Source organism: Flavihumibacter stibioxidans, assembly GCF_014332695.1.
GTDB classification, from domain to species: Bacteria; Bacteroidota; Bacteroidia; order Chitinophagales; family Chitinophagaceae; genus Flavihumibacter; species Flavihumibacter stibioxidans.
Window position 1 is genome coordinate 173,014 of sequence record NZ_MBUA01000027.1, and the last position, 206,337, is coordinate 379,350.

A 206,337-nucleotide genomic window follows, 5' to 3' on the forward strand; every position below is an offset into this window, starting at 1 on the left:
AGGCAACTGTGGCCATTATGATGTATTTTACAGGTTAAGATTGAAGAATATGAGGATGTTATCTGTTTTCCTGGCGGCAATTTTCCTGGTATCGGCTAACCTCGATGCTCAAACGCTGAAATCCGGTTTGTGGAAAGGTCAGTTGCTGAGAGCCGATGGGCATCATATTGTATTCAATTTCGATGTCAGCTATCACAATCGCCGACCTGTTATCCGCATCCACAATGCACAGGAAAGGCTGGAGGTAAGGCAGATTAATTTAAAAGGTGATTCTGTTTTTATTGAAATGCCATTTTTTGAAGCGTCTTTCGCCCTTGAGTTACAGGCAGACGGATCTCTCAGGGGAAACTGGATTAAGGGTACCGCCGGCAATAATCTCGTGATGCCATTCATGGCAAAATACGGGAAAGAACCCCGTTTCCTTCCGGGTGCCCCGCCCAGGTTCCGGGTCAGCGGAAAGTGGGAACTGGAGATCATTCGTCCGAATGGCACCACAAGGCCGGCTATTGCTGAACTGGAACAAAAAGGAAGCCGGCTAACAGGAACGATTCTTACCCCAACCGGCGATTACAGATACCTGGATGGTATTGTAAAAGGGGACAGCCTGTTCCTGAGTACGTTTAACGGCAGCCATGTCTATTTTATTTCCGCTGGCATTAAAGATGAAAACACCATCAGCGGGGGAGGCATTTATGCAGGCCCTACAACGGTTGAAAAACTCAGCGGTCGCAGGAATGATTCTGCTGGTCTTTCCAGGGAGGCTTTTGCTATTCATGTAAAGCCGGGTGCGGGGCCCCTGGACTTTCGTTTCCCCGACCTGGATGGAAATATGGTCGGTATCAGAGACGAACGCTTTCAGAATAAAGTGGTGATCATACAACTGATGGGAAGCTGGTGCCCCAATTGCATGGATGAAACAAACTTCCTGAGCGCTTACTATAAAAAGAATTTCACGAGGGGACTTGAAATAATATCCCTGGCATATGAATACAGCACTGATGTGGAAAGGTCCAGGAAAAGCCTGAAAAAATTGCAGCAGCGTTTCGCCGTGACCTACCCCATGCTGATTACCGGGGTGACCAGTTCAGACACGCTTCGTACTGAAAAGACACTGCCCCAGCTCAGCCCTATAAAGGCGTTCCCCAGCCTGATATTTATCGGAAGGGACGGCGGGGTGAAAAAAGTGCATTCTGGATTTTACGGACCAGCTACCGGCGACCAGTATACGAATTTTATAAAAGAGTTTGAAGATACCGTTGAATCCCTGCTAAAGGATTAATCCTTCTTCGCGGACACCCGTGCGGGCAATCAGAAACCAAGCACATCCTTCATGCCGTAAATGCCTTTCCTGCCGGCCAGGAATTCGGCAGCCATTACAGCACCGGTGGCGAAACCGGTACGGTTATGCGCAGTATGGATAATTTCTATATCATCGATGGCGGAACTGTATAAAACCTTGTGTGTGCCGGGGGCAGGATCAATCCGCTCGCTGACGATCGCCAGTTCCTCCGGTTTGCCGGATGCATGGTTAACCCACTTTTTTAAACGGGGGATATGGTGCATGATCTGCTCTGCCAGGGTAACAGCAGTACCGGAAGGGGCGTCTTTTTTCTGGGTGTGATGGATTTCCTCCATTGAAACGGCATACTCCGACTGGTTGGCCATCAGGGCAGCCAGCTTTTTGTTGAGTTCAAAAAACAGGTTAACGCCGACGGAATAATTACTGGCATATAAAAACGCGCCCTGCTTTTGCAGGCAATACTCTTCCACCGCCTCGTATTTGTCGAGCCATCCCGTTGAGCCGCACACAACCGGGGTATTGTATTCCAGCAGTTTCATCACATTTTCATAGGCACTGTGGGGGCTCGTGAATTCTATGGCTACATCGGCTTTGGACAGGTTTTCATGGTTCATTTCATGTGCATTGTTTATATCGATTTTCAATACAATTTCATGACCCCGCTGCAGGGCAATGGCTTCGATTGCCTGTCCCATTTTACCATATCCGATGAGTGCGATTTTCATTTTTATCCGGGAGTTTTAAAGTTGTTTATTTTGCTGATAAATCTGTAAGAGAGGTAAATTATATCATGGCAAAGCTACTTAAATTGAAGCAAGCTGCCATTTGCCCTACTTGCCAAACAGGGTCTTAGGCTTCGCCTTGTGCAGGTCGAATACCAGTGAAATACCTGTTCCGGCAGGCATTCCGCCGGCAACAGGCTGGGAGGGAAGCATTGGTTTCAATTTCATGCTCAGGGTAGGACTCACATCAAATTCCTTCAGGTGTGCATCCACGGTGGCATCAATCACATTAAGTCCCCAGAACAACAGAAACACCAGGACGGAATAGTCGATATTTCTCCTGAACTCCCTGCGGTAATTGTCGAGTGATGTGGTATAACCGCCTTCCACAAATGGTTTGAGATAATCGGCCACATTTACCCAGTTGGCAGTGTCTTTACCAACCGTAACCCTATAGGCGTACCGTACTTCCTTGTAGGTTTTAATATTGTCAAAGAAGATATAGCCGGTTACTCCGAGTGCCGCATATACTACCGGGATCTTCCAGTATTTCTTATTGTATGCCTGTCCCCAGCCGGGAATAATGGCCGAACGTATGGTGGCCTTGCGGGGATCATGTTTTTTTGGTTCCATTTTCCCCGAAGGCAGGCTGTCCTTTTGGGCTGTTTCTGAAGGGATGGCTGATTTAATGGTCTGGCCACCCACTTTGGTGATGACGGAATCTGCCGGTGCTGCGGGAACCACTACCATAGGAACCGTATCAACGGGAACAGGCTTTCGGGTGGTGTCCACCTGCGAAAAAACTGGTACTCCCGCCAGCAGGGCGGCAGTAATGCATCCGATCAGGAATCTGTTTTTCATGCGATCAATTCACCGTAACACCCATCGCTTCCAGGATCTTGTTCAGTTCCTGGATTGAGTAATATTCAAGGGTAATACTGCCATGGCCTTTTTTACTATGGTTGAGTTTTACCCGGGTGCTGAAATGGGACGCTAAATTATCTTCTATTTTCTTGTAAGCAGGCGGCAGTGAAGTTTTTGCCTCAGTTTTAACAGCCGGGGCATCTTCCTTGTACATCTTGCGCACCAGTTCTTCGGTCTGGCGAACGGAAAGTCCCTTTGTTTTAATCTCATTGAAAATATACAACTGCTTGTCCACCACGTCCACATTGATCAGGGCACGTGCATGGCCCATGGAGATATCTCCATTGCGTACAGCAACCTGGATATCCGGTGGCAGTCTCAGCAGCCGGATATAGTTGGCAACCGTGCTTCTTTCCTTGCCCATGCGCTCGGCCACCTGTTCCTGTGTGTAGTTCAGTTCGTCCATCATGCGCTTATAACTCAGGCTCACTTCGATGGCATTGAGGTCTTCGCGCTGAAGGTTTTCCAGTAGGGCCAGTTCCAGCAATTGCTGGTCATCGGCCTGGCGGATATAAGCCGGCAGGTCTTTGAGTCCTGCGATTTTTGATGCCCTGAACCTTCTTTCTCCTGAAATCAGGCGGTATTTGCCGTTAGGGAGTTTCGATACGGTAATGGGCTGTATGATATCATGGATTTTGATTGAGGCGGCCAGTTCATTCAGGGCCTGCTCATCAAAATCATGGCGGGGTTGTTTCGGGTTGGTTTCGATCTGGCCGATAGGGATACGAAGCATGCTGGTAGCGGCTTCCACTACCTGTGGCTTCAGTTGTCCGGCAGTATTCTTCAGATCGGCATCAATATTCTGCAACAAGGAACGGATTCCTTTTCCAAGCGCTTCTTTTTTATCTGGTTTGTTCATGGTGAATGAGTCAATGGGTCAATGGGTCAATGAGTGAAAAAGTAATCAGGCTTCTTCTTCCTCTTCGGGTTCTTCCATTTCTATAATTCGTTCTTCCTGGCTGATACGGGTCATATTGTTTTTCTGCAGGATCTCTTTGGCCAGGTTCAGGTAATTCACCGAACCCTTGCTAAAGGCATCATATAATATTACCGGTTTTCCCACGGAGGGCGCTTCACTGATACGGGTGTTGCGGTGAACGATGGTATCAAATACCAGTTCGTCAAAATGACGCCTTACCTCGCTGACCACCTGGTTGCAGAGACGCAGGCGGCCATCGTACATAGTCATCAGGATTCCCTCGATCACCAGTTCGGGGTTCAGGCGGTTTTGAACGATCTTGATGGTGTTCAGCAATTTGCCCAATCCTTCCAGGGCAAAAAACTCGGTCTGAACCGGTACGATGACAGAATTGGCGGCGGTCAGTGCATTTACCGTGATAAGGCCCAGGGAAGGGGAGCAGTCGATCACGATAAAGTCGTAATCATTCTGAATGGGTTCGAGAATGCCCTTCAACACATTTTCCCGGTTCGGGTAGTTGATCATTTCGATCTCGGCGCCCACCAGGTCGATATGGGATGGCACTACATCGAGGTGCGGAATATCGGTTTTCAGGATCACATCCCGGATGGGCGTGCCGTTCACCATACAATCGTACAGGCTCTGTGTAATATTGTGCAGGTCGAACCCTGTACCCGTGGTACTGTTTGCCTGTGGGTCGGCATCTACCAACAGGGTGCGGAATTCCAGCACGGCAAAGCTCGCTGCCAGGTTGATGGCAGTGGTGGTTTTGCCTACACCACCCTTCTGATTTGCAACGCCAATGATTCTAGCCATAATAAGATCCTCGTTCTTGCTCTGTTTTTCAGGGTTCAGGTTATATACTGATGGTTTCGCCGATAGCGGCCAGGATCAGCTTTTTACCACCGGCAGAAAAAGTCTGCCTGGCGGCTTCATGATCAATTTTGATGTATCCGAATGTATCGTAATGAACACCAATAACCTGCTGGCACTGGATCATTTCAGCGCAGGCAAGTGCATCGGCGGCATTCATGGTAAAGTTGTCCCCAATTGGCAATACCGCAAAATTAAGTTTTGCCCACCGCGGAATGAGCTGCATGTCAAGGGTTAAAGCTGTGTCGCCGCTATAGTAGAAATTGCCGGCATCTGAATACACAATAAATCCCATGGGATTGCCGCCGTAACTACCGTCAGGAAGTCCGCTGGAATGCTGCGCAACCACACATTTCACCCTGAAATCACCAAAGTCCCGGCTTCCACCGATATTCATCGGGTGGGTATTTTCCACTCCCTGTTTATTCAGCCATTCGTGGATTTCCCAGTTGGCAATCATTTTGGCCCCGGTCCTTTTGGCAATGGAAACTCCATCCGCTATATGGTCCACATGCCCATGTGAAACCAGGATATAATCTGCTTTGATGCTGTTCACATCAATCCCTGCGGCCAGTTCATTGTAGCTGATGAAAGGGTCGAAAAGCAGGTTTTTACCATTGATGGATACGGAAAAACAGGAATGTCCGTAATAGGTGAATTGCATGTTTCAGATCATTTTTTTGGTCAGGATGGCAAAAATAACGTTTCAGCGTAAAAAAAGCGGAACAAACCATCTTGGCAGTTGTTATGGAATGGCAGATTTTTGCAGGCCGAAACAAATATTCATGTACACAATCATATCCGGTACCAACCGAACGGGCAGTAATACGATTAAAATCGCTACACAATACCAGCAATTATTAAAGGAAAAAGGCATTGAAGCAAGGTTGGTTTCCCTCGAAAACCTGGACGTCAGTACCCGGAACCAGGCCATCAAATCACTGGAAGAAGAGATACTGGTTCCCACCCAAAAGTTCATTTTTATTTCTCCGGAATACAACGGGAGCATTCCCGGTGTGCTGAAATCTCTCTTTGACAGCAGTGATATCCAGCGGGCCTGGTGGGGTAAAAAAGCCCTGCTGACCGGCGTTTCCACCGGGCGGGCAGGCAATCTTCGGGGGATGGAGCACCTGACCGGCATCCTTAATTATATGAAGGTGGTGGTGCACCCGAATAAACTACCGATTTCGGTGGTGACGGTTTTACTGAATCCCGATGGTTCCGTAAAGGATGAACCGACCCTTAAAGCCATTAACCAGCAATTGAATGAGTTTATTGAGTTTTAAATTTAATCTATGCGTAATTCCGGATTTATATGGGTGATTGTCTTCGTTTTGCTGGCACTGGACCTCTATATTTTTCAGGTACTTAAGCTTGTGAGCCAATCCCTGAGCCCGAAACTCAGGCTGGTCCTGTTCGGCGCCTACTGGGCGGTGGCGATCCTTGCCGTACTGGTATTCATCTTTTTGCCCAATCTGCAATCAGAGCAATGGCCTAAATCACTGCGCACTTACCTGGTGGCCATTATCATCGGGCTGTTTTTTGCAAAACTGATCAGTTCAATGTTTTTTGTGGTGGATGACCTCCGCCGTGGCACCACCTGGATTGCGTCCAGGTTCTCCGGCTCTTCATCCCTCCAATCTGCTGAAAACGGAATTACCCGATCTGCCTTTCTTTCCTGGCTGGGGCTGGCAGCAGGTAGTACGCTGTTCGGGACCCTTGTTTACGGGTTTACCAATAAGTATAATTACAATGTAAAAAAGCTGAAGCTGGCTTTTGAGAACCTGCCCGGTGCGTTTAAGGGTATGAAGATCCTTCACATCAGTGATATCCATGCGGGCAGCTTCACCGATCACCAGGCAGTTCGGAAAGGAATTGAAAAAATCCTGCACCAGCAGGCAGATATCATATTATTTACCGGTGACCTGGTGAATGACCGTGCCGTGGAAATGGATGAGTTTAAAAAACTGTTCGCAAAACTGGATGCACCCATGGGGGTTTATTCAGTGTTGGGAAACCATGATTATGGAGATTACTACCGATGGGAATCTGACCGGGTAAAAATGGATAACCTGGAGAGCCTGAAGGGCGTTCATGCTGAAATGGGCTGGCGCCTGTTAATGAATGAACATGTGGTGCTGGAAAAAGACGGGCACCAGATTGCTTTGCTGGGAATTGAAAACTGGAGTGCCAAGGGGAATTTTCCCAAATATGGAAAGCTGCCCGATGCTTATGCAGGGGCGGATAAATATCCCTTTAAAATCCTGATGAGCCATGATCCCAGTCATTGGGATGGAGAGGTTCGGGAACGATACGGGGACATAGACCTGATGCTGAGCGGGCATACTCACGGCATGCAGTTTGGGGTGGAAATTCCGGGCTTCAGGTGGAGTCCGGTTCAATATATGTATCGCCAGTGGGCAGGATTGTATGAATCGGGCAAACAGAAATTGTATGTAAACCGCGGTTTCGGGTTTATAGGCTATCCCGGCCGCGTGGGAATATTGCCCGAGATAACGGTAATCGAGCTTGTTTGATGATCAGCGGCTTCAGACTTTTCAAAACGAGAAAAGTTTAATGTTTTATTCTTTGATTTTAATTTAACAGGCACGCATAACCGTTGGCATATAACTTGGGCTACCTTTCATTCAAATACCAACTGTATGAAATCCAGACTCGTGTTACTAGTGGCCTCATTGATGGCCGTTTCATTCCTGCAGGCGCAGGGCTTGCATTTTGGCATTAAAGGCGGTGCCAATATTACCAAGGTTGATGGCAAAGCCATGGCAGATGAATTCAATTATGGTTACCATCTTGGTGGTTTTGCGGAAGTAGGACTCGGTAAAAAATGGTTTATCCAGCCAGAGCTGCTATGGACCGAATACAAGACCCGCACTGCTGATGATTTTGAAGACATCATCAACAACGCGGTGGAAGGTTCCAGTCGCCAGGAGGTTAAACTGAATTATTTATCTATTCCGATCACCCTGAACTATCGATTGCTGGATTGGTTCTCTGTGCATGCCGGTCCGCAGTTCGGGGTGCTGCTGAACTCAGACAAAAACCTGCTGGAGAATGGCAGGGATGCTTTCAATGCCGGGGTGGTGTCCGTTGCGGCAGGTGCCCAGCTGAATTTCGGAGCCTTTCGTATTACCGGGCGCTATTTCACCAACCTCAATGAGATCAACTCCGGGGACATTGACAATGCCTGGAAGAACAAAGGTTTCCAGGTGGGTGTGGGGATAAAGATATTGTAGCAGGAGGGGAAGGGTGAAGTGAAAAGGTCTTTATCTGTATTTTCGCCAAAATTTCAACAAGCAATGTCATTACAAGACCAGATAATTCAGGCCTGGAACAACCGGGAACTCCTGAAAGACCAAACCTACAGCGATGCGGTTCGTGCCGTAATGGAAGAAGTGGATAAAGGCCGCCTGCGGGTGGCAAGCCCCGGCGAAAATGGCTGGGTGGTAAATGAATGGGTGAAGCAGACCATCCTGATGTATTTCGGGATTCAGCAGATGAAGACCTGGGAAATGCCTCCCTTTGAATTCTATGACAAGATGGAGCTTAAAAAGAACTACGCATCCCTGGGTGTTCGCGCGGTTCCTCATGCGGTTGCCCGATATGGCGCCTATATTGCCAGGAATGTGGTGCTGATGCCCAGTTATGTAAACATCGGGGCCTATGTAGATGAAGGTACCATGGTTGATACCTGGGCTACCGTAGGAAGCTGCGCGCAGATAGGCAAGGGGGTTCACCTGAGTGGGGGCGTTGGGATCGGCGGCGTGCTGGAACCGCTCCAGGCTGCACCGGTTATTATTGAAGATGGCTGTTTCATCGGCTCCCGCTGTATTGTGGTAGAAGGTGTACATGTGGAAAAAGAAGTGGTGCTCGGCGCCAATGTGGTACTCACCCAGAGTACCAGGATCATTGATGTAAGCGGCGCAGAACCTGTGGAATACAAGGGCCGTGTTCCGGCCAGGTCCGTGGTGATTCCCGGTACCTATCCCAAGAAGTTTCCTGCCGGCGAATACAATGTAAGCTGCGCCCTGATCATTGGCCAGCGCAAGCCCAGCACCGACCTGAAGACAAGTTTGAATGATGCCCTGCGCGATTTTAATGTAAGCGTATAGTGGCTGAATTAACTGATCATAAAAAACTGCACTGGATTGGTATCCTCATTACTTTTTCCGGTGCAGTTTTGTTTTCAACCAAGGCCGTACTGGTGAAAATGGCCTTCCGCGATGTAAAGCTCGATGTCATCACACTGCTGGCCTTGCGCATGGTTTTTTCCCTGCCCTTTTTTTTGCTGGCGGCCTGGTGGGTGCGCCGGAAAGAACCTGCCAGCCTTAGTTCCAGGCAATGGGTGCTGGTATTCCTGACCGGACTGATGGGTTATTATGTGAGCAGTTGGTTCGATTTCGTAGGCTTGCAATTCATTTCTGCGGGACTGGAAAGACTGATTCTTTTTTTGTATCCCAGTTTCACTGCACTGATCAATTTTTTTGTATTTAAGCAGGTGCTGGGGAAGCGGCAAAAATGGGCTTTATTGCTTACCTATATTGGAATCGGTATTGCTTACTATGGGGAGTTCAGGCTGGATGCCGGTAATCCCAATTTCATGCTGGGCAGCCTGGCGGTATTTGCCTGTTCCATTACCTATGCCATTTATATGTCGGGTAGTGGTCGGTTGATTCCGCAGGTAGGTGTTACCCGTTATACAGCCTATGCCATGTTATCAGCCACTGTTGGAGTGTTTGTACATTTTCTGCTGACGCATCAAATTGGAGAAACACAGTTTACACCGGAGATATGGAAATTCGGGTTCCTGCTGGCAATCCTTTCAACGGTTGTGCCTTCTTTTTTGATATCTGCCGGAATGAAAAGGATCGGCTCCAATAATACGGCCATTGTTTCCAGTATTGGACCTATATCAACGATTATCCAGGCCAATATTTTTTTGGGCGAAGTAATACATACGCAACAGATTATTGGTACAGCATTGGTGATAGTGGGAGTGTTGCTGATCGGGTGGAAGAAATGAGTGTGGGAGTTAGGTAACAACGGTGCGGGAAGTGGTGAAAAAAAGTTTTCAGATTTTTGGAGGGAATTATTCTTTGTGTATATTTGCACCCCGTTACACAAACAACGGATGCCCAGGTGGCGAAATTGGTAGACGCACCGTCTTCAGGTGGCGGCGCCGCGAGGTGTGCTGGTTCGAATCCAGTCCTGGGCACAAAATAAGTGAAACCCTTGATAGCAACAGCTTTCAAGGGTTTCACTTATTTTATCGTGATATTTATCCTAACGGTGTGTGACTTTAATCATTCTGGTTATATATATGTTGAATTATATTCACTTTTGAAATTAACCTGTTTAATTTCTTCCTCCAGTTATTTTACCGATATCCCTTGTATTCCAGTGTGGTGAGCATCTGTATGGTAAAAATATTTCAGGGTATCAGCCAACTTTAATACCGTGATGGCAGCACAATATTCACGGGAAAACTTCCGACCAATGTACTTACAGTGAAAATAGACCTACTGCCCTAAAGCAACCTAAGGTTGAGTGATTTAGGATATTGCCAATGCTCATTGGCATCAGTAAGGGTGGTTGCAGATGTAGTTATTATTGATTCACTAAATACAACAATCGTGAAACACTTATATAAACAACTGGTCCTGGTTGTGGTATTTTCCCTTGTATTATTCAGCTGTCAGAAAGAAGTTGTGAACGATGCCCGGATTGCCGAAAATGATTTACTGAACAGTGCTGCCATAAAATTGCCATCTGATTCCAGGGCAGGATCCAAAACCGCCCAGTCAGTGCAGGTTAATGTAAGGGGAATAAGCAGGCATTACCAGATTTTAACGACTGAACCATGGACATATCAGACATGGTCCTATAACTGGGCTGAAAGAAATGATGCGCTTGCTTCCTTTGATGAATATTTTACGCTGACAACCTCCGGTAACCCCAGCTCCGGCCAGATTGAACGTGGAAAACATAAAGCTTTCCAGGATAACAAATGTAATTTCTGGTATGGAACACCTTTGCAGGTTGTTAGTTTTATTGCCGGGGAGGAACAGCCTAAAACCGTAACCTGTACCCCCAAAGTGCCGGGTACCTATCCGGAAAAAACAGGATGGACTCTTGAAATTGTTGACGGCCGCTCAGTAGATGTACACCTTACCAATATTTTTGTGGCATCGGCCTCCTTCCTGGAAAAAACAACCGGCAGCAATAGCTGGTCGAAGAAATATTCATTTTCCATGCGAAATGATGACCTGACATCCAGGCTTACAGACCTGAAAATTGAATTGATACACAATGGCCAGGTTATTGAAACCCGCACTCCGGACCATACCCTGCAGGATAATGCTAACTGGCATTATGAAGTAAACGCAGGTATATACGGAAACCCTGATGTTTTTTATGCTTTTGATAGCGGTGTAGGAAGTGATAAGTCGGTCAATGCCATACAAAGGGGCGAAGGAGACGATTTTCCCGGCAATGATAATGAAGGAGGTTCCCGTGCATTGATTCCTGAACAGACTTTTTCCGGCCTGACCCTGGAAGGTAATTATTCAGTGAGGATCAGTGGAGTGGTAAAGGGTAACAGCTTTACCGCAGATAAATTGTTTTCTATCAGCCAGGATCTGGTGTCTGAAGGATGCCATGATGATTCCCATGACGAACCCCATTAGTTTGTAAAATTCTAAACTGCCCTTGTACTTCTGCGGCAGGGGCAGTTTCTGAATATTTATTTTCGGGTATACGATTACGTTATATAATATTTATCCAAAAAAAAATGATCATAATTATAAAATGAATTGATTGAAGTCATCTTTCCTGATTTTATGTTTTGTTACATTCGAATGTGGTTTAATTAATGCTGCTGGATATTCTAATACCTCTGTAACCCAATATCACTCTGATATTAATTCCTGTAAGAACTTATATAGATTTTCTCTTTGTTTACGTAATTCATTTTTAACCTAAAAATTAATAATTATGAAAGCGTTTAATACTTTGCTGCGAGCCAGTGTGTTTTTCGCGAGTGTAATATTATTTGCCAGTTGTCAGAAAGAGGCAATGTTTCCTGATAACCAGGAAGTGCTGGCAAAATATGGTGGCGGATCCGGCGGAGATGAATCTGTTGGAAACAACCTGTCTTTCCCCGTAATCTGGTCTGAAGGAGCAGAACTGCCTCTGAGAGTAGCGCCTACAGGCCTTACTGACACGGATGTACTGCTTCAGGGTGGATGGTGGTATGTGTGGGGTGTGGATCCGATTGACCCGCAGGCTCCTATCTATAGTTGCCAGCCCAACCCGGCTAATCCGGCTGTATGTCTGGATGGTTCAACTCCCGGAGACGGAACCAGTACAGTTTACAAAGCATACCTGCAGAAGGATGCGAGGAATTTCTGGAAAGCCTACAACGAACCGGCCACCGAAATCTTAAATGTTGATTCGATTGACTGGGGTGATAACCTGGAGTCAATAGATTGGAATCTTACATCAAAAGTCCGGACAGAAGTGGTATTGTATGAAAACCTGCCGGCACCTGTATTACAATATGCCATGAGGCATGTATCAGGATGGGGCGTAGACGAAATGCATGGACTTCAGACTCAACTAAACAATACCGTTGTAACCGGACCAGGAAGTAAGGCTACAGTTTTCTCACGGCACGCCAGACTTACCATTCAGCGACTCACTTCATTGTCACCAAACCTCACATGGGATGCAACAAACCATATCTGGATAGGCGATGCAAATGCTCCAGTATTCAGCAAGGCAGTGCATGAAGCTGCCGATGGACCCGGATATTACAATGCAGAGGTGAATGTGAAGGGTAAGATCATTTTTGGCTATACCTGGGATTTGAAGAAACTCAACGATGGAGCAGGCGTTTACCGGATTACTTTTAGTTTTGATGAATCAGGACCTGGTACTGTACTTAATACATTCTTTGATGCTAATACCGGTATCATTACTCCGGCTGAGGAAATCGAAGTTGCAGCGGTAGATGGAGGAGGAGGTGGTACCGCTGTGGTTGATTATTTGAACAATCTGACCTATATAGACGTGGTAATTAAAGCCCGTGGCGGAAGAAGTAACAGGTAATGTATAATCTCTGGTAATAGTATGGCAAGCGCATGATACGAATTCAGATCCGTCAGATTGGAAATGTTCAGAGGCATTTTGATTAACTGGAACAGAAAAAAGAGATTCCTGATAGGTAGAATTATCAGGGATCTCTTTTTTTGTGTCAATCCCGCATTGGGTGCTTCATCAAATGATTCAGGAAATATAATCAGAACGCATTCTCCAGGATTACTGCATAACCCTGCCCAACTCCAATACACATGGTTACCAATGCATATTTTTTTTGTTGTTTTTGTAATTCCAGGGAAGCAGTATAAATGATCCTTGCACCGGTCATTCCCAGCGGGTGCCCCAGTGCAATGGCTCCTCCGTTCGGGTTAATTCTTGGATCATCATCTTTCATCCCCAGTTCACGTATGCAGGCAAGACTTTGTGCGGCGAAAGCTTCGTTGAGTTCTATTATGTCTATATCGTCCAGTGTAAGGCCGGCTTTCGCCAGGGCCTTTTTGGTGGCTTCAACCGGGCCGATTCCCATGATACGGGGCTCGCAACCTATGACTGCACTGGCTAGGATCTTTGCTTTTGGTTGAATACCATGTTTTCTAACGGCCGTTTCTGATGCTACCAGCAATGCCACAGCGCCATCATTCAGGCCGGAAGCGTTACCGGCTGTTACAGTGCCATTTTCTTTTTTGAAAGCGGGATTGAGTTTCGCCAGCCCCTCAATGGTGGTGGCGGGTTTAATAAACTCATCCTGTTCGAAACTGGTATGGCTTTTTTTGCCGGGAATATGCACTGGTAATATTTCTTCCGCGAAACGCCCGCCGGAGGCCGCATTGGCTGCCTTCATCTGCGAACGATACGCAAATGCGTCCTGATCCTCCCGACTAATTTTGTATATGGCAGCAAGGTTTTCTGCAGTAACGCCCATCGCGTCCACCCCGTACATTTTCTCCATTTCGGGATTTATAAACCGCCAGCCAAAACTGCTGTCAAACATTTTCTGGTCCGTGCCAAATGCTTTACTGCTCTTGGATAACACATATGGCCCGCGGGTCATGTGCTCCACACCGCCGGCAATAAAGAGTTCGCCATCACCATTATGAATGGCCCTGGCGGCATTTATAACGGCGCTCATCCCCGAAGCACATAACCGATTCACAGTTTCCCCGGGAACTGTATAGGGCAGTCCGGCCAGCAGCAGTGACATCCTGGCCACGTTCCTGTTGTCTTCACCCGCCTGGTTCACACAGCCCAGTATCACATCATCAATTTCGAAAGGTGATATGTTTGCATTCCTTCTCATCAACTCGCGGATCACCATGGCCGCCAGGTCATCCGCCCTGACTGGCGCCAGGGTTCCGCCAAAACTTCCGATAGGAGTGCGGATTCCATCAATTATAAATGCTGGCATCTATGTTTTTTTATGTGGTTTAGCTGACCAAATTACAAATTTGGCGCGGTTGCAAAAATTGCTGATGTTTCCGGAAGGCAGGACAATTTTCCGTTCATCAAACAGGTTTCCGAAAATCCGGGCAGCCTTTATAGTTTTGATTGAAGCAGTTTAACCATTTTTCATCAGAGATTTTTTAAAATTAACATGTATATTCCAAAGCATTTCCGTGCCGAAAACGAAGAGGAAATATTTTCTTTCATGCAGCAATACAGTTTTGCAACGATAGTTACGGCAAAGAATAATCTTCCCATAGCCACCCATCTCCCCTTTACTGTTTCGCGTAAAGAGGGGCGGATTACCATGGCTGCTCATTTCGCAAAGGCAAATGATCAATGGAAAGATCTTGACGGTGGTCGGGTACTGGTGATCTTCAGCGAACCCCATGCGTATATTTCCCCCAAACATTACGATAAGGAACAATCCGTGCCTACCTGGAACTATATCTCCGTTCATGCATATGGGAATGCCAGCCTGGTTTCTGAGCCGGGCGCTGCCATGGCTATGCTGGAGGATATGATAAATCAGTATGAACCCGGGTATAAGGTCCAGTGGGATGGACTTCCCCTGGAATTCAAACTTAAAATGCTGAATGGTATCGTTGCATTTGAGATCCATGTCGATGACCTGCAGGCTGTCCAAAAGCTTAGTCAGAACAAATCTGCTGTGGAGCAGAAAAGGATTGTTGATACCCTTTCCGCAAGTCCGCACGAATCAGAAAAAAAGATTGCTGAATATATGGCGCGTAATCTGGAATAAAACAAGCACAAACAACATGAGAAATTTGAAGCCAATTTTGTTATCAGGGTTATTGTTTGTCGGGTCAGTGGGACTGGCAAACAATAATGATTCACTAATCGTCAGCGGCATTGTAAAGGAGGCCACGGAGAATTCACATCTTGAAAAACTGGCGCATGAGCTGGTGGATGGTATAGGTCCGAGGCTGGTAGGGACGCCACAGATGACCCAGGCAAAAGACTGGGCCATCAAAAAATACAATGAATGGGGCATCCCCGCCCGCATGGAAACATGGGGGGAATGGCGCGGATGGGAACGGGGGGCAACCCATATTGATATGATCTCGCCAAGGGTCAAATCCCTGGAAGGAATGCAGCTCGCCTGGAGTCCCGGCACCAAAGGAAAATCTGTTACCGCAGAAACTATTATTATCGCGGACCAGCCGGATTCCATTTCCTTTCAGCAATGGTTACCCGCAGTTAAGGGGAAGTTCGTACTGATTTCCATGAACCAGCCAACCGGGCGTCCGGATTATAACTGGGAAGAATATGCCACCAAAGATTCCTTTGAGAAAATGAAGAAAAACAGGGCGGCTCAGTCCGAGGCCTGGCGGAAAAGGATCAGCAAGACTGGGCTGAGTAACAAAGACCTGGCGCGTGCTTTGGAAAAAGCGGGAGCAGCCGGCATCATTTTATCCAACTGGTCTTCTGGTTTTGGGGTTAATAAAATTTTCGGAGCCAATACGACGAAGATTCCCACCGTTGACATTGCGCTGGAAGATTATGGCATGCTCTATCGCCTGACTGAATCGGGTATCAGGCCGGTGATCAGCATTCGTGCCGATTCAAAAGAACTGGGTGTAGTGCCAACGTTTAATACCATCGCCGAGATCAAAGGTTCTGAGAAACCAGAAGAATACGTGTTGCTTTCCGCCCATTTTGACTCCTGGGATGGCGGCACCGGCGCTACCGATAATGCTACCGGTACCATCGTGATGATGGAAGCCATGCGTATATTGAAGAAGATTTACCCCAACCCCAGAAGAACGATTATGGTTGGTCACTGGGGTAGTGAAGAGCAGGGATTGAATGGTTCCAGGGCCTTCGTGGAAGACCACCCGGAGATCGTATCCAATATCCAGGCCGTATTCAACCAGGATAACGGGACCGGCAGGGTGGTTAACCTGGCGGGACAGGGTTTCCTTCATTCCTATGACTATCTTGGCCGCTGGTTGTCAAAAGTTCCGGAGAATATCCGCAAAGAAATCGAAACAAGATTCCCCGGAACACCCGGTGGCGGCGGATCTGATTATGCCTCTTTTGTCGCTGTTGGTGCACCGGCATTTTCACTGAGCTCTTTGAGCTGGTCATATGGCAGCTATACCTGGCATACCAATCGGGATACCTACGATAAAATTGTGTTCGACGACGTACGCAGCAATGCTATCCTGACGGCAATACTCGTGTATATGGCCTGTGAGGAAAAGGAAAAGACTTCCCGGGAAAAAGCAGTATTGCCGCTAAATCCGGTGACGGGTAAACAAATGGAATGGCCTGCACAAAGAAAGGCAAACCGGAAGGGCGGACTGGATTAATTTACAGCCAGTTGCCCAATTTTTTCAGGCTATCGGCATTGTGCGCGGCTGCCAATACATCAATATAGGGAAGGGCAGCCTGCATACCGGCCGTATCGGGTTGGTAACCCGAATGACCTGCAAGAGGATTGAGCCAGATGATTTTTTTAGACTTATTATGAATGGCTGACAGGGCACCAGCGATCTCATGTGGATCGCCGGTGTCCCAGCCATCACTCAGGATGATCACAATCGTTTTTTTGTCCAGCAGGTTATCCGCATACTCACGCACGAAGTCCGCCAGGCAGGCTCCGATCCTTGTGCCTCCGCTCCAGCCCAGTTTTTCAGTGCCTAATATTTTTTTTGTGTCAGAGAATTCCTGCTGTTTTAACTGTGATGTTATTCGTTTAAGTCCAGTGCTGAATACAAAAGTTTCCACCCGGTTGAAAACCTGCTGGAATGCATACAGGAACTGGAGCAGGAAGGCGGTATAAAGTTCCATAGACCTGCTGGCATCACAGAGGATCACCAGCTTCATCCTGTTTTTTTTGGGGCGTCGGTAAACAATATCCAATAATTCACCACCGCGCCGAAGGTTTTTACGCAGTGTCCGGCGCAGGTCGGGTTGCCTGGTTTTACCGGATGGCTCATGCCTTCGGTTAGCCTTCACTGAGAGTTTCCTTGCTATTGTTCTGAGGTATTGCTGCAGTGAATACAACTCGTCATCGGGGATATTGCTGAAATCTTTCCGGGCAAGGTTTTCCCGGGTGCTGAAAGTGGCAGTTTCTTCCGTATCCTTATTTCGGTTCCCATGCAGCCAGGTCTGCAATGCCCTGAAAGATGCATCCGGACCGGGTTTTGGCTTTTCCTGTTTTTTCTCCGGCACCTGCTTTTCTTTGGCGTCAACGGCCTTATCCAGTTCCTTCCAGAATTGCCTGAAGAGGTCATCAAACTGTTCCAGCTCTTTTTGCGATTTGCACAGGGTGGCTCTCATGGCAAGCTGGTATTCCTGTTTGCTGCCGATATTTATTTCCGCCAGTGCAAGTAATAACAGGTTCTCTTCCGGCGGTCCTATAGCATAGCCTTTAGTCCGCAGGAACCTGCAGAATAAAATGATATTTTTCGCCAGGGATGTTTGACGGCTGATCATGATTAAGGCAGCTTGGAAGTGATGCCGGTCTTTTCCATCAGCTCACTGAGAGATAGCTGCACCTGGCGGGTGTCTTTCCAGTCCTTAATAACCAGACCAAGGGTCTGTTCAATGATGGCCTTGTCAAGGTATTCAATGTGTAAAGCTGATAAAGCCGCCGCCCAGTCGAGTGTCTCTGCGATTCCGGGAGATTTCTCCAGTTTCATAGCCCTCAACTCCTGTACAAAACGGGTGATTTGTTCCGCCAGCCTGGATTCGATCCCCGGTAGTTTTGTTTTTACGATCATCCACTCTTTTTCAAAATCGGGATAACCGATATACAGGTACATACATCTCCTGCGCAATGCATCGCTCAATTCGCGTGTACGGTTTCCCGTTAGTATCACCTGCGGGATATGACTGGCTTTAATGGTGCCTGTTTCAGGAATGGTGATCTGCCAGTCGCTCAGCACTTCCAGCAGGAAGCTTTCAAACTCTTCGTCTGAACGGTCTATTTCATCAATGAGTAATACAGGCTTCTGGTGGTGTGTGATGGCCTGCAGCAGGGGGCGCTTCATGAGGAATGCATCGCTGAAAATGGTTTGTTCCTTTTCTTCAATGCTTTGCTCTGATTGTTCGGTCATCTTCAGGTGTAACAGCTGGCGCTGGTAATTCCATTCATACAGGGCATGCGTGGCATCCAGTCCTTCATAGCACTGTAGCCTGATCAGGTCGGTTTCAAGGGCCCTGGCCATCACTTTCGCGATCTCTGTCTTACCCACACCGGCGGGGCCTTCAATCAGCAGGGGTTTATTAAGCCTGAGCGACAGGTAAACCGACATGGCCACACTATCATCGGTAATATAACCCTGGTCCAGCAGCATTTTTTTGATATCCTGCAGGTCAATTTCTTCCTTCTTATGTACTGTCATGCACGCGTTATTTCAACAGTTGTCAGCTTACAGCATTCAATGCTTTGGCCAGATAAACCCTTGCAAGGTGCTGCCTGTATTCTGAGGAGGCGAAATGGTCACCCAGGACATTAACCCCAGCCAGGGCCAGATCAGCAGCGGACCCTATGGATGCATCTGAGACCGGCTGGCCCGAGAGGGCATTTTCTGCAGCAGTGGCCCGGAATGCATTTTCGCTTACTCCCGTAAAGGCGATCCTGGTTTTACCATCAGGAGAACGCATTGCTGCGCAACCCACAATGGCAAACCTGGAAGCTGGTTGTGAGAATTTCTGGTAATTCATTTTTGTTCCGGCTGCGGGAATAGGTACCCTGATGGCTGTAATGATTTCATTTTCCCCGAGAGCAGTAGAAAAGAAACCGGTAAAGAAATCAGTTGCGGCAATTTTCCGCAAGCCACCGCTTCCCTTTACCTCTATGCCTGCATCGGCAGCCAAAACCAGGGCCGGCCAGTCTGCTGCCGGGTCTGCATGGGCAAGGCTTCCGCCAATGGTGCCATAATTTCGCACCTGCACGTCGCCGATGAGTGCAGCAGCTTCTGCAAAAAAGGATAATTTGTTTCTGATCAGTTCACTGGTTGCGATATCACCATGTGTGGTGCCGGCACCGATCACGATCTCGCCGCCTTCTTCGCGGATCCCTTTCAATGCTTCGATCCTGGAAATGTCGATGAGTTTGGCTGGCTGGTTCAGCCTGAGTTTCATGGCAGGGAGGAGACTGTGACCGCCTGCCAGTATTTTGGAATCGCCCGATGATAAAGCTGCGATCGCTTCGTCAACCGAGCCTGCTTTCTGGTAGTCAAATGCTACGGGTATCATAATTTCTTGTTTGTTTGTTTAGGATTGCATGGCTCGCCATACTCTTTCTGATGTCATGGGCATCCTGATGTCTTTCACCTTGTGACCGGCACTCCAGAGCGCATCGATCACAGCATTCACCACAGCCGGAGTGGAACCGATAGCTCCTGCCTCTCCGGCACCTTTCACGCCTAAAGGGTTGTGCGGACAGGGTGTTACCTGGCTTGCGGTTTCAAACATCGGAAAATCATCTGCCCTGGGCATGCAGTAGTCCATATAGGATCCATTGGTTAACTGGCCGTTTTCGTCGTAATCGGCGCCTTCGAAAAGGGCTTGTCCGATGCCCTGCGCCAGACCGCCGTGGATCTGTCCTTCCACAATCATCGGGTTGATGATATTACCCACATCATCCACTGCCACGAACCGTTTCAGGTGGACCTTGCCGGTTTCTTTCTCCACTTCCACTACGGCAATATGACAGCCAAAAGGATAGGTGAAATTGGCCGGGTCATAGAAGCTGCTGAAATCGAGTCCGGGTTCCAGGTCCTTCGGATAATGATGCGGCACATAGGCAGTGAGGGCAACATCGCCGAAGCTCACCGATTTGTCGGTACCCTTAACCGTGAATTTCCCGTTTTCAAAATTGACATCGCCTTCACTGGCTTCCAGTTTATGGGCAGCGATTTTCTTGCCTTTTTCAATGATCTTTTCAATACTTTTCACAATGGCGCTGCCGCCAACGGCGAGGCTTCTTGATCCGTATGTGCCCATTCCAAAGGCAACTGCCTCACTGTCGCCATGAATGATCTCCACATCTTCCATCGGGATGCCGAATTTGTCGGCCACCACCTGTGCGAAAGTGGTTTCGTGCCCCTGGCCATGTGAATGTGCGCCGGTGTAAACGCTCACTTTCCCCGTTGGCTGAATCCTGACCTGTCCAACTTCGTATAGCCCTGCCCTTGCGCCCAGTGATCCTACGACGGCGGAAGGAGCGATGCCACAGGCTTCTATATACGTAGATATGCCGATGCCCAGCAGACGACCATTGGCAGCGGCCTCTTTCTGGGCCTTGCGCAGGTCGGCATAGCCGAGCATTTCAATTCCTTTTTTCAAAACGCCCTGGTAATTGCCGCTGTCATATTGCAATGCCACCTGGGTCTGGTAGCCGGGCTGGGTGATTCCGTCAAATGGCGGGATGAAATTCTTCATGCGCAGTTCCACCGGATCTGTGTTGAGTTCCAGTGCGGCGAGGTCCACCAGCCTTTCGAGCAGGTAGGTGGCTTCCGGGCGGCCGGCACCGCGGTAGGCATCCACGACACAGGTATTGGTGAATACAGCAGTTACATCCACATTGATTTTGGGTGTGGTGTACAAGCCCTGCAACAAGGTGCCATGTAAATAGGTCGGTACACAACTGGCGAAAGTGGATAGATAGGCTCCGAGATTGGCATAGGTTTTCACCCGTAGGGCCGTGATTTTACCATCCTTGTCAAAGCCCATATCAGCCTTGGTTATATGGTCACGTCCATGTGCATCCAACAGGAAACTTTCACTCCGGGTGGAAGTCCATTTAACCGGGCGGCCGATCTTACGGGTGGCCCAGGTCAGCAGTGCTTCTTCGGTATAGTGGAAGATCTTGCTGCCAAATCCGCCCCCAACATCGGGACCAACCACGCGCACTTTATGTTCAGGAATGCCTAATACAAATGCACACATCAGCAACCTGATGAGGTGTGGGTTTTGTGTGGAAGTGTATAAAGTATATTTATCTGTGCTTGCTTCGTAGCTGCTGTTATAGGCCCGGGGTTCGATGGCATTGGGTACCATGCGCTGGTTCACGAACTCAAGGGTGGTCACATGGGCCGAGGCAGCAATCGCGGCATCCACTTCTTCAATGGGATTTCCCAGAGTCCAGTCGAAACAGATATTGTTGGGCGCATCATCATGCACCAGCGAAGCGCCTGCCTGTGTGGCTTTAAATGCGTCTGTTACCGCGGGCAATTCCTCGTAGTCTACCATGACGACTTCGGCTGCGTCTTTTGCTTCTGCGGCTGATTCCGCTATCACGATGGCTACGGCATCTCCCACATGCAGGGCTTTGTCGGTCACCAGCAGCGGGTGCTTGGGTTCCTTCATAGGGTCGCCATTCTTAAAATGAAGCAACCAGCCGCAGGGAACACCGTTCACTTCAGCCACATCTTTTCCGGTAAAGATGGCGACCACTCCGGGCATGGCTGCTGCGGCGCTGGTGTCTACGGAAAGTATGCGGGCATGCGCATAAGGGCTGCGAACAAAAGACGCATAGGTCTGGTGGGGGAGAACGATATCATCCGTATAGTTTCCCTTGCCGGTGATGAATCTTTTGTCTTCTACCCGTTTTACTGATTTTCCAATCCATCCGTTAGTAGTGCTCATGCTGCAACCTCCTTTTTGTTTTGCTGAACAGCCTGCATTTTTTCAGCAGCATACTGAACTGATTTTACAATATTGTGGTAGCCGGTGCAGCGGCAGAAATTGCCTTCAAGAGCATGGCGAATGTCCGATTCACCGGGGTTGGGATTATGTTGCAACAGATCCGCTGCGGTCATGATCATTCCCGGTGTGCAGAAGCCGCACTGCAGTCCATGACATTCCCTGAAACCTTCCTGCAGGGGATGCAGTTCAATGCCGTTGGACAACCCCTCAATGGTGGTGATCTCGCAGCCATCGGCCTGCACAGCCAGCATGGTGCAACTTTTGGCGGCCTTGCCATTGACATGGATCGTACAGGCGCCACAACTGCTGGTGTCACAGCCTATGTGCGTGCCCGTTAGTCGAAGTGTGTCGCGCAGGTATTGCACCAGCAGGGTTCTTGGTTCAACGTCGTGGTGATAGTCCACGCCGTTTACACGTACATGAATTCTTACGGACATAGTATAGATGGTTTATTGTTTATCCAGCTCTTTTTCGAGATTGGCAAAAAACTGTTTGGTGAGGGTGGCGGAAACGCCCCCCATTACCCGCTGGCCCATGCTGGCCAGCAACCCGGTCATTTTTGCCTGTCCATCAAATTGTATTTCGGTCTGGTTTTCACCAAGGGGCAGGAGGTCGATTTTAATGGCGGCATTGGCATTGCCGATCTTGCTGTGTTGCTGCACTTTCAGGGCAAATCCTTTTTCTTCGGAAATGTCTTCCATTTGCAGGTTTCCGGTGAAGGAACTGTTCACCGGTCCCAGTTTGATATCCAGGATTGATTTGTAGGTATTGTCGCCGGTTTTTTCCAGCCTGGAAATGCCCGGGACGATTTTGGCAAGTACATCGGTATCCATCAGCATCTTCCAGATTACAGATGGCGCCGCATTGACGGTGTGTTTTCCGTTTAATTGCATAACAGATATATGGCATTAGGAATTCGGCCCGGCGGCCGATAACACAATCGTAGCACTAAATCCTTCTTTAAGTTAGGAAAAAATCCTGGTTATGGATTTTTTTGTAGAGGGGCTTGTTTTGCGCAGGTGTTTTGCGCAGGTGTTTTGCGCAGATCAGATTGAATTTGCATTGATTGCAGCCAGCGCGCTGCCTGTCTGGCATTTGATCAAACCTTCCTCTGTGATTTTTACCAGGGTAAACCTTTCATGTTGCTGCAACACTACCAGGCCTTCCTCGTGTAAGCGGTTGATATGAACCAGGATGGTGTCCCATGGTAAAAACTGGCGAACGATGATCTGCGCCGGCTTACAGGGGTAGCTGGTTGGGTGGGGATCATCTTTGACGATGTTGTAAATGGTTTGAAGAGTAGAATAAGGGTTGTCCATAACAATATCAAAATAAGCGCATATTCCGGATTATGAAAACAAAGTTTTCAACATTTTTCACTCAGTTGTCTACCCTCGCTCATCTTCTGCATTCCCGCCATTACCATCCCGCTTTTTGAACAGGTCAAAATCATTTTTGCCAAACCGGTAACTGAAAGTGAGGCGCACTGTTCTTACGTTCCAGCGGCGATAAGAATCCTGGTAGAAATTCTCCGTATCGGTTATGCTGCCGAATCGGCGGGTATTGATCAAATCATTTACGTTGAAAGTAAGGGTGCCGGCATTATCCTTCAGGAAGTCTTTCCGGATGGCAAAATCAACATAATACTGTTCTTTCTGCTTTCCCTGGGGCATCACGCGCGGTGATTCGTATTCACCCGATACCTGGAAGGAAAAATTATTCAGGAAACGGCTGTCGGGATCGATCACCTTATAATTGGCCATGAGTTTGGCATTCCAGTTAAATCCCGTATTGCCCAGGTTGAGCCCATTCACCCTGGCTTTTACATCCCGGTATTGCGCATTAAAATTGGGAGTGAAATCAAAACTGTTTCCAATCCTTTGCTGCCAGGTCAGTTCCACACCCATGCGATTGGTGCGGTCGGCGTTGATGAAAGTGGTCAGGATGGCATTAGGATCGATGGCTGCATTATCTAACTGTTGCAGGTCAGTAGTGCTGATGGTGTCACTATAGGAAGTGATGTCCTCCGTATTGTTCCTGAAATAACCTGAAATAAGCAGGTTGCCCGTGTTAAAAGTGCGGTTATAATTTAACTCAAATGAATTGGTGAATTCAGGCTGCAATTCGGGGTTCCCTTTCCTGATATTCATCGGGTCGGAGATATCAACATATGGATTGATCTGCCAGAAATTGGGGCGCCTGATCCTCCGGGAAAAATTTACCTGCAGATCATTGCCTTCCGTAAGTTCGTAGGTGAGGTAAAGACTGGGGAAAACGGCATTCCAAAGGTTTGTTCCTTTGGACGGATAATCATAACCAAAGGATTTGGCACTGTCGAGCAATTCTCCCCTGAATGAAGATTGTTCAATTCTTAATCCACCCTGGTATCCCAGTTTGCCTTTTTTATTGGAATAATTGGCATATACCGCATTGATCATTTCCCTGAAACGGTAATTGTTACTCAGGGGAAGTTTTTGCTGGTTGCTGCCATCTACAGAAAATACATCCAGTTTGTCTTTGGATAGATTGTGATAGGAGCGGGCACCCAGTTCAAGTTTGCTGTTTTCCGACAAAGGGTTCACATAATCAGTCTGGATGGTTATTTGATTGCCTGTGCCTGTTGAGTAGTTGTTAACCTGATTAGGTGTGCCGCTCAATTCGCCATGTGCATCATAAAATTGGTTGATGATAATGGCATCGCCACCATTCCTGCCCCGACTGTAGGTAAAGTCTGCAGTCCACTCTTTTTCAGGCTTACTGTAAGTCCTCTTATAATTCACCTGGGTATTGCTGCGGTTAAAACCAAACTTATCTGCAGTATTCCTTTGTCCGGTTTGGGTCAATTGGTTGTTCAGGTCAAAATATCGCTGGTCCTGGATTTCGTTGTTGTTGAAATTCCCATCCACCAGTCCCTGGCTGATCGAAATACTGTTGAAGTCATTGAACATATAGTCCATGCCGAATCGACCTGAATAAAAACGGCGCGTTCTTTCCCTTTCTGACTGCTGGGTGAAATAGTCCGTAATAATGCCGTTGTCCTTGTTCTGTCTTTTGGCTTCTCCCTTTGCAATGCCTCCCGACTGGTTGTAATTTCCGCTGGCAAAAATATTCAGTTTCCCTTTCCTGTAGTTAAGGCTCAAACTGCTGTTAAACAATTCCGGCGTACCAGCCCCAACAGATACCACACCGTTGAGTCCTGCTTTCCGGTTTTTTTTGAGGATGATATTGATGATGCCACCCGTGCTGCCTGCATCATACCGTGCAGATGGATTGGTGATCACTTCCACCCGGTCGATATCATCGGCAGGGATCTGTTCCAGGGTCAGTATAGTTGGCCTGCCGTTTACAAAGATTTGTGGTGAACTGTTGCGCAAAGACACATTGCCGTTTATGTCAACCGAGAGGGAAGGAATAGCTTTCATCAGGTCTACCGCATTACCGCCCTTGCTGGTGATGGCGGCGTCAGCATTGAAAATCCGTCGGTCCACTCCGATAGACATAAGTGGTTTTTTAGCTGTCACAACGACATTTGCCAGGCTGGTGGCTTCATTTGACAATATAAAATCACCTGCATTTATTTCATTTCTGCCAGCGGTAAAATTGATTTTACGATCAAGGGGTTCAAAGCCGATGGCAGAAACCGTGAGCATTGAATAGCTGCCTTCGGGCACTACTATCAGAAAATATCCCTGCTGGTCTGTGATGGAAAGATTGGAAATGGTATCGGTTGTATTGCTGCCTGTACTGATTACAGTCAGAGAACTGATTGTCGCAGATGCTACAGGAGCGCTGGTCCTGGCATCTTTGACTATGCCTGATATTTTTATTTTCAACTGTTCAGGCTTTTGCGCATTGGCGGAAATTCCCAATACCAGGCAGGCTGCCATTAATAAGCAACCTGATGATACAATTTTTTTTATCTCATGTGTCTTAAAATACATACCTGCAAAGGAAAAGATTAAAACCTGAAGGTTTCCTTAAATTTAACGGGCAATGATATTTACCATGCGCTTTTTACCTATATTCTGCTTCATAGCATATCTGCCTCTTAATACTTTGAGTCAACAACCCGGAAAAGGAATTGTTGACTCCGTTGAAGTTATTCAGCTTAAAACAGAATACCTGGTTGATCCGAAAGGGATTGACAGTGAAAATCCACGCTTTTCCTGGCAGATAAAGGACAGGCGGCCCGGAGCGGGACAGGAATCTTTTCAATTGGTTGTATCAACCGATTCTTCCCTATTGCAGGAACAAGCCTTGGTTTACAACAGTGGAAAAATACAGGGTTCCGAACAGTTGTATACCTACAAAGGGAAAACTTTGCAGCCCTTCACCCGTTATTTCTGGGCGGTTAGGATATGGGAAAGGAATGGTCTGGCGGATAGATGGTCACCCATGGCCAGTTTTGAAACAGGTTTTCTGAAAAACAGCCACTGGCGCGGTGCCTGGATCAGCGACGGGAACGGCATTGATCATAAGCCGGCTCCTTATTTCAGAAAAGAGTTCCACTTGCGAAAAGCGATCAGGTCGGCCCGTGCTTATATTGCCACAGCCGGACTCTTTGAATTATTCATCAATGGCAGCAGGGCAGGTGACCACAGACTTGATCCTATGTACACCAGGTTTGACCGCAGGACATTGTATGTTACGCATGACATCACCAGGGAATTACAAACTGGAATGAATGCCCTGGGTGTGGTATTGGGCAATGGCTGGTATAATCACCAATCCACCGCAGTGTGGAATTTTCACCAGGCGCCATGGCGGGCCAGGCCTGCCTTCTGTATGGATATCAGGATCGAATACCTTGATGGAACTGTGGAGACTTTTGGTACAGGAAAGGACTGGAAAACAAGCGCCGAAGGCCCGCTGGTTTTTAATAGTATCTATACTGCGGAACATTATGATGCCCGCAAAGTAATGGCTGGCTGGAACCGGCCCGGGTTCAGTGATTCAGCCTGGAAGGCGGTTACGCTGAGATCAGCCCCTTCCGGTAATATTGTCGCCCAGTCCATGCATCCCGTCAGAAACACTGTCGAGATACCGGCGAGGTATATGCGAAAATTTAATGATACGGTGTATGTGTTTGATATTGGCAGAAACATAGCAGGGGTAAGCCGTCTGAGGGTTAAGGGTGAACCGGGAACGGTAATAAGGCTGAAACACGGCGAAAGGGTTTACCAGAATGGCCGGGTTGATTTATCCAATATTGATGTGCACTATCGGCCAACGGGCGAAAGCGATCCTTTTCAAACTGATATATTTATTCTCTCAGGCAATGGGGAGGAGGAGTTCACGCCTTCCTTTAATTACAAAGGATTCCAGTATGTAGAAGTGGCTGCCAGCCATCCGATTCAACTGGATACCAGCAGCCTGAAAGCATATTTCGTGCACAGCGATGTGCCGGTTGCAGGAAAGATCAGTGCATCCAATCCACTCATTGAAAAGATATGGCAGGCCACGAATAATTCCTACCTGTCTAACCTGTATGGTTACCCGACGGATTGTCCGCAGCGCGAAAAGAACGGCTGGACAGGCGATGCGCATATTGCCATCGAAACGGGACTGTATAATTTTGACGCCATCACGGTTTATGAGAAATGGCTGGCCGACCACCGTGATGAACAGCAGCCCAATGGTGTTTTGCCATCCATTATTCCGACCGGCGGATGGGGATATGAATGGGGCAATGGTCCGGACTGGACCAGCAGCATTGCGATCATCCCCTGGCAGGTTTACCTGTTTTATGGCGATACTACCCTCTTGTCGCGCAGTTATGAAAATATCAGGCGTTATGTGGATTACCTCAGTTCTGTAAGCCCGGATGGAATCTGCACCTGGGGACAGGGCGACTGGGTGCCTGTTAAATCAAAAACACCGGTGGAGTTTACTTCTACTGCTTATTTCTATGCAGACGCGCTAATCCTTTCGAAAGCCGCTAAACTACTGGGCCGGCAGGAAGATCATCTTTTGTACAAGACGCTGGCAAGGAAAATATATGCCGCTTTTAATGCGAAATATTACAATCCGGGGACTGGGATCTATGGAACAGGTCTTCAAACGGAGCTGAGTGTTGCATTGCACTGGGGATTGGTGCCTGAAGAAAGGAAGCAAAAGGTGGCAGCCAACCTGGCCAAAAGGGTGGAGGCAGATGGTGGTCAAATAGATGTTGGACTGCTTGGTACCAAAACTATCCTGAATGCCCTGAGTGATAACGGCTATGCAGAGCTGGCTTACAAACTGGCCACACGCGACAGTTTTCCTTCCTGGGGATGGTGGATTAAGAATGGTGCAACCACTCTGTATGAGAACTGGCCCATTGACGCCAAGTCAGACATTTCCATGAACCATATCATGTTTGGTGAAATCGGGGCCTGGTTATATAAAGGCCTGGGTGGTATCAAACCAGATGAAAACTCACCAGGCTTTCGGCATATTATGCTGGCACCGAATTTTCCTGCCACTCTGGACCGGTTCGAGGCCATTCATCAATCGCCATACGGGGAAATTATTTCGGGCTGGACAAGAAAGGGGAAGAAACTGCTGTATAAGGTTGTCATCCCGCCCAATGCCAGTGCTACACTAAGATTGCCCTCCGGTAGTGGAGTGCAGAGAGAAAAGGAGATTCACCTCGCTGCCGGTACACACCAGTTTGAGTGGAAATAATGGCATTACATGGGCTACCGGATCTTTTGTTTTTTCACTCCTTCATGGGTAATGACAACCGGTTTGATCAGGCCGTTTTCATCAAACAACAGCTCATCAATACAGGTGACACGGGAATTGCCGTCTTTTTCGGTTAGGGGTCTCCGGTGGTAAACGATGTAATACCGGTCCTTGCCGGGAATTGATATTACTGAATGGTGTCCCGCACCGGTGGCGATGGCAGGGTTTTGCTGCAGGATCTTTCCGATCCTTTTAAAAGGTCCAAGGGGTGAATCGGCGATGGCATAAGCAACACTGTAGTCGGGGCCGGTCCATCCACCTTCCGACCACATAAAATAATACCTGCCATTCTTTTTGAACATAAACGGGCCTTCCACATAATTCTCTGGTGTGATTTCACGGAAAATGCTGCCATCAGGGAAGGGGTCAAATCCGGTGAAGTCGTCTTTGAGCCTGGCTGCATTGCAATGTCTCCAGCCGCCGTAATACAGGTAGTGGCTGCCATCATCATCCCGGAAGACAAACTGGTCTATAGGTTGTGCGCCGTTATGAAACCTGTCTATCAGGGGCTTTCCGAGGTAATCGCGGTATGGTCCGCCGGGATTGTCAGAAATTGCCACTCCGATCCCTCCTTTTTCCTGGTCGCTCTGGATATCGTTGGCGCCGAAGAAAAGGAAATACTTCTGGTCTTTTTCAATGATTGCAGGTGCCCAGAGGGCTCTGCTGGCCCATTTGATGGCAGAGGTGTCCAGTATGCGCGAATGTTTCTTCCAGCTTACCAGATCTTCTGATGAAAAGGCATCAAAGAAAACCTGTTGGTTATATGGGGCAGAAAAAGTTGGGAATATCCAGTATTCCCTGTCGAAAATCACTGCTTCAGGATCTGCGTACCAGCCAGGAAATAGAGGGTTGCCTGAATGTTTTTTCGGCACCGTTTTTTGCCCTGTAACCTGCAGGGCAGTTATGAATACAAAAAAAAGAAGGATGATTTTATTCATCCTTCAATCTACTGAATATTGATTAATTAATTCTTTGCCACTCCGGAACAAGTTTCCTGTCCTGTTTGTACTTCCAGGCCAGTAAAACGCAAAATAGAAATCCTGAAAATGCCAGCAGCGCTCCAACGTATTGCGGTGATGTATAACCGAATCCGGCTGCAATGGGTAATCCGCCTAGATAAGCCCCCAGTGCATTGCCCATATTGGCGCTGGCCTGCAGTGAGGCGGATGCCATCATTTCAGAGCCCTTTGCTGCATTAATGATCAGCATCTGCATGGGTGCGATCACGGCAAAAGCAAGGGCGCCGGTTATGAATGTCATGATGATGGCTGCCACCTGGAATTTTGTTACGGCGGCTACGATCATCAGTGCCAGGATCATGGAAAGTAATAACATGGCGGTAGTCCTGAGGGGCGAGAACTTGTCAGCGAGGCGGCCCCCCATAAAGTTACCTACAGCCATTCCCAGGCCTGCGATGATCATGATAATGGTTATGGAGTTGCTGCTGAATCCTGCCACTTCGGTCATGAGGGGAGCGATATAACTGATCCAGGCGAAAAGTCCACCCGTACCAATAGCCGAAATTCCTATGATGATCCAGAAATCTGTTTTTTTAAATACCTGCAGGTTGTTCCGGAAACTGCTGCTGCCGGATGTTTCCAAAGAAGGCATCCATCGTTTGATGCTGGCCGCGGCGAGTAGCCCGATAACGGCGATGATCACGAAGGAAAGTCTCCAGCTCAGGTTGTGGCCGATATAGGTACCAAGCGGAACCCCCATGATATTTGCGATGGTTAATCCCGCGAACATGACGGAAACGGCTCTCGCTTCCCTTCCGGGTTCTGCCAGGCGGCTGGCCACCACCGCGCCCATACCGAAGAAGGCGCCATGCGGAAGTCCCGACATCAGCCGGGTAATCATCAGCAATTCATAACTGGGTGCCATGGCAAAAAGTGCATTGAATACACCGAACATCAGCATGAGTCCCATCAGTACTTTTTTTGGGGGATAGTTTCCAGCGAGGCTCACCATCAGCGGTGCGCCGATCACTACCCCGAGTGCATAGATGGCAATAAGATGCCCTGCCGTGGGAATGGTGACAGCCAGTGAACTGGCCACATCAGGAAGTACGCCCATCATCATGAATTCAGTCATGCCGATGGCAAAACCTCCCAGTGTCAGTGTCAGGAGACTTGGTTTCATGGAAGAGAACAATCCTTTTTTTATGGGCTTTTCGACGCCCGGCTGGTCATTGGTCATTTTGCTTGCGTTTGTTTCGGTTGTTGGTGTTGGTTGATCGTTTTTATTGGCAAGTGCTACATAAGCTTTTCTTTTTGAGATGTGAGGATATACTACTGTGTTCATGTGTGTGTGTTAAGTTTATAATATCCGGACGTGTTTGCCGGCATCCATGACCTCTTTGACCAGGGCAGGCTGGCCGCTGCCTTTGCCTGCAACCAGTACCAGCTCGATGCTGTCGTCGTGGATGATATCACTGAGACTGTCAACGATCTCTGCGCCGGGATACCTGGATGCTGCAAGTCCCGCTGACAATTCTTCAAAGGGTAAGACTTTCTTCAGCCTGTAACCATTCTGGATGCTTCCGGTGCTGAGCTGTTGCGGAAGCTGGCTGGTTTCAGATGAAATGAGTCCGATATATTTGGGCGTATTCATAGTTGAAATTTTTTAGTGTTTGAACGGCAAAAATAGTTGTTTTTGTTTAAACGATTAAACAGTGCCAAATACTGTGCCACAGCATAAATCTCCGGTAGGCAGCCAAAAATCTTTATCGGTTAGGTTATAGAATGTACTTAATTGATAATCAATTATTAAAGTGGTTAATTTGGTTTAATCGATTAAATGTTAATTTTATGTCATCACAACGATTGAAAGGCCAGATGAAAAAAAAAGCATCCTTAAAAGATATTGCCCAGAAAGTTGGCGTTTCAACGGCCCTGGTGTCCTATGTCCTCAATAACAAGAAAGAAGGCCGCATCAGTAAAGCGGTGGCTGAACGTATAAGGGAAGTGGCCCATGAAATGGATTACCGGACAAACCAGATCGCCCGCAGCCTGAAAACAAGGAAGACCCAGACCATCGGCCTGATCGTCGCGGATATTTCCAACCCGTTTTTTTCAAAACTGGCCCGCTTCATTGAGGACGAAGCCGATAAAAAGGGATATACAGTTATCATCGGCAGCTCAGATGAATACCAGGATAAATTCAGGAAACTGATGGATACTTTCCTGGATCGCCAGGTGGATGGACTGATCATAGCTGCCGGCGCCAAAATGGAAAAACACCTTCACTACCTGATTGATAATAATATCCCCTTTGTGCTGGTGGACCGTTACTTCCCGAAACTGCATACCAATTATGTGGCGCTGGATAATTTCGGTGCCGCTTATAAAGCCGTCAACTACCTGCTGGAAAAAGGCCGGAAACATATTGGCATGGTTGCCTATGACACGGAGTTGCATCACCTCAATGAACGAAAAAGGGGTTACCTGGCCGCCTTAAAAGACAAACAGTTTCCCATCCTGAAGGGCCGGTTAAAGGAAGTGGCACTGGTTAATTCCGAACTGGCAATAGAGCGAGCTGTAACCGCACTGCTGGCAGGCAAACAACCGGTGGATGCCCTGCTTCTCTCATCCAGCTATATTGCCAACAGCGCAGTAAAACTGATCAATTCGCTTTCCATAAAAGTGCCCGATGAACTGGCCATCATTTCATTTGATGAATCGGAGGCGCTGGACCTGTTTTATGCACCCATCACTTACATGAAACAGCCCCTGTGTGAAATGGCGCAACTGGCTACCAATATACTGCTGGATAGTATCGAGAAGAACAACAAGGTCACACAGGTAAATATGGAAGCAGAACTGATCATCCGCCAATCCGCCTGATCGTTTACAGGAGTTCAGCCTGTATCTCATTAGCCTGCGCCATGGCTTGCCGGTTAAAATCCGGTGAACCGGGGCAATAATTTGCCTGCTGCATCAATTTCATTTTACTTACTTTAAGGATTGATTTTTCAACTGTTCAAATTCAATTCAATGTTTGTAAAGCAGCAGATACTTCTTCCCTTATTATTATTGTTTTCTTCCTGCCTCCTGGCCCAGTCCGTCAACAACCATTTCAGGTTCAGGGTGTCTGTCAGCGAGCCCGAACGGAAGCTGTACGAGGTGGAACTGACCTGTAACAATCTCACACCTGGCTATAATGATTTCAGCATGCCGGTATGGATGCCGGGTTATTACCAGGTGCTGCCATACGCCGACCAGGTGGAAGGCTTCAGGGTCTCGGCAGGAACCGATACGGTCAGGTGGGAAAAGGCTGATCACAATACCTGGAGAGTGTATAACGGTAATGAACAAATGCTGAAAATCATTTACCGGGTGAAGGCTGGCAGGAATTTCGTGGCCACCAATTTCATTGACGGTGATCATGCTTTTATTGCCCCGACCGGATCGTTTCTGCACCTGGCAGGCAGGCTCAACCAGCCGGTTGAAGTTGCGGTGGCACCTTACCCCGGCTGGAAAACGGTTGCCACCGGCCTGGATAAACTGCCTGGTGACGGGCATCGCTTTACCGCCCCTGATTTTGATGTATTGTACGACAGCCCGATCCTGATGGGTAACCTGGTTGAATTCCCCTCCTTCAGTGTAAAGGGGGTACCACATTATTTCCTTGCCCACCAGCCCGGTGAACTTGATCAGGCGGCCCTGATGGCCGACCTCAGAAAAATTGTATCAGTTTCGGTGGATATGATGAAAGATATCCCCTTCAAATCCTATAGTTTCCTGGGTATTGGTCCGGGTATGGGGGGCATCGAACACCTGAACTCTGCAGCAGTCAGTTTCAGTGGCAGGGGGCTTGACAACAGGGCCGGCCGCCTGCGCATGCTGAGTTTCCTCGCACATGAATATTTTCACCACTACAATGCCAAAAGGATCCGCCCTGTTGAACTGGGCCCCTTTGATTATGATCATGGCAGCCGTACCAATATGCTGTGGGTGGCGGAAGGAGTTACCGCTTATTACGACGAACTCCTTGTCCGCAGGGCCGGGCTTATGACGGAAGAAGAATTAATTGAAAGTTTCCGGGCCAATATCGCGGCTTTTGAAGCAAAGCCCGGCAGGCTCTTTCAATCGGTTACGCAGGCCAGTTATGATACCTGGTCCGACGGACCTTTCGGAAGAACCGGTGATGCATTCAATAAAACCGTTTCCTACTATGAGAAAGGTCCCATCCTGGCCATTATGCTTGACTTTGCCATCAGGCACCATTCATCCAACCGGTACTCGCTGGACGATGTAATGCGTAGGCTCTACAATGATATCTATAAAAGGCAGGGCAGGGGCTATACCGAAACGGAATTCAGGGCGACCTGCGAAAAATTTGCCGGCACTTCACTGGAAGAGTTTTTCGGCTATGTATATACGGTGAAGCAGCCTGATTATAAAAAATACTTCTCCTATGCCGGACTGGATATCGACACAGCCGCTGAAAAAATTGCCGGTGCCTGGGTCGGACTGGAAACAAATTTCAGGAATGATACCCTTTTTGTTAGCAGCGTTGATTTCAATTCACCCGCCTGGGCAGCAGGCCTGGCGCCGGGAACAGCTATCCTGTCTATAAATGGATTACCGGCGGGCAAAGATGCACTGCAGGAAATGAGTGGCCAATACCTTCCCGGCGATATAATTAAGTTCGGTGTCCTTAAAAGCAGCAAACCGCTTTCTGTTCCGATGATCGCATCCACCCGGTTTCGCCGGAATTACCAGATCAGGAAATTCAGCACCCCAACACCCCTGCAAAGAAAAATATTCATGACCTGGTCGGGTCTGACAGGAATCAATTAAATTTAAAGGAGTCTTTGCTCTCCTTGCTTATGAAGAAAAAACAATTGCTTGTACTGACTACACTGCTGGGCATGGCATTGATTCATCATGCCTGTATGAACCGGGATGAGAAGGGGCAAAATAAACTTCCTCCAACCGTCAGTTATAATTTTCATATCCGGCCGGTACTGTCTGACAAATGTTTTAAATGCCATGGCCCGGACCTGAATAAAATGGAAGCCGGGCTTCGCCTGGACCTGCCTGAATTTGCCTATGCCCCCCTGAAGGAAACCAGGGGCGCTTTCGCGCTGGTGCCCGGAAAACCGGATGAATCCGAATTGTTCCGGCGCATCATTTCTGTCGATCCTGACTACCAGATGCCAACTCCGGATTCGCACCTGGGGACTTTGAACGAATATGAAATAGCCCTGTTCCGCAAATGGATCGAGCAGGGTGCCAAATATGAGCCGCACTGGGCTTTCCTGGCACCAAAGAAAACTTCTCTCCCGGAAATTGATCGTCCCGGGGAAGCCAGGAATGAAATCGATTATTTTATTCTGGCCAAACTCGAAGAAAAAGGCCTCGAACCCAGCCCGGAAGCCGACAGGGAGAGATTACTCAAAAGGGTTGCTTTTGACCTCACCGGACTGCCGCCTTCAGAACAATTGATGGACCAGTTCCTGGCCGACAAATCTTCCAATGCATATGAAAAGGCAGTGGAAACCCTGATGGCATCCCCACAGTATGGGGAGAAAATGGCAGTTCACTGGCTCGATGTGGCAAGGTATTCCGATAGTTACGGCTACCAGGATGATAATATCCGCACGCAGTGGCCCTGGCGCGATTGGGTGATCAAGGCCTTTAATGAAAATATGTCCTATGACCAGTTCCTCACCTGGCAGATGGCGGGTGATCTGCTTCCTGGTGCCACCAAAGAGCAGGTACTGGCAACTGCCTTTTTCCGCAACCATAAATACACGGAAGAGGGCGGGGTGATTCCTGAAGAGTACCGGATTGAATACGTGCTAGATAAAACAAAGACCTATACAAAATCCATACTCGGACTTACTGCTGAATGTGCACAATGCCACGATCATAAATATGACCCCATTTCGCAGAAGGATTATTTCAGTTTGTTTGCCTTCTTTAACAATACCTATGAATTGGGGTACGAAGGAGATGTGTCCGTTTCCAAACCGGCCAAAGCGCCTGTACTGAAATTATCGGACGTGGAATTACGGAATACACTATCCTTTATTAACCGGAAGGATACCGGGGAACTGACAATTTCGGTTATGGGTGAACGTGATACGATCCGTCCAACTTTTGTGCTGAACAGGGGCGTATATGACCAGCCGGCTGAGCAGGTTCGTCCGCTTGCCCTTACAGCCGTTATGCAATACGATACGGTGAAACTTCCCCGGAACCGGCTGGGACTGGCAAAATGGACCGTTGATAAAAATAACCCGCTTACTGCAAGGGTGTTTGTAAACCAGGTCTGGCAAGAATTTTTTGGCAAGGGGCTGGTAAAAACCAGTGGCGATTTTGGTATGCAGGGTGAATTGCCATCGCATCCTGAATTGCTCGACTGGCTGGCGGTTGACTTTATGGAGAACGGCTGGGATATCAAACGACTGGTTAAACAACTGGTCAGCTCCGCCACTTACAGGCAATCGGCCCGGGTGATAAAAAAAGCCCTGGAGAAGGACCCGGAAAATATTTACTATTCAAGAGCTCCCCGGAATCGTCTTAAAGCGGAATTCATCAGGGATATGGTACTGTCGACCAGCGGACTGCTGGTGCCCGTTATTGGCGGGCCAAGCGTGAAACCATATCAACCGGATGGCTTGTGGGAAAGTGCCACATCAGGTCGCGGGGTGCTGGCAACCTACGAACAGGATAAAGGCGCGGACCTTTACCGCAGGGGAATGTACACATTTATAAAACTCACTGTGCCACCCCCTTCCATGATATTATTTGATGCCAGCAACCGCGATCAGTGTGAGGTAAAAAGACTGCAGACAAATACCCCCTTGCAGGCCCTTGCCATGATGAACGATCCTACGGTACTGGAGGCATCCAGGGTTTTTGCCCAGAAATTGCTGGAGGCTGACAAAGATGCATATGCGAATATGGAAAATGCTTTCAGGCGGATACTCTGCCGGAAACCGACTTCAAAAGAACTGAACATGCTGAAGGAGTATTTTTCGCAGCAATTGGAACTGTTTGAAAAGAAACAACTCAATGCGGAAGCCACTTTGAAAGTGGGTGAATACCCCCTGAACACCAGTCTCGACAGGTCTTTGCTGGCAGCAATGATGAAGACCATCAACCTCCTGTACAACCTGGAAGAGGCCATTGTAAAATCATAAAGATGGAAAAAGAAGTATTGCAGCATCACCTGAATATGAACCGCCGGCGCTTTCTGTCGAAACTGAGTCTGGGCGTTGGCAGTGTGGCATTGGGGTCACTCCTGATCCCGGATCTTTTCAGCGGCAGGGTGAAGGAGGAGGAGATTATTCAGCACCTTCCGCATTTTGCCCCCAGGGCAAAACGGATCATATATCTGTTCCAGAATGGAGCTCCTTCGCAATTGGAACTGTTCGATTACAAACCGCTTCTGCGCGAGCAGTTCGGAAAGGAGTTGCCGGCATCAATCCGGATGGGACAAAGGCTGACCGGTATGACTGCAGACCAGACAAAATTTCCACTGGCAGGCTCCCTGTTTGATTTTTCCCAATATGGTCAGGCCAGGGCCTGGATCAGTGAACTGCTTCCCCACACTGCCGGTGTGGTGGATGACCTCTGCATCATTAAAAGCATGTTCACCGAAGCTATTAATCACGATCCTGCGCTGACTTTTTTCCAGACAGGCGCGCAGGTGGGAAACCGTCCCAGTATGGGCGCCTGGCTGAGCTATGGCCTGGGCAGCGAGAATATGAACCTTCCTGCTTACTGTGTGCTGTTGTCCAAAGGAAAGGGAAACGGGCAGGGGGTTTATTCCAAACTCTGGACCAATGGATTTCTCGATTCAGTACACCAGGGTGTCCAGTTCAGTAGTGGTGAAAATCCGGTTTTATACCTCAACGATCACGAGGCCATAAATAAGACCGACCGCAGGAAAATGCTGGACCAACTGTCAGCATTAAACGAAGAAAATTTCAGGCAGTTCGGTGATCCCGAGATCAATGCCAAAGTGCAGCAATATGAAATGGCTTATCGCATGCAAACCGCCGTGCCGGAAGTAACCGACCTCAGCAGGGAACCTGAATCGATTGTGAAACTCTATGGACCCGATTGTATGGTTCCCGGAACCTATGCCGCTAATTGCCTGCTGGCTAGAAAACTATCTGAGAATGGGGTGCGCTTCGTTCAACTATATCACCAGGGATGGGATGGTCACGGTAACCTGCCTGGTGAAATCCGCGGGCAATGCCTCGATACAGACCAGGCTTCCGCGGCATTGATCACAGACCTGAAGCAAAGGGGATTGCTGGATGAAACACTGGTGATCTGGGGCGGCGAATTCGGACGCACGAACTATTGCCAGGGCCCCTTGAAAAAAGATAATTACGGCAGGGATCACCATCCCCGCTGTTTCACCATCTGGATGGCCGGAGGCGGAGTAAAACCCGGTGTGTATGGTGAAACGGATGAATATGGTTATAATATCACCAGCAATCCGGTTCATGTAAACGATTTTCATGCAACGGTGCTTCACCTGATGGGCCTGAATCACGAACAACTAACCTTCAAGCATCTGGGGCGCCGGTACAGGCTTACTGATGTCGCCGGCCAGGTGGTAAAAGACATAATAAGTTAATGCGTAACTGGAAAACGATTCTTTTTAACCTTGTCTTTGCCTGCAACATACTTCTCCTGTTTTTTGCACTGGCCGAATATTACCTCGTGATCCCGTCATGGCTGCAGGTGGCAGGGAGGATGCATCCATTGGTTTTACATTTCCCCATTGCGATGGTGGTATTGGTGGTCGTGATGGAACTTTTGTCGGTCAGGGAGCAATCACCACTGGCCAACGAGCTGATATTACTGACTTCGTTTACAACCGGCATCAGCGCTCTGATGGGATTGCTGCTGTCCAGGGAAGAAGGCTATGATCCCGATGCCGTAGCCTGGCATAAATGGAGTGGTATCCTGTTATCCCTGGTTATGATGGGTTGGTATGCTGCCAGAAACAAATTGCGTGAAAAAAGGGAATTCCTTTTTATCGGTTCGGCTGCCGCATTGTCGCTGCTGGTGGTTACAGGTCACCAGGGTGCAGGCCTTACCCATGGCGAGGACTTTCTTTTTGCCCCGGTGCAGGATAACAAGGCAAAGCCAGTGGTTGCACTGGAAGACGCCATGGTTTTTGATCATGTTATTAAACCAGTGCTTGATGAAAAATGCAATAGCTGCCATAATCCGCGTAAGGCAAAAGGAGAACTGGTGATGGCAACCTCTGCTGCCATCCTGAAAGGGGGGAAGAACGGTGTTTTGTGGGATACAACTGCGGCAGATTACGGACTCCTGCTTCGGCGTTTACACCTGCCCGTTGAAGATAAAAAACATATGCCACCCAAAGGCAAACCGCAGCTCACACCGGAAGAAACAGCCATCCTCTTTCACTGGATCAAATCCGGCAGTCCTATGGATAAAAAACTGGCAGACCTGGATCCCGCTGATAGTTTACGGCTACTCACGACACATCTTTTTCAGTCAGGTGCAGATGAAACATATACGTTTGAAGCGGCGGATCCGGGCACCGTTCAGCAACTTAACAATCATTACCGGGTTGTAAGCCCGGTTGCAATTGGTTCGCCGGCATTGGAAGCGCGGTTTTTCGGGGCAGCGCAATTCAGTCCTGTTCAGGTAGAAGAATTGCAAAAAGTCGGCCCCCAGCTGATTTCGCTGAACCTGGCAAATATGCCGCTTACAAACAGTGACCTGCAGCAGATATTGCAGTTTGCCAGGTTGCGTTACCTGAACTTATCCTTTACCAATATCAGCGATTCGGGACTGCAGGTGTTGCAATCGCTAAAGGAGTTAAGGGAGCTTTCATTGTCCGGAACCGCGGTGACCGTTTCCGGCCTCCTGAAACATCGCCTGCCAGTAAAAAAAATCTTTCTGTGGAACACCGGGGTGGACAACTCCGCTTTACCAGAGCTTCAGAAAGCCTATGCCGGAACAGTTATTGAAACTGGTTACCGGGGCGACAGTGTCAGCATCCGGCTCAACCCACCCATTCTCCAAAACGAAGAGCGCATTATCAGCGGACCGGTTGTGCTGGAACTGAAACATTTTATAAAAGGAGCCGAGATCCGATATACCACAGATGGGACAGAGCCTGACAGCATCAGTTCCCCTGTTTTCAAACCTGGGATGATCGTTGACCAGACCATGATTTTTAAAGCAAGGGCTTTTAAAAAGGGCTGGACCGGCAGTGAAGCGGTAACCAGGCATTTCCTGGAGGCGGGATTACGTCCTGATTCTCTGCGCTTACTCACACTCCCTGACCCGCAGTATAAAGGAAATCTTGCTGCCACCCTTTTTGACGGGGTGAAAAGCGACCTGAATTTCAGGAGCGGTAAAATCATTGGCTATAAGGAAAAAGCGATGGATTTGCGCATGAACCTGAACCAGGCCAGGGAACTGCATTCTGTTACCCTGAGCGGACTGGTGGATGTGAGCAGTTATATCATGCCGCCAACGGAGATCCAGTTATGGGGAGGCCTGGCTGGGGAAGAGATGAAACTGCTCGGTTCACTAAAACCACCACAACCTGCCCGGGATACGGCAGCATATGAATCCTATTATACCATAAATTTCCCGGCCCGGAAGATGGGAGCGTTGAAACTGGTGGTGAAGCAGGTGAGTTCGTTGCCCAAATGGCATCGTGGCAAAGGGGAACGGGGCTGGATTTTTTTGGATGAGATTTTTATACAGTAATATTGGACATGACTAGTTACGACCAGATATTTGAAAACAATAAAAAATGGATGGCCGAAAGGAAGGCCTCAGATCCTGCTTTTTTTGATAAGATCGCCAGGGAACAGAACCCGGATTATCTGTACATCGGGTGCAGTGACAGCCGGGTAACTGCTGAAGAGATCATGGGGGTAAATCCAGGTGAAGTTTTCGTACACCGGAATGTGGCCAACCTGGTTAACGCCACAGATCTGAATGTAATGACTGTCCTGAATTATGGGATCAGGTCACTGGACGTAAAACATATCATTGTTTGCGGGCATTATAATTGCGGCGGGGTGAAAGCTGCCATGCAGCCGGTCGATATGGGGATACTGAATCCCTGGTTCCGTAATATCCGTGATGTGTACCGGATGCATCGGAATGAGTTAAATGCCATCAATGATGAACAATTGCGGTACAACCGGCTGGTCGAATTGAATGTCCAGGAGCAGTGTATCAATGTGCTCAAACTGGCCAGCCTGCAAAAAGCCTATATCAAAACAGGTTACCCGGAAGTTCATGGCTGGGTATTTGACCTTCACACAGGCGAATTGATTGACCTGAAACTCGATTTTCCAAAACTACTGAAAGATATCATGGAGATTTACCGGTTAACGGACGATGAAATCTGGAATAGCTGAGCCGGCACTGCCCAAATGAAAAACCGGGAACTAATTAGTCCCCGGTAAGTGGCTGGTAAGCAAATAAGCAGTAAGATTTGGTCAGTTGGTAGGCTGATAACACCTGCCGGATAAATAAGACTGCCAGTTATACGGTTATGCTGCTTTCGGGCAAAAAAAATTATATGGTCATCAGGCTGCAGCCCCTGATATCTGAATTATCCACCCTGCCCAGCACTTCAAAACCGCCATCAGTATCCATTTTACCCATATCATCAGTGGCAATAAAGCTGCAGGAATCAATATTGGCCAGGTCAATCACATTAATGACCCCGTTCACCCGTCGGGTGCCACCCGTCGGGTGGCACCCGACGGGTGAACTTTGGGCGACGATTGTCAGGGGATCATCTTCCTCCCGGAGCAGTACCTTCATCCAGGGCGGGCAATAAAAAAGCCCGTTATCCCCGCTGTAAGCCTGGGATAGGAGTTCGGTCATGCCATATTCAGAATGTATGGATGCCCCATTGAAGGCTCCTGCCAGGACATCGTGCAGTTCAGACCGGGTGATCTCCCTGCGCCGCCCCTTCATGCCGCCGGTTTCCATTACTGTGGTATGCCGCAATGGCATCGGGAATTGTTCGGCAAAATCGAGCAGGGCAAAAGTGACCCCAATCAACAGTGTTTTCTGTCCGGATCCTTCCAGCCTGCCAAGCGTGTCGGCGAGTTTCCCGTAATCATACAGGTAAAACCCGCTGTCGGGGTGGCCTGTCAGCTTTATCAGTTCATCCACCATCACCACCAGGGAGGAATGCTGTCTTTCGAGATAGGCCGGCAAAAGGCCGATGATGCACCAGTCGCGGGGTTCACCATAAAAGCAGCGAAATCCCTCCGTGAAACTTTTACGGTACAGGTCCAGCGACCTGACCAGGTGCTGGCTGTTAATAGTGCCTGTGGTGCCGCTGCTTTCAAACCATTCTTCCGGCTCATATTTCCCTGTCTGAACAGCATGACTTTTGAAGAAACGGATAGGCAGGAATGGAATACCGGTAATATCCTTTACGTTACGGGGGGTAAGCCCAATGGCATCCGAGAACCCTTTGTACACATCATTGTTCTCATATTGGTAGCGGAAAACATCCAGGACCAGGTCGTCACCAGCACCGGACATTGAGAAAATTTTATGAATCAATTCGCTGCGCATGTTAGGTTAATCAGCGGGTTGTTGATAAATTCGTTCACAATATAGATGCTTTATGATTAGGAAACTGGTACCCGTCTTACTGTTCACGGCTATACTCGCTGGATGCAACAAAGATAAATTCAATACCAAACCAAGTATTGAAGTAAAGGAACATACCAGTATTGTTTCAGCCGATAACGAAGCCCTGTTCAGCATATCCCTTGAATTCACTGATAAGGAAGGTGATTTGTCGGGCGTGGATTCCGCCATCTATTACCAGGCCTTCTACCTGAATGTACGCGACCTGGTCGGCGGTCCCGTTTCTTCCCCGGCCTACGACCGTACACCTAGTTTCCCAGAAAAGAATTCAGGGGAAATTCAACTGCGACTTCCCAGGTTTGGTTATTACAAGGATTTTGTGCGGGACCAGGGCACTCTCGATAAAAATGATACCCTCATTTTCAGGATTGCCCTGAGAGATAAGGCAGGAAATGTAAGCGACACTATTTCTTCAGGGCCAATTGTATTGCTTGGGCAGTAAATTTGGGCATGCGCAGATTTTTCGATTTCCTTTTATTCGGGTCTGTTTTTATCGCGGTTTGCGCAGTTGCTTTATGCATGGAGACCAGTATACTGCTGGGTTTGCCTTTCAATTCACTTAACTTTTACCTGTTTGTATTCGGAGCCTGTCTGGCACAATACAACCTGCATTATTTTTTTAAACAGGAAACAGGTTTCCCTTCTGTACGACAGGAATGGAGCCATAGAAACAGGCAGGTCCAAAGGGTTTTGCTTGCCACCGGACTCCTGGTGATGCTCACCACAGTGTGGCGGCTCGAATCGCGGCATTTCATCGTCCTGCTGGTACTGGCGGTATTGGCATCCCTTTATTCTTTTCCATTATTACCGTTTTATAAAAAGAGGTTAAAAGATCACGGTATATTGAAAATCAGCCTACTTGCTCTTGAATGGACCCTCGTTACCGTTTGGTTTCCTGCTGACCAGGCAGGCATTGATCCCACCAGTTACTGGTTGGTTTTTCTGCGCCGCTTTGTGTTCATGTTTGTGTTATGCCTGCTTTTTGATATCCGCGACCAGGAATCCGATTCCACGGCAGGCATCCGCACCATCCCGGTGCGGCTGGGAATAAAAAAATCCTACCGGCTGGCTGACCTGCTGTTGCTGGTGTTTCTGGCATTGTCCGTCTGGCAACTGGTCCGAACCGGCCAGTTTCCATATTTTAATGCCATGCTCTTATCTGCCCTGCTGACCAAATGGATAATGGAATTCAGCAAAAAAATCAACAACGATTATGTTTACCTGGCCGGGGTGGATGGCATGATGCTGCTGCAGGCCTTCCTGGTAATCGTTGGAAGCATCTAATCTTTATCTTTAACCGATAAAAAGTAAGGAAATGGCCAAAAGCAAATCAGAAAAAAAAGCGACCGGTTTACTCACTGAAAACTCTCATAAGTTTCTGCGGAATTATCTCAACACCCCGTCACCTGTGGGTTTCGAAACTGAAGGTCAGAAAGTGTGGCTGAACTATATCAAACCATATGTGGACACCCATTTTGTTGATCCCTACGGCACGGTGGTGGGAGTGGTAAATCCCGATGCCCCTTTCAAAGTGGTGATCGAGGCCCATGCTGATGAGATCAGCTGGTTTGTTAATTATATTACCCCGGAGGGCCTGCTTTACCTGAAGCGCAACGGTGGGGTCGATCACCAGATCGCTCCATCACAGCGGGTATTCATTCACGGTAAAAAAGGACTGGTGAAAGCGGTGTTCGGCTGGCCGGCTATTCATACCCGTTTGTCAAATCCGGAACAGAAAGAACCTGCAGCCAAGGTCGATAACCTGTTTCTCGATTGCGGTGCCCGCAGTAAGAAAGAGGCAGAAGATCTAGGTATCCATGTGGGGGCGGTGGTTACCTACCAGGATGGGTTTGATGAACTGGCAAACGGTTACTATATCGCCCGGGCATTTGATAACCGTATCGGTGGATTCATGATCGCGGAAGTTGCCAGGTTACTGAAAGAAAATAAAAAGAAACTACCCTTCGGCTTATATGTGGTGAATGCCGTGCAGGAAGAGATTGGACTCCGCGGCGCAGAGATGATCGCCCGCAGGATCAAGCCCAATATAGCCATCATCACCGACGTAACCCATGATACATCCACCCCGATGATCAGCAAGATCATCGAAGGTGATGTGGTTTGTGGCAAGGGGCCTTCACCCACCTATGGTCCGGCTGTCCACAACAAATTGCTGAACCTGGTGCAGGATGTGGCTGAAAAAGCAAAAATCCCTTTGCAGATGCGCACCGTGAGCCGCAGTACCGGAACCGATACCGATTCATTTGCCTACGCCAATGACGGTTGCCCTTCTGTGTTGATTTCCATTCCGCTGCGTTACATGCATACAACCGTGGAGATGTTGCATAAAAACGATATTGAGCAGACCATACAACTGATGTATGAAACCCTGCTGACATTAACACCCAAAACAAACCTGAATTACCTGTAATAACCGCGAATGCTGAACGGTCAGCGGGCGAGGTCTATATTCAGTCCCAACTGGTTGGCGCCTTTGCTGTTGGAGTAAAAGCCGCGGGCATAGCGTAGTTGAAGGCGGGGTAATATGATGCCGAGTCCCATGGAAAAACCGGTAAGGCCATTGGCCGTATTGGGTATCAGCAATTCCTTCCTTCTCAGATGATTGTAACCGGCCGACAGTTCAATTTTGTCTGCGATAAATAATTGTGCAGCAAATACAAAATGTTGCATGATATGATCAAAGCCCCCTGAACTGTCGGCCTTATATAAAACCAGGCGGTGTAATTCCCTTGCTGTTACCGAAAATTGCAGGGGAGCTTTTTCCAGCCTTTTGGTAAAACCGAGTTGCAGGTCAAAAGGGAGATTGTCATTTCCTTCCCCTGTATAAGCACTCAACTGCATCCCCATGTTTTTCATGACCAGACCGAATTGAAGGTTTCTGCTGCTGTCGTAGTAATTCACCCCAATATCCATTGCGATTGCGCTTGACCGGTAGATATCGTATTCAGATCTGATAAATTTTATTGCGGCACCATAAAACCATCGGTTGCCATATCGTCGGGCTGCCATCAATTGCGTAATATAATCACGGGGTTTAAAGTGGCCTGCCGCATTGCCGGAATTATCCGTTCGGCTGATATTTCCATAATCAAGGTATTGCACACTTGCCGCGAAGCTGGTATTGATTTGCCGGCTGTGCAATCCGCCGGAAAGATGAATCTGTTTCACTCCGGCCGGCAGGGGAGAAAAAACCAGTCCCAGTTGCCCGTGCATTTCCTGCCTTAAAAGGCCGGGGTTCTGGTAAACCATTGTAATATCCCGGCTTATAACACTGATGTTTTCACCTCCCAGTGCTGTGTGGAGGCTGCCGGCTGGCAGCCGTAAAAAATTATATACAGCGTTTCCGCCGGCGTTCTGGCCCCGGCTCCAAAGGAAGGAGCAAAGTAGTAAAATGATCAGCCGGCATTTCATTAGGGGGTAAAATGGTTAGGGCGGTAAATTAAATAAAAATCCCCCATCGAAATGGGGGATCATTAACCCTAAAACAACCAACATGAAATAATTCATTCATTATTATTTACAATGATGCGGTTGGTTTGTTTAAAATATTATACTAAAGCCAGGTCCAGCACCTGCTGCATTGTTTTTACATAGTGAAAGTTTAACCCTTTTATAAAATTTGGGTCGATTTCTTCCACATCCTTTTCATTCTGCCAGCAAAGCACAAGTTCTTTCAGTCCGGCCCTTTTGGCTGCCAGCACTTTTTCCTTGATGCCACCCACGGGCAGCACCTGTCCGCGTAAGGTGATCTCGCCTGTCATGGCAAGATAGGGTTTCACTTTCCTGCCTGTAAAGGCTGATGTCAGTGCGGTCAGCATGGTTACCCCTGCACTCGGACCGTCTTTCGGAACGGCGCCTTCCGGAACGTGAATATGGATATTTCTTTTCTGGAAAAGTTCAGGGTCAATGCCCAGTTTACGTGCGTTGGCCTGCAGGTAGGTGAGTGCCGTACTGGCGCTTTCCTTCATCACGTTGCCCAGGTTGCCGGTCAGTCGAAGTTCACCCTTGCCTTCGCTGAGGGTGGTTTCAATAAAGAGGATGTCACCCCCAACATAGGTCCAGGCCAGACCAACGGCCACCCCGGCCATGTTGGCTGTTTTGTAGATCTCGTTGCTGTATCTCGGTTTGCCCAGGATCTGCTCCACATCTGCCAAGGCAACGGTTTGTTTCACTTTGCCATTCATGGCGAATTCTTTGGCAAGGGCCCTCATGATGGAAGCCAGCTGGCGATCCAGCTCGCGCACACCGCTTTCGCGGGTATAATCCTCCACGATCTTTTCCAGTACTTTGTCGCTGATACGGAAATTCATTTTTGCCAGGCCATGTGCTTCCTTTTGCTTGGGCACCAGGTGCCTGCGCGCGATCTCCACCTTTTCCTCCACGGCATATCCGCTGAGGTCGATGATCTCCAGACGGTCGCGCAGGGCAGGCTGGATATTATTGATATTATTGGCCGTGGCGATGAACAGCACTTTGCTCAGGTCATATTCAAGCTCCAGGTAGTTGTCGTAGAAAGTGTTGTTCTGTTCAGGGTCAAGTACTTCGAGCAGGGCAGAGGAAGGGTCGCCTCGCTGATCGGCACCTACCTTGTCTATCTCATCCAGGATCATTACCGGGTTGGATGATTTCACCTTGCGGATGGATTGCAGGATCCGACCCGGCATGGCGCCGATATAGGTTTTGCGGTGCCCCCTGATCTCACTTTCATCGTGCAGTCCACCCAGGCTAAGCCTTACATATTTGCGACCGATGGCGCTGGCAATGCTGCGGCCGAGAGAGGTCTTACCGATTCCCGGAGGTCCTACGAAACAAAGGATCGGACTTTTCATGTCACCCTTCAGTTTCAAAACGGCAATATATTCCAGGATGCGTTCCTTGATCTTGTCCATCCCGTAATGATCATGGTCCAGCACTTCCTTTGCATGCACCAGATCGTACTTGTCATCCGTATAGTCTTCCCAGGGAAGGTCCAGCATCAGATCGAGGTGGTTGTACACCACGGAGTAGTCGGGGGTGGAAGGATGCATCCTTTCCAGTTTTTCGATACCTTTCTGGAACATGTCTTTGGCGGCGGCACTCCATTTTTTCTGCTCCGCCTTTTTCTTCATTTCCTTGATCTCGAGTTCATTGGTATCGCCGCCCAGTTCTTCCTTGATACTCTTCATCTGCTGCTGCAGGAAATATTCCCGCTGCTGTTTGTCGAGCTCGGTCTTTGTTTTATTGGTCAGCTTGTTTTTCAGTTCCGCGAACTGCAATTCCCGCTGCAGCAACTGCATCAGCTGCTCGGCTCTCTCAACAATATCATTTGTCTGCAGTACGCTCTGCTTTTCACCCAGTTCAGTGTTCAGGTTGCTGGAAACAAAATGGATCAGGAAGGCCGGGTTCTCAATATTTTTCAGAATGATGGCAGCCTCTGACGGTATATTCGGCGACAACTGGATGATCTGGTTTGCCAGGTCCTTGATATTATCAATATAGGCAGCAAAATTCTCATCTTCCGGTGCTGCCTGCTCTTCCAGCAATTCAACATGGGCCCTGAAATAAGGGTCTTCAGAAGTGAATGATTTCAACTGGAAGCGTCGTTTGCCCTGGATGATCACCGTAGTGCCCCCATCGGGCATCTTGATCAGTTTTACAATTTTGGCTATGGTACCGATGGATTCCAGGTCTGCGGTGCCGGGATCTTCCACATTGCTGTCTTTCTGGGCAAGTACACCTACCAGTTTGTCAGCCTTGTAGGCATCGTTCACGGCCTTGATACTCTTATCCCTTCCTACGGTTATGGGTAATACGACACCGGGGAATAAAACAGTATTTCTCAAAGGCAATATTGGAAGGTCAGCCGGAATAACCAGGTCCTGGCTGTCATCGCTGTCGTGTTCATTAAGGGGTATGATCGGAATAAAATCCATTTCGTCTTCCGGCTTCAGAAAAAAGGTCGATTGATTCATAATCATCTGTTGATATGACAAAATAACACTTCCGGCCTGTTTTTAATCATTCCGGAGGTGGAAGGGGTATAGGTCAAGTATGATGCCACTGCCAAAATTGACCATAATTGGCGGTAATACTATCCTAAAAATGACATATAGTTAATTGGTCGGTTGGCAGAGCGGTCCGGCAATCCTTATATTTGCGCCCCGTCCCGGCGTAACTATTAAAACTTCATTTATGTCAGAATTGATGAAAAGACTGGAAGAAACGGTTCAATATATCAGGGCAGCATACCCTGCATCACCTGTTGTGGGGATTGTATTAGGCAGTGGCCTGGGTAACCTGGTGGGCGAGATGACCGTGGAGAAAGAGATCCCATACAGCGAGTTGCCGCATTTCCCGGTATCAACTGTAGAGGGGCATAGTGGTAAAATGATCTTTGGCGAAATGGGGGGGAAGAAAGTAGTGGCCATGGCCGGCAGGTTCCATTTTTATGAAGGTTATTCTGCCAGTGAAGTAGCTTATCCGATAAGGGTGATGAAATTACTGGGCGTGCAGACCCTGCTGCTGAGCAATGCTGCCGGTGGCATGAATACTGATTTTAAAGTGGGGGACCTGATGATCATCCGGGACCAGATCAGTTTGTTTACGGTTAACCCGCTGATCGGAAAAAATGAATCCGGACTCGGTCCCCGTTTTCCGGATATGAGTGAACCCTATAACAAAAAACTCATTGAAACAGCAGTTGGAATCGGTGGCCAGCTGGGGATTGAATTGCACCAGGGTGTATATGCGGGTGTAACCGGACCTACTTTCGAAACCCGTGCCGAATACAAATTGCTGCACATTCTTGGGGCAGATGCAGTTGGAATGAGTACGGTGCAGGAAGTGATTGTAGCAAGGCATATGGGGGTAGAAGTTTTTGCCATCAGCGTCATCACGGATTTGGGCATACGCGAAGAGGAAAATATAATCACCCACCAGGAGGTGCTGGAAGCGGCCGCAGCTGCTGAGCCCAAACTGACGGCAATTTTTAAGCAACTGGTTCAAGCAATCTGATCTTGAGAAAAAGCGCATATATATTCTCGTTGGTACTCATGGTAATAACCCTGCCCGTTTTGGCGCAGGACCCTATGGGGCGTTTGAGGGGCATGGGCAGGATGGGGGCTGGCGGTTCAAAAGGGCAGGACAGCCTGAAGCGGCGCGACAGTAACGAGGATTCCATCACGATCCGTTACCGGTATCTCGATACCTCACGCCTGCAGATGCTCGATTCCTCTATTGTTGACTTTTATGCGCGATACCCGTTGCCGGTAGATTATACATCCCTCGGTAACCTGGGAACTGCAGCCCGTCCATACGGGTTTGCACCAAGGATGGTCAGTGGATGGGATCATGGTTTTCATGCTTTCGATGTGTATAAGCTGGGCATCGATAAGGTCAGATTTTTCCAGACTACCAGGCCGTATTCTGAGATGGGTTACCTGTTGGGCAGCCGATCAGAACAGATGATCCATCTGCTGCATACACAGAATATCAAGCCCAACTGGAACTTCGCTTTTCAATACCGGCTGATCAATGCACCCGGTTTTTTCAAGAACCAGAACACCAACCACAACAGTTACCTGTTCAACAGCGATTACCAGTCCAGGAACCGGCGCTACCATCTTTATTTTATCGCCATGGGCAACTCCATGCAGTCCAATGAAAACGGTGGTATTAAAAATGACCAGGATTACCTCAATAATCTTACCACCTACAAGGAAAGAAGTACGATCCCGGTTCAGTTGGGGGATTATGTGCAGGCAGGTACCAGTTTCCTGAACAGCAAGCTAAATACGGGTAACCGTCAGCGTTATAGTAATTTTTTTCTGCGCCAGCAATATGACCTGGGTAAAAAGGATTCCCTTGTAACAGATTCTACCGTAATACAGTTGTTCTATCCGAAATTCAGGATGGAACATACCATTCAATATAACCGGTATCGTTTCAGGTACTATGATTCACGCCCCGACACCCCATTCTATGTGAAGAATTATAATTTCCTGCTGACACCGCAGAATGATTTCAATATAGAAGAGGAGTGGAATGAGTTGGTGAATGATTTCTCCCTTTACAGTTTTCCGGATGACAAAAATCCACAGCAATTCCTCAAAGCGGGCATTTCGCTGCAGAATCTGAGCGGGTTGTTCACGGACGGGAAACGAACCTATTACAACATGTTTTTGCATGGTGAATACCGCAACAAGACAAAAAACAAAAAGTGGGACCTGGAAGCGAATGGGAGGTTTTACCTCGCGGGATTCAACAACGCGGACTTTGATGTAAGCGGCAGCCTTAAAAGAGTGATCAGTAAAAAACTGGGCGCCATACAGGTTGGTATGCAGAATGTGAACCGGACCCCTTCATTTATATTTGACAATGCGGGCAGTTTCAGCTTCGGCAACCAGCCTGCATTCAATAAAGAGAATATCACCCGGATCTTCGGCGCCATAGAAAACGATGAAGGCCGCTGGAGGATCGCAGCCAGTTATTTCCTGGTCAGCAACTATACCTATTTCTACGAGTATTACAAAGCGGGCCAGTCATCCGGATTATTCAATGTATTGGAGCTGGGTGGGCAAAAAACCTTCCGTGTGGGTAAGCGCTGGCATTGGATGGTAAGGTTACAGATGCAGCAAAAAGCCGGAAACGCTCCCCTTAACCTGCCTTTGTTTTTCACCCACCAGCGATTTGGCTATGAGGGAACACTTGGGTTTAAAAACCTCCGCTTTGCCACCGGCCTTGAAGGAAGATATTATACTTCCTATAAAGCAGACCAGTATTCACCGCTGTTAAGCCGCTTTTTTTACCAGAACTCCCAAACGGTTAGTATGAACCTTCCCGATATCGCTGCATATGTGCATTTCAGGATCAGGAGTTTTGCTGCTTATGTGAGGGCAGAAAACATCAATACCGTGCGGGCAAAAGACGGCGTTTTTGGTTTTACCAATAACAATCCGGCTGCACCCGGTTACGCTTATCCGGGCCTGCAGATCCGCATCGGGATCTTCTGGAGTTTTGTCAATTAACAGCAGCCTGGCGGGTTTTAACAGTTGCAGACTTGGATAATTCAAATTCCCTGCTAATTTTGTCCTGTTGAAAAAGATTTTTACCATATCACTCTCGTTCCTGTATTTACTGGTTTCCAGTGGTTTGCTGCTGGAGGTACACCATTGCATGGGCCGCATCGCCGAAACGGGTATTGCCTGGATCGGAGAAGATGAGGAGGACCAATGCGGGAAATGCGGTATGGATAAAAATGATGAAGGAAACCATTGTTGCAAGGATGAATACAAACTGGTAAAGGTATCTTCCGACCAAAAACCAGCCACCCTGCAGTTTGTACTCGATGCGCCGGTGGCCATACTTACCACTTTGCAATGGCCTGAGTTGTACCAGCAGACGGTTTATCTTCACCCGGATTATTCCGGCAGGGCAAACGCCCCACCGCCGGCTGTGTCACCCTCGAAACAGGAATTGCTTTGCATATACAGGATTTGAGAAAGTCACTCCCCTGTGTGACCTTTTTCTAATGGCTTTCAGCCATTGAATCATTTTTATTCCATCTAAAATTCTCAAATCATGAAATCGCTTTCATTATTAAGCACGCTTGCTTTTATATTACTTTCCACTTTTAGTTTTGGCCAGAACAGCGGAACCAACAAGGAAACCATCAAGGTATGGGGCAATTGCGGCATGTGTAAAAAGACCATCGAAACTGCTGCAAAATCAGCCGGTGCCAGTACTGCCAGCTGGAATGAGGAATCCAAACAACTTGCCCTGACCTACAAAGGCAGGAAAACCAGCTCCGATAAGATCCAGCAGGCCATTGCGGCTGCAGGATATGATACTGAAAAGTTCACTGCTGACAATTCCGCTTACGATAACCTTCACGGCTGTTGCAAATACGATCGCAAAGAAGCAGCCGCCGTTACCGAAAAAGCAGCCTGCTGCCAGAAAGGCGATTGCAAGGATACCTGTTGCAAGGACGGAACCTGTAAAGCCGGTACCGAATGCAAAAAAGAAGACGGTTGCTGCAAAGACAAATCCTGTTGTAAATCCTAACTGAAAAACATGAAGAATCTCATAATGGTCCTGGCAATTGTATTGTCAGGATATAGCGCCGGCGCGCAATTCACTAAAGCTACCCTCCAGGCCAGCGGACTCACCTGTGCCCTTTGTACAAAAGCCATTAATAAATCGCTGGAACAACTCCCGTTTGTTTCTTCCGTAAAGGCTGATATTAAATCATCCAGTTTCGGAATCGTATTCAAAGACGGTTCTGATGTTGATATTGATGCCATTCGGAAAGGAGTGGAAGACGCGGGCTTCTCTGTTTCTAAATTGCAGCTTACCGGCAGTTTCAGCCAGGTGGCCATAAAAAATGACACCCATGCCACCATCAATGGCAAGACCTATCATTTTTTATCAGTGGCCAACCGGGTATTGGATGGTGAGCAGCAGGTCACTATCGTTGACAGGAATTTCCTTGGTGCAAAGGAATTCAAAAAATACAGCAAGTCCAGCAACATGAGTTGCGTACAGACCGGCAAGGCCGGGGACTGTTGTGCAAAAGACGGTGTAAGCGGTGGAACCCGTATTTATCACGTAACCATTTAAATAAGGCCCACCCGTTAGGGGTGGGCATTATCATTACATGAAAACATTCATTTTGGGCATGTTGTCGGTGGTTTTTTTCGCTACCGCTAATGCACAACCGAAAATAGGCAGCCAGGCCCCGGAGATTGTGCTAAAAGACAAAGAAGGCCGGCTGAAAACGCTTTCATCCCTCAAAGGAAAAGTTGTGCTGGTCGATTTCTGGGCCAGTTGGTGTGTTCCCTGCAGGAAATCGAACAGGCAAATGGTTCCCCTGTACAGGAAATACCAGTCAAAAGGATTTGAGATCTATGGCATCAGCCTGGATGAGGATCCTGCTGACTGGCAAAAAGCAGTTGCAACCGACAGGATCAAATGGTGGCAGGTGAATGAGGCGGGCTGGAATGCGCCCAACGCACTTGCCTGGGGAATAGAACAACTGCCCACTTCATTCCTGTTGGATAAAGACGGCAGGATCATCTCGATTGACCCTACCCAGGTTGAGCTGGAAAAATACCTGCAACAAGCCCTGCAATAAATTCAAATGAAAAGAAAGATATGGATTACCGGGTGGATGCTGTGCTTGGCAACAATTACCCGGTCACAGGAATTATATATTTTCTCGGACCCTGCTTCCAATGTGCCGGCAAAATCTCTCAGCGCCAAGCTGACCATGCGGCTGGCTGACAATCAGCTTACAGGTAAACTGAACCAGCGTTATATGCCGGAACTGATGGCCGGTATCAGCAAGAGCCTGATGTTCCGGGCCAGTACCAGTTTCTCGGATTTTTATTCGGACAGGCTTCGCTGGGAATCTGTGAAGGGATACCTGAAATGGCGGTTTTATTCACAGGATGGCATTCACCGCCATTTTCGGATGGCAGCCTTTGTGGATGGCGCTTATTCAAGGAATGACCTGGTATTTGATGAGATGAACCTTGATGGCGACAACAGCGGTATCCAGGCGGGGATCATCGGCACGCAGCTGGTAAATAAGCTGGCAGTTTCTGGAACTGCCAGCCTCATGCGGGTTTTTGATGAAAAATTCGGGACAGTCCATGGTGCCATGCACGACCAGAACGCGTTCAACTACAGCCTGTCGGCCGGCTACCTGCTCTTTCCCCGAAATTATTCGGATTATGAACAGGTCAACCTGAACCTGTATGTGGAACTTCTGGGAATGAAGGGGCTCGAGCGGGGAATGTATTACATGGATGTGGCGCCGGCCTTGCAGCTGATTTTCAATAGTTCCTCCAAGCTGAACCTGGGTGCACGCTTTGAAGCAGGCGGTAATATGGACCGTATAGCCCGCAATAATTATTTCCTCAGCTTCGAATCGACCTTCCTGAACGCATTTGGCAAAAAGCGGAAATAGAATAAAATAGCGGTCGGGACGTTATAGACTGGATCCAAATCCTGTATCATGCAAAAAATCAGGCTTTTAGGGGTCGTACTGCTTTTGGCAGGCGCGGCTCATGCCCAGAAAGTTGATCTCGACCGCTACAATTTTTCGGTGCTCTACCGGGTATTACCCAGGGTGCAGATCGACACCTCCTATCATACCTACAATTTTACCTGCGAAACAGGCCCGCTAATGAAAGTGGTTAACCCCAATGACCAGCCGCAGCATATGCTTGAAATTGAGGGCTGGCGCAGGCTCGATGGATTGGCCCATATTTCCGTGCACCTGAAAATGGAAGACCTGATCATCATGAAAACAGATGTTACCACCCGGGAGGAAGTCAAAAAGGACAAGAATGGGAATATCGTCAGCCGTAAGAACTGGTATGCCCCTGTTCTAACCTACACGTATGCAGCCCATGTGATGGTGAAGGATTACAAAGGAAGGCAGATGCAGCAATACCAGTTGGTATCCCGTTCTAACCAACACACTTACCGGGGGACAGAGTTTGGCAGCAGGGCGGCAGCGGCAAATATTTTCCTGAATATGTTCACTATTACCACCCAGGTGAGCAGGGATGTCCTGTATCGTACGATAAACGGTTTATCCAATACTTTAACCGAACAATACGGATATGCAGACCGGCGGTCAAATGAAGATGTATGGCTGCTGGGTAACCGCAGGCACCCTGAATATGACCGTTTTCGTTCAAACTGGTCCATCATCAAAAATGCCCTTTTTAAACTGAATCCCAATGAGCCATTAGACCAGGTGAGGATGGAAGTAAAACCCGCCATTGCCTATTTTGAAAAATTGAAAAAGGATTACAGCGGCAGCAGCAAGGGAGACCGGAAGATGAGGTATGCCACCCATTACCTGCTGGCCAAACTTTATTATTACCTCGATGAGCCTGATATGGCCGTAAAAGAAGCATCCGACCTGGTGCTCACGGATTATGATGCCAGGGACGGGCGAAACCTGGAAGCGGGTGCCACCTACCTGAAAGAGCAATTATTGTTGAACAAAAGAAAGACCCGTTATTTTCCGCTTGACGTAATGAACTTTGAGGGGCCTCGCAATGAATCCTTATATTCGGCTCAGTAAAGCTGCTTATGCCATTATTTGCGGGTCTAGATATCGGGACTACCCATACCAAACTCATTGTTTGCGACCCTGCCATTAATATCCTTTTCCAGGCTAAAAAAGGCTACACCAAAGGATTTGGTGATACCCTTGACTGTGCTGAGATCCTGGAGGCGGTACGCACTTTGTTAAAAAAAGCAGCGGAGACCGGGGTTTTTACAGGCCAGGAACTGGTGGTTACATTCAGTACTGCCATGCACAGCCTGGTATTGCTGAATGAAGCAGCAGAACCCCAGACTCCCTTATATACCTGGGCAGATACCAGCAGCCAGCCCGTAGTGCGGGAACTGGAAAATGACCCGCTGGTTCAGCAACTTTTCTTTGAAACAGGCACCCCATTCCACCCCATGTCGCCCTTATGCAAGCTGGCATGGATGAAACGTTCTTCACCCAAGTTACTGGCAGGGGCTTTTAAAGCCACCGGCATTAAGGAATTTATATGGTACCAGGTTACCGGTCGCTGGGAAGCAGATCACAGCATTGCATCCGCAACCGGATTGTTTTCTCAGAAGACAATGCACTGGCATCCGGATGCAATGGAAATTGCCGGACTGCGTTTGGACCAGCTGGCTGCACCTGTACCGGTAACACACATTGTCAGTGCCAGCCCTACCGGGTTTGCGGCTGCCTGCAGCCTGCCGGAAACTACACGCTGGGTGATCGGTGGCAGCGATGGCGTACTGGCCCAACTGGGCAGTGGCGCATTGGCGAAGGGAGTTGCTGCATTGACAATCGGCACCAGTGGTGCCATCAGGGTTACCATTCCGGATTTTACCGTGGACAGGAACAGGGAGTTATTTACCTACCATCTTGACCAGGAACATTCCGTTTCAGGAGGGGCAATCAATAATGGCGGGATCGTTTTGCAATGGTGGCAGCGCCAGGTGATGGAGCTGCCTGATGACCTGCCAACAGCATTGGAAAAGTTTACGACTTCGGCTGCTTCGGTTATACCTGGCTGTGATGGCCTTGTTTGTCTCCCCTGGTTTGGGGGAGAGAGGGCCCCGGTTTGGGACGCGGAGGCAACCGGTATTTTTGCCGGGGTGAAGAATACACATGGCCAATCCCATTTTAAAAGATCCATTATAGAAGGCATCTGTTTTTCATTCAGGGTACTGCTTGAAAAACTGGAAGCGGCGCATGGACCTGTCCGTGAAGTCTATGCAAGTGGCGGTTTTACAGGCAGCAAGTGGTGGGTGCAGGTTATGGCAGATATCCTTGAAAGACCCCTGGTAATAAGGGATGATGCCGATGCCTCGGCGCTGGGTGCGGTAGCCGTTGGAATGAAGGCCGTGGGTATGATACGGCGTTGGGAGGACTTTCCGGCTCTTTCAGATGACAGGGGAGAAGTATATCACCCGGAAGTACAAACAAAAAATACATATTTCAGAAACTACGAACGATTTCTTCGCCTATGTCAGTTGTAATTATTGTTGTCGCCATCCTTGTTTTGCTGTTGTTAACCATCCGTAAAGTAAGTCCCTTTATTGCCCTGCTGCTAGTTACCCTGATGGTTGGGGCTATGTATGGCCTGCCCTTCCCAAAATTGATGAAGGCTGTCCAGGACGGAGTGGGCAGCATCCTGGGCAGCATGGCCCTGATACTGTGCCTGGGTGCCATGCAGGGGAAGTTGCTCGAAAAAAGCGGGGCTGCCGCCGTGATCAGCCGCTATCTCATGAAAAAATTCGGTGCCGGCAATTTGCAATGGGCCGTGTTGTTCATGGGCTTCCTGGTGGGCATACCCTTGTTTTACAATGCCGGATTTGTGATCCTGGTTCCTTTTATTTTTACGATCGCTGCCAGTGCCGGTGTTCCCATATTGTATGTGGCGATTCCGATGGTTGCGTCACTTTCGGTTACTCACGGCTTCCTGCCACCGCATCCCGGACCGGTTGGATTGGCCGCTATCTTTAAAGCATCTGTCGGGAAAACGATCCTGTATGGATTGATCATTTCCATTCCCATCCTGTGGATGGCGGGCATCCTGTTTGGCAGGCGGTTCCGGCACCATGGCACCATGGCACCGCCATCGGAACTCGCTGTAGAAGAAAAGAACCTGCCCGGTGCCACAACCAGCATCATGGTGGCGCTATTGCCTGTATTACTGATCGCCGTTCCGGCCGGTTTACTGCCGCTTCTTAATCCCGAACAACGGGTGGCAAAATTCCTGGCGGCCATCGGTGATCCGGTATTTGCCATGTTTATATCGGCTTTGCTGGCAGGCTATTTCCTGGGCATCAGGAAGGGTAAAACCATCACCACTGTTATGGGATATTACAGTTCGGCCATAGAAAGCATTGCCATGATAATGATGGTAATCGCGGCGGGTGGTGCTTTCAAGGAGGTGCTTACCGTAACCGGCGTGGCAAATGAAGTGGCGGGCTTTGCAACTGCGAATTCCTTTCCTCCGCTCGTGGCAGGCTGGCTGGTGGCTGCCACCATCAGGGTGGTGATTGGTTCAGCTACCATCGCGGGACTGACAGCTGCAGGTATCCTGGCACCCCTGGTGGCGGCAGGAGGGGTGTCGCCTGAATGGATGGTGTTGTCTGTTGGCGCAGGAAGTGTGTTCTGCTCACATGTTAATGATACCGGATTCTGGATGTTCAAGGAATATTTCGGGCTGACAGTAAAGGAAACCCTGCTTTCCTGGACCATCATGGAATCAATTGTTTCCATTGCCGGCCTGCTGCTGGTTTTGCTGGCTTCTTCGTTTATGTAACAGGATCAGCCTTCTTATGCTTCCTGATATCTGCAATGATCCGTTTTGCATGGATCCTGGAATTTTCAATAAAAAGGCTGTGGGTGTCCATGCCGCCGCATATAACCCCTGCCAGGTAGATGCCGGGAATATTGGTCTGGTGCGTTTTTTCATTGTATTCGGGCTTGTGGCTGGAATCCTTTGACAGCCTGATGCCGGTCTTTTTCAGGAATTCCAGGTTCGGTTCATAACCCGTCATGGCAATTACCCAGTCGTTCTCTATTGTAACCATTCCATCAGGCGTATTAATATCTATTTCACGGTCGCGTATAGACGAAACAGAACTGTTGAAATATGCTTTGATGGATCCTTCCTTAATCCGGTTGATGATATCGGGGCGAACCCAGTATTTTACCCGCTGCCCAATTTCAGGCTGCCTTACCACCATGGTAACCTCCGCTCCTTTGCGCCAGGTTTCAAGCGCAGCATCAACGGCCGAGTTCTGGGCGCCGATGACCACCACTTTCTGGAAGGCATAAAAATGAGGGTCTTTGTAATAATGTGTCACTTTGGGCAGGTCTTCCCCGGGCACATTCAGTTTGAAGGGAATATCGTAAAAGCCGGTTGCTATTATAATGTTATCGGCACTGTATTTTTCTTTGGAAGATGTAACCGTAAATCCTTTACCGGATTTTTTGATCGCCTTCACTTCTTCGAATAAGCGGATATTGACACCATGGCTTACTGCCACGCGGCGATAGTATTCCAGGGCTTCAGCACGGGTGGGTTTTGGGTTGTTGGATACAAACGGTACTTTCCCGATTTCCAGTCGTTCTGAAGTAGAGAAAAAGGTCATGTTTGAGGGATAGTTGTACAGCGAGTTTACCAGGCACCCCTTTTCCAGCACCAGGTAATCAAGTTTTGCTTTGGCTGCTTCCAGCGCACAGGCCAGTCCGATCGGACCTCCACCTATTATTAATACCTGTAACATACAGCATTTATGTTCATGCCCGCACCAACTGAGGCAAACATTATAATATCACCCGGCTGCAGTTCGTGGTCAGGTAATTCACCTTTTCTGACAAGATCGAACAGGGTAGGGATGGTGGCTACGGAACTGTTACCGAGCCATTGAATGCTCATGGGCATGACCTGGTCAGGTATTGTTTGCCGGTCGTATAGTTTATAAAAATTCCGGATAATCACTTCATCCATTTTTTCATTGGCCTGGTGGATGAATATTTTTTTAAGCTGGTCAATTGCCACGCCGCTTTTATCCATACAGGCTTTCATGGCCACAGGTACTTTTGAAATGGCATATTCATACACTTTCCTGCCTTTCATTTTGATGTATCGGTGATGTTCATCGGAATCGGGGCCATAGGAGGGGCCGAAATCAATGAAGCCCAGTTCAGGCCCGCAATCTGATTGTGCCGCCGCACCCAGGATGCCGCTGCCGGATTCGGGGGTTTCCTTAAACTCGATTATACAGGCGCCGGCTCCATCCGCGAAGATCATACTGTCGCGGTCGTGTATGTCAATTACCCTCGACAGTGTTTCTGTGCCTATTATAAGACTGCGGGTGGCTGCGCCGGCTTTGTTATAGAGGTCAGCCTGGATTACGCCCTGTAACCACCCCGGACAACCGAAAAGAATATCATAGGCTACACAATCAGGGTTACGGATACCCAATTGGTGTTTTACCCTGGAAGCAAGCGAGGGTACGGTATCACTTTGGATATTCCCGGTATCGATGTCGCCATAATTGTGGGCAACTATGATCTGGTCGAGGGTTTCGGGGTCAATACCACTGTCGGCAATGGCCTGTTTGGCCGCTTCGGCCGCCATCCCGGAGGCGGTTAATCCGGGCTCGGCATAACGCCTTTCCTCAATTCCTGTGATCTGGCGGAATTTATCGGCAATAACCGGAGAGGGTGTCTCTATTCTTTTCTGGTCATCAGAATAAAAAACATAAATCCCGAATTCGCTATTCTTCTTGACCTGGTGCGGGATAAATTTACCGGTACCAGTGATGATGGATCTTTTCATGTAAAAAACGGGCATCGTTATAATGCCCGTTTAAAGTTCGTTATTTATCCGTTTTCCTGAATAAATTTATCCTGTCTGGTTGCGGATTTGACTTTTACCATGGAACCACTCTGCCTGATCCGGATATTTTTACTTTCACCTGTGGACTGCCTTTATATTTTACCATTCCGCTTCCGGATATCTGGCAGTCAAGTAAATCATTTACCCAAAGGGAGATATCACCGGAACCGCTGGTTTGTGTATAGGAAGTTTCTGCTTCCAGCCCCAGCAGGTGGATGTCGCCACTGCCACTGATCCGGCAGTTTTCTTCAGTGGCCGATCCGTTGCGCACAATAATATCGCCCGAACCGTTTACCCTGGTTTCCAGGAGTCCGGTGGAAACCTTTGCCAGGTCAATCTTTCCTGATCCATTTGTCTCCAGTTTCAATCTGTCCGGACTGATCGCCTGCTGCACGAAAATATCTCCTGACCCATTTATGTACATGCCTTCAAGGTCAGGCGCTTTCAGGTAAACCGTGATGGGGTCATGCGAATGGATAACGGTATTATCCCTGATCTTGATTTTCAGTTCATTGTTGGAGACATATGTCTCAATCACGTCGAGGATGTTTTTCTGCGCCCTGATTTCCAGACTGAATTCACTGGAAGGTTCATAATACAGGTTGCCCCCCGTGCCAAAGTGAAGAGTAGAGAAATTGGTTACAAACCTTTCTTCGCTTACTACCGGCCCTTCGCCATTTATTTTTGAACAGGAGCTGGCTAATATCAACAGCCCGCTGAAAAATAACAGTAAGAATGCATTAGCTGATTTCATATTATAATTATTTAAAAAGTCAGAATTCTATTTTGTAATTAAACACCGGAATGATCCCTGTCTGGTAATAGGTGACGACTTCACCTTTGTGGCGATCGAAGAAATAATCATACACATTTTTCCTGTTGGTCAGATTCTGGATATCCAGCGAAAAGGTGCTGGTATATCCCGGCTTGTTCATTTTCAGGCTGAGGCGCAGGTCTGTGCGAAAGTAGCCAGGGATTCTCCCGGAATATGCCTTTGATTCCACATACTTCGTGTATCCTTCATTGATAGATGCCTGAAGATCTATAGGAGTGGTCCGATAGCCTCCTGCATAAACAGTTTTTATATTGATTCCGATACTTCTTTTATTACTGTGGTGCACAAACTCTTTACCTGCCGTAAAAGTATTTGCGAAATTGCCATTGAAGCGTGTATTCCTTTCAATGCCATCCGCGCCTGTATATTTAGACTGGTAGAGTGAGTTTGATAACAGGAAATAGAAATAATTCCGCAATTGCTTTTCCAGTGATATTTCCAGCCCGTAGTTTTTACCCTTGCCTTTGTTTTCCAGGGCTTCGGTCATAAATCCCGCGATCATATTAATACTGGAATAACTACTGGTATCATAAATGCTCACCGGTACATTGAGCAGGTGCTGGTAATATAGTTCGGTCTTCAGTTTCAACCCCTTTGCCAGTTGCCTGTTCCAGGCAAGAACGAAATGATGCGACCTGGTCATTCCCAGTTTCCTGTTGGGTTCGGTCCAGTTACCATTCTGCGGCGTCCTGGCAAAGTAAACACCCATTGGCTGGATCTGGCTGTGCAATCCATACCCTGCACTGAAACTGTTTCGGTTGTTCGCATCCCACTTAATGGCTGCCCTTGGCTCCAGTGCTGCGGATTTGTTCAGGTTAAGGTACAGGAAATGCAATCCACCGGTTATGTTTAACCGATTCCCCGCTTTGAAACTCCACTGCGTAAATGCCTGTACTGTTTGTGTATTGTCCCTTATATCCAGTTTTTGCTCAGCTTCCTCACCCGGCTGGTCACGTGATTTCTGTTCATACCTGAAGTTGATCTGGTTCAGTATGATGCCCGCTCTTAAGGAATGCCTGCGGCTGACCTGTTGGTTTAATGTGGTGGACAGGGTGATTTTCTTCGTCAGGTAGCCTGCATTGAAAGTATTGACAATGCTGTCCTGCTGCTCCAGGTATTTTTCATTGTATCCGTTTTCCTGGCCTGAAAAAACAAGGGCTGATTTCAGGGACGAGTTTCCGCCCAGGCGAATGGAATGGGTGAACCCTGCCGCGCCGGTATTTCCTTTGAATACCCCGCTTTTACGATCAATCTCCTCTTCCCATTTCGTTACATCCTTTTCAGGATTGAACTTCTGGTCACTTAAGCCGCCAAATCCAAACAGGGTAAATGTGCCTGCTTTTTTGGTGGGCAGGTAAACATTATAGGAAAGGTCCTGGAAATTGGTGGTTGCACCACCAGGCATGTCCAGTCCCATTTTGATCAGTAATCCGAGGGTGGAATAGCGGTAGTTTACCAGGTAGGATCCTTTGTAGTTTTTGGAAAAAGGGCCTTCTGCTGCAAGGTTAAGTCCCAGTACACCCGCCTGGAATGCATATTCCCTTTTCTCATTGTTCCCTTTCCGTAAACGGAGGTCAAATACACCGCTGAGTGCATTTCCATATTCTGCTGCAAAAGCACCGGTTACGAAATCAGAGTTCGCCAGTAATTGTGAACTAAGGATGGAAATTCCGCCTCCGCTTCCACCTGTAACCGCGTAATGGTTTGGATTGGGGATATCCACCCCTTCCATCCGCCACAACATGCCAGCAGGAGAATTTCCACGGATAACAATATGGTTATTGCCATCATCAGCGGCCACCACACCCGCAAAACTGGTCGACATCCTGAGCGGATCATTAACTGCTGCAGCATATCGCTGTGTTTCTTCCACGGAAAATGCACGGGCACTTACCAGGCTCAGCTCATTGAGCGGCCTGTTTCTTACTCCCCTGGCTTTTACCACCACTTCTTCCTGGACCTGCACATCCAGTTCGAGGGAAATATTCAATACCTGCTCCTTACCCGATATGAGGGTAATATTATCCAGCTGTGCCGGTTTATAACCGGCATGACTTACCCGTATTTGCTGTAAACCGATCGGAACATGGATGAATCGGAAATTTCCCTGTTCATCAGTGATGGTTGATTTGTTTTGACCAGGTAATGCCACTGTGGCGCCTGCCAGTGGTTTCTGCAACAACTGGTCCGTAACCTGGCCGCGCAGGGTTTGTGTTGCCTGTGACCATAAAACAGCGGGCATACAAAAAATAAGAAAAGAAAGGATAAGGGTTAATCTCAATCTGCTTGTCATAAAAATCGTCTTTTGCAGGTTCGACAACGAGCGAAGGATTTACCCCTATTGAGTCATGATAAGTTTCGCTAAAAAAAATGAAATCCTGCCTGCCAGCCCAGCCAGCCGCTACGGTTTCCGCCCAGGCTGTTTGATTGGAGGGAGCCTCCCGGTACAGGGTACCTGTAACCTGCAACTTTTCTGTCCTGGTCAGATATGAAAACATTGTATGCCGGTCCGGCATAGATGCCAAAGTATTTTCCGATGCGGAATTGCAGGCTGAATGTGGCCCTGTTCAGCAGGTTCAGGTAGTCCCATGATCCCATGTACAGGTATTGGGAATTCAGCTCAAAATTAAGAGCAAGGGATTTGCCCAGCTTCCATTCCCGGCCAATCCCGTATCCAAAAGAAAATATTTTGTTACTGGTATCAGGATTGGCTCCGCCCAGCAGGATACTGTATAATTTATGGTTGCCGGTTTTGAATGCGGCATTGAAAGGCAGGACTTCGTTGCTGTAAAAAGCCAGTTTGTGATATCCCCTGAAGACTACGTTGATCAGGCCTATGCTGTAACCTTCTGAACTGTCGGAAATATTTATAAGGCCAATCTGGACACCTTTCAATCTTTTGGCATAGTTAAATACACCACCGATCTGCACCCCGCTCATATTGTTTCCGGTAATATTGCCCACACCGCCAATCTGCAAACCTTCGAAGTTTTTATTGGTGAAATTTACCACGCCACCAACCTGTACGCCGCTGAATTGTCCCCTGACAAAATTGTTGATACCACCTGCCTGCAGCCCGCCGGCATCATCCAGTACCGTATTCTGCAGCCCGCCGACCTGGAAACCATTCATATTGCCGCCGACCAGGTTGAACAATCCGCCGATCTGCGCATATTTCATGTCCTTTTTGTCGAGGTTGAAAAGCCCTCCCAGCTCAAAACCATTCACGCCACCTGAATAGCCGCCAAAAACGTTAAAGGAGAAATTATTCACCACCTGCGGGTTCATCCGGCCGTTGGAAGACAAACCGGGAGTAAGCGAAAATTGAACGGGCCTTGCCGTAAAAAACTTCCCCAGGTTGATGCTCTGTATCCGCAGTCGGGACGAAAGCAGAAAACGCCCCATAGCGGTGCGTTGTACCCTGATTGAATCCATTTTTTTGTAGAGATACAAAATCGTACTGCTATCAGGTTGCGGTACGGCAATATAAACAGAGTCCGGTGCAGGCAAGGTTCCGGGGCCAACGATTACATTGGTGCCGCTGATTTCAGCCGGGCTAAGAGTAATGCTTAATTGCTGGTCATACCCGGCCTGTATGGGAACCGTCGTGTCCTGGTAAAATTCTTTACTGACGGTCAGAGCAGCTTTTTTGTACCTGGATTTGAGCCGGATGCTGAAATAACCGTTCGCATTGGTAAGGGAGGAAACAAGTCGCTGCTTTTCATATACACTGGCGTCTGCCAGTTGTTCCCCGGTCTGGTCATCACGCACATACCCGGTAACATGATAAATGTTATCGTTCGATTCGCTTTGTTCCGTAACCAGGGTGATTTTTAACGGAGACCTGCGGATGATGATATAGTTGCCGGATTCCAGAAACTCAAACCCCGATGGAAATATATATTCCAGTATGGATTGCACGGTACGGTTGCCGGCAGAAATGCTGACCTGCCTGTTCCGGTTAATGATGCTGGTATTGTAGCTGAAATAAAAATCTCCCTGGTTGCTCACTATTTCCAATACTTCCTGCACAGGTTGACGATTTACAGAAATATTTACAATTCTGTTCAATAAGGATTGTGCGTGTGAAACAGCTGAAAACAGTAAGAAAATGGCGATCCATCCTGTTGAAATTCCTGCACGCTTTGACAACTGATACATGATAATACACTATTGAAGGATGAACTTATCGCCTTGTTGCTGAAGGCTTATATCCAGGGTTTGGGTAATGATGTTTAAAATTTTGTTGAGTGGTTCTTCGTTGAATGTAGTGGTCAGCGGCAGGTTCCGGATCGAAGGATTTCCGATAATAATATTGGCTCCATAAGCCTGGTTCAGTACTTCCACCAGTTTCCAGAGCGGGGTATTGTCACAGGTAAATGTTTTGGTCCGGTAATAATTGTACAGTTGGTCAGGTTGTTTTTCCTTTTTCAGCACGCCCTCACGGTGATGTATAGTTGTTTTTTCACCAGCCCGCAGTGCAAGCTGGCTGCCCTTCCCATTTACCCTTACAATACCGGTTTCTACCACAATGACCGTGCTGTCAGGGGTTTCGCGGATATTAAAAGAAGTGCCCAGGACGGTAACGGTAAAGTCATTCACGGTCACAATAAAAGGTTTGTCCTTATTGGGCTTGATGGAAAAGAAACCTTCTCCTTTCAGTTTCACCTGGCGGCTGTTGCCCCTGAACCGGGAAGGGTAGGAGAGTGCCGAATGTTTATTCAGTATGATGTTTGAACCATCGGGTAATTCTGTTTTGCCGGTATTGTTGGTGGTGGCCACTTGGATGTCCTCCGGCTTTAACAGCCGCTCAAAAGCGAAATATCCCATCAGGCCGGTAATGATCACGGCAAGTACAGCCGCAGCCCTGAACAGGAAATTCCTTTCGGATATCCTCACAATCTTACTCCTTTCGCCATCCTCTGCTCTCGTCCATTCTTTTTTCACTGCTGCATTCCCGCCATCTGCCGGATTCACTTTTCTTAAAAATCTTTCCCAGGCTGCATTTTCATCCACTTTACTGCTGGCGGCAATCTCCCTGCTTTTTGTCCAGATCAGTGAAAAATGATCATAATAGCTTCTGTTTGCGTCAGATTCTTCAATCCAGTCCATTGCCGCCATTGCTTCCTTCGGGGTACATTCGCCCAGGAGAAATTTCACCAGCAGCTCATCGATCATATGATTGTTCGGATACTGCACGGTATTATATATTTAGGAGGATTAACAGTATTAAAGGCAGGAATTCCGAGAGCTTTTCCCTCAATAAGCGCAATGCTTTGCCCATCTGGTTCTCAATGGTTTTGATGGAAAGTCCCAGCCTGTCGGCAATTTCCTGGTATTTAAGCTCTTCAAAGCGGCTCATCTGGAATATGGTGCGGCATTGTTCCGGCAGTTCATTCAGCGCCTTGTTGAGGTGCCATTCCAGTTCACCCATCTGCAGTTTAGCGGCAGCCGGCGCCGGTTCATCTGCCGGGCGTGCGGCCATAAAGGCATGGTAAGCCGATTGTACTTTCTGATGTTTCAGGTAATTGAGGCATTCATGGTAAACGGAACGGTATAGGTAGGCCGTTGCAGAGGAGTTGATCTGCAACTGATCCTTTTTCTCCCATAGTTTGCAAAAGACATTTTGAACCATTTCCTCGGCCAGCATGTCATCCTTTACGATGGTAAAGGCATAGGCATGCAGGCTTTTAAAATGGCTTTTAAAAACCTCTTCGAAACGCATCAGTCCGTGATCCGTCCGCAGGATAAGGTGCCCGGCTGTTGTAATGGCCATGCTGTTGGTTTGGTATCTGCTGTCTATAATCAGTGCTACTGCCAATGCTGCTTTTCAGGTACGACAGGGAACTGGTCATTTACCCCTATCGTCACCGGAAAAATATTTTCAGGCGCACATTTTCAGGGCAGCAGAACTGGATGAGCTGGCAAAGCTAGCGGCCTTTTTCCGGAGGACAAACCAACAGTATGTGAATTTAGATAAGCGGTCTAAAAGCAGTTGTCACGCAGCATTTTCATGTATAAAAGTCCCTTCTCCCTGGCAAAGCGGATATTGTTTTCCGGAATTTCTTCCGGATCACCCTGGTAAAACTCCAGGGCCTTTTCCAGGCTTTCCTCCCGCAGCAGGTGTAACATTGGGTAGGGGGAACGGTTGGTGAAATTGGCCGGGTCATCTGAAGCAACGCCAGCAAACTGGTATTCAGGATGGAAACTCGCCACCTGGTAAACTCCTTCATAATCCTCGGATGCTATCAGCTCTTCCGCCATTTCTACCAGGTCGAGGTATTCCTCAAAGTCGCCGGTCAGGTTCGGAAAGATTACAAGGGTGGTTTCGATACTTTCGTCATCGTCCAGCTGCCGGCAGGCTTCCAGAAAAGCAGTCAGGCATTCTTCTATGGATTGGCTTTCTGAAACGGTGAACCGGACTGTGTTGCGCTTCATTTCCCTTGCGGCAAATGGACAGAAATTGCAACCGATCACCACATCGGTGATCCATTTTTTGGTTTGAGAGATGATCTGTTCAGCATGTACCATGCTGCAATTTAAACCCTTATTTTCGTGGCTAAAAATTGAAAACAATGGCAGCTGCGATCATTACTGTGAATAGCAACGGATCTGTAAGAATTGAAGGTGATTTTGAAATTCGCGACAAGGAAGGAAATGTATATGACCTCGGCGGGCGTGAGATCGTGAGTCTTTGTCGATGTGGGTTGTCACAGAACAAGCCTTTCTGTGACGGTTCCCATAAGGGGAATTTTGAACACGAGGCCAAAGCCTTCGCCCTTCCGCCGAAGAAACAGGCCTGAGTTATGGTGGGGCTGCCTGCTTTTGGTACCAATTGATTTTTATGAAAGGAATCATTGCCAGGATAGAAGTTCAACAAGGGGACATCACCAGGGTGGTAACCGACTGTATTGTGAATGCGGCCAATTCGTCTCTTTTAGGTGGCGGAGGGGTAGATGGAGCCATTCATCGGGCAGGTGGTCCTGCCATATTGGAGGATTGCCGCAGGATTGTCGCCCGGCAGGGCGGATGTAAAACCGGCGAGGCGGTCATCACCACGGGTGGTAATCTCCCCGCCAGATATGTCATTCATACAGTAGGGCCTGTATGGAACGGCGGAACCCATGGCGAACCGGAAAAACTCGCGAACTGTTACCGGAATTCCCTGAAACTGGCTGTTGGGAACCATTGCCGAAGTATTGCTTTTCCAGGAATCAGTACCGGTGTTTACGGATATCCAAAGGAAGAAGCGGCGGCAATTGCGGTTAAAACTGTGGTAGATTTTCTTACCGGAAACGACTCAATAGATAAAGTTGTTTTTGTTTGTTTCGACGTTGAATATTACCGGTATATCAGGAGGGAGTTAAATCTCTGAATATTTCGGCCATTTTGTTCAGTTTACCAGCTTTCGCCCGGTGAACCGGCGTCCCTTGAAAAGATTTTTGAGTATCCTAATGCTGCGACACTCTTACATAATCGATTTCCATGGTTTGAGGGAAGATGCTGTCATCAACCCCTTTCTGTCCGCCCCAGTTTCCGCCTACTGCAATATTCAGCAACAGATGGAAGCGCTGGTCAAAGGGCCACACGGCAGGATCGTCTTTTTCCCGGCTGAAGCTGTAAACGGTTCGGTCATCGATTTTGAAGACGATGCTTTTTTCCAGCCATTCTATGGCGTAAATATGAAATTGCTGCGAAGTGTTGGGGAGATGGATTCCCCTGGTTTTCTGGGTGCCGATGGAGTGGTTATACGTCTCTGTGTGCACGCTGGTAAATACGGAGTCGGGCATATACCCTACGAATTCCATGATGTCGATTTCTCCGCTGGCCGGCCAGTCGCCATAGGCCCAGTCTGTGGGTAACATCCAGATGGCTGGCCATATCCCACGGCCCTTGGGCAGTTTCGCCCTCACTTCTATACGGCCATATTTCCAGTCGCCTTTGTTCCTGGTGATAAGTCGCGCCGAAGTGTATTTTCCCTCCCCGGTTTTACGTGCGGTAATGATCAGGGATCCGCCCCGTACCACGGCATTATTGGTGTCGGCTTTGGTGTAAAACTGTTTTTCCTGGTTACCCCAGCCATGACCGCCAATATCATAGCCCCATTTGGCCGGGTCCGGTTGCCCGGGTGTATTGAACTCATCAGACCATACCAGTTTCCATTGTGCCTGTGATACATTGAAGCTGCCGCATAAAAAAAGGAGGATGAATATATTTTTCATCCTCCTAAGTTATGTAAGACATCTGAAATATAAGGTGTCTGACACTTTGGAAGTGTCAGACACCATTCGAAGACGTCTGACACTTCCAAAGTGTCAGACACCATAGTGTATTACGCAGCAGTTACCGCCTTGTTCACCAGTTCAGCAGCTTCGCTGAGCAGGATGGCACTTTGAACTTTCAGTCCGCTTTCGTCAATCAGTTTCTTGGCTTCTTCGGCATTGGTTCCCTGTAAACGCACGATGATGGGCACATCAATATTGCCCATGCTCTGGTAAGCGTCGATTACACCCTGGGCAACCCGGTCACAACGAACGATACCACCGAAGATATTAATAAGGATAGCTTTTACTTTGGGGTCTTTCAGGATGATCCGGAAACCGGCCTCAACGGTCTGTGCATTTGCAGTACCGCCTACGTCCAGGAAGTTGGCAGGCTCACCACCACTGAGTTTGATCATATCCATGGTAGCCATGGCCAGACCGGCACCATTTACCATACAACCTACGTTGCCATCGAGTTTTACAAAGTTGAGGTTGTATTTTCCGGCTTCTACTTCTGTAGGATCTTCTTCAGATATATCGCGCATGGCTGCCAGTTCCGCATGACGGGTAAGCGCGTTGTCGTCGATATTCATTTTGCAATCCACCGCAATGATCTTTTCATCAGAAGTCTTGAACAGTGGGTTGATTTCGAGCATGCCGCAATCCAGGCCTACATATGCGTTGTAGAGATTGGTCACAAACTTCACGCAGTTCTTGAAAGCTTCTCCGCTCAGTCCCAGGTTGAAGGCAATTTTACGCGCCTGGAAACCCTGCAGCGGACCACCGGGGTGAACCCACTCCTTGAAGATCCTGTCGGGCGTATTGTGTGCCACTTCTTCAATATCCATTCCACCTTCAGTGCTGTACATGATCACGTTTTGTCCCTTCGCACGATCCAGCAATATGGACAAATAAAATTCTTTTACGGGATTAGGTCCTTCGTAATACACGTCCTGTGCAACCAGCACTTTGCTTACAACTTTACCGGCTTCACCTGTCTGGATGGTAACCAGTGTTCCGCCAAGAATGTTCTGGGCGATTTCTTTAACGGCTTCGGCATTCTTACCCACCGCCACACCGCGCTGCTCTGTTCCGCGGATCTTTCCCTTTCCGCGTCCGCCGGCGTGGATCTGGGCTTTTACTACGGCAAACTTGCTGCCATATTGGGTGTGGATCTGGCGGTAAGCTTCTTCTGCTTCAGTGGGGGTACTACAGGCGATTCCTTCCTGTACGGGAACATTGTATTTTTTCAGTAATTCTTTGGCCTGATATTCATGAAGGTTCATATAGCTAAAAAATTTTGCCAAAGATAATAGAATTCTAATCCCGACTTGGGTAATAGCACCTATATATTTGCAAATGCCTGATTTTAATTCAGATATCATTGGCTGCCTGCAGGAATTAAAAGAGGGCCGCCCGGTTCTTATTCATACCGAAGCCGGCTGGCTGCTGGCGGCCGACGCAAGGACTCCGGCGCCTTTTTTTGAACGGGTAAACCGCCCGGTGCTGATGCTGGCTGATGCGCGCGACCTCTTTGTGTACCTCAGTGCGCCACCCCTGAACATCATGGACGAACTGGAATCTGATGTATTGCCAACCGCACACCTCGTTACGGGTGTGCTGGACGTGGACAACAGCTGGCTCGATGAAAACCAGGGAATAGCGGTCACACTTGCCCGTGATGAATTCAGTTTACACCTGGTGAAGAGATTCCGGCATCCATTGGTTTTGCTACCCGTAACGGAATGGAATGGATTTCGGGCCGGACAATACTGCAAGGCCCTGTCGCAGGGATTTCTGTTTACCTGATGAGTTTGTAGTTTTTGTATTCGCCGATTTTGAAACCCAGGATGTCTTCAATGGGTTGCATGATCCGGTCTTTTTTTCTCCATACCGCTTTGGCAGGGTCGAAAGTGAATTCCCAGTGCTGCCCCTTTACCTTGGGTTCCATTAATTTGGGATGGGTGCCCTTGAAGATTTCCAGGCGGTCATAACCATATTTTTCCCAGTTGATCTTCGGTTTGGCCTCTGGGTTACCCTCATCATAAAACTTTCCGATGGCCTCCGCTTTTTTTGTTTTCATATTGGGACCCCGAACTTCAGTGTAGTGATAAATCGGGCAGTCTATCTTTTTAACCCTCAGCTTTTCGCCTTTCTCTGTTCCGGCATGGAATGCTTCCAGGTTATGGTATTTCCTGAATCCCATAGAGTCTCCGTAGGACTGTACCCTGATGCCGTTCCTGAACAAACGAACTTCGTGTTTATGAACCCTTCTGGAGGTTCTGATATAATTGTACCCTCCCCAAAAATGTAGGAATGGCAGGATGAAACCCTCTACGCGCTTGTCGCCATCATTTTCTTCCACCGTTTTACGGATTTTCATGATGTCATTCTCATGAATCACTTCGTCGGCCTGAATATGGAAGGCCCAGTCTCCTGAAATGGCGTCCAGCGCAATATTGCATTGCTGCGCGAAAATTTTGCCACCCACCCTCAGGTTGTCATCCCATACGGTGTCGATGATTCTGATCTTATCTGATTGTAAAGCTTCAATGGCCTCACGGGTGCCGTCGGTGGAGTCGCCGACAGCCACGATGAATTCATCACAGGCGGGTAAAATGGATTGGAATGCTTCCAGGAAGGGAACCCCGTAATCAAATCCATTCCTTACGTAGCTGAAACCTGATATTTTCATTTCCAATTGTTTATGCAAAAAAAGATTTTTTGCAATTCATAAAAAAAAGTCATTTTGCCCTTTCCAAGTTCAAGCCCCCGCATGCAAGAGATTTCTGTAGTGATCGTCGCCAAAGATGAAGCTGACATTATCGGCCAGACCATCAGCAGCCTTTCCGGCCTGACGGATGATATTTTCATTGCAGATACAGGCAGCAAGGATGATACCATTGCTATAGCCAGGTCCCTGGGTGCCAGGGTGGAAACCCTTGCCTGGGAAGGTTTCGGACGAACCAAGAACAAGGCACTGGCCCACGCAAAATACGAATGGGTACTTTTCCTGGATGCTGATGAATCCATCGATGAAACGCTGAAACAAAGTTTACTGAACCTTTCGCCTGAAGACCCCAGGGCTGCATTTAAGATCCGATTTAAAAATTATATCGGGAATAAAAGAATGGCTTATGGCGAATGGGGGAGGGAGTGCAAACTCAAGGTGTTCAACAGGAAATACGCGCAGTGGGACAATGCCGAGATCCATGAAAAAATACTGGTGGCCGAAGGCGGTAAAGTGAAGACCCTGGATGGTTTTATTATTCACAGCCTGATGAAGGACCTTTCAGAATATGCTGTGAAAATGAACCGCTACGGAGAACTGATGGCCAGAAAATATTTGCAGAATGGCAAGAAGGCAGGCTGGTTCAAGTTATATTTTTACCCATTTTTCAGATTCCTCCAGATATACCTGTTTCGTTTGGGCCTGCTGGATGGCCGGCTGGGTTTCGCTGCCGCTTTTTTCAGCGCCTATTATGCATTCCTGAAATATCACCGCCTCCGGGAATTACAGCTATCCGGTGCATCCTGACAGGCTTATGCGGGAATTCCCGATATTTGGCGCTATGAAAGTCAGTGGATTTACATTTATTAAAAATGCCGTTCTCTACGGGTACCCCATCATTCCTGCAATTCGTTCCGTATTACCACTTTGCGATGAATTTGTGGTAGCCGTGGGCGATTGTACCGATGGTACCCGTGAATTAATCGGGCAAATGAATGAACCAAAGATCCGTATCATTGACACGGTTTGGAATAATGACCTTAAAACAGGTGGCAGGGTGCTGGCCGATGAAACCAACAAGGCTTTCCGGGAAATTGCCAAAGACAGCGACTGGGCAGTTTATATCCAGGGAGATGAAGTGCTGCATGAAAAATACCTTGATAACGTGAAAGAGGCGATGATTAAATACCAGTCCGATGACAGGGTAGACGGGCTTCTTTTCAAATACATGCATTTCTGGGGAAGCTTTGATTATGTGGGCGTGTCATCCCGCTGGTACCGTAATGAGATCAGGGTGATCAAAAATAATCCTGCTTTCTATTCTTATAAGGACGCGCAGGGATTTCGCAAGGGACAGAATGAAAAATTACAGGTGAAACCCATTGATGCATATATCTATCACTATGGGTGGGTGCGGGAGCCCAAAGCCATGCAGAATAAGGCCCTGGGAGTAAGGCAATACTGGAGCGAAGAAGGCCAGGTGCCGGAAAAAATTAAATTCGATGAAGGCGAATTCAATTACGGCCAGATTGATGTGCTGAAAAAATTCGAGGGAAGCCATCCGAAAGTAATGCAGGAGATCGTTGCCCGTAAAAACTGGAATTTCGAGTTTGATATTTCGAAAAATAAACCGAAACTGAAAGACCGTTTCAAAAATTTCCTGGAAAAATTAACCGGCAAGCGGTTCTTTGATTATAAAAACTACCGGATTATCTGAGTTTTTCATAAAGGGCGATCCAGTCGGTTACCTGCATTTTTGTAGCCAGTTCGCCGATCAGCGTATAGGGGATTTTTTCGGGCTTTTTGAACCGGATACAACTTTTGCCAATTTCCGGTTTTCCCATACCGGTTTTTTCATACGCTTTCATAAACCAGTCGAGCAGCACCGGGTCGGCGTAAAGCCCCATATGGTAAACCGCAATATGGTTTTTCTGGGCAGCCAGGTTAATAAAGGGAAGGGGAAGTTTGGGGTCGCATCGGTAGCCTTTGGGATAGAGGCTGTGCGGTACTACATAGCCGATCATACCGTATCCCATTGTTTCTGAAAAGCCTTTGGGCAGGTTGTCAAGGATTGTCATCCGAAGCCTTCTGACAGCCTCCTGCTTCTCCGCCGGTAATTCACTGATATAGTCCTCCGGACTGACTGCTGTGGAACTGGCCATACACAGGAAATTTGATATATACCCTAAATGTCGTGAAATTTTACCTTTGCTCCACCATCCACCATTCACCATTCACCATTCACTATCTTTGCCGCCCCATGGATATTAATTGCACGGAAAAAGAATTGTTTTTGCTTAAGAAGATTGCACATGCTGCAGGCGAGCTTCAGATGCCCTGTTATGTGATCGGGGGATTCGTGCGCGATAAAATCCTGGGGCGCCCGACCAAAGATGCAGATATAGTATGTGTGGGGGATGGAATAGAACTTGCCCATAAGGTTGCCGAACGCTTTCAGCCCAGACCCAATGTGGCGTACTATAAAAATTTCGGTACTGCTTCCATTAAAGTGGAGGAGTTTGAGGTCGAATTTGTTGGAGCGCGCAAAGAAAGTTACCGGTATCATAGCAGAAACCCGGAAGTGGAACCGGGTACCCTTGAAGAAGACCAGTTGCGCCGCGATTTCACCATTAATGCCATGGCCATCAGCCTGAACAGGGATGACTATGGAAAGCTCGTGGATCCATTCAATGGGATGGAAGATATGAAGGCGGGCATAATCCGCACGCCGCTGGAACCCGGACAAACATTTTCCGATGACCCCCTTCGAATGCTCCGGGCTATCCGGTTTGCCTCCCAACTGGGATTTGAGATTGAAGGCGTAACCTGGGAGGGCATTTGCCTGCATGTGGATAGGATCAAGATAATTTCACAGGAGCGGATAACCGAAGAATTGAATAAAATATTATTGAGTCCGAAACCTTCGGTTGGACTTGACCTGCTTTATCGTGCCGGGCTGATGCATATCATTTTCCCGCAAATGGTTGACCTCGCAGGCGCCGAATACATTGATGGGAAGGGACACAAGGATAACTTTTATCATACGCTGCAGGTAGTTGACAATATTTCACAGCACACCAATGACCTGTGGTTGCGTTGGGCTGCACTACTCCATGATATCGGAAAACCCGCCACAAAAAAATTCGAACCCGGCCATGGGTGGACCTTCCATGGTCATGAAGTGGTTGGCGGACGTATGGTTCCGAAAATTTTCACTAAGCTGAAACTGCCACAGAATGAAAAAATGCGCTACGTGCGCAAGCTGGTGGAATTACACCTCAGGCCTATCAGCCTTACAAAGGAGAATATCACAGACAGTGCCATTCGTCGCCTGCTGTTTGATGCCGGTGACGAAATGGATGACCTGATGATGCTGTGTTCCGCTGACATAACCTCGAAGAATAAATTCAAGGTCAGGCGCTACCTGTCCAATTTCAATTTGGTGCGCGAACGGTTGCAGGAAGTAGAGGAAAAGGACCGTATCCGCAACTGGCAGCCTCCCATTACCGGTGAAATGATCATGGAAGTGTTTGGATTGCCGCCGGGTAAAATTGTAGGTGAAATCAAAAATGCCATCAGGGAGGCAATCCTGGATGGCGAGATTGAAAACAGCTATGATGCGGCTTACAGCCTGATGGTAAAAAAGGCTGCAGAATTCAACCTGCAACCGGTACGCTAGGCTGTGTGGTTTTCAATAAAAAAAGTATTTTACGCTCTATAAACAGCAGATATTTTTATGGCCATACTGAAGTTCAGGATCTATTTTGAAGAAGATGACAGTGTCTACAGGGATATCGCCATCAGGCATAAGCAGAGTTTCCAGGACCTGCACCAGGCCATCCTGAAAGCATACGAATTTGACAATAAGCACGCCGCTACTTTTTATCGCAGTAACGATAACTGGCAGCGCGGACGCGAGATCAGCCTCGAAAAATACAACAGGGACTATAAGGTGGCTCCGCTTCTTATGGCCGATACGGCCATTGGAACCGAGATATTTGATCCCAACCAGAAATTCATCTACCAGTATGATTTTGTACGGAACTGGACATTTCTCGTGGAACTGATCAATGTGTCCAAAGAAGAAAACCCTAAGCTGGATTACCCCGCAACTGTCAGGGTGGAAGGGATAGCTCCCTCCCAATATGGCACCAAGGGACTGGTGGGTGATAAACTCGCCGAGATGGAAGAGAAATATGACCTGCAGTCCGGTGCTGAAGGCTTTGGTACAGAGGGCGAATCTGACTCCGATACTGATGAGGGTGAAGAGTTTGGTGCGGAGGAAACCACCGGGGAAGAGGAATTTTAGGGTTACGAACTGTGCCGGGAGTAGTGGGTGAAAAACTAAAAAATGACGGAGGAATACGATATATCAGCATCAAACCTAAAGCCTCCAACCTCAAAATCAGTAATCATTGTAGTGGGTCCTACAGCTGTTGGAAAAACAGCCCTTGCAATTGAGCTGGCCCGCTGGTTGGGTACCGAAATCATTTCTGCCGATTCCCGGCAATGTTTTCGTGAACTGAATATAGGTGTGGCGCGCCCATCCGAAGAGGAACTTGCCGCAGTGCGTCATCATTTTATTGCCTCCCATTCCATTCTTGATGAAGTAAATGCAGCAGTGTTTGAGGCCTATGCCCTGCAAACAGTGAAGGCAATATTCCGCCAGCATGACAATGCAGTTATGGTGGGCGGAACAGGACTGTATGTAAAAGCCTTCTGTGAGGGTATGGATGAGATTCCTGCTGTTAAGCCCGGCATAAGGGCAGAAATTATCGCCGGTTACGAAACACATGGACTAACCTGGCTACAGGAGCAGGTGCTGGCCCATGATCCCATATTTTATGCCTCCGGCGAAGTGCAGAACCCGCAGCGCCTGATGCGTGCGCTGGAAGTGGTGTTGTCGACGGGAAGGAGTATACGAACATATCAATCCGGGCAAAAACAGCCACGTCCTTTTGCTGTCCATAAAATTGGTCTCGACCTGCCGCGTGCCGAATTATATGATCGCATCAATCGCCGTGTTGACCTGATGATGGAATCCGGTCTTTTGCAGGAAGTGTCTGACATCTTTCAACACATGTCATACACTATCCGGAATGGCACCCGTCCCAATGCGCTGCAAACTGTGGGTTATTCTGAGTTGCTCGATTTCCTGGAGGGGAAATGCAGCCTGGGGGAGGCCGTCGACAAAATCAAGATCAATACCCGACACTATGCCAAAAGGCAACTGACCTGGTTTCGCCGCGACCCTTCCATCACCTGGTATCACCCCGCTGACACCGCCGCCATCAAAAAATGGCTTGTTACGCGTCTGACGTGCGTCTGACGTACGTCAGACGCACGTCAGACGCGTGTTCACAAAAAGATAATATGGGGCAGCGGCAGGCAGCCGAACTTTGAGGGAATGTTCAGTTCCATACAACCAGGTCAGCCATCCATTGAGCCGGCAATATTGAAGGCTTCCGCTTTCGGTGAAGATTTTCATTGGGGAGTGGCCATCGCTGCTGCCCAGAATGAAGGGGCCGTGCAGGAAGACGGCCGCAGCCTTTCTATATGGGACGTATTCGCAAGAAGAAAGGGTGCGATAAAAAAGGGTGCCAAACCTTCTGTGGCCTGCGATTTTTACCACCGCTACAAGGACGATATCCTGCTGGCAAAAGCACTTGGATTCAATAGTTTCCGCTTTTCCATTTCCTGGTCGCGGGTGCTTCCTGACGGTTCGGGGAAAGTGAACGAAGCCGGCATCCGGTTTTACAATGAAGTGATCGATGAATGCCTGCGGGTTGGATTGATTCCTTTTGTCACACTTTACCATTGGGACCTTCCGCAGGTCCTGCAACAGGAGGGAGGCTGGGAAAGCCCCCTGATCAACCGTTGGTTCAAACACTTTGCGAAGATCTGCGCAAAGGCCTTCGGGGATCGAGTTAAACACTGGCTGGTGCTGAATGAGCCGGTTGGATTTACATCGCTTGGTTATATGCTGGGAAAACACGCGCCGGGAAAAAAAAGCCTGGAAGGTTTCCTGAAATCAGTGCATCACGCGGCGCTGGCACAGGCAGATGGCGGACGTGTTCTGCGGCAGTACATTCCGGATGCGAAAATCGGGACTACCTTTTCCTGTTCCGAAATCATTCCCTATACAGACCGGCCTGAAGACCTGCAGGCTGCCCGTCGCCTTGATCTGCTGATGAACCGATTGTTCATAGAACCTTTACTGGGTAAGGGGTTTCCGGAAGATGATATGGGGCTGATGGATAAAATGTGGCGCCAGAACCAGTCCTGGAAATATGTTGACCGCATGCAGTTTGATATGGATTTTATCGGGCTGCAGAATTATTTTCCGGTGGTGGTAAAACACAGCCCGTTTATTCCCATTCTGCAGGCAACGGAAGTGAAACCTGCTGTCCGGAAAGTTCCGCATACCGCCATGGGATGGGAAATCAATCCTGCAAGCTTTTATAATATCATTAAAAGGTTCTGGAAATATGGTGCCATCCGTGAACTGATGATCACCGAAAATGGGGCAGCCTTTAAAGACACGCTCTCGCAGGGCAGGGTAAATGATCCGGAACGGATAGCCTACTTTCAATCTCACCTTGCAGCCTTATTACAGGCAAAAAAAGAAGGGATAAAAATATCCGGTTATTTTGCCTGGACCCTGATGGATAATTTCGAGTGGGCCGAAGGGTACGAAGCCCGCTTTGGTCTTGTTCACGTAGATTTTAAAACCCAGCTCAGAACAATCAAGGATTCGGGACACTGGTGGAAAGAACTATTTAGAACTTAAGTCCTATTGTTGCCACCACATTCCCGCCGCTTCCTTTTACATCTGCGAAAGTATTTGCCTTGTCGGGCAAACGGTAGGGAAAACTTATGTCATTGGTCATCCGATGTACATAGGCAAGGTCAATGAAATATCCCTTGTTACGGTAACCCACCCCTCCGCTTACATACATGCGTTTACCATTGAGCGCGTCGTCGTCATAAGGATTGCCATAATAGGAAAAGCCTCCGCGGACCATCAGGGTGTTGAATTTCAACTCACCCCCGATACGGGCATTGATGGCCCCCTTGTAAATCTGCTTCACTACTGAGTTCACAGATTTGAAATATTCATCATCTTCAATGGTATTCTCTTCGGCGCTTCTGAAACGGTTGGTGGAATAGGTGACATATTCAAGATCAGCTGAAATAAAACCTCTCTGCTGCCGGGTATCGGCCACTTCACGGAACACATAGGACCCGCTCACCATAAATTTCCAGGGTGATGTCAAATCATACCTGTATTCCGGCAGGTAGCCCTCATTCAGGGTCTTGACATTTACTGATGTGGGAAGGTTGTAATTTTCCAGCGCAGTTTCCATGGTGGCGTCATAAGTATCTTTCAGGCCATAGATGGTGGGGGTGTGGATCGCTGCGCCCAACCGCACAGATTCCACCGGGCGGAAAATCATTCCCATCTTCAGGTTCAGGCCAAATCCCTTACTGGTATATTTTTCCCGGAGGGTTGCGTAGTCGAAGTAATTACGGGCATTGTCGCTGGCGTCAGACTCCGTTAATACACTGCTGCGCTCATAATTTACAATGGGAACCCCCAGGCTCAGACCCCAGAATAATTTATCCTTGTTGCTGCCTGCGAAACTTATGGCGAGCTCGGTAATGCCACCACTGGTTTCAATATAATTATCCTGGTTAAGCAGGAAAGCGGTATCCTTCTCGTAGGCATACCTTAAAGGGGTTCCAACCACTTCCGTACCAAAGCCCGAAGTAGTTAAAGTGTCTACCAGGTAAGTGTATAATCCCATCCTTGCCGGGAAGGATATGCTGTTACTGTTCAGTGCTTCATCAAGTGTTAGTCCGGAACTGGCTATCTCCGCCGCATAGGACTCCGATAAGGAACTGAAATTATTCTGTCCGCGGTAGTTAACCTTATTGTTGAAATCTGCAGAACGGTTGATAGCTATGCTGAAAGCCGCACTGCTGTTATTTCTGGGGTTGGTTGGCATGCCAAATACAAAACCACTGGTGCCCAGGAAAAGATTGTTGCTGTTCCGGCTGTTTTTGGTGTCACGGAAACTGGCATTATTGTTTATGAAATTGTAACCGGGAGTCAGCACCAACTCACTGGTTTTGTAAAGTCCAAGTCCGGCCGGATTGATAAAATTAGCGGTAATATCACCACCCAGTGACCCCATCACACCACCAATTGCCTGGTTTCTTGCTGTTCCTGAGGGCGTATTCCAGGACATTCTGAGGGCGTCTTCAGGTACCTGCGAATAACCGGCAAAGGAGAGTAATCCAAACGAAATCACGAATATTCCTTTTCGCATGTGCATTTACTTTAGTTCTTTTTCAGGGATATAAAAAAGGAGGAAACAAATGCACCGGTTGCCAGGTTGTTTCCTCCGTCAAATATGAACCGTCCTAATTAATTACCTGTACGTGTCGGTCGGCTTACGCCACCACCACTGCTGCCGCCGGAACTGCTCCTGGAACTTCCACCGGAATTCGATGAGGGAGTATAGCTTCTGGTAGGCCTGTCATTTGATGAATTGTTAAAGCTTCTGTTATCGTCTCCGCCAAACAGGGTCCTTCTGTTGTTATTGGTATTATAATAGTTCCTGTTGGAGTTATTATAATTGCCGCCATTGTAATTTCGCGGAGTGTAACCGTTCCTGTTGCCACTATTGGTATTCAGGTAACTGCTCATAGTGAAAGCTGAAGCGGGCCTGCTGGGTTTTGGTGCGGTAAAGAAATTGCCACCCGGCTTACCAGGAATTCCGCCACCGTACCAGCCGCCACCGTTCCATCCGCTGCCATACCAGCCACCGCCGCCATACCAGCCAGATCCCATTCCATAATAAGGATTATAAAAACTGTTCCACATGTACATGGAGTTCCAGGGGCTGTTAAACGGGCTGTTCCAGACCATATAACTGTTATAGAGCCAGCTGTTGCGCATCCATGGATCCATCATGGCAAAATCATCGTAGAAATATGGACGTCTTCCGGCCGCGATCGACATTCTCAGGTACTGGTCATCCCGGTAATCTGGATTGGTGTAATACCTGTCATTGTATTTCCTGCGGGAATTGGTTTCCATATATTCCTCTCCGCCGGCAGCAACGGCTGACCGTCCGGGTGAAAAATATACGTCATCCGGCGTCTGACCCGATTGGTAAACGGAAGAACAACCGGTTAAAGCCACCAGGCCAATTCCTGCCACTAATCCGGAAATTTTGAGGTTCATAGCGCAGCTGTTAATGAGTTTAAAAAATTACTTTTGCGTTCGCTGTATAAATCTACAAATATAAGACAGCCTTCTCTAATTAAATGTTGCAAGCTAATTGTTAAAACCCAACTACTTATAATGAGCAAAGAGATCACCAGCAGGGCCGAGGATTATTCGCAATGGTACAATGACCTGGTACTGAAAGGCGGACTGGCCGATTATTCAGCCGTTCGCGGATGTATGGTAATTAAACCCTATGGGTTCGCCCTCTGGGAAAACATGCGCGACCAACTGGATCGCATGTTCAAGGAAACGGGCCATGTGAATGCCTATTTTCCCCTCTTTATTCCCAAAAGCTTCCTTTCCAAAGAGGCTGCCCACGTAGAGGGCTTTGCCAAGGAATGTGCAGTGGTTACCCACTACCGCCTGAAAAATGATCCCAATGGAGGAGGCGTGGTGGTTGATCCGGAAGCCAAACTGGAAGAAGAACTGATCGTTCGCCCTACCTCCGAAACCATTATCTGGAATACCTATAAGGACTGGATCCAAAGCTATCGCGACCTGCCCATCCTGGTAAACCAGTGGGCCAACGTGGTTCGCTGGGAAATGAGGACCCGGCTATTCCTGCGTACGGCTGAATTCCTTTGGCAGGAAGGCCATACCGCCCATGCCACCCGCGAAGAAGCTATTACGGAGACCCGCAAAATGCTCGACGTTTACGCCGAGTTTGTGGAGGAATACATGGCTGTTCCGGTAATAAGGGGAGTAAAATCCGAAAGTGAACGATTTGCCGGTGCAGAAGATACTTATTGCATTGAAGCGCTTATGCAGGATGGCAAGGCCCTCCAGGCTGGAACCTCCCATTTCCTGGGACAGAATTTCGCTAAGGCGTTTGACGTAAAATTCCTGACAAAGGAAAATAAACTGGAATATGTCTGGGCAACCAGCTGGGGCGTGAGTACCCGCCTGATTGGCGCCCTGGTGATGGCACACAGCGACGACCAGGGATTGATCCTGCCGCCTAAAATTGCCCCCCTGCAGGTAGTGGTCGTTCCTATTTACAAGGGCGATGAACAAAAAGCATTGATCACCGAAAAAGTGAACGGTATCATGCAGGCCCTGAAAAAAATGGGCATTTCGGTGAAATACGACGACAGCGACAACTCTCGCCCGGGTTGGAAATTCGCCGAATATGAAATGAAGGGCGTGCCCGTAAGGATCGCTATCGGGGCACGTGACCTTGAAAACAATGTGGTGGAAATTGCCCGCAGGGATACCAAGGAGAAAACCAGCGTATCCATGGAAGGATTACCTGAATATGTCAAAAACCTCCTGGATGAGATCCAGCAGAATATGTTTAACAAGGCCAAGGCCTACCGCGACAGCCATATCACCAAAGTAGATGACTGGGCCGGGTTTGAACGGTTGCTGGATGAAAAGGGTGGATTCCTTGCCGCGCATTGGGATGGTACCGCTGAAACCGAAGAGGCCATCAAGGAAAAGACCAAGGCAACCATTCGCTGCATTCCTTTAGGAAACGAAGCCGAAGAAGGAAAATGTATCCTTACCGGCAAACCCAGCACGCAACGCGTTCTGTTTGCCCGGGCATATTGATTTTCCATTTGTAGAACAATAAAATTAAAACATGCACAATCTTTTTGGTTGTGCATGTTTTTTATATATTAAGCCTTCATTATTACCAGATGGTCAACAAGGAAGAACAGTCGCATCCTGATTTTTATCTGAACGAAAAGGGTTTGAAAGCTATCCGGCAGGCTGCCAGATGGGCCAGGGGACTGGCTTTTACAGGATTGTTTTTTATTGGCGGGATGGCCTGGCTTGGAATTAAAAACCTCCTGGATGGCTCAACTGACTATTCTGCAAATGGGGCCAGCATCCTGGTTGCGGTACTGTTCATTTTTCCGACCAGTTGGCTTTTTCAATATGCTTCACGCCTGTTAAAGGGTATCAAAAAAAATGATAACGAATTGCTGAACCATGCTTTTCAGCCCCTTGCTGCTTTTTTTAAGTGGCTTGCCATCAGCACCGGCATCCTTGTAATCCTTTATTTAATCTTTTTATCCATAACGGGTGTCGCTTCCCTTTTCGGCTGGGGCACTCATTAATTATTCAACCATTAAACCCCTTTAAAAATTCCAACATGGAACAATCCAACACCAACACGAATCTCTTTGATCTTCAAATCGATGACCAATCCAGCAGTTATCTCACAGAAACCGCCAAATGGGCTAAATTTTTATCCATTCTTGGTTTTATCGGCTGTGGTTTGATGGTAATCCTGGCTATCGGTATGGGTTCATTCATGGGCTCGCTGATGCAGAACAGTATGATGCCGGGCGGTGGTTTCCTTTTATCCATCGTCTATATTGCAATGGCTGCGCTCTACTTCATCCCTTGTCTTTATCTCTACCGTTTTGCCGGCAGCATGCAGTTGGCACTCCGGGCCGCAGACGCCCACCAGTTGCAGACTTCTTTCCGTAACCTGAAGTCCTGCTTTAAATTCCTGGGCATCCTGACCATCGTGCTTTTATCGATCTATGCACTCGCTATGATCGGTGGTTTGACTGCGCTGGCATTTTCAGTTTAATGACAGAATATTCAACGCGCTGACAATGCATTGTAATCCTTTAACAGCACTCCGAGGAATTCTTCCGGTTCCAGGTCGGATTGTATTTTCAGCGCTGTTTTTATTTTATCTGCCACACGGCCGGTGAGGGCAGGATTCCTGTTCTTGCCGGCATTCAGCAATACCTGTTTTACCGTATTCATATCATGATCGCTGAGTGACAGTACCTGCGGGAATACCGGTGTGTAATTTTCTTCCACATCGGTAAATACCGTATCCTGCCAACGCCCCCTGAACCTGGTATCAATCAGCATGGTCCCTGCAACAAGGTCGCCGATACGCTGGGATTTTTCCGTTAGTACAATACAGGCAAGCCCGCCGAACACCAGCAGGAATGTGTACCAGGGCCACATCCCTTCAAACACGGCAAAAGCTATCCACAACGGGAAGTCTGCGATTTTAAACAGCCATCTCAACAGGTACTGGCTTATGGTTGGTTGCCCGCCTGTAACCGCAATTACCCTGATGCCGGCGATTTTTTTTCCAATACTCTGGCCATTCATGGTTATTTCACAAACGGGATGATAGAGTACAACCGGAAGCCAGAGGATGGTTTCCAACCAGCCAATAGTGCCGGCTCCGTTATTCCCGGGGAGATAGGCCACCAGTTTATTGCTCAGCCAGATATAAATAATGATGATGGTCAAATCAAAGGCCCAGGCAATCACTCGGCGATGAAAGGGGCTGATGGGAAATTCAACCTCAATATTAAACCCTGTATTTAGCCTTGCGATTGACATGCAGTTGATAAATCTGGTGAAAAGATAATAACAGCGTCTTATTTCCGGGAATTAATTTTTGACCTTATATTGGGTTCTTATGCGGGAAGGGAAATTCCTAAAAAATAATATGGATAAATGGAAGCAGATCCAGCAGGAACCTGCGTCCAGTCCGGATGAAATGGCCAGGCAATTCACTGAACTGGTGAATGATCTCGGGTACGCCAAAACCTTTTATCCCCGCAGCAAGGTGACAGAATACCTGAACGGACTTGCATCCAGGATATATCTGACTATTTACAGGAATAAAAAAGAGGAGAAGTCGCGCATCCTGCATTTCTGGAAAACCGAATTGCCGCTGACCATCAGGCGTTACCACAGGGAACTGCTGTATTCGTTTTGCATTTTCCTTTTATTCGCCATCATGGCAGCGTTTTCAGCGGCACAGGACGAAACCTTTGTAAGGGGTGTACTTGGAAATGCCTATGTAGAAATGACAGAAGATAACATCGAAAAGGGCGATCCGTTTGGTGTGTATAAAGGAACTGATGAATGGTCCATGTTTCTTCAAATAGCCCTTAATAATATCAGGGTGTCATTTATGGTTTTTGTGTCTGGTGTGTTTGCAGGTATAGGAACCGTTTACATGCTTTTTTCAAATGGGATGATGCTTGGGTCTTTTCAGTATTATTTTTTTGCAAAAGGATTGGGCTGGCCTTCTGTGCTGGTAATCTGGATTCACGGTACACTCGAAATCTCTGCCATCATTATTGCAGGCGCTGCCGGGTTTGTGATAGCCGGTCATTTACTGTTTCCCGGCACCTACACCAGGTTGCAATCTTTGATGACAGGGGCAAAGAACGGATTGAAAATTATGATCGGCCTGGTACCGGTTTTTATAGTGGCGGCTTTTTTTGAAGGATTCATCACACGTCATTCCACCATGCCCGCCTGGCTGAGTATCGGGATACTGCTCCTGTCTTTATTTTTTATTATCTGGTATTTTGTCTGGTATCCGATCAGCCTGTCACGAAAGATGAAAAATGCTCCTAAACTGCCAGTATCCATTTGAAATTTCTCCGGCCATATGTAATTTTTGTGCTGCTTTTCCTTTTAAAGGGAATGTGTTCAACCAATCAGTTGTTTGCCCAGGATAGTTCTGTATGGCAGAATTATTATGTACGGGAAGTCCCTGATTCTATTGTTGCTTCCCTTCAGAAGGATAAACAGTTTGCCTATGCCAATGATCCGGCATACTGGGCAATCAAACAAGAGCCACCCGTACCATTGAACGGCTTCCTGGATTTTTTAAGGCGCCCCTGGTTCAGGTACCTTATTTACCTGATTGTTGTTATTCTTTTATTGCTGGCCCTTTGGTCTGTCCTGAAGGCCAATAATATGTTCATTTTTTATTCTTCCGCCCGCAAAAAAAGAACATTGGATTTACCGACAGAAGCTACCCTGAATTGGGATATGAAAATTGCGGAAGCCCTGCGGGATCATGATTTCAGAATGGCCATCCGGTACCATTTTCTTCAGATGCTTCATCGCCTGCATGACAGGGACCTGATCACCTGGCATGCTGAAACCACCAATGCTGAATACCTGTTGGCTTTAAGACAACATCCCCGGTACCATGAGTTCCAATCGCTCACCCGGATTTATGAGTATGCCTGGTACGGTGATTTTGAGGTCAGTGAATCAATGTACCGGCAGGTGGCCGATCGTTTTAATCAACTAATTAACAGGATCTGATGAGAGCAAAGATTTTGATCCATATCGTCCTGGTTGTATTGCCGGCTTTTTTATTACAGAGTTGCTTTTGGGGAGGCAAAAAAATCCTGAATGAACGTGTTACCATGCGGTATAAAGACAAGATACCCTATGGTTCCTGGTATGCCTATGAACATATTGGTTATCTTTTTCCGGATGCCCGGGTAGAACTTCGGAAAAATTCTCCCGGCCCGGAGAACCGTTTTTTTGCGGCTGATTTTGAAGAGGAGGATCCGGAAGATTCCGTAGGTGCTGGGAGTATATTATATGTAATAATATCCCCCAAAATTTTTACCAGTGAGGGCGAATTAAATGAGTTGAAAAAATTTGTTTCAAAGGGGAATCATCTTTTTCTAAGCGCCATCAGTATAGACACTGCTTTGCTGGAAGCTTTCGGTTTGAAGACTGAATTTTCCCCGGCGGAACAGCCTTTTAAAGGGATGGCGGTAAAACTGGTGGGTTCCTCAGGAAAAGACACCCTGTCGTATTCCTACCCCGGGTTCAGTGCCCGGCAGTTTGTCAATGCCATGGATTCCTCCAATACGAGGGTTCTTGGGTATTCATGGAACAATAAACCCAATTTTGTACAGGTGGCTTATGGCAATAACGGTACGGTAAGCCTGCATTCGAATCCTTATGTTTTTTCAAATTTCTTCCTGCTTCACCAGCAGAACAAGTCATTTTTTGACCAGGCATTTTCAAAGCTCAGTCAGGATATTGAAGTAGTGATCTGGGACGACTATTTCCGGAACGCAGGGGAGAATACACATTTTTCCACCCTGGGAGTCATTATGGCCAGTCCTTCACTTCGCTGGGCATTGTTGCTGGCTTTACTGATATTTGGCTTTATCCTCTTTAGTGAAATGAAAAGAAGGCAAAGGGTTATCCCCGTGAAAGAACCCCTGGCCAACAGTTCGGTTGATTTTGTGACAACCGTAGGCCGCCTTTATTACCAGAGAAAGGATAATCACGACCTTGCCCTGAAGATGCTGGGGCATTTTAAGGAGTTTGTGCGTCACCGTTATAACCTTCACACCGTGTCAACTGATCCTGATTATATCAGGCTGCTGGCGCAGAAAAGCGGGTTTCCTGAAACCCGGGTAAAAGATCTTCTGATAACACTGGCGCAGCTGGAAGCCAACGGTAACCCGGATGATGAATCCTTGCTTGAACTGAATCGTCAATTAGAAAAATTTTATAAAAACAAGTCCTGATGGAAGAGAATGTTTTCACATCGCGCATTGACCTGGCGAGCCTTAATGAGGCTATCGAAAACCTGAAAAAGGAAGTTGGGAAAGTAATAGTGGGGCAGGACCAGATGATCGAACTGCTGCTGGCGGCCATCCTTGCTGACGGGCATGTGCTGATAGAAGGCGTACCCGGTGTGGCCAAAACGCTGACCGCCAAACTGATCAGCCGTGCCATTAATGTTGATTTTTCCAGGATCCAGTTTACCCCTGACCTGATGCCAGGGGATGTGGTTGGTACATCTGTTTTCAATCCAAAGGATGCGGCTTTCCAGTTCCGCCCCGGACCTATTTTCAGCAATATTGTGCTGATTGATGAAATCAACCGCGCCCCGGCCAAAACCCAGGCGGCCCTGTTTGAAGTAATGGAGGAAAGACAGGTGACGGTGGACGGTAACACTTATCCGCTTGCCCCTCCGTTTATAGTGGTGGCCACACAGAACCCTGTAGAGCACGAGGGTACCTATCATTTACCTGAAGCGCAGCTGGACCGGTTCCTGTTCAAAATTCTCGTCGGTTATCCATCACCGGAAGAAGAGCTGAGGATACTTCAATTCCACCACAAATCTGTTCTGCCGGATCTGCTTCAGGAGGTTAAGCCGGTACTGCTGGCTGAGCAACTTGAATTTTTACGGCAGCAGGTGAGCCAGGTTCATATGGAAGAAAAGCTGATGGCGTTCATTGCAGACATTGTTGGCCGGACCCGGAACCACAAACATATTTACCTGGGCGCTTCACCAAGGGCATCCATTGGAATCATGAAGGCATCCAAGGCATTTGCAGCTATGCATGGCCGTGATTTTGTGACTCCGGAGGACATCCTGTTCATAGCACCTGCGGTACTCAGGCACAGGATCGTCATTACACCCGAAAAGGAGATGGAAGGCGGTACACCGGATGAAGTGATCAATGATATCATTCACGCAACGGATATTCCCCGCTGATGACCGGCTTGATACATTTATTCCGACAGTTGTTCTTTACGCGGCGACTTTACCTGGCGCTGGCGGGTATAGTGTTGTTGTGTATACTTTCCTATGCTGTTACTTTCCTCTTCACCATTGCATTTATTTCTGGAATTATAGTACTGCTGACCCTGCTTGCGGATATCATTGTATTGTTCGGTAACCAGCATGGAATTACCATAAGCCGGAAAATGCCGGATAAATTCAGCAATGGCGATCCCAACCAGGTGGTACTTCAGTTGAAAAACGAATTCACTTTCACCGCAAGGCTTGCTGTTATTGATGAAGTGCCTGTTCAGTTTCAATTACGGGATTTTATCCTGCGGCTCAAACTTTCACCGGAAGCAGTTGAACAGGTTGAGTACGTACTCCGACCTGCGGAAAGGGGAGAATACTGGTTTGGTGATATTAATGTGATGGTGAGAAGTCCTTTGGGGCTGGCCGAGCGGAGGATCGTACAGGAGGCCGGGCGGATGGTCCAGGTTTGGCCATCTTTCCAGACCCTGCGTAAATACGAGTTGCTGGCCCATACTGCCAATTTATCGGAGGCAGGCTCGCGCAAAATCAGGCGGGTGGGGCATAGCCTGGAATTTGAGGAGATCAAGGAGTATGTCAGCGGTGATGATATCAGGAATATCAACTGGAAAGCCACGGCAAGAAGGGGTGGGCAATTAATGGTTAATAATTTTACTGATGAAAGAAGCCAGCAGGTTTACTGCCTGGTAGATAAAAGCAGGGCCATGAAAATGCCGTTTGACGGAATGACCCTGCTGGACCATGCCATCAATGCCAGCCTTATTTTATCACAGGTGGCGCTGATCAAATACGATAAGGCCGGCCTGGTGACCTTCGATGAAAATATAGGCGCTGTAATTGCCGCCGAAAGAAGGGCCATGCAGATGAACCGTATCGCTGAAGTGTTGTACAGGCAGCAAACACGTTTCCTGGAAAGCGATTTCGAAAAACTGCACCTGCTGGTCCGCACCCGAATTACCCAACGCAGCCTGCTGGTGTTGTTCACCAATTTTGAGTCGCTTAGCAGCCTTCAAAGGCAGTTGCCATTTATCAGGAGCATGGCCATGAACCACCTCGTTCTGGTGGTGTTCTTCGAGAACACCGGGCTGAAAGAGTTGACGGAAAAACCTGTGGATGATATCGAACAGCTTTATATTAAAACGATAGCAGAAAAATTTGCCTTCGAAAAAAGGCTGATGGTGAAAGAGTTGGGCAAATATGGGATTGTATCCTTATTGACGCCGCCATCACTGCTTACAATCAATACAATTAACAAATATCTTGAACTAAAAGCCCGGCAGGAAATCTGAATTATGGCAAATTCTCGGCAACTTTGCAGATAATTTTTTATGTAGAATGGATTCAACGATCGTACAATATTTCCAAAAGAAGTCAGCCGGTTTTCTGCCGGCGCGGATGTTATTGTTCAATAATGCTATCCAGCTCTACAGTCCGGATGAAAATAGTTTTATTGCTGCTTATCCTTATAATGGCATCAGTCTGATTGCCCGGGAACAGGGTTCGGCCAGGTTTTCATTGTTGCCCGACAGATCCGCCGAACTGGAAGTTCCGGAACAGCATTTTCTTTTAACAGAATTGTTGAAAGCTACCAATGTAAAACTGCAGAAAAGGAAAAAAAGAATGGGTAAACTGGTATTGCCGGCTGCTTTGCTGGCTATGGCCGGTCTTGCTGCGGCGCTTTATTACCTCCTGGTGGCTGGTGTATCCAGCATTGGCCTCCAGCTCATTTCCCCCAAAAAGGAGGCGGAACTGGGCAAGATGATCTATTCCTCCATGGTATCAGGTATGCCTGTTGATACTGCGGCGGGGGTAAAACTTGCAGCGTTTGCTGAGAAACTGAAACTGAGTGAAAACTACACCCTGCATTTCACCGTCGTGGATGAAAAGGAAGTGAACGCTTTTGCTATTCCGGGCGGCCATATTGTGGTGTACAAGGGAATATTGCAGCAAATGCAGCGCCCTGAGGAACTGGCCGCTTTACTGGGGCATGAAGCATCACATGTAAATGAACGGCACAGCCTGCGCAACATGTTGCAGGAACTTACCGGTACTTTTGTGCTTAGCCTGGTCCTGGGCGATATGGGTGCACTGGGAACCACCATCGCTGGAAATGCCAACAAACTCAGGAGCCTGTCTTATTCCCGCGGATTGGAAGAAGAGGCAGATGAAAAGGGAATGGAAAGGTTGTTGCAGAATAGTGTAGATCCTAAAGGAATGATATGGCTGATGGACCGCCTGAAGGAATCTGAGAAAGAGGTTAGCATGCCCGGCTTTCTAAGTACCCATCCATTAACGGAGGAGCGTAAAGCCTCCGCGCAGAAATTTGTATCGAAGCATCCCGGCGGAAATAATAAAACTGCAGCACTTGAAGAAAGCTGGACTGCTTTAAAAGAAGCCACCCGTTAATTTTGCCTGGCTTACCTTTGCGAAAATTTTACCGTGCAGGAAGGACAACAGCATATACCGGAGGAAAAGCATCATAAAACTGAGCAACTCAATCAGCAGGGAGAGTCTGTAAAAAAGACAATGCCGGATGCGATGGTGAATCCCTATGCCGACGGCCAGGTGCTGCTGATAGATAAGCCCCTGGACTGGACTTCATTTGATTCTGTTCGTAAGATCAGGAACCTGGTAAGGATCAAAAAAGTGGGTCATGCAGGAACACTTGATCCTTTAGCTACCGGTTTATTGATTATCTGCACCGGTAAGTTCACCAAGAAGATCAATGAATACATGGCCCGTGAAAAGGAATACACGGGTACTATAACACTTGGCGCGGCCACACCCACTTATGACCTGGAATCTGAACCGGTGCCAACGCCGGGTTATATAGTTCATGATAGTTTTATAGAGGGCCCCGGCGGTGCGAAAATCGGGGCTGATGCCATTCATGCCGCCACGGAACAATTTACCGGGCCTGTCATGCAGGTGCCACCCATTCATTCTGCCATCAAGATCAACGGCAAGCGGGTGTATGAGCTGGCGAGAAAGGGCAAGGATGTGAAACTTGAACCACGCCCCGTTACGATTGCTGCATTTGAAATTACAGAGATATCCCTGCCGATGGTTTCATTCAGGGTGGTTTGTTCAACGGGCACCTATATCCGAAGCCTTGCAAATGATTTCGGTGCGGCACTTGGATGCGGCGCTTACCTGAGCAGCTTAAGGCGCACGCGGATCGGTGAGTATAAAGTGGAAGATGCACTAACGATGGATGAGGCGGTAACAACTATCACGAACCGGTTGAAGTTTGAAGTTTGAAGATGGGGTTGTGGTTGGGGGTGTCCTGTGCCGTCAGAATGGTGCGTTTATTCCAAGCTGGAATTGTCCCTTCAGTAGTTTTACATTCTGGAACCAGCCACTGCTGATATCTGAATAGAAAGGGTCCTTCATCTTATAAGCCCAGTCGAAACGGATCATGAAATAATTGAAATCAAACCGCAGGCTGGTACCTCCTGCCACTGCGATATCCTTGTAGAGGCGACTGAGTTTAAATGCGGCTTCGTCCAGCTCAGGATTGCCCTGGTTGTTCCGGTACCATATGTTCCCTATATCCGTAAATAAGGCGCTTTTCAGGTTGATGCCAAAAAGTGTTCCGAGATTGAACCGGTATTCGATATTGGTTTCAAGCTGCAGGTCTGCAAAGCGGAAGGATTGTGAATTGGCGTAAAATTTAGAAGAGCCCGGTCCCAGCTGCCTCACCTGCCAGGCGCGCATACTGCTGGGGCCACCTGCAAAATAGGATTTGAAAAAGGGCAGGTTATTTTCTTTGATGATATTTCCCGCCGTATCATACTGCTTTCCGTAAGGGATGCCCACCCCGACAAAAAACCTGAACGCCCAGGAACTTCTGGGATTGTTGATGTAATGCCTGAAATCGATATCAGCTTTTGCAAAACGGTAAAGCCTGGTGTTAAGGTCAAGGGTTTTGATGTTTCCAAAAATACCGCCACTCTCTTCCAACTGGATCTTGAAGTTGTACAGTCTCTTTCCCCTGGTCCAGAACTGGCGCAGGATAAGGTATTGCGAAATGATCAGGCCATCGTTGTACAGGTAGTTGAGGTTCGGAATCTTTTGCGCTTCCTTGTAAAAACTGTCGGTTTTGATGGTCCTTACATATTCAATATTAAAGGGGCTATAGTACCAGTTGCGATTCTTTTTATTCGTCCATTCATAACCGATAGTTGTATTCAGTGACCTGAAAGTAAGAAAATCGCGCAGGTCCGTTAATGTTCCGCTGGCCGTGATCAGCGTGCGGGTACTTAGCAGGTTTTTTTCCGCTTTAACCCGAAAGGGAGTCACGAACTTGGGTATGCTGAAACTCTGGCCTATACTTCCCTGAAGGGTCTGGATGATCCTGCCGCGATTGCCCAGTTCGATTCCGAAGCGCATATTGGTATTTGCCTGTATGGCTTGCCTGTTCACGTTCCTGTCGTGCAGGCCAAAATTGATCGCAAGACCAAACAAGTTGGAAGTGGTAATGAGATCCGTGGCATTGCGGCTTGCTTCCAGGTCAACCGTCAGGTTTTGTTTCTTTGCAGGGAACATATTGATTTCCGCATCTACTACTGCAAGACTGTCCACCGGCAGCAGGTCTATACCCACCTGTTGCCAGGCGCCCATTTGTCCCAGTACGTTATTGGTCCGGGAAACATCTTCCTGTTTGTATAGGGCACCGGGAAGGAGGAAATTATTCCTCAGCAGGAATGGGGTTTTGAACAGGTTTTTTGTGCTGATGATACTGATACCGTTTTTTCTGATGGTGTCTGGTGTCTGGCCGGCACCATCCTGAACCAGGGTGCGGTCCGGGAAGATCCGGATTTCACGAAACCGGTATTGCTGCAGGTGCTCTGGGTTTTCCGTGCCGCGTTGTTTGAATACGATATCAATTTGCGGGTTCTCCCTTCTTTTCTGCACCTCTTCCAGCAACCGGATCTGTTCAAATGGGTCCAGCCCGGGGTCTATCAGGGCTGCCACCACAGTGTCTACTTCTGCATATACGTCCTCCCGGTTGATCTTAAGGTAACCATTGTTCCTGTATATGTTGAGCAGTCTGTCCAGTTCAAGCGATATGCTGCCATTGGAATAAGCATCTCCTTTTTTCAATTGGGATTCCCTGCGGCTGGCAAGGGCAATTGCCTGAAGGGTGGAATCGCGGAAAGCATAACCAATGGAATCCAGCCTAAGCCTTTTCCCGGTTACCACGTTGAAGACTACATTGACCCTTTGCTGGTTTTCTACCAGGTTAATGCTCGAATCCCAGCTGATGTTGCCGTACATAAATCCCGAAGCACGCAACAGGTCATTGATATAGTCCAGGGACTTTGCAGCATATATAGTGTCGAAAACGGGTGGGCGGTTGAGGATTTTCCGGAATCGCTTGCTGGTCCATTTTACCTGCAGACTGTCATCCAGCTGGTTTTCCAGTTGGGAAACCAGGTTGCTCTTTTCACTGGATGGAAGTTTTGTATCTACCTTTACGGTTGTTTTATAGATAAAAGGTTTTTCAACCGGGTAATTCTTTATCGTCCTGCAACCGGCGGCGAGCAGCAGGGGTAACCAAATAAGCATCCGGTAATAGTAATTACGGATGCGGGTGTTGGTTATATTTGCTGGCATAGGCTGCTGAAAAAATATAAGGTAATGGTTACAAAAAATCAGGTCAAATATATCCAAAGTTTAAGCCACAAAAAATTCAGGGATGAGGAAGCTGTGTTTGTGGCAGAAGGGCCAAAGGTAGTGGCAGAGTTACTGTCTATGCCCTACATGAAGGTGAAGGAATTGTATGGAACGGCCGACTGGTGGAGTTTTGCGCCGCAGAGGAAAACGGAACCAGGGTCGGTGGAAGTTACTGATTCGGAGTTGGAGCGGCTTTCCTTCCTCAAAACCCCCAACCAGGTTTTAGCTATTTTTTATAAACCCGACCTGGTGGTGGTTCCCGGCGGATGGCAATTATTACTGGACGGGATTCAGGATCCGGGCAATTTGGGAACCATTATCCGGATCGCGGACTGGTTTGGGGTAGAACAGATTGTCTGCAGTGAAGACTGTGCCGATGCCTTTAATCCCAAAGTGGTGCAAAGTACCATGGCCAGCATCGGGCGGGTGGAAATCATTTATACAGACCTGGTTGAATATGTGAAAGCCCATGCCCATCGGGATTTCCTGGCGGCTACATTGGGTGGTACTCCTATGAAGGAAGTGAAAATACATGGCCCAAGTTCACTGGTTATCGGAAATGAATCCAGGGGAATCAGGCCCGAACTGATGCAGCACCTGAAACATTTTGTCACCATTCCCCGCACAGGCGCCGCAGAATCGTTAAATGCTGCGGTCGCTACAGGCATCCTTCTCTCACAGCTTAAAGAAGCCTGACCGGTTCACTATTTAAATTGTATCGCCCGCACCGGCTGTATCTTCCGGATGATCAGGCTGGGGATCAGCAGAACTGCCATGCAAATGATAAAAGTCCCCGCATTAACCGCCAGGATCTGCCAGGGAATCAGTTTTACTTCGGCTTTGGAGATATAGTACATTTCTTCCGGCAGTTTTATAAAGCCATACCTGGATTGAAGATAGATGAGGGTAAACGCAATGATATTGCCCAGTAAGATTCCGGCCAGGGTAATAATGGCGCCATGGTAGAGGAATACTTTCTGTATGGTGCCATTGTACGCCCCCAGGGCTTTCAGGACTCCCACCATTCGCGTCCTTTCCAGTACCAGGATGATCAGGCAGGTGATCAGGTTCAGCACGGCCACAATGATCATGATGAGCAGAACGATCCCGATTGTCTGGTCCTGCAATGCCAACCAGTCGAATATGCTGGGATAGATCTCTTTAATGGTTTTGCTGTTCCAGAGATCGGGTAAATGAGTGAAGATGGTTTCATTCAGTGTATCCATCCTGCGGTAGTCGTCCAGGAAGATTTCATACCCCCCGATCTGGTTTTCCGGCCAGTTATTGAGCTTTTGGATCAATCGAAGGTCACCAATGGCAATCAGTTTGTCGTAGTCTTCAATGCCTGTTTTGTAGATGCCGGCAATATTGAGTTTCCTTGCACGGGGTGCGCTGCCATCATTCTGGATAAAATAGATCAGGATGGGATCATTTACTTTCAGGTTGAGCTGGTTGGCGGTATAGGCCGATAAAATGATCTCGTTGCTGTACCCGCTGTCGGGGTAAGACATCCAGTGACCCTCTTTCAGGAAGGATTGCAATCTCGCCGTATCGTAATTTTTTTCTATGCCTTTAAAGAGCACGCCCTCAATGCTTTCCGATGTTTTGAGAATGGCGTTTTTGGTGGCATAGGCCTGGATGCCCGTTATGCCGGGCACAACCTTCTTCAGGTTCTGGACAGTATCATTTTTCTCGATGGGATACTCTTCAGCGATCATTACTTTATCCGGCTCGTAATGCTGAACCCTGATATGCCCCCAGAAATTAAAGATCTTCTGGCTGATGGCATACTGGAACCCATTGGTGAAAGCCATCGCGATGATCATGGCGGTAACACTGATGGTAGTGGCCGCAATGGCCAGCCGTATGATGAAGCGGGAAAAGGACTTCTGCGTGTTGAAGGCGATCTTCCTGGCGATATATCCTGCAATATTCAAACGGCATGGTTTTAGGGGCCAAATATAACGGAGAAAACTATTTTTAACCGGCCGTGTTTTGTAGACTTGTGAAGGCATTCAATGCGGAATCTCAAAAAAGACTGGACAATGAAGTGTATTAGTATTGGTTTTATGGTTATGGTATCGCTGTGTTTATTGGCGCCGCAGGCTTCGCTTGTGGCCCAGGAGCCGGATGAAATTTATTACTCCAATATCCAGAATGTAAAACTTCACCTTGCCGGCAATCCCCTGGGCTACCCGGTTATCCGCCTTGGCAGCAGTGACCAACTGGAACTTCATTTTGATGACCGGGAGGGTGGAACCAAGGCCTATTCCTATACCTGGCAACTCTGTAATGCAGACTGGACACCGGCTGTTCTGAGTCCCATGGATTATATCCGCGGCTTTACACAACAAAGGATAATAACCTACAGGGCATCTTCGGTAGCACTCACCCGCTATACACACTACCAGCAGGTGGTGCCCGACAGGAATTGTGCTCCATCACGTTCGGGTAATTACCTGTTGAAGGTTTTCCTGAACGGGGATCCTTCCCGGCTGGCATTTACCCGCAGGGTATTGGTGGTGGAGGAAAAGGCGGCCGTTTCAGTGCAGGTACAGCAACCCTTCAATAACCAGGTGTTTACCACACACCAGAAACTGGTATTTACGGTCAATACCCGACAGTTGAATATGGTGAATGCCATGCAGCAGGTAACTGTTGCCATTCTGCAGAACAATCGCTGGGATAACAGGAAATCCGGTCTGCGGCCCACTTTCATGCGGCAGAACCAGTTGGAATATAATACCGAACAGGATGCAGTGTTTGCGGCAGGAAAGGAGTGGAGATGGCTGGATCTGCGCAGTTTCCGTTTGCAGACTGACCGGGTGGACAGTGCGGTGTACAAATCGGGCGCAACCAATGTGTATGTTACCACGGACGCTGACCGCTCGCCGCTGCGTTTTGTATATTACCGGGATGCCAACGGCATGTTTTACAATGAGACGCTGGATGGCATGAATCCTTACTGGCAGGGTGATTATGCGACGGTATATTTCAGTTTCCGGCCTCCCGCAGGCATGCCATTTAAAAAGGACCTTTACCTGTTTGGTGAGCTGACCAATTATGGAAGGGACAGCCAGTCGAAGATGGTGTTCAACCAGGAAAGGGGCGTGTATGAGACCTCCATCTGGTTAAAGCAGGGGTATTACGATTATGCCTATGCGCTGAAAGAAGGGGAGGGGGCTGCGGCCACCTTTGATTTTGGTCGAACCGAGGGCAATTACTGGGAAACGGAAAATAATTATACCATACTGGTTTATTATCGCTCGCTCGGTGGCCGTTCTGATGAACTGGTTTCGGTAACAAAGATCAACTCCCTCGCCGGCCGGCCCCGCGGTGCCTTTTAACTTCTCCCTCCATTCACCCATTGACCCATTCACCTTTTTTGTTTTTTTCCTTCCGGCCCCTTATCTTTGCGGCGGCAGGTCTCACACGGCCAGCTCCTACTGAACTCCCCCAGGGTCGGAAGACAGCAAGGGTAGGTGGTCGTAGCGGCGCGATGTGAGTAGCCTGCCATTTTTTATTTCCCTCACTTTACGGTTTCTGCACTCTTCTTCCAATTTGCTATCTTCGTCAGCGATTAACCAAAATCACCTACATGAAATTTTTTATCGATACTGCGAATCTCGCGCAGATCAAGGAAGCAAACGAACTCGGAATTCTCGATGGTGTAACCACCAACCCCTCCCTGATGGCCAAGGAAGGCATCAAGGGCGAAGAAAATATCATCAACCACTATAAGGCTATCTGTGAAATGGTAGATGGAGACATCAGTGCGGAAGTACTGTCCACGGAATTCAGGGCCATGGTAGAGGAAGGCCAGAAACTGGCTGCCATCCATCCCAATATTGTGGTGAAAGTGCCGATGATCAAAGACGGTATCAAAGCCATCAAGTGGTTTACCGATAACGGCATCAAAACCAACTGCACACTGGTGTTTTCAGCCGGACAGGCCATATTGGCTGCCAAGGCGGGTGCCAGCTATGTATCTCCATTCATTGGCAGGATCGACGACAGTGGCTGGGAAGGCACCGAACTGATTGGCCAGATCGCCAATATCTATGGTATCCAGGGATTCAAGACAGAAATACTGGCGGCATCTATCCGCAACCCCAATCATATCATCAAATGCGCCGAGCTGGGTGCCGACGTTTGTACCTGTCCGTTGGACTCCATTCTGGGACTGCTGAAACATCCCCTGACCGATATCGGCCTGGCCAAGTTCCTGGAAGACGCCAAGAAAATGTAAGGTGGGGACTAGCGTATACCAATGACGCAAAAGTTTTCCGCTTTGAATAGGCAAATACCTTCCCTCACCGGAGGGTATTTCATTTTTTGTGTATGGTGTCGGTATTCCGGCATCCATTAAAGATTCATACCATCACTGAGTCAAAAAATCGGCAGTGAAGTATAAAGTAATACGGTTAAGCCAATAGCATCTGGTAAGCATATCACTGTTTCTGGTTGAAATATAATTGACAGGTAAACAATGAAGAGGGACGGATACGAATGAAGGCGGACATGTCAGCCTTCGTGTTTGACTACATGCTCAAAGATCATTTGGGCAATGTACGCACAGTGATTACTGATGAGCAAGAGCAAGGTTCTGATCTTGCATCGATGGAAGAAGGAACTGCTGTTCGAGAAGAGGCAGTTTTTTCGAACATTGGGAATACCAGGGTGGCTAAACCCGTTGGCTACCCGGTTGATAATTACACAAGTCCTAATGAAAAAGTAGCCAAAGTTACAGGAAGTGGTCAACGTATAGGGCCGGGTGTGCTGCTTAAAGTAATGGCAGGGGATAAATTTAACCTGCGTGTAAATAGCTGGTACAAAACAAATGGCACTACGCCTTCTGCGCCAATCACAGATTTTATTGTTGATCTTGTTTTCATGATGGCGGCTCATGTTGGAAATGCTGCAACAAAGGGTACTATGACTGAATTGCAAAATAGTGGTGTGTTTACACCAGGAGCCGGCAGTTTTTTAAACACACAAAACAGCTATGCCAGTACCCGTCCAAAAGCGTTCGTAAGTTGGGTGTTGTTTGATGAGCAGCTAAAAATTGCAAAAGATGCCAGCGGTAATATCATAGCCAGTGGTTATAGTGGGTACGAACAGGTGCCAGCAGAATCAGTTTATAACAATGGTACTGATAATCCTAATGTATACGAACACATCTGGGCAAATTTACCTGTTAATAAAAACGGTTATTTGTATATTTATGTAAGTAATGAAACACCGAATATTGACGTGTACTTTGACAACCTTCATGTAACGCATATAAAAGGACCGATACTGGAAGAGACGCATTATTATCCGTTTGGACTCACCATGGCAGGCATTAGTTCCAAGGCCATGGGGAAGTTGGATAATAAGTATGAATTTGGAGGGAAGGAGAAACAAGAAAAAGAGTTCTTGGATGGTTCTGGTTTGGAGATGTACGACTTCGGCGCACGAAACTACGATCCGCAGATAGGAAGGTGGCATACGATTGATCCATTATCGGAACAATACCGAAGGTGGTCACCCTATAATTATGCATTAAACAATCCGATTAGATTTACTGACCCGGATGGAATGAGTGTAAATGATTTTGTGAAAGATGACAAGACAGGAAAAATAAGATGGGACAACAACGCAAACTCACAAGCATCGACACAGGTAGGCGAAACGTATTTAGGCAAAACGTTGAAGTTTGAGTTCAACAGTTATATTGATGCAAAACTTTGGGATGGGCCATTAGGAAACCTTCCTGCAGGTGATAAACTGACAACAACAGTCTATGTTACAGGGAACGAAAATGAAAAGGGTGAGCTAACAAGTGTTTCCGCAGGTAATCATCCAGACGTTGGTCCCACGCCAACGTCTCCTATAGACAATGGCAGAGATTTTTATCCTGGACTGGGAAAGGACCAAAATAAGTTTAATGCCGCAGCAACTGCTGACGGCGGATTTAACGTTAGTATGGAGCAACATGCAAGTGTTTCTAAAAGCGAAGAAATTGGACTAAACCAAATGGGTTATAACATTGTAAACGTTGCTCAAAAGTTGGATGTAAATATCTCTGCACAAGGCAATGTTTCTGTCTCTGCTGCAACTGACGTTTTTCCCTCTGCAACTCTTAAAGTCAATGGTATGACTGTTATGCAGTACAGTCAGCCCTCATTTGAAAAAACTCATGGTGCTCCGGGTTCTGGGCATACGTCCCCAATAATCTCAAGCGGTGGGTATTATCCACCACGACCAACATATAACACCTCTTACTTGCCTGCAAACTGGTATAAAAGACTGTAATTATGCTTAAGCCTTCGTTTGTAAATATTCTGCTTTACCTGCTTCTAAAGTATATGTTAGTATATGCGATTTTTATGCTCGTCACTAATAATTTTAAGATGCTGCAGATACAAAACATTAAAAATGGCAGCGACTTGTTTTATTATCTATGGATAATTTCATTGATTCCTGTTATAAACATGATATTGTTTTCTGCTCCACTTTTCTTGGCCTTCAAAGCTAAAAGAAGAATTTACTTTCTTGTTTTAGTAGGGTTAGTAATAGTTGCAGAATACTTTGTTTACGTCTATTTTACTTCTCAGAAACATATAGACGTCAGGGGAGTGGCTATTGAATTGATTGGCTTGGTTGTTTTTTATTTATGTTTCTTCAGGTCCATAAATTTGATATTTATGCAAAGGGGCACAAAACGATGAAGCCGCTCATTGAGCGGCTTCATCGTTTTGTGGGCGAATACTTTTTTTGCTTTATGGGATTGCAGGAAGGCATTGAGCAGGGCGAAGACATCGGCTTTGACTTCGCTGCCCAGCTTTTGGATATCCACGATTTACTCACCACATTTGGCAGGTCTTACTTCACCGGCTTCTGATATATATTGAACACTCTGAGGATAATGATCTGCGCTTCCGTTACCGTATAGTGAATGGTAAACGGAAAAGTATCTACGGGCTTCACGCGCACCTGATTATAGCGGATAGCCGAAGCTGAAGGCAATTGCTGGATTTTAGCAAAATACCGGTTGATGGTATCAGTGAACTCAAAGCCCAGCCCATCGGAGAGACCGTTGTAATAGTCAACAGCCTGATCAATATCATTAACGGCATCGGCAGATAAGACGAGTTCAAAAGTACTCATCAGGGCCGCTTGTATTTTTGCTTAATGACATCCCAGGACTGCAGTTGCTCAGGATGTTCTTGTACCTGACGCAGGGTCTGGCGCACCGCTTCTTTTTGCCACTCCGGTATATCGGTATCATTTTCTCCTACCAGCTCCAGAGCTTGCGCACGAATCAAATCTTCAATCAGTTCCGCGGCATATTCTTTTTTTATGCGCAGGTGTACGATCTCCTCCATGGTGGTTATTTTAGTGGGTGTAGACTTTACGGGCTTTGGCATCCCGGATATAGGTGTCGATCAGGTCGAAAAGTGTTTTTTTCTTATCCTCTTCGAGGTGCTCGAGTTCCTGCAAACGCTTGAGTGTTTTTTTATCAAATCCATTGAGTACGCCTTCGCCGACGAGGTGATCCAGGGATACCTCCAGGGCATCGGCGATTTTTTTGGCGGCATCGATGGATGGTACCGCTTCGTCGCGCTCGTATTTGCCGATCATGACCCGGGAGACCTGGCTTTTAGCGGCGAGATCTGTTTGTGACCAACCCTTTTTATCCCTTAGTGCTGAGATGATTTTACCGGTTTCCATATCTGAAAGGTGGTTTTTGTCAGCTATTGTTAGCTGATTTGCACAAATTTAGGCAACTATTGTGGATATTCCACCCTGGCTGACCTCTTTATTCCGGAGCAAAATGAGCACTAAAAGTTACTGTTCCATATGGTAGGATTAATCCCTTTTAACCAACCCTGCAGCGTATCGGCATTGTAAGCTTCCTCATAAGCCGGCCTCAAAGATCAGGTTGCAAGCTATCACCATCATTGCTTAAGCGTTAGTTGATGCTTTCCTAATGCCTTGGTAATGCCTTGGTAATGCCTTGATGAACGAAGGATGATTATAACGACACTTACCTGCCCGCCCTGCTTTTCTTCTTCCTACCACTTGGAGTACTGAGTTCTTCCAGTACCTGTTCCTTCGTTTTCAGCTTCTCGTTGTCGGGTAGCTTTTTCAGGTAAACAGTCGTGGTAATGCTTAACCTGGGATTGGGTAAATAAGTGGCCGTGATGGTTACTTTTTCCCGGTTAAAATCCTGGGGTAATACCAGGCTGTTGCCTTCAAATTGTCCGCCATCACTGCTGAAGCGGATCTCTTTACTGGTCATGGGTAACCACCTTCCGCCAGGGTATATTCCATCTACATTGATGTAATTGTGTACGCCTTTTTTCAGGCTGTCGGTGTAGAGGTGAAAGGCTATACTGTCGGCCAGTACCGGTTTCTTAGCCTGCTCCGGCTGCCTGTTGGTACTTTGTGCCTCTGCCTGCAGCCCCCATCCGGGGAGCAGCAGTACTAGAATCGCCAGGTAGTTGTGTTTTGTCATGTTGGTACAGTATAGACGCTGATTTCTAATCAAAGTTTATTCCAGATGGGCCCAATAACTGATTTCAGCAGATTTTAACGTATCGATGCCCTTCTCAGCCGGTCATTGATGGCCCGCCCCAGCCCTTTTTCAGGAAACATATCAGCGATGATGAGGTCAATTTCCATCTCATCCGCCAGCCTGAGTGCCCCGAACAGCCTCCTGGCCGCTTCTTCCAGGTTGCCTTCCGGCGATAGTACAAACTGGTGGGTGGCCGGAATTCCGGGGATTTCAGTTTCAAGGGTGATGGTCACAATACGCGATGCTGCTATGGTTTTCAGGGCGGTCTCCACTAATTCTGACGCCTTTCCCAACTGGAGGGGGTGGCGGGTGGCATAATGCCTGGCCAGCATACCTGGGGCAACCGGATTATCGCTGTAGCCCTCCTGCGGCAGTTCCACCGGTCCGATTACTGCCTCAATGGATTCCAGCGGGATGCCGCCATACCGCAGCAGCCGGGGTTTCTCCTCCAGGAAGGATATGATGGTGGATTCCAGTCCCACCTTGCAGTCGCCTCCATCCAATATATAGCCAACCTGGTCGCCGAGTTGCCCGGCAACATGCAGCGCGGAAGTGGGACTCACATATCCCGATGGATTGGCACTGGGGGCTGCCAGCGGAAATTCCAGTTGCTGCAGCAATTCGAGGGTCATCGGATGATTTGGGATGCGTACCGCCACAGCCTGGGTGCCGGCGGTTACGATATCCGGGATTTTCGGGGAGGTTGGTATTACATAGGTGAGGGGACCCGGACTAAACCTGGCAGCCAGTTCCCTGGCAGCTTCGGGTAGTTCGAGGCCAAGTTTTCTGAGCTGCTCCATATTGGCCACATGCAGGATCAGTGGATTGAACTGCGGCCTGTTCTTGACCTGGTAAATTTTGACCACAGCCATTTCATTCAGGGCATTGGCAGCCAGTCCATATACGGTTTCTGTCGGAATGGCCACCAGTTCACCCGCCCTGAGTTTCTCTGCCGCCAGCCCGATATCCTTGCCTATTTGTGCGCTCATCGGACAAAGATACAGAATCACCCGTCGGGTGCCACCCGACGGGTGATGAAACAGCACGCTTATTCGAACCCTTTAAAAGGATTTCTTTTCATTGGCTTTCTTCACATATTTTTCCAGCCATTGATGCTGTTCCCACAACATGTGGAGAATGTTTTCCTTCCCGGCATATCCATGGCTTTCGTAGGGAAGCGTGATAAACCTGGCTGTGCCGCCATGCCCTTTCACCGCATTATAGAGTCGCTCACTCTGGATGGGGAAAGTGCCTGAGTTGTTGTCCATTTCACCATGGATCAGCAGGAGGGGCGTTTTGATCTTATTGGCAAAACTGAACGGACTCATATTGTAATAGACTTCGGGAGCCTGCCAGTAGGTGCGTTCCTCCGCCTGAAATCCAAACGGGGTAAGGGTTCGGTTATAGGCTCCGCTTCGCGCGATGCCTGCCTTGAACAGGTTCGTATGTGCCAGCAGGTTGGCTGTCATGAAAGCGCCATAACTGTGTCCGCCGACCCCAACACGGGTACTGTCGCCCACTCCGCGGGAAGCGGCTGCCTGGATGGCGGCATGTGCGTTCAGGTATAATTGCGGGATGAAATTGTCATTGGGTTCCTTGCTTCCTTCTCCAACGATCGGCATTTCGGCATTGTCCATTACCGCATACCCCTGTGTGGCCCAGAATATCGGACCGCCATAGGATACGCCGGTGAAAGTGTATTTGGAACCGCGTACCTGTGCGGCATCCGCGGCGGATTTATATTCTCTCGGGTAGGCCCAGATCAACAGGGGCAGGGGACCATCTTTTTTGGCATCATAGCCTTTGGGAAGGTAAAGGGTGGCGGTAAGATCAATGCCGTCGGCCCTTTTATAAGAGATCTTTTCCTTGCTGACGCCCTCCAGTTGAGGGTAGGGGTTGGTGAAACTGGTCAGTGCCACCGCCGCTGTTTTGGGCTTCATGAAATTTTTCAGTAGATAATTAGGCGTTTCCGTGGGTGATTCCCTGCGGGTGATAAAGTTGCCTTTTTCCGCATCCAGTACACTGACCACATATTCATATACACCTTCCTGGCATCGCCACAATTCTTTCACCGCGCGGGTTTTCAGGTTCAGCGACCGCAGCAGTGGCAGGTCTCCCTTATCGGATGCGCCGCTGGAAGTGAGCAGGATATTGCCGTTCTTCAGGATCTGCAAAACCTGCCTGCCATACTGGTTTCGGGTGGTAACCGGCGTGCCCAGTTCGTTGTATGCATCATTGGAACTGCGCTCATGCAGGCTGTCGGCCTTGCCGGTGAGTGGATTCAGGAGGTTGATCCTGGTTTTCCTGTCGGCAAACATACCCTCATACAATAAAGCGGTTTCACTGTTACCCCATTCAATTCCCCGGAACCTTCTTTTGGTGCGCACCAGCTCCTTCGGTTGTTCGTTTCCGTTGGCGCCCAGGGTGTACACAGCATCTCGGAATTCTGATTTTGTCCGGCCGAGACCTTTGTCCAGCGCCTGCACATAAAAGATAGTGGCTGGTTCATCATCCCTCCAGTCAATGTTCCTTGGAAAGGTCACCACATCGTCAAATCCAATGGGAGCGCCTTCTGAGGAAGGATTGCTTGCGATGGTCCGAACCAGCTTTCCCTCCATATTCACCACATCATATTGGGTGGGGAATCCGCTCCAGGGTACCAGGTAGGAAAAGGGTTTGCGAATGGTTGCGGTGAGCAGGTATTGTTTATCGGGAGAAATGCTGAAACTGCGGAAAATGGCCGGTTCACCCAGCTTTTTCTCCTCGGTACCAGACTTGCCCAGGCTGACCCGGTACAATTGCGCACCGGCATAATATTCAAACACTGCTTCGTCATAAGGTGATTTGATAAGATCCTGGTATGTCCTTGAAGCGGCCGCCTTTCCCAGTGATTCCTGCACCACCGGGCCCGATGGCGCCTTGGGTTGAACCGGCACGGACTGGTTCACATTGGCCGCTGCTTTGTACAGGATCGAGGAATCCGTTTGCCAGCCGTAAGCGGTACCCATTACATCGTTTACCGGCTGGCCATTTATTCTGCGGGCACTTGCTGTGGTGATGTTCACCACATAAAGATCCACCCGGTTATTGCCATAATGCAGGAATGCAAATGATTCCTGGCCCGGGCTCCAGCTGAGATTGGTTCCGCGCAGGTTTTCGGGCAGTCCGCTTACGGAACGCACGGCTCCTGTCTTGATATCCCTGACCTGAATGCCGTTGAAATAGCTCTGCCGGCTGCCCCCAAAATTTGCCGGGTTCCAGCGGATACCCGCCACCCGGAATTCCGGTTGTGCCAGTTCCTCCACCGAAGGAAAGGATGCCCGCTCCATCATCAGCATCCAGGTGCCTTTGCCGTTGATGCTGACCGATGGGGTTGGCCGGGCCAGTGCCAGGTCAACAATGTCTTTGGGAGGCGTCTGGTACTGAAAAGCGTCCTGCGAAAATCCGGCCTGGACAAAGAGTCCCGCCAGTGCTACTAATAATATTCGTCTCATGTGTACATTTTATGGATTCAATTTAGGTAAGATTGTTCAATTCACCCGTCGGGTGCCACCCGTCGGGTGGCACCCGACGGGTGAAAAAAATTTGGTGGTTTGCGGTGGTTCATTATATTTTTGCATCCGTTATGATTAAAACAACGCAGAATCACCATCATCATCATGTATTGCCTTCGCGGTAAGCGGATGATGTTTTGCGTATATATAAACATTTGAGGGCTTACCACTGGTAGGCCCTTTTTTATTAACCTACACGTATGCAACAGAAATTGAAGATCGCCATCCAGAAAAGCGGCCGTTTGTATGAAGATTCGGTCAAACTGCTGAAGGATTGCGGCATTGATGTAAAGAATGGCATCAATAAACTGAAAACGGAAGCGGAGAACTTTCCCCTTGAGATCTATTTCCTGCGCGATGATGATATTCCGCAATACGTGGAAGACGCAGTGGCTGATATCGGCATTGTGGGAGAGAACGTGCTGTATGAAAAGAAAAAAGCCGTAACTGTGGTAGAAGAACTTGGTTTCGGTAAATGTCGGCTGAGTATTGCCGTTAAACGGAATGAAGACTACCCCGGAGTGGAATTCCTGCAGGGAAAAAGGATTGCCACCACCTATCCCGTTCTGGTGGAACGCTTCCTGCAGGAGAAAGGTATCCGGTCTGACATCCACGAGATCAGCGGTTCTGTGGAAATTGCACCCGGTATCGGGCTGGCTGATGCCATTGTGGACCTGGTCAGCAGCGGTTCTACGCTCTTCATGAACGGCCTGAAAGAAGTAGAGACGGTGCTGAAGAGCCAGGCGGTCCTGATCCGTAACAACCAGCTGAACGATGAACAGTTGAAACTCCTTGACCGGCTGATCTTCCGGATCCGGGCAGTTAAAAAAGCCAAGAATACCAAATATGTTTTGCTGAATGCACCCAACGACAAACTGAAAGAGATCATTTCACTGTTGCCGGGCATGAAGAGTCCCACTGTACTTCCCCTGGCAGAACCGGGCTGGAGCAGTGTGCACAGCGTGTTGAGTGAAAACCAGTTCTGGGATATCATCGAACAGTTGAAAGAAGCGGGCGCCCAGGGAATCCTGGTAGTGCCGATTGAAAAAATGATTGTCTGACCAGGAAAATCTGTATCATGAAAGTTTACAAATTTCCGTCCGAAAGCGAGTGGCCCTCCCTGTTAGCAAGACCCGTTATGGACAGCAGTGCCCTGGAGGCAAAGGTGATGGCAGTGTTGAAGGATGTGCAAGCCAATGGCGACCAGGCCCTTCGCAACTATACAAGGCAGTTCGATGGCGTTGACATGGCACAGTTTACCGTTGGACAGGAAGAAATAACTAATGCCGCAACCATGGTTTCTTCCGAACTTAAAAATGCGATTCAACAGGCAGCGGCCAATATCCGGCAGTTTCATGCGGCCCAGCAACAGGTTCCGGAGTTTATAGAAACCATGCCGGGAATTCGCTGCTGGCGAAAATCGGTAGGTATTGAAAAGGTCGGATTATATATTCCCGGCGGCACCGCACCTTTGTTCAGTACCCTGCTGATGCTCGGTATTCCCGCCACCCTTGCAGGTTGCAGGGAAATCATACTTTGTTCACCCCCTGATAAAAACGGACAGTTGCACCCGGCCATTCTCTATGCCGCGTCGGTGGTCGGTGTCACCAGGATATTCAAGCTTGGCGGAGTTCAGGCTATTGGAGCCATGGCCTATGGAACGGAAACGGTCCCCAAAGTGTATAAGATCTTCGGTCCCGGTAACCAATATGTAACCTGTGCCAAGCAACTGATACAGCAAAGCGGTATTGCAATTGATATGCCGGCCGGCCCCAGCGAAGTGGCTGTTTTTGCAGATGAGACTGCAAGCCCCTCCTTCGTGGCAGCCGACCTGCTGAGCCAGGCAGAACACGGAAGCGACAGCCAGGTATTACTGGTCACTACCAGTGAATCGCTGATCCCGCTGGTGGAGCAACAAATCGAACAACAACTGGAAAGCCTCCCTCGTGCTGAAATTGCCCGCAAAGCCCTGGTCAACAGTACCATGGTGGTGGTGCGCGATACGCAAACTGCCATGGACCTGCTCAACAGGTATGCAGCTGAACACCTGATTCTTGCCTGCAGGGATGCAGAAGGGCTGGCCCGGATGGTGATCAACGCAGGGTCGGTTTTTATTGGTCATTTTTCGCCGGAGAGTGTGGGTGATTATGCCAGCGGAACCAATCATACCCTTCCGACCAATGGCTATGCCACAGCATACAGCGGCGTTAGCCTGGATAGTTTTGTAAAGAAGATCACCTTCCAGCAACTGACGGAAAACGGATTAAAAAATATTTCCCAAACTGTTATTGAAATGGCTACGGCAGAGGGACTGGATGCCCATGCAAATGCTGTCAGATACAGGATCACAAACTAATGCCCATGTTTAATTTAGACGAACTCCTTCGCCCCAATATCAAAAACCTGGTTCCCTATTCTTCCGCCCGCGATGAATTCAAAGGGGAGGCCCGCGTCTTCCTGGATGCCAATGAAAATTCACTCGGTTCACCACTAACGAAGTGGTATAACCGATATCCGGATCCCCTGCAGTGGGAAGTCAAGGAAAAATTATCTGTTATCAAAGGAGTGGCGCCACAGCACATATTTCTTGGTAACGGCAGCGATGAATGTATTGATGTGTTAATCAGGGCTTTCTGTGAACCGGGGCTGGACAATATCGTGATCGTTCCGCCCACGTACGGCATGTATGAAGTGAGTGCCAATATCAATAATGTAAAGATTAAAAAAGTTCCCCTTACACCGGATTTTCAGCTTGACCTGCCGGCGCTGGAGGAAGCGGTGGACGATCATACCAAGATGATCTTCCTCTGTTCACCCAACAATCCCACAGGTAATTCACTGATCCGGGAAGATGTTGAACTGCTGCTGAACAATTATTTTGGCATTGTGGTAATGGATGAAGCCTATGTCAACTTTTCACGGCAACGGTCATACGTACAGGAACTGGAGGATTACCCCAACCTGGTGGTGCTGCAAACACTTTCAAAAGCATGGGGATTGGCAGCGCTTCGCGTCGGGATGGCCTTTGCTTCAGAGTCCATCATTGCGGTCATGAATAAAATCAAACCACCTTACAATATCAACCAGGCTTCCCAGGAACTGGTATTGAAAGCGCTGGACGAAGTGGAGCAGGTTAATGAAATGATCCGCGTACTGGTGCAGGAAAGGAGTCGGCTGGAAGCGGCTTTACCAGGGCTGAATATGGTGGAAAAAGTTTATCCCTCCGATGCCAATTTTTTACTGGTTAAGGTAACGGATGCGAAAGCCATCTACCAGTACCTGCTCGATAAAGGTATTGTTGTACGTGACAGGAGTTCTGTGATACTCTGTGAAGGCTGCCTCAGAATTACAGTGGGCACTGAAACAGAAAACGATGAACTGCTGGCTGCGCTGGCTGCATTTGAACCGGCGGGTACGCATGAATAATTATGGTAAATTCACACTTCAAAATTTGCGATATGCTCAAGGTTTCATTCTTTGTTACTGTATTTTCAGGCCTGGTGGCGATGCCTGCACTTGCCGGCGGATCAGGCTGTTCTGATACCAGTTTGCTGGCTACGGCCGCAAGGACCCTCGTCGCGTCCAATGCAGCGTCAGAGATAAAAGTTCCGGCGGGATTTGTTGCCGGAATTGCGGCAGACGGACTGGGAAATGCCCGCCATATTGCAGCGGCAACTGATGGCATCCTGTTTGTAAAACTGGAAAGGCTTAAAAACGGGAAGGGCATCTTCCGGCTTGAAGACGCCAACAAGGACGGGGTGTATGAAAACATCACCGGTTTCGGGAATTATGGTGGTACCGGTATTGCCATTAAAAACGGATACCTGTACGCCTCCTCGAATGAGGCTGTATACCGGTATCGCCTGAACGAAAAATCTGAAGTACTGAATCCCGAAGCACCAGATCTGGTTGTAACCGGACTGCTTGATAAACGCCAGCACGAATCAAAATCCATTGCACTGGATAACGCCGGTAATCTTTATGTTAATATTGGTGCACCCTCCAATGCCTGTCAACTGGTTGATCGTACAAAAGGTTCACCCGGACAGGATCCCTGCCCGATCCTGGAAACAGCAGGTGGGATATGGCGGTTTAAGGCCGACGGTAAAAGCCAGTCCTATGCTGATGGAACCCGCTATGCAACTGGCTTGCGCAATGTGGTGGGGCTTGACTGGAACAACGAGGTCAACGAATTGTTTGTGATGCAGCATGGCCGCGACCAGTTATCCCAATTATATCCGGAGATGTTTGATGCGCAACAGAATGCAGAAACACCCGCAGAAGAAATGTTCATGGTGAAGGAAGGTGCAGATTGCGGCTGGCCTTTCTGTTATTACGATCTGCAGCAAAAGAAGAAATTACTTGGTCCCGAATATGGCGGAGACGGTAAGAAAGTGGAACGCTGCGCAGGAAAGGAGCAGCCGATCATGGCATTCCCTGCACATATGGCGCCCAATGCCTTATTGTTCTATACCGGCAACCAGTTTCCCGCCAAATACAGGAACGGCGCCTTCATCGCTTTCCATGGTTCCTGGAACCGCGCGCCCCTGAAACAGGAGGGATACTATGTGGTTTTTGTACCATTCCAAAACGGGAAACCAACAGGCAACTGGGAAGTATTTGCCGATGGTTTCGCAGGTGTGGAGGAGGTGAAATCCCCCCGGGATGCGAAACATCGTCCATGCGGATTGGCACAGGGCGCAGATGGTTCCCTCTACGTAACGGATGATGTGAAAGGAACAGTTTACCGGATAACTTATAAAGGCTGATAAAACAAAATGAAACGTACCAACATTTTTTTACTGGCTGGATGTATGATCCTTGCCGGAACAATCTTCAGTTCGTTTGAGGATGCTCCAACGCAACAAAAAAAACCTGCACGGAAAGCAAGCACGCAAAAAGCTGTTTCCGCCGAAGTGATGAAAAGGGGTAAAAAAGTTTATGAGAGTTATTGTCTTGCCTGTCACCAGGCCGATGGTACCGGTGTTCCCAATATGAACCCGCCACTTGCGAAAACTGATTGGGTAACCGGTAATAAAAAAAGACTTATCAATGTAGTGCTGAAAGGGCTGGATGAAGAAATAGAAATCCAGGGTGAATATTTTTCAAATCCCATGCCTGCCCATGCTCACCTGAAAGACCAGGAAATTGCAGATGTGCTGAGTTTTGTGCGAAACAGTTTTGGAAATAAAGCAGGACAGGTTTCACTGGCAGAGGTTAAGGCTGAAAGAAATAGAATGAAATAATAATTTGATACCACATTCATGGCTAAACGAATTTTATTTATTGACCGGGACGGCACCCTGATTTATGAAGCACCGCCTACATATCAACTGGATGCTTTTGAAAAACTGACCTTCTATCCGAAAATGTTCGAATATATGGGCAGGATTGCGCGGGAGCTGGATTACGAACTGGTACTGGTTACCAACCAGGACGGACTGGGCACCAATAGCTTCCCGGAAGACACTTTCTGGCCCCTGCAAAATTTTGTGATGAAAAGCCTGGAAGGAGAGGGGATACATTTCAGTGCCGTTCACATCGACAGGACCTTTCCCCATGAAAACCAGCCAACCCGAAAGCCGGGAATTGCCATGCTGGAGGGGTACCTCAATAATCCGGATTATGATATCGAGAATTCCTTCGTAATTGGTGACCGCATTACTGATGTGCAGCTTGCAAAAAACATGGGGTGCAAGGCGATCTGGATGAACCTGGATCCTTCTCTTGGCGGGGGCGAAATAAAGGACCAGGCGGAAGAACTGCGTTCCTCTGTGGTGGCGCTGGAGAGTTGCGATTGGGCGGAAATTTATGCTTTCCTCAAACTGGGTCTTCGCCGGGTAAGTCACGTCCGTAATACAAATGAAACAAAGATCAGGGTAGAGGTAAATATGGATGGAAGCGGGAAGTCTGATATCTCCACCGGCCTGGGTTTTTTTGACCACATGCTCGACCAGATTGCGCGACATGGGAAGATCGACCTGGTGGTGGAAACAAAAGGTGACCTGCACATTGATGAACATCATACCATTGAAGATACCGGACTAGCCCTGGGAGAAGCTTTTGCCAAAGCCCTGGCAGATAAACGCGGTATGGAAAGATATGGTTTTGCCCTGCCGATGGACGAAGCCGATGCCAAGGTGCTGATCGATTTCGGGGGCCGTAACTGGCTGGTCTGGAACGCAGAATTCAAACGGGAAAGGATAGGCGAAATGCCCACCGAGATGTTCTTTCATTTTTTCAAATCCTTCAGCGATGCAGCCAGGTGCAACCTGAACATCGAATGCAGGGGCGATAATGAACACCACAAGATAGAAGCCATTTTCAAGGCTTTCGCAAAAGCAATCAGGATGGCCGTAAAACGGGATCCCATCAGTAATTACCTGCCTTCCACCAAAGGAGTGTTATAAATATCCGGGTCAGCAGCCGGCCGGCCGGCTGCTGACCACAAATGCAGCCGTGGTGCCTTTGCTTACCAGGTTGCGCAGAATAAAGGCCTGTATTTCCCTCCCGGCACATAGATTCAGTTCCGCAGGGATATCTGTTAGTAATTCAAATACCTTCATCCGGGAGGATATTCTAGCCGGAATCATTTCCGGAATCCCCATTGGCCGGCTGATACATCCCGTGGAAATTGCAGATACCATCCGGTTCATTATTGAAAATGAAGGACTGCATGCAACCACCATCCAGGTGGCCGGGGGAATAATTGGCGAGGGGATGCCGAAATAACTGGTGGATTGTTCTCAAACCATTCCGATACCTACCCTTTGTTTCGGATACTGTTCCTGTTCAATTTCCTGAAGCATGAACAGGGCCAGGTCTCCGGAGTTGATCCTTGATTGTGCTCCTTCCGGGAAAACATTGGCTGCCGTGATGAAATTTCCCTGCGGATCAGCGTCAATGATATCGGGCGAGCAGACGAAGGTCCAGTTCAGCCCGGAGCCCAGCAATTCTTCCCAGGCCTTCTGGTGTTCTCTTCCAACCGGTAAATATTCTTCCGGGTACTCCGGCTGGTCAATGATCAGTCCGCCATCAGGATGATCCAGTATGCCCTTTCCGCCCAGTGCCACGATGCGTATGACACCGGTATTTTTCATCTGGGCGATAATGTTTTTCATGCCGAGGGAACGGGTTTTGTCCTGCCCGTCAAAACTGCCTCCCAATACACTGATCACGGCATCACAGTCTTTCAGAGACCTGAATATGTCTTCCGTATCAAAAACGCCGCCCCTGACCAGTTCAAGGTTTTTATTTATGTCTTTAAGTTCATGCACATTACGGCCAAAAGCCCTGACAAAGTGATTTTTCAGTAATGCCTGGTTGACAACATGGCGTCCTACCTGGCCGGTAGCGCCGAAAACAGTTATGTTCATTGTCTGAGGTTTAAATAAAATTCACCATTAACCATTCACTATTCACCATACTGCACATCAGCATAATCAGCCCTTTTCTTGAATATGCCATTGGCAAAAGGACAGAGCGGGATGATTTTAAGGTGGTGATGCCGGGCATATTCCACAGCGGTATCAACCAGCTGGTAGCCGATGTTCTGTCCTTTCAATTCTTCAGAAACTTCAGTGTGTTCAAGAATCATTTTGTCAAAGGAAGGCATGGTGTAAACCAGCTCTGCCAATACAATTCCGTCCTGCCCAACAAAAAAAACACCCTTACTCTCCGTATGCGTATGCTGAATTAACATATAGCAAATTTTTAGTAAGCTACTTAAAAAAATTTTTGTTCATACGGATTTGCTGTGCCATATTTGTGATCTGATGATTAAAAACGTTCAAAATATTCAGTGGTGGTGGCATACAAACTCTTCCGGGGTGCTGTAATGCCATTACTGTGTTTATTGTACACATAATTGAAGAGCCCCGATGAGTCATCGGGGCTTTTTTATTTTCCGGAACTGAGCCCGATTTTGCAAAAACCGGACAGGATCGATGAAACGAAATAACTATGGCAAACGAAATGAAAAAGATCAGGATTGAAACAACCGTAAAAACCATGCTGGCAGATGTGTATACGCCGGTTGGGATTTACCTCAGGCTGCGTGACCGTTTCCGCGATACCATTCTGCTGGAAAGTACGGATCATCACGCGGCGGATAACAGTTATTCATTTATCTGTATCAACGCCATCGCCGGTATGGAGATAAGGTCGCTGGACAGTATTGAGTATAAGTATCCGGGACAAAAGCCCGAGCGGGTTGCCATCAAGGACCCGGCAGAAGTGCCTGGCCAGCTCTGGGCATTCATGCAGCGGTTTGAGGTTGCACCTATTCAGGATAAGATTCAAAGCTTTGGACAGGGCCTTTTTGGCTATACTTCCTATGATGCTGTTCAGTTCTTTGATACCATCAGATTTGCTGAAAAGAAGGAATCTGCTCTTCCGCTGATGAGGTACCGCCTTTATCAATACATCATTGCCATCAACCATTTCAAGGACGAACTGTATCTCTGTGAAAATAAAATCGCGGGACTGGAGTCTGATCCTGGCATGGTGGAATCCCTGATCCGCAGTAAGGATGTACCGGTTTACCCATTTGAACTGAAGGGAGAGGAGGAATCCAACCTGACCGACCAGGAATATATTGAAATGGTAAAAAAGGGGATTAGCTCCTGCCATCGGGGTGACGTCTTCCAGATCGTACTTAGCCGCCGTTTCCGCCAGGGGTTCCAGGGCGACGAATTTAATGTGTACCGCGCTTTGAGAAGCATCAATCCATCGCCCTACCTGTTTTTCTTTGATTATGGTGATTACAAACTGATGGGATCTTCACCTGAAGCACAACTGATCATTGAAAACGGAAAAGCAATAGTGCACCCTATTGCCGGAACCTATAAGCGCAGCGGTGATGATGCTGTTGACCAGCAGGAAACTCAAAAACTGCTGAATGATGCAAAGGAGAATGCTGAACATGTCATGCTGGTGGATCTTGCGCGAAATGACCTCAGTCGCATGTGCGAAGACGTTACTGTTGCCAAATACAAACAGGTGCAATATTTTTCCCATGTAATACACCTTGTGAGCGAGGTTACGGGAAAAGTTCCCGAAGGCACCAATCCATTTTTGTTGCTGGCCAGGACTTTCCCTGCCGGAACACTCAGTGGTGCTCCCAAGTTCAGGGCTATGCAACTGATCGACCAGTTTGAACCTACCGGCCGCAGCTATTATGGCGGGGCAATCGGTTATATGGGCTTCAACGGAAGATGTAACCACGCCATTATGATCCGTACTTTCCTGAGCCGGCAAAATACGCTGACCTACCAGGCAGGTGCGGGTGTGGTTGCCGCCAGTAAACCAGAAAGTGAACTGCAGGAAGTGAATAACAAACTCGGCGCGCTGAAGAAAGCCCTTGAAAGGGCGCAGCAAATCGGATAAGCAGTATCGTTATAAAATTCTGAAACTATAGCTGAAGTAACATGAATATCCTTGTTTTCGATAATTACGATTCTTTCACCTACAACCTGGTACACCTGGTGGAAAAGATCATGGGCCAGAAAGTGGAAGTGATCCGCAATGATAAATTACCCCTGGAAGAGGCCGCACGCTTTGATAAGATCATTCTATCGCCCGGCCCCGGGATTCCTGAAGAAGCCGGGTTGCTGCTGCCTTTGATTAAAGCCTATGCCCCCACGAAATCGATTCTGGGTGTATGCCTTGGCCACCAGGCCATCGGGCAGGCATTCGGCGCAGACCTGCTCAACCTGGATGAGGTGTATCATGGAGTTTCAACCCCCATTGATATTATTCAGGACCGAAAACTGGCGCCGAATGATGTATTCAGCGGGTTGCCTGCTACCATTGAAGTTGGGCGGTATCATTCCTGGGTGGTGGATGACAGGAATTTTCCTGCAGAACTGGAAATCACCGCCCGCGATGCGAATGGCCAGATCATGGCCCTGCGTCACCGCACTTATGATGTACAGGGAGTGCAGTTTCACCCCGAGAGCGTCCTGACACCAGACGGAGAAAAGATGCTGCGCAACTGGCTTGAACGGTGAATGGTGAATGGTGAATGGTGAAAATATCAATAAGCAATAATAATCGGCAATGAAAAAGCTTCTTCAATATTTATTCGAACATAAAACACTTACCCGTCAGATGGCCAGGGAGGCACTGATGAATATCGGTAAGGGCATGTATAATGAGCATGAAATGACGGCATTCATGACGGTGTACCTTATGCGCAGTGTTACCATTGATGAATTACAGGGTTTTCGGGATGCCCTGCTTGAACTGTGCATCCCCGTAGATTTGAATGGCAATAAGGTACTGGACATAGTAGGTACCGGAGGCGACGGCAAGAATACTTTCAATATTTCCACACTGGCCTGTTTTATCGTTGCAGGGGCCGGACAAAAAGTGGCCAAACATGGCAATTACGGGGCTTCCACAGTTAGCGGCGCCTCCAACGTAATGGAAAACCTGGGGTATAAATTCAAGAACAATAATATTGCCCTGCAGAAGGAACTGGATCACGCGGGGATTTGTTTCCTCCATGCCCCCATGTTTCACCCGGCCCTGAAAGCGGTTGGGGCTATCCGTAAGAACCTGGGAATACGCACTTTTTTTAACATGCTGGGTCCGATGGTAAATCCCGCTGCTCCGGCATACCAGCTGGTTGGTGTTTACAACCTCGAAATGGCCAGGATTTACAATTACCTGCTGCAACAGGTCGGCGGGCAGTTTACCATTATTCACAGTCTGGACGGCTATGATGAGATCTCACTTACTACAGATACTAAAGTCATCACCAATGAAGGCGAACAGGTGTTTACGCCGGAACAACTGGGAAAAAGAATGGTGATGCCTTCCGATATCTATGGTGGCAATACTGTAGAGGAAGCAGCCAGGATTTTCCTGACCATTCTTGATGGTAAAGGTACCTGGGCGCAAAATGCGGTGGTATTGGCAAATGCGGCTATGGCCCTTTACTCCACCAAAAACTATGCGGTTTATGACGACGCCTACAATGCCGCAGTGGAAAGCATGGAGAGCGGTAGGGCAAGGGATGCGTTGAGGAAATTGGTGGAATTACAATAAGGGGTGTTTTGTTCGGAATTGGATATTCCCGGGTTTAACAATATAAATAAATGATATAGGATGAACATTCTGGATACAATTATTGCGGAGAAGAGACTTGAGGTGAAAGAGAGGAAGGCATTACACACGATAGCGCAGTTGGAACAGACGGATGGTTTCCGGCGTGATACATTTTCACTGGCCAAATTTTTACTGGACGGTACCCGCACCGGAATAATTGCCGAGTTCAAAAGAAGGTCGCCCTCAAAAGGAGTCATCAATGCCACAGCTGATGTGCTGGAAGTTACCAGGGCCTATGCTGAGAACGGTGCTTCGGCCCTGTCGGTACTGACAGACGAAAAGTTTTTTGGCGGGTCCACCGCCGACCTGGTGGCAGCCAGGGTGAATGATATACCCATTCTACGAAAGGATTTTATCATCGATGAATACCAATTGGTGGAAGCCAGGTCTATGGGGGCGGATGTAATCCTGCTGATTGCAGCCTGCCTGAGTCCGGGAGAAGTTCGTTCCCTGGCCCAAACCGCATACAGTCTGGGTTTGGAAGTATTGCTCGAGTTGCATGATGAGGCCGAATTGGAACATGTATGTGAATTTACTCCCATCGTTGGTATCAATAACAGGAATTTAAAGACCTTTACTGTTGATATAGAAAGAAGCCTTGTGATGGCATCAAAATTGCCTGAGGATACCATCAAAGTTGCTGAAAGCGGAATTGATAAGGTAGAAAATGTTCAACTCTTCAGGGATAATGGTTTTCGCGGTTTTCTGATCGGCGAACATTTCATGAAAACTGCCGACCCTGCCCGGGCATTCCGGGAATTCGTAGCCGACCTGAAAAACTTTAAAAAATAAGTCACGGCCAGCTGACAATGGCCGGATATCCTTTGGACAGACTTTTAAAAGCGATTGCTTCCAGTATCCGTTAACACTTAAAATCTGAGGCACTGTATGAGAGTTAAAGTATGTGGAATGACACAAATAGAACAGGTTGACCAATTGCAAGGCCTGGGTGTGTCATTTGCTGGATTTATTTTTTATCCGCGGAGTCCCCGCTATGTGTTGAGGTATCTCACCACGAATGACTTGAAGAAGGAAAACAATATCAATAAAGTGGGAGTCTTTGTGAATTCCGGTGCAGAGGAAGTGTTACAGATGGTGGATGAATGCAGGCTTCATATGGTACAGTTACATGGCGATGAAACGCCCAGGTATTGCGAAAAGATTGCCGATTACGTTTCGGTGGTAAAGGCATTTCGGCTGAGCGACAACGATAGTATAGAATGGATGGTTAAGCCTTACCTCGATGTCTGTGATATGTTCCTTTTTGATACGATGGGTGTTGGTTATGGAGGTACCGGGAAAAAATTCGACTGGAATGTATTGAAAGACCAGAATATCGGAAAGCCATATTTCCTGAGTGGTGGCATTGAGCCTGGCGATGAAGCGGCCCTGAATGAATTTGCCAGCCACCCCGAAGCAAAAGGACTTTTCGCCATTGATATCAACAGCAAATTTGAAACGAGTCCGGGTGTAAAAGACCTGCAAAAAGTGAAAAAATTCATCGAGGGGCTGAAATAGTAGAGCCAAAAAAAATCTAGAATATGCCAACAACATCATACCAGACTCCCTCACCGCAGGGATATTACGGAAAATTCGGTGGGGCCTTTATCCCTGAAATGCTGCATCCCAATGTGGAGGAATTGCAGCAGCGTTACCTGGAGATCATGCAGGAGCCCGGGTTTCAGCTCGAGTTTCGCGACCTGCTGCGTGATTACGTCGGTCGCCCCACACCGTTATATTATGCCAAACGTCTTAGTGAACAATTCAGTACCAATATATACCTCAAGCGCGAGGATCTCTGCCATACCGGGGCACATAAAATAAATAATACCATCGGGCAGATATTGCTGGCACTCCGACTGGGGAAAACAAGGATCATAGCCGAAACCGGTGCCGGACAGCATGGTGTGGCAACTGCTACGGTCTGTGCCCTGAAAGGAATTGAGTGTATTGTTTATATGGGCGAAAAAGACATCGAAAGACAGGCACCCAATGTGGCAAGAATGCGTATGCTTGGGGCTAAGGTAGTTCCCGCCACCAGTGGCAGTAAAACCCTGAAAGACGCCACCAATGAAGCCATCCGCGACTGGATCAACAATCCGAAAGACACGCATTATATCATCGGAAGTGTGGTGGGGCCGCATCCTTACCCCGATATGGTGGCCCGTTTCCAGAGCGTAATCAGCGAAGAAACCCGCTGGCAGTTAAAGGAAAAAACAGGTTCAGAATTGCCTACACATGTTATTGCCTGTGTGGGTGGCGGAAGCAATGCAGCCGGGGCATTTTACCATTACCTGGATGAATTGTCCGTACAGTTGGTAGCCGTAGAAGCAGCCGGACATGGCGTGAACAGTGGCTTGAGTGCAGCAACCACAGCACTTGGTAAACCAGGCATCCTCCATGGCAGCAAAAGCCTGCTGATGCAAACGGAAGATGGCCAGGTGATTGAACCACACAGCATATCAGCCGGATTGGACTATCCCGGAATCGGCCCTTTACATGCCCATTTGTTCGACAGCGGACGTGGGCATTTCATGAGTGCAACGGATGAAGAAGCGATGCGCGCTGCATTTGAGGTAGCCCGGCTGGAAGGGATTATTCCCGCCCTGGAAACTGCACATGCATTTGCAGCATTGAACAGGCTGGAATTGAAACCCACCGACCAGGTGGTGCTTTGCCTTTCCGGCAGGGGAGATAAGGACCTCGCCACTTATATGAAACAAATGGAAATGCTGGGAGAATAATCGGGAATAAAATGAATAAAATAATATGAGCAGGATAAAAGAACTTTTTGCAGTTAAACCCAACCGGGTGCTCAATGTGTACTGTACGGCAGGTTATCCGGGTCCTGACAGTACGCTGGAAGTGATGGAAGCCCTGCAGGAGTATGGGGCCGACCTGATTGAACTTGGGATGCCATACAGTGATCCGCTTGCAGACGGACCCGTTATCCAGGAAAGCAGCTCAGTAGCTCTTGCCAACGGTATGACCATCGCCAGGCTGTTTGAACAACTGAAGGATTTCAGAAAGCGGATATCCGTTCCGGTTATACTGATGGGATACATGAACCCGGTGCTGCAATATGGCTTTGAACGTTTTTGCAAAGATGCCGCAGCAGCGGGAGTGGACGGACTCATCCTTCCCGACCTGCCCGAATATGAGTTTGAAACAGAATATGGCGCCATCGTGAAACAGTACGGACTGGATTTTATCTTCCTGGTGACGCCGGAAACATCCGAACAGAGGGTGCGAAAACTGGACCAGTTGAGCAGCGGGTTTTTATATGCGGTGTCCTCTTCTTCCACCACCGGCAGCAATAAAGAGATGGGAGATGTGAACAGCTACCTGCAACGCTTACGCAATTACAAACTGAAAAACCCCGTGATGGTTGGATTTGGGATAAAGGACAGGGAAAGTTTTGACGCAGCCTGTGAAAACGCCAATGGAGCCATTATAGGATCGGCCTTCATTAAAGCATTGAATGGCTCTGAAGATGTGAAAACCGGGATAAAGAATTTTCTGTCCGGAGTGCTGGCATAAGACCTGGCAACGATTATTACAAATATCCTGTCATGAGGACAGGGAAAATGAATTTTAATGGAACTGGCAATAGTAAAATACAATGCAGGCAATATCCAGAGTGTGTTGTATGCACTGGAACGAATTGGCACCACTGCAACCGTTACCGATGAACCGGAACTTTTACAGCGGGCAGATAAAGTCATCTTTCCCGGCGTAGGGGAGGCAAGCAGTGCCATGCGTTACCTGCAGGAAAGGAAGCTGGATCAACTTATCCTGGGGCTGAAACAACCCGTATTGGGCATCTGCCTGGGCATGCAACTGATGTGCTCCTGGTCGGAAGAGAATGATACTGCCTGCCTGGGAATCTTTGATGAACAGGTGAAATCATTCCGGAATGGTCCGGACCAACGCTTTAAAATTCCACAGATTGGCTGGAACAGTATTTCACAATTGAAGACACCACTTTTTGACCAGGTTGCTGATAATAGTTACTGTTATTTTGTACATGGTTATTATGCTGCCCTGGGAGAACACACCATCGCTGTAACCGATTATATCAGTCCATATAGTGCGGCATTGCACCGTGATAATTTTTACGGGGTGCAGTTTCACCCTGAAAAATCTGCCGCTGTGGGTGAGCGGATACTTCAAAACTTCATTGAAAAAATTTAACCCTTCCTCCACATACTTTACACCATCCTATGTTATCAGAAGATCTGGCAGATATTAAAAACATATTGCACGCTGCGGAGCAATTAAGCGAAAGATATCTGTCTTCACTTAATGAAAGACCAACGGCAGTGGCCGCCCCTTCGGTCGATTGGCCAAACCTGCCGGAACGGGGAATGGGAGCGCTTTCCACCCAGGAACTCTTTGAAAGAATTTTCCTTCCCAATATTGTGGCATCATCAGGTCCGCGGTACTGGGGCTTTGTTACCGGAGGGTCCACACCCGCTTCGATCATGGGCGACTGGCTTACGTCGGTATTCGACCAGAACACCCAGAATACCACCGGGGCAGGAGACTGTTCCGCCCTACTTGAAATACAAACAGTTAAGCTGCTGCTCGAACTGTTTGGGCTGCCGGATGAATTTATGGGCGGTTGTGTAACAGGTGCCACCATGTCAAATTTTTCCGGGATGGCAGTAGCCCGCCAGTGGTACGGACACCAGAAAGGAATCGATATCGCCCGGGAGGGGATTCAGGAGAAAATTCCTGTTTATACTGCCACAGCACACTCCAGTACCATCAAGGCTATGTCAATGCTGGGAATGGGAAGTTCCAATCTTACCCTGGTACCCTGCCTGCCAGGGCGGGAAGCCATGGATATGGAAGCATTGAAATCCCTGTTGCCCGCTGACAAAAACAAACCCTTTATTATTGTGGCCAGCGGCGGAACTGTTAACAGCGTTGATTTTGATGATCTTTCCGTTCTTGAAGCCATCAGAGCTGAATACAATTGCTGGATACATGTGGATGCCGCATTCGGAGGTTTCGCTGCCTGCAGTGACCAGTTCAGGCATTTGCTGAAAGGTTGGGAACATGCCGACAGCATTACAATCGATTTTCACAAATGGCTGAATGTGCCTTATGACAACGCAATGATCTTTACCCGTAAAGAACATGCAGCTTTACAGATGCAGACCTTCCAGAATTCTTCAGCGCCTTACCTGGGTAATCCCTGGGAACAGTTTAATTACCTGAATTATGGTCCTGAAAATTCACGCCGCTTTCGCGCACTGCCTGTCTGGTTTACCCTGATGGCCTATGGAAGAAAAGGCTATCAGCAATTGGTGGAGAACAATATCCGGCTCGCAAATTTATTTGCCGGAAAACTGGTGGCAACCGGTTATTTCCAGCTGGCAGCGCCTGTCAGGCTGAATACGGTATGTTTCAGGATTCATCCGGACCACGCCAATCACCTGCAAACCACCACCTTACTGAAAAAACTGAATGAAGAAGGCAAGTTGTTCATGACACCAACGGTGTATAACGGGGAACCCTGTATCCGCGCTGCACTGGTGAATTACCGCACCACAGACACGGATATTGAAATCGCATTGAATGCAGTGCTGGATGCTGTCAAACAGATATTCCCGTCTAACCTTATAAAAGAATTTAAAGCGCTTTAATAAAATGGAGATTATTCCCGCAATTGATATTATCGACGGAAAATGTGTGCGGCTGACCCAGGGCGATTATGCACAGAAAACGATTTATAATGAGCATCCGCTTGAAGTGGCCAAACAGTTTGAGGATTCAGGACTGAAAAGACTGCACCTGGTAGACCTCGATGGTGCAAAAGCAGGTGCCGTAAAAAACTGGAAGGTGCTGGAACAGATTGCTGCCAAAACCGCGATGGTCATTGATTTTGGCGGCGGCATTAAAAGAGAACAGGACCTCAGCATCGTTTTTGATTCCGGAGCAGCCCTGGCTACCATTGGCAGCATGGCTGTAAAAGATGAGGCCGGGTTTGTACAATGGCTGAACAAGTACGGCGCAGATAGATTCCTGCTCGGAGCAGATGTCAAAGATGAAAAAATTGCCGTTAGTGGCTGGCTGGAGACCACGGATGTATGGATCTATGATTTTATTGAAAAATACCTGGGATATGGGGTGAAACAATTGTTTTGTACGGATGTCAGCAAGGATGGCAAACTGGAAGGCCCCTCACTGGAACTGTATAAAAACATTTTGGGTAAATTCCCGGGACTTCATTTCATCGCAAGTGGTGGTGTCAGCAAGATGGATGACCTTCTCCAACTGGCTGAGATCGGCTGCAGTGGCGTCATTGTCGGTAAGGCGATTTATGAAAACCGCATCACGCTGAAGGAACTCAGGACTTTTGCATAGAGTAGATTTTTTAGCTTAACAGGCCGGGTGTATCGCCCGATATGACGGCCATAAATAATAAACAGTGCTTACAAAAAGAATCATTCCCTGTCTGGATATCAAAGACGGAAGAACGGTAAAGGGAACCAATTTTGTGGACCTGCGGGATGCCGGAGATCCGGTGGAACTGGGCAGGTTATACGCCCAACAGGGCGCTGATGAACTCGTGTTCCTGGATATCACAGCAACCGTTGAAAAAAGAAAAACACTGGTTGAACTGGTAAACAGGATCAGCCACCAGATCAATATACCGTTTACAGTTGGTGGCGGTATCAGTAGTGTGGAAGATGTGCGTGTGCTGCTGCAGAACGGTGCCGATAAAATATCCGTTAATACGGCTGCATTTAAAAGGCCGGAACTGATCAGGGAGCTTGAAAAGGAATTTGGCAGCCAGTGTGTGGTGCTGGCCATTGATACCCGCCGGGAAGACGATGGCGAGTGGTATGTTTACCTGAATGGGGGCCGGACGAAAACCGATATGAAATGCATTGACTGGGCTGTGAAGGGCGTTGAACTGGGGGCTGGAGAGATCCTGCTGACTTCCATGAACCACGACGGCACCAAACAGGGATTTGCGATGGATATCACCCGGCTGTTGGCAGATCGGTTATCCGTTCCCGTTATTGCCAGTGGCGGTGGTGGTACCATGTCACATTTTGTGGATGTATTCGAACAGGCGCATGCCGACGCGGCGCTGGCAGCAAGCATATTCCATTTTAAAGAAGTGGGTATTCCCGAACTGAAGGATTACCTGGCCGAAAAGGGGATTCCCGTGCGGCCTGCCAACTAAGAAATTGATTAAATTTGACCCATGAAAGTTGATTTCCAGAAATTTCCCGATGGCCTGGTTCCTGCCATTATACAGGATCACCAGACACAAAAAGTATTGATGCTGGGTTATATGAACCAGGACGCCCTGAACCAAACCGAATCCACCGGCAAGGTTACATTTTACAGCCGCTCCAAACAAAGGCTATGGACAAAAGGGGAGGAGAGCGGTAATTTTCTGGAATTAAAATCCATGTCGGTTGATTGCGATAACGATACCCTGCTGATCAAAGTTCATCCGGTGGGCCCCACCTGCCATACCGGTGCAGATACCTGCTGGAGCGAAAGGAATCACCAGGAAGATTTTCTGTTTTACCTGGAAGATATCATTGACCTGCGCAAACAGGCTTCTCCCGACACATCCTATGTGTCGAAACTGATGTCAAGAGGCATTAATAAGATCGCGCAAAAGGTTGGGGAAGAGGCTGTTGAATTGGTAATTGAGGCCAAGGATGACAATGATAACCTGTTCCTGAACGAGGCCGCCGACCTCATGTTCCATTATTTGCTTTTACTTAACGCCAAAGGTTTTAGCTTGCAGGATGTGATTGATGTGTTAAAGGACCGTCATTCCAAATAAAATCCACCGAACTCAGAAAAAGGCCCCGTCTATGAAACAAATTTTTGTCCTGATATTGTTGCTGCCAGCATTTGCAATGGCACAAAAAAATGGTTTCACCATAAAGGGGAAATTGACAGGGTTGGCCGACAAATCAGGCGTCTACCTTACCAACCCGGACAAGGAGGGTGATACCCTCGCCCGTGCCATATCCCGTAAGCAGGATTTCATTCTGAAAGGTAATCTGCCCGAAAGCAAATTGTACAATATCAGTTTTTCACCGTCAGGAAAAAAGGGATTGCTCTTCATTGATAATGATAAAATGGAGCTGTCAGGGAATATTGATGAAATACAGCAGATAAAACTGACCGGATCACCTGCCCATTCGTCATTCCAGGCATTTCAGCAGCGTTTTGATCCTTTTTTCCGGCGATATTCCCAGTTAAGTGAAACGGCTAACAAGACAGGGGTAAACGATAGCCTGATGACAGTGTATAAATCACTGGTTCAGGAACTGGGTATGGCAGCAGATACCTTTGCTACAGAGCATAAGGATGAAAACATCGCTCCTTTTATGTGGGCTACCCTGATGCAGGTGGTAGATGATATGGTGAGGGTGGAGAGAAGTTTTGAAGGGATGGCACCAAAAGTTCAATCGAGCTTCTATGGAAAATTTCTTGCTGACCGTATTGCAGACAGCAAGATTGGTCGCATAGGCGCACCCGCACTGGATTTTATCCAGGCTGATACGGCAGGTAACCAGGTTGCCCTGTCCTCTTTCAAAGGTAAATACGTACTGGTTGATTTCTGGGCGAGCTGGTGCGGACCCTGCCGTCAGGAAAATCCGAATGTGGTAAGCGCTTATGAGCGTTTCAGGGCTAAAAACTTCACCGTACTGGGAGTGTCGCTCGATAACAACCGTGCACGCTGGATAAAGGCTATCGCAGATGACCGGCTCAACTGGACACATCTAAGCGATCTCAAATACTGGCAAAATGAGGTTGCAGTCAAATACAAGATCCAATCCATTCCACAGAACCTGTTGTTAGACCCCAACGGCATCATTATCGCAAAAAACCTTCGTGGCGAGCAACTGCATGAAAAGTTGTGTGAGTTGCTGGGTTGTGAATAAGCCTTCAGACGTGTAAAATCTGGTTTTTCACCGAATAGGCCATATACAGGATTTCCTGTTTGGTTAGTTCATTTGCCTGCCTTTGCTCCAATACACTGAGAATGTCGTCTATTGCCGCCATATACTCTGCTTCACTAATATTCATCCCCTTGTGAACGCTGATCATATCCCTGCCTGAATATGTTTCCGGTCCACCACAACCCACGCCCAGGAATTCGCAAAAATGTTTTTTAATCAGGGCAACTTTATCTGGTGAATCCAGGTAAGGCAGAAACCTGGGCCTGATGACAGGGTTCATTACATGTGCTTCCACCACACTGTCTACAAAACTTGCAATTCCTTCCTCTCCACCCATCCGCTGGTATAAGGTGTCTGTGGCAATAATCGCTGGCTGTTTGGCTGAATCAATCATAGTAATGATTTTTTAGTTGAATGAATCCAGCTTCAAAGGGAAAAGAATTAGAAATAATGACCATAAAAGTTAGTCATTTCCATGCATTGTGAAAATTAAAATATAAGAATCATGGCAGGTGCAATTGGTATTACGCAATCAATTACCGGAATATTCGTATTATACAGAACCGAAAGTTATCAAGATGAAATGTTTCTTTGCCACCCTGCTTCTATTAGTCCTCACTCATGAAATTTCCGCCCAGGAACTTCAGCAATATCCCCGGTTTTCCAGGTTAAGTCAATTCAGCCTGGATGACACCCGTATCCTCAACAATAAAAGCCTGCCAGATGTGGAGGTAGAAGATATGTCGGGCAAAACAAAACCCCTTGCTGAATATATACGCCAAAATATCCACCACAGGGGAAAACCTTTATTGCTGGTTAGCACCTACGATTTTTGCGGCGCTTGCATGGCTATATTAATGGAATTAAATAAACAGGGACTTGCCAGGAAATTCAATGTGCTGGTGGTTTATGAAATGATACGGGAAAAAGACAAGGAAAGCCAGCACAAAAAAATCATTTCAAAAACAGAACCGGACCTGGCCAATATACAGTTCCTGCATGTGAGAGTAAAACAGGAAGCTTTTGCAGGGAAACTTCTGACTACTGCCACACCATTATTGTTGTTTTGTGATGCCTCATTATCTCCCGTCTTTGGATATGTGGGCCTTGATAAGGATCTGGCATTAGGCAATGCGGAACGGATACTGGAGTTGATAGAGAAAGGAATGGCTGGAAGGAAAAAGTTAAGTTACGACAAACAGGGTCTGCCGGTTTCCAACCTGGATAAATCTGCTTATTTCACCAGGGAAATTCTGGAATCCGGAAACCGCCTGAAGCTCGTGTATGGATTAAAGGGCAAAGTAATATCCAACACCAGTTTTATCGTAACTGACAAAATGTTTGAGAAGGATGGAATGGAACAGAGGTTCCATTATAAATTTGATAAAGACAGTAATGTTTTACTTATACCGGAAATCACTGCAGAATACAAATCAGGTCGACCGGTTTCCAGCATTACTTCCTACCATGAAAATGGGAAAAAGGCATTGGATTGGCCATTAAACGGATCATTTAAATCATATTATGAAAATGGAGAGATATTTTCAGAAGGGTCGGTAAAAAACGGACTGGGGGAGGGACTTTTCAAGGGTTATGAAAACAAACTTTTAAAGTTCGAGGCAAACATGAGTAATGGATTGTACAATGGTCCTTACAAGCGCTACAAGGATGGGAAATTGTATACCAGCGGATCTTATTTATCAGGGGAGGAATCGGGATTGAAACAGCAATTCAAAGATGATGGCAGCCTGCAATATGAAACATATTTTTCACCCAAATATGATCGCATCAGCTATTTCGAAGATGGTCTTGCCAAAGTGTATTCAAAGGGACTATATGGCTATATAGACCGGAATGGCAAGGAAATCATCCCGCTTCAGTTTGATGATGCGAATGATTTTGCAGGTGGTAAGGCTGAGGTAACCAAAAACGGCAAAAAATACTTTATCAATAAAGAGGGCAAACCGGTAAGTTGATGTTTTCAGGTTGCCGGTTATTTTCTCCTGATTTCAATCTGCCTCCGGTTGGCACTGGCTTCATATAAGATATACCGGCCTTGCTGATCTTTGCCAATTACATGTTTCAGGCCTTTTTTCCCCTGGCGGATACTGATGGCTGTCCAGCTGTCTGGAAGGTAGGTCTTTAAGGTGAGGGGGAGGTAATACAATTTTTTGTCCAGGTCATTTTCCAGTTTCACTGTGATCCTGTCGGTATTTTGCTGGCTGCTGACCGTGGAGGCCATTCTTTCCCGCATATAACGTGTTGCATCCCCAAAGGTAGCCACCCAGAGATGCTGCTCATGTTGCTTGATGTGCCCGAAGAAAACGGCAAGGTCCTCCGCTGGTTTGGCCTGCCAGCCGATTCCACTTACTCCATGGAAAACCAAGGTGAGCCAGATATTGTCATGCGCCACCAGCGTGTCAATCCAGGATCGCATGAGGTCCATTGGCGTGGCTGACAAGGGTCCCCTTTGCCATTGCACATATTCTTTATCACTGGCCCCCGGCGCTTTTTTGCTGCCCCTGTTCAGTTCTTCCAGGTATTCATGTGGCATGCGGTTTCTGAGAGCGGGAAATAGTTTATGCTGGAAAGCTATTTCCATCACCCGTTCATTTTCTGTCCCAAAAGGACCTTCGGCCGAAAAACAGTGCTGTTCTCCCAACTGGCTGCGGATATCCTCCCTGCTTTTTTCCAGTTCGTATAACATGTTCACCTCATCCAGTACCGCCAGCCGGGCATGAGAAATGGTGTGGCTTCCGAATTCATGTCCTTTTTTGGCATAACTGCGAAATTCTTCCCAGGTATTCAAACCTGATTCCATGGCCTCGCCACTCGTGTCCTTTCCTGCTGCAAACTCACCCGCTCGCACCCTGGCGTAGGCTTCATCTATCTTCCGGTAGGCTTCATCCAACTTCCCCTGTTCAAAAAGGGTTCCTGCCTCAAAATGGTATTGAAGGGTTCCCCTGTACCCCAAATGCCCTACCGCCGATGCCCTTTCAAAAAAATTATCCTTGCCGGTCGCCTGCGTTTTGGTCTCTTCAATGATATCCTTCACCGGCCTGCCGATAAATGCCGATGAATATTTTGACCCGGGAATGGCTCCCGTTACAATGAAAAAAGTTCCGGGAAATCCCAGGCTGTCCATGATCGGCATGGCCTGCCGAAACTGGTTGATACTGCCATCGTCATAGGTCAATGAAATGGCAGCGGATTTACCCATAGGCCATTTCGTAATGGTTGTTTGTGCAATGCCTGTGTTGATTGCTGTTGATATTACAGCCAGGATCAATGTGGTGGCTTTGCAGCGGGCAGGCAATCGAAAATTCATGTTCCTTGTATTCTGATTAATTATTTGATGAACAGGGGATCCCTAAGTTAGGTCATTTGTAAAAGCATTTGTGGTGTAAACAATATTTATTGCTTTAGCTGATGCAGGCTGCCGGTGCTCTATAAGTGTATATTTTACACGATCAAATAAAGTTTCTGAAATATATTTGGAAGATGAAGTGCAGACTGCCGGTTTTTCTGCCGGAAACAGACTGCCATCAGGTTAAGGTTATTATTTATTACTTATTACGATTAGCAGGCATGTATAAATACCTACCGCTTCAGTTACTCTGTTGCCTTTTTATTGCGATTTCCGGAACTGCACAGAAAAATACCGAACAGTACCAGCTCCATATTCAAAAAACAAGTGAACGTATTATAATAGATGGCCAGGCCAATGAACAAACCTGGGCCGGTGCAGAAGCTGCCCGAGATTTTTTTATGGTGCTGCCCATGGATACCAGCTTTGCCAATGTGAAGACCGAGGTTAAAATCACCTATGATGACCACAATCTTTATGTGCTTGCTATCTGCTACAATGGCGCGCCCGGTCCTTATGTGGTGGAATCTTTGAGAAGGGATTTTGCCTTTCAGAAGAACGATAATTTCCTTTTCTTCTTTGACCCTTTTGAAGACCGAACCAATGGCTTTTCTTTCGGGGCCAATGCTGCCGGTGCGCAATGGGATGGCATCATTTATGAAGGCGGGAAAATGGACCTCAGCTGGGATAACAAATGGGTGTCATCTGTAAAAAATTATGAGGACCGCTGGGTGTTTGAAGCGGCAGTGCCATTTAAAACGATCCGGTTTAAAAAGGGAATGAACAAGTGGGGGATCAATTTCAGCCGCAACGACCTGAAGACAACCGAAAAATCTTCCTGGGCACCGGTTCCGAGGCAATTCCCGACCGTATCCCTGGCCTATACCGGCACACTGGTTTGGGACCAGCCTCCCCCCGTTACCGGCGCTAACATTTCTGTGATTCCCTATGTGCTTGGTGGCTTATCGCACGACTACCAGAATAAAACCCCTACAGATTATAAGAAGGAAATTGGCGCAGATGTGAAAATCGGAGTAACCTCGGCGCTGAACCTGGACCTGACGGTTAACCCTGATTTCTCACAGGTGGAAGTGGATAAGCAGGTAACCAACCTGGATCGTTTTGAACTCTTCTTTCCCGAAAGACGGCAATTCTTCCTGGAGAATGCTGATATGTTCGGCAATTTCGGATATACCAATATCCGGCCGTTTTTCTCCCGCCGTATCGGCCTGAATGTGCCCATACAGTTCGGAGCCCGCCTGAGTGGCAAACTCAACAAGGATTGGCGTATCGGTATCATGGATATGCAAACCAAATCTGTGGGTGAAATGGATCTGCCTGCCCAGAATTTTGCCGTGGTTTCCCTGCAGCGTAAAGTATTCTCGCGCTCCAATATAGGGTTGCTTTTCATGAATAAGCAATCGATCAACTATAAACCCGACAATGATCCCGTTACGCCTGAAGCCAGTAACTATAACCGAAATATCGGCATAGAATACAACCTGGCATCGCCTGGTAACTTCTGGACCGGCAAGGCACTGGTATTGAAGTCGTTCAGTCCGAATGCAAGCGGCCGCACCATCACCCATGCAGCCAACCTCAATTATACCGACAGGAAATGGGCACTTGGGTGGCAACACGAATATGTAGGCAAGGATTACCTGGCAGAAGTGGGATATGTGCCCCGCACCGGCTACATCAGGGTGAACCCCCAGGTGGGCTACCAGTTTTTTCCGAAAACCGGGAAAATACTGAGTCATGGCCCCATTGCCCAGAGTGTTTATTACATGGATGAGAAACTTAAAAAAACCGATTACGAAACCTATCTGTCCTATAAGTTCAACTTCCGGAACCAGGCCACACTTACGGCCCTGGTTGCACGCAATTATGTAAAATTGCTGAGGCCATTTGATCCCACTAATTCAGGAATGGATTCTTTACAGACAGGAACTGAACATCGGTGGAATAATGTCAGTATTGAATATATCTCCAGACCCCGGAGTTTATTCACCTATTCGGCTTTGGTGCGGTATGGCGGCTACTTTGCCGATGGCACGCGCCTGCAGGTTACCAATGAACTGGGGTATCGTTTCCAGCCCTATGTGGGTATCACTATGAGTACCAGCTACAATGACCTGCGGCTGCCAACGCCCTGGGGTAAACGCACTTACTGGCTGATTGGTCCGCGTGTGGACGTAACCTTCACCAATAAATTATACTTTACCGCATTTGGCCAGTACAATGAGCAAACCAAAAACGTGAACCTGAATACCAGGTTGCAATGGCGGTATAAACCAGCTTCGGATTTCTTTATTGTTTACACCGATAACTACTTTCCTGAATATATGTCGGTCAAAAACCGCGCACTGGTGGTGAAGTTTACTTATTGGTTTACCATGTGACCGGAGGCATTATCCGTCACATCCCTGAAACCAGGCCTGCTTACCAAATTTAGTTATGCCTTTCTCCTTCCGCCACTTTAAACACATGTAATAACTGCGGGAACAAGGCATCCATTGTTTCTTCGGCCCCGCGCGGCGAGCCAGGCAGGGTTAGCACCAGCATATCGCCGATAAAACCTGCCACGCCACGCGATAGCATGGCATAAGGCATTCTTTGCTGACCGTAATTACGCGCAGTTTCCATGATACCAGGAACTTCCCGGTCTAGCAACGGGGCTATGGCATCAGGGGTAAGGTCGCGGGGGCCCAGACCTGTACCGCCGGCAAACAATGCCAGCCGGAAACCGGAGGCAGATAATTCTTTTACCTTGGCCTGGATGGCGCTGAAGTCGTCAGGTATAGCCTGGCGCAGTGCCGGCTCAATCTGGTAATTCAACAATTTTTTCTCCATCCTTTCCCCGGTAAAATCATCATTGATGCCCGCTGCAACACTGTCGGAGCAGATAATGACAGCCGTTTTTACGGTTTTTGGGAAAGCATATTTAAGGTCTGACTTGCCACCTTTTTTTTCTTCCAGCCTGATGGTGGAGATTTCTATTCCCTTGTCTATGGGCTTGAGCATATCATACATGGTGAGTGCCACAACGGAAGCACCATGCATGGCTTCCACTTCCACGCCGGTTTTATAAATCGTATGTACTTCAACGTTAATGATCACTGTCAGGCCTTCAATGCGATGTGTAATGGAAGTATATTCCACAGGCAATGGATGGCAATCCGGAATTACATCACTGGTTTTTTTAACTGCCAGCAATCCCGCAGCCCGTGAAAATTCAAATACATCGCCCTTGGGCACTTTCCGCTGTACAATGGCGTCAATGGTTTCCTGGGCCGAAACTTTTAAAACAGCAGTGGCGATTGCCTGGCGAAGACTGGGCGATTTATGGGTGATATTTACCATGCTATTTATTTTCTTTCCATTGATAGGAAGCATCTTCGAACAATTCTTTTCCCCATACAGGAAGTTCGGCCTTGATTCGCTCCACCAGTTCGGAACAGGCTTCTATGGCCGGTTTCCTGTGTGCGGAAGAAGTGAATACGAAAAGACAGATTCCCCCTGCTTCCACTTTGCCCAGGCTGTGGTATATGTGCGCACAGGTGAGTTCATACTTTCCGAAAATATCATCCCGGATGGCCTGCATTTTTTCCAGGGCCATTTCCTCATATGCAGTATACTCAATAGCGGAAACTGTTTTGCCTTCAACCTGGTCTGCCCTTACCTGTCCCAGGAAAATGCTGTGGCCGCCGATCTCATGCCGGCTGTGGTGCCTTTCAATATTTTCAGCAATGAAGGAGGTGCTGATGGCACCATGTACAAATATGTTCCTTGGTTTTCTTTTTTCCATATTATTCGCTTATTGGTGACCGCCAGTTAAGGATGCCCCCCTGTAAACTAAATATATTTTTTACCGGACCATTGATCTCTTTCAACCATTGTGCCGCCTGCAGACTGCGTTTGCCCGACTGGCAGAAGAATACCACGGTTTCGGCTTCAAGGTCCTGCAATTTTTCCTTCAGTAAAGATAGTGGAAGCTGCCTGTGTGGAAATCCATCTGCAAGGGGTGTTTCACCTTCCTCCCTAACATCAATGATCAGGGTGTTTTCTTTGCTGAGCAGGCTGTGGAAAATGCTGTTGTCTATTTCAAATTCAGTTGACACCAGGCCGCATAACCAGTCGTAGTTGGTTTCACTGAAATGCTCAGCATCCGGTGGTATCAGTGAAGCAGAAAGAGGGGTCGGCTCAATAATCAGCTCATAACTGTCATAGCCAAGCACATTAAAGGTATAAAGCCGGTTAACAAGCGGCTGACCAATGCCCGTAATCAGTTTGATGGCTTCCGCTGCCTGCATGGTGCCGATAATGCCGGGTAAAACACCCAGTACGCCGGCTTCTGCACAGTTCAGGACCTCACCCGCAGCCGGAGGATGGGGAAACAGGTCCCGGTAGTTGGTCCGGGTTTCGCCCACATTGAAAATAGCCACCTGCCCTTCGTATTGCGACACTGCCCCATACACCAAAGGTTTATCCAGCAGCACACAGGCATCGTTTACCATGTACCTTGCTGCGAAATTATCAGTACCATCAAGGATGATGTCATATTCTGCCAGTAATCCGAGGCAGTTTGTTGGTTGCAGACGAATTGGCAGGGGGGTGATGGTTACCTGGTCATTAAGCCTGCCCAGTTTTAAAGCGGCCATGGAAGCCTTTGGCTTCCCGATATCATCCATATCATATAATACCTGGCGGTGCAGGTTGCTCAGTGAAACCTGGTCGTGGTCAACGATTCCTATCTGTCCGACCCCCGCTGCAACCAGGTATAACAGTGCCGGACAACCGAGTCCTCCGGCGCCGATCACCAATATTTTTGCTGAGGCAAGTTTCTCCTGCGCTTTTTCGCCAAATCCCTTCAGGATGAGCTGGCGGTTATACCTGTCCGATATATGATTGCTGACAGACATGTTCATCCTCCTGAAAATGGTGGCAGGAGTGCAATGGTGGACTGGCCGGATAATGAAACATTTCCTGTTACTGGCTTTCTATCCACTGCCATGATATAACGTGCGTAAACCAGCGCCGGATACCGCTTCTGCAGTTCAGCTTTCATCGAATCACTGTCCGCCTGGAGGGGTACCTGTAAACTGGATGTTCCGGTAATATCGGTCAGTTGTCCGAACACCATGATACTGATCTCTGGGTTACTCATGCCGTTGTAAATAATAGTTTAAAAGCTGCCAGGCTCAACACCCCGGCAAGGATAAATTTAAGGGCTTCCTGCCTGAATTTAAGGGAGCCCAGCCAGGCACCCAGCAATCCACCTCCAAAAGCGATCACCACCATCAGGATCATGTCGCTGCTGAAATGGATACCCTTGGTGAGCTGGCCAAAAAGTCCGGACAACGAATTTACGAAAATGAACAGGGCGCTGATCGCGGCAGTTTGTTTCTGGTTAGTCCACTTTGCCAGCAGGAGGATTGGTGATAATATAATTCCGCCGCCAATGCCAATTAAGCCGGATAAAAATCCGATAGCGGCGCCCATCAGTAAAGACCAGTACATTCCTGATGGCTGTTGTAATTCCTCATCCTTTTGGGGAAGGAAAAAGAATCGCGCTACCGGGAACAGCAATAAAACACCCAGTATTTTTTTATAAACAGAGGCATCAAGGCTGATTTGCCCGCCCAGGAAAGCCATGGGGATCGAAGCCAGTGCCAGGGGCAGAAATATTTTCCAGTTAAAATGCCTGCCGCGGTAAAACTGGATGAAGGCGGTAAGCGATACAAAAAGATTCAGCAGCAGGGCGGTGGGTTTCATCACTTCCGGAGCAAATCCGTATATAGCCATCAGGGCCAGGTAACCACTGGCACCGCCGTGTCCGACGGAAGCATACAAAAACGCCACCGTAAAAAGTAATAGAAAAAACAGGCTGCTTATTTCCATGGTATGTTTTAAATGGGCAGGAGGTGGATCTCTACGAGCTCACCTGGCTGGCATAAAGTAATGTCTTCCGGTATTTTGATCAGGCAATTGGCTTTGGCAAAGGAGTTTAATTTGTAGGATTCCTGTGCATCCAGCGATAATACCGATACACCATCGTACAATCCTTTCAGAAAATGGGTGATACCAGCAGGTTTTTTAACGCCGTTGACCAGGCTGGTTTCCCGTTTTTCCATCTTCACCTGCCTGCTTTGCAGGATGCTGATGGCTTCCAGCACATACTCATAAAAACAGGTGAGAACCGATGCCGGGTTCCCCGGAAGGCCGAATACCAGCTGTTGTCCTTTCTTTCCAAACAAAATCGGTTTGCCCGGTTTCTGCCTGATCTTGTGAAATACCTGTTCCACCCCGCATTGCAGGGCAGCTTTCAGCGTAAAATCGTAATCGCCTACACTAATGCCGCCGGTAAGTAAAACCATATCACTGTTTTCCAGTGCATGTTCCAGTATTTTGACCAGCGCTTCCAACCGGTCTTCCACCCGGTATACCATTTTTACCGGAATATTCAGTGAAGCCAGCGCTGCTGTCAGTGACAATGAATTCGATTCGTACACCTGGCCATAGGACAGGGGTTCTCCCGGTGCCTGCAATTCATTTCCGGTAACGATGATGGTTATTTCAGGTGATGGATAAATATTTACATCTGTCAATCCGATTCCTGCAAGAAACCCGATGGCTGCGGGTGTAAGTAAACTGCCTTTTTCCAGGGCCAGTGCACCGGCACTGATCTCTGATCCCGTTGGTCTTACATTATCGCCGGTTTGTAAGGCAGGGTCTTCGATTAAGAGTTCATCATCTGAAATCCGGCATTTTTCCTGCATAACCACCGTATCCGCACCTGGAGGAACTGGAGCGCCGGTAAATATCCTGACTGCCTTGCCTGCAGGCAATTCCATTTTGTCGCCGCGCCCGGCGGCAATTTCACCAAAGAGACCTAGATCGCCCACGGCTTTCCATCCCGCAAAGGAAAAAGCATATCCGTCCATGGAGGATTGCGGATAGGCAGGGATATCGATTGGTGCAATTATGTCGTCTGCAAGCACTTTGCCTGCCGCATCTTTTAAGGCAATTTTTTGGGGTTGGAGTGGACTGCAATGCTCCCGGATTAACTGGAGGGCTGCTGATACAGAAATCATACTAAAATTCTTTTGTTAAGTACCCCGCTATCCGCCGATGGTGATCATACTGCGGTTGTGAATGGTTTCGGCATGTATCTTTTCAAAATCTTCGGTAAACTGCCCGCCATGTTCCTTTTTCTTGGCCTTAATGCTGGCGTTTATAAGGGGCAGGATGTCTTCACCGTTTCGAAATGGATTGAGCAGGTCGGTCTCTTCCTGCGAGAACAGGCAATTCTTGAGTTTGCCATCTGCCGTCAGGCGAATGCGGTTGCAGGAGCCGCAGAAATTGGCACTCATGGTGCTGATGACGGCAAAGGTTCCGGCATGGCCGGGTACCATATATTTTTTGGCTGTATCGTGAGGATCGTTTTCCAGTGGAAGGATATCATATTGTGTGCCGACTTCCTGCAGGATTTCCTGCCAGGTGACCACTTTATTACTTGTCCATCTGTTACCGCTGAATGGCATGAATTCAATGAAACGAACATGCACAGGTTGCCTGCGGGTCCACTCCACAAATTCATTGATCTCGTTTTCGTTCATGTCTTTCATCACCACCATATTCACTTTCACATGAAAACCTTCCTGCAACAGCAACTGGATATTGTCATATACCCGAAAGAACTGGTCGCGACGGGTAACCAGTAAAAATTTGTCGCGGTTCAGGGTATCCAGGCTGATGTTAAGGGAACGGATGCCGGCCTCTTTCAGCAGTCCGATGTATTCATGTATCCGGCTTCCATTGGTGGTAAGGGTCAGGTTAACAGGCAGGCGTGACAATGATAACAATATATCGCCGGCATCTTTTCTTACCAGTGGTTCGCCACCTGTAAGGCGGATCTTGTCAACGCCCTGTTCCACAAAGAGCCGGGCAATGGATTCAATTTCACCAGCCTGCATCAGCCGGCTGGCCGGGGTAAAATCATAATCCTCTTCCGGCATGCAGTAGAAGCAACGGAAATTACAATTATCGGTGAGGGATATCCGAAGATAATTGTGCGACCGTCCAAATGTATCTGTCAGTTTTTTCTCCATTGCGCTTGCTGAATGAATGTTTCGTAATCTTTTTTTGTGTCGATGTCGATAGCTCCTTCCGGGAAATCAACGATTGCAACGTCCTCTCCATACTGTTTGATCAGTTTCCTGGCCCCGGCATCCCCTTCCAGTTCAAGCAGTGCAGGAAATATATTCCTGGTAAAAAGGGCGGGAGTGCCCAGGTTGTCCTGATACCTGCTGGCTACGATTGGTTTCCAGCCCGACTGCCGGGTGCGGATCAATTCCTTCAGAAGGTCCACACTGACAAATGGCTGGTCGCATACCATGAAAATTACCGAATCCAATGCCGGCTCCCGTTCGATAGCTGCTTCCAGCCCAGCCTTTAGCGAGGTGGACATTCCTTTATTCCAATTTGTATTTTCCACAATGTGTAAGGCCATCCCTTCCAGTTCTTTTCTGATCAGTTCGTTGTTTGCACCCACCACCACCACCACTGGTTTTAAACCTGTTGCCATAGCAGTATTGGCCGCCTGCCACAACAGGCTTTTCCCCTTGTAAGGTAACAATTGTTTGGGTTCCCCGAGCCTGCTGGAGGAACCGGCAGCAAGGATCACAATTCCACAATGCATATCGCTATGGTTGCCAGTTGTCAACGGATGTGTTTTTCAATTATTAGAGTTTCCTGTCTGGAATGGATTACATCCTGTTTGTGGCGGAGTGATTGCCCGCTTTTTCCCGTCATTACGGATTTTATCTCCGATATAATGGAAAGGGCAATTTCTTCTGCGGTTTCTGCACCGATCTCCAGCCCCACCGGGCCATAGATACGGGATAACTGCTCAGCAGTTGGTTCAATGCCTTCCGCTTTAAGGTCACCCAGCATCCTGTCCAGCTTTTTCTTTGGCCCCAACGCACCGATATATACCACCTTGGTTTTGATCAGGGCCTTCAACATAGCCAGGTCATAATTGTAATTGTGGGTCATCAGGACAAATACGGTTTGTTCGTCGATGGGTATTTGTTGAAGTACATTTTCCGGTTTGGATACCAGCACCTGGCAGGCGCTGACAAATCTTTCTCTTTTGGCGTGTGTAGGACGGCCATCTGCCACCCTGGTTTCCCAGCCTAGGGTGTCTGCTATAGCCACTACAGGCAGAACATCATTGCCGGCACCAATGATTACCAGGGACACAGGTGGCTGCACAAATTCGATGAACGCATGAATATTGTGTTCGTTGGATACATAATTGTGGAATGCAGAACGCTGTTCATTGTATGCGGTTTTTACATCTTCGAGTAGTGCTGCCCGTAAGTTATCATCCCCAAGGTTGCCGCTTATAGTACCGTCCTCTTCCATCAGCAGGCAGGTGCCGTGTTGCGAAGATTTTTTATCCTCCAGGTCAAAGAGGGTGACCAGTACAAATTTCTGGCGTTTTGCAGTTGCCTTGCGGAGAAGTTCTGCCGGGTTTCCCGGGATGTCTTCCCTGATGGGCTCCATCAGCACCTGAATTACACCAGCACAGCCCAGCTGCACGCCAATGGTGGCATCGTCTTCATCGCTGGTATCATAAGTGACCAGCCTCGATTGCTGCTGATTTAGTACCAGCAGGGCTTTTCGCAGGGCATCACCTTCCAGGCACCCCCCGCTGATGGCACCTGTCATCTGCCCCTCATCTGTCACCAGCATGCGCGCTCCCGGACGGCGATAGGATGATCCTTCCAGGTGAACAACTGTAACGAGTGCAGATTTTTTGCCGGACTCACGACTGTCATCATACGCTTTTATGATCGATTGGATCTCTTTCATGGCTATTCATTTTCGGCCTGCTCAGGCTTTTTCCCGGTGCATATACTTCTCCGGTTCCAGCTCAAATTTAGTCTTGCAGCCATCACAGCAGAAATAGACTTTTTCTCCTTTATACTCGAGGATATGTTTCGGGTGGTTGATATCCACCGGAACCCCGCAAACCGGGTTGATGTAAAATTTGGGCTTACCCGCTTCCTGCCGGGTATCGTCAAACTGGGTAAAACCTGCAGTGGCAGGCAGGCTGCTTTTTACGGAAATAATCTCAGCCAATATGCTGATGGCCACTTCCTCTGGCGTTTTGGCGTTGATATCAAGTCCGGCAGGAGTTTTAATGGCAGCTATCCGTTCCTCGTTCAGCCCCGAACTTCTTAAATATTCCAGCATTGACTGGCCTTTTTTCTGGCTTGCCACAAAACCAATATAGGCATGTTCCTTACCCAGTGCCTGTTCCATGGCCGCTTCATCCTCTTCTCCCTGTGTGGCCACTACGATGCAGGAGGCGGGAGTGGTTTTTACCTGTTCAAGGTGGTAGCGTGTAATCAGTTCATCCGGTTTTTCGAATGTGTCGATTTTAGCATCTTCCGCTATGGCGGTCACGCGGTAACCTGCCAGTTTGCCGAATTTCACCAGTGCCTTTGCGATGGCTGTTTTGCCCATCACTACCAGGTGGGGAAGCGGTAAAACCGGTTCGATGAATACTTCTACGGTGCCTTCACTCTGGCAGGTCATTTTATATTCCATAACTCCTTCCTGTTGGTTATTGCTAATGCCGCGACCAATCCTGACCAGGCGGCTTTTTCCTGTTTTCATGGCTTCCTCTGACTCCTTGATGAGGATGGCCCGCACACAACCACCGCCAACCCAGCCGATGATCTCGCCAAATTTATTGATAATCGCTTTATCGCCGGTCTTGCCGCTGCTGGGCGCTTCACGCTTTACCACAATGGCCAGGGAAAAGGGTTCCTGTTTCCTGCGCAGGTCCTGGCATGTATTTAAAAATTGATCAAGCATGCTGTAAAATATTTTCCAGTTCCAGTAAACTCTCGAGGTTATGTGCCGGCCTGAAGGTATCAATGGAAGGCAGGGCTGCTTTCATACCCCTGGCTGTGGGTTCATAACCTTTCATTCCTTTTAAAGGGTTGAGCCAGATGATTCTTTTGGTGCGCATCTGAATGGTGCGCAATGTTTTTGCCAGGTGTTCAGGGTCCCCGGTATCCAGCCCGTCACTTAAAACAATTAAAGTGGGCGAACCGTTCAGCAATTGTTTGCCATATTTTTCGCGGAAGTTTTCCAGGCATTCACCGATCCTGGTGCCACCCGACCAGTTATCGGCCTGCTCGCTGATGGTGGCCAGTACGGAATCGAGGCGGTTGAGTTGCAGTGCCTTCGTGACCCTTAGCAATCTTGTACTGAAAGTGAATGCTTCCAGTTGCCTGAAATGCTGTCGCAGTGCACAGATGAAACGAAGCAGGAAATGACTGTACTTGTCCATCGAACCGCTTACATCCAGCAGAACGATCAACCGTTGTTTTTTGGGTTTTTGTGATCTCCGGAACAGTTCTATGGGTTCTCCGCCACAGGAAATGCTTTTCCTGATAGTTCGCCGCAGGTTGATCCGGTCAGATTGTTTCGAATCCATCATCCTCCTGCGCATCCGCATGGCCATCTCCCGAAACAGTTTTTTGGATAATTCCTCCAGTTTTTCAGCATCCGTTCCACCGATCCTGGACAGGTCAGTTTTTTTCAGTCGCTCATTTTCATTGGCACCGGAAACCTGGGGCGAGTCCGTTTCCGTTTCACCCGCTGCACCCATTCCCAGCATTACCAGGGAGGCATTGGTCTTCTTTTCCACGGTACCCTGAACAGTTGTTTTGTTTTTTTGGGAGGGCAGATCAATGGGGTTGGTATCCCAGTAAAGGAGAAAAATCTTTTCAAATAACCGGCGTTCCCCGGGGGACTTGCACCAGATCGTTTTAAGCGCGTTTTTATACTGTTTTCGTTCGGTTAAGAGGCCTGTGTCGGCTGCCAATAATGCTTCCTGTGTTTCTGTCAGGCCAATATTCAGCCCATGGCTTCTGGCAAACTGCGCAAAAGCCACAATACCCTGGGTAATACTGGTGGTTTCAAATGCCTGTTGTTTCATGGGGCAAAAAATATTTATGCCAGGAATGCATCCGGGCCCTCTGCCCTGATCAGTGTAATGTCTTCATTCGTTTTTAAAATGGAACCTAATGTTTTCTCAAGCGCAGCCTGGTTGATTTCCCTGTACCCCAGTGCCATCAATGATTCTGCCCAGTCAATGGTTTCCGATACGCCTGGTGTTTTTGCCAGTTTCCTGAACCTGAACTGGTGCACGGTGCGTACTACCTGTTCCAGTAATTTGTTTTCAATGCCGGGCAGGCGTTTCCTTACAATCTGCATTTCCTTCTCCAGGTCGGGATAGTCGATCCAATGGTAAAGACACCTTCTTTTTAGCGCATCACTCAACTCACGGGTACGGTTAGACGTAAGTATAACAAAGGGTTTGTGTTTGGCCTTGATGGTGCCGATCTCGGGTATACTTATCTGGAAAGCCGAAAGTAGTTCCAGCAAAAAGGCTTCAAACTCTTCATCGGAACGGTCAAGCTCATCTATCAGCAGCACGGGCGACCCGAGCTCCTGTGTGATGGATTCCAGCAGGGGGCGTCTCAACAGGTATTCGCTGCCGAAAATATGCTTCTCCTTCTGCTCAACCGACAACCCGCTTTCTTCCTGAAGTTTGATACCAAGCAGTTGTTTCTGGTAATTCCATTCATATACCGCTGAGTTTATGTCAAGTCCCTCGTAACACTGAAGACGTATCAGTTTGGTATCGAGTAAATGCGACAGGGCGAGCGCCACCTCTGTTTTACCCACACCGGGCGGACCTTCCAGCAGAAGGGGTTTCCGCAATTTCAGCATGAGAAAAATAGAAGTGGCGAACTCCTCGTCCAAAACATACTGCATCCTGTCCAGCGCCGTAATGATCTCTTCCTGGTTATTGAATTGGTTCACCGCATTATTTTTTTCCGAACATTCCTTTGATCATTCCGCCAACCATTGAACCCGCGCTCAATGTATTATCCACCTGCTCACCGGCCAGTTGCTTCTTGAAATTATTCACGAACTGGTCGAATACCTGGTTGGATACATCATTGATAAGCCGTGATCCGAACTGTGCCATCATGCCGGTTACATTCACTTCCATTGTCACATTCACATCGGTGCCGCCGTCCTTTTCTGCCAGTTGTCCGTCCATTTTCATGTCTGCGCCACCCTTTCCCTTGCTGTCGGTTCCCACGCCTTTGAGCGACATTTTCCTGGTTTCGGCATTGCGCTCCAGGAAAGTGATCAGGCCATCATATTTGGCTTTTACCGGTCCGAATTTCAACTCCACTTCCCCTTTGTAATTGTCGTTATCGACGGTTTCGGTGAGGGAAGCACCCGGCACGCAGGTGACGACCTGCGCCGGGTTGGTAAGATTACTCCACACCGCATCTATGGGATGCTCCACGTGGAAGGATTTTGTTATGCTCGTTGTCATTGTTACATGGTTTGTTTGTTACGCGCTAAATAGCTCCTTTTTCTTTCAATGCCTTCCAAACCTTGAACGGGGTGATCGGTATATCAAGGTGCGTGATTCCATATGGGCTCAGCGCATCCACGATGGCATTGGCAATGGCCGGTGGCGCACCCACTGTAGGTGATTCGCCCACACCTTTTGCACCGATGGGGTGGTGGGGAGATGGCGTTACCGTATGGCCGGTTTCCCATTTGGGTGATTCTACCGCTGTTGGCACCAGGTAGTCCATAAAGGTTCCGTTCAGGATATTGCCCGCTTCATCATAGATCAGTTCCTCATACATAGCAGGGGCAATGCCCTGGGTCAGTCCGCCATGTACCTGCCCCTGCACGATCATCGGGTTGATGATGTTTCCGCAGTCGTCAATGGCCACGAAACGTCGAACTTTGATGGCCCCGGTTTCCTTATCCACATCAACCACGCAGATATAGGCGCCTGAAGGAAAGGTGAGGTTCGGCGGGTCGTAATAATGCGTTGCCTCAAATCCGGCTTCCATGCCCTGCGGGTGATTGGTATAGGATGCAAAAACGATCTCCTGTATGGTCTTGGATTTTTCCGGCGCTCCTTTCACAAAGAATTTTCCGGGTTCCCATTCGAGGTCGTCCTCGCTTACTTCGAGCAGGTAGGCAGCGATCTTGCGGGCTTTGTCGCGCAACTTACGGGCAGCCATAGCCGCAGCAGCTCCTGCTGTGGGGGTACTGCGCGATGCATAGGTTCCAAGTCCGTACGGTGCAGTATCAGTATCACCTTCTTCCACTGCAATGTTTTCTGCCGGTATTCCCAGTTCTTCTGCAATAATCTGGGCATAGGTGGTCTCGTGACCCTGGCCCTGCGACTTGGTGCCAAAGCGGGCGATGGCCTTACCGGTCGGATGCACCCGGATTTCAGCACTGTCGAACATCTTGATTCCAAGAATATCAAAATCTTTGGATGGTCCGGCACCAACGATCTCTGTAAAAGTGGAGATGCCGATTCCCATCAGTTCACCTTTCTTTCTTTTCTCCGCCTGTTCTGCGCGCAGCTGGTGATAATTCACGGCATCCATGGCTTTCAATAACCCTTTGTGATAATCGCCACTGTCATAGATCCAGCCTGTAGGAGATTTCCAGGGGAAGTCTTCCTTTTTAATAAAGTTATCCAGCCTTAATTGTGCAGGGTCTTTGCCAACCTCCATCGCAAAACGATCCGTCATGCGTTCGATGGCGTGTACGGCCTCCGTTACCCTGAAAGAGCAGCGGTAAGCAACACCCCCTGGCGGTTTGTTGGTATAAACTGCATCTGCTTCCATGAAGGCGGTTCCGTAATCATAGGAACCTGTTGCGATGGAGAACATTCCCGTGGGGAATTTGGATGGGTTGGCTGATGCATCTGTATAACCATGGTCGGCCAGAATCTTGAACCGGGTGGCCAGTATCTTTCCGTCTTTTGTGCCAGCCATTTCAGCCGTAATATGGTAATCCCTGGCGAAGGAATCTGCCTGCAGGTTTTCACTGCGGTCTTCAATCCATTTTACCGGTTTTCCTACCAGGAAAGAAACGGCTATCGCGATGACATATCCCGGGTAAACAGGAACCTTGCCACCGAACCCACCACCAATATCAGGTGAGATCACGCGGATCTTTTCTTCTGTCAGTCCCACATGCCCGGCCACCAGCGCAATCACTGTGCGGATAGCATGCGGTGCCTGGGTGGTCATGTACATGGTGAGATGGTTGTTGATCTTGTCATAGTCTGCCACGCAGCCGCAGGTTTCAATGGAGGCAACGTGGATACGCGGGATATGCATCTGTTCTTTAACCACAATATCAGCTTTGGAAAACACCTCCTCGGTTTTGGCCTTGTCGCCTGCTTCCCAATGCCAGATATGATTGTCAGTTTTGCCGGGTTTGTCGGGCCTTAAAACCGGTGCCCCGGGCTCCAGTGATTTATAAGGATCGATGACCGGTTTCATGGGTTCATACTCAACTTTAACGGCTTCACGTCCGTCGCGGGCGGCATATTTGCTGGTAGCAATCACCGCCGCCACTTCCTGTGCCTGGTACATCACCGTATCAGTGGGCAGCACCATCTGGGTGTCCGACATAAGGGTGGGCATCCAGTGCAGGTTGTATTTTTCGAGGTCCCGGCCCGTTACCACGGCTATTACACCGGGCACTTTCATGGCCGCTTCGATATTGATGTTTTTAATCTTTGCATAGGCATAAGGACTCCTTACAATGTCCATATACAACATGCCCGGAAGTTTTATATCATCCACATAATGGCCTTTGCCCTGGATAAAGCGGATGTCTTCCTTTCTTTTGAGGGAATGGCCCATGCCACCGATTTCCCTGGATGTTTTGCATTTGTTCATATAGCAAATGGTTGAATCGTTTGATGAATGGATTATACGAATTCAGGTTCGGTGGAAGGCAGTTCCTCTCCGCGGATCTTGGCGCCCGCATACTGAATGGCCTTCACGATATTATTGTAGCCGGTACAACGGCAAAGGTTACCCGCAATTCCCCAGCGGATCTCTTCTTCGGTCGGGTTCGGGTTGTTGGCCAGCAGCTCAGTGGCCCTTAATATCATTCCAGGCGTGCAGAATCCGCAGTGCAGGCCATGGTTTTCCTTGAAACCCTCCTGCAATGGAGACAGTTGTCCGTCTTTAGCCACCCCTTCAATGGTGGTGATGGATTTACCATTGGCCTGAACAGCCAGCACGGTGCAGGATTTGACTGATTTCCCGTCCAGCAGGATGGTACAGGCGCCGCAGCTGGATGTGTCACACCCAATGTGCGTTCCCGTTAGATTCAGCAATTCCCTTATCATGTGAACCAGCAGCAGCCTCGGTTCCACCTCCAGTGTGTGTTGTTCGCCGTTGACAGTAACGGTTATTTGCTTAAGCATATCGTTGGGATTTTTCGTTTTTGATTTTATTGGCGGGCCTTGTTGGCGGCTTCGTGGATCATGCGTTTTACGAGTACGGCCACCATTGCCCGTTTGTATTCTTCACTTCCCCGGAGGTCTGAAGAAGGGCTGCAATCTTCAGAAGCAAGCCGGGCAGCCTCATCTATGGATTCTTCTGAAAGCGGTTTGCCAATCAAGGCAGCTTCCGAACGACCGGCACGCATTGGGGTGGGATTTACATTGGTGAGGCCGATGCCGGCTGCTTTTACCATGCCATCATCACCGAGGGTGAGCTGCACTGCCACCCCTGCGGTGGCATAATCACCCACTTTTCGCTCCAGTTTGTGATAAGCACTCCCCGTACCTGCCGGCGGAACCGGGATTTGGATTTCGGTCAGGATCTCCCCATGCTGCAGGGCGGTCATGTAAAAGCCATAGAAGAATTCATCAATGGGGATTTCACGCGGACCATCCGCACCTGTGGCAACAATGGTGGCATTCAGGGCCATCATTACCGCGGGATGATCATTGGCTGCGTCGCCATGTGCCAGGTTCCCACCAATGGTACCCATATTGCGAACCTGCGGATCAGCAATGAGTTTGGTGGCATCCCTGAAAATCGGGAAAATTTTTGCCAGGGTTTCAGACCGCTCCAGATCCACCTCCCGGGTGAGTGCCCCGATTTTAATCTTCCCGCCTTCTTCCCTGATATAGGAGAGACCGGGAATATTGTTGATGTCGATCAGCGCTTCGGGCGTGGCAAAACGCAGCTTCATCATCGGGATCAGGCTGTGCCCCCCTGAAAGGATCTTAGCTTCGTCACCATACTGGTGAAGCAGTTGGATGGCCTCTTCTAAAGTGCCGGGTGATTCGTACTGAAAGGATTGGGGAATCATAACTGTTTGTTTTTTATATGGCTTGTCAATTGAAAGATTTTTTCCATCCAGCGGAACTTCTTCATGTTGAATGCAATGCCCGACAGGATGATGGCTACACCTAAATAATATAAAGGCTGTCCGCCACTGTGCAGTACACTTATGATGATGCAGGTACTTCCTGCAACTGCCAGCCCTACTGCATACCAGGTACGCCGATCCTTATAACTCAGGAATAGACTGGTAATGGTCAGCAGACAAAAGAAAAGAGAGATCAGCAGGGTGGAAGTCGAACTGTGCAATTCGGTGGAACTGGCAGCCCCGCCCTTGCCACAGAGTACCATGGTACTTGAAAATGCAAGCACACAGAATGGGCATTTAGGAAGCACGGCCAGTATAATTCCGGCCAGTACACCCATACCTTTCCTTTTTTGCGAAAGTGACCTGGGCTCACTTTTACAAGGCGTGCAATCGTTTATTCTCTCAGAGCATGGCATCTCTAAAGATTTTTATATGGCAATTGGTCCGGCGGACCTTTAATTTACGACAATTCGCACAGACAACCAGCAGAAAGGCACAAATGCCTGTCTGCCCCGGACAGTAAAAGAAAATGGAACGTTAAAGCCTTAACAGGGATTTCAGGAAATTGTTGCCGGCATAGGCTGACAATTCAGGATAATGGAATAAATTTTCAGATATCGGTTAGTAACTAAATATACAAAAGCCCTGATTTCTGCCGATATTTTTTTACAATTCAGGATTTAATATTCTCAGTTCATTCCTGTTGGGTTTGCCGGCTCCTTGATGTCGCTATACTTTCGGCATCAAAACCTTTTCTGAATGAAAAAGATTCTCAAATGGCTGGGAGTAATTATCCTGGTTTTATTGGGTGGCGTTACCATTGCCACCAGCTTTCGCCAGCACATCACCTACGATGCGCCTTTTCCAGAAATCAGTGCTTCAACAGACAGTGCCATTATTGCCAGAGGCAGGCATATTGTACTCGGCCCCGGTCATTGTGTGGATTGCCACAGCAACGGCGCTGACAAAGATTCACTTCTCAGGGCGGGACTGGAACCGGAGCTTTCCGGTGGCTATAAATTTGAACTGCCCTTCGGGAATTTTTACACCAAAAACCTGACGCCTGATAAGGAAACAGGTATTGGCAAACTGACTGATCCCGAGATCGCACGGATCATCCGGTATGGTATACATGCCAATGGGGAAATGGTATTGCCATTTATGCCTTTCCAGGATATGACGGACGATGACCTCACTGCGGTAATATCCTACCTGCGGAAACTGAAGCCTGTAAAAAACAAAATCCCCGAACAGGAATACAACCTGATGGGAAAGCTAATCAGAGCTTTTATGCTGAAGCCATCAGGTCCATCAGAGGCTTTCCTGAACCATATAAAACCCGATACTTCGGCTGTGTATGGCCGTTATCTTTCCATGGTAGTTGCAAATTGTAATGAATGCCATACCAAACGCGACGGAGTCGGAAATTATATTGGAGAGCCGATGGCAGGCGGTATGATATTCGAAGAGCCGGGCAAGCCTACCCTGGTTACTCCCAACCTTACACCAGACAGCAGCAGCCGGATTTTTGGCTGGTCCAGGGAAATGTTCATAGGCCGGTTCCGGATGGGTAAACTGATTGAACACAGCCATATGCCATGGACAGCCTATGGACGCATGACCGACGATGAATTGTCTGCTATTTACAATTTCCTGGGAACACTCAAACCGGTAAAGACCGGAATGGTGGATATTGGCGAAGATTAGTAATTTACGGTACATGAAACCGTTTGTTTTTCTTCTGACCTTATTCCTGTCTGCCATGCACAGCCATTCACAATCAGGTAACACACTTGTTGGAGAATATTATCTCCAGTCGGTTAGGGAAACAGCATCGGGGTTCAGGCTGAATGCAGATTCGAGCTTTGATTTTTTCTTTTCCCAGGGCGCTTTGGATCGGAGCGGCAAGGGGAGATGGAGGGTGGAAAACGGTATCCTTCAACTGGACAGTGAAAAATGGCCCGGAACCGATTTTAGGTTGATTGAATCCGGAACCGTAAGTGAAAAAGGGTTCTTCATCGAAATAGCAGAAGAAAATAAGAACATCCTCGCTTTTGTTGATTGCATTCTGAAGAATGGCGATAAAACAAAGGGAGGATCTTCCAATTCACACGGTGAAATTTTCATTGAAAATGCTGAGGCCGATTCAATCCTGTTGCAATTCCGGTTTGTACCGGAGCGGATTTCCGTGTTCCGGGTAAAGGATCAGACACATAATTATTACCGCTTTGGTTTTGAGCCCTGGATGATGGAAGTATTCTTTAAAATGTTCACACTGGATATTACAAACGATGGCTTAAAGGGAAAGCATCCGCTGTTGAGAGGGGATGCTTTCCTTTATAGAAGGTCAAAATGATTTTGCTTCGCTGGTTTTACCCGGCCAATTGCCTCTTATATAACTGTATGGCATTTTCATAACCAAGGTACAACGCATCGCAGATGAGGGCATGGCCGATGGACACTTCATCCAGCCAGGGTATGTTTTGGGCGAAATATTTCAGGTTGTGGAGGTCCAGGTCGTGGCCGGCATTGAGCCCTAGCCCCAATTCATGGGCTTTTCTGGCTGCAGCAATATAAGGATTGATCGCTGCCTCCCTGTTTTCAGGATAAAGCCTGGCATAGCTTTCGGTGTACAATTCGATCCTGTCGGTGCCGGTGGCTACGGCTCCTTCTACCAGTTCGATTACCGGGTCTACGAAAATGGAGGTCCTGATCCCGGCCCCCTTAAATATTTTTATCATCTCAACCAGGTAATCCTTGTGTGTAATTGTGTCCCAGCCGTGGTCAGAGGTGAGCTGTCCTTCTGCATCCGGTACCAGCGTAACCTGGTGCGGCTTCACTTCCAGTACCAGGTCTACAAATTTCTGTTCACGGCAATTTCCTTCGATATTGAATTCCGTGGTAATGATAGGTTTTATGGCCCTGACATCCGAGTACCGGATATGTCTTTCATCAGGCCTTGGGTGTACGGTCACGCCATCTGCACCGAATAATTGCGCATCAATAGCGGCCTTGACCACATCCGGATTATTGCCTCCGCGGCTGTTCCGGATGGTGGCAAACTTGTTGATGTTAACGGAGAGTTTCGTCATGAAGCAAAGATACTATCTTCTGTTACCATCTCGCCACTAACTTCAGGTTAAGCAGCCTTGGGGTCAGCCGGTTTGGTATGGCATAAGTAGTGTTTGAAAAATCCTTGATCATCAGGTAGGAAATGGTGTTGGCCCGGTCGATGATATTGAATACTTCGAGGGTTGCCCAGATGTTTTCCACATTCCGGAAAGGGCTGTGGCTGCGGCGTTTCGTTTTGTCGCTGTCCAGCAACAGGGCGCTGAAACCCAGGTCAACCCGGATATATGGGTCAATCTTTAAGGCATTCCGGTACTTTACCGAATTGGGGATATTGTAGGGCAGGTTTGATCCGTAAATGGCGTTGACGAAAACCTTGAAGTTCCTGTTGGTGGACAGGTAATCCTGGAAAAACAATCCTACTGTCATGAAACGGTCTGTGGGCCTTCTCATCCAGCCGTTTTGGGTAAGGCTGCTGTCAACCGGCCGGTTCAATGAGTCGACATTGTATTGGTAATAGTAGTCATTGCTGATGTCTTCCCGGGTGCGCATGAATCCGACGCTAAGGTAACTCTCTGCATCTTTTACCACTTCCCCGAACAGCCTGGCTTCAATTCCGGTCGCATATGCCTTGGCGTTATTCGTACCATAATATCGCATGCGTACATTATCTAGGTCATATGGTACCACATCCCACATACTTTTAAAATACGCTTCTGTCGTGAGCCTCAGTACCTGGTTGAATGCACTGAAATTATAATCCATACCGGCGCTGACCTGCCAGCTTTTCTGTGCTTGCAGGCTGTAATTGATGCTGCCGTCATAGCGGCGCATTTCGCGATAGAAGGGAGGCTGCTGGTATAATCCGGCGCTTCCCCTGAAAATAATATCCCTTTTCCATTTCATGGGTTTCCAGGAAATGCCAGCCCTGGGTGAAATAAGGATTTCCCGGTTGAGGTCATTGTAGTTTAATCTGAATCCCGCCTGTACCGATACACCGGAGGAATCGCCGAGGGTAATATTGTCCTGGATATAGGCACTGTAACGGTTAACCGAAAAATCGGCATTTGAATGTAAGGCTCTGAAAAGGGATAATTCACCCGGCTGGTAGGGGAGGGAATAACCGGCGGAATCCTGGAACTCGAATTCCCTGATTTGGTCACTGACTCGCTGGTGGTCAAATGATATTCCCCACATCCAGTAATGGTTGCCTCTGTCATAAAAGCCTTTGTGGGAAAGATTCCAAACATTAATGTTTAAAAAATTGCGGGCATAGTTCTGAAAAATGCCGGCGCCAAGCGGATTGACGATCAGCCCGAAATCGGGCTGGCTTTTGTCAAATGATCGTTCACCAAAAAGATAGGCGCCGGTAATATCGATGGATTCGGATTCCCTGTTCTTGAATCGCGACGCCATCCATTTCAGGCGAAGATTCTTTCCTGCCTGCTGGTTTAAGGACAATCCTGCCATATTGGTTTTATACCGGTCCTGCTCACGGCCATCAAAATATATGTCCATCCCCAGGTTGGACGTGAAAAAGGGGGAAAAAACAGACGCTGACGGCTGACTGAATTCCGGTACCAGGGTGAATTTGGTCTGGGACAGGTTTCCGAAGAGTTCGGCTGTCCACTTTTGATTGAACTGCCAGCTCAGCAAGCCTTGCAGGTCAGCAGAGGATGGAACGTAATTGCCCTTGGTTTCCTGGCTGCCAAGCAGGTTACGGTTACTCCTGTGCCTGCCGCCAATGATATAGCTGAACTTATTCTTAAAGCCGCTACCTTCCAGGTGTAATCCCTGTTCCAGCAGGCTTATATACGCTGAGCCGCCCGCCTTTCCGGAATTTTTGTACCTGATGTCCAGCACCGATGATAATTTATCGCCATACCTGGCCTGGAAACCGCCGTTGTAAAAGTTTACGGACCTGGTCATTTCCGGGTTGATAAAACTGAGCCCTTCCTGCTGGCCGCTCCTCACCAGATAAGGACGGTAAACCTCAAAATCATTAACATAGATGATGTTCTCATCATAACTGCCACCCCGTACAGTATAGTTGGAAGTAAGTTCATTGTTCGAGCCCACAAATACCTTGATAAGGCTTTCAATACCGCCACCGGGGGTGGGGATATTAATGGCTTGTTTGGGATTGATGGTTACAAGCCCTGCTTCCCGTCTGCTTCGTTCATCTGTAACCGTTACTTCCTTTAATTCAGTACTGCCTTTCTCCAGTTTTATCGTAATCATTTCCTCTTCAGCGCTATTGAGTAAAAAATTACGCTGCACCGTTTTGTATCCGGTATGCGAAAATATAAGTGCGAAAGCCTTGCCCGGCTGCACCTGTAGCCGGAATTGCCCCGAGTCACCGGATCTTGTGCCTCCTTGTTTTCCCATGACGGTAACATTCACACCCGGCAATGGAAAGTCGTTTTCATCCAGGATTTTTCCGGAGATAATGGCAGTCTGGCTGTTTGCTACACCCGGCATTACAGCCAGGCCAAACATTAAAATGAAAGCAAAGAGGAAAGGTTTCAACAGTGCTGTTTTGAATGCGCGCGCCGCATATTAATCTGTAATATGTTTCAGGGCTGAGATGGTTGCTTTGGGATCCGGTGAATGGAAAACCGCGCTGCCCGCCACCAGTACATGCGCCCCTGCCTCGGCCAGCTGCCTTGCATTGTTCAGGTCCACTCCGCCATCGATTTCAATTTTTACAGGCAGTCCAAGCTGGTCTATCCGCTGGCGCAAAGTCCTGATCTTATTGTACGTGTGCGGAATGAATTTCTGGCCTCCAAAACCCGGGTTAACACTCATGATCAGGACCAGGTCAACTTCTTCCAGTATATCCTGCAACATTTGCACCGGTGTGTGCGGATTGATGGCAACCCCGGCCACCATGCCCATTTCCTTTATTTGCTGGATATTCCGGTGCAGGTGGCGGCAGGCTTCAAAATGCACGGTAAGGATATCTGCCCCGGCCTTCCTGAATGCTTCGGTATATTTTTCGGGTTCTTCGATCATGAGATGAACATCGAACAGTTTTTTGGTAGTTGGCCTCATTTGCTGGATGACCGGAAGGCCGTAACTGATATTGTTAACGAAGCGGCCGTCCATAACGTCAAGATGAAACCAGTCAGCCTCACTTTCATCGAGCATTTTACAATCAGTTTGCAGGTCCAGGAAATTGGCCGCCAGCAATGAAGGAGATATGATCATGTAAAGAATTGAGTATTTGAATTATCTAATTTAATCAACTACAAACCACAAACAAGTTTTTTACTTTCTTCCCCTGATTCGTTCTGCGCCTTCTATGGCTTCGGTGAAGGTTTTATCTAGCGCATAAGCGCGACTGTAACTCGCCAGTGCCTCATCCTTCATGCCAAGTTCTTCATAACAACGCCCCTGCCAGTAATAAGCATCCGGAAATGTGTTGGTAACGGTGGAAGCCAGTTTGAATTGCTGAAGCGCCTCGTCAAGGTTTTTTTGTTCAAAATAAATGATTCCTTTTTCAATATAGGCTTCATGGAATTTCCAGTCCATCCTGATTACCTGGTTGAATTGTTCCAGTGCTTTTGCGGTATTTTTTATATTGGCATAATAGATGCCCTTGATGAATACGGGATCAACATTTTCCCTTGCAGAATCGCGGCTGATAACCATGTCGGCCAGTTCAAGCGCCCGTGGATTTTTAATTTCTGCATAAATATTGGCCAGGGAAAGGGCTGTCATCTGTATTGGTTGTATCCTGAAACTGGTTTCAAGATCGCGAAGGGCTGCGGCCGTGTCCTTCATTTCCATATAAAGGAGGCCTTTTTCATAGTAGGATTCAAAATCAAGCGAGTCTTCTTCAGTCATCTTTTCATAGGCAGCGATGGCCTGGTTGTACTTTCCGCTGTGAAGCAGGGCTTCTCCCATCCTTCGTTTCAGGTTGGTATTGTTCGGATAGGAATTGGTCAGCTCATTCAGCAGGTTCAAAGCCCGCTCATTTTTCCCCATCATAAACAGGCCGTTCACCAGCGCTTCCGCAAGTGGTTCCGACGGTGCCAGCTCCCATGCTTTCTCCAGATCTTTATAGGCCAGTTCATGTTCACCCTGCTGGTTTAAGAGTCCCGCACGGCGTATATAGAGTTCACGGTTCTTTTCGTCCATCCTGATGCTGTCAGTGATGCCGGCATAAGGAGGCATTTCCAGAATATTGGCCTTGCCATTTTCCTTTGGTTCACCGGAATTGCAGGCAATAATCCCCCACAAAAGGGTTAATCCTGTTATTTTAATCCATGATTTCATACTTCAAAGCTATGGTTTTCAGTAAAAATGATATTATACCAATACATTTGCGCGTTAAACTAAGCAGATAATTATGATTTCATTTTTTAACCTGGCCGGACTCGGTACTGTTGTGTTAAGTAGTTTTTTGCTTTTTACCGGAAATAACGGTAGTCATCAGTTGTTGTCAAAGAATCCGGCACCTGCCAGTCTGGCCGATACCCTGCATTACCCTGAAGAAACACATTTCAGGAACCTTCGCCAGCTCACTTTTGGCGGAGATAATGCTGAAGCTTATTTCAGCTATGATGGTAAATACCTGGTTTTCCAAAAGACCAGCGCAAAAGAAGGCATACCCTGCGACCAGATTTACATAGGAAAGATACCTGCAAATGAAAAGGAAGCATTTGTTCCCAAACTGGTAAGTTCAGGCAAAGGGCGTACCACCTGTGCTTATTTCCTGCCGGATGGCAAACACATCGTATATGCTTCCACGCACCTGGGGGGGGATGAATGCCCCCCAGTTCCCGATCGCAGTAAATACGGCAACAGGTATATCTGGCCGCTTTATGCTTCCTATGATATATTTATGGCCGATACAAATGGCGTGATTGTGAAGCAGCTTACCCATGCAAAAGGGTATGACGCGGAGGCCACTATCTCACCTGATGGCCGAAAAATGGTTTATACAAGCGATAAGGATGGTGATCTTGAATTGTATATCATGGACCTGAAAACTGGTAAGGAAAAGCGGATAACCCATACCGTTGGGTATGACGGCGGTGCCTGGTTCAGTCCCGATGGCAAAAAGCTGATCTGGCGTGCCAGCCGGCCCCAGACAGCTGAAGAAATAAAAGAGTACAAGGATTTCCTGGCCGAACACCTGGTTGCTCCCACAAAAATGGAAGTGTATACAGCGAATGTGGATGGCAGTGATATGAAGCAGATCACCAGCCTCGGACAGGCCAACTGGGCACCTGTATTCATGCCGGATAGCAAGCGGATTTTATTCGCCTCCAATCACGAATACAAGCGGGGCTTCCCTTTCAATCTTTATATGATGAACGGGGATGGCACCAACCGGGTAAAGGTCAGCCGCGATAAAGGCTTTGATGCTTTTGCCATGTTCAGTTATGATGGCAGTAAAATCGTGTTCTGCAGCAACAGAAATAATGGCGGAACAAGAGATACGAATATATTTGTAGCAGATTGGGCGGAATAATTATTAACAACAAACAACAAACCATAATTTATGTACAACGGACTTCTTCATTTACACAATTTAATGCGTTGGGTGATCATCATCCTGCTGCTGGTTGCCATTATCAAACATTACAAAGGTATGAGCGGTGCCAAGGCCTATTCGGGGTCAGACAGGAAGGTGGATCTTTTCCTGATGATCTCGGCCCATATCACCCTGCTGATTGGATTGTACCAGTGGTTTGCAGGTGCACTTGGTTTGCAGAACCTGCAGTCAAAGGGATTCGGAGAAGTTATGAAAAACGCTCCTGAACGCTTTTTTGCTGTAGAACACCTGGTTGGAATGATCCTGGCGATTGTGTTCATTACCATCGGAAGAGCAAAGGGAAAACCCGCTAATGCTGCCGGTGCTGAACATAAAAAAGCATTGGGATGGTTTCTTGCTGCACTGGTACTGATATTCCTGCTCGTACCCTGGCCTTTCCGTGAAGGAATTGCAAGGGCATGGTTCCCTGGAATGTAAGCACATTCACTGTAGCACTCATTACAATATTGCGGCTGTTGAACCGGGAAAAAACCGTTGCAACAGCCGTTTATTTTGGTACTCCTTTCATAATCTCCACAAATTTCTTCATCTCCTCCATGGTGCCGATGCTAACCCTGCACCATTTCCCGTCGGGTAAATCATGCGACCGGAGCAATACATTTTTTGCCAGCATATCTTTTGCAAAATCTCCCTGGTAATTATTTAAGTGGAAGAACAGGAAATTTGTATAGGAGGGAATACAGTGATAGCCCAGTTCCTGCAGTGACTTTGTAGTAAACTCCCTGGCTGCAGCATTTTTCTGCTTACTGCTGACACTGTGTGACTGGTCCTTGAGACTCGCCATTGCCGCGGTCATGGACAATGCGCTCATACAGAAATTGCTGTTCCCGAAATAATTGGCAGCAAGGGTTTTGATGGTATCGGGATGAGCCAGAATAAAACCCACCCTCATTCCTGCCATGGCATGAATTTTCGAAAAAGTCCGGATGATCACAATGTTTTTATTGCCGCTTTTTACCAGCGACAACATTGATTCGTTATAGGGTGCATCGAGGAAATCAATATATGCTTCATCAATGGAAACCATGGTGCGCCGGCTGGCTTCTTCGCAGAAGGCCTTCAGTGCAGCAGGTTGTACGATTGTTCCGGTTGGGTTGGCCGGATTGCAGATATAGACCTGCGAGGTATTGGCATCGATGGCTTTTAGGAGCGCATCGAGGTCATGTATTTTTTTGTTGTCAAGCGGTATTTCCTTTACGGCTACTCCGATCTTTTTAGCTGTATTGGGTAAAATGCCAAATGTTGGCGTGGCTGTTACCAGGTTGCCCTGGCTGTATGCTCTCGCCATCAGGTTCAATGCTTCCCCTGAGCCCGGCGTAACCAGGATATGGTCCACAGTTACTCCATAGTATTCCGCCAGTTCTTTCCTGAAAGTCTGGAGGGCCGGGATATTATACTGGTAACGGTGAACGCTGCTGATCAGGTCACTAATGGCCTTTTTGGCACCAGGCGCAAGTCCGTATGGGTTTTCATTGGAGCCGAGGTTGATCAGACCGGTTTCACTACCCAGTTCCCGGGGCAGATAATCTTCCCCGCCCAGGGATCGCAGTGAAAATCCGATTCCCAGTGCAGCCAGGGTGCTTTGTTTCAGCCAGTCGCGGCGATGAATATTGCTAGCCATGCAGTCAGGTTTTTAGTTGCCAAAAGTTACGGAATTCCCATCAGCTTGCGTCACATCTTATCGCCTCCCTAACTCCACCACTTCGCAGTCCTTCATTTCGATCCCATCAATGACGAAACGAATGATGGTGCGAACCTGGTGCCAGCCCTGTTTTCCGGCAGCGCCAGGGTTCATGTGCAGGCACTGCAGGTCAGCATCAAACTGTACCTTCAGAATGTGGGAGTGTCCTGAAATAAAGAGCTGTGCCTTTTCTTCCCGGATACGTTGCTTCACGCCCGGGGCATAACGGCCCGGATAACCCCCTATATGTTTCATGAAAACCTTCACCTTTTCGCAGGTAAATGCCAGTTCTTCGGGGAAAACGCTCCTGACGTCATACCCGTCAATATTGCCAAAAACTCCCCTTACTGTTAACCCGGTTTTAGCCGCCAGTTCCTCTGCTATTGATATATTTCCGAAATCTCCTGCATGCCAGATCTCCTGGCATCGGCTGAAATGCCCGAATACCGATTCGTCGAGGTAACCGTGCGTGTCTGAAATCAATCCGATTCTGGTCATCTCCCAAAATAGTATTTTGTACATTAGCTGAACGATTGAATTATGCCATTCTTCAGAAATTTTACCTGGTGGATCGATAAACGCCGCTGGAAATTTGTTTTCCTGCTGGCAACACTGGCAATGGGTAGTTGGTTGATGCCTTACTTCAGCCTTGAATAAGTTGTCCTGCTATTACACTTTAATTTAAAAATCACTTTATATGCCTCATTATATAGCCATGGGGTCTATTCCCCATAAACGACATACACAATACCGAAAACCCGACGGCGGGCTCTATTCCGAACAGCTTTTTTCAACGGAGGGTTTCTCAAACGATTATTCGATTCTATATCATTGCCATCCGCCTACCCAGATCATCCGAACCGATGAGCCGGTTAACGTAATGCCCGTAGTGGCGGAGGAAAAAATGCTGCAACACCGCAGCTTTGAAGGCTTTCAGGTAAAGCCCGAGAAAGATTTCCTGCAGAGCCGGAAACCGGTGCTGGTAAACAACGATTGCCATATCGTACTGGCTGCGCCCCAGGAAAGCATGGGTGATTATTTTTACAAGAATGCGGATGCAGATGAAATGATCTTTGTCCATGAAGGCAGCGGGGTACTGCATACACAATATGGCGGGCTTCCCTTTTCCTATGGCGATTACCTGGTTATTCCCCGGGGTACAATCTACCAGATCAGCTTTGCCACCCCGGAAAACCGGCTGTTTATTGTAGAATCGTTTAGTCCTCTCCGTTACCCCAAACGGTATTTGTCGAAATACGGGCAACTGCTCGAGCATTCGCCTTTCTGCGAAAGGGATATCCGTGGGCCGCAGGATCTCAAAACATATGATTTGGCCGGGGATTTCCTGATAAAAACAAAGAAGAAAGGTGTGCAGTACGGCCTCCATTATGCACACCATCCCTTTGACGTAATTGGGTGGGATGGATGCTGTTATCCCTTTGCTTTCAGCATCCACGATTTTGAACCTGTTACCGGGCGCGTCCACCAGCCCCCGCCGGTACACCAGACTTTCGAAGCCAATAATTTCGTGGTTTGTTCTTTCGTTCCGCGTTTATACGATTATCATCCCCAGGCCATTCCGGCTCCATATAATCACAGTAATATTGACAGTGACGAGGTACTGTATTATGTGGATGGAGATTTCATGAGCCGGAAAAATGTTACCAGGGGCATGATCACCCTGCATCCTGCAGGCATACCCCATGGCCCTCATCCCGGCGCAGTGGAAAAAAGTATCGGGAAAAAGGAAACCGGAGAACTGGCCGTAATGGTAGATACATTTCACCCTTTGCAACTGACGGTGCAGGCGCTGGAAATTGAGAACAAAGGTTATACCATGTCCTGGGCCGAATAATTTCAGGTGTCTGAGGTTTGGGTTTAATGGTGTTTAATGGTGTCTGACGTTTGCGTTCGGTGAATTCAGTAATTCTAAACGTCAGACACCTTCCCCGGAGACACCTTCCCCGGAGACACCTTCCCTCTAGCTAGTCTTCCGGTAAACCCATACCGCCCAGCCGTTAAAAAATATTGCGAATCCGATGATGGTGAGCAGGTGCTGCCTGATATCGGCAAACCCGCTTCCCTTGAGCATTACCATCCGGATCACTTCAACAAAATAGGTGACCGGATTGAATCTTGTGATCCATTGGGCCCAGGGGGGCATGCTGTCAACCGAGGTAAACAGGCCGCTCATCAGGATGAATATCATGATGAAGAAAAAAGCCACAAACATGGATTGCTGCTGGTTTTCAGTAAAAGTGGAAACGAGCAGGCCGAATCCCAGCACAGCAACCAGGTAGATTGCCAGAAAAAGATACAGGAGCCCAATACTTCCCTTTGGAACGATGCCGTACACCAGCCAGGCTATTCCCAAACCAATTGTAAAGACAATGATTCCGATGATCCAGAAGGGAACAAGTTTGCCCATCAGGAACTGGTGTTTTCTAATCGGACTAACATTGATCTGTTCGATGGTGCCGATTTCCTTTTCCCTGACGATATTCAGGGTAGCCATGAATCCGGAGACAATGGTGACCAGCATTACCAGAATACCCGGAACCATGTAATAATGATAGTTCATGTAAGGATTAAACCAGCTGGATGATGTTATGTCAATCCGGGGAACCGGTTCCAGTCCATATGCCCTCAGGCGGTTGACTTTGATATTGCTGTTAAACCCGGTAATGATCGTACTAAGATAGGATGCACCGATTCCTGCTTTGGCAGCATTGATGGCATTGGCGGAAATCAATACCTCGTCGCCACCCAGCCTGGCAATATTCCTTTCAAAGGATGCCGGGATTTCCAGGATAATATCGGTTTTTTCATTTTCAATTTCACCAAGGGCTTCCTGGTAACTGGTATGTTCACTCCTGATGATAAAATATCCTGATGACCCGATTACAGATAACAATTCCTGTGAAATCGGGCTCCGGTCATGGTCAATCACCCCCAATGAAATATTTCTGATATCATAATCGGCTGCGAGTGGCATGATGAGCAACTGTACGATTGGCAGCACAATAATCAAAGGCAGGATACTCTTATCGCGGAATATCTGTTGAAACTCCTTTCTCAGCAGTATGATCAGCATTCTCATGACAGGCGGTTATTGAATTTTTTAAGACTGAAAAGCAGGAGAAAAACCGTCATGCCGCCAAGGACCAGTAATTCCTTCCAGATGGCCGAAAAACCGAGTCCCTTCAGCATCACATCTTTTGTGATCAGGTAATACCAGCGGGAGGGCACAATATTGGATATTACCTGCAGAGGTACCGGCATATTTTCAATCGGGAACATGAACCCGGTCAGCAGAACAGTCGGAAGCATCATGCCCATCATGGAAATGATCATGGCAGTTTGTTGTGTTTTCGCAAGGGTTGAAATCAGCAACCCCATAGACAGGCAGGTAAGGATAAACAGGGCGCTGGCCAATAAAAGCAGGCTCACACTTCCTTTAACGGGCACGTTTAATACATAGGTTCCGAGCAGGAGAATGACCGAAAGATTTACCATGGACAAAATAAAATAGGGGACCGCTTTGGACAGGAGGACATAAACTGGTTTAAAGGGTGACACCAATAATATTTCCATGGTTCCCAGTTCCCTTTCCCTCACGATGGAAACAGCGGTTAGTGTGGTGCAAACCAGCAGCAATACCAGAGCCATCACCCCGGGAACGAAATTCATGGTGCCTTCCAGTGATGGGTTATAGAGCATCCTGATATTCGGATGTATGAGCACCTGGGCATTGCCGTTATTTACCCTGTCATTTCGAAAATCATTAATGATTGCAGTCAGGTAGTTCTGAATGGTGCGACCGGTATTGGGGTCAGAACCGTCAGTAATTAATTGCAGCTGGACATTGTTCAAATGTTTCCATTGCTCATTAAAGTCCTGCGGAAAAACAATGGCAGCCTTGATCTTTCCTGACCTGAAAGCCGCTTCCATTTCGGCATAACTCATTGCTTCCCGGTAAATGTCAAAATATTTCGAAGACCTGATCCTGTTCGTCAGTGCCTGTGAAGCTTCGTCGCGGGAAGGATCGACTATGACCAGTTTTGAGTTCTTCACTTCATTGGTAAGGGCAAACCCGAACAGGATGATCTGTACTATGGGAAGGCCGAACATGATCAGCAGCGTCTTCCTGTCGCGGAAGGCGTGCAGGAATTCTTTTCTTACAAATACAAGGAATTGCTTCATTTTATTTGTTTTAATCAGCTGACCTGGTGGCGGTCCTCGCCAGGTCAAAAAATACCTGGTCCATATTCTCTGCATGATGCTGTTCCATCAGTTCTGCCGGACTGCCAATAGCCCTGATCTGTCCATCCACCATAATGGAAAGCCGGCTGCAATAACTGGCTTCATCCATATAGTGCGTGGTGACAAACACAGTGATCCCGTTTTCTGATGCCTGGTAGATCATGTCCCAGAATTGCCTCCGGGTAATGGGATCCACACCCCCCGTCGGTTCATCAAGAAATACGATCACAGGCTTATGAATGATGGCAACGGAGAATGCCAGTTTTTGTTTCCAGCCAAGTGGAAGAGATCTTACCAGTTTGGATGTTTCCCCCGACAGATGCAGGGTTTGCAGCAATTCATCAGATTTGTTTTTCAGTTCCTTTTTTCCCAGGCCGTAAATACCGCCAAAAAAACGGATGTTTTCCAGCACGGTGAGGTCTTCGTAAAGAGAAAATTTCTGGCTCATATAGCCTATGTTTTTCTTTATCTGCTCCTGCTGGTGGTAAACATCAAATCCGGCAACCCTGGCTTTGCCCGAACTGGGATAGGAGAGCCCGCAGAGGATGCGCATCGCGGTTGTTTTGCCTGCGCCGTTGGCACCCAGGAAACCAAAGATTTCACCCTTGCTTACGTCAAAACTGATATTGTCAACGGCCTTGAAGTGACCGAATTGTTTGCTGAGGTTTTCTGCAATGATGATCTTTTCCTTCATGTCAGTGTTTTAAAAGATCAATGAAACAATCCTCAATAACAGGTGTCTGATTTTTCAGGATAATTTCCTGGTGTCCATTTTCTTCCAGCCATTTGGCCATAACAGGGAGGCTGACTGCGGATTCATCCCTGAAGCTTACATGCAGGTATTCGCCAAATGCAAAACAGGAATGGATGTTTTCATGTAAGCGGAGATCCTGCTGCAGCCGGTATAAATTTTTAGCTTTAAAAGCATAGAGCGGACGGGGGTAATTCCGGACAATATTTCCGGGCGTATCAATAGAGAGTATCCTGCCCTGGTCTATGAGGGCGATGGTATCACACAAATTGGCTTCATCCATGTATGGGGTCGATACCATAATGGTTATGCCATCGGCTTTTAAGCGGGCTAGCATTTCCCAGAATTCCTTTCTGGATATGGCATCCACACCTGTTGTTGGTTCATCCAGCAGCAGTATATCGGGCCGGTGGATCAGCGCACAACAGAGAGCGAGTTTCTGTTTCATGCCACCGGACAGTTTTCCTGCCCGCCGGTTTTTAAAAGGCTCCAGCTGTATATAGATATCCCTTATCTGCGCATAGTTTTCCCGTACCGTTGTGCCAAATAGAGTAGCAAAAAACTTCAGGTTCTCATCCACGGTCAGGTCCTGGTACAGGGAAAATCTTCCAGGCATATAACCCAGTTTACTGCGGATGGTTGTAACATCCTTTTTGATGTCAAGCCCGTTGATCAGGGCATCACCACTGTCTGGCAACATCAGGGTGGTGAGTATGCGAAATAAAGTGGTCTTCCCGGCGCCGTCAGGACCGATCAGTCCGAAGAGTTCGCCGGATTTCGCTTCCAGGCTGATGCCGGAGAGTGCTTTCAGGGCACCCCTATTAAATGTTTTGCTTATGTTGACCAGTGAGATCATTTCATGGATTGTTCCGGTTGAATATAACTTCCCCGTACATTCCTATCTTGAGGAAACCATCGTTCTTCACAGCGATCCTGATGGCATATACAAGGTTTGCCCTTTCTTCTTTTGTCTGGATGGTCTTGGGCGTAAACTCAGCTTTATCGGAGATCCAGTATATATGGCCTTTGTAATGTTTATATTGATCTGCCCCTTCATCGATCCTTACTTCCACTTCCTGATGAAGCCTGATCCGGGGCAGCTGGGTGCCTGTTACAAAAGCTTTCAGCGTGATGGTGTCAGTATTGGCGATGCTGTAAAGTGGTTTTCCTGCCGCCGTCATTTCCCCGGCATAAGCATATCTTACAAGCACTGTGCCGGTTACGGGGTTGATGATTTGTCCCCTGTTGATCTGGTCCTGGATGCGTTCAACTGATTTTTTGAGCGGGTCTTCTTCGCTCAGTATACTCCTGTTCTGTGTGGCAATACTGGAACGGTAGAGTTCGAGCTGTTGCTGTGAAACGGCGATCTGGCGTCTGATCTGGCTGACGGATGATTCAACATCATCCAGTTGTTTCCTGGTGGCGGCATCGGCGGCAAGGAGTTTTTCGGTCCTTTCTTTTTCCCTGAGTTGCTGATCCAGCTGTGTTTGCAGGACAGCGATCTGTTTCCTTACCAGTTCCAGTTGCGGGGTGGGGTCGGTGGTTTTTTGCCGCAGGGAGCGGAGGGATGCCTCCACCTGTTCCTTTTGCAGGCCGATGCCGGTTACATCGATCCTGCCAATTACGGCATTGACGGAAATGGTATCACCTTCTCTGATATCAAGCGATAATATTTTACCAGCCTGTTCCGCTGAAACGATGATCTCATCGGCTTCGAAATTGCCGGAGGCATCCGGAATATTGCCGTTGTTTTTGCAGCCCGCCAGCAGGAGCATTGCTATTGTGAGGGTAAACAGTTTTTGTTCCATGTGATCCGGGTTTATTTGCCTGATTGATATGATAGATTATAGTGTGCGCGTAACAGTGAGACTTTGTGCAGCAGGTATTGCTGTTTGGCCTGGTCTTCCGCATGAACCTGTATGAGGAAGTCGTGCGGGGTGATCACACCATTCTCCAACTGGGCTGCTGCAGCCTTTTTTACTTCATTTCGCAGCAGTACGATCTCTTCATCAGTTTCCATTAATTTAAGGTATTTCGTGATTTCCCCTTCTTCCAGCCTGGTATCAAGACTGGTATTAAAGAGAAATGTTTCCTTTTGAAGGTCGATGAGCTTTTGATCGGTCTCTATCAGTTTTTTATCATTCCTGTTCGTGTACAGATGGCCGAGGTTCCAGCTGAAACGCAATCCCCCGATCCAGAAAACGCCAAATTCGTTGCTGACGATGTCAAAGGTCGGCCTTCCCCAGGACCCCTGGAAAAAAGCGGATATCCGCGGCCTTGACTTCACGCTGATGGCCTGCTGCCTCAGCTCGTTCAGTTTCCTGCTTTGTTCAAACACTGCTAATTCGGGCCGGGAAATAGTATTGTTTCGGCCTGGTATGGGTGGTTCCGGTAAAACAGTATTTTCGTCGAGTGTCTGACCGGTAAAGGCAGACAGGATGTCCAGCCAGTTCCGGCGCGCGGTCAGCAGTTCCGTCTGCATTTGCTGCGCAAGCAGGAGATTGGCCCTCAATTCATTTAATTGACTCCTGAAAACAGTGCCATGCTGCAGGGCGGCTTCAGTGCGCTTAATACCGCTTTTTATGTCCCCCTGCAAAAGTTGATTTTGTATTATTTGCTGATTCAATAACAGAATACCGAAATAGAGGTTGTTTATCCTGTTGTTCAACTGGTAAAGCTTTTCTTCCAGCCGGGCTTTTTCCAGCCCTGACTGTGCTTCTGTGGTTGACCTGTTGAGCCTGGTATTACCGCCATCGTACAAAAGCTGGGTGAGTTCTCCGCTGATCCTGTACTGGTCCTTGCTGAGTGTCGGGAAAACTGGTCCCTGCGCCGTTTTTGGAAAATGAATCACGTCTGACTGATAGGTGGCCTGGCCGTTGATGGCAATTTGGGGAAGCCATGATTTTCCGGCGTTTTCCAGGGAATAAGCCGAGGTATGATCAATCAGTTCATACTGCCGGGTTAGCGGATAATTTTTCCTGGCCAGCTGTTGGCATTCTTCCAGGGTAAGGGTTTGGGCATTTCCGTTAAACACTGCCAGGCATAGTAGTGGCAAGATAAAAGCATGCTTTTTCATGAAGTATGTGTTGATGCCTTTAATGAATTTGCGTTGATGATGGCGTCGATCCATACAGGGATCAGTTTTTTTCTTTGGGCCAGCAATTGCGAGAATTGTTCCTTTTCCAGGCCCAGGGCAGATTGAAACGCCGGTGCAGCCAAAAAAGGGAAAATGGTCATCCCCAAAAGGTTCAGGATAAAATGAACCGGTTCCATGTCTGAACCTCTATCTTCCAGGTATTGACTGATTTGGGAAAAGATATTTGTGTCTTTTAGTGCCTCATGCATTCCTGCCTGCTGGATCAGGGCATTGGGGTTGGTACGCAGTTCGTTGATTACAAAGGAAGGGATATCAGGGTTTTCCAATAGCCGGCCGATGTAATAGTCCACCAGCAGGCTGATCTTTTCCTGCACTCCGGTTTCCTGGTTTTGGAAGATCTGCAACGCTCCACGGAAGAATACCTGAAAGTTTTCAGCCATTATAATGCGGTAGAGATTCTCTTTACTGCGGAAATAATAGTTCAGAAGGGCCAGGTTGATACCGGCCTCGGCAGCGATATCGCGTGTGCGGGTGGCAGCGAATCCCCTGGTGGTAAACAATCGGGCGGCGGCCGCTTTGATTTTTTCTTCAGTATTCGGTTCCATTGCGGGGGGGCATTTTTACTGAGAACCAAAATTAAACAAATAATTTAATCAGATGATTAAACAGTAAAATATTTTATCCTCCGGTGATTTTGACGGGTTCTTCTGAGCGACCAATAGGGGAATTCGTTAAATTGAACTTATAAAACCATTTGCCATATGATCAAATTCAGTGAAATCAAGCCAGGCGATTATGTAATGGCCGAATATGAAGGTGAGTTGTGGGAAGGCATTGTTAGTGAATTAAACAAGGAGGACAAGGAAGTTTGTGTTCAGACTGAAGTGCAGGAGTTTTGGTTCAAGCCGGAAGAGTTGCGGGCAATACCTTTAAATGAGGAGCAGCTCATCAAATTTAATTTTGAAAAGGAGACCAATGGGGACGGCTGGATCAAGTACAAGAAAGGGCCGTTCAGGATAGCACTGAGGGCCGAGGGGGCTTTCGATGATTTTGAAATCTGGTACCGGGAAGACCGCCGGCACATCAAGCATGCCATTCATGTGCATGAACTCCAGAACCACTATTATGACATGACAAAAGTGGAATTAGGGCGTAATTGAGCTTAAATCTGACTATATTCACCATGTAAATGCATCATATTCAATAGAAATGGGGAAAAAATCCCCATTTTTTTATTTTTTCTGACAAATATTCATATCTTTGCGCTCCCAAAATCTGTATGGCAAAACAAGCACTCATTAAACAGGATGGAATTATTGTAGAAGCACTTTCGAATGCTATGTTCAAGGTGAAGCTCCAGAATGACCACGAAATATTGGCGACTATCTCAGGAAAAATGAGGATGCACTATATCAGGATTTTACCTGGTGACAAAGTGGGGGTGGAGATGAGTCCATATGATTTGACAAGGGGTAGAATTATTTTCAGATATAAATAATATAAGCATCATGAAAGTTCGTGCATCCATCAAAAAGCGCAGCGCCGATTGCAAGATCGTGAGAAGAAAAGGCAAGCTGTATGTTATTAACAAGAAGAATCCACGTTACAAGCAAAGACAAGGTTAATTCCTGGCTGTGCCCTGCATCCGTCATTAGTTAAATTGAAAATAGAATCAGATTATGGCTCGTATTGCCGGTGTTGACTTACCAAAAAACAAGAGAGGAGAAATAGGCCTGACCTATATATTCGGCATTGGCCGTTCTACCGCTCGTGAAATTCTGACTAAATCAAACATTAGTTTTGAGAAGAAGGTTCATGAATGGAACGACGATGAACTTGCTGCCATCCGTAACTTCATCAACGACGAGTTGAAAGTTGAAGGTCAGCTGCGCTCCGAGGTACAGATGAGTATCAAGCGTTTGCTTGACATCGCCTGCTACCGTGGTCTGCGTCACCGTAAAGGGTTACCGCTTCGTGGTCAGCGTACCAAGACCAACAGCCGTACCCGTAAAGGTAAACGTAAGACAGTTGCTGGTAAGAAGAAAGCTCCTAAGAAGTAAGACATAGCGCCGCTACCGGATCCAGCTTGGGAGGGGGAGGAGCGTCGCGATCCTGAAACATGTGTATCAGGAAAATTTTTTTAAAGATTACCTTTTATCTAAATGGCTAAACAACAAACCAGCGCTAAAGCCGCTGCCAAAAAGAGAATCGTAAAGGTAGATGCATATGGTGATGCCCATATCTCTGCTACATTCAACAACATCATTATCTCTCTGACCAACAAGAACGGTCAGGTTATTTCCTGGTCTTCTGCCGGTAAAATGGGTTTCAAGGGTTCTAAGAAGAACACTCCCTATGCCGCACAGATGGCTGCTGCCGATGCCGCTAAAACCGCTCTGGATGCCGGTTTGAAACGTGTTGACGTATTTGTGAAAGGACCTGGTTCCGGACGTGAGGGCGCTATCCGCTCCCTGAGTCAGTCAGGTATCGAAGTGGTGATGATCAAAGACGTTACTCCGTTACCACATAACGGTTGTCGTCCGCCGAAAAAACGCCGCGTATAATTGTTTTTCATATACCGAAACCCAAGGTCAATTCAGGCTTTGGGTTTCGGATTTTGTATTTTCTAACATGGGTGTACAATTGATTTTAAGATTTTTAATGATTGTACATCGCAACTAAAAAATCAAGTTGATATGGCACGTTACACTGGTCCAAAGACCAAAATTTCAAGAATCTTCGGTGAGCCCATCCTAGGGAATGGAAAATGGCTGAACAAAAACAGCAATCCTCCCGGTCAGCATGGTGCCGCCCGCAAGCGCAAGAGCCTGGGAGAATATGCCCTGCAGCTCCGCGAAAAGCAAAAAGCCAAATACACTTATGGTGTATTGGAGAAGCAGTTCCGCAGAACTTTTGAGGAAGCTGCCCGTCGTAAGGGTGTTACTGGTGAGAACCTGATCAAATTGCTGGAAGCCCGTCTCGACAACACAGTTTTCCGTATGGGTATTGCCCCTTCCCGTCCTGCTGCCCGCCAGCTGGTAAGCCATAAGCACATTATGGTGAACGGTGATGTGGTAAATGTTCCATCCTACCAACTGAAAGCCGGTGACATCATCACTTTCAAACCAGCTTCAACTGAAAAAACAGGTCTTACCAGCCAGGTGCGTGGAAAGAACCAGAAATTCAGCTGGATCGACTGGAATGAAACTACTATGACCGGTACATTCATCACCTATCCTGAAAGGGAAAGTGTTCCTGAGAATATCAAGGAACAACTGATCGTTGAATTGTACTCTAAGTAATAGCGGATAGTAAGTAACCCACAACAAAAAGTAAATCGAACATACAAATGGCCATTTTAAACTTTCAGAAACCCGACAAAATCGTTCTGCAGAAAGCAAATGATTTTGAAGCACAATTCGAATTCCGTCCGCTGGAGCCTGGTTATGGTGTAACCATTGGCAACGCCCTTCGCAGGGTGCTGCTCAGCTCATTGGAAGGTTTTGCGATCGTGGGTATCAGAATTGAAGGGGCTGAACATGAATTTGCTACCATCAAGGGTGTTACAGAAGATCTGACAGATATCATCCTGAACCTCAAGCAGGTTCGGTTCAAGAAGGTAGTAGATACGGAAGTATCCAATGAGAAAATCGTTCTGCACATCAAAGGCAAGAGCGAATTCACTGCCGGTATGATCCAGGAAGGCACTCAAAGTTTCCAGATCATGAATCCCGAGCAGTTGATCTGTACCATGGATCCTTCTGCCAAACTGGAGATCGAACTGACCATCGGCAAGGGCCGCGGTTATGTGCCTGCTGATGAAAACAAGCAGAAAGATGCTCCCCTGGGCTTTATTCCCATTGACTCTATCTATACTCCCATCAAGAATGTGAAGTACAGCGTAGAAAACACCCGTGTGGAACAAAGAACAGACTTCGAAAAGCTGATCATGGACGTTGCAACCGATGGCACCATCCATCCGGAAGAGGCAGTGAAGCAGGCTTCACGTATCCTGATCCAGCACCTGATGATCATCACTGATGAGAATATCACTTTCGATAACAAGGAAGAGAAAAAAGAAGACCTGGTAGACGAACAGACCCTGCAACTGCGCAAGGTGTTGAAGACCCCGCTGGAAGATCTCGATCTTTCCGTTCGTGCCTTCAACTGTCTGAAAGCTGCCAAAATCAATTCCCTGAGCGAGCTGGTACAATACGAGCAGGAAGACCTTATGAAGTTCCGAAATTTCGGTCAGAAATCACTGGCTGAGATCGAGCAGGTACTGCATGAGCGCGGCCTGAGTTTCGGTATGGACCTGGCAAAGCTCGGAATCGATAAAGAAGACTAATTCACTAACAGTAGGCTGCAATTCCTGACCCGGTGCAGCCGGTAAAATTTAAATGTCATGCGTCACGGAGACAAACAAAACAACCTGGGCCGTAAAAAAGCTCACCGCGAGGCCCTGCTGGCCAACCTGGCTATCAACCTCATCGAACACAAGCGCATCGTTACTACCCTGGCTAAGGCTAAAGCCCTGCGTGTATATGCAGAGCCGCTGATCACCAAGGCTAAGTCAAATGATACCCACAATCGTCGGGTGGTATTCAGCTACCTCCAGAATAAGGAAGCTGTTGCTGAACTTTTCGATGTGATCGCCGCTAAAATTGCCGGCCGTCCAGGTGGTTATACCCGCATCATCAAGCTCGGAGCACGTGTAGGCGATAACGCTGAACAGGCTATGATCGAGCTGGTTGACTTTAACGAAGTTTACGGAAAAACTGCTGAAGCTAAAGCCGAACCTGCGAAGAGGACCCGTCGTGGTAGCAAAAAAGCTGCTGCTGAAACTCCCGCCGCTGAAGCTCCTGCATCCGAAGCTCCCGCTCCTTCCACTGAAGAAAAAGCAGCCGAATAAGGATGAATGATTGATTTTTCAATAAGGGCAGAATGGATTTCCATTCTGCCTTTTTTTACGGATATTTGCAAAACTTTTTTCCAAAATCATGATGCAAGCAATTCAACAAAAAGCTGTCCTCGTCCTGCAGGATGGATCGGTTCACTATGGTAAGGCTTTTGGAACCATTGGTACCACCACCGGTGAACTTTGCTTTAATACCGGAATGACCGGTTACCAGGAGGTTTTCACGGATCCCAGCTATTTTGGCCAGGTAATCATCATGAACACCGTACATATCGGGAATTATGGTGTGAAAGAAGGGGATGTTGAATCCGGTTCAGTAAAGGTTCGCGGAATCATTGCCCGTAACCTGGAAGAACAGTTCAGCCGGAGACTGGCTAAAGGATCACTTGACGAATACCTCAAAGAAAACAATATAGTTGCCATCGAAGGGGTCGATACCCGTGCGCTGACCGCCAAGGTTCGTACAGAGGGCGCCATGAACTGTATCATTTCTTCCGAAATACTGGATATCGATCAGTTGAAGACGATGCTGAAGGCAGTGCCTTCCATGGATGGACTGGAATTGGCAAGCACCGTAACTACCGATGCTCCCTATGAATTGGGCGACCCCGCCAGTGATATCCGTATCGCTGTGCTGGATTTCGGTGTGAAGAAACATATTCTTCAGTGCATGGTGGACCGGGGTGCTTTTGTTCGGGTTCACCCGGCTAAAACCAGCTTCGACGAACTTAGGAAATTCAATCCCGATGGTTATTTCATCAGTAATGGTCCCGGTGATCCGGCTCCGATGGATTACGCAGTAAATACGGTGCAATCTATCATGGCTGAGGGAAAGCCATTGTTTGGCATCTGCCTCGGTCACCAGTTACTGGCCCTCGCCAATGGGATACCTACTTTCAAAATGCACCATGGCCACCGCGGCCTTAATCATCCGGTTAAAAATATCATCACCGGAAAATGTGAGATCACCACCCAGAACCATGGTTTCGGTGTGGATCCCGAAGCAGTGAAAAAGGCTGACCATATTGAGATCACCCACGTGAATCTCAACGACCAGTCCATTGAAGGGATCAGGGTAAAAGGTAAACCAGCCTTCTCCGTACAATACCATCCCGAAAGTACGCCAGGTCCGCACGACAGCCGTTACCTTTTCGATGACTTTATTGGAATGATCAGGGCATCCAAGAATTGACCAAAGCAAACATTTATATCTTCGGAGGTCCTGGTCAGCCAGGACCTCCGTTTTTTATGTTCGGAAATCCTGCATATGAATGTTGGTAAATGGCAATTGGCAATATTGAACCCAGGTTGCTAAGTGGCATTCATCCCGTTTGGCATTTCTTAATAACCACCCGAATCTGTTATTTTTACAATTATGAAAATCGCCATCATCAACGGCCCGAACCTGAATCTGCTTGGTAAAAGAGAACCAGGCGTTTATGGTTCACAAGACTTTGACAGCTATTTCGACTCCCTCAAGGCAAAGTTTCCGGATATTGAATTCAGTTATTACCAGAGTAATCTGGAAGGAGAACTCATCAACGAAATACAGCGGGCCGGTTTTGAAGCCGACGGCATCATTATGAACCCCGGCGGATATACGCACACTTCAGTAGCCATTGGCGATGCCATTGCCGCTGTTCCCGCCCCTGTTGTGGAGGTGCATATCAGCAATGTACATGCGCGGGAAGATTTCCGGAAAATTTCACATGTCTCCGCCAAAGCAAAGGGCACCATCTGTGGCCTGGGATTAACCGGGTATGAGCTGGCAGTACGATATTTTTCAGGTGTCTGACATGTAGTGTCTGACATGTAGTGTCTGACATGTAGTGTCTGACATGTAGTGTCTGACATGTAGTGTCTGACATCTGAGATTACGGTATTCAGAAATCATAGATGTCAGACACCACATGTCAGACACCTATTTCTTCAAAGCCTGCACCTTATCCAGTTTTCCGATATAAATACCCCTGCCATGGGTGCCCACGACAATCTCGTTTTCCCTTTTCTGGATGGCAATATCATGCACCGGCACGGAGGCCGGAATACCTTTGGTAAATGGCATGAACTTTCCTCCGCCATCGATGCTGGCATATAATCCGCCATCTGTTCCTATATACAAAATGCTTTCTGATTTCGGGTCTTCTCTGATCACGTTGACAGATTCCATGGGCAGTTCACTTCCCAGTTGCTTCCAGGTTTTGCCGTAGTCTTCACTCACAAATACATAGGCATTAAAATGGTCATTACGGTAGCCATTCAGGGTTACGTATACGCGACCTTCCTTCCACTCGCTGGCAACAACCCGCGATACATATAATCCCTGCGGTAATCCCGGATTTTTCTTAGCCGGTTTACCCAAAGCGGTCCAGTTGTAACCACCATCACTGCTTACCTGTAAATTGCCATCATCCGTTCCGATATACAGGAGGCCGAACTTTAGCGGCGATTCACTGATGGTGGTTATGGTGCCAAAAGGTACATCACCGGTTCGGGCCCCATTGGTCAGGTCTGAACTAAGTGTTTGCATCTCTTCCCCCTTCATTAAAGAACGGTGAAATTTATTGGAACCGTAATAGAGTATATCCTGGTTGTGACGGCTGAGCCAGATTGGGGTTTGCCAGTTGAAGCGCAAGGGATATTCCCCCAGCTCATGCTTTGGTTGAATGAACTTTCTTTCCTTCGCAGCCAGATTGGTTCGGGTATAAAATCCGAACTGAGATCCGCTGTATACGGTTTTATTGTCGCGGGAATCTACCTGCACCTGCATGCCATCTCCTCCGCCCAATCTTTTATAGGCGTATTCACCGTTGTCTGTCCAGTCGATATTTTCCTTAAAGTCCGATGGCCCGAACCAAACACCGTTATCCTGCAGACCTCCGTACACGTTATAGGGTTTCGCATTGTCTACTGCGATCGCGTAAAACTGGCCTACCGAAGGCGTATTGGCTTTGAACCAGTTTTCTCCATTGTCATAACTGATATTGCAACCGCCATCATTCCCATTGATGATATGACTGTCGCGTTTCGGATTGATCCAGAGCGAATGATGGTCGGAATGAACATTCCCTTTATCAATCGTTGTAAATGTTTTACCTCCGTCGGTTGAAACCTGTGCATTGACTCCCAGAATAAACACCTTGTCGGCATTCTGCGGCGATACGTAGATCTTCCCGAAATAATAACCGTAACTATAATAGATAGGAATTTGCTTTGTGTTGGTTCTTTTCCAGGTTTTACCGGCATCATCGCTGCGATATACTTCACAGCCGGTTACCGATTTGTTCTGGAAGCCATCGTCCACAAAGAGGTAATCGTAAATGGCGGTGGGTTTTACCTTATCGGTGCGAACCATCTCCTTCACCGTTGCTGCAGTATATTTCCCGGGGAAACGGTTGGCCCTTAAAAACTTACTCAACCTGGCAGTGTCAAGCGCCTCGAAACCTGCTTTATCCAGCGCCTTAAAATCGTTCAGGGTATAAGTGCTGTCAGATTTTCTTGCTGTGTCAGGCAATGGAGCCTGGTTGTCAACCACGGCATAAACGATCTGTGGGTTTTGCGGGAATACTGCCAGCCCGATCCGGCCAACGCCTTCCCCGCTTGTAAAGCCTGATCCCGGGCCACTGGTCAGTTGCCAGGTTTCCCCTCCGTCAGTACTCTTATATATGCCGCTTGTTTTACCGCTTTCCTCAAAATTCCAGGCCCGGCGGGTCCTGTACCACATTGCAGCGTATAACTCCCGCGGATTTGCCGGATTTACCTGAAGGTCAATTGCCCCGGTATTGTCATCAATGGCCAGGGTATGCTGCCATGTTTTTCCCCCATCAACCGTTTTGTAAATTCCTCTTTCCTTATTGGGGGAATAAAGGTGCCCCATGACTGCCACCCATGCAACCAAAGGGTCACCGGGATGCAGGGTCACTTCACCGATATGGTGTGATTCCGGCAGGCCAAGGTATTCCCAGTTCCGGCCATTGTCCTCTGATTTGTACATCCCGATTCCGGCATAGGTGGAGCGGCTGCTGTTGACTTCTCCTGTTCCCAGCCAGATGGTCTTTTTGGGGGAACGCCAGTTTACGGCGATGTCCCCGATGCCTATTACCATTTCCTTATCAAAAACCGGAGTGAAAGATTGACCATTGTTGGTGGTATGCCAAAGCCCGCCGGTAGCATAGGCAACATAGAATTCAGTCGGATCTTCGGGGTTCACATCTATGTCAACAACCCTTCCGCTCATGATGGCTGGACCAATATTCCGGAATTCCACCTCGTTCAAAGCGGAGTTTTGCGCCTGGATGCTGCGATTTTGCATTCCTTTAAGCCTTTCCGTGGCTGGAGTAGGCGCTATTTGGCCGTAGCTTTGTGAAGCGAGTAACAGGAAGAGAATTCCGGCATATTTGTTGGAACCTAAATTAGTCAGAACGGATAACATATTGGCTTGGGTTTCGTTATTAGCGTATCATCAAACATACTAACTATGCGTTGGATTTTGATCATAACCATGTTCGTTTCTATGAGCAGTTTTGCCCAGTGGAAAGATTATATCATTGGGGTTAAAGGTGATACTCTGAATAGGGTAGACCTTGCCGGGAGGAAACAGGGACCCTGGGTCCACCGGTATGAAACAATCAGGGGCGAAAGGGGATTTGAAGAGGAAGGTGAATATACGGATGACCGGAAGGAAGGCCGCTGGAGAAAATATTCCCTGATGGGCGATCTGCTTGCAGTGGAAAACTTTCGGTGGGGATTTCTGGACGGACAAAGCCAGTATTTCAATATGGCGGGTAATGTGGTGAGGGAAGAATCCTGGCGCGCATTCAATCCCGATAAATTATATGACACCATTGATGTGGAAGATGTGATGAGCCCGGGAAATTTTAACCAGGTTATCGTTAAGAACGAAGGTTCTTCCATCAGGCATGGCACCTGGCAGTATTACGATCCGGTATCCGGACTGATCAATAAAACCGAGTTATACCTTTTGGGGAAACTTGAAAAGGGCAATGACCCTATGACACTGGCAAGGGATACTCTTCCTGCCAATGCAAAAAAAATCCAAAAGCCCAAAGAAGTGCTTGATTTTGAAAAGAAGAATACCGGGAAAAAGAAGGTTAAAGTCCGGGACGGCTCAGTCGGGTATTGACAATTCCATATCCCATCTTTTCCTGAAGAACAATAACTGGTAATCAATTGCATTCTGCCAGTAATTCCAGTCGTGACGGCCGGGCCTTTCAGTATAATCGTGCGCAACCCGTAGCTCCATCAATTTCCGGTGTACCGACCTGTTAACTGGCAGCAGGTAATCATCCAGCCCGCATTCCATGGCAAGCGCCAGTTTCTGACCAGAAATCGAATCGCCGGAATTATGTTTTTGCAGGTTATTCCAATTGATGCTGCAACAACTGCTGTCGGCCATACTGGCATTGTTTCTAGCCAGTACAGTTTTTGAAATATTGTCAACATTCAGGGCACCGCTCATACTGCCTGCTGCGGCAAACAGTTCAGGGTATTTGCTGGCCATAAAGAATGACCCGAATCCACCCATGCTGAGACCGGCAATTGCCCTGAAACGGCGGTCTTTGGCCGTGGGGAAATTCGCATCGATATAAGGAATCAATTCTTTTATAAAATGAGATTCAAACCGGTAAGAGGAGTCAATCGGGTTGTCAAAATAAAGGGTCATCCTGCCTCCATCCGGACAAATAATCATGCATCCATAACGATCTGCCGCTTGCTGTAATTCAGGCACTTTGGTGATCCATAGATTGTAGGCGCCGCCCATTCCGTGCAGGAGGTATAAAACAGGATACCCCTGGGATGGGGGCTGGGATGAAGGCTTGATGACGATGGCCTTCATGTCTTTTTTCATGGCCGCGCTATAGATTGACAGGGTGTCGATTTTACCAGCCCGGGAATGAAAAAAGGTGAGCGATAGTGCAATAATCAGCAGTAAACGTACCATAGGTTAAATCTAATTGTGTTACAACAAATTAATGGCCCGGAGGTTTGTTTTTTGTCGATGGAATTTTGGCTGGTGTCAAAATACTGTATTAGATAAGATAGTCAAACAGTTTTCCGGTAAGCTTGCCCTGCTTTTTTCGCTGGTTTTTGCCATTGCGGCTATTTTTATTCTTGTCAACCACCAAGGCAGATCAGGCCCCCTGGAATGGGGATTAACTTTATTGGTTGCCGCAATTTTTCCGGCAGCTGGGCCCGATGTAATTTGACCCAATCCTGTCCGGGGCTGACATTTCCCGGAAAATTTGCCGGCAGGCCGGGGAAGGGAGCAAAATCGAAGGGGATGCGTGGATAATGACCAGGATTGTCAGGAATAAAGAGAGGGGGCCGCTGGATTACCAGCAGCCCCCCCTCTTTATTTAATTTGTTATATGGGTTCTCAGAACGCTTTCTTCTCTTTCTTCTCTTTTGCCTTCTGCATAGGAGTGATGCCAGTGCTCTGGCCACGTGCTCCCTGCTTCAGTTTGAAGAGCTGGAACTTGCTGGGTTCAGCGATGGTTCCCCAGGTATTGTTGCCTTCGTTGATATCAGCAGTTTCGCGCATCGGGTCGAGTTTGATAGACTTCACTTCCTTGTCTTTCAGGTAAACCTTGGTAACCTTGTTCTCGTTCTTACGCCAGATCTGTGCAGGAATGCGATCCACCTCAGTTGTACCATCGGTAAAAGTGAATTCCACAATGATAGGCATTACCAGGCCACCTTTGTTAGAGAAAGCAATTTCATAGATATGTTTATTGCCATATTTATTCTGGACTTCCTCATCCGCTTTTACCACATTGGACTGTGCAGGTACTTCATAGGTAGCAGTGTCAACCGGCTCCAGGCCACGGGCGTATCTCCAATAGAAATCACGCAGGGTAGTGTCGCGGTCCACTTCAAACACGATATTCTTGTCCTCGCGGTTGCGTACTTTGGAAATATCCTCAAAAGTATTCACCTGCGGCTTATCCAGTTTCACTTTTCTCACACCGGAAGCATTCATGCTGGGAGGATCAGTGAATTCGGGACGTAAATATTTAACGGTATCGATGGCGATATCGGTAGCATCGGTACTGTAAAACCAGCCTCTCCAGAACCAGTCAAGGTCCTCACCGCTGGCATCTTCCAGGGTGCGGAACAGGTCAGCAGGAGTTGGGTGCTTGAAAGCCCAGCGACGGGCATATTCTTTAAAGGCATAATCGAACAACTCGCGTCCCATGATGGTTTCACGCAAAATATTCAAACCGGTTGCAGGCTTGGAATACGCATTGGGGCCAAACTGGATGATGTTTTCACTGTTGGTCATAATGGGTTCCAACTGGTCTTTCGGCAACTTCATATAATCGGCAATATAGGCTGCCGGGCCACGACGGCTGGGGAATTTGCTATCCCACAATTCTTCTGTGAGGTATTCAACAAATGTGTTAAGGCCTTCGTCCATCCAACTCCACTGGCGCTCATCACTGTTAACGATCATTGGGAAGAAGTTGTGTCCAACTTCATGGATGATAACACCCAGCATACCGTACTTGGTACCTTCACTGTAAGTTCCATCTGGTGCAGTACGACCATAGTTGAAACAAATCATCGGATATTCCATACCGTTAGAAGCTTCAACACTCTGGGCTACCGGGTAAGGATAAGGGATGGTGAATTTTGAATAGGTTTTGATGGTATGGGCTACGGCTTTGGTGGAGTATGGGCGATACAGTCCGTATGCTTCCTTGCCATAAAAACTCATTGCCATAATCTTCTTGCCTTCAACAGTAACAGGCATTGCATCCCAAACGAATTTGCGACTGGAGGTCCAGGCGAAATCACGTACGTTATCGGCTTTGAAAATCCAGGTTTTTTTAGACTTGCTCTTTGATTTTTCTGCTGCTTTTGCCTCATCAAGGGTAACGATTTCCACTACATCTTTGGCTGTCTGGGCTTTGTTCCAGCGTGCCAGCTGGCCGGGACTCAGCACCTGCTGGTAGTTCAGGCATTCGCCGGTAGAACCTACCACGTGGTCGGCAGGAACGGTCATCTGTACCTTGAAATTGCCAAAGGTCAGGGCAAATTCACCGCGACCGGTGAACTGGTGGTTCTGCCATCCCTGGAAATCACTGTAAACAGCCAGGCGGGGATACCACTGGGCGATGGTGAACAGGTGGTTGCCGTCTTCCGGGAAGAATTCGTATCCACCACGGCCACCTTCTTTCATCCTGTCAGTAACCTTGTAGGTCCAATCGATCTTGAAGATGAATTTCTGTCCGGGTTTCAGTGCTGCAGGCAATTCAACCCGCATCATTGTTTTATTGACGGTATACCTGAGTGATTTGCCCAAAGCATCAGTCATTTTCTGGATGTTGACACCGTTGTCGTTTTTTGTTTCCTCCATCCTGCCCAGCATCAGGTCAACAGACTGTTTCCCGATGGTAGAAGGATCCTGGTAATTGGCATTGCGGTCAGAGCTGTGCTCATTCTCATCCAACTGCAACCAGAGATAGGTCAGTACATCTGGCGAATTGTTGAAGTAGGTAATGGTTTCGCTTCCTTTGAGCAACAGTTTTTCTTCATCCAGTTCACACTTGATGTCGTAATCTGCGCGCTGTTGCCAGTACTTGGGTCCCGGGGCTCCACTGGCAGTGCGGTATTCGTTCGGCGTGGGCATGATGGTGCCCAGCTGTTCAAACTTGTTGCCATGATTGGAACCCGGATTGTTCTGAATGTTCTGGGCCATTGCCGATCCGGCAAATAAGCCCAGGCATGCAAAGAGTAGTCTTCTCATTTGTTATTGCTGTTTGTGTATGTGTGTTGAATTCAGGAATTCTTTCAAAAGCCATTTTTAATGAAAATGCCAGAATAATGGAGGAAATAACACCCAGCCACCATTGCTGCGGAATTTTCAATTGCTCAACGAATATAAAGGTTAGCATCAAAACCACCGCCACCACCAGCAATTGGGCCACTTCAATACCAAGGTTAAATGCCAGCAGGTGGCTGCCAAGGTTTTCGCCGCCTTCCAGATCCAGCAACAGGTTGGCATAGGCCAGTCCGTGTATCATTCCAAAAAACAGGGCGAAAAAATAAATCAACGGAAGTTTCCCTGAATTTTTTCCGGTTTTATAAAACAGGTTGTTCAGTGCTGTTCCGGCAATGGTTAGCGGAATCATGAATTCAATCCAGTCAACCGGCATCTTAAAATATCCCAGCACACTTAGCACCAGTGTTATGCTGTGGCCAATCGTGAAGGCGGTTACCATGATCGCCACTTTTCTCCAGTCAGTAACCCGGTACCTCAAACATAGTGCGGAAACAAATAATATGTGATCGAGGGCGTCCCAGGTCAGTATATGCTCAACGCCAAGACCGAAGTAAAGGTTAAAATCTCCCATTGTGTGTAAAGCTGTCAAAATAATACAGAGTTTTGTTCCGGAAAAATAAAAATGTTCAATGGCAGTAGTTTTGTTTAAATGGTTGATGACTTCCCTGGTGGCAATCTTTCATCCCTTTTATGTGGGTGTTACGGAAGTGCAGCACAATGAAAAGGAAAAGACCCTGGAGATCAGCGTAAAACTTTTTATTGATGATTTTGAATCGGCACTGAATAAACAGTATAAAACTACTGTTGACCTGGCCAACCCAAAGGATTCTGACAAGATTAATGAACAGGTTGCAGCTTACCTGCAGCATCATTTGCAGTTAAAAGTCAACGGACAAATGGTGAAAGCTGAATTTTTGGGGTATGAAAAGGAAAGGGAAGCCGCCTGGTGTTATATCCAGGTGAATAATATCAGCACGGTTAAACACCTGGAAGTGAATAATGACCTGTTGTATGACGTTTTCGATAAACAGATCCACCTCATTCATGTAACGGTGAAAGGCCAGCGAAAAAGTAATAAGGTATCTTTCCCTGATACGAAGGCTGTATTTGAATTTGACTAGTCCGGCCTGTGCTTTAATCCTCGTCCATACCTTCCCGGATGTCTTCTGATATTGTCACCAGTATCTTATCGATCCTGAGCTGGTCCATATCAATGATTTCAAAGCGGAACCCTTTCCATTCAAGGGTATCGCCTGTTTGGGGTATTCGTTCCAGCTTATGCAGGATAAAGCCTGCCAGGGTATTGAATTCGTGTTCACCTTCATTCATCCAGTCCGTCATTTCAAACCTTGACAGGAAATCATAAAAAGGAATCTGGGCATCAACCAGGTAGCTGCCATCCTCGCGCTTGATGATCTCATAATCCTCCAGATCGGGCTGGGGCAGATCCCCTACAATAGCCTCCAGGATATCGTTCAGGGTTATCATTCCCTGGACACTTCCGTATTCATCCACGATAAAGCAGCAATGCACCTGGGTTTGCTTGAATCTTTCCAGCACTTTATATGCCGTATTGTTTTCCGGCACAAACATGGCCGGTTTCATAATATGTTTGAATAAAGTGAGATCACTGGTAATGTAGAGGTCCTTGATGGATACCACGCCTTTTATATTGTCTATATCCCCGTCACAAATCGGGTAAATGGAATGAGGCTCCTTTATGATCTTTTCCTTGATGGATTGTTCATTATCGTTCAGGTCAAACCAGATGATGTCACTACGGTGTGTCATCAATGAGGTAATGTTGCGGTCGCCCAGATGGAACACCCTTTCAATGATTTCCTGTTCTGCCTCATCAATGGTACCCTGTTCGGTTCCTTCGCTGATAATGGCCTTGATCTCTTCTTCAGTTACCTGGGTATCACTTCGCTGTACATTCAGGAGTTTGGACAAAAGATGGGTTGATTTACTGAGCAGCCAGATAAATGGGTGGGTGATCAGGCTGATGATCCGCATTGGGCCTGCCACCAGTTTGGCAATTTTTTCCGGGTTGGAGAGACCTATCCGTTTGGGTAAAAGTTCTCCCAGAACCATACTGAAGTAGGTAAGGATAATTACCACCACGGAGGTGGCGATCCCATTGGCATAAGTGGCCAGAAAGGGGAAGCCGGCAAAGAATTTGGCCACATCGTCGGTCACTTTATCGCCGGAAAAAATACCCGTTAAAATGCCGATCAGGGTAATGCCGATCTGTACGGTTGATAAAAAAGTATCGGGATGGCTGGCAAGTTCCAGCGCTGCGCGTGCCCGCTCATCTCCTTTGGTCGCCTGGCTTTCCAGCCGGGCCTTCCTGGCTGACACCAGGGCGATCTCGGCCATGGAGAAAATTCCGTTCAGTAAAATCAGTCCTAATATTATAAATATTTCAATCATTCTTTGGTATTGTTCAATTAACCCCGGGCATTGGCAGGCCTATTTGTCTGTTGAAGATAGCATTCATTCCATAACCAATAAAGGCGCCGATCAATGCCCCGGAGATAACGTCCACGGGGTAATGCACCCCAACATATACCTGGGCATAGCAAACAGCAGCTGCAAAAACGTAGAGGACATTTATCCAGGGGCCTGTAAACCGCCGCAGGGTAAGTACTACAAAATTAGCAAACCCGAAATGGTTGGTGGCATGTGAGGAGGTGAAACTGCTGCTGCCGGGGCAATACCGGATAAATATCCTGATCTGCTCAGCAATTTCGGGGTCGCGGCAGGGGCGAAGCCTCAGTATATTGTTTTTGATGAGATTGCTGCTGACCTGATCGGTAATTGAAATGGTCAGAATTGCAGCCAGAATCCAAAGCCAGCCTCGCTTGCCAAAATTGAAAATGGCCAGCATGATGAAGAAAATATACAGCGGGGCCCAGAAATAGGTTTCACGGATATGTTTGAAAACCAGGTCCAGCATAGGATGGTTCCAATCGCTGTTGATGTGAATCATCAGCGCTTTATCGTATTCAATTAACCGTTCAATCAGATCCATGATGTGATATAACAGCTACAAAAATAAGTAGTTAGATCAAACACTGGTGTGAAGTTTAAATAATCCCGATTTTTGCCAATTATGAAAAGGATTCCCAGAAATATCCGCTGGCTGCTGGCAATTTGTTTGTTACTGGTACTGGCTATGAGTATTGCCCGTGTTTTCTCCTGGTATGTCTTTCGGTTACCGATGGCCGAAACCGGGCTGGCCGGCCGTACATTCTGGCTGGGGTTTCGCTTTGATGCCCGCGTAGCAGCAGTTCTGGGCCTTGTTATCCTGCTGGTTACCAGTTTCAGACCCCTTAATCCATTCCTGAACTCCCGGGCAAAAAAGGTATGGCAATGGTCGCTTACCCTGGTTGTATTGCTCCTGACCCTGTTTTACGTAATTGATTTCCTGCATTTCCGTTACCTGAACCAGCGACTGAACGCCAGCGCCCTGAGTTTCCTGGAAGATGCGAAAATTTCAGCAGGCATGGCCTGGCAGACCTACCCGGTGATTCGGATATTGATTTCCGTTATAGCTTTGACCTGGTTGCTGTCAAAGCTGATAAAATTTCTTTTCAGGGCGGTAGAAAAATCGGATTATTTCCCCTCAAAATGGACCAGGGTAACTGTTTCAGTGTTCACCTTTCTGATCCTCGCACTGGCAGTTTTTGGCCGCCTGGGCCAATATCCGCTTCGCTGGAGCGACGCTTTCAACCTCGGCACAGATTTTTACGCCAACATAGCGCTCAATCCGATACAGGCTTTCGTCAGCTCATTTAAATTCAGGAGTTCCTCTTTTGACCGCCAGAAAGTTAAAGCACATTATCCGCAAATGGCCAAATGGCTGGAGGTAAAGGACCCCGATGCTGAAAAACTCAATTTCCGCAGGCAGGTAAATCCCGATTCTGTTTCCAACTGGCCGGGCTCCAATCCCCCCAATATAGTTTTGGTGATTTGTGAAAGTTTCAGCGGGTATAAGAGTTCCATGTGGGGAAGTCCGCTCAATACGACTCCTTATTTTTCTCAGCTCTGCAGGGATGGACTGTTTTTCGACAACTGTTTTACGCCGCTGATCGGAACCGCCAAAGGTGTTTGGGCAACCATTACCGGAATTCCCGATGTAGAACTGGTAAAGACTGCCAGCCGAAACCCGATGATGGTTGACCAGCATACCATCATCAATGATTTTACCGGTCACAAAAAATTCTATTTTCTCGGAGGAAGCACCAGCTGGGCCAATATCAGGGGAATACTTACCAATAATATTCACGGACTCAACCTGTATGAGGAAGGCAGTTACGATGTTCCAAGGGTGGATGTATGGGGCATCAGTGATAAAAACCTTTTCCTGGAAGCGGATAAGGTGCTGAAAAAAGAGGATAAGCCGTTTTTTGCCATTATCCAGACAGCAGATAACCACCGGCCCTATACCATCCCGGAGGAGGACCGCGAAAAGCTGGGATTGGTAACCTTTCCGCTCGATACTCTGCGCAAATACGGATTCGAATCCAATGAGGAACTGAATGCTTTCCGCTATACCGATTTTTCATTCAAAACCTTCATGGAGGCAGCTGCCCGGTCGCCCTATTTCAATAATACCATATTTGCCTTTATTGGAGATCATGGCATATCCGGAAATGCAGGCCCCATGTTCCCGAAATCCTGGACGGATAATTCACTTTCTTCCAATCACGTGCCCCTGCTTTTTTACGCCCCGGGCAAAATACCTGCCAGAAGGATGCACGACCTGGCCTCACAGGTGGATGTACTACCAACCCTGGCAGGAATTGCGAATATCCCTTACCGTAATACAGGTTTAGGCCGCGATCTTCTTGCCATGAACCATAAAGACAGCGGTAAAAACAATATGGCCTTTATCATGGATTATAACAATAAAAACCTGGGGGTGATTTTCAACAAGTACTATTATAATCGTTCCATGCAGGGGAAATCAACCAATATGGTATGGGCTGACTTTGCAGAACCGGCTATGGGGCAGGTTCCTGATACAGGCCTGTATGAATGGTGGTCACAGGCATTTTATGAAACGGCGAGGTATATGTTGCTGAATAATAAAAAACAGGACTAGATTTTTCTGGCCAGCATCACCAGGCGGGGTGATTTGCGGACATCATAGTGCCCGAATTCATAATCGCCGAATACTTCCTGTATCTGCAGATTGTGGAAGGAAAACATGTCATTGAAATCTCCGAGGGAAAACTTGGCGACCTTTTCCATAAACTCCAGGGGCTCACTCAGTTTTTCGTCCTCTATGACGATCTTTTTGTAAAAATGGGTTTCATCGAGCCATTTTTTGATGTAAAAGTTCACTCCTTCGATCTCGATATCCTGCTCATGCACCAGGTGGTCCTCGGCGTAGTGCACATTCAGGTAATCCATCACAAAGTAACCTCCTGTCCGGAGTGACTGGGCGATGGTGCGAATGGAGTTATAATGCTCCCTCTCGGTACGGAAATACCCGAAACTGGTGAAGAAATTAAATGCATACTGAAAGTAGTTGATCAGAAAGGGCAGCCGCATATCGTGCACAAAAAAATGCAGGTGATCGTGACCGGAAAGTAGTGCTTCCTCGATGTTGGCGGCAGAGATATCAATTCCTGTGACATCAAATCCCATGGCGGCAAGGCTCCTGGCATGACGTCCTCTCCCGCAGGCAATATCCAGCATCCTGGCGCCGGGGGATGGATGCAGGTGACTGACCATACGGCTGACAAACATGTCCGCCTCTTTGTCATCCCGCCTGAAATAGAGCTGATGGTAATAAGGAGAATTGAACCAGTCCTGTAGCCATCTGTCGGTCGGCATTGTCCTAATTTTGATCAAAAGTAAAGGGCGGATTCCAATTTTTGATCAATCTAAGTTTCCACATCTGCTCGACACTTACCGGAATCGCTTATTTTTGGAGGCATAAACCTCTTGAACCGTGGCATTGATAAAAAGTATTTCAGGCATTCGTGGCACTATTGGCGGGCATCCTAATGAAAATCTGACTCCCCTCGACATCGTAAGATTCAGCGCGGCTTATGGAACCATGCTGGCAGCCGAAAACAAAACTCCCAAAGTAGTAATTGGCCGGGATGGCCGCATTTCTGGTGAGATGGTCAATACCCTGGTGGTGCAGACCCTGGTGGGATTGGGCATCCAGGTGGTGGATCTCGGGCTGTCAACCACTCCGACGGTTGAAATGGCGGTAAAATGGGAAGCGGCCGATGGTGGTATTATCATTACAGCCAGCCATAACCCCAAGGAATGGAACGCATTGAAACTTCTGAACCGTGATGGGGAATTTATATCCGCTGAAGCTGGCGCGCAGGTGCTGGACCTCGCTGCCCGGGAAGATTTTCAGTTCGTTTCAGTAGATAAACTGGGAACCATAACCTGCAATGATACTTATCTCGATAAACATATTGAAGCCGTTATTGAATACCCGCTGGTTAACCGGGAAGCCATCAAGGCTAAACAATTCAAGGTTGTGGTGGATGCCATCAATTCCAGTGGCGCCATAGCAGTGCCCAGGCTGTTGAAAGCACTGGGGGTGGATGAAGTGATTGTGCTGAACGGAGAGGTTAACGGACGTTTTTCCCACAACCCCGAGCCATTGCCTGAAAACTTATCCGGACTGAGTGCTGAAGTGAAAAAATCGGGGGCATCCCTTGGTATTGCAGTGGACCCTGATGTGGATCGCCTTTGCTTTGTTTGCGAAGATGGCAGTATGTTCGGCGAAGAATTTACCCTGGTTGCGGTGGCGGATTATGTTCTCGGACACAGGAAAGGGAACACTGTTTCCAATATGTCATCAACCAAAGCGCTGAAAGAAATCACCCTGAATCATGGTGGTGAATATTTCCCGTCAGCGGTTGGTGAGGTGAATGTGGTGAAGAAAATGAAGGAAATGAATGCCGTGATCGGGGGCGAAGGCAACGGGGGTATTATAGTGCCAGATCTCCACTATGGCCGTGATGCGCTGATCGGCATTGGATTGTTCCTGAGCGCGCTTGCCAACCATAAGAATGGGCTTAAATCATTCCGTACCCGGTATCCCGACTATTTTATTTCCAAGAATAAAATTGAACTGGAAAAGAATATCGACGTAAAAGCGATTTTCGATCTTATTCAAAAAAAGTACAAAAAGCAGCCGATAAACACGGAAGATGGTTTGAAAATCGAATTTGACTCGGACTGGGTTCATCTGAGGACTTCCAATACGGAACCAATCATCAGGATTTACGCGGAAAGCAATTTTGAAACCACGGCCAATAATATTGCACTGCGCCTGATGCAGGATATCAAGGAGTTCATCCAGGCATGAGATATATCAGGCGATAAATCAAAATAATTTTTGACATTTGCGGCTCCCCATTGCGGGGAGCTTTTTTGTTCACCAAAATTCACGCAAGTGCAAAGGATATATTTCGATAACGCTGCAACCACCCCACTGGACCCTGCTGTGCTGGAAGCCATGATGCCTTTTCTGACTGAAAAATTCGGCAATCCCTCATCCATTTATTCCTATGGAAGGGAAAGCCGGCTGGCCATTGAAAATGCAAGGAAAACAGTGGCTAAGATCCTTCATGCGCACCCCGCAGAAATATTTTTCACCTCCGGCGGTACGGAAAGCAGTAACACAGCCATTACTGCGGCCGTCCATGACCTGGGTTGCAGGCATATCATCAGCTCGCCACTGGAGCACCATGCCACTTTGCATACGGTGGAATACCTGAACCAGAAGGGTGAAGCAGCTTTAAGTTATGTGAAATCGGGTACCAACGGGCATGTGGACCTGGAAGACCTGGAAAGAATCCTTGGTGAAAGCGGAGAAAAGTGCCTGGTGACGCTTATGCATGCCAATAATGAGATCGGCAATTTGCTTGATATCCATGCAGTGGGGGAAATCTGCAAGAAATACAATGCCATCTTCCATTCTGATACGGTACAGACAGTGGGCCATTACCCCTTCGACCTGCGCAACACACCAGTTCATTTTATCACCGGCGCAGGGCACAAATTTCATGGTCCGAAAGGAGTGGGGATTTTATACATCAATGAAAATGTACAGATCAAGCCAATGATTCATGGCGGCTCACAGGAAAGAAATATGCGTGCCGGAACCGAGAATCTTTATGGAATCGTGGGTTTCGCCAAAGCGCTTGAACTGGCAACTGAAAGGTATACGGAAGACAGCATGTATATTGGTGGGCTGAAGCGTTATATGGCCGATCAACTGAAAGAAAACATCAAAGGAGTATACTTTAATGGAGATACATTTGGCGAGAGCCTGTACACCGTACTGAATGTTTCCTTCCCCAAAACCGAAAAGTCAGAAATGATATTATTCAACCTTGATATCAAGGGTATCTGTGCCTCCGGTGGCAGTGCCTGTACCAGCGGGGTTGACCAGGGATCACATGTCATCAGGGCTATTAATAACAATCCCAACCAGGTGGCCGTGCGTTTCTCCTTCAGCCGTCACAATACCAGGGAAGAAGTGGATTTTGTGGTGAGTACGCTCAGGGGGCTGATCTAGTGAATGGTGAAGGGTGAATGGTGAAGGGTGAAGGAGGGGTTATTTGGTAGTAGTTGCTTTTTTCCATTCCTCGAACAATAACTCGGGCTCATTGGTGGTGATGAAATCAAATTTTTGGGAAAGGAAATATTGAAGGGTAGGGGTATCGTTTACCGTCCATGTATTGAGTGCAAGCTTGTTGTCAATAGCTTCCCTGATCCAGTTTTCATTTTTCCTGAACACGCTGAAGTGATAATCAAGTCCATCCATTTTATCCGCTTTCAACTCCAGCGGAGATTTGTTTCCGTTGAGAAACTGGAGGTGGGCATAAGGATCAATCCGGCGGATTTCTTTCAGGATATCATAATCAAAGCTGATATACATGATCCAGGCCTGTGCACCCATTGAATGTACCAGTTCAACAATTTTACGGGCTCTTAATAGTGCCCTGTCCCTGTTTTTGTCGGATGGTTTCACTTCAAGCACCAGCTTTGTACCTTGTTGCTGCATTCCTGCCACCAGGTACTGACGAAGGGTGGGCAAAGGCTCACCATTTTCCAGGTTGGTTTTTGCCAGTTCGCTGAAGCTGTTCGATTCTATATTTTTCCCTTTGTAAGAAGCATCGTGATTAATAATAAGGGAATCGTCTGATGTCATCTGAACATCAAATTCAGAGCCTGCACAGCCCAGTTTGACGGCGTGTTTCAAGGCGCCAATTGAGTTCTCCGGCATACCGGAATGCTTCCAGGCTCCCCTGTGTGCAACAACCGGGTTCTTTTGGAATTCATCGGCAAGCAATATAAACGTTTTTGCCGGGGCTCCGTTTGCCTCTCTGGTAGCCAGGCTGAATGCAATCCGTTTCTTTTTGCTGATCAATTTCTCCCCCTTTTCTGTAAGGACAATTTGATTTCCCTTAACCTCAACCAGTTTTTTACCCTCCGTGATTTCATACACACCTTCCCCGCCATATATGATATTGGCAACCACCCGGTTTCCCGTATAGAGGTAATTGTCTAATATGACAGGTAAGTCTGTAATCGTTTTCAGTTGTGCGTTCAAACTTAAGATAGCAGAACATAATAAAACGGAGAATAGAAACTTTTTCATGGTACGCAATTTAAGTGTTGCAGGCTTACCGGAACAGGGATCCTGGTTATAATATCATTAAGTACTGCAGGCAATTATTGAATCATATTTTTGATTTCCTGCAGTTTCAGCAAAGCTTCTACCGGGGTTAAACGGTTGATGTCAATCCCTTCCAGCATTTTCCGGATGCCATCAAATGTCTGGGAGTGTATGTCAAAGATGGACAACTGCATTCTGGGGCCACCAAGATCTTTTACTTTTTCTGAGAGCGAAGCTTCCCCGGAACTGGTTCTGCCGGTTTTTGAATCTTCGTCTCCGCCGGCAGCATGCAGGTGTTTGGATTCGAGCTGTTCAAGGATTTCATTGGCCCTGTTGATCAGCACAGGAGGCATGCCGGCCATACGCGCCACATGGATACCAAAACTATGGGTGCTGCCACCCGGAGCAAGTTTGCGCAGAAAAATGATTTTATTGCCTACTTCTTTATTGGTGATATGAAAATTCTTTACCCGTTGCCAGTTGTTTTCCAGTTCATTGAGTTCATGGTAATGGGTGGCAAAGAGGGTGAGCGGTTGTTGTGGCGCCTGGTGAAGGAACTCAACAATGCTCCAGGCTATGGAGATGCCATCATAAGTGGATGTACCCCGGCCGATTTCATCCAGCAGTATCAGGCTTCTGGACGTTACATTATTGATGATGCTGGCTGTTTCGTTCATTTCAACCATAAAGGTTGATTCTCCCCCGCTAAGGTTGTCAGATGCACCGACCCTGGTAAATATCTTATCCGTTACCGGCAGAATGGCTTCATCAGCAGGCACAAAACAACCCATATGGGCCATCAGGGTAATCAGGGCCACCTGTCGCAGCAAGGCACTTTTACCGCTCATGTTGGGACCGGTGAGGATAATTACCTGCTGGTCAGTCTTGTTCAGAATAATGTCATTGGCCACATACTGGTCGCCGGGGGAAAGGTACCGCTCAATTACCGGGTGCCGTCCTGCATTGATCCGCAGGTCGCTGCCTTCATGTATCTGTGGCCGTTTATATCGGAACTGAAGGGCATTTTGTGCGAAACTCAGCAGGCAATCCATAATAGCCAGAATATTTCCATTGGTCTGGATGGGCGAAAGATAATCCTGCAGTTCATTTAACAGCGACTCAAACAACTGCGCTTCGATTTGCAGTATTTTGTCTTCAGCTCCCGTAATCTTTTCCTCGTATTCCTTTAACTCGGGGGTAATATACCTTTCTGCATTTGCCAGGGTCTGCTTTCTTGTCCAGCTTGCCGGAACCTTGTTTTTATGGGTATTGGTTACTTCGAGGTAATAACCGAAAACATTGTTGAATCCGATTTTTAGCGAGGGAATTCCCGTTTCGGCCGCCTCCTTTTGCTGCAATTGAACGAGGTATTCCTTGCCTGTACTGGCAATATTTCTGAGATCATCCAGTTCTGCATTCACGCCGGCGGCAATATAGGAACCCCTGGCAATTACTGGTGGCGGGTTTTCCACCAGTTCCTGCTGGATCTTTTCGGCGATATAGTTACATGGATTCAGTGCGTCAGACAATCGTTTCAGGTAGTCATTACCGGTAGTGTCACAATGCAGTTTGATCTGCGCCACCTGCTGCAGGCCCTTTGACAACTGCAACACTTCACGCGGACCAATTTTTTTAAGCGGGATTTTGCTGACAAGCCTTTCAATATCACCACACTGCCTGATATGCTGGGAAAGCTGGTTTCGGAGGTCAACCTGGGTGATAAAATGTTCCACAAGGTCCAGACGCTCGTTGATCCTGGAACTTTCTTTCAGCGGGAATACAATCCATCGTTTGAGCAACCTGGCGCCCATGGGGGATACGGTCTGGTCAAGCACCTTTAATAACGTGTGACCCTCACTGTTAGGTCCGCCCAGAAGTTCCAGGTTCCGGATGGTAAACCTGTCCATCCATAAGAAATCTTCCCTGTCGATTCGCTGCATGCCTGTAATATGCTGCAGGTTGGGATGCTCTGTATCTTTCAGGTAATGGATAATGGCGCCTGCTGCTACCAGGCCGGTACTTAGATCATCCACCCCGAATCCTTTCAGTGAATGGGTCTGGAAATGTTTCAGCAGGGTTTCCTGTGCATAGGTTTCCTGAAAGATCCATTCATCAAGGGTATAGGTATAAAACCTGGCTCCGAATAATTCCTTGAACTGTTTTTGTTTGTGGCGCTGGAACAAAACTTCCGAAGGCTGGAAACTTTGCAGGAGTTTATCAGCATATTCGCGATCACCCTCCGCAACAAAAAATTCGCCTGTAGAGATATCCAGGAAGGCGATTCCGAACTGATTGTCATCAATAAAATATAAACTTCCCAGGAAATTATTGGAATGATGTTCCAGCAGTTTTTCATTGGTGGCGGTACCCGGGGTGACCATTTCGGTAACACCCCGTTTGACGATTCCTTTCACCATCTTCGGGTCTTCCAGCTGGTCGCAGATGGCTACACGGTATCCTGCCTTTACCAGTTTGTGCAGGTAGGTATCCAGTGCATGGTGGGGAAAGCCCGCCAGTTCTGAAGATGAGGCTGCACCGTTATTTCTTTTGGTCAGTGTAATACCAAGTACCTGTGAGGATATAATGGCATCCGGGCCAAAAGTCTCATAAAAATCACCCACACGGAACAATAATATAGCATCGGGGTAACGCTGTTTAATGGCCTTGTGCTGTTGCATTAAGGGTGTATCTGCACTGCTTTTCGACATAACCAGCAAATATAGGGGCTAAGCGGACAAGAGTGCAAGGGTGCTTTCACGGTGGGGATAATTGGTGAGGAGCGGGTGGATGGGTCTCCGGGGGATTCGATATTGGGACAGGAGTTGGGCGAGGGGGAAGTTTGTATATTTGCTGGATGCGCAAACTTAGCATGGAAGAGCTTAACAGGAAGTCGGTTGAGGAGTTCAGGCAGGCTGACAAGATTCCGATTGTGGTGGTGCTGGATAATATCAGGAGTATGCATAATGTTGGTAGCGTTTTCCGCACGGCAGATGCCTTCCTGCTGGAAGCTGTGTATTTATGCGGGTTTACCCCCCAGCCACCTCACCGCGATATTCATAAGACTGCCCTCGGGGCAACTGAAACGGTAAAATGGCAGTATTTTTCCAAAACCGTAGAGGCTGTTCATACGTTAAAAGAAAAAGGATACGGGATTTATGCAGTGGAACAGGTAACTGACAGTTATAAATTGAACCGGCTGGCTGCCGAGCCGGATGAAAAACTGGCCCTGGTTTTTGGGAACGAAGTAAGCGGCGTGGATCCGGAAGTTATTGCCCTGAGCGATGGCTGTATTGAAATCCCCCAATTAGGTATGAAACACTCTCTTAATATTTCTGTTGCGGCAGGAATTGTTTTATGGGAAATGGTCAGATCGCGTTTGTAGGTAGAGCATCTTGAAATATTACTGATATCGACATGAGTACAATAAAGAATTATCTAAGCCTGATTAAGTTTTCGCATACCATTTTTGCAATGCCATTTGCCATGATCGGGTTTTTCCTGGCGGCAACCGGTACAACCGGCTATTATGGGCTGCTGACACAGGATTACCGGCAGGTATTGGTTAAATTCCTGTTAGTGGTGCTCTGTATGGTTTTCGCCCGTAGCGCTGCCATGGCTTTTAACCGCTACCTCGACCGTCATTTTGATGCAAAAAATCCCAGGACAGCCATCCGGGAAATTCCATCCGGAATTGTGAGCGCAGATAAAGCATTGTTGTTTACCATTTTCAGCAGTTTGCTGTTTGTGATTTGCAGCTGGCTGATCAATCCGCTTTGCTTTTACCTTTCCCCGGTGGCTCTGTTGGTAGTTCTCGGGTATAGTTTTACAAAGCGATTCACTGCCCTTTGCCACCTGGTGCTGGGCCTGGGATTGTCGCTCGCACCTATCGGCGCCTATCTGGCTGTTACCGGCAAATTCGACTGGCTGCCGGTCTTGTTTTCCTTTGCTGTGATCTTCTGGGTAAGTGGCTTTGATATCATTTATGCTCTCCAGGATGAAGAATTTGACCGATCCCAGCAATTGCATTCCATTCCTGCTGCGCTGGGCAAACAGAAAGCCTTGTGGGTTTCCGAACTGCTGCACCTGCTCAGCGCCACCAGTGTGATTGTCGCAGGGGTACATGGCCATTTCGGCTGGTGGTATTGGTTGGGCGTAATTGTATTCATTGGCATGCTCATTTACCAGCATTCCATCATTAAGCCCAATGACCTCACCCGTGTGAACATCGCCTTCATGACCGCCAATGGCATCGCCAGTGTGGTCTTCGCCGTATTGGTGATTGCTGATTTGCTGGTAAGGTGAAGGGGCCAAGTGGTCAATGGTGAATGGGTCAATGGTGAATGGGTGAATGGGTGAATGGGTGAATGGGTGAATGGGGCATGGAGATATGGAACCGGGCTCAATTTTTTTATCTTAAACTTCAAAGAATCTGATGGCGCGAGTTTTAGCGATCGATTACGGTGGAAAGCGCACTGGGATTGCCGTAACAGATCCCCTGCAAATCATTGCTACCGGGCTGACAACCGTTCCATCCAAAGAATTGATCCCCTTCCTGAAACAGTATTTTGCCGGTGAACCGGTGGAAAGGATTATTATCGGCGAACCCAAAAACTGGGATGATACTGATACCCATGCCACCCCGCTGGTTGAAGCCTGCATCCGCGACCTGAAAAAGAACTTTCCGGCGATGCCTGTTGAAAAAGTTGACGAACGGTACACTTCAAAAATGGCCAAACAAAGCATGCTGGAATCGGGCCTGAAAAAGAAGGACCGCCGCAACAAAGCCCTGGTGGATGAAATTGCAGCCACCATCATGCTGCAGGAATGGCTGGGAAGGAATCCTTAACTTTGCACCTCGAATAATTACTGAAAGCATGATTTTACCCATTGTGGCTTATGGTCACCCGATTTTGAGAACCATATCAAAGGATATCACTCCCGACTACCCGGCTTTGCAAAACCTGATAGCGGATATGTGGGAAACCATGTATCATAGCAATGGGGTGGGACTAGCAGCTCCCCAGATTAATAAGGATATCAGGTTGTTTGTGGTGGACAGCGCCCAGATAATTGCCAACCTTGATAAAGAGGAGAAGGAAGAATTTCCCAATGATGAAGGTGTCAAGGAAGTGTTCATCAACGCGCATATCCAAACCCTCGAAGGGGAAGATTGGGCATACAATGAAGGTTGTCTCAGCATACCTAAGATCCGGGAAGATGTTTTCAGGCCCGAAGAGGTAACCATTGAATATGTGGATGAAAACTTCCTGCCCAAAACCAGGACCTTCAATGGCATCACTGCCAGGGTAATCCTGCATGAATATGATCATATTGAAGGCAAACTGTTTATTGACCATATCAAACCCCTTAAAAGGAAATTGCTGAAGCGCAAGCTGGACGATATTTCCAGGGGAAAGATCCGCGTCGATTACCGAATGATGTTTTCCAAATAAGTGAAAAATTACCAGATTTTCAGATTGGCAGTTGCATGGGTCAGAAAGCCCGTAATTGCCATTTGTATGCTGGTTCCTTCCCATCACTGTTTTTCCCAGGATTCCCTGCTTAATATTGACAATAAGGTTGTTACCCTGAAGGAAGTGGTGGTGCGTTCGGGGATGGATGTACCGGGCTTTATACGGAGAATTCAACTGGATACCAGTTTTTACCGGGCTTTTAAAAATCTCCGGGAAAGCAATTATACCGCACTGAATGATATCCGGATGCTGGATAAAAAATCAAATGTGAAAGGTTCGCTGCAAAGCCGGACCATCCAGTATTTTGACAGTGGTTGCAGGCGGATGGAAACCCGTGATGAAAAAATAAGCGGTGATATAAGGAATAAAAAGGGCGGGTGGAATTATTATACGGCAGAGATGTACGCCGGACTTTTCTTTACCAACGGGGAAGTTTGTAATGAGAATAACACTGTCAGCGCAGCCGAACTTAGCCTGCGACATAAAAAAGGCCTTGAAAAACACAAGGAGCAGTTAAAGATGCTGTTCTTTAATCCCGGCCGAAAAATCCCCGGCATCCCTTTTATCGGCAATAAGATCAATATTTACGAGGAGCCAATGGCGTCACTCTATGATTTTGAACTTGATATGGAAAGCTACCGCGGTCAAAACTGCTATGTTTTCAGCATTCGGACCCGTGCCGGTCTGTCCGCCCGGCAAAACGGTGATATCGTCATCAACAGTGTGAAAACATGGTTCGACCAGAAGGACATGAAAATTGTCGGACGAACCTATGACCTCAGTTATGACGCGGGGGTATATGATTTTGATGTGCAGATGCAGGTGGAAATGGACCAGTTGAATGGCCAGGTCGTACCCACACTGATACGTTACACCGGCAGTTGGAAAGTGGCATTGAAAAAAAGGGAAACCGGAATTTTCACGGCTACCTTATTCGGATTCCATTAAACTGTTTCCCCTCGCCCTGACATAACGCCGCCATTTCTCTATGAGCTGCTTCATGTCTTCCGCCAGTTCACTTTCGAAAAATATTTGTTCGCCGGTGCCGGGGTGTGTAAACCCGATGTTTTTCGCATGCAGCGCATGCCTGGGGCAAATGGCAAAGCAGTTGTCTACAAATTGCTTGTATTTGGTATAAACCGTGCCCTTAACAATCCTGTCGCCTCCGTAAAAATCATCATTGAACAGCGGATGCCCAATGTGTTGCATATGCACCCTGATCTGGTGGGTTCGGCCCGTTTCAAGGCGGCATTCTATCAGTGATACATAACCGAAACGTTCCAGCACCTTGTAATGGGTGATGGCATCCTTGCCGTAATCACCCTCCGGGTAGGCATCAAAAAGTTTCCTGAACCTTTTGTGGCGTCCGATATGTGCAATGACTGTTCCTTCTTCCTCGGCCGGATCTCCCCATACAAGTGCGATATATCTTCTAAAGACGGTGTGGTCAAAGAATTGTTTTGCCAGCGAGGTAACGGCTTTATCGGTTTTAGCCAGTACCATCAGTCCGCTGGTATTTTTATCAATCCGGTGGACCATTCCAAACCGCGGCAGGTTCTCTTCAGAAATATCCTTGTTCTGCTGCTGCAGGTACCAGGCTACTCCATTGATCAAAGTGCCATCCGGGTTACCGGAAGCAGGGTGCACCACAAGTCCCGCCGGTTTATTGATGATCAGAATCTGGTCATCTTCATAATGGATATTCAGGGGCAGGGGCTGGGGAATGATATGTTCACCCTTTTTTTCCCTGTGTGAATACACCACCAGCTCATCACCCGGGCGGATCTTGTAATTTGACTGGGTTGTTTTGCCGTTGACCATTACCCTGCCAGCCTCAATGGCTTTCTGGACCTTATTCCTGGTGGCGTATTCAATCCTTGCCACGAGGAATTTATCTATGCGCAAAGGCTCCTGGCCGGGATCGATCCGGAATACATGTTGTTCATACAACTCGTCGGTCGCTTCCTGCTGGTCTTCCAATTCCTCTTCTGCCAGGTTTATTGCCATCTCCAAACAAATTTTGGCAAAAATAGGTAACCAAGGCTAGCCTTCCGCTAATTTTGCAGAATGGAGCAAGTATTGTTCAGGGATTTGGGGAAAATGGATTACCGATCCGCCTGGGATTTACAGGAAAGTCTTTTGCAGGAAAATCTCGGGAAAAAGGCTTCCCGGGACTTAATATCCGCAGAAACTGTGCACCACCTGTTATTTGTCGAACATCCTCCTGTTTATACCCTGGGTAAAAGCGGGCATATGGAACATGTGCTGATTTCAGATGAAGCACGCGCAGAAAAGGGGATTGAGTTTTTCAGGACAAACAGGGGAGGTGATATCACTTTTCATGGTCCGCAGCAATTGGTAGGTTACCCAATCCTGGACCTTGAAAAATTTTACACCGATATCGGAAAGTATTTACGCAACCTGGAGGAAGTAATCATCCGCACCATGGCTGTGTATGGGTTGAAAGGCGAGCGATCCGCCGGCGAAACAGGTGTCTGGCTCGATCCATCCATTCCTGGAAGGGAAAGAAAGATCTGTGCGATGGGAGTAAGGTGCAGTCGTTGGGTTACCATGCATGGGTTCGCATTTAATGTTAATACTGACCTGAGTTATTTTGACCATATCGTACCCTGTGGAATAAGCCAGAAATCGGTTACCTCCCTGGAAAAGGAATTGGGCAGGCCAGTGCCTTTTGAACAGGTAAAAGAAGACCTGAAACGCAGCTTCGGGGAGGTTTTTAATGTGCAGATCGCAACGGATAACAATTAAATATTACTGTCGGTCTTCCAGGGACCATGTTTAACCTGTTAAAAATCACGGGCAATAAAAAACCTGTTTTTCTCTTTGAGTTTACCCTCTTCGTATAATTCAAATAAATACCAGCCGGCATGCAGGAAATTGGCCTTATCGAGCAACAACAGCTCATCCCGGATTTCCTTGATATCAAACAGGGGCGTCCTGTCTGATTCAAAAAACCTGACCATATATTTTTTCCGGGTGGCGTCCGGCAGTTCAATATGAAGGAGTCCGGACTTGTCCATAAATACAAATCTCGATGGCCTGAATACATCTGCCGGAATAAATGGCCTGATCTCCAGGGTGTCGGGGTGGAGCATTACCAGGGTGTCCTTTGTTTTCAGGCTGACAGAATCACGGAAGCGCTGGATTTGTTTCTCGCTGATCCTCCCGATGACAGTATCTCTTCGTTCAATAAGGATGAATCGTTCGGGAATTGGGGCAGGCACAACGGTCTCCCCGGCAGGTTTGTTTTTTTCTGCAACGGGGGCAGGGGGAATGGGGGTGGTGTGTTTGTTTTGGACCGGTTCGGAAGGCTTTTTTTCAGTCTTAACCACAGTGGCCGGAGGTGCAGGTTTTGGCCTGGTTGCTTTTTTTGAGGGACTGAAAATATATTTTCCGCTGTCAAGAAGAATGTAGAGGCGGTAATAATGATTGGTGTCGATCACCTTCTGGTCGAGGTAACCATTTTGGGGGATGGTCGGATCCGGGAGGGTCATAATGGTTTTATAATTCCTCAGGCTGTCAGCTGATCTTTGAATGCTAATCTGCCTGATTTTTTTCCCGAAATGGTTGTTCCAGCTAACCAATACTTTGTTGCCGGGCCTTAATTGCGCCGAAAAGGAGGGCAGGGTGTCCTGGCCATAGGTTCCGGTGGAAAACAGAAAAAAAAGTACCGGCAAAAACCGGAAGCGTTTACATATGATCCGTGCCATCCCGGCAAATATAATACACAGGTTATGCATGTGGAATATTAAAAAAGCAATTGAAATATTAAAAAATCAATTCGCCTGCCTTTAGTGACCTGTTGCCCTGAAGACCGCCGCTATGTATAACCAGTACTTTCGAATTTTCAGGAAAATACCCGGAATGCAGCAATTGCTCAATGCCAAACAGCAGTTTGGAGGTATACACAATGTCAGTGGGTATCCTGGTTTGGCGGAAGAACTGGTTCATGTAGTCAACCAGCGCTGGTGGGTGTTTGGCATAGCCGCCAAAATGGTAATCGAAAAAGATGGAAAACCGGGCCGCACCTGGTTTCAGCATCGCGGAAACAGCAGCGGTCAGCCCATCTTCCCCTTTAAGGCTGCTGATTCCAATCAGTTTCTGCCAGGGACGGGCTGCATTCGTTAATCCGGCCAGCATCGTACCTGTGCCAACGGCACAGCAGATATGGGTATACATATCCAGGTCCGGTACCAGGTCAAGGATGGATGATGCACCGGCGACTCCGGATTCCCCTTTGCCGCCTTCAGGAACAACCATCCAGTCATTGGTTTCAGGTAAAAAAGTGTCAGGGGCTTTGCTTGCTTCCCTGAATGCGGCCCTGTTTAGAAACCTGAGATCCATCCCAAAAGCCTGGGCATCCTGAAGGGTTTGGCTAAAGGTAGCCGGCTCTTCCCCCCTTATGATGCCGATACTGGAAAGTCCGGCCGAACGCGTTGCACAGGCGGTAGCCACAATATGGTTGGACCAGGTACCCCCGAAAGTAATAATCCCTTTTTTATTTCCTTCAATGGCGAGTTTGAGGTATTCTTTGAGTTTGAACCATTTATTACCGCTGATGACCGGATGGATTTTGTCCAGCCTCAGTAAAGAAATATCAACCGTTTGTATTGCGGCATATTTAATGGCCTCTATATTAACTGTCTCTGGCCGGATTGACTTAATCATGTGGAATATTTATATTCGTGCCCTAAAACAAAATTAGAAGAATGCAACCAACACTCGTGATACTGGCGGCGGGAATGGCTTCCAGGTATGGAAGTTTGAAGCAGATCCAATCGTTTGGCCCCAGTGGTGAAACCATTATGGAATATTCAATATATGACGCCATCAGGGCCGGTTTTGGCAAGGTGGTATTTATTATAAGGAAGGATTTCGAATCGGATTTCAGGGAAATTTTCGGGAAAAAACTGGAAGGGAAAATTAAGGTTGATTATGTTTTCCAGGACCTCAAATCATTTCTTAACGGGATGGACGTTCCAGCAGATCGTACCAAGCCCTGGGGAACCGCACATGCTGTATTGTGTGCTAAAAATGCTGTGAATGAACCATTCGCTGTGATAAATGCCGATGATTTCTATGGACGCGACGCATTTGTAAAAGCATACCAGTTCCTGACAGAAAAATGCAATGCGACCACCTGGTCCATCATCGGGTATGAATTGCTGAAAACCCTGTCTGATCATGGAACTGTTAACCGCGGTGTTTGCCGGGTAGATGCCAGTGGAAATCTTGAGTCCATTGCCGAAAGAATCAATATCTCCATGCAGGAAGGTAAGATTCTGTGTGACGATGCGCTTTCACCAAAGGAATTGCCTCTTGATTCCAGTGTATCAATGAATTTCTGGTGTTTCCATCCATCTGTATTCGAAATCAGCCAGGCTATGTTTGATGAATTTGTGAAGGATAATGCAGGGAACCCCAAGGCTGAATTTTTTATCCCGATTGTTGCGGATGATTTTATAAAATCCGGCAAGGGAATTATTCCGGTGATTCAGACATCCGCCAACTGGTTTGGGGTCACCTATAAGGAAGATGCGCCAAGTGTACAATCCAGTCTTGATGCACTGGTAGCTGCCGGAGAATACCCCCAGAATCTCTGGGCCTAGGGGACACAGGATCAATGAAGAAGGGGTAAGAGGAAATTATTTTCCTCTTACCCCTTTCTTTTTACTCATTTCGAGTTATCAGTAGCTCATTACATTATAAATGCATTCCTCTATTTTTTTGATCTGCTGAACCCTGTCAATTCCTTTTACGGAAGATTGGCTGTTCACCCGAATGGTTCCTGCAGTGCTGTCTTCCCTGATGACTTCCAGTGCCTTGAAGATATTTTTACTCTGACTGCTGAATACTACGCCCTCCGCAGTCAGTTGTTTGCCACTTAATACACCGATTACTTCCCCGGAATGGTTGAAAATCGGGCCTCCGGAGTTACCGGGATTGGCTGAAATGGCAATCTGATAGGATATAGTATCTCCGTTGAAACCGGTTTTTGCACTCAGGTAACCTTCATTGTAAACTATTTCTGTCCGCGGGAATCCCAGTGTAAAGATCTGTTCACCCAGTTCGGCCCTGACCTTACGGATGCCATAAGGAAGCCTGCTGATGGGTTCAAAACGCTTGTCAATTATTTTCAGGATGGCGATATCGGTGTGGTCGTTTACATGAAGTGTTTTTGCCTTATAATATTCGCCCTTTGTATTGACAATATATATGGAGTCTGCTTTTGCCACCACATGGGCTGAAGTAACCAGGTATCCCTTGCCATCTATAAGAAAACCAGTGCCACCGAATTTCCCCGGGGTTGCCGGGCGGGTGGGAGCGTTCTTAAAAGTGCTGATTTCTTTCTGGGTTTGTTTCTGTGAAATTTTAACCGCATTAAGCTCCTTCTTTAATTGAGCGATCTCAGAAGGGTTACTTTTCGGTGTAAAATAGGTAACCAGTCCGCTGATGGCGAGTGCGGTAAGGCCTGCAATAGAAGCAGCCATTGCTAAAACCCTTTTGTATTTATTAACCAGTTGGATGACCTTAACCTTTGGGGCTTCCTCCCTGATCTGGCCGCTATTTACCAGGTTGGCATGGGTTTCATTCAGGAGGGATTTCAGGTTCTTGCGTTCACCGAACTGACTGATCTGTTGCAGGAAAATGGAATGTTCCACTACCAGTTGGTCAATTTCAGGGTTGGATGTACGCAATTGCTCAAAGTATTCCTTCTCAGGGGTATCCATTTCACCCCGGATATACCGCTCAACGGCCTCCAATATTTGCACATCATCTGTCATACTACCTGGTTTTTATATTGGGCGAAAAACAATTTTTTCAATCTGGACAGGCATTTGTATTTCTGGGTTTTCGCATTATCGGCATTGGTGTAACCAAATCCGCTGGCGATTTCCGTCATGCTTTTTTTCTGCAGGTAAAATGCGTCCAGTAAACTCCTGCAGGGCTCACCAAGGCCCATCATTGCTTTTTCCATGACATGGAATTCCATGTTTTTCTGTTCCTGCTGTTCAAGATCTTCTTCCACAGGTACCGAATCTTCAACACCACCTACATCGGTCTGATATCTGTTCAACTGTTGTAAACGCTTGAGCCACAATCGTCTGCAAATCGAATAGATATAGGTCTTTATCTGGCAGCTCAGTTCAAAATTCCCGGATTTTGCCTTTTCATATAAAACCACCATGGCTTCCTGGAAGATATCCCTGGCGTCGTCTACGGAACCATTATTATTGATAATCATCGACTGAACCATATTATAATTTTCTTTATAAATGGTTTCAGTGGCCTTCCTGTCGTTTTCCGCCAAACCTTTCAACAATGCTTTTTCTAATGGGTCTGTTGTCACACAGCTATATTTAATACCCAAAATAACAAATAGTAACCCGTAAAAAAGGTCTAAAAAATTTTTTGCAAGCCGGGTTACCTTTTTGCGGTTCCGGTATAAATACTCAAATCAATCATTCAAAACAAAAAAAGAACAAATGAAAAAGCTCCTTTTCGTCCTGGTTATTGGTGCATTTGCTGCTTGTAACAACGCTGCTGAAACAACTGAAGCTGTTGCTGATTCTGCTGCTGCTACCGTTGATTCTGCTGTAACTGCTACTGTTGACAGCGCTGTTGCTGCTGTTGATTCTGCTGCTACTGCCGTTGTTGATAGCGCAAAAGCTACTGTTGATTCTCTGAAAAAATAAGAATTTTCATATGGCAAGCAATCGTTAGAGGCCGTCCTGTTCACAGGATGGCATTTCTTCTAACAGATTGAAAATTAGTCGATACCAAACGGTATCGGCTTTTTTTTTGCCTTTTATCCGAGCAATAGTAAAAATAGTATAACGGGAAAAAGTGTTTTCACGAGGGCATTAATGAAAATATACGGGTTTTGAAAAAATCATGGTAAATAGTTAGTTTTTAAAGAATAAATCTGCTTACTTAGCCGTTGTTAGTTAATCCAGATCCTTTGTCTAAAATCAGCATCTTATGAAAGCACATTTACTTTGCTTACAATTTACTTCGGCCTGCAGGTTGTTCTATACCTTTTTCTGCAGGCACAAATCAGCTTTTTTAATTGAAGTTTTGAAATGATGGGAATAGCGGTGCTATTCACATTATCGTTATTAAAAATCCAATTAAATGCTATGAAAAAGCTGATTATAACTATGATAGTTATGCTGTTTGGCATCTATCATATACAGGCACAGACTGTTACTCCTACCGTCAAAGCAAAATTTGGGGTGGAAGGAGAGGTCAATTCGGGATACCGAAATAATATTATACAGAACGTACAGGATTCCCATGACTGGTTTGCCAGGTACAACGACAGGGCCTACCGTTGGGTGATAGATACCAGCGGTGCTGCTTTTATTACCACGCGGTATAACACAGATCTGAATTTCAGAAAGATTCCATTTTTCCGAACCATGCAATATGATCCTTTTCAGATCGTAGATGGGCGGACTTTGATCGATGCCGTTTTTATCCGCGACTATCATGGTGCGGATTCTACTGTTTATGCCATGTCCAATAAGAACGGGGATAGCCCTGCAGACTGGATAGGAGCCATCGAGGCCAGCGTTCCGCAAAAAAATGATATCCTGGACATTTTTGTGCATGTTCGCCGGAATGGCGCCAATACCTACCATACGGTATCTGATTCCCTGTTTTTCTTCGGTGGAATTGCCATTGATGCTACTTCCGGAAGCCGCTATTTTGATTTTGAATTATATCAAACTGATATTTTTTATGACAGGGCAACTACTAAATTTTCCGGTTTTGGTCCGGACGCAGGTCATACATCCTGGAAATTTGATCCGGTAACCGGGGTGGTGACCACTCCCGGGGATGTTATTTTTTCCGCCGAATTCGGCGGAAGCGGTTTACAGGACCTGGTTGCAAAAGTCTGGGTTCACAAAGACGCCCTGCTGATTAATTCGCCCAATTTTAACTGGACCGGAGAATTTGACGGCGCTGCTGCCGGTGCGACATATGGATATGCCGGCATTATGCCCAAAAATGGAAATTATTTTTATACCGGCATTCAGAATGCCGCTGCAAGCTGGGCAGGACCGTTTAAACTGGTAAGGAAAGATAATACCGTACAGACTGATTTTGATGCCAACCAGTTCCTTGAGTTTTCTGTAAACATGGGTACACTTGGGCTTGACCCCATTAACCTGCTTGGCGGAAGCCAGTGTGATATGCCATTCCGTCGTATCCTGGTAAAAACGAGAGCATCATCTTCTTTCACTGCCGAACTGAAAGATTTTGTAGGACCGTTTGACTTTTTTGAATTTAAGGCGGCAGATGCTTTTGCAGATATCCCTATGATCTGTGGTGATGAAATGATCAGTACGATTTCCGTGCTGAACCCATTGCCAACCTCAACATATACCTGGGTAACACCCGATGGAAATATTGTTGGCGATACTTTCGGTTATACGATCAGGGTAGATACCCCCGGGACCTATATCGTAAGGCAACAATTACTGGCGGGTTGCGGTGAATATGCTGCTGATACGGTTGTTATACTGGAAAGTCCGGATTGTGGCATTCTTCCCATCAACAGGATTGACTTAAAAGCTGCCCTGAAAGGGCAACTCGCTAAACTGGAGTTCAATGTTTCTGCCAATGAAAATGTGAGTTACTACGTTATTGAGCGCAGTACGGACGGAACTAATTTCTCGGCCGTTAAAACATTGAACAGTAATAGCCAGGAAGGTTTTGTTAATTATTTAGCAGACGATAATCTTAATTCAGTAAATGGCAATACGGTATATTACCGGATAAGAGTCGTCAGGGTGGATGGCAGCATAAGGTACTCTTCTATTGTTCAGGTTGAAAGAGGACTCAATCGTAGTGCAGGATTTACCATATTACCAAACCCGGTAAAGGACAGGATGCAACTTCAGGTCCTCTCAGGAAAAAATGATTTTGCCTATGTTAAAATTTTTTCTGTGAATGGTGCGTTAATGCTAATGCAAAAGGTTTCTGTAGTTCCCGGAAATAACCTCATCAGTTTTGATGATTTCAGGGGATGGAGCAGCGGAACCTATGTGGTTCAGGTTCATCTAAGCGATGAAGTGTTCACTGAAAAGATGATCCTAACCCATAAGAAATAAGCAACGAAATCCAAACTATGAATTTCATGATGGTAAAAAAAGGTATTGCCTGCCTTTTGGTCTTAACCTTTGCCGGTAAGTTATCCCAGGCCCAGCAAGTTAGCACGGGTACGGTCAATGTCAGCGGATCAGGTTTCAGCAATGATAATATTGTTGTAGACTGGAGTGTTGGTGAATTGGTCCGAATCGATACCAGATATTCTGAAAGTAAATCATTCCTGGTAACACAGGGCTTTCTTCAGCCGGATTTTGCCCGCCCACTGGTGATGGTAACGGATCCCTCATTTGCACCGGGGGAGGTTAAATTATTACCCAACCCTGTTAAGACCATATTGAAGGTTCAGTTCAGCATGCGCCAGAGTGGTTACCTGAGGTATATGATATTCAGCCAGACTGGCAGTAAAATGGCACAGTCCGGTTTTCATTACTACGGCTACGGATATACGCAGTCGGTTGATATGACCGGGTATACGGCAGGAGTGTATTACCTGTATGTTGAATTAGAGCCTGTCGCCGGCTCCAAGGTTAAAAAAGGTTCGTATAAAGTAATAAAGTTCGATTAAATCTCTAAATCCAAATCCAATGATAAAACACGTTATGCCATTTGTGGTAGGACTGTTTTTATGTAACTCGCTTGTAGCTCAGGTACCAAAACAGATTAATTACCAGGGTATTGCCAGGAATGTAAACGGGACTGCTTTGTCAAATCAGACCATTGCTTTGCGACTTTCCATCAGGGAAGGAAGTAGCAATGGAACAATCGTTTACCAGGAAACACGCAGTGTCAGTACGAACCAGTTCGGCCTTTTTTCAACCGCCATTGGCAGTGAAGGGGCTTCCTCCGTTACCGGAAATCTGGAAGGTGTGGAATGGTCTAAAGCCGGTGGAAAATTCCTCCAGGTTGAAATTGATCCAAAGGGAGGAACACAGTATGTTTCCATGGGCAGTTCTCCGTTAACAAGTGTGCCCTTTGCTTTCCGGGCAGAATCTGCCAATCCGGTTGGCGCAGCAGGGGGAGACCTGAACGGTAATTTTCCCAATCCGCAAATAAAAAATGGAGCCGTAAATTCAAATAAACTGGCCTCCGGGGCTGTAACAACGGATAAAATAGCCGATGGAGCCATTACTGCAGATAAGCTTGCCCCGGGTATCATTCCAACATCAATACCAGTCAGCGGTACAGCAGGTGGTGACCTTACAGGTGCATTTCCCAATCCAACTGTTGCTGCCAATGCGATAACTACAACTAAAATTGCAGATGGGGCTATCACAGCGGCTAAGTTGGCACCAGGTGTTATTCCTGTCTCTATTCCGGTAAGTGGAACGGCTGGCGGCGACCTTAGTGGTACTTATCCCAATCCGACTGTTGCTGCCAATGCAGTAACCACAGCCAAGGTTGCGGATGCTGCTATTACTTCTAACAAACTGGCGAATGCTTCTGTTGGTTCCACCAAAGTGGCTGACAATGCAATTGTTGCCAATAAAATTGCCGCCAATGCGGTAACGACAGCCAAGGTAGCGGATGCTGCTATTACTACTTCCAAAGTAGCAGATGGTTCCATCACTGCTGCCAAACTGGCTCCTGGTGTGAT

General features: G+C 47.7%; 198 protein-coding genes, 1 tRNA gene and 1 other RNA gene. 108 read left to right on the forward strand and 92 right to left on the reverse strand.

Features of this window, described 5'->3' with window-relative positions; all coding sequences use genetic code 11:
- Positions 1–49: 49 nt before the first annotated feature.
- Entirely contained in the window at positions 50–1,279 is a 1,230-nt protein-coding gene (locus BC349_RS14590; protein WP_246456971.1) for a peroxiredoxin family protein, read from the forward strand.
- 29 nt (positions 1,280–1,308) lie between these two features.
- On the opposite strand, the gene dapB is transcribed toward BC349_RS14590, so the two are convergent.
- The 5 genes from dapB to BC349_RS14615 form a co-directional block, all read right to left on the reverse strand.
- On the reverse strand, positions 1,309–2,025 hold the full coding sequence (gene dapB, locus BC349_RS14595) for a 4-hydroxy-tetrahydrodipicolinate reductase (protein WP_187257514.1): 717 nt from the start codon (positions 2,023–2,025) through the stop codon (positions 1,309–1,311).
- A gap of 105 nt (positions 2,026–2,130) precedes the next feature.
- Positions 2,131–2,883, reverse strand: a complete 753-nt coding sequence (locus BC349_RS14600) for a DUF5683 domain-containing protein (protein ID WP_187257515.1) — start codon at positions 2,881–2,883, stop codon at positions 2,131–2,133.
- Between the two features lie 4 nt (positions 2,884–2,887).
- Positions 2,888–3,805, reverse strand: a complete 918-nt coding sequence (locus tag BC349_RS14605) for a ParB/RepB/Spo0J family partition protein (protein WP_187257516.1) — start codon at positions 3,803–3,805, stop codon at positions 2,888–2,890.
- A gap of 45 nt (positions 3,806–3,850) precedes the next feature.
- The gene (locus BC349_RS14610) at positions 3,851–4,681 is read right to left on the reverse strand and encodes a ParA family protein (RefSeq protein ID WP_187257517.1); all 831 of its coding nucleotides are present in this window, start codon (positions 4,679–4,681) and stop codon (positions 3,851–3,853) included.
- 40 nt (positions 4,682–4,721) lie between these two features.
- The gene (locus BC349_RS14615; protein ID WP_187257518.1) at positions 4,722–5,402 is read right to left on the reverse strand and encodes a metal-dependent hydrolase; all 681 of its coding nucleotides are present in this window, start codon (positions 5,400–5,402) and stop codon (positions 4,722–4,724) included.
- A 121-nt stretch (positions 5,403–5,523) separates the two neighbouring features.
- Between BC349_RS14615 and BC349_RS14620 the strand changes: the two genes are divergently transcribed.
- From BC349_RS14620 to BC349_RS14655, 8 genes are all read left to right on the forward strand, one after another.
- A complete protein-coding gene (locus BC349_RS14620) occupies positions 5,524–6,024 on the forward strand; it encodes an NADPH-dependent FMN reductase (protein WP_187257519.1) in 501 nt (166 codons plus the stop codon).
- A 9-nt stretch (positions 6,025–6,033) separates the two neighbouring features.
- Complete coding sequence (locus tag BC349_RS14625; protein ID WP_187257520.1) at positions 6,034–7,275, forward strand: metallophosphoesterase; 1,242 nt, start codon at positions 6,034–6,036, stop codon at positions 7,273–7,275.
- Positions 7,276–7,401: 126 nt separating this feature from the next.
- Complete coding sequence (locus BC349_RS14630; protein ID WP_187257521.1) at positions 7,402–7,995, forward strand: porin family protein; 594 nt, start codon at positions 7,402–7,404, stop codon at positions 7,993–7,995.
- Positions 7,996–8,058: 63 nt separating this feature from the next.
- The gene (locus BC349_RS14635; protein ID WP_187257522.1) at positions 8,059–8,871 is read left to right on the forward strand and encodes a 2,3,4,5-tetrahydropyridine-2,6-dicarboxylate N-succinyltransferase; all 813 of its coding nucleotides are present in this window, start codon (positions 8,059–8,061) and stop codon (positions 8,869–8,871) included.
- A complete protein-coding gene (locus tag BC349_RS14640) occupies positions 8,871–9,782 on the forward strand; it encodes a DMT family transporter (protein WP_343063735.1) in 912 nt (303 codons plus the stop codon). Before BC349_RS14635 ends, BC349_RS14640 begins: the two co-directional genes overlap by 1 nt.
- Positions 9,783–9,892: 110 nt before the next feature.
- Positions 9,893–9,974: transfer RNA gene (locus BC349_RS14645), tRNA-Leu, on the forward strand.
- 418 nt (positions 9,975–10,392) lie between these two features.
- Positions 10,393–11,445 carry a hypothetical protein gene (locus BC349_RS14650; protein ID WP_187257523.1) on the forward strand — a complete coding sequence of 351 codons (1,053 nt, stop codon included), beginning with the start codon at positions 10,393–10,395 and terminating at the stop codon, positions 11,443–11,445.
- A gap of 307 nt (positions 11,446–11,752) precedes the next feature.
- On the forward strand, positions 11,753–12,868 hold the full coding sequence (locus tag BC349_RS14655; RefSeq protein WP_187257524.1) for a hypothetical protein: 1,116 nt from the start codon (positions 11,753–11,755) through the stop codon (positions 12,866–12,868).
- 190 nt (positions 12,869–13,058) lie between these two features.
- On the opposite strand, the gene pcaF is transcribed toward BC349_RS14655, so the two are convergent.
- Positions 13,059–14,264, reverse strand: coding sequence for a 3-oxoadipyl-CoA thiolase (gene pcaF / locus BC349_RS14660; RefSeq protein ID WP_187257525.1), 1,206 nt, complete (start codon positions 14,262–14,264; stop codon positions 13,059–13,061).
- A gap of 186 nt (positions 14,265–14,450) precedes the next feature.
- Between pcaF and BC349_RS14665 the strand changes: the two genes are divergently transcribed.
- Both BC349_RS14665 and BC349_RS14670 read left to right on the forward strand, forming a co-directional pair.
- Entirely contained in the window at positions 14,451–15,062 is a 612-nt protein-coding gene (locus BC349_RS14665) for an FMN-binding negative transcriptional regulator (protein WP_187257526.1), read from the forward strand.
- A gap of 16 nt (positions 15,063–15,078) precedes the next feature.
- Complete coding sequence (locus BC349_RS14670; RefSeq protein ID WP_187257527.1) at positions 15,079–16,635, forward strand: M20/M25/M40 family metallo-hydrolase; 1,557 nt, start codon at positions 15,079–15,081, stop codon at positions 16,633–16,635.
- A 1-nt stretch (position 16,636) separates the two neighbouring features.
- Here the strand turns inward: BC349_RS14670 and BC349_RS14675 are convergent, their stop codons facing one another.
- The 8 genes from BC349_RS14675 to BC349_RS14710 form a co-directional block, all read right to left on the reverse strand.
- The gene (locus BC349_RS14675) at positions 16,637–17,764 is read right to left on the reverse strand and encodes a vWA domain-containing protein (RefSeq protein ID WP_187257528.1); all 1,128 of its coding nucleotides are present in this window, start codon (positions 17,762–17,764) and stop codon (positions 16,637–16,639) included.
- Between the two features lie 2 nt (positions 17,765–17,766).
- Positions 17,767–18,675 carry an AAA family ATPase gene (locus tag BC349_RS14680; protein ID WP_187257529.1) on the reverse strand — a complete coding sequence of 303 codons (909 nt, stop codon included), beginning with the start codon at positions 18,673–18,675 and terminating at the stop codon, positions 17,767–17,769.
- A gap of 22 nt (positions 18,676–18,697) precedes the next feature.
- Entirely contained in the window at positions 18,698–19,531 is an 834-nt protein-coding gene (locus tag BC349_RS14685; protein ID WP_187257530.1) for an FAD binding domain-containing protein, read from the reverse strand.
- A gap of 18 nt (positions 19,532–19,549) precedes the next feature.
- Entirely contained in the window at positions 19,550–21,925 is a 2,376-nt protein-coding gene (locus BC349_RS14690) for a xanthine dehydrogenase family protein molybdopterin-binding subunit (RefSeq protein ID WP_187257531.1), read from the reverse strand.
- Positions 21,922–22,422 (reverse strand): (2Fe-2S)-binding protein, encoded by a 501-nt coding sequence (locus BC349_RS14695; RefSeq protein ID WP_187257532.1) that lies wholly within the window; start codon positions 22,420–22,422, stop codon positions 21,922–21,924. The genes BC349_RS14690 and BC349_RS14695 overlap by 4 nt, the downstream gene beginning before the upstream one ends.
- A 12-nt stretch (positions 22,423–22,434) precedes the next feature.
- Positions 22,435–22,878 (reverse strand): SRPBCC family protein, encoded by a 444-nt coding sequence (locus BC349_RS14700; protein WP_187257533.1) that lies wholly within the window; start codon positions 22,876–22,878, stop codon positions 22,435–22,437.
- Between the two features lie 153 nt (positions 22,879–23,031).
- On the reverse strand, positions 23,032–23,304 hold the full coding sequence (locus BC349_RS14705) for a hypothetical protein (protein ID WP_187257534.1): 273 nt from the start codon (positions 23,302–23,304) through the stop codon (positions 23,032–23,034).
- Between the two features lie 69 nt (positions 23,305–23,373).
- Entirely contained in the window at positions 23,374–25,872 is a 2,499-nt protein-coding gene (locus BC349_RS14710; protein WP_187257535.1) for a TonB-dependent receptor, read from the reverse strand.
- 169 nt (positions 25,873–26,041) lie between these two features.
- Between BC349_RS14710 and BC349_RS14715 the strand changes: the two genes are divergently transcribed.
- Entirely contained in the window at positions 26,042–28,651 is a 2,610-nt protein-coding gene (locus BC349_RS14715) for an alpha-L-rhamnosidase (protein ID WP_246456973.1), read from the forward strand.
- 14 nt (positions 28,652–28,665) lie between these two features.
- On the opposite strand, the gene BC349_RS14720 is transcribed toward BC349_RS14715, so the two are convergent.
- From BC349_RS14720 to BC349_RS14730, 3 genes are read right to left on the reverse strand one after another with little or no spacing between them, the layout of a single operon-like run.
- Positions 28,666–29,649, reverse strand: coding sequence for a glycoside hydrolase family 43 protein (locus BC349_RS14720; protein ID WP_187257536.1), 984 nt, complete (start codon positions 29,647–29,649; stop codon positions 28,666–28,668).
- A gap of 22 nt (positions 29,650–29,671) precedes the next feature.
- Positions 29,672–31,015 carry an MFS transporter gene (locus BC349_RS14725; RefSeq protein ID WP_222840192.1) on the reverse strand — a complete coding sequence of 448 codons (1,344 nt, stop codon included), beginning with the start codon at positions 31,013–31,015 and terminating at the stop codon, positions 29,672–29,674.
- A gap of 15 nt (positions 31,016–31,030) precedes the next feature.
- Entirely contained in the window at positions 31,031–31,324 is a 294-nt protein-coding gene (locus tag BC349_RS14730; RefSeq protein WP_187257537.1) for a hypothetical protein, read from the reverse strand.
- A gap of 197 nt (positions 31,325–31,521) precedes the next feature.
- Here BC349_RS14730 and BC349_RS14735 point away from each other — a divergent pair, with 197 nt between their 5' ends.
- The 6 genes from BC349_RS14735 to BC349_RS14760 all read left to right on the forward strand — a co-directional run bounded on the left by BC349_RS14735 (position 31,522) and on the right by BC349_RS14760 (position 41,102).
- Entirely contained in the window at positions 31,522–32,556 is a 1,035-nt protein-coding gene (locus BC349_RS14735) for a LacI family DNA-binding transcriptional regulator (RefSeq protein ID WP_246456975.1), read from the forward strand.
- A 150-nt stretch (positions 32,557–32,706) separates the two neighbouring features.
- A complete protein-coding gene (locus tag BC349_RS14740) occupies positions 32,707–34,515 on the forward strand; it encodes a M61 family metallopeptidase (RefSeq protein ID WP_187257538.1) in 1,809 nt (602 codons plus the stop codon).
- Between the two features lie 29 nt (positions 34,516–34,544).
- Complete coding sequence (locus BC349_RS14745; RefSeq protein ID WP_187257539.1) at positions 34,545–36,866, forward strand: PSD1 and planctomycete cytochrome C domain-containing protein; 2,322 nt, start codon at positions 34,545–34,547, stop codon at positions 36,864–36,866.
- Between the two features lie 2 nt (positions 36,867–36,868).
- Positions 36,869–38,317: a DUF1501 domain-containing protein gene (locus BC349_RS14750; protein WP_187257540.1), complete on the forward strand. Its 1,449-nt coding sequence runs from the start codon at positions 36,869–36,871 to the stop codon at positions 38,315–38,317.
- Positions 38,317–40,440 (forward strand): FN3 associated domain-containing protein, encoded by a 2,124-nt coding sequence (locus tag BC349_RS14755; protein WP_187257541.1) that lies wholly within the window; start codon positions 38,317–38,319, stop codon positions 40,438–40,440. Before BC349_RS14750 ends, BC349_RS14755 begins: the two co-directional genes overlap by 1 nt.
- Before the next feature lie 8 nt (positions 40,441–40,448).
- On the forward strand, positions 40,449–41,102 hold the full coding sequence (locus tag BC349_RS14760) for a carbonic anhydrase (protein WP_187257542.1): 654 nt from the start codon (positions 40,449–40,451) through the stop codon (positions 41,100–41,102).
- Between the two features lie 160 nt (positions 41,103–41,262).
- Here the strand turns inward: BC349_RS14760 and BC349_RS14765 are convergent, their stop codons facing one another.
- Positions 41,263–42,249 (reverse strand): long-chain-fatty-acid--protein ligase, encoded by a 987-nt coding sequence (locus tag BC349_RS14765; RefSeq protein WP_246456976.1) that lies wholly within the window; start codon positions 42,247–42,249, stop codon positions 41,263–41,265.
- Between the two features lie 85 nt (positions 42,250–42,334).
- On the opposite strand from BC349_RS14765, the gene BC349_RS14770 reads away from it, so the two are divergent.
- From BC349_RS14770 to BC349_RS14780, 3 genes are read left to right on the forward strand one after another with little or no spacing between them, the layout of a single operon-like run.
- Positions 42,335–42,802, forward strand: a complete 468-nt coding sequence (locus BC349_RS14770; RefSeq protein ID WP_187257544.1) for a hypothetical protein — start codon at positions 42,335–42,337, stop codon at positions 42,800–42,802.
- A gap of 8 nt (positions 42,803–42,810) precedes the next feature.
- Positions 42,811–43,644, forward strand: coding sequence for a UbiA family prenyltransferase (locus tag BC349_RS14775; RefSeq protein ID WP_187257545.1), 834 nt, complete (start codon positions 42,811–42,813; stop codon positions 43,642–43,644).
- Between the two features lie 31 nt (positions 43,645–43,675).
- Positions 43,676–44,791, forward strand: coding sequence for a M42 family metallopeptidase (locus BC349_RS14780; protein WP_187257546.1), 1,116 nt, complete (start codon positions 43,676–43,678; stop codon positions 44,789–44,791).
- 20 nt (positions 44,792–44,811) lie between these two features.
- Here the strand turns inward: BC349_RS14780 and porQ are convergent, their stop codons facing one another.
- Both porQ and lon read right to left on the reverse strand, forming a co-directional pair.
- Entirely contained in the window at positions 44,812–45,792 is a 981-nt protein-coding gene (gene porQ / locus BC349_RS14785; RefSeq protein ID WP_187257547.1) for a type IX secretion system protein PorQ, read from the reverse strand.
- A gap of 137 nt (positions 45,793–45,929) precedes the next feature.
- Positions 45,930–48,332, reverse strand: a complete 2,403-nt coding sequence (gene lon / locus BC349_RS14790; RefSeq protein ID WP_187257548.1) for an endopeptidase La — start codon at positions 48,330–48,332, stop codon at positions 45,930–45,932.
- A gap of 220 nt (positions 48,333–48,552) precedes the next feature.
- Here lon and BC349_RS14795 point away from each other — a divergent pair, with 220 nt between their 5' ends.
- From BC349_RS14795 to BC349_RS14840, 10 genes are all read left to right on the forward strand, one after another.
- Positions 48,553–49,374 (forward strand): purine-nucleoside phosphorylase, encoded by an 822-nt coding sequence (locus BC349_RS14795; protein WP_222840193.1) that lies wholly within the window; start codon positions 48,553–48,555, stop codon positions 49,372–49,374.
- A 2-nt stretch (positions 49,375–49,376) separates the two neighbouring features.
- Positions 49,377–51,386: a putative porin gene (locus BC349_RS14800; RefSeq protein ID WP_246456977.1), complete on the forward strand. Its 2,010-nt coding sequence runs from the start codon at positions 49,377–49,379 to the stop codon at positions 51,384–51,386.
- Positions 51,387–51,453: 67 nt separating this feature from the next.
- The gene (locus BC349_RS14805; protein WP_187257549.1) at positions 51,454–51,858 is read left to right on the forward strand and encodes an HYC_CC_PP family protein; all 405 of its coding nucleotides are present in this window, start codon (positions 51,454–51,456) and stop codon (positions 51,856–51,858) included.
- Between the two features lie 81 nt (positions 51,859–51,939).
- Positions 51,940–52,422 (forward strand): heavy-metal-associated domain-containing protein, encoded by a 483-nt coding sequence (locus BC349_RS14810; RefSeq protein ID WP_187257550.1) that lies wholly within the window; start codon positions 51,940–51,942, stop codon positions 52,420–52,422.
- A gap of 9 nt (positions 52,423–52,431) precedes the next feature.
- Positions 52,432–52,977, forward strand: coding sequence for a heavy-metal-associated domain-containing protein (locus tag BC349_RS14815; protein WP_187257551.1), 546 nt, complete (start codon positions 52,432–52,434; stop codon positions 52,975–52,977).
- A gap of 37 nt (positions 52,978–53,014) precedes the next feature.
- Positions 53,015–53,491: a TlpA family protein disulfide reductase gene (locus BC349_RS14820; RefSeq protein ID WP_187257552.1), complete on the forward strand. Its 477-nt coding sequence runs from the start codon at positions 53,015–53,017 to the stop codon at positions 53,489–53,491.
- Positions 53,492–53,497: 6 nt separating this feature from the next.
- On the forward strand, positions 53,498–54,328 hold the full coding sequence (locus tag BC349_RS14825; RefSeq protein WP_187257553.1) for a hypothetical protein: 831 nt from the start codon (positions 53,498–53,500) through the stop codon (positions 54,326–54,328).
- A 48-nt stretch (positions 54,329–54,376) separates the two neighbouring features.
- Positions 54,377–55,459 (forward strand): hypothetical protein, encoded by a 1,083-nt coding sequence (locus tag BC349_RS14830; protein ID WP_187257554.1) that lies wholly within the window; start codon positions 54,377–54,379, stop codon positions 55,457–55,459.
- Between the two features lie 8 nt (positions 55,460–55,467).
- Entirely contained in the window at positions 55,468–56,925 is a 1,458-nt protein-coding gene (locus tag BC349_RS14835; RefSeq protein WP_187257555.1) for a gluconokinase, read from the forward strand.
- Complete coding sequence (locus BC349_RS14840; protein WP_187257556.1) at positions 56,913–58,217, forward strand: GntT/GntP/DsdX family permease; 1,305 nt, start codon at positions 56,913–56,915, stop codon at positions 58,215–58,217. The genes BC349_RS14835 and BC349_RS14840 overlap by 13 nt, the downstream gene beginning before the upstream one ends.
- On the opposite strand, the gene BC349_RS14845 is transcribed toward BC349_RS14840, so the two are convergent.
- The 8 genes from BC349_RS14845 to BC349_RS14880 all read right to left on the reverse strand — a co-directional run bounded on the left by BC349_RS14845 (position 58,210) and on the right by BC349_RS14880 (position 67,671).
- A complete protein-coding gene (locus tag BC349_RS14845; protein WP_187257557.1) occupies positions 58,210–59,187 on the reverse strand; it encodes a YpdA family putative bacillithiol disulfide reductase in 978 nt (325 codons plus the stop codon). The two genes, BC349_RS14840 and BC349_RS14845, sit on opposite strands and share 8 nt — an antisense overlap.
- Positions 59,172–60,245 carry a 3-oxoacyl-ACP synthase III family protein gene (locus tag BC349_RS14850; RefSeq protein ID WP_187257558.1) on the reverse strand — a complete coding sequence of 358 codons (1,074 nt, stop codon included), beginning with the start codon at positions 60,243–60,245 and terminating at the stop codon, positions 59,172–59,174. The genes BC349_RS14845 and BC349_RS14850 overlap by 16 nt, the downstream gene beginning before the upstream one ends.
- A gap of 94 nt (positions 60,246–60,339) precedes the next feature.
- The gene (locus BC349_RS14855) at positions 60,340–61,059 is read right to left on the reverse strand and encodes a head GIN domain-containing protein (protein WP_187257559.1); all 720 of its coding nucleotides are present in this window, start codon (positions 61,057–61,059) and stop codon (positions 60,340–60,342) included.
- A 19-nt stretch (positions 61,060–61,078) separates the two neighbouring features.
- On the reverse strand, positions 61,079–63,382 hold the full coding sequence (locus BC349_RS14860) for a TonB-dependent receptor (RefSeq protein WP_222840194.1): 2,304 nt from the start codon (positions 63,380–63,382) through the stop codon (positions 61,079–61,081).
- 119 nt (positions 63,383–63,501) lie between these two features.
- The gene (locus BC349_RS14865) at positions 63,502–65,172 is read right to left on the reverse strand and encodes an LA_2272 family surface repeat-containing protein (RefSeq protein ID WP_187257561.1); all 1,671 of its coding nucleotides are present in this window, start codon (positions 65,170–65,172) and stop codon (positions 63,502–63,504) included.
- 138 nt (positions 65,173–65,310) lie between these two features.
- Positions 65,311–66,339: a FecR domain-containing protein gene (locus BC349_RS20180; protein WP_187257562.1), complete on the reverse strand. Its 1,029-nt coding sequence runs from the start codon at positions 66,337–66,339 to the stop codon at positions 65,311–65,313.
- 4 nt (positions 66,340–66,343) lie between these two features.
- Positions 66,344–66,916, reverse strand: coding sequence for an RNA polymerase sigma-70 factor (locus BC349_RS14875; RefSeq protein ID WP_187257563.1), 573 nt, complete (start codon positions 66,914–66,916; stop codon positions 66,344–66,346).
- 209 nt (positions 66,917–67,125) lie between these two features.
- The gene (locus BC349_RS14880) at positions 67,126–67,671 is read right to left on the reverse strand and encodes a DUF1415 domain-containing protein (protein ID WP_187257564.1); all 546 of its coding nucleotides are present in this window, start codon (positions 67,669–67,671) and stop codon (positions 67,126–67,128) included.
- Between the two features lie 44 nt (positions 67,672–67,715).
- On the opposite strand from BC349_RS14880, the gene BC349_RS14885 reads away from it, so the two are divergent.
- Positions 67,716–67,943, forward strand: coding sequence for a CDGSH iron-sulfur domain-containing protein (locus BC349_RS14885; protein WP_187257565.1), 228 nt, complete (start codon positions 67,716–67,718; stop codon positions 67,941–67,943).
- A gap of 41 nt (positions 67,944–67,984) precedes the next feature.
- Positions 67,985–68,515: an O-acetyl-ADP-ribose deacetylase gene (locus BC349_RS14890; RefSeq protein WP_187257566.1), complete on the forward strand. Its 531-nt coding sequence runs from the start codon at positions 67,985–67,987 to the stop codon at positions 68,513–68,515.
- Between the two features lie 76 nt (positions 68,516–68,591).
- Here BC349_RS14890 and BC349_RS14895 read toward each other — a convergent pair whose 3' ends face one another.
- Positions 68,592–69,362, reverse strand: a complete 771-nt coding sequence (locus BC349_RS14895; RefSeq protein ID WP_187257567.1) for a glycoside hydrolase family 16 protein — start codon at positions 69,360–69,362, stop codon at positions 68,592–68,594.
- A 110-nt stretch (positions 69,363–69,472) separates the two neighbouring features.
- Positions 69,473–70,690, reverse strand: coding sequence for an ADP-forming succinate--CoA ligase subunit beta (gene sucC, locus BC349_RS14900; protein ID WP_187257568.1), 1,218 nt, complete (start codon positions 70,688–70,690; stop codon positions 69,473–69,475).
- A 73-nt stretch (positions 70,691–70,763) separates the two neighbouring features.
- Here sucC and BC349_RS14905 point away from each other — a divergent pair, with 73 nt between their 5' ends.
- The gene (locus BC349_RS14905; protein WP_187257569.1) at positions 70,764–71,213 is read left to right on the forward strand and encodes an L-threonylcarbamoyladenylate synthase; all 450 of its coding nucleotides are present in this window, start codon (positions 70,764–70,766) and stop codon (positions 71,211–71,213) included.
- Here BC349_RS14905 and BC349_RS14910 read toward each other — a convergent pair.
- Positions 71,206–72,099, reverse strand: a complete 894-nt coding sequence (locus BC349_RS14910) for a glycosyltransferase family protein (protein ID WP_187257570.1) — start codon at positions 72,097–72,099, stop codon at positions 71,206–71,208. The two genes, BC349_RS14905 and BC349_RS14910, sit on opposite strands and share 8 nt — an antisense overlap.
- A gap of 81 nt (positions 72,100–72,180) precedes the next feature.
- Here BC349_RS14910 and BC349_RS14915 point away from each other — a divergent pair, with 81 nt between their 5' ends.
- Together BC349_RS14915 and BC349_RS14920 are read left to right on the forward strand one after the other, a co-directional pair.
- Entirely contained in the window at positions 72,181–72,942 is a 762-nt protein-coding gene (locus BC349_RS14915; RefSeq protein ID WP_187257571.1) for a glycosyltransferase family 2 protein, read from the forward strand.
- Positions 72,943–72,976: 34 nt separating this feature from the next.
- The gene (locus BC349_RS14920) at positions 72,977–73,852 is read left to right on the forward strand and encodes a glycosyltransferase family 2 protein (RefSeq protein WP_187257572.1); all 876 of its coding nucleotides are present in this window, start codon (positions 72,977–72,979) and stop codon (positions 73,850–73,852) included.
- Here the strand turns inward: BC349_RS14920 and BC349_RS14925 are convergent.
- Entirely contained in the window at positions 73,845–74,297 is a 453-nt protein-coding gene (locus BC349_RS14925) for a DUF1801 domain-containing protein (RefSeq protein WP_187257573.1), read from the reverse strand. The two genes, BC349_RS14920 and BC349_RS14925, sit on opposite strands and share 8 nt — an antisense overlap.
- 32 nt (positions 74,298–74,329) lie before the next feature.
- Here BC349_RS14925 and BC349_RS14930 point away from each other — a divergent pair, with 32 nt between their 5' ends.
- From BC349_RS14930 to BC349_RS14945, 4 genes are all read left to right on the forward strand, one after another.
- Positions 74,330–75,814, forward strand: a complete 1,485-nt coding sequence (locus BC349_RS14930) for a CCA tRNA nucleotidyltransferase (RefSeq protein WP_343063737.1) — start codon at positions 74,330–74,332, stop codon at positions 75,812–75,814.
- A 57-nt stretch (positions 75,815–75,871) separates the two neighbouring features.
- Positions 75,872–76,444 (forward strand): IS1096 element passenger TnpR family protein, encoded by a 573-nt coding sequence (locus BC349_RS14935; RefSeq protein ID WP_187257574.1) that lies wholly within the window; start codon positions 75,872–75,874, stop codon positions 76,442–76,444.
- 42 nt (positions 76,445–76,486) lie between these two features.
- Positions 76,487–77,464, forward strand: coding sequence for a tRNA (adenosine(37)-N6)-dimethylallyltransferase MiaA (miaA, locus tag BC349_RS14940; RefSeq protein WP_187257575.1), 978 nt, complete (start codon positions 76,487–76,489; stop codon positions 77,462–77,464).
- 78 nt (positions 77,465–77,542) lie between these two features.
- Entirely contained in the window at positions 77,543–78,925 is a 1,383-nt protein-coding gene (locus tag BC349_RS14945; protein ID WP_222840195.1) for a GH1 family beta-glucosidase, read from the forward strand.
- Here BC349_RS14945 and BC349_RS14950 read toward each other — a convergent pair.
- Together BC349_RS14950 and BC349_RS14955 are read right to left on the reverse strand one after the other, a co-directional pair.
- Positions 78,915–80,468, reverse strand: coding sequence for an OmpP1/FadL family transporter (locus BC349_RS14950; RefSeq protein ID WP_187257576.1), 1,554 nt, complete (start codon positions 80,466–80,468; stop codon positions 78,915–78,917). The two genes, BC349_RS14945 and BC349_RS14950, sit on opposite strands and share 11 nt — an antisense overlap.
- Positions 80,469–80,566: 98 nt before the next feature.
- The gene (locus BC349_RS14955) at positions 80,567–81,388 is read right to left on the reverse strand and encodes a hypothetical protein (RefSeq protein ID WP_187257577.1); all 822 of its coding nucleotides are present in this window, start codon (positions 81,386–81,388) and stop codon (positions 80,567–80,569) included.
- 120 nt (positions 81,389–81,508) lie between these two features.
- On the opposite strand from BC349_RS14955, the gene proS reads away from it, so the two are divergent.
- Genes proS through BC349_RS14970 form a run of 3 tightly spaced genes read left to right on the forward strand, consistent with a single transcriptional unit; the run spans position 81,509 to position 83,978 of the window.
- On the forward strand, positions 81,509–82,984 hold the full coding sequence (gene proS / locus BC349_RS14960; RefSeq protein WP_187257578.1) for a proline--tRNA ligase: 1,476 nt from the start codon (positions 81,509–81,511) through the stop codon (positions 82,982–82,984).
- A gap of 50 nt (positions 82,985–83,034) precedes the next feature.
- The gene (locus BC349_RS20185) at positions 83,035–83,496 is read left to right on the forward strand and encodes a DUF5362 family protein (RefSeq protein ID WP_187257579.1); all 462 of its coding nucleotides are present in this window, start codon (positions 83,035–83,037) and stop codon (positions 83,494–83,496) included.
- A 35-nt stretch (positions 83,497–83,531) separates the two neighbouring features.
- Positions 83,532–83,978 (forward strand): DUF5362 family protein, encoded by a 447-nt coding sequence (locus BC349_RS14970; RefSeq protein ID WP_187257580.1) that lies wholly within the window; start codon positions 83,532–83,534, stop codon positions 83,976–83,978.
- Between the two features lie 11 nt (positions 83,979–83,989).
- Here the strand turns inward: BC349_RS14970 and BC349_RS14975 are convergent, their stop codons facing one another.
- On the reverse strand, positions 83,990–84,757 hold the full coding sequence (locus BC349_RS14975; RefSeq protein WP_187257581.1) for an RDD family protein: 768 nt from the start codon (positions 84,755–84,757) through the stop codon (positions 83,990–83,992).
- A 109-nt stretch (positions 84,758–84,866) separates the two neighbouring features.
- On the opposite strand from BC349_RS14975, the gene BC349_RS14980 reads away from it, so the two are divergent.
- From BC349_RS14980 to truB, 7 genes are all read left to right on the forward strand, one after another.
- Positions 84,867–85,808, forward strand: a complete 942-nt coding sequence (locus BC349_RS14980) for a stage II sporulation protein M (RefSeq protein ID WP_246456979.1) — start codon at positions 84,867–84,869, stop codon at positions 85,806–85,808.
- A 50-nt stretch (positions 85,809–85,858) separates the two neighbouring features.
- On the forward strand, positions 85,859–86,491 hold the full coding sequence (locus tag BC349_RS14985; RefSeq protein ID WP_187257583.1) for a DUF4129 domain-containing protein: 633 nt from the start codon (positions 85,859–85,861) through the stop codon (positions 86,489–86,491).
- A complete protein-coding gene (locus BC349_RS14990; RefSeq protein ID WP_187257584.1) occupies positions 86,491–87,723 on the forward strand; it encodes a DUF4350 domain-containing protein in 1,233 nt (410 codons plus the stop codon). The genes BC349_RS14985 and BC349_RS14990 overlap by 1 nt, the downstream gene beginning before the upstream one ends.
- Positions 87,723–88,700 carry an AAA family ATPase gene (locus BC349_RS14995; protein WP_187257585.1) on the forward strand — a complete coding sequence of 326 codons (978 nt, stop codon included), beginning with the start codon at positions 87,723–87,725 and terminating at the stop codon, positions 88,698–88,700. Before BC349_RS14990 ends, BC349_RS14995 begins: the two co-directional genes overlap by 1 nt.
- Positions 88,700–90,046, forward strand: a complete 1,347-nt coding sequence (locus BC349_RS15000; RefSeq protein ID WP_187257586.1) for a DUF58 domain-containing protein — start codon at positions 88,700–88,702, stop codon at positions 90,044–90,046. The genes BC349_RS14995 and BC349_RS15000 overlap by 1 nt, the downstream gene beginning before the upstream one ends.
- Positions 90,047–90,092: 46 nt before the next feature.
- Entirely contained in the window at positions 90,093–91,163 is a 1,071-nt protein-coding gene (locus tag BC349_RS15005) for a M48 family metallopeptidase (RefSeq protein WP_187257587.1), read from the forward strand.
- 120 nt (positions 91,164–91,283) lie between these two features.
- Complete coding sequence (truB, locus tag BC349_RS15010) at positions 91,284–92,018, forward strand: tRNA pseudouridine(55) synthase TruB (protein ID WP_379802280.1); 735 nt, start codon at positions 91,284–91,286, stop codon at positions 92,016–92,018.
- Positions 92,019–92,051: 33 nt separating this feature from the next.
- On the opposite strand, the gene BC349_RS15015 is transcribed toward truB, so the two are convergent.
- Complete coding sequence (locus BC349_RS15015; RefSeq protein ID WP_187257588.1) at positions 92,052–94,376, reverse strand: BamA/TamA family outer membrane protein; 2,325 nt, start codon at positions 94,374–94,376, stop codon at positions 92,052–92,054.
- Between the two features lie 24 nt (positions 94,377–94,400).
- On the opposite strand from BC349_RS15015, the gene BC349_RS15020 reads away from it, so the two are divergent.
- Complete coding sequence (locus BC349_RS15020; RefSeq protein ID WP_187257589.1) at positions 94,401–95,132, forward strand: TrmH family RNA methyltransferase; 732 nt, start codon at positions 94,401–94,403, stop codon at positions 95,130–95,132.
- A gap of 8 nt (positions 95,133–95,140) precedes the next feature.
- Here BC349_RS15020 and BC349_RS15025 read toward each other — a convergent pair whose 3' ends face one another.
- On the reverse strand, positions 95,141–96,373 hold the full coding sequence (locus BC349_RS15025) for an ABC transporter permease (protein ID WP_187257590.1): 1,233 nt from the start codon (positions 96,371–96,373) through the stop codon (positions 95,141–95,143).
- A 108-nt stretch (positions 96,374–96,481) separates the two neighbouring features.
- Here BC349_RS15025 and BC349_RS15030 point away from each other — a divergent pair, with 108 nt between their 5' ends.
- The 5 genes from BC349_RS15030 to BC349_RS15050 all read left to right on the forward strand — a co-directional run bounded on the left by BC349_RS15030 (position 96,482) and on the right by BC349_RS15050 (position 101,322).
- Positions 96,482–97,783, forward strand: coding sequence for a type IX secretion system plug protein (locus BC349_RS15030; protein ID WP_187257591.1), 1,302 nt, complete (start codon positions 96,482–96,484; stop codon positions 97,781–97,783).
- Between the two features lie 72 nt (positions 97,784–97,855).
- An RNA gene (gene ffs, locus BC349_RS15035) (signal recognition particle sRNA small type) lies at positions 97,856–97,955 on the forward strand.
- Positions 97,956–98,034: 79 nt separating this feature from the next.
- On the forward strand, positions 98,035–98,685 hold the full coding sequence (fsa, locus tag BC349_RS15040; protein WP_187257592.1) for a fructose-6-phosphate aldolase: 651 nt from the start codon (positions 98,035–98,037) through the stop codon (positions 98,683–98,685).
- A gap of 272 nt (positions 98,686–98,957) precedes the next feature.
- The gene (locus BC349_RS15045; protein WP_222840196.1) at positions 98,958–100,733 is read left to right on the forward strand and encodes an RHS repeat-associated core domain-containing protein; all 1,776 of its coding nucleotides are present in this window, start codon (positions 98,958–98,960) and stop codon (positions 100,731–100,733) included.
- Between the two features lie 412 nt (positions 100,734–101,145).
- Positions 101,146–101,322 carry a hypothetical protein gene (locus BC349_RS15050; protein WP_187257594.1) on the forward strand — a complete coding sequence of 59 codons (177 nt, stop codon included), beginning with the start codon at positions 101,146–101,148 and terminating at the stop codon, positions 101,320–101,322.
- On the opposite strand, the gene BC349_RS15055 is transcribed toward BC349_RS15050, so the two are convergent.
- The 6 genes from BC349_RS15055 to BC349_RS15080 all read right to left on the reverse strand — a co-directional run bounded on the left by BC349_RS15055 (position 101,304) and on the right by BC349_RS15080 (position 106,493).
- Entirely contained in the window at positions 101,304–101,588 is a 285-nt protein-coding gene (locus tag BC349_RS15055; RefSeq protein WP_187257595.1) for a type II toxin-antitoxin system RelE/ParE family toxin, read from the reverse strand. The two genes, BC349_RS15050 and BC349_RS15055, sit on opposite strands and share 19 nt — an antisense overlap.
- The gene (locus BC349_RS15060) at positions 101,588–101,806 is read right to left on the reverse strand and encodes a hypothetical protein (protein WP_187257596.1); all 219 of its coding nucleotides are present in this window, start codon (positions 101,804–101,806) and stop codon (positions 101,588–101,590) included. Before BC349_RS15060 ends, BC349_RS15055 begins: the two co-directional genes overlap by 1 nt.
- A gap of 10 nt (positions 101,807–101,816) precedes the next feature.
- Entirely contained in the window at positions 101,817–102,152 is a 336-nt protein-coding gene (locus BC349_RS15065; RefSeq protein ID WP_187257597.1) for a helix-turn-helix domain-containing protein, read from the reverse strand.
- A gap of 316 nt (positions 102,153–102,468) precedes the next feature.
- Entirely contained in the window at positions 102,469–102,939 is a 471-nt protein-coding gene (locus tag BC349_RS15070) for a hypothetical protein (RefSeq protein WP_187257598.1), read from the reverse strand.
- Positions 102,940–103,013: 74 nt separating this feature from the next.
- Complete coding sequence (locus BC349_RS15075) at positions 103,014–103,988, reverse strand: L-threonylcarbamoyladenylate synthase (RefSeq protein ID WP_187257599.1); 975 nt, start codon at positions 103,986–103,988, stop codon at positions 103,014–103,016.
- A gap of 72 nt (positions 103,989–104,060) precedes the next feature.
- Complete coding sequence (locus BC349_RS15080) at positions 104,061–106,493, reverse strand: S9 family peptidase (protein WP_187257600.1); 2,433 nt, start codon at positions 106,491–106,493, stop codon at positions 104,061–104,063.
- Positions 106,494–106,753: 260 nt separating this feature from the next.
- On the opposite strand from BC349_RS15080, the gene hisG reads away from it, so the two are divergent.
- From hisG to hisB, 6 genes are read left to right on the forward strand one after another with little or no spacing between them, the layout of a single operon-like run.
- Entirely contained in the window at positions 106,754–107,614 is an 861-nt protein-coding gene (gene hisG, locus BC349_RS15085; RefSeq protein ID WP_187257601.1) for an ATP phosphoribosyltransferase, read from the forward strand.
- A 17-nt stretch (positions 107,615–107,631) separates the two neighbouring features.
- Entirely contained in the window at positions 107,632–108,909 is a 1,278-nt protein-coding gene (gene hisD, locus BC349_RS15090; protein WP_187257602.1) for a histidinol dehydrogenase, read from the forward strand.
- A 5-nt stretch (positions 108,910–108,914) separates the two neighbouring features.
- A complete protein-coding gene (gene hisC, locus BC349_RS15095) occupies positions 108,915–109,979 on the forward strand; it encodes a histidinol-phosphate transaminase (protein WP_187257603.1) in 1,065 nt (354 codons plus the stop codon).
- Between the two features lie 32 nt (positions 109,980–110,011).
- Entirely contained in the window at positions 110,012–111,322 is a 1,311-nt protein-coding gene (locus BC349_RS15100) for a PQQ-dependent sugar dehydrogenase (protein WP_246456981.1), read from the forward strand.
- Positions 111,323–111,331: 9 nt separating this feature from the next.
- The gene (locus tag BC349_RS15105) at positions 111,332–111,799 is read left to right on the forward strand and encodes a c-type cytochrome (protein WP_246456982.1); all 468 of its coding nucleotides are present in this window, start codon (positions 111,332–111,334) and stop codon (positions 111,797–111,799) included.
- An 18-nt stretch (positions 111,800–111,817) separates the two neighbouring features.
- Complete coding sequence (hisB, locus tag BC349_RS15110) at positions 111,818–112,963, forward strand: bifunctional histidinol-phosphatase/imidazoleglycerol-phosphate dehydratase HisB (RefSeq protein WP_187257604.1); 1,146 nt, start codon at positions 111,818–111,820, stop codon at positions 112,961–112,963.
- 9 nt (positions 112,964–112,972) lie between these two features.
- Here the strand turns inward: hisB and BC349_RS15115 are convergent, their stop codons facing one another.
- The 3 genes from BC349_RS15115 to BC349_RS15125 form a co-directional block, all read right to left on the reverse strand.
- Positions 112,973–113,200, reverse strand: a complete 228-nt coding sequence (locus tag BC349_RS15115) for a hypothetical protein (RefSeq protein ID WP_187257605.1) — start codon at positions 113,198–113,200, stop codon at positions 112,973–112,975.
- A 99-nt stretch (positions 113,201–113,299) separates the two neighbouring features.
- A complete protein-coding gene (locus BC349_RS15120; RefSeq protein WP_187257606.1) occupies positions 113,300–113,929 on the reverse strand; it encodes an NAD(P)-dependent oxidoreductase in 630 nt (209 codons plus the stop codon).
- Between the two features lie 38 nt (positions 113,930–113,967).
- The gene (locus BC349_RS15125; RefSeq protein ID WP_187257607.1) at positions 113,968–114,255 is read right to left on the reverse strand and encodes a GNAT family N-acetyltransferase; all 288 of its coding nucleotides are present in this window, start codon (positions 114,253–114,255) and stop codon (positions 113,968–113,970) included.
- 260 nt (positions 114,256–114,515) lie between these two features.
- On the opposite strand from BC349_RS15125, the gene BC349_RS15130 reads away from it, so the two are divergent.
- The 13 genes from BC349_RS15130 (at position 114,516) to BC349_RS15190 (ending at position 126,598) form a co-directional block, all read left to right on the forward strand.
- The gene (locus BC349_RS15130; protein ID WP_246456983.1) at positions 114,516–115,940 is read left to right on the forward strand and encodes an anthranilate synthase component I family protein; all 1,425 of its coding nucleotides are present in this window, start codon (positions 114,516–114,518) and stop codon (positions 115,938–115,940) included.
- A 41-nt stretch (positions 115,941–115,981) separates the two neighbouring features.
- Positions 115,982–116,563, forward strand: coding sequence for an anthranilate synthase component II (locus BC349_RS15135; RefSeq protein WP_187257608.1), 582 nt, complete (start codon positions 115,982–115,984; stop codon positions 116,561–116,563).
- Between the two features lie 49 nt (positions 116,564–116,612).
- Positions 116,613–117,605, forward strand: coding sequence for an anthranilate phosphoribosyltransferase (gene trpD, locus BC349_RS15140; protein ID WP_187257609.1), 993 nt, complete (start codon positions 116,613–116,615; stop codon positions 117,603–117,605).
- Between the two features lie 60 nt (positions 117,606–117,665).
- Complete coding sequence (gene trpC / locus BC349_RS15145) at positions 117,666–118,457, forward strand: indole-3-glycerol phosphate synthase TrpC (protein ID WP_187257610.1); 792 nt, start codon at positions 117,666–117,668, stop codon at positions 118,455–118,457.
- 96 nt (positions 118,458–118,553) lie between these two features.
- Positions 118,554–119,183: a phosphoribosylanthranilate isomerase gene (locus BC349_RS15150; protein ID WP_187257611.1), complete on the forward strand. Its 630-nt coding sequence runs from the start codon at positions 118,554–118,556 to the stop codon at positions 119,181–119,183.
- 23 nt (positions 119,184–119,206) lie between these two features.
- Positions 119,207–120,409 (forward strand): tryptophan synthase subunit beta, encoded by a 1,203-nt coding sequence (gene trpB / locus BC349_RS15155; protein WP_187257612.1) that lies wholly within the window; start codon positions 119,207–119,209, stop codon positions 120,407–120,409.
- Between the two features lie 25 nt (positions 120,410–120,434).
- Positions 120,435–121,205, forward strand: a complete 771-nt coding sequence (gene trpA, locus BC349_RS15160; protein ID WP_187257613.1) for a tryptophan synthase subunit alpha — start codon at positions 120,435–120,437, stop codon at positions 121,203–121,205.
- A gap of 57 nt (positions 121,206–121,262) precedes the next feature.
- A complete protein-coding gene (gene hisH / locus BC349_RS15165) occupies positions 121,263–121,859 on the forward strand; it encodes an imidazole glycerol phosphate synthase subunit HisH (protein ID WP_187257614.1) in 597 nt (198 codons plus the stop codon).
- Positions 121,860–121,888: 29 nt separating this feature from the next.
- Complete coding sequence (locus BC349_RS15170) at positions 121,889–123,319, forward strand: pyridoxal phosphate-dependent decarboxylase family protein (protein WP_187257615.1); 1,431 nt, start codon at positions 121,889–121,891, stop codon at positions 123,317–123,319.
- Between the two features lie 4 nt (positions 123,320–123,323).
- Positions 123,324–124,040, forward strand: a complete 717-nt coding sequence (gene hisA / locus BC349_RS15175; RefSeq protein ID WP_187257616.1) for a 1-(5-phosphoribosyl)-5-[(5-phosphoribosylamino)methylideneamino]imidazole-4-carboxamide isomerase — start codon at positions 123,324–123,326, stop codon at positions 124,038–124,040.
- Between the two features lie 64 nt (positions 124,041–124,104).
- Positions 124,105–124,869, forward strand: a complete 765-nt coding sequence (hisF, locus tag BC349_RS15180) for an imidazole glycerol phosphate synthase subunit HisF (RefSeq protein WP_187257617.1) — start codon at positions 124,105–124,107, stop codon at positions 124,867–124,869.
- 21 nt (positions 124,870–124,890) lie between these two features.
- A complete protein-coding gene (gene hisIE / locus BC349_RS15185; protein ID WP_187257618.1) occupies positions 124,891–125,487 on the forward strand; it encodes a bifunctional phosphoribosyl-AMP cyclohydrolase/phosphoribosyl-ATP diphosphatase HisIE in 597 nt (198 codons plus the stop codon).
- Positions 125,488–125,518: 31 nt separating this feature from the next.
- The gene (locus tag BC349_RS15190) at positions 125,519–126,598 is read left to right on the forward strand and encodes a TlpA disulfide reductase family protein (protein ID WP_187257619.1); all 1,080 of its coding nucleotides are present in this window, start codon (positions 125,519–125,521) and stop codon (positions 126,596–126,598) included.
- 4 nt (positions 126,599–126,602) lie between these two features.
- Here BC349_RS15190 and BC349_RS15195 read toward each other — a convergent pair whose 3' ends face one another.
- Positions 126,603–127,010 carry a group I truncated hemoglobin gene (locus BC349_RS15195; protein ID WP_187257620.1) on the reverse strand — a complete coding sequence of 136 codons (408 nt, stop codon included), beginning with the start codon at positions 127,008–127,010 and terminating at the stop codon, positions 126,603–126,605.
- A gap of 184 nt (positions 127,011–127,194) precedes the next feature.
- Here BC349_RS15195 and BC349_RS15200 point away from each other — a divergent pair, with 184 nt between their 5' ends.
- A complete protein-coding gene (locus BC349_RS15200; protein WP_187257621.1) occupies positions 127,195–128,592 on the forward strand; it encodes a WG repeat-containing protein in 1,398 nt (465 codons plus the stop codon).
- A 17-nt stretch (positions 128,593–128,609) separates the two neighbouring features.
- On the opposite strand, the gene BC349_RS15205 is transcribed toward BC349_RS15200, so the two are convergent.
- Positions 128,610–129,944 (reverse strand): polysaccharide deacetylase family protein, encoded by a 1,335-nt coding sequence (locus BC349_RS15205; protein ID WP_187257622.1) that lies wholly within the window; start codon positions 129,942–129,944, stop codon positions 128,610–128,612.
- Between the two features lie 260 nt (positions 129,945–130,204).
- Here BC349_RS15205 and BC349_RS15210 point away from each other — a divergent pair, with 260 nt between their 5' ends.
- Positions 130,205–132,385 carry a DUF5916 domain-containing protein gene (locus BC349_RS15210; RefSeq protein ID WP_187257623.1) on the forward strand — a complete coding sequence of 727 codons (2,181 nt, stop codon included), beginning with the start codon at positions 130,205–130,207 and terminating at the stop codon, positions 132,383–132,385.
- Between the two features lie 49 nt (positions 132,386–132,434).
- Here the strand turns inward: BC349_RS15210 and moaCB are convergent, their stop codons facing one another.
- From moaCB to BC349_RS15295, 17 genes are read right to left on the reverse strand one after another with little or no spacing between them, the layout of a single operon-like run.
- Positions 132,435–133,346: a bifunctional molybdenum cofactor biosynthesis protein MoaC/MoaB gene (gene moaCB / locus BC349_RS15215; RefSeq protein WP_187257624.1), complete on the reverse strand. Its 912-nt coding sequence runs from the start codon at positions 133,344–133,346 to the stop codon at positions 132,435–132,437.
- Position 133,347: 1 nt separating this feature from the next.
- On the reverse strand, positions 133,348–133,791 hold the full coding sequence (locus tag BC349_RS15220; RefSeq protein ID WP_187257625.1) for a molybdenum cofactor biosynthesis protein MoaE: 444 nt from the start codon (positions 133,789–133,791) through the stop codon (positions 133,348–133,350).
- A 1-nt stretch (position 133,792) separates the two neighbouring features.
- Positions 133,793–134,911, reverse strand: a complete 1,119-nt coding sequence (locus BC349_RS15225; RefSeq protein WP_246456985.1) for a HesA/MoeB/ThiF family protein — start codon at positions 134,909–134,911, stop codon at positions 133,793–133,795.
- Positions 134,908–135,150 (reverse strand): MoaD/ThiS family protein, encoded by a 243-nt coding sequence (locus BC349_RS15230; protein WP_187257626.1) that lies wholly within the window; start codon positions 135,148–135,150, stop codon positions 134,908–134,910. Before BC349_RS15230 ends, BC349_RS15225 begins: the two co-directional genes overlap by 4 nt.
- Positions 135,147–135,884, reverse strand: a complete 738-nt coding sequence (locus BC349_RS15235; protein WP_187257627.1) for a sulfite exporter TauE/SafE family protein — start codon at positions 135,882–135,884, stop codon at positions 135,147–135,149. Before BC349_RS15235 ends, BC349_RS15230 begins: the two co-directional genes overlap by 4 nt.
- 8 nt (positions 135,885–135,892) lie before the next feature.
- Positions 135,893–137,077, reverse strand: a complete 1,185-nt coding sequence (locus BC349_RS15240; protein ID WP_187257628.1) for a molybdopterin molybdotransferase MoeA — start codon at positions 137,075–137,077, stop codon at positions 135,893–135,895.
- A gap of 27 nt (positions 137,078–137,104) precedes the next feature.
- A complete protein-coding gene (gene moaA / locus BC349_RS15245; protein WP_187257629.1) occupies positions 137,105–138,094 on the reverse strand; it encodes a GTP 3',8-cyclase MoaA in 990 nt (329 codons plus the stop codon).
- Positions 138,079–138,684 carry a nucleotidyltransferase family protein gene (locus BC349_RS15250; protein ID WP_187257630.1) on the reverse strand — a complete coding sequence of 202 codons (606 nt, stop codon included), beginning with the start codon at positions 138,682–138,684 and terminating at the stop codon, positions 138,079–138,081. Before BC349_RS15250 ends, moaA begins: the two co-directional genes overlap by 16 nt.
- A 20-nt stretch (positions 138,685–138,704) precedes the next feature.
- Complete coding sequence (locus tag BC349_RS15255; protein ID WP_187257631.1) at positions 138,705–139,862, reverse strand: XdhC family protein; 1,158 nt, start codon at positions 139,860–139,862, stop codon at positions 138,705–138,707.
- A 21-nt stretch (positions 139,863–139,883) separates the two neighbouring features.
- Positions 139,884–140,873 carry an XdhC family protein gene (locus BC349_RS15260; RefSeq protein ID WP_187257632.1) on the reverse strand — a complete coding sequence of 330 codons (990 nt, stop codon included), beginning with the start codon at positions 140,871–140,873 and terminating at the stop codon, positions 139,884–139,886.
- Positions 140,866–142,005 (reverse strand): vWA domain-containing protein, encoded by a 1,140-nt coding sequence (locus BC349_RS15265; RefSeq protein WP_187257633.1) that lies wholly within the window; start codon positions 142,003–142,005, stop codon positions 140,866–140,868. Before BC349_RS15265 ends, BC349_RS15260 begins: the two co-directional genes overlap by 8 nt.
- Before the next feature lie 14 nt (positions 142,006–142,019).
- A complete protein-coding gene (locus BC349_RS15270; RefSeq protein WP_343063740.1) occupies positions 142,020–142,895 on the reverse strand; it encodes an AAA family ATPase in 876 nt (291 codons plus the stop codon).
- A 4-nt stretch (positions 142,896–142,899) separates the two neighbouring features.
- A complete protein-coding gene (locus BC349_RS15275) occupies positions 142,900–143,424 on the reverse strand; it encodes an SRPBCC family protein (RefSeq protein ID WP_187257634.1) in 525 nt (174 codons plus the stop codon).
- A gap of 25 nt (positions 143,425–143,449) precedes the next feature.
- On the reverse strand, positions 143,450–145,816 hold the full coding sequence (locus tag BC349_RS15280) for an aerobic carbon-monoxide dehydrogenase large subunit (RefSeq protein ID WP_187257635.1): 2,367 nt from the start codon (positions 145,814–145,816) through the stop codon (positions 143,450–143,452).
- Between the two features lie 32 nt (positions 145,817–145,848).
- Positions 145,849–146,352, reverse strand: coding sequence for a (2Fe-2S)-binding protein (locus BC349_RS15285; RefSeq protein WP_187257636.1), 504 nt, complete (start codon positions 146,350–146,352; stop codon positions 145,849–145,851).
- Between the two features lie 26 nt (positions 146,353–146,378).
- Entirely contained in the window at positions 146,379–147,248 is an 870-nt protein-coding gene (locus BC349_RS15290) for an FAD binding domain-containing protein (protein ID WP_187257637.1), read from the reverse strand.
- Positions 147,245–147,592, reverse strand: a complete 348-nt coding sequence (locus tag BC349_RS15295) for a hypothetical protein (RefSeq protein WP_187257638.1) — start codon at positions 147,590–147,592, stop codon at positions 147,245–147,247. The genes BC349_RS15290 and BC349_RS15295 overlap by 4 nt, the downstream gene beginning before the upstream one ends.
- Positions 147,593–148,067: 475 nt before the next feature.
- Between BC349_RS15295 and BC349_RS15300 the strand changes: the two genes are divergently transcribed.
- Positions 148,068–149,015, forward strand: a complete 948-nt coding sequence (locus tag BC349_RS15300) for a c-type cytochrome (RefSeq protein ID WP_187257639.1) — start codon at positions 148,068–148,070, stop codon at positions 149,013–149,015.
- Positions 149,016–149,028: 13 nt separating this feature from the next.
- A complete protein-coding gene (locus tag BC349_RS15305) occupies positions 149,029–149,664 on the forward strand; it encodes a hypothetical protein (protein ID WP_187257640.1) in 636 nt (211 codons plus the stop codon).
- A gap of 16 nt (positions 149,665–149,680) precedes the next feature.
- On the opposite strand, the gene BC349_RS15310 is transcribed toward BC349_RS15305, so the two are convergent.
- The 4 genes from BC349_RS15310 to BC349_RS15325 are packed head-to-tail and all read right to left on the reverse strand — an operon-like array spanning position 149,681 to position 154,658.
- A complete protein-coding gene (locus tag BC349_RS15310) occupies positions 149,681–150,400 on the reverse strand; it encodes a pyridoxine 5'-phosphate synthase (protein ID WP_187257641.1) in 720 nt (239 codons plus the stop codon).
- Between the two features lie 22 nt (positions 150,401–150,422).
- Positions 150,423–152,906, reverse strand: a complete 2,484-nt coding sequence (locus BC349_RS15315; protein ID WP_246456986.1) for a TonB-dependent receptor — start codon at positions 152,904–152,906, stop codon at positions 150,423–150,425.
- 30 nt (positions 152,907–152,936) lie between these two features.
- A complete protein-coding gene (gene rpe / locus BC349_RS15320; RefSeq protein ID WP_187257642.1) occupies positions 152,937–153,587 on the reverse strand; it encodes a ribulose-phosphate 3-epimerase in 651 nt (216 codons plus the stop codon).
- Between the two features lie 60 nt (positions 153,588–153,647).
- A complete protein-coding gene (locus BC349_RS15325; protein ID WP_187257643.1) occupies positions 153,648–154,658 on the reverse strand; it encodes a tetratricopeptide repeat protein in 1,011 nt (336 codons plus the stop codon).
- Between the two features lie 73 nt (positions 154,659–154,731).
- Here BC349_RS15325 and BC349_RS15330 point away from each other — a divergent pair, with 73 nt between their 5' ends.
- Positions 154,732–155,859: a TolB family protein gene (locus BC349_RS15330; protein WP_187257644.1), complete on the forward strand. Its 1,128-nt coding sequence runs from the start codon at positions 154,732–154,734 to the stop codon at positions 155,857–155,859.
- Positions 155,860–155,889: 30 nt separating this feature from the next.
- Positions 155,890–156,360 (forward strand): hypothetical protein, encoded by a 471-nt coding sequence (locus tag BC349_RS15335; RefSeq protein WP_187257645.1) that lies wholly within the window; start codon positions 155,890–155,892, stop codon positions 156,358–156,360.
- A gap of 70 nt (positions 156,361–156,430) precedes the next feature.
- On the opposite strand, the gene BC349_RS15340 is transcribed toward BC349_RS15335, so the two are convergent.
- Both BC349_RS15340 and BC349_RS15345 read right to left on the reverse strand, forming a co-directional pair.
- Positions 156,431–157,564 carry a pyridoxal phosphate-dependent aminotransferase gene (locus BC349_RS15340; RefSeq protein ID WP_187257646.1) on the reverse strand — a complete coding sequence of 378 codons (1,134 nt, stop codon included), beginning with the start codon at positions 157,562–157,564 and terminating at the stop codon, positions 156,431–156,433.
- A 57-nt stretch (positions 157,565–157,621) separates the two neighbouring features.
- Positions 157,622–158,122, reverse strand: coding sequence for a metallophosphoesterase family protein (locus BC349_RS15345; protein ID WP_187257647.1), 501 nt, complete (start codon positions 158,120–158,122; stop codon positions 157,622–157,624).
- Between the two features lie 199 nt (positions 158,123–158,321).
- On the opposite strand from BC349_RS15345, the gene BC349_RS15350 reads away from it, so the two are divergent.
- Complete coding sequence (locus BC349_RS15350) at positions 158,322–159,479, forward strand: homogentisate 1,2-dioxygenase (RefSeq protein ID WP_187257648.1); 1,158 nt, start codon at positions 158,322–158,324, stop codon at positions 159,477–159,479.
- Between the two features lie 126 nt (positions 159,480–159,605).
- Here BC349_RS15350 and BC349_RS15355 read toward each other — a convergent pair whose 3' ends face one another.
- From BC349_RS15355 to BC349_RS15385, 7 genes are read right to left on the reverse strand one after another with little or no spacing between them, the layout of a single operon-like run.
- A complete protein-coding gene (locus BC349_RS15355; RefSeq protein ID WP_187257649.1) occupies positions 159,606–160,724 on the reverse strand; it encodes an ABC transporter permease in 1,119 nt (372 codons plus the stop codon).
- Positions 160,721–161,827 (reverse strand): ABC transporter permease, encoded by a 1,107-nt coding sequence (locus BC349_RS15360; RefSeq protein ID WP_187257650.1) that lies wholly within the window; start codon positions 161,825–161,827, stop codon positions 160,721–160,723. The genes BC349_RS15355 and BC349_RS15360 overlap by 4 nt, the downstream gene beginning before the upstream one ends.
- A 10-nt stretch (positions 161,828–161,837) precedes the next feature.
- The gene (locus BC349_RS15365; RefSeq protein ID WP_187257651.1) at positions 161,838–162,581 is read right to left on the reverse strand and encodes an ABC transporter ATP-binding protein; all 744 of its coding nucleotides are present in this window, start codon (positions 162,579–162,581) and stop codon (positions 161,838–161,840) included.
- Between the two features lies 1 nt (position 162,582).
- Positions 162,583–163,494 (reverse strand): ABC transporter ATP-binding protein, encoded by a 912-nt coding sequence (locus BC349_RS15370; protein ID WP_187257652.1) that lies wholly within the window; start codon positions 163,492–163,494, stop codon positions 162,583–162,585.
- A gap of 1 nt (position 163,495) precedes the next feature.
- On the reverse strand, positions 163,496–164,446 hold the full coding sequence (locus BC349_RS15375) for an HlyD family secretion protein (protein WP_187257653.1): 951 nt from the start codon (positions 164,444–164,446) through the stop codon (positions 163,496–163,498).
- An 11-nt stretch (positions 164,447–164,457) separates the two neighbouring features.
- Entirely contained in the window at positions 164,458–165,714 is a 1,257-nt protein-coding gene (locus tag BC349_RS15380) for a TolC family protein (RefSeq protein ID WP_187257654.1), read from the reverse strand.
- Positions 165,711–166,340, reverse strand: a complete 630-nt coding sequence (locus BC349_RS15385) for a TetR/AcrR family transcriptional regulator (protein ID WP_187257655.1) — start codon at positions 166,338–166,340, stop codon at positions 165,711–165,713. The genes BC349_RS15380 and BC349_RS15385 overlap by 4 nt, the downstream gene beginning before the upstream one ends.
- Before the next feature lie 156 nt (positions 166,341–166,496).
- On the opposite strand from BC349_RS15385, the gene BC349_RS15390 reads away from it, so the two are divergent.
- From BC349_RS15390 to aroQ, 10 genes are all read left to right on the forward strand, one after another.
- Complete coding sequence (locus BC349_RS15390; protein WP_187257656.1) at positions 166,497–166,895, forward strand: hypothetical protein; 399 nt, start codon at positions 166,497–166,499, stop codon at positions 166,893–166,895.
- 119 nt (positions 166,896–167,014) lie between these two features.
- Positions 167,015–167,233 carry a translation initiation factor IF-1 gene (infA, locus tag BC349_RS15395; RefSeq protein WP_039128617.1) on the forward strand — a complete coding sequence of 73 codons (219 nt, stop codon included), beginning with the start codon at positions 167,015–167,017 and terminating at the stop codon, positions 167,231–167,233.
- 10 nt (positions 167,234–167,243) lie between these two features.
- Positions 167,244–167,360: a type B 50S ribosomal protein L36 gene (gene ykgO, locus BC349_RS15400; RefSeq protein ID WP_046369371.1), complete on the forward strand. Its 117-nt coding sequence runs from the start codon at positions 167,244–167,246 to the stop codon at positions 167,358–167,360.
- 54 nt (positions 167,361–167,414) lie between these two features.
- Positions 167,415–167,795 carry a 30S ribosomal protein S13 gene (gene rpsM, locus BC349_RS15405; protein ID WP_187257657.1) on the forward strand — a complete coding sequence of 127 codons (381 nt, stop codon included), beginning with the start codon at positions 167,415–167,417 and terminating at the stop codon, positions 167,793–167,795.
- A 102-nt stretch (positions 167,796–167,897) separates the two neighbouring features.
- Entirely contained in the window at positions 167,898–168,299 is a 402-nt protein-coding gene (gene rpsK, locus BC349_RS15410; RefSeq protein ID WP_187257658.1) for a 30S ribosomal protein S11, read from the forward strand.
- Between the two features lie 132 nt (positions 168,300–168,431).
- Complete coding sequence (rpsD, locus tag BC349_RS15415) at positions 168,432–169,037, forward strand: 30S ribosomal protein S4 (protein WP_187257659.1); 606 nt, start codon at positions 168,432–168,434, stop codon at positions 169,035–169,037.
- Positions 169,038–169,084: 47 nt separating this feature from the next.
- On the forward strand, positions 169,085–170,083 hold the full coding sequence (locus tag BC349_RS15420) for a DNA-directed RNA polymerase subunit alpha (RefSeq protein ID WP_187257660.1): 999 nt from the start codon (positions 169,085–169,087) through the stop codon (positions 170,081–170,083).
- A 57-nt stretch (positions 170,084–170,140) separates the two neighbouring features.
- Entirely contained in the window at positions 170,141–170,647 is a 507-nt protein-coding gene (gene rplQ / locus BC349_RS15425; RefSeq protein WP_187257661.1) for a 50S ribosomal protein L17, read from the forward strand.
- Between the two features lie 88 nt (positions 170,648–170,735).
- Positions 170,736–171,845, forward strand: a complete 1,110-nt coding sequence (gene carA / locus BC349_RS15430) for a glutamine-hydrolyzing carbamoyl-phosphate synthase small subunit (protein ID WP_187257662.1) — start codon at positions 170,736–170,738, stop codon at positions 171,843–171,845.
- Between the two features lie 183 nt (positions 171,846–172,028).
- Positions 172,029–172,448, forward strand: coding sequence for a type II 3-dehydroquinate dehydratase (gene aroQ / locus BC349_RS15435; RefSeq protein WP_187257663.1), 420 nt, complete (start codon positions 172,029–172,031; stop codon positions 172,446–172,448).
- Between the two features lie 126 nt (positions 172,449–172,574).
- On the opposite strand, the gene BC349_RS15440 is transcribed toward aroQ, so the two are convergent.
- Positions 172,575–175,085, reverse strand: coding sequence for a sialidase family protein (locus BC349_RS15440; protein WP_187257664.1), 2,511 nt, complete (start codon positions 175,083–175,085; stop codon positions 172,575–172,577).
- 45 nt (positions 175,086–175,130) lie between these two features.
- Here BC349_RS15440 and BC349_RS15445 point away from each other — a divergent pair, with 45 nt between their 5' ends.
- Positions 175,131–175,796, forward strand: a complete 666-nt coding sequence (locus BC349_RS15445) for a toxin-antitoxin system YwqK family antitoxin (RefSeq protein WP_187257665.1) — start codon at positions 175,131–175,133, stop codon at positions 175,794–175,796.
- On the opposite strand, the gene BC349_RS15450 is transcribed toward BC349_RS15445, so the two are convergent.
- The 3 genes from BC349_RS15450 to BC349_RS15460 form a co-directional block, all read right to left on the reverse strand.
- The gene (locus BC349_RS15450) at positions 175,782–176,615 is read right to left on the reverse strand and encodes an alpha/beta hydrolase (RefSeq protein WP_187257666.1); all 834 of its coding nucleotides are present in this window, start codon (positions 176,613–176,615) and stop codon (positions 175,782–175,784) included. The two genes, BC349_RS15445 and BC349_RS15450, sit on opposite strands and share 15 nt — an antisense overlap.
- Positions 176,616–177,050: 435 nt before the next feature.
- Positions 177,051–179,423 (reverse strand): M1 family metallopeptidase, encoded by a 2,373-nt coding sequence (locus BC349_RS15455; protein WP_187257667.1) that lies wholly within the window; start codon positions 179,421–179,423, stop codon positions 177,051–177,053.
- Positions 179,323–180,048 (reverse strand): HupE/UreJ family protein, encoded by a 726-nt coding sequence (locus BC349_RS15460; protein WP_222840197.1) that lies wholly within the window; start codon positions 180,046–180,048, stop codon positions 179,323–179,325. Before BC349_RS15460 ends, BC349_RS15455 begins: the two co-directional genes overlap by 101 nt.
- A gap of 40 nt (positions 180,049–180,088) precedes the next feature.
- On the opposite strand from BC349_RS15460, the gene BC349_RS15465 reads away from it, so the two are divergent.
- A complete protein-coding gene (locus tag BC349_RS15465; RefSeq protein WP_187257668.1) occupies positions 180,089–180,580 on the forward strand; it encodes a DUF6702 family protein in 492 nt (163 codons plus the stop codon).
- A gap of 13 nt (positions 180,581–180,593) precedes the next feature.
- Here BC349_RS15465 and BC349_RS15470 read toward each other — a convergent pair whose 3' ends face one another.
- Positions 180,594–181,892 carry a hemolysin family protein gene (locus BC349_RS15470; RefSeq protein ID WP_222840198.1) on the reverse strand — a complete coding sequence of 433 codons (1,299 nt, stop codon included), beginning with the start codon at positions 181,890–181,892 and terminating at the stop codon, positions 180,594–180,596.
- A 13-nt stretch (positions 181,893–181,905) separates the two neighbouring features.
- Complete coding sequence (locus BC349_RS15475) at positions 181,906–182,493, reverse strand: phosphatase PAP2 family protein (protein WP_187257669.1); 588 nt, start codon at positions 182,491–182,493, stop codon at positions 181,906–181,908.
- An 81-nt stretch (positions 182,494–182,574) separates the two neighbouring features.
- On the opposite strand from BC349_RS15475, the gene BC349_RS15480 reads away from it, so the two are divergent.
- On the forward strand, positions 182,575–184,569 hold the full coding sequence (locus tag BC349_RS15480) for an LTA synthase family protein (protein ID WP_187257670.1): 1,995 nt from the start codon (positions 182,575–182,577) through the stop codon (positions 184,567–184,569).
- On the opposite strand, the gene BC349_RS15485 is transcribed toward BC349_RS15480, so the two are convergent.
- Positions 184,566–185,306, reverse strand: a complete 741-nt coding sequence (locus BC349_RS15485; RefSeq protein WP_187257671.1) for a class I SAM-dependent methyltransferase — start codon at positions 185,304–185,306, stop codon at positions 184,566–184,568. The genes BC349_RS15480 and BC349_RS15485 overlap by 4 nt on opposite strands.
- 118 nt (positions 185,307–185,424) lie before the next feature.
- Here BC349_RS15485 and glmM point away from each other — a divergent pair, with 118 nt between their 5' ends.
- Together glmM and BC349_RS15495 are read left to right on the forward strand one after the other, a co-directional pair.
- Positions 185,425–186,810: a phosphoglucosamine mutase gene (gene glmM, locus BC349_RS15490; protein ID WP_187257672.1), complete on the forward strand. Its 1,386-nt coding sequence runs from the start codon at positions 185,425–185,427 to the stop codon at positions 186,808–186,810.
- An 87-nt stretch (positions 186,811–186,897) separates the two neighbouring features.
- Positions 186,898–188,025: an aminotransferase class V-fold PLP-dependent enzyme gene (locus BC349_RS15495; RefSeq protein WP_187257673.1), complete on the forward strand. Its 1,128-nt coding sequence runs from the start codon at positions 186,898–186,900 to the stop codon at positions 188,023–188,025.
- A 39-nt stretch (positions 188,026–188,064) separates the two neighbouring features.
- On the opposite strand, the gene BC349_RS15500 is transcribed toward BC349_RS15495, so the two are convergent.
- Complete coding sequence (locus BC349_RS15500) at positions 188,065–189,111, reverse strand: glycerophosphodiester phosphodiesterase family protein (protein ID WP_187257674.1); 1,047 nt, start codon at positions 189,109–189,111, stop codon at positions 188,065–188,067.
- A 74-nt stretch (positions 189,112–189,185) separates the two neighbouring features.
- Positions 189,186–191,837, reverse strand: a complete 2,652-nt coding sequence (gene mutS / locus BC349_RS15505) for a DNA mismatch repair protein MutS (protein WP_187257675.1) — start codon at positions 191,835–191,837, stop codon at positions 189,186–189,188.
- Between the two features lie 146 nt (positions 191,838–191,983).
- Here mutS and BC349_RS15510 point away from each other — a divergent pair, with 146 nt between their 5' ends.
- From BC349_RS15510 to BC349_RS15530, 5 genes are all read left to right on the forward strand, one after another.
- A complete protein-coding gene (locus BC349_RS15510) occupies positions 191,984–192,511 on the forward strand; it encodes an RNA methyltransferase (protein WP_187257676.1) in 528 nt (175 codons plus the stop codon).
- 32 nt (positions 192,512–192,543) lie between these two features.
- On the forward strand, positions 192,544–193,431 hold the full coding sequence (locus BC349_RS15515; protein ID WP_187257677.1) for a UbiA-like polyprenyltransferase: 888 nt from the start codon (positions 192,544–192,546) through the stop codon (positions 193,429–193,431).
- A gap of 130 nt (positions 193,432–193,561) precedes the next feature.
- Positions 193,562–193,975, forward strand: coding sequence for a Holliday junction resolvase RuvX (gene ruvX, locus BC349_RS15520; RefSeq protein ID WP_187257678.1), 414 nt, complete (start codon positions 193,562–193,564; stop codon positions 193,973–193,975).
- A gap of 28 nt (positions 193,976–194,003) precedes the next feature.
- On the forward strand, positions 194,004–194,582 hold the full coding sequence (gene def, locus BC349_RS15525; protein ID WP_187257679.1) for a peptide deformylase: 579 nt from the start codon (positions 194,004–194,006) through the stop codon (positions 194,580–194,582).
- Positions 194,583–194,648: 66 nt separating this feature from the next.
- Positions 194,649–195,551: a hypothetical protein gene (locus BC349_RS15530; RefSeq protein ID WP_187257680.1), complete on the forward strand. Its 903-nt coding sequence runs from the start codon at positions 194,649–194,651 to the stop codon at positions 195,549–195,551.
- Here the strand turns inward: BC349_RS15530 and BC349_RS15535 are convergent.
- Positions 195,534–196,610: an RluA family pseudouridine synthase gene (locus tag BC349_RS15535; RefSeq protein ID WP_187257681.1), complete on the reverse strand. Its 1,077-nt coding sequence runs from the start codon at positions 196,608–196,610 to the stop codon at positions 195,534–195,536. The two genes, BC349_RS15530 and BC349_RS15535, sit on opposite strands and share 18 nt — an antisense overlap.
- A 60-nt stretch (positions 196,611–196,670) precedes the next feature.
- Here BC349_RS15535 and lipB point away from each other — a divergent pair, with 60 nt between their 5' ends.
- Positions 196,671–197,372 (forward strand): lipoyl(octanoyl) transferase LipB, encoded by a 702-nt coding sequence (gene lipB / locus BC349_RS15540; RefSeq protein WP_187257682.1) that lies wholly within the window; start codon positions 196,671–196,673, stop codon positions 197,370–197,372.
- A gap of 38 nt (positions 197,373–197,410) precedes the next feature.
- On the opposite strand, the gene BC349_RS15545 is transcribed toward lipB, so the two are convergent.
- Positions 197,411–198,334 carry a hypothetical protein gene (locus BC349_RS15545; protein ID WP_187257683.1) on the reverse strand — a complete coding sequence of 308 codons (924 nt, stop codon included), beginning with the start codon at positions 198,332–198,334 and terminating at the stop codon, positions 197,411–197,413.
- A 58-nt stretch (positions 198,335–198,392) separates the two neighbouring features.
- On the reverse strand, positions 198,393–199,292 hold the full coding sequence (locus tag BC349_RS15550; RefSeq protein ID WP_187257684.1) for a 1-aminocyclopropane-1-carboxylate deaminase/D-cysteine desulfhydrase: 900 nt from the start codon (positions 199,290–199,292) through the stop codon (positions 198,393–198,395).
- A 41-nt stretch (positions 199,293–199,333) separates the two neighbouring features.
- Here BC349_RS15550 and BC349_RS15555 point away from each other — a divergent pair, with 41 nt between their 5' ends.
- On the forward strand, positions 199,334–200,233 hold the full coding sequence (locus BC349_RS15555; RefSeq protein ID WP_187257685.1) for a nucleotidyltransferase family protein: 900 nt from the start codon (positions 199,334–199,336) through the stop codon (positions 200,231–200,233).
- 78 nt (positions 200,234–200,311) lie between these two features.
- Here the strand turns inward: BC349_RS15555 and BC349_RS15560 are convergent, their stop codons facing one another.
- Both BC349_RS15560 and BC349_RS15565 read right to left on the reverse strand, forming a co-directional pair.
- Positions 200,312–201,409, reverse strand: a complete 1,098-nt coding sequence (locus tag BC349_RS15560) for a S1 family peptidase (protein ID WP_187257686.1) — start codon at positions 201,407–201,409, stop codon at positions 200,312–200,314.
- Positions 201,406–201,975 (reverse strand): RNA polymerase sigma factor, encoded by a 570-nt coding sequence (locus BC349_RS15565; RefSeq protein ID WP_343063751.1) that lies wholly within the window; start codon positions 201,973–201,975, stop codon positions 201,406–201,408. Before BC349_RS15565 ends, BC349_RS15560 begins: the two co-directional genes overlap by 4 nt.
- A gap of 136 nt (positions 201,976–202,111) precedes the next feature.
- Here BC349_RS15565 and BC349_RS15570 point away from each other — a divergent pair, with 136 nt between their 5' ends.
- From BC349_RS15570 to BC349_RS15585, 4 genes are all read left to right on the forward strand, one after another.
- On the forward strand, positions 202,112–202,321 hold the full coding sequence (locus BC349_RS15570) for a hypothetical protein (RefSeq protein ID WP_187257687.1): 210 nt from the start codon (positions 202,112–202,114) through the stop codon (positions 202,319–202,321).
- Positions 202,322–202,765: 444 nt separating this feature from the next.
- Entirely contained in the window at positions 202,766–204,745 is a 1,980-nt protein-coding gene (locus BC349_RS15575; RefSeq protein WP_187257688.1) for a T9SS type A sorting domain-containing protein, read from the forward strand.
- Between the two features lie 26 nt (positions 204,746–204,771).
- Positions 204,772–205,308 (forward strand): T9SS type A sorting domain-containing protein, encoded by a 537-nt coding sequence (locus BC349_RS15580; RefSeq protein ID WP_187257689.1) that lies wholly within the window; start codon positions 204,772–204,774, stop codon positions 205,306–205,308.
- A gap of 19 nt (positions 205,309–205,327) precedes the next feature.
- Positions 205,328–206,337: hypothetical protein (locus tag BC349_RS15585; RefSeq protein ID WP_222840200.1), on the forward strand; the 1,010-nt coding region annotated here is incomplete at its 3' end.

Bases quoted from the DNA above. Each gene is read 5' to 3' on its own strand.
- BC349_RS15210 (WP_187257623.1), top strand. From the start codon at position 130,205: ATGTATAAATACCTACCGCTTCAGTTACTCTGTTGCCTTTTTATTGCG.
- BC349_RS15060 (WP_187257596.1), bottom strand. From the start codon at position 101,806: ATGGAGGAGATCGTACACCTGCGCATAAAAAAAGAATATGCCGCGGAA.
- lon (WP_187257548.1), bottom strand. From the start codon at position 48,332: ATGAATCAATCGACCTTTTTTCTGAAGCCGGAAGACGAAATGGATTTT.
- BC349_RS14780 (WP_187257546.1), top strand. From the start codon at position 43,676: ATGGCCAAAAGCAAATCAGAAAAAAAAGCGACCGGTTTACTCACTGAA.
- BC349_RS14620 (WP_187257519.1), top strand. From the start codon at position 5,524: ATGTACACAATCATATCCGGTACCAACCGAACGGGCAGTAATACGATT.
- BC349_RS14840 (WP_187257556.1), top strand. From the start codon at position 56,913: ATGTCAGTTGTAATTATTGTTGTCGCCATCCTTGTTTTGCTGTTGTTA.
- BC349_RS15115 (WP_187257605.1), bottom strand. From the start codon at position 113,200: ATGGTATCTGCAATTTCCACGGGATGTATCAGCCGGCCAATGGGGATT.
- BC349_RS15305 (WP_187257640.1), top strand. From the start codon at position 149,029: ATGAAACCGTTTGTTTTTCTTCTGACCTTATTCCTGTCTGCCATGCAC.
- BC349_RS15555 (WP_187257685.1), top strand. From the start codon at position 199,334: ATGCAACCAACACTCGTGATACTGGCGGCGGGAATGGCTTCCAGGTAT.
- BC349_RS14850 (WP_187257558.1), bottom strand. From the start codon at position 60,245: ATGAAAAGATCCATCATCACTGGTACCGGTAAATTTATCCCGCACCAG.
- BC349_RS15120 (WP_187257606.1), bottom strand. From the start codon at position 113,929: ATGAACATAACTGTTTTCGGCGCTACCGGCCAGGTAGGACGCCATGTT.
- BC349_RS15470 (WP_222840198.1), bottom strand. From the start codon at position 181,892: ATGATTGAAATATTTATAATATTAGGACTGATTTTACTGAACGGAATT.
- BC349_RS14995 (WP_187257585.1), top strand. From the start codon at position 87,723: ATGGAAGAGAATGTTTTCACATCGCGCATTGACCTGGCGAGCCTTAAT.
- BC349_RS14895 (WP_187257567.1), bottom strand. From the start codon at position 69,362: ATGAAAAATATATTCATCCTCCTTTTTTTATGCGGCAGCTTCAATGTA.
- BC349_RS15045 (WP_222840196.1), top strand. From the start codon at position 98,958: ATGTCAGCCTTCGTGTTTGACTACATGCTCAAAGATCATTTGGGCAAT.
- BC349_RS15450 (WP_187257666.1), bottom strand. From the start codon at position 176,615: ATGGTACGTTTACTGCTGATTATTGCACTATCGCTCACCTTTTTTCAT.
- BC349_RS14810 (WP_187257550.1), top strand. From the start codon at position 51,940: ATGAAATCGCTTTCATTATTAAGCACGCTTGCTTTTATATTACTTTCC.
- BC349_RS14695 (WP_187257532.1), bottom strand. From the start codon at position 22,422: ATGTCCGTAAGAATTCATGTACGTGTAAACGGCGTGGACTATCACCAC.
- moaCB (WP_187257624.1), bottom strand. From the start codon at position 133,346: ATGGTAAATATCACCCATAAATCGCCCAGTCTTCGCCAGGCAATCGCC.
- BC349_RS15100 (WP_246456981.1), top strand. From the start codon at position 110,012: ATGCTCAAGGTTTCATTCTTTGTTACTGTATTTTCAGGCCTGGTGGCG.
- BC349_RS15250 (WP_187257630.1), bottom strand. From the start codon at position 138,684: ATGCATTGTGGAATTGTGATCCTTGCTGCCGGTTCCTCCAGCAGGCTC.
- hisB (WP_187257604.1), top strand. From the start codon at position 111,818: ATGGCTAAACGAATTTTATTTATTGACCGGGACGGCACCCTGATTTAT.
- BC349_RS15230 (WP_187257626.1), bottom strand. From the start codon at position 135,150: ATGAGTAACCCAGAGATCAGTATCATGGTGTTCGGACAACTGACCGAT.
- BC349_RS14625 (WP_187257520.1), top strand. From the start codon at position 6,034: ATGCGTAATTCCGGATTTATATGGGTGATTGTCTTCGTTTTGCTGGCA.
- BC349_RS15545 (WP_187257683.1), bottom strand. From the start codon at position 198,334: ATGGCACGGATCATATGTAAACGCTTCCGGTTTTTGCCGGTACTTTTT.
- BC349_RS15375 (WP_187257653.1), bottom strand. From the start codon at position 164,446: ATGGAACAAAAACTGTTTACCCTCACAATAGCAATGCTCCTGCTGGCG.
- BC349_RS15550 (WP_187257684.1), bottom strand. From the start codon at position 199,292: ATGATTAAGTCAATCCGGCCAGAGACAGTTAATATAGAGGCCATTAAA.
- BC349_RS14700 (WP_187257533.1), bottom strand. From the start codon at position 22,878: ATGCAATTAAACGGAAAACACACCGTCAATGCGGCGCCATCTGTAATC.
- BC349_RS14590 (WP_246456971.1), top strand. From the start codon at position 50: ATGAGGATGTTATCTGTTTTCCTGGCGGCAATTTTCCTGGTATCGGCT.
- BC349_RS15465 (WP_187257668.1), top strand. From the start codon at position 180,089: ATGGCAGTAGTTTTGTTTAAATGGTTGATGACTTCCCTGGTGGCAATC.
- BC349_RS15580 (WP_187257689.1), top strand. From the start codon at position 204,772: ATGATGGTAAAAAAAGGTATTGCCTGCCTTTTGGTCTTAACCTTTGCC.
- BC349_RS15485 (WP_187257671.1), bottom strand. From the start codon at position 185,306: ATGCCGACCGACAGATGGCTACAGGACTGGTTCAATTCTCCTTATTAC.
- BC349_RS15480 (WP_187257670.1), top strand. From the start codon at position 182,575: ATGAAAAGGATTCCCAGAAATATCCGCTGGCTGCTGGCAATTTGTTTG.
- BC349_RS15150 (WP_187257611.1), top strand. From the start codon at position 118,554: ATGAGAGTTAAAGTATGTGGAATGACACAAATAGAACAGGTTGACCAA.
- ruvX (WP_187257678.1), top strand. From the start codon at position 193,562: ATGGCGCGAGTTTTAGCGATCGATTACGGTGGAAAGCGCACTGGGATT.
- BC349_RS15275 (WP_187257634.1), bottom strand. From the start codon at position 143,424: ATGACAACGAGCATAACAAAATCCTTCCACGTGGAGCATCCCATAGAT.
- BC349_RS15000 (WP_187257586.1), top strand. From the start codon at position 88,700: ATGACCGGCTTGATACATTTATTCCGACAGTTGTTCTTTACGCGGCGA.
- BC349_RS14855 (WP_187257559.1), bottom strand. From the start codon at position 61,059: ATGAAATCAGCTAATGCATTCTTACTGTTATTTTTCAGCGGGCTGTTG.
- BC349_RS15130 (WP_246456983.1), top strand. From the start codon at position 114,516: ATGGCAAACGAAATGAAAAAGATCAGGATTGAAACAACCGTAAAAACC.
- BC349_RS15290 (WP_187257637.1), bottom strand. From the start codon at position 147,248: ATGATTCCCCAATCCTTTCAGTACGAATCACCCGGCACTTTAGAAGAG.
- BC349_RS14635 (WP_187257522.1), top strand. From the start codon at position 8,059: ATGTCATTACAAGACCAGATAATTCAGGCCTGGAACAACCGGGAACTC.
- trpB (WP_187257612.1), top strand. From the start codon at position 119,207: ATGCCAACAACATCATACCAGACTCCCTCACCGCAGGGATATTACGGA.
- BC349_RS14610 (WP_187257517.1), bottom strand. From the start codon at position 4,681: ATGGCTAGAATCATTGGCGTTGCAAATCAGAAGGGTGGTGTAGGCAAA.
- BC349_RS14665 (WP_187257526.1), top strand. From the start codon at position 14,451: ATGTATATTCCAAAGCATTTCCGTGCCGAAAACGAAGAGGAAATATTT.
- BC349_RS15240 (WP_187257628.1), bottom strand. From the start codon at position 137,077: ATGATTTCTGTATCAGCAGCCCTCCAGTTAATCCGGGAGCATTGCAGT.
- BC349_RS14730 (WP_187257537.1), bottom strand. From the start codon at position 31,324: ATGAATACGCCCAAATATATCGGACTCATTTCATCTGAAACCAGCCAG.
- BC349_RS15005 (WP_187257587.1), top strand. From the start codon at position 90,093: ATGGATTCAACGATCGTACAATATTTCCAAAAGAAGTCAGCCGGTTTT.
- BC349_RS15445 (WP_187257665.1), top strand. From the start codon at position 175,131: ATGCGTTGGATTTTGATCATAACCATGTTCGTTTCTATGAGCAGTTTT.
- lipB (WP_187257682.1), top strand. From the start codon at position 196,671: ATGGAGCAAGTATTGTTCAGGGATTTGGGGAAAATGGATTACCGATCC.
- BC349_RS14945 (WP_222840195.1), top strand. From the start codon at position 77,543: ATGTTCAGTTCCATACAACCAGGTCAGCCATCCATTGAGCCGGCAATA.
- BC349_RS15170 (WP_187257615.1), top strand. From the start codon at position 121,889: ATGTTATCAGAAGATCTGGCAGATATTAAAAACATATTGCACGCTGCG.
- BC349_RS14675 (WP_187257528.1), bottom strand. From the start codon at position 17,764: ATGATCAGCCGTCAAACATCCCTGGCGAAAAATATCATTTTATTCTGC.
- BC349_RS14655 (WP_187257524.1), top strand. From the start codon at position 11,753: ATGAAAGCGTTTAATACTTTGCTGCGAGCCAGTGTGTTTTTCGCGAGT.
- BC349_RS14815 (WP_187257551.1), top strand. From the start codon at position 52,432: ATGAAGAATCTCATAATGGTCCTGGCAATTGTATTGTCAGGATATAGC.
- BC349_RS14740 (WP_187257538.1), top strand. From the start codon at position 32,707: ATGTTTGTAAAGCAGCAGATACTTCTTCCCTTATTATTATTGTTTTCT.
- def (WP_187257679.1), top strand. From the start codon at position 194,004: ATGATTTTACCCATTGTGGCTTATGGTCACCCGATTTTGAGAACCATA.
- BC349_RS15205 (WP_187257622.1), bottom strand. From the start codon at position 129,944: ATGAATTTTCGATTGCCTGCCCGCTGCAAAGCCACCACATTGATCCTG.
- rplQ (WP_187257661.1), top strand. From the start codon at position 170,141: ATGCGTCACGGAGACAAACAAAACAACCTGGGCCGTAAAAAAGCTCAC.
- BC349_RS15390 (WP_187257656.1), top strand. From the start codon at position 166,497: ATGATCAAATTCAGTGAAATCAAGCCAGGCGATTATGTAATGGCCGAA.
- BC349_RS14825 (WP_187257553.1), top strand. From the start codon at position 53,498: ATGAAAAGAAAGATATGGATTACCGGGTGGATGCTGTGCTTGGCAACA.
- rpsK (WP_187257658.1), top strand. From the start codon at position 167,898: ATGGCTAAACAACAAACCAGCGCTAAAGCCGCTGCCAAAAAGAGAATC.
- BC349_RS14835 (WP_187257555.1), top strand. From the start codon at position 55,468: ATGCCATTATTTGCGGGTCTAGATATCGGGACTACCCATACCAAACTC.
- BC349_RS14915 (WP_187257571.1), top strand. From the start codon at position 72,181: ATGCAAGAGATTTCTGTAGTGATCGTCGCCAAAGATGAAGCTGACATT.
- BC349_RS15065 (WP_187257597.1), bottom strand. From the start codon at position 102,152: ATGGAAACCGGTAAAATCATCTCAGCACTAAGGGATAAAAAGGGTTGG.
- BC349_RS15570 (WP_187257687.1), top strand. From the start codon at position 202,112: ATGAAAAAGCTCCTTTTCGTCCTGGTTATTGGTGCATTTGCTGCTTGT.
- BC349_RS14725 (WP_222840192.1), bottom strand. From the start codon at position 31,015: ATGAACACAGTAGTATATCCTCACATCTCAAAAAGAAAAGCTTATGTA.
- hisIE (WP_187257618.1), top strand. From the start codon at position 124,891: ATGAAAGTTGATTTCCAGAAATTTCCCGATGGCCTGGTTCCTGCCATT.
- hisD (WP_187257602.1), top strand. From the start codon at position 107,632: ATGAAAGTTTACAAATTTCCGTCCGAAAGCGAGTGGCCCTCCCTGTTA.
- rpe (WP_187257642.1), bottom strand. From the start codon at position 153,587: ATGATCATATCTCCTTCATTGCTGGCGGCCAATTTCCTGGACCTGCAA.
- BC349_RS15335 (WP_187257645.1), top strand. From the start codon at position 155,890: ATGTACAACGGACTTCTTCATTTACACAATTTAATGCGTTGGGTGATC.
- rpsD (WP_187257659.1), top strand. From the start codon at position 168,432: ATGGCACGTTACACTGGTCCAAAGACCAAAATTTCAAGAATCTTCGGT.
- BC349_RS15255 (WP_187257631.1), bottom strand. From the start codon at position 139,862: ATGAAAGAGATCCAATCGATCATAAAAGCGTATGATGACAGTCGTGAG.
- BC349_RS15340 (WP_187257646.1), bottom strand. From the start codon at position 157,564: ATGGCTAGCAATATTCATCGCCGCGACTGGCTGAAACAAAGCACCCTG.
- hisA (WP_187257616.1), top strand. From the start codon at position 123,324: ATGGAGATTATTCCCGCAATTGATATTATCGACGGAAAATGTGTGCGG.
- BC349_RS14845 (WP_187257557.1), bottom strand. From the start codon at position 59,187: ATGTTACAGGTATTAATAATAGGTGGAGGTCCGATCGGACTGGCCTGT.
- ykgO (WP_046369371.1), top strand. From the start codon at position 167,244: ATGAAAGTTCGTGCATCCATCAAAAAGCGCAGCGCCGATTGCAAGATC.
- BC349_RS14705 (WP_187257534.1), bottom strand. From the start codon at position 23,304: ATGGACAACCCTTATTCTACTCTTCAAACCATTTACAACATCGTCAAA.
- BC349_RS15440 (WP_187257664.1), bottom strand. From the start codon at position 175,085: ATGTTATCCGTTCTGACTAATTTAGGTTCCAACAAATATGCCGGAATT.
- pcaF (WP_187257525.1), bottom strand. From the start codon at position 14,264: ATGCCAGCATTTATAATTGATGGAATCCGCACTCCTATCGGAAGTTTT.
- hisG (WP_187257601.1), top strand. From the start codon at position 106,754: ATGCAACAGAAATTGAAGATCGCCATCCAGAAAAGCGGCCGTTTGTAT.
- moaA (WP_187257629.1), bottom strand. From the start codon at position 138,094: ATGGAGAAAAAACTGACAGATACATTTGGACGGTCGCACAATTATCTT.
- BC349_RS15050 (WP_187257594.1), top strand. From the start codon at position 101,146: ATGAAGCCGCTCATTGAGCGGCTTCATCGTTTTGTGGGCGAATACTTT.
- BC349_RS14720 (WP_187257536.1), bottom strand. From the start codon at position 29,649: ATGAATAAAATCATCCTTCTTTTTTTTGTATTCATAACTGCCCTGCAG.
- trpD (WP_187257609.1), top strand. From the start codon at position 116,613: ATGAAAAAGCTTCTTCAATATTTATTCGAACATAAAACACTTACCCGT.
- BC349_RS15075 (WP_187257599.1), bottom strand. From the start codon at position 103,988: ATGAGCGCACAAATAGGCAAGGATATCGGGCTGGCGGCAGAGAAACTC.
- aroQ (WP_187257663.1), top strand. From the start codon at position 172,029: ATGAAAATCGCCATCATCAACGGCCCGAACCTGAATCTGCTTGGTAAA.
- BC349_RS14605 (WP_187257516.1), bottom strand. From the start codon at position 3,805: ATGAACAAACCAGATAAAAAAGAAGCGCTTGGAAAAGGAATCCGTTCC.
- BC349_RS15535 (WP_187257681.1), bottom strand. From the start codon at position 196,610: ATGGCAATAAACCTGGCAGAAGAGGAATTGGAAGACCAGCAGGAAGCG.
- BC349_RS15285 (WP_187257636.1), bottom strand. From the start codon at position 146,352: ATGCTTAAGCAAATAACCGTTACTGTCAACGGCGAACAACACACACTG.
- BC349_RS15420 (WP_187257660.1), top strand. From the start codon at position 169,085: ATGGCCATTTTAAACTTTCAGAAACCCGACAAAATCGTTCTGCAGAAA.
- BC349_RS15575 (WP_187257688.1), top strand. From the start codon at position 202,766: ATGAAAAAGCTGATTATAACTATGATAGTTATGCTGTTTGGCATCTAT.
- trpA (WP_187257613.1), top strand. From the start codon at position 120,435: ATGAGCAGGATAAAAGAACTTTTTGCAGTTAAACCCAACCGGGTGCTC.
- BC349_RS15510 (WP_187257676.1), top strand. From the start codon at position 191,984: ATGCGCAAACTTAGCATGGAAGAGCTTAACAGGAAGTCGGTTGAGGAG.
- BC349_RS14690 (WP_187257531.1), bottom strand. From the start codon at position 21,925: ATGAGCACTACTAACGGATGGATTGGAAAATCAGTAAAACGGGTAGAA.
- BC349_RS15300 (WP_187257639.1), top strand. From the start codon at position 148,068: ATGAAAAAGATTCTCAAATGGCTGGGAGTAATTATCCTGGTTTTATTG.
- BC349_RS15385 (WP_187257655.1), bottom strand. From the start codon at position 166,340: ATGGAACCGAATACTGAAGAAAAAATCAAAGCGGCCGCCGCCCGATTG.
- rpsM (WP_187257657.1), top strand. From the start codon at position 167,415: ATGGCTCGTATTGCCGGTGTTGACTTACCAAAAAACAAGAGAGGAGAA.
- BC349_RS15310 (WP_187257641.1), bottom strand. From the start codon at position 150,400: ATGACGAAACTCTCCGTTAACATCAACAAGTTTGCCACCATCCGGAAC.
- porQ (WP_187257547.1), bottom strand. From the start codon at position 45,792: ATGAAATGCCGGCTGATCATTTTACTACTTTGCTCCTTCCTTTGGAGC.
- BC349_RS14975 (WP_187257581.1), bottom strand. From the start codon at position 84,757: ATGTCAATCGCAAGGCTAAATACAGGGTTTAATATTGAGGTTGAATTT.
- BC349_RS15500 (WP_187257674.1), bottom strand. From the start codon at position 189,111: ATGAAAAAGTTTCTATTCTCCGTTTTATTATGTTCTGCTATCTTAAGT.
- BC349_RS15345 (WP_187257647.1), bottom strand. From the start codon at position 158,122: ATGACCAGAATCGGATTGATTTCAGACACGCACGGTTACCTCGACGAA.
- BC349_RS14755 (WP_187257541.1), top strand. From the start codon at position 38,317: ATGCGTAACTGGAAAACGATTCTTTTTAACCTTGTCTTTGCCTGCAAC.
- mutS (WP_187257675.1), bottom strand. From the start codon at position 191,837: ATGTCGAAAAGCAGTGCAGATACACCCTTAATGCAACAGCACAAGGCC.
- BC349_RS14990 (WP_187257584.1), top strand. From the start codon at position 86,491: ATGAGAGCAAAGATTTTGATCCATATCGTCCTGGTTGTATTGCCGGCT.
- sucC (WP_187257568.1), bottom strand. From the start codon at position 70,690: ATGAACCTTCATGAATATCAGGCCAAAGAATTACTGAAAAAATACAAT.
- BC349_RS14980 (WP_246456979.1), top strand. From the start codon at position 84,867: ATGGATAAATGGAAGCAGATCCAGCAGGAACCTGCGTCCAGTCCGGAT.
- BC349_RS14935 (WP_187257574.1), top strand. From the start codon at position 75,872: ATGGCCATACTGAAGTTCAGGATCTATTTTGAAGAAGATGACAGTGTC.
- BC349_RS15105 (WP_246456982.1), top strand. From the start codon at position 111,332: ATGAAACGTACCAACATTTTTTTACTGGCTGGATGTATGATCCTTGCC.
- BC349_RS15325 (WP_187257643.1), bottom strand. From the start codon at position 154,658: ATGAAATCATGGATTAAAATAACAGGATTAACCCTTTTGTGGGGGATT.
- proS (WP_187257578.1), top strand. From the start codon at position 81,509: ATGAGCAAAGAGATCACCAGCAGGGCCGAGGATTATTCGCAATGGTAC.
- BC349_RS15370 (WP_187257652.1), bottom strand. From the start codon at position 163,494: ATGATCTCACTGGTCAACATAAGCAAAACATTTAATAGGGGTGCCCTG.
- BC349_RS14745 (WP_187257539.1), top strand. From the start codon at position 34,545: ATGAAGAAAAAACAATTGCTTGTACTGACTACACTGCTGGGCATGGCA.
- BC349_RS15280 (WP_187257635.1), bottom strand. From the start codon at position 145,816: ATGAACAAATGCAAAACATCCAGGGAAATCGGTGGCATGGGCCATTCC.
- BC349_RS14880 (WP_187257564.1), bottom strand. From the start codon at position 67,671: ATGGTACATGCTGAACAGATCATCTCTCAAACCAAAAAATGGATCACC.
- BC349_RS15360 (WP_187257650.1), bottom strand. From the start codon at position 161,827: ATGAAGCAATTCCTTGTATTTGTAAGAAAAGAATTCCTGCACGCCTTC.
- trpC (WP_187257610.1), top strand. From the start codon at position 117,666: ATGAACATTCTGGATACAATTATTGCGGAGAAGAGACTTGAGGTGAAA.
- BC349_RS15125 (WP_187257607.1), bottom strand. From the start codon at position 114,255: ATGTTAATTCAGCATACGCATACGGAGAGTAAGGGTGTTTTTTTTGTT.
- BC349_RS14710 (WP_187257535.1), bottom strand. From the start codon at position 25,872: ATGGCAGCCTGCCTGGTATTGGGAATTTCCGCCAATGCGCAAAAGCCT.
- infA (WP_039128617.1), top strand. From the start codon at position 167,015: ATGGCAAAACAAGCACTCATTAAACAGGATGGAATTATTGTAGAAGCA.
- BC349_RS15015 (WP_187257588.1), bottom strand. From the start codon at position 94,376: ATGCCAGCAAATATAACCAACACCCGCATCCGTAATTACTATTACCGG.
- BC349_RS15355 (WP_187257649.1), bottom strand. From the start codon at position 160,724: ATGAGAATGCTGATCATACTGCTGAGAAAGGAGTTTCAACAGATATTC.
- BC349_RS15190 (WP_187257619.1), top strand. From the start codon at position 125,519: ATGAAACAAATTTTTGTCCTGATATTGTTGCTGCCAGCATTTGCAATG.
- BC349_RS14920 (WP_187257572.1), top strand. From the start codon at position 72,977: ATGAAAGTCAGTGGATTTACATTTATTAAAAATGCCGTTCTCTACGGG.
- BC349_RS15260 (WP_187257632.1), bottom strand. From the start codon at position 140,873: ATGCTTGATCAATTTTTAAATACATGCCAGGACCTGCGCAGGAAACAG.
- BC349_RS15365 (WP_187257651.1), bottom strand. From the start codon at position 162,581: ATGAAGGAAAAGATCATCATTGCAGAAAACCTCAGCAAACAATTCGGT.
- BC349_RS14820 (WP_187257552.1), top strand. From the start codon at position 53,015: ATGAAAACATTCATTTTGGGCATGTTGTCGGTGGTTTTTTTCGCTACC.
- BC349_RS15475 (WP_187257669.1), bottom strand. From the start codon at position 182,493: ATGGATCTGATTGAACGGTTAATTGAATACGATAAAGCGCTGATGATT.
- BC349_RS15380 (WP_187257654.1), bottom strand. From the start codon at position 165,714: ATGAAAAAGCATGCTTTTATCTTGCCACTACTATGCCTGGCAGTGTTT.
- BC349_RS14955 (WP_187257577.1), bottom strand. From the start codon at position 81,388: ATGAACCTCAAAATTTCCGGATTAGTGGCAGGAATTGGCCTGGTGGCT.
- fsa (WP_187257592.1), top strand. From the start codon at position 98,035: ATGAAATTTTTTATCGATACTGCGAATCTCGCGCAGATCAAGGAAGCA.
- BC349_RS14615 (WP_187257518.1), bottom strand. From the start codon at position 5,402: ATGCAATTCACCTATTACGGACATTCCTGTTTTTCCGTATCCATCAAT.
- BC349_RS15195 (WP_187257620.1), bottom strand. From the start codon at position 127,010: ATGATTGATTCAGCCAAACAGCCAGCGATTATTGCCACAGACACCTTA.
- BC349_RS14860 (WP_222840194.1), bottom strand. From the start codon at position 63,382: ATGCCCGCTGTTTTATGGTCACAGGCAACACAAACCCTGCGCGGCCAG.
- BC349_RS15135 (WP_187257608.1), top strand. From the start codon at position 115,982: ATGAATATCCTTGTTTTCGATAATTACGATTCTTTCACCTACAACCTG.
- BC349_RS14775 (WP_187257545.1), top strand. From the start codon at position 42,811: ATGCGCAGATTTTTCGATTTCCTTTTATTCGGGTCTGTTTTTATCGCG.
- BC349_RS14680 (WP_187257529.1), bottom strand. From the start codon at position 18,675: ATGACAGTACATAAGAAGGAAGAAATTGACCTGCAGGATATCAAAAAA.
- BC349_RS15530 (WP_187257680.1), top strand. From the start codon at position 194,649: ATGCTGGTTCCTTCCCATCACTGTTTTTCCCAGGATTCCCTGCTTAAT.
- BC349_RS14770 (WP_187257544.1), top strand. From the start codon at position 42,335: ATGATTAGGAAACTGGTACCCGTCTTACTGTTCACGGCTATACTCGCT.
- BC349_RS14885 (WP_187257565.1), top strand. From the start codon at position 67,716: ATGGCAGCTGCGATCATTACTGTGAATAGCAACGGATCTGTAAGAATT.
- BC349_RS15235 (WP_187257627.1), bottom strand. From the start codon at position 135,884: ATGGAAATAAGCAGCCTGTTTTTTCTATTACTTTTTACGGTGGCGTTT.
- truB (WP_379802280.1), top strand. From the start codon at position 91,284: ATGCCGGATGCGATGGTGAATCCCTATGCCGACGGCCAGGTGCTGCTG.
- BC349_RS14670 (WP_187257527.1), top strand. From the start codon at position 15,079: ATGAGAAATTTGAAGCCAATTTTGTTATCAGGGTTATTGTTTGTCGGG.
- hisC (WP_187257603.1), top strand. From the start codon at position 108,915: ATGTTTAATTTAGACGAACTCCTTCGCCCCAATATCAAAAACCTGGTT.
- BC349_RS15200 (WP_187257621.1), top strand. From the start codon at position 127,195: ATGAAATGTTTCTTTGCCACCCTGCTTCTATTAGTCCTCACTCATGAA.
- BC349_RS15020 (WP_187257589.1), top strand. From the start codon at position 94,401: ATGGTTACAAAAAATCAGGTCAAATATATCCAAAGTTTAAGCCACAAA.
- BC349_RS15265 (WP_187257633.1), bottom strand. From the start codon at position 142,005: ATGAAACAACAGGCATTTGAAACCACCAGTATTACCCAGGGTATTGTG.
- BC349_RS15225 (WP_246456985.1), bottom strand. From the start codon at position 134,911: ATGAACATGTCTGTCAGCAATCATATATCGGACAGGTATAACCGCCAG.
- BC349_RS15070 (WP_187257598.1), bottom strand. From the start codon at position 102,939: ATGACAAAACACAACTACCTGGCGATTCTAGTACTGCTGCTCCCCGGA.
- BC349_RS14905 (WP_187257569.1), top strand. From the start codon at position 70,764: ATGCCTGATTTTAATTCAGATATCATTGGCTGCCTGCAGGAATTAAAA.
- BC349_RS15220 (WP_187257625.1), bottom strand. From the start codon at position 133,791: ATGGAAAAAAGAAAACCAAGGAACATATTTGTACATGGTGCCATCAGC.
- BC349_RS14630 (WP_187257521.1), top strand. From the start codon at position 7,402: ATGAAATCCAGACTCGTGTTACTAGTGGCCTCATTGATGGCCGTTTCA.
- BC349_RS15515 (WP_187257677.1), top strand. From the start codon at position 192,544: ATGAGTACAATAAAGAATTATCTAAGCCTGATTAAGTTTTCGCATACC.
- BC349_RS15350 (WP_187257648.1), top strand. From the start codon at position 158,322: ATGCCTCATTATATAGCCATGGGGTCTATTCCCCATAAACGACATACA.
- BC349_RS15330 (WP_187257644.1), top strand. From the start codon at position 154,732: ATGATTTCATTTTTTAACCTGGCCGGACTCGGTACTGTTGTGTTAAGT.
- BC349_RS14970 (WP_187257580.1), top strand. From the start codon at position 83,532: ATGGAACAATCCAACACCAACACGAATCTCTTTGATCTTCAAATCGAT.
- dapB (WP_187257514.1), bottom strand. From the start codon at position 2,025: ATGAAAATCGCACTCATCGGATATGGTAAAATGGGACAGGCAATCGAA.
- BC349_RS15455 (WP_187257667.1), bottom strand. From the start codon at position 179,423: ATGAGAAGACTACTCTTTGCATGCCTGGGCTTATTTGCCGGATCGGCA.
- BC349_RS14950 (WP_187257576.1), bottom strand. From the start codon at position 80,468: ATGCGAAAAGGAATATTCGTGATTTCGTTTGGATTACTCTCCTTTGCC.
- BC349_RS15560 (WP_187257686.1), bottom strand. From the start codon at position 201,409: ATGACAGATGATGTGCAAATATTGGAGGCCGTTGAGCGGTATATCCGG.
- BC349_RS14685 (WP_187257530.1), bottom strand. From the start codon at position 19,531: ATGATACCCGTAGCATTTGACTACCAGAAAGCAGGCTCGGTTGACGAA.
- carA (WP_187257662.1), top strand. From the start codon at position 170,736: ATGATGCAAGCAATTCAACAAAAAGCTGTCCTCGTCCTGCAGGATGGA.
- BC349_RS15080 (WP_187257600.1), bottom strand. From the start codon at position 106,493: ATGAGACGAATATTATTAGTAGCACTGGCGGGACTCTTTGTCCAGGCC.
- BC349_RS14765 (WP_246456976.1), bottom strand. From the start codon at position 42,249: ATGTCCGGTGCTGGTGACGACCTGGTCCTGGATGTTTTCCGCTACCAA.
- BC349_RS15055 (WP_187257595.1), bottom strand. From the start codon at position 101,588: ATGAGTACTTTTGAACTCGTCTTATCTGCCGATGCCGTTAATGATATT.
- BC349_RS14925 (WP_187257573.1), bottom strand. From the start codon at position 74,297: ATGGCCAGTTCCACAGCAGTCAGTCCGGAGGACTATATCAGTGAATTA.
- BC349_RS14830 (WP_187257554.1), top strand. From the start codon at position 54,377: ATGCAAAAAATCAGGCTTTTAGGGGTCGTACTGCTTTTGGCAGGCGCG.
- BC349_RS14910 (WP_187257570.1), bottom strand. From the start codon at position 72,099: ATGAAAATATCAGGTTTCAGCTACGTAAGGAATGGATTTGATTACGGG.
- BC349_RS14985 (WP_187257583.1), top strand. From the start codon at position 85,859: ATGTGTTCAACCAATCAGTTGTTTGCCCAGGATAGTTCTGTATGGCAG.
- hisH (WP_187257614.1), top strand. From the start codon at position 121,263: ATGGAACTGGCAATAGTAAAATACAATGCAGGCAATATCCAGAGTGTG.
- BC349_RS14750 (WP_187257540.1), top strand. From the start codon at position 36,869: ATGGAAAAAGAAGTATTGCAGCATCACCTGAATATGAACCGCCGGCGC.
- BC349_RS14760 (WP_187257542.1), top strand. From the start codon at position 40,449: ATGACTAGTTACGACCAGATATTTGAAAACAATAAAAAATGGATGGCC.
- BC349_RS14890 (WP_187257566.1), top strand. From the start codon at position 67,985: ATGAAAGGAATCATTGCCAGGATAGAAGTTCAACAAGGGGACATCACC.
- BC349_RS14795 (WP_222840193.1), top strand. From the start codon at position 48,553: ATGTCAGAATTGATGAAAAGACTGGAAGAAACGGTTCAATATATCAGG.
- miaA (WP_187257575.1), top strand. From the start codon at position 76,487: ATGACGGAGGAATACGATATATCAGCATCAAACCTAAAGCCTCCAACC.
- BC349_RS14875 (WP_187257563.1), bottom strand. From the start codon at position 66,916: ATGGCCATTACAACAGCCGGGCACCTTATCCTGCGGACGGATCACGGA.
- BC349_RS14735 (WP_246456975.1), top strand. From the start codon at position 31,522: ATGTCATCACAACGATTGAAAGGCCAGATGAAAAAAAAAGCATCCTTA.
- BC349_RS14600 (WP_187257515.1), bottom strand. From the start codon at position 2,883: ATGAAAAACAGATTCCTGATCGGATGCATTACTGCCGCCCTGCTGGCG.
- BC349_RS15030 (WP_187257591.1), top strand. From the start codon at position 96,482: ATGAAGTGTATTAGTATTGGTTTTATGGTTATGGTATCGCTGTGTTTA.